This window comes from Anaerobacillus sp. ABA4_114 (assembly GCF_056159065.1).
On sequence record NZ_JBSWUM010000001.1, the window covers coordinates 2,244,265 to 2,474,950 of the forward strand.

241 protein-coding genes, 1 tRNA gene, 1 pseudogene and 1 other annotated feature (2 of these 244 running past the window's edge) are annotated in these 230,686 nt (G+C 41.9%); of the genes and pseudogenes, 41 read left to right on the top strand and 202 right to left on the bottom strand.

What is annotated here, in order from left to right; genetic code table 11:
- The 53 genes from ACXAEY_RS11355 to smc all read right to left on the bottom strand — a co-directional run.
- Window positions 1-623, bottom strand: the 5' portion of a protein-coding gene (locus tag ACXAEY_RS11355; RefSeq protein ID WP_270181887.1) for a ClpP family protease. The gene continues 130 nt to the left of window position 1, outside the view; only the first 623 of its 753 coding nucleotides appear in the window; the start codon lies at window positions 621-623; the stop codon falls past the left edge of the window.
- A gap of 100 nt (window positions 624-723) precedes the next feature.
- A complete protein-coding gene (dapA, locus tag ACXAEY_RS11360; protein WP_270181886.1) occupies window positions 724-1,590 on the bottom strand; it encodes a 4-hydroxy-tetrahydrodipicolinate synthase in 867 nt (288 codons plus the stop codon).
- 25 nt (window positions 1,591-1,615) lie between these two features.
- Window positions 1,616-2,872, bottom strand: a complete 1,257-nt coding sequence (dapG, locus tag ACXAEY_RS11365; RefSeq protein WP_270181885.1) for an aspartate kinase — start codon at window positions 2,870-2,872, stop codon at window positions 1,616-1,618.
- A gap of 19 nt (window positions 2,873-2,891) precedes the next feature.
- Complete coding sequence (gene asd / locus ACXAEY_RS11370; RefSeq protein ID WP_270181884.1) at window positions 2,892-3,938, bottom strand: aspartate-semialdehyde dehydrogenase; 1,047 nt, start codon at window positions 3,936-3,938, stop codon at window positions 2,892-2,894.
- A 138-nt stretch (window positions 3,939-4,076) separates the two neighbouring features.
- Window positions 4,077-4,670, bottom strand: coding sequence for a dipicolinate synthase subunit B (locus tag ACXAEY_RS11375; RefSeq protein WP_270181883.1), 594 nt, complete (start codon window positions 4,668-4,670; stop codon window positions 4,077-4,079).
- Window positions 4,667-5,569: a dipicolinic acid synthetase subunit A gene (dpaA, locus tag ACXAEY_RS11380; RefSeq protein ID WP_270181882.1), complete on the bottom strand. Its 903-nt coding sequence runs from the start codon at window positions 5,567-5,569 to the stop codon at window positions 4,667-4,669. The genes ACXAEY_RS11375 and dpaA overlap by 4 nt, the downstream gene beginning before the upstream one ends.
- 88 nt (window positions 5,570-5,657) lie before the next feature.
- Entirely contained in the window at window positions 5,658-5,918 is a 261-nt protein-coding gene (locus ACXAEY_RS11385) for a YlmC/YmxH family sporulation protein (RefSeq protein WP_270181881.1), read from the bottom strand.
- A 126-nt stretch (window positions 5,919-6,044) separates the two neighbouring features.
- Complete coding sequence (locus ACXAEY_RS11390) at window positions 6,045-7,286, bottom strand: M16 family metallopeptidase (RefSeq protein WP_270181880.1); 1,242 nt, start codon at window positions 7,284-7,286, stop codon at window positions 6,045-6,047.
- Between the two features lie 76 nt (window positions 7,287-7,362).
- Window positions 7,363-8,322 carry a polysaccharide deacetylase family protein gene (locus ACXAEY_RS11395; protein WP_474812077.1) on the bottom strand — a complete coding sequence of 320 codons (960 nt, stop codon included), beginning with the start codon at window positions 8,320-8,322 and terminating at the stop codon, window positions 7,363-7,365.
- Between the two features lie 108 nt (window positions 8,323-8,430).
- Window positions 8,431-10,548 (bottom strand): polyribonucleotide nucleotidyltransferase, encoded by a 2,118-nt coding sequence (locus ACXAEY_RS11400; protein WP_474812079.1) that lies wholly within the window; start codon window positions 10,546-10,548, stop codon window positions 8,431-8,433.
- A 145-nt stretch (window positions 10,549-10,693) separates the two neighbouring features.
- Window positions 10,694-10,963, bottom strand: a complete 270-nt coding sequence (rpsO, locus tag ACXAEY_RS11405) for a 30S ribosomal protein S15 (protein ID WP_270181877.1) — start codon at window positions 10,961-10,963, stop codon at window positions 10,694-10,696.
- Between the two features lie 132 nt (window positions 10,964-11,095).
- Entirely contained in the window at window positions 11,096-12,028 is a 933-nt protein-coding gene (gene ribF / locus ACXAEY_RS11410; RefSeq protein ID WP_474812081.1) for a bifunctional riboflavin kinase/FAD synthetase, read from the bottom strand.
- Between the two features lie 18 nt (window positions 12,029-12,046).
- A complete protein-coding gene (gene truB, locus ACXAEY_RS11415; RefSeq protein ID WP_474812083.1) occupies window positions 12,047-12,946 on the bottom strand; it encodes a tRNA pseudouridine(55) synthase TruB in 900 nt (299 codons plus the stop codon).
- A gap of 58 nt (window positions 12,947-13,004) precedes the next feature.
- Window positions 13,005-13,355 (bottom strand): 30S ribosome-binding factor RbfA, encoded by a 351-nt coding sequence (gene rbfA / locus ACXAEY_RS11420; RefSeq protein WP_270181874.1) that lies wholly within the window; start codon window positions 13,353-13,355, stop codon window positions 13,005-13,007.
- Window positions 13,356-13,374: 19 nt separating this feature from the next.
- Complete coding sequence (locus ACXAEY_RS11425; protein WP_270181873.1) at window positions 13,375-13,650, bottom strand: DUF503 domain-containing protein; 276 nt, start codon at window positions 13,648-13,650, stop codon at window positions 13,375-13,377.
- Window positions 13,647-15,734 carry a translation initiation factor IF-2 gene (gene infB / locus ACXAEY_RS11430; RefSeq protein ID WP_270181872.1) on the bottom strand — a complete coding sequence of 696 codons (2,088 nt, stop codon included), beginning with the start codon at window positions 15,732-15,734 and terminating at the stop codon, window positions 13,647-13,649. Before infB ends, ACXAEY_RS11425 begins: the two co-directional genes overlap by 4 nt.
- A 15-nt stretch (window positions 15,735-15,749) precedes the next feature.
- Entirely contained in the window at window positions 15,750-16,052 is a 303-nt protein-coding gene (locus ACXAEY_RS11435) for a YlxQ family RNA-binding protein (RefSeq protein ID WP_270181871.1), read from the bottom strand.
- A complete protein-coding gene (rnpM, locus tag ACXAEY_RS11440; protein WP_270181870.1) occupies window positions 16,049-16,309 on the bottom strand; it encodes an RNase P modulator RnpM in 261 nt (86 codons plus the stop codon). The genes ACXAEY_RS11435 and rnpM overlap by 4 nt, the downstream gene beginning before the upstream one ends.
- A gap of 23 nt (window positions 16,310-16,332) precedes the next feature.
- Window positions 16,333-17,439 (bottom strand): transcription termination factor NusA, encoded by a 1,107-nt coding sequence (gene nusA, locus ACXAEY_RS11445; RefSeq protein WP_270181869.1) that lies wholly within the window; start codon window positions 17,437-17,439, stop codon window positions 16,333-16,335.
- Window positions 17,440-17,457: 18 nt separating this feature from the next.
- On the bottom strand, window positions 17,458-17,928 hold the full coding sequence (gene rimP, locus ACXAEY_RS11450; RefSeq protein WP_270181868.1) for a ribosome maturation factor RimP: 471 nt from the start codon (window positions 17,926-17,928) through the stop codon (window positions 17,458-17,460).
- Window positions 17,929-18,088: 160 nt separating this feature from the next.
- A complete protein-coding gene (locus ACXAEY_RS11455; RefSeq protein WP_474812086.1) occupies window positions 18,089-22,381 on the bottom strand; it encodes a PolC-type DNA polymerase III in 4,293 nt (1,430 codons plus the stop codon).
- Between the two features lie 81 nt (window positions 22,382-22,462).
- Complete coding sequence (locus ACXAEY_RS11460) at window positions 22,463-24,082, bottom strand: proline--tRNA ligase (protein ID WP_474812088.1); 1,620 nt, start codon at window positions 24,080-24,082, stop codon at window positions 22,463-22,465.
- A gap of 45 nt (window positions 24,083-24,127) precedes the next feature.
- Entirely contained in the window at window positions 24,128-25,381 is a 1,254-nt protein-coding gene (rseP, locus tag ACXAEY_RS11465; protein ID WP_270181865.1) for an RIP metalloprotease RseP, read from the bottom strand.
- 16 nt (window positions 25,382-25,397) lie between these two features.
- Window positions 25,398-26,546: a 1-deoxy-D-xylulose-5-phosphate reductoisomerase gene (locus ACXAEY_RS11470; protein WP_270181864.1), complete on the bottom strand. Its 1,149-nt coding sequence runs from the start codon at window positions 26,544-26,546 to the stop codon at window positions 25,398-25,400.
- Between the two features lie 43 nt (window positions 26,547-26,589).
- Window positions 26,590-27,396 carry a phosphatidate cytidylyltransferase gene (locus tag ACXAEY_RS11475; RefSeq protein ID WP_270181863.1) on the bottom strand — a complete coding sequence of 269 codons (807 nt, stop codon included), beginning with the start codon at window positions 27,394-27,396 and terminating at the stop codon, window positions 26,590-26,592.
- Between the two features lie 21 nt (window positions 27,397-27,417).
- The gene (locus ACXAEY_RS11480) at window positions 27,418-28,185 is read right to left on the bottom strand and encodes an isoprenyl transferase (RefSeq protein ID WP_442865170.1); all 768 of its coding nucleotides are present in this window, start codon (window positions 28,183-28,185) and stop codon (window positions 27,418-27,420) included.
- 91 nt (window positions 28,186-28,276) lie between these two features.
- A complete protein-coding gene (frr, locus tag ACXAEY_RS11485) occupies window positions 28,277-28,798 on the bottom strand; it encodes a ribosome recycling factor (RefSeq protein WP_442865188.1) in 522 nt (173 codons plus the stop codon).
- 37 nt (window positions 28,799-28,835) lie between these two features.
- Window positions 28,836-29,561 (bottom strand): UMP kinase, encoded by a 726-nt coding sequence (gene pyrH, locus ACXAEY_RS11490; protein WP_270181861.1) that lies wholly within the window; start codon window positions 29,559-29,561, stop codon window positions 28,836-28,838.
- A 72-nt stretch (window positions 29,562-29,633) separates the two neighbouring features.
- Window positions 29,634-30,515: a translation elongation factor Ts gene (gene tsf, locus ACXAEY_RS11495; RefSeq protein WP_474812090.1), complete on the bottom strand. Its 882-nt coding sequence runs from the start codon at window positions 30,513-30,515 to the stop codon at window positions 29,634-29,636.
- Between the two features lie 98 nt (window positions 30,516-30,613).
- Window positions 30,614-31,348: a 30S ribosomal protein S2 gene (gene rpsB, locus ACXAEY_RS11500; protein WP_224882129.1), complete on the bottom strand. Its 735-nt coding sequence runs from the start codon at window positions 31,346-31,348 to the stop codon at window positions 30,614-30,616.
- Between the two features lie 271 nt (window positions 31,349-31,619).
- Window positions 31,620-32,396 carry a GTP-sensing pleiotropic transcriptional regulator CodY gene (gene codY, locus ACXAEY_RS11505; RefSeq protein WP_474812092.1) on the bottom strand — a complete coding sequence of 259 codons (777 nt, stop codon included), beginning with the start codon at window positions 32,394-32,396 and terminating at the stop codon, window positions 31,620-31,622.
- 21 nt (window positions 32,397-32,417) lie between these two features.
- Window positions 32,418-33,812: an HslU--HslV peptidase ATPase subunit gene (gene hslU / locus ACXAEY_RS11510; RefSeq protein ID WP_270181859.1), complete on the bottom strand. Its 1,395-nt coding sequence runs from the start codon at window positions 33,810-33,812 to the stop codon at window positions 32,418-32,420.
- 30 nt (window positions 33,813-33,842) lie between these two features.
- Window positions 33,843-34,382: an ATP-dependent protease subunit HslV gene (hslV, locus tag ACXAEY_RS11515; RefSeq protein ID WP_270181858.1), complete on the bottom strand. Its 540-nt coding sequence runs from the start codon at window positions 34,380-34,382 to the stop codon at window positions 33,843-33,845.
- Between the two features lie 20 nt (window positions 34,383-34,402).
- On the bottom strand, window positions 34,403-35,308 hold the full coding sequence (gene xerC, locus ACXAEY_RS11520; RefSeq protein ID WP_474812094.1) for a tyrosine recombinase XerC: 906 nt from the start codon (window positions 35,306-35,308) through the stop codon (window positions 34,403-34,405).
- Between the two features lie 62 nt (window positions 35,309-35,370).
- Window positions 35,371-36,675 carry an FADH(2)-oxidizing methylenetetrahydrofolate--tRNA-(uracil(54)-C(5))-methyltransferase TrmFO gene (gene trmFO, locus ACXAEY_RS11525; RefSeq protein WP_270181856.1) on the bottom strand — a complete coding sequence of 435 codons (1,305 nt, stop codon included), beginning with the start codon at window positions 36,673-36,675 and terminating at the stop codon, window positions 35,371-35,373.
- Between the two features lie 15 nt (window positions 36,676-36,690).
- The gene (gene topA / locus ACXAEY_RS11530; RefSeq protein WP_474812096.1) at window positions 36,691-38,763 is read right to left on the bottom strand and encodes a type I DNA topoisomerase; all 2,073 of its coding nucleotides are present in this window, start codon (window positions 38,761-38,763) and stop codon (window positions 36,691-36,693) included.
- 70 nt (window positions 38,764-38,833) lie between these two features.
- Complete coding sequence (dprA, locus tag ACXAEY_RS11535; protein ID WP_474812098.1) at window positions 38,834-39,715, bottom strand: DNA-processing protein DprA; 882 nt, start codon at window positions 39,713-39,715, stop codon at window positions 38,834-38,836.
- A gap of 77 nt (window positions 39,716-39,792) precedes the next feature.
- A complete protein-coding gene (sucD, locus tag ACXAEY_RS11540; RefSeq protein WP_270181853.1) occupies window positions 39,793-40,701 on the bottom strand; it encodes a succinate--CoA ligase subunit alpha in 909 nt (302 codons plus the stop codon).
- 16 nt (window positions 40,702-40,717) lie between these two features.
- On the bottom strand, window positions 40,718-41,878 hold the full coding sequence (gene sucC, locus ACXAEY_RS11545; RefSeq protein ID WP_270181852.1) for an ADP-forming succinate--CoA ligase subunit beta: 1,161 nt from the start codon (window positions 41,876-41,878) through the stop codon (window positions 40,718-40,720).
- Window positions 41,879-42,268: 390 nt separating this feature from the next.
- Window positions 42,269-42,439 (bottom strand): hypothetical protein, encoded by a 171-nt coding sequence (locus ACXAEY_RS11550; RefSeq protein WP_270181851.1) that lies wholly within the window; start codon window positions 42,437-42,439, stop codon window positions 42,269-42,271.
- Between the two features lie 61 nt (window positions 42,440-42,500).
- Window positions 42,501-43,280 (bottom strand): ribonuclease HII, encoded by a 780-nt coding sequence (locus tag ACXAEY_RS11555; protein ID WP_270181850.1) that lies wholly within the window; start codon window positions 43,278-43,280, stop codon window positions 42,501-42,503.
- 52 nt (window positions 43,281-43,332) lie between these two features.
- Complete coding sequence (gene ylqF, locus ACXAEY_RS11560) at window positions 43,333-44,187, bottom strand: ribosome biogenesis GTPase YlqF (protein ID WP_270181849.1); 855 nt, start codon at window positions 44,185-44,187, stop codon at window positions 43,333-43,335.
- Window positions 44,188-44,198: 11 nt separating this feature from the next.
- Window positions 44,199-44,762 carry a signal peptidase I gene (lepB, locus tag ACXAEY_RS11565; RefSeq protein ID WP_270181848.1) on the bottom strand — a complete coding sequence of 188 codons (564 nt, stop codon included), beginning with the start codon at window positions 44,760-44,762 and terminating at the stop codon, window positions 44,199-44,201.
- Between the two features lie 168 nt (window positions 44,763-44,930).
- Complete coding sequence (rplS, locus tag ACXAEY_RS11570) at window positions 44,931-45,275, bottom strand: 50S ribosomal protein L19 (protein WP_224882090.1); 345 nt, start codon at window positions 45,273-45,275, stop codon at window positions 44,931-44,933.
- Window positions 45,276-45,400: 125 nt separating this feature from the next.
- A complete protein-coding gene (gene trmD / locus ACXAEY_RS11575; protein WP_270182065.1) occupies window positions 45,401-46,135 on the bottom strand; it encodes a tRNA (guanosine(37)-N1)-methyltransferase TrmD in 735 nt (244 codons plus the stop codon).
- A 1-nt stretch (window position 46,136) separates the two neighbouring features.
- Complete coding sequence (gene rimM, locus ACXAEY_RS11580) at window positions 46,137-46,658, bottom strand: ribosome maturation factor RimM (RefSeq protein ID WP_270182064.1); 522 nt, start codon at window positions 46,656-46,658, stop codon at window positions 46,137-46,139.
- A 19-nt stretch (window positions 46,659-46,677) separates the two neighbouring features.
- The gene (locus ACXAEY_RS11585; RefSeq protein ID WP_270181847.1) at window positions 46,678-47,067 is read right to left on the bottom strand and encodes a YlqD family protein; all 390 of its coding nucleotides are present in this window, start codon (window positions 47,065-47,067) and stop codon (window positions 46,678-46,680) included.
- Window positions 47,068-47,175: 108 nt separating this feature from the next.
- Entirely contained in the window at window positions 47,176-47,403 is a 228-nt protein-coding gene (locus ACXAEY_RS11590; protein WP_270181846.1) for a KH domain-containing protein, read from the bottom strand.
- An 80-nt stretch (window positions 47,404-47,483) separates the two neighbouring features.
- Window positions 47,484-47,756: a 30S ribosomal protein S16 gene (rpsP, locus tag ACXAEY_RS11595; RefSeq protein WP_270181845.1), complete on the bottom strand. Its 273-nt coding sequence runs from the start codon at window positions 47,754-47,756 to the stop codon at window positions 47,484-47,486.
- 84 nt (window positions 47,757-47,840) lie between these two features.
- The gene (gene ffh, locus ACXAEY_RS11600; protein ID WP_270181844.1) at window positions 47,841-49,190 is read right to left on the bottom strand and encodes a signal recognition particle protein; all 1,350 of its coding nucleotides are present in this window, start codon (window positions 49,188-49,190) and stop codon (window positions 47,841-47,843) included.
- A 12-nt stretch (window positions 49,191-49,202) separates the two neighbouring features.
- Complete coding sequence (locus ACXAEY_RS11605) at window positions 49,203-49,532, bottom strand: putative DNA-binding protein (protein WP_474812101.1); 330 nt, start codon at window positions 49,530-49,532, stop codon at window positions 49,203-49,205.
- A gap of 103 nt (window positions 49,533-49,635) precedes the next feature.
- Window positions 49,636-50,628, bottom strand: a complete 993-nt coding sequence (gene ftsY / locus ACXAEY_RS11610) for a signal recognition particle-docking protein FtsY (RefSeq protein WP_474812102.1) — start codon at window positions 50,626-50,628, stop codon at window positions 49,636-49,638.
- Between the two features lie 18 nt (window positions 50,629-50,646).
- Window positions 50,647-54,210, bottom strand: coding sequence for a chromosome segregation protein SMC (gene smc / locus ACXAEY_RS11615; protein ID WP_474812104.1), 3,564 nt, complete (start codon window positions 54,208-54,210; stop codon window positions 50,647-50,649).
- 187 nt (window positions 54,211-54,397) lie between these two features.
- Between smc and ACXAEY_RS11620 the strand changes: the two genes are divergently transcribed.
- Entirely contained in the window at window positions 54,398-54,622 is a 225-nt protein-coding gene (locus tag ACXAEY_RS11620) for a DUF1128 domain-containing protein (RefSeq protein ID WP_270181841.1), read from the top strand.
- A gap of 35 nt (window positions 54,623-54,657) precedes the next feature.
- Here the strand turns inward: ACXAEY_RS11620 and rnc are convergent, their stop codons facing one another.
- The 11 genes from rnc to ACXAEY_RS11675 all read right to left on the bottom strand — a co-directional run bounded on the left by rnc (window position 54,658) and on the right by ACXAEY_RS11675 (window position 65,002).
- A complete protein-coding gene (rnc, locus tag ACXAEY_RS11625; protein WP_474812106.1) occupies window positions 54,658-55,449 on the bottom strand; it encodes a ribonuclease III in 792 nt (263 codons plus the stop codon).
- A 97-nt stretch (window positions 55,450-55,546) separates the two neighbouring features.
- Window positions 55,547-55,780, bottom strand: a complete 234-nt coding sequence (gene acpP / locus ACXAEY_RS11630) for an acyl carrier protein (protein WP_270181839.1) — start codon at window positions 55,778-55,780, stop codon at window positions 55,547-55,549.
- A gap of 73 nt (window positions 55,781-55,853) precedes the next feature.
- Entirely contained in the window at window positions 55,854-56,594 is a 741-nt protein-coding gene (fabG, locus tag ACXAEY_RS11635) for a 3-oxoacyl-[acyl-carrier-protein] reductase (RefSeq protein ID WP_270181838.1), read from the bottom strand.
- 2 nt (window positions 56,595-56,596) lie between these two features.
- The gene (gene fabD, locus ACXAEY_RS11640; protein ID WP_270181837.1) at window positions 56,597-57,538 is read right to left on the bottom strand and encodes an ACP S-malonyltransferase; all 942 of its coding nucleotides are present in this window, start codon (window positions 57,536-57,538) and stop codon (window positions 56,597-56,599) included.
- A complete protein-coding gene (gene plsX / locus ACXAEY_RS11645; RefSeq protein WP_270181836.1) occupies window positions 57,538-58,539 on the bottom strand; it encodes a phosphate acyltransferase PlsX in 1,002 nt (333 codons plus the stop codon). The genes fabD and plsX overlap by 1 nt, the downstream gene beginning before the upstream one ends.
- A gap of 17 nt (window positions 58,540-58,556) precedes the next feature.
- Window positions 58,557-59,114, bottom strand: coding sequence for a transcription factor FapR (gene fapR, locus ACXAEY_RS11650; protein WP_270181835.1), 558 nt, complete (start codon window positions 59,112-59,114; stop codon window positions 58,557-58,559).
- 121 nt (window positions 59,115-59,235) lie between these two features.
- Window positions 59,236-61,269, bottom strand: a complete 2,034-nt coding sequence (gene recG / locus ACXAEY_RS11655; protein ID WP_474812109.1) for an ATP-dependent DNA helicase RecG — start codon at window positions 61,267-61,269, stop codon at window positions 59,236-59,238.
- A 4-nt stretch (window positions 61,270-61,273) separates the two neighbouring features.
- Complete coding sequence (sdaAA, locus tag ACXAEY_RS11660; RefSeq protein ID WP_270181833.1) at window positions 61,274-62,161, bottom strand: L-serine ammonia-lyase, iron-sulfur-dependent, subunit alpha; 888 nt, start codon at window positions 62,159-62,161, stop codon at window positions 61,274-61,276.
- Between the two features lie 20 nt (window positions 62,162-62,181).
- A complete protein-coding gene (sdaAB, locus tag ACXAEY_RS11665) occupies window positions 62,182-62,844 on the bottom strand; it encodes an L-serine ammonia-lyase, iron-sulfur-dependent subunit beta (RefSeq protein ID WP_270181832.1) in 663 nt (220 codons plus the stop codon).
- Between the two features lie 105 nt (window positions 62,845-62,949).
- Window positions 62,950-64,617: a DAK2 domain-containing protein gene (locus ACXAEY_RS11670; protein ID WP_474812112.1), complete on the bottom strand. Its 1,668-nt coding sequence runs from the start codon at window positions 64,615-64,617 to the stop codon at window positions 62,950-62,952.
- A 22-nt stretch (window positions 64,618-64,639) separates the two neighbouring features.
- The gene (locus ACXAEY_RS11675; RefSeq protein ID WP_224882043.1) at window positions 64,640-65,002 is read right to left on the bottom strand and encodes an Asp23/Gls24 family envelope stress response protein; all 363 of its coding nucleotides are present in this window, start codon (window positions 65,000-65,002) and stop codon (window positions 64,640-64,642) included.
- A gap of 297 nt (window positions 65,003-65,299) precedes the next feature.
- Between ACXAEY_RS11675 and rpmB the strand changes: the two genes are divergently transcribed.
- Entirely contained in the window at window positions 65,300-65,488 is a 189-nt protein-coding gene (gene rpmB, locus ACXAEY_RS11680; protein ID WP_224883001.1) for a 50S ribosomal protein L28, read from the top strand.
- Between the two features lie 215 nt (window positions 65,489-65,703).
- Here rpmB and spoVM read toward each other — a convergent pair whose 3' ends face one another.
- The 17 genes from spoVM to ACXAEY_RS11765 all read right to left on the bottom strand — a co-directional run bounded on the left by spoVM (window position 65,704) and on the right by ACXAEY_RS11765 (window position 82,845).
- Window positions 65,704-65,787: a stage V sporulation protein SpoVM gene (gene spoVM, locus ACXAEY_RS11685; protein ID WP_224882999.1), complete on the bottom strand. Its 84-nt coding sequence runs from the start codon at window positions 65,785-65,787 to the stop codon at window positions 65,704-65,706.
- Between the two features lie 98 nt (window positions 65,788-65,885).
- Window positions 65,886-66,551 (bottom strand): thiamine diphosphokinase, encoded by a 666-nt coding sequence (locus tag ACXAEY_RS11690; protein ID WP_270181830.1) that lies wholly within the window; start codon window positions 66,549-66,551, stop codon window positions 65,886-65,888.
- Complete coding sequence (gene thiT, locus ACXAEY_RS11695) at window positions 66,548-67,096, bottom strand: energy-coupled thiamine transporter ThiT (RefSeq protein WP_270181829.1); 549 nt, start codon at window positions 67,094-67,096, stop codon at window positions 66,548-66,550. The genes ACXAEY_RS11690 and thiT overlap by 4 nt, the downstream gene beginning before the upstream one ends.
- Window positions 67,097-67,161: 65 nt before the next feature.
- Window positions 67,162-67,809 carry a ribulose-phosphate 3-epimerase gene (gene rpe / locus ACXAEY_RS11700; RefSeq protein ID WP_270181828.1) on the bottom strand — a complete coding sequence of 216 codons (648 nt, stop codon included), beginning with the start codon at window positions 67,807-67,809 and terminating at the stop codon, window positions 67,162-67,164.
- Between the two features lies 1 nt (window position 67,810).
- Window positions 67,811-68,698: a ribosome small subunit-dependent GTPase A gene (gene rsgA / locus ACXAEY_RS11705; RefSeq protein WP_270181827.1), complete on the bottom strand. Its 888-nt coding sequence runs from the start codon at window positions 68,696-68,698 to the stop codon at window positions 67,811-67,813.
- Between the two features lie 10 nt (window positions 68,699-68,708).
- Complete coding sequence (pknB, locus tag ACXAEY_RS11710; RefSeq protein WP_270181826.1) at window positions 68,709-70,691, bottom strand: Stk1 family PASTA domain-containing Ser/Thr kinase; 1,983 nt, start codon at window positions 70,689-70,691, stop codon at window positions 68,709-68,711.
- Window positions 70,691-71,443 carry a Stp1/IreP family PP2C-type Ser/Thr phosphatase gene (locus ACXAEY_RS11715; protein WP_474812117.1) on the bottom strand — a complete coding sequence of 251 codons (753 nt, stop codon included), beginning with the start codon at window positions 71,441-71,443 and terminating at the stop codon, window positions 70,691-70,693. The genes pknB and ACXAEY_RS11715 overlap by 1 nt, the downstream gene beginning before the upstream one ends.
- A 40-nt stretch (window positions 71,444-71,483) precedes the next feature.
- Window positions 71,484-72,821 (bottom strand): 16S rRNA (cytosine(967)-C(5))-methyltransferase RsmB, encoded by a 1,338-nt coding sequence (gene rsmB, locus ACXAEY_RS11720; RefSeq protein ID WP_270181824.1) that lies wholly within the window; start codon window positions 72,819-72,821, stop codon window positions 71,484-71,486.
- Window positions 72,814-73,758: a methionyl-tRNA formyltransferase gene (fmt, locus tag ACXAEY_RS11725; RefSeq protein ID WP_474814803.1), complete on the bottom strand. Its 945-nt coding sequence runs from the start codon at window positions 73,756-73,758 to the stop codon at window positions 72,814-72,816. Before fmt ends, rsmB begins: the two co-directional genes overlap by 8 nt.
- Before the next feature lies 1 nt (window position 73,759).
- Window positions 73,760-74,236: a peptide deformylase gene (gene def / locus ACXAEY_RS11730; protein ID WP_270181823.1), complete on the bottom strand. Its 477-nt coding sequence runs from the start codon at window positions 74,234-74,236 to the stop codon at window positions 73,760-73,762.
- 25 nt (window positions 74,237-74,261) lie between these two features.
- Window positions 74,262-76,664, bottom strand: a complete 2,403-nt coding sequence (priA, locus tag ACXAEY_RS11735; protein ID WP_474812121.1) for a primosomal protein N' — start codon at window positions 76,662-76,664, stop codon at window positions 74,262-74,264.
- Window positions 76,661-77,863: a bifunctional phosphopantothenoylcysteine decarboxylase/phosphopantothenate--cysteine ligase CoaBC gene (gene coaBC / locus ACXAEY_RS11740; protein WP_474812123.1), complete on the bottom strand. Its 1,203-nt coding sequence runs from the start codon at window positions 77,861-77,863 to the stop codon at window positions 76,661-76,663. The genes priA and coaBC overlap by 4 nt, the downstream gene beginning before the upstream one ends.
- A 113-nt stretch (window positions 77,864-77,976) precedes the next feature.
- Entirely contained in the window at window positions 77,977-78,180 is a 204-nt protein-coding gene (rpoZ, locus tag ACXAEY_RS11745) for a DNA-directed RNA polymerase subunit omega (protein ID WP_270182061.1), read from the bottom strand.
- A 5-nt stretch (window positions 78,181-78,185) separates the two neighbouring features.
- Window positions 78,186-78,797 (bottom strand): guanylate kinase, encoded by a 612-nt coding sequence (gene gmk, locus ACXAEY_RS11750; RefSeq protein WP_474812125.1) that lies wholly within the window; start codon window positions 78,795-78,797, stop codon window positions 78,186-78,188.
- Window positions 78,798-78,819: 22 nt separating this feature from the next.
- A complete protein-coding gene (remA, locus tag ACXAEY_RS11755; protein WP_224881992.1) occupies window positions 78,820-79,080 on the bottom strand; it encodes an extracellular matrix/biofilm regulator RemA in 261 nt (86 codons plus the stop codon).
- A 74-nt stretch (window positions 79,081-79,154) separates the two neighbouring features.
- On the bottom strand, window positions 79,155-80,027 hold the full coding sequence (locus tag ACXAEY_RS11760) for a YicC/YloC family endoribonuclease (RefSeq protein WP_474812127.1): 873 nt from the start codon (window positions 80,025-80,027) through the stop codon (window positions 79,155-79,157).
- A gap of 124 nt (window positions 80,028-80,151) precedes the next feature.
- Window positions 80,152-82,845: a calcium-translocating P-type ATPase, SERCA-type gene (locus tag ACXAEY_RS11765; protein ID WP_474812129.1), complete on the bottom strand. Its 2,694-nt coding sequence runs from the start codon at window positions 82,843-82,845 to the stop codon at window positions 80,152-80,154.
- A 115-nt stretch (window positions 82,846-82,960) separates the two neighbouring features.
- On the opposite strand from ACXAEY_RS11765, the gene ACXAEY_RS11770 reads away from it, so the two are divergent.
- A complete protein-coding gene (locus ACXAEY_RS11770) occupies window positions 82,961-84,661 on the top strand; it encodes an Rqc2 family fibronectin-binding protein (protein ID WP_474812131.1) in 1,701 nt (566 codons plus the stop codon).
- Window positions 84,662-84,698: 37 nt separating this feature from the next.
- Here ACXAEY_RS11770 and ACXAEY_RS11775 read toward each other — a convergent pair whose 3' ends face one another.
- The 44 genes from ACXAEY_RS11775 to ACXAEY_RS11990 form a co-directional block, all read right to left on the bottom strand.
- Window positions 84,699-85,199, bottom strand: a complete 501-nt coding sequence (locus ACXAEY_RS11775) for a VOC family protein (RefSeq protein WP_474812132.1) — start codon at window positions 85,197-85,199, stop codon at window positions 84,699-84,701.
- Window positions 85,200-85,344: 145 nt separating this feature from the next.
- A complete protein-coding gene (locus tag ACXAEY_RS11780) occupies window positions 85,345-86,001 on the bottom strand; it encodes a class I SAM-dependent methyltransferase (RefSeq protein WP_474812134.1) in 657 nt (218 codons plus the stop codon).
- A 13-nt stretch (window positions 86,002-86,014) separates the two neighbouring features.
- A complete protein-coding gene (gene pyrE, locus ACXAEY_RS11785) occupies window positions 86,015-86,665 on the bottom strand; it encodes an orotate phosphoribosyltransferase (protein ID WP_474812136.1) in 651 nt (216 codons plus the stop codon).
- On the bottom strand, window positions 86,649-87,374 hold the full coding sequence (gene pyrF / locus ACXAEY_RS11790; RefSeq protein ID WP_474812138.1) for an orotidine-5'-phosphate decarboxylase: 726 nt from the start codon (window positions 87,372-87,374) through the stop codon (window positions 86,649-86,651). The genes pyrE and pyrF overlap by 17 nt, the downstream gene beginning before the upstream one ends.
- On the bottom strand, window positions 87,347-88,288 hold the full coding sequence (locus ACXAEY_RS11795; protein WP_474812140.1) for a dihydroorotate dehydrogenase: 942 nt from the start codon (window positions 88,286-88,288) through the stop codon (window positions 87,347-87,349). The genes pyrF and ACXAEY_RS11795 overlap by 28 nt, the downstream gene beginning before the upstream one ends.
- Window positions 88,285-89,046 carry a dihydroorotate dehydrogenase electron transfer subunit gene (locus ACXAEY_RS11800; RefSeq protein WP_474812141.1) on the bottom strand — a complete coding sequence of 254 codons (762 nt, stop codon included), beginning with the start codon at window positions 89,044-89,046 and terminating at the stop codon, window positions 88,285-88,287. The genes ACXAEY_RS11795 and ACXAEY_RS11800 overlap by 4 nt, the downstream gene beginning before the upstream one ends.
- Window positions 89,043-92,252, bottom strand: coding sequence for a carbamoyl-phosphate synthase large subunit (gene carB / locus ACXAEY_RS11805; protein WP_474812143.1), 3,210 nt, complete (start codon window positions 92,250-92,252; stop codon window positions 89,043-89,045). The genes ACXAEY_RS11800 and carB overlap by 4 nt, the downstream gene beginning before the upstream one ends.
- Window positions 92,245-93,333, bottom strand: a complete 1,089-nt coding sequence (locus tag ACXAEY_RS11810) for a carbamoyl phosphate synthase small subunit (RefSeq protein ID WP_474812145.1) — start codon at window positions 93,331-93,333, stop codon at window positions 92,245-92,247. Before ACXAEY_RS11810 ends, carB begins: the two co-directional genes overlap by 8 nt.
- Window positions 93,330-94,607: a dihydroorotase gene (locus ACXAEY_RS11815; protein ID WP_474812147.1), complete on the bottom strand. Its 1,278-nt coding sequence runs from the start codon at window positions 94,605-94,607 to the stop codon at window positions 93,330-93,332. The genes ACXAEY_RS11810 and ACXAEY_RS11815 overlap by 4 nt, the downstream gene beginning before the upstream one ends.
- Entirely contained in the window at window positions 94,607-95,506 is a 900-nt protein-coding gene (locus tag ACXAEY_RS11820) for an aspartate carbamoyltransferase catalytic subunit (protein WP_474812149.1), read from the bottom strand. The genes ACXAEY_RS11815 and ACXAEY_RS11820 overlap by 1 nt, the downstream gene beginning before the upstream one ends.
- Before the next feature lie 144 nt (window positions 95,507-95,650).
- Window positions 95,651-96,961, bottom strand: a complete 1,311-nt coding sequence (locus ACXAEY_RS11825) for a solute carrier family 23 protein (protein WP_474812151.1) — start codon at window positions 96,959-96,961, stop codon at window positions 95,651-95,653.
- Window positions 96,962-97,116: 155 nt separating this feature from the next.
- Window positions 97,117-97,662: a bifunctional pyr operon transcriptional regulator/uracil phosphoribosyltransferase PyrR gene (gene pyrR / locus ACXAEY_RS11830; protein ID WP_270181805.1), complete on the bottom strand. Its 546-nt coding sequence runs from the start codon at window positions 97,660-97,662 to the stop codon at window positions 97,117-97,119.
- Between the two features lie 205 nt (window positions 97,663-97,867).
- A complete protein-coding gene (locus ACXAEY_RS11835) occupies window positions 97,868-98,779 on the bottom strand; it encodes an RluA family pseudouridine synthase (protein ID WP_474812154.1) in 912 nt (303 codons plus the stop codon).
- The gene (lspA, locus tag ACXAEY_RS11840) at window positions 98,779-99,240 is read right to left on the bottom strand and encodes a signal peptidase II (RefSeq protein WP_270182060.1); all 462 of its coding nucleotides are present in this window, start codon (window positions 99,238-99,240) and stop codon (window positions 98,779-98,781) included. Before lspA ends, ACXAEY_RS11835 begins: the two co-directional genes overlap by 1 nt.
- Window positions 99,241-99,532: 292 nt before the next feature.
- Entirely contained in the window at window positions 99,533-102,289 is a 2,757-nt protein-coding gene (gene ileS / locus ACXAEY_RS11845; protein ID WP_474812155.1) for an isoleucine--tRNA ligase, read from the bottom strand.
- Window positions 102,290-102,353: 64 nt separating this feature from the next.
- Window positions 102,354-102,567: a binding site (T-box leader), on the bottom strand.
- A gap of 169 nt (window positions 102,568-102,736) precedes the next feature.
- Window positions 102,737-103,237, bottom strand: a complete 501-nt coding sequence (locus ACXAEY_RS11850) for a DivIVA domain-containing protein (RefSeq protein WP_270181802.1) — start codon at window positions 103,235-103,237, stop codon at window positions 102,737-102,739.
- An 84-nt stretch (window positions 103,238-103,321) separates the two neighbouring features.
- Window positions 103,322-104,095, bottom strand: a complete 774-nt coding sequence (locus ACXAEY_RS11855) for a YlmH family RNA-binding protein (protein ID WP_474812158.1) — start codon at window positions 104,093-104,095, stop codon at window positions 103,322-103,324.
- Window positions 104,096-104,099: 4 nt separating this feature from the next.
- Entirely contained in the window at window positions 104,100-104,372 is a 273-nt protein-coding gene (locus ACXAEY_RS11860) for a YggT family protein (RefSeq protein ID WP_442865166.1), read from the bottom strand.
- A 12-nt stretch (window positions 104,373-104,384) separates the two neighbouring features.
- Window positions 104,385-104,837, bottom strand: a complete 453-nt coding sequence (locus ACXAEY_RS11865) for a cell division protein SepF (RefSeq protein WP_270181800.1) — start codon at window positions 104,835-104,837, stop codon at window positions 104,385-104,387.
- Window positions 104,838-104,869: 32 nt separating this feature from the next.
- Entirely contained in the window at window positions 104,870-105,538 is a 669-nt protein-coding gene (locus ACXAEY_RS11870; RefSeq protein WP_474812161.1) for a YggS family pyridoxal phosphate-dependent enzyme, read from the bottom strand.
- A 7-nt stretch (window positions 105,539-105,545) separates the two neighbouring features.
- Window positions 105,546-106,361 carry a peptidoglycan editing factor PgeF gene (pgeF, locus tag ACXAEY_RS11875; RefSeq protein WP_474812163.1) on the bottom strand — a complete coding sequence of 272 codons (816 nt, stop codon included), beginning with the start codon at window positions 106,359-106,361 and terminating at the stop codon, window positions 105,546-105,548.
- Window positions 106,362-106,452: 91 nt separating this feature from the next.
- Complete coding sequence (locus ACXAEY_RS11880; protein WP_224881928.1) at window positions 106,453-106,722, bottom strand: YlmC/YmxH family sporulation protein; 270 nt, start codon at window positions 106,720-106,722, stop codon at window positions 106,453-106,455.
- Between the two features lie 71 nt (window positions 106,723-106,793).
- The gene (gene sigG, locus ACXAEY_RS11885; RefSeq protein WP_270181797.1) at window positions 106,794-107,573 is read right to left on the bottom strand and encodes an RNA polymerase sporulation sigma factor SigG; all 780 of its coding nucleotides are present in this window, start codon (window positions 107,571-107,573) and stop codon (window positions 106,794-106,796) included.
- 83 nt (window positions 107,574-107,656) lie between these two features.
- Complete coding sequence (sigE, locus tag ACXAEY_RS11890; protein WP_270181796.1) at window positions 107,657-108,376, bottom strand: RNA polymerase sporulation sigma factor SigE; 720 nt, start codon at window positions 108,374-108,376, stop codon at window positions 107,657-107,659.
- A 35-nt stretch (window positions 108,377-108,411) separates the two neighbouring features.
- Window positions 108,412-109,326 (bottom strand): sigma-E processing peptidase SpoIIGA, encoded by a 915-nt coding sequence (gene spoIIGA / locus ACXAEY_RS11895; RefSeq protein WP_474812165.1) that lies wholly within the window; start codon window positions 109,324-109,326, stop codon window positions 108,412-108,414.
- Between the two features lie 164 nt (window positions 109,327-109,490).
- Window positions 109,491-110,393, bottom strand: coding sequence for a homoserine kinase (gene thrB / locus ACXAEY_RS11900; protein WP_270181794.1), 903 nt, complete (start codon window positions 110,391-110,393; stop codon window positions 109,491-109,493).
- On the bottom strand, window positions 110,390-111,448 hold the full coding sequence (thrC, locus tag ACXAEY_RS11905; protein WP_270181793.1) for a threonine synthase: 1,059 nt from the start codon (window positions 111,446-111,448) through the stop codon (window positions 110,390-110,392). The genes thrB and thrC overlap by 4 nt, the downstream gene beginning before the upstream one ends.
- On the bottom strand, window positions 111,448-112,740 hold the full coding sequence (locus ACXAEY_RS11910; RefSeq protein WP_270182058.1) for a homoserine dehydrogenase: 1,293 nt from the start codon (window positions 112,738-112,740) through the stop codon (window positions 111,448-111,450). Before ACXAEY_RS11910 ends, thrC begins: the two co-directional genes overlap by 1 nt.
- Window positions 112,741-113,433: 693 nt before the next feature.
- Window positions 113,434-114,576 carry a cell division protein FtsZ gene (gene ftsZ / locus ACXAEY_RS11915; RefSeq protein WP_270181792.1) on the bottom strand — a complete coding sequence of 381 codons (1,143 nt, stop codon included), beginning with the start codon at window positions 114,574-114,576 and terminating at the stop codon, window positions 113,434-113,436.
- 29 nt (window positions 114,577-114,605) lie between these two features.
- Entirely contained in the window at window positions 114,606-115,883 is a 1,278-nt protein-coding gene (gene ftsA, locus ACXAEY_RS11920; RefSeq protein WP_270181791.1) for a cell division protein FtsA, read from the bottom strand.
- A gap of 465 nt (window positions 115,884-116,348) precedes the next feature.
- Window positions 116,349-117,122, bottom strand: a complete 774-nt coding sequence (locus ACXAEY_RS11925) for a cell division protein FtsQ/DivIB (protein WP_270181790.1) — start codon at window positions 117,120-117,122, stop codon at window positions 116,349-116,351.
- A 421-nt stretch (window positions 117,123-117,543) separates the two neighbouring features.
- Entirely contained in the window at window positions 117,544-118,644 is a 1,101-nt protein-coding gene (spoVE, locus tag ACXAEY_RS11930) for a stage V sporulation protein E (protein WP_270181789.1), read from the bottom strand.
- 63 nt (window positions 118,645-118,707) lie between these two features.
- Window positions 118,708-120,048 (bottom strand): UDP-N-acetylmuramoyl-L-alanine--D-glutamate ligase, encoded by a 1,341-nt coding sequence (gene murD / locus ACXAEY_RS11935; RefSeq protein ID WP_474812169.1) that lies wholly within the window; start codon window positions 120,046-120,048, stop codon window positions 118,708-118,710.
- Complete coding sequence (mraY, locus tag ACXAEY_RS11940; protein ID WP_270181787.1) at window positions 120,048-121,022, bottom strand: phospho-N-acetylmuramoyl-pentapeptide-transferase; 975 nt, start codon at window positions 121,020-121,022, stop codon at window positions 120,048-120,050. Before mraY ends, murD begins: the two co-directional genes overlap by 1 nt.
- A 20-nt stretch (window positions 121,023-121,042) precedes the next feature.
- Window positions 121,043-122,395, bottom strand: coding sequence for a UDP-N-acetylmuramoyl-tripeptide--D-alanyl-D-alanine ligase (locus ACXAEY_RS11945; protein WP_474812171.1), 1,353 nt, complete (start codon window positions 122,393-122,395; stop codon window positions 121,043-121,045).
- Entirely contained in the window at window positions 122,392-123,855 is a 1,464-nt protein-coding gene (locus ACXAEY_RS11950) for a UDP-N-acetylmuramoyl-L-alanyl-D-glutamate--2,6-diaminopimelate ligase (protein ID WP_474812173.1), read from the bottom strand. The genes ACXAEY_RS11945 and ACXAEY_RS11950 overlap by 4 nt, the downstream gene beginning before the upstream one ends.
- 94 nt (window positions 123,856-123,949) lie before the next feature.
- The gene (locus ACXAEY_RS11955) at window positions 123,950-125,869 is read right to left on the bottom strand and encodes a stage V sporulation protein D (RefSeq protein WP_270181784.1); all 1,920 of its coding nucleotides are present in this window, start codon (window positions 125,867-125,869) and stop codon (window positions 123,950-123,952) included.
- Between the two features lie 62 nt (window positions 125,870-125,931).
- Window positions 125,932-128,133 (bottom strand): penicillin-binding protein, encoded by a 2,202-nt coding sequence (locus tag ACXAEY_RS11960; RefSeq protein ID WP_474812176.1) that lies wholly within the window; start codon window positions 128,131-128,133, stop codon window positions 125,932-125,934.
- Window positions 128,134-128,153: 20 nt separating this feature from the next.
- Window positions 128,154-128,522: a cell division protein FtsL gene (gene ftsL / locus ACXAEY_RS11965; protein ID WP_270181782.1), complete on the bottom strand. Its 369-nt coding sequence runs from the start codon at window positions 128,520-128,522 to the stop codon at window positions 128,154-128,156.
- 80 nt (window positions 128,523-128,602) lie between these two features.
- Window positions 128,603-129,532: a 16S rRNA (cytosine(1402)-N(4))-methyltransferase RsmH gene (rsmH, locus tag ACXAEY_RS11970; protein WP_270181781.1), complete on the bottom strand. Its 930-nt coding sequence runs from the start codon at window positions 129,530-129,532 to the stop codon at window positions 128,603-128,605.
- A 34-nt stretch (window positions 129,533-129,566) separates the two neighbouring features.
- Window positions 129,567-129,998, bottom strand: coding sequence for a division/cell wall cluster transcriptional repressor MraZ (mraZ, locus tag ACXAEY_RS11975; protein ID WP_270181780.1), 432 nt, complete (start codon window positions 129,996-129,998; stop codon window positions 129,567-129,569).
- A 140-nt stretch (window positions 129,999-130,138) separates the two neighbouring features.
- The gene (bshC, locus tag ACXAEY_RS11980) at window positions 130,139-131,758 is read right to left on the bottom strand and encodes a bacillithiol biosynthesis cysteine-adding enzyme BshC (protein WP_474812179.1); all 1,620 of its coding nucleotides are present in this window, start codon (window positions 131,756-131,758) and stop codon (window positions 130,139-130,141) included.
- Between the two features lie 103 nt (window positions 131,759-131,861).
- The gene (locus tag ACXAEY_RS11985) at window positions 131,862-132,245 is read right to left on the bottom strand and encodes a DUF3397 domain-containing protein (RefSeq protein WP_270181778.1); all 384 of its coding nucleotides are present in this window, start codon (window positions 132,243-132,245) and stop codon (window positions 131,862-131,864) included.
- Window positions 132,245-133,135, bottom strand: coding sequence for a 2-dehydropantoate 2-reductase (locus ACXAEY_RS11990; protein WP_474812181.1), 891 nt, complete (start codon window positions 133,133-133,135; stop codon window positions 132,245-132,247). Before ACXAEY_RS11990 ends, ACXAEY_RS11985 begins: the two co-directional genes overlap by 1 nt.
- A 177-nt stretch (window positions 133,136-133,312) precedes the next feature.
- Between ACXAEY_RS11990 and ACXAEY_RS11995 the strand changes: the two genes are divergently transcribed.
- Window positions 133,313-133,819, top strand: a complete 507-nt coding sequence (locus ACXAEY_RS11995; protein ID WP_474812183.1) for a hypothetical protein — start codon at window positions 133,313-133,315, stop codon at window positions 133,817-133,819.
- Window positions 133,820-133,904: 85 nt separating this feature from the next.
- Here the strand turns inward: ACXAEY_RS11995 and ACXAEY_RS12000 are convergent, their stop codons facing one another.
- The 3 genes from ACXAEY_RS12000 to ACXAEY_RS12010 are packed head-to-tail and all read right to left on the bottom strand — an operon-like array spanning window position 133,905 to window position 137,064.
- Window positions 133,905-135,437, bottom strand: a complete 1,533-nt coding sequence (locus tag ACXAEY_RS12000) for an acyl-CoA carboxylase subunit beta (protein WP_270181775.1) — start codon at window positions 135,435-135,437, stop codon at window positions 133,905-133,907.
- A gap of 50 nt (window positions 135,438-135,487) precedes the next feature.
- Window positions 135,488-135,700: a biotin/lipoyl-binding carrier protein gene (locus ACXAEY_RS12005; protein WP_474812186.1), complete on the bottom strand. Its 213-nt coding sequence runs from the start codon at window positions 135,698-135,700 to the stop codon at window positions 135,488-135,490.
- A 23-nt stretch (window positions 135,701-135,723) separates the two neighbouring features.
- Window positions 135,724-137,064: an acetyl-CoA carboxylase biotin carboxylase subunit gene (locus tag ACXAEY_RS12010; RefSeq protein ID WP_474812188.1), complete on the bottom strand. Its 1,341-nt coding sequence runs from the start codon at window positions 137,062-137,064 to the stop codon at window positions 135,724-135,726.
- Window positions 137,065-137,283: 219 nt separating this feature from the next.
- Here ACXAEY_RS12010 and ACXAEY_RS12015 point away from each other — a divergent pair, with 219 nt between their 5' ends.
- A complete protein-coding gene (locus ACXAEY_RS12015) occupies window positions 137,284-137,760 on the top strand; it encodes an N-acetyltransferase (protein ID WP_270182057.1) in 477 nt (158 codons plus the stop codon).
- Between the two features lie 30 nt (window positions 137,761-137,790).
- On the opposite strand, the gene ACXAEY_RS12020 is transcribed toward ACXAEY_RS12015, so the two are convergent.
- The 4 genes from ACXAEY_RS12020 to ACXAEY_RS12035 all read right to left on the bottom strand — a co-directional run bounded on the left by ACXAEY_RS12020 (window position 137,791) and on the right by ACXAEY_RS12035 (window position 140,059).
- Complete coding sequence (locus ACXAEY_RS12020; RefSeq protein ID WP_474812191.1) at window positions 137,791-138,366, bottom strand: RsfA family transcriptional regulator; 576 nt, start codon at window positions 138,364-138,366, stop codon at window positions 137,791-137,793.
- 101 nt (window positions 138,367-138,467) lie between these two features.
- Entirely contained in the window at window positions 138,468-139,226 is a 759-nt protein-coding gene (locus tag ACXAEY_RS12025) for an enoyl-CoA hydratase/isomerase family protein (protein ID WP_474812193.1), read from the bottom strand.
- 76 nt (window positions 139,227-139,302) lie between these two features.
- Window positions 139,303-139,476, bottom strand: a complete 174-nt coding sequence (gene rpmF, locus ACXAEY_RS12030; RefSeq protein WP_048309912.1) for a 50S ribosomal protein L32 — start codon at window positions 139,474-139,476, stop codon at window positions 139,303-139,305.
- A 49-nt stretch (window positions 139,477-139,525) separates the two neighbouring features.
- Window positions 139,526-140,059, bottom strand: coding sequence for a YceD family protein (locus ACXAEY_RS12035; RefSeq protein ID WP_270181770.1), 534 nt, complete (start codon window positions 140,057-140,059; stop codon window positions 139,526-139,528).
- Between the two features lie 186 nt (window positions 140,060-140,245).
- Between ACXAEY_RS12035 and ACXAEY_RS12040 the strand changes: the two genes are divergently transcribed.
- Window positions 140,246-141,460, top strand: a complete 1,215-nt coding sequence (locus ACXAEY_RS12040; RefSeq protein WP_474812196.1) for a nucleotidyltransferase — start codon at window positions 140,246-140,248, stop codon at window positions 141,458-141,460.
- A 75-nt stretch (window positions 141,461-141,535) separates the two neighbouring features.
- Here ACXAEY_RS12040 and ACXAEY_RS12045 read toward each other — a convergent pair whose 3' ends face one another.
- Both ACXAEY_RS12045 and ACXAEY_RS12050 read right to left on the bottom strand, forming a co-directional pair.
- Window positions 141,536-142,564, bottom strand: coding sequence for a SepM family pheromone-processing serine protease (locus tag ACXAEY_RS12045; RefSeq protein WP_474812197.1), 1,029 nt, complete (start codon window positions 142,562-142,564; stop codon window positions 141,536-141,538).
- Window positions 142,561-143,349, bottom strand: coding sequence for a patatin-like phospholipase family protein (locus tag ACXAEY_RS12050; RefSeq protein WP_270182056.1), 789 nt, complete (start codon window positions 143,347-143,349; stop codon window positions 142,561-142,563). Before ACXAEY_RS12050 ends, ACXAEY_RS12045 begins: the two co-directional genes overlap by 4 nt.
- Window positions 143,350-143,491: 142 nt before the next feature.
- Here ACXAEY_RS12050 and ylbJ point away from each other — a divergent pair, with 142 nt between their 5' ends.
- Entirely contained in the window at window positions 143,492-144,709 is a 1,218-nt protein-coding gene (ylbJ, locus tag ACXAEY_RS12055; protein WP_270181767.1) for a sporulation integral membrane protein YlbJ, read from the top strand.
- A 28-nt stretch (window positions 144,710-144,737) separates the two neighbouring features.
- Here ylbJ and coaD read toward each other — a convergent pair whose 3' ends face one another.
- The 3 genes from coaD to ACXAEY_RS12070 form a co-directional block, all read right to left on the bottom strand.
- Entirely contained in the window at window positions 144,738-145,232 is a 495-nt protein-coding gene (gene coaD / locus ACXAEY_RS12060; protein ID WP_270181766.1) for a pantetheine-phosphate adenylyltransferase, read from the bottom strand.
- Between the two features lie 2 nt (window positions 145,233-145,234).
- Window positions 145,235-145,822, bottom strand: a complete 588-nt coding sequence (gene rsmD / locus ACXAEY_RS12065) for a 16S rRNA (guanine(966)-N(2))-methyltransferase RsmD (protein ID WP_474812201.1) — start codon at window positions 145,820-145,822, stop codon at window positions 145,235-145,237.
- Window positions 145,823-146,068: 246 nt separating this feature from the next.
- Window positions 146,069-146,389 carry a hypothetical protein gene (locus ACXAEY_RS12070; RefSeq protein WP_270181764.1) on the bottom strand — a complete coding sequence of 107 codons (321 nt, stop codon included), beginning with the start codon at window positions 146,387-146,389 and terminating at the stop codon, window positions 146,069-146,071.
- Window positions 146,390-146,500: 111 nt separating this feature from the next.
- Here ACXAEY_RS12070 and ACXAEY_RS12075 point away from each other — a divergent pair, with 111 nt between their 5' ends.
- Window positions 146,501-146,887 carry a DUF7147 family protein gene (locus tag ACXAEY_RS12075; RefSeq protein WP_270181763.1) on the top strand — a complete coding sequence of 129 codons (387 nt, stop codon included), beginning with the start codon at window positions 146,501-146,503 and terminating at the stop codon, window positions 146,885-146,887.
- Between the two features lie 480 nt (window positions 146,888-147,367).
- On the opposite strand, the gene ACXAEY_RS12080 is transcribed toward ACXAEY_RS12075, so the two are convergent.
- On the bottom strand, window positions 147,368-148,597 hold the full coding sequence (locus ACXAEY_RS12080) for an MFS transporter (RefSeq protein ID WP_474812203.1): 1,230 nt from the start codon (window positions 148,595-148,597) through the stop codon (window positions 147,368-147,370).
- 102 nt (window positions 148,598-148,699) lie between these two features.
- Window positions 148,700-148,975: a YlbG family protein gene (locus tag ACXAEY_RS12085; RefSeq protein WP_224881816.1), complete on the bottom strand. Its 276-nt coding sequence runs from the start codon at window positions 148,973-148,975 to the stop codon at window positions 148,700-148,702.
- Between the two features lie 123 nt (window positions 148,976-149,098).
- Here ACXAEY_RS12085 and ACXAEY_RS12090 point away from each other — a divergent pair, with 123 nt between their 5' ends.
- Complete coding sequence (locus tag ACXAEY_RS12090; RefSeq protein ID WP_474812204.1) at window positions 149,099-149,419, top strand: hypothetical protein; 321 nt, start codon at window positions 149,099-149,101, stop codon at window positions 149,417-149,419.
- Window positions 149,420-149,441: 22 nt separating this feature from the next.
- On the opposite strand, the gene ACXAEY_RS12095 is transcribed toward ACXAEY_RS12090, so the two are convergent.
- Window positions 149,442-149,885 carry a YlbF/YmcA family competence regulator gene (locus tag ACXAEY_RS12095; RefSeq protein ID WP_474812207.1) on the bottom strand — a complete coding sequence of 148 codons (444 nt, stop codon included), beginning with the start codon at window positions 149,883-149,885 and terminating at the stop codon, window positions 149,442-149,444.
- 164 nt (window positions 149,886-150,049) lie between these two features.
- Here ACXAEY_RS12095 and ACXAEY_RS12100 point away from each other — a divergent pair, with 164 nt between their 5' ends.
- Window positions 150,050-150,853, top strand: coding sequence for an ATP-grasp domain-containing protein (locus ACXAEY_RS12100; protein ID WP_474812209.1), 804 nt, complete (start codon window positions 150,050-150,052; stop codon window positions 150,851-150,853).
- A gap of 24 nt (window positions 150,854-150,877) precedes the next feature.
- Here ACXAEY_RS12100 and ACXAEY_RS12105 read toward each other — a convergent pair whose 3' ends face one another.
- From ACXAEY_RS12105 to ylbD, 3 genes are all read right to left on the bottom strand, one after another.
- Complete coding sequence (locus tag ACXAEY_RS12105) at window positions 150,878-151,273, bottom strand: hypothetical protein (protein ID WP_270181758.1); 396 nt, start codon at window positions 151,271-151,273, stop codon at window positions 150,878-150,880.
- A 68-nt stretch (window positions 151,274-151,341) separates the two neighbouring features.
- Complete coding sequence (locus tag ACXAEY_RS12110; RefSeq protein WP_270181757.1) at window positions 151,342-151,575, bottom strand: YlbE-like family protein; 234 nt, start codon at window positions 151,573-151,575, stop codon at window positions 151,342-151,344.
- 11 nt (window positions 151,576-151,586) lie between these two features.
- Window positions 151,587-151,988: a spore coat protein YlbD gene (gene ylbD, locus ACXAEY_RS12115; protein ID WP_474812211.1), complete on the bottom strand. Its 402-nt coding sequence runs from the start codon at window positions 151,986-151,988 to the stop codon at window positions 151,587-151,589.
- A gap of 140 nt (window positions 151,989-152,128) precedes the next feature.
- On the opposite strand from ylbD, the gene ACXAEY_RS12120 reads away from it, so the two are divergent.
- Window positions 152,129-152,629, top strand: coding sequence for a PaaI family thioesterase (locus tag ACXAEY_RS12120; RefSeq protein WP_474812212.1), 501 nt, complete (start codon window positions 152,129-152,131; stop codon window positions 152,627-152,629).
- Here the strand turns inward: ACXAEY_RS12120 and ACXAEY_RS12125 are convergent.
- The 3 genes and pseudogenes from ACXAEY_RS12125 to ACXAEY_RS12135 all read right to left on the bottom strand — a co-directional run.
- Window positions 152,616-153,680, bottom strand: coding sequence for a CAP domain-containing protein (locus ACXAEY_RS12125; protein ID WP_474812213.1), 1,065 nt, complete (start codon window positions 153,678-153,680; stop codon window positions 152,616-152,618). The two genes, ACXAEY_RS12120 and ACXAEY_RS12125, sit on opposite strands and share 14 nt — an antisense overlap.
- 115 nt (window positions 153,681-153,795) lie before the next feature.
- A complete protein-coding gene (locus tag ACXAEY_RS12130) occupies window positions 153,796-154,191 on the bottom strand; it encodes a CBS domain-containing protein (protein WP_474814805.1) in 396 nt (131 codons plus the stop codon).
- A pseudogene (locus ACXAEY_RS12135) lies at window positions 154,174-154,515 on the bottom strand (YugN family protein); the annotation flags it as partial. The gene ACXAEY_RS12130 and the pseudogene ACXAEY_RS12135, both read right to left, overlap by 18 nt.
- Window positions 154,516-154,736: 221 nt before the next feature.
- Here ACXAEY_RS12135 and safA point away from each other — a divergent pair.
- Entirely contained in the window at window positions 154,737-155,372 is a 636-nt protein-coding gene (gene safA / locus ACXAEY_RS12140; RefSeq protein WP_270181753.1) for a SafA/ExsA family spore coat assembly protein, read from the top strand.
- 61 nt (window positions 155,373-155,433) lie between these two features.
- Here the strand turns inward: safA and ACXAEY_RS12145 are convergent, their stop codons facing one another.
- Window positions 155,434-155,790 carry an Asp23/Gls24 family envelope stress response protein gene (locus tag ACXAEY_RS12145; protein WP_270181752.1) on the bottom strand — a complete coding sequence of 119 codons (357 nt, stop codon included), beginning with the start codon at window positions 155,788-155,790 and terminating at the stop codon, window positions 155,434-155,436.
- Between the two features lie 154 nt (window positions 155,791-155,944).
- On the opposite strand from ACXAEY_RS12145, the gene ytvI reads away from it, so the two are divergent.
- A complete protein-coding gene (gene ytvI, locus ACXAEY_RS12150) occupies window positions 155,945-157,003 on the top strand; it encodes a sporulation integral membrane protein YtvI (protein ID WP_270181751.1) in 1,059 nt (352 codons plus the stop codon).
- Between the two features lie 77 nt (window positions 157,004-157,080).
- On the opposite strand, the gene ACXAEY_RS12155 is transcribed toward ytvI, so the two are convergent.
- The 5 genes from ACXAEY_RS12155 to cyoE all read right to left on the bottom strand — a co-directional run bounded on the left by ACXAEY_RS12155 (window position 157,081) and on the right by cyoE (window position 161,982).
- Window positions 157,081-157,425 (bottom strand): cytochrome C oxidase subunit IV family protein, encoded by a 345-nt coding sequence (locus tag ACXAEY_RS12155; protein WP_270181750.1) that lies wholly within the window; start codon window positions 157,423-157,425, stop codon window positions 157,081-157,083.
- Window positions 157,426-157,429: 4 nt separating this feature from the next.
- Window positions 157,430-158,044, bottom strand: a complete 615-nt coding sequence (locus ACXAEY_RS12160; protein WP_270181749.1) for a cytochrome c oxidase subunit 3 — start codon at window positions 158,042-158,044, stop codon at window positions 157,430-157,432.
- The gene (ctaD, locus tag ACXAEY_RS12165; protein ID WP_270181748.1) at window positions 158,041-159,879 is read right to left on the bottom strand and encodes a cytochrome c oxidase subunit I; all 1,839 of its coding nucleotides are present in this window, start codon (window positions 159,877-159,879) and stop codon (window positions 158,041-158,043) included. Before ctaD ends, ACXAEY_RS12160 begins: the two co-directional genes overlap by 4 nt.
- Window positions 159,880-159,905: 26 nt before the next feature.
- On the bottom strand, window positions 159,906-160,931 hold the full coding sequence (coxB, locus tag ACXAEY_RS12170) for a cytochrome c oxidase subunit II (RefSeq protein WP_270181747.1): 1,026 nt from the start codon (window positions 160,929-160,931) through the stop codon (window positions 159,906-159,908).
- Window positions 160,932-161,040: 109 nt separating this feature from the next.
- The gene (gene cyoE / locus ACXAEY_RS12175; RefSeq protein WP_270181746.1) at window positions 161,041-161,982 is read right to left on the bottom strand and encodes a heme o synthase; all 942 of its coding nucleotides are present in this window, start codon (window positions 161,980-161,982) and stop codon (window positions 161,041-161,043) included.
- Window positions 161,983-162,362: 380 nt separating this feature from the next.
- Here cyoE and ACXAEY_RS12180 point away from each other — a divergent pair, with 380 nt between their 5' ends.
- Window positions 162,363-163,253, top strand: coding sequence for a COX15/CtaA family protein (locus tag ACXAEY_RS12180; RefSeq protein WP_270181745.1), 891 nt, complete (start codon window positions 162,363-162,365; stop codon window positions 163,251-163,253).
- Window positions 163,254-163,284: 31 nt separating this feature from the next.
- On the opposite strand, the gene pyc is transcribed toward ACXAEY_RS12180, so the two are convergent.
- From pyc to glsA, 5 genes are all read right to left on the bottom strand, one after another.
- The gene (gene pyc, locus ACXAEY_RS12185) at window positions 163,285-166,722 is read right to left on the bottom strand and encodes a pyruvate carboxylase (protein ID WP_270181744.1); all 3,438 of its coding nucleotides are present in this window, start codon (window positions 166,720-166,722) and stop codon (window positions 163,285-163,287) included.
- A gap of 22 nt (window positions 166,723-166,744) precedes the next feature.
- A complete protein-coding gene (gene ftsW / locus ACXAEY_RS12190; protein ID WP_270181743.1) occupies window positions 166,745-167,899 on the bottom strand; it encodes a putative lipid II flippase FtsW in 1,155 nt (384 codons plus the stop codon).
- 130 nt (window positions 167,900-168,029) lie between these two features.
- Complete coding sequence (locus tag ACXAEY_RS12195) at window positions 168,030-168,464, bottom strand: site-2 protease family protein (protein ID WP_474812219.1); 435 nt, start codon at window positions 168,462-168,464, stop codon at window positions 168,030-168,032.
- A gap of 122 nt (window positions 168,465-168,586) precedes the next feature.
- Window positions 168,587-168,853, bottom strand: coding sequence for an Fpa/YlaN family protein (locus ACXAEY_RS12200; RefSeq protein ID WP_442865187.1), 267 nt, complete (start codon window positions 168,851-168,853; stop codon window positions 168,587-168,589).
- Between the two features lie 99 nt (window positions 168,854-168,952).
- Entirely contained in the window at window positions 168,953-169,882 is a 930-nt protein-coding gene (gene glsA / locus ACXAEY_RS12205) for a glutaminase A (protein ID WP_270181741.1), read from the bottom strand.
- A gap of 120 nt (window positions 169,883-170,002) precedes the next feature.
- On the opposite strand from glsA, the gene ACXAEY_RS12210 reads away from it, so the two are divergent.
- On the top strand, window positions 170,003-170,497 hold the full coding sequence (locus tag ACXAEY_RS12210; RefSeq protein WP_270181740.1) for a peptidyl-prolyl cis-trans isomerase: 495 nt from the start codon (window positions 170,003-170,005) through the stop codon (window positions 170,495-170,497).
- Here the strand turns inward: ACXAEY_RS12210 and ACXAEY_RS12215 are convergent.
- Complete coding sequence (locus ACXAEY_RS12215) at window positions 170,494-171,822, bottom strand: PhoH family protein (RefSeq protein ID WP_270181739.1); 1,329 nt, start codon at window positions 171,820-171,822, stop codon at window positions 170,494-170,496. The genes ACXAEY_RS12210 and ACXAEY_RS12215 overlap by 4 nt on opposite strands.
- 171 nt (window positions 171,823-171,993) lie before the next feature.
- Between ACXAEY_RS12215 and ACXAEY_RS12220 the strand changes: the two genes are divergently transcribed.
- Window positions 171,994-172,575 (top strand): YhcN/YlaJ family sporulation lipoprotein, encoded by a 582-nt coding sequence (locus tag ACXAEY_RS12220; protein ID WP_474812222.1) that lies wholly within the window; start codon window positions 171,994-171,996, stop codon window positions 172,573-172,575.
- A gap of 22 nt (window positions 172,576-172,597) precedes the next feature.
- On the opposite strand, the gene ACXAEY_RS12225 is transcribed toward ACXAEY_RS12220, so the two are convergent.
- On the bottom strand, window positions 172,598-173,062 hold the full coding sequence (locus ACXAEY_RS12225; RefSeq protein ID WP_474812224.1) for a pyridoxamine 5'-phosphate oxidase family protein: 465 nt from the start codon (window positions 173,060-173,062) through the stop codon (window positions 172,598-172,600).
- Window positions 173,063-173,157: 95 nt separating this feature from the next.
- On the opposite strand from ACXAEY_RS12225, the gene ACXAEY_RS12230 reads away from it, so the two are divergent.
- Both ACXAEY_RS12230 and ACXAEY_RS12235 read left to right on the top strand, forming a co-directional pair.
- A complete protein-coding gene (locus tag ACXAEY_RS12230; protein ID WP_270181736.1) occupies window positions 173,158-173,358 on the top strand; it encodes a YlaI family protein in 201 nt (66 codons plus the stop codon).
- Window positions 173,348-173,785, top strand: coding sequence for a hypothetical protein (locus ACXAEY_RS12235; RefSeq protein WP_474812226.1), 438 nt, complete (start codon window positions 173,348-173,350; stop codon window positions 173,783-173,785). Before ACXAEY_RS12230 ends, ACXAEY_RS12235 begins: the two co-directional genes overlap by 11 nt.
- Before the next feature lie 38 nt (window positions 173,786-173,823).
- Here ACXAEY_RS12235 and ACXAEY_RS12240 read toward each other — a convergent pair whose 3' ends face one another.
- The 3 genes from ACXAEY_RS12240 to typA all read right to left on the bottom strand — a co-directional run bounded on the left by ACXAEY_RS12240 (window position 173,824) and on the right by typA (window position 176,355).
- Entirely contained in the window at window positions 173,824-174,096 is a 273-nt protein-coding gene (locus ACXAEY_RS12240) for a hypothetical protein (RefSeq protein ID WP_474812228.1), read from the bottom strand.
- 23 nt (window positions 174,097-174,119) lie between these two features.
- Complete coding sequence (locus ACXAEY_RS12245) at window positions 174,120-174,377, bottom strand: YlaH-like family protein (protein WP_474814807.1); 258 nt, start codon at window positions 174,375-174,377, stop codon at window positions 174,120-174,122.
- Between the two features lie 142 nt (window positions 174,378-174,519).
- Window positions 174,520-176,355, bottom strand: a complete 1,836-nt coding sequence (gene typA / locus ACXAEY_RS12250) for a translational GTPase TypA (protein WP_270181733.1) — start codon at window positions 176,353-176,355, stop codon at window positions 174,520-174,522.
- Window positions 176,356-176,503: 148 nt separating this feature from the next.
- Here typA and ACXAEY_RS12255 point away from each other — a divergent pair, with 148 nt between their 5' ends.
- Complete coding sequence (locus ACXAEY_RS12255) at window positions 176,504-176,677, top strand: DUF5325 family protein (RefSeq protein ID WP_474812231.1); 174 nt, start codon at window positions 176,504-176,506, stop codon at window positions 176,675-176,677.
- A gap of 145 nt (window positions 176,678-176,822) precedes the next feature.
- Here the strand turns inward: ACXAEY_RS12255 and ACXAEY_RS12260 are convergent, their stop codons facing one another.
- The 3 genes from ACXAEY_RS12260 to ACXAEY_RS12270 form a co-directional block, all read right to left on the bottom strand.
- Window positions 176,823-177,278, bottom strand: a complete 456-nt coding sequence (locus ACXAEY_RS12260) for a GNAT family N-acetyltransferase (protein WP_474812233.1) — start codon at window positions 177,276-177,278, stop codon at window positions 176,823-176,825.
- The gene (locus tag ACXAEY_RS12265) at window positions 177,278-178,117 is read right to left on the bottom strand and encodes an inositol monophosphatase family protein (protein WP_474812235.1); all 840 of its coding nucleotides are present in this window, start codon (window positions 178,115-178,117) and stop codon (window positions 177,278-177,280) included. The genes ACXAEY_RS12260 and ACXAEY_RS12265 overlap by 1 nt, the downstream gene beginning before the upstream one ends.
- 84 nt (window positions 178,118-178,201) lie before the next feature.
- Window positions 178,202-178,390 carry a hypothetical protein gene (locus ACXAEY_RS12270; RefSeq protein WP_270181729.1) on the bottom strand — a complete coding sequence of 63 codons (189 nt, stop codon included), beginning with the start codon at window positions 178,388-178,390 and terminating at the stop codon, window positions 178,202-178,204.
- Window positions 178,391-178,656: 266 nt separating this feature from the next.
- Between ACXAEY_RS12270 and ACXAEY_RS12275 the strand changes: the two genes are divergently transcribed.
- Window positions 178,657-179,298 carry a YktB family protein gene (locus ACXAEY_RS12275; protein ID WP_474812237.1) on the top strand — a complete coding sequence of 214 codons (642 nt, stop codon included), beginning with the start codon at window positions 178,657-178,659 and terminating at the stop codon, window positions 179,296-179,298.
- A gap of 10 nt (window positions 179,299-179,308) precedes the next feature.
- On the opposite strand, the gene ACXAEY_RS12280 is transcribed toward ACXAEY_RS12275, so the two are convergent.
- Window positions 179,309-179,581 (bottom strand): UPF0223 family protein, encoded by a 273-nt coding sequence (locus ACXAEY_RS12280; protein ID WP_270181727.1) that lies wholly within the window; start codon window positions 179,579-179,581, stop codon window positions 179,309-179,311.
- A complete protein-coding gene (locus tag ACXAEY_RS12285; protein WP_474812239.1) occupies window positions 179,578-180,555 on the bottom strand; it encodes an NAD(P)H-dependent flavin oxidoreductase in 978 nt (325 codons plus the stop codon). Before ACXAEY_RS12285 ends, ACXAEY_RS12280 begins: the two co-directional genes overlap by 4 nt.
- 206 nt (window positions 180,556-180,761) lie before the next feature.
- On the opposite strand from ACXAEY_RS12285, the gene ACXAEY_RS12290 reads away from it, so the two are divergent.
- Window positions 180,762-182,237 carry an aminotransferase class I/II-fold pyridoxal phosphate-dependent enzyme gene (locus tag ACXAEY_RS12290; protein WP_474812241.1) on the top strand — a complete coding sequence of 492 codons (1,476 nt, stop codon included), beginning with the start codon at window positions 180,762-180,764 and terminating at the stop codon, window positions 182,235-182,237.
- A 37-nt stretch (window positions 182,238-182,274) separates the two neighbouring features.
- On the opposite strand, the gene ACXAEY_RS12295 is transcribed toward ACXAEY_RS12290, so the two are convergent.
- Window positions 182,275-182,388, bottom strand: a complete 114-nt coding sequence (locus ACXAEY_RS12295; protein ID WP_270181724.1) for a GapA-binding peptide SR1P — start codon at window positions 182,386-182,388, stop codon at window positions 182,275-182,277.
- A 227-nt stretch (window positions 182,389-182,615) separates the two neighbouring features.
- On the opposite strand from ACXAEY_RS12295, the gene ACXAEY_RS12300 reads away from it, so the two are divergent.
- Window positions 182,616-182,990 carry a DUF1885 family protein gene (locus ACXAEY_RS12300; protein ID WP_474812243.1) on the top strand — a complete coding sequence of 125 codons (375 nt, stop codon included), beginning with the start codon at window positions 182,616-182,618 and terminating at the stop codon, window positions 182,988-182,990.
- A gap of 35 nt (window positions 182,991-183,025) precedes the next feature.
- Here the strand turns inward: ACXAEY_RS12300 and ACXAEY_RS12305 are convergent, their stop codons facing one another.
- Window positions 183,026-183,886: a polysaccharide deacetylase family protein gene (locus ACXAEY_RS12305; protein WP_474812245.1), complete on the bottom strand. Its 861-nt coding sequence runs from the start codon at window positions 183,884-183,886 to the stop codon at window positions 183,026-183,028.
- 365 nt (window positions 183,887-184,251) lie between these two features.
- On the opposite strand from ACXAEY_RS12305, the gene ACXAEY_RS12310 reads away from it, so the two are divergent.
- Entirely contained in the window at window positions 184,252-185,757 is a 1,506-nt protein-coding gene (locus ACXAEY_RS12310; protein ID WP_270181721.1) for a glycine betaine uptake BCCT transporter, read from the top strand.
- Between the two features lie 127 nt (window positions 185,758-185,884).
- Here ACXAEY_RS12310 and ACXAEY_RS12315 read toward each other — a convergent pair whose 3' ends face one another.
- The 6 genes from ACXAEY_RS12315 to ACXAEY_RS12340 form a co-directional block, all read right to left on the bottom strand.
- Entirely contained in the window at window positions 185,885-186,124 is a 240-nt protein-coding gene (locus ACXAEY_RS12315) for a hypothetical protein (RefSeq protein ID WP_270181720.1), read from the bottom strand.
- 252 nt (window positions 186,125-186,376) lie between these two features.
- The gene (gene lpdA / locus ACXAEY_RS12320; RefSeq protein WP_270181719.1) at window positions 186,377-187,786 is read right to left on the bottom strand and encodes a dihydrolipoyl dehydrogenase; all 1,410 of its coding nucleotides are present in this window, start codon (window positions 187,784-187,786) and stop codon (window positions 186,377-186,379) included.
- Between the two features lie 4 nt (window positions 187,787-187,790).
- Window positions 187,791-189,110, bottom strand: a complete 1,320-nt coding sequence (locus ACXAEY_RS12325; RefSeq protein WP_474812247.1) for a dihydrolipoamide acetyltransferase family protein — start codon at window positions 189,108-189,110, stop codon at window positions 187,791-187,793.
- A 100-nt stretch (window positions 189,111-189,210) separates the two neighbouring features.
- Entirely contained in the window at window positions 189,211-190,188 is a 978-nt protein-coding gene (locus ACXAEY_RS12330; protein ID WP_270181717.1) for an alpha-ketoacid dehydrogenase subunit beta, read from the bottom strand.
- 3 nt (window positions 190,189-190,191) lie between these two features.
- Window positions 190,192-191,274 (bottom strand): pyruvate dehydrogenase (acetyl-transferring) E1 component subunit alpha, encoded by a 1,083-nt coding sequence (pdhA, locus tag ACXAEY_RS12335; protein WP_270181716.1) that lies wholly within the window; start codon window positions 191,272-191,274, stop codon window positions 190,192-190,194.
- A gap of 448 nt (window positions 191,275-191,722) precedes the next feature.
- Window positions 191,723-192,376, bottom strand: a complete 654-nt coding sequence (locus ACXAEY_RS12340) for a YkyA family protein (protein ID WP_270182053.1) — start codon at window positions 192,374-192,376, stop codon at window positions 191,723-191,725.
- A gap of 271 nt (window positions 192,377-192,647) precedes the next feature.
- On the opposite strand from ACXAEY_RS12340, the gene def (ACXAEY_RS12345) reads away from it, so the two are divergent.
- Window positions 192,648-193,187 carry a peptide deformylase gene (gene def, locus ACXAEY_RS12345; RefSeq protein WP_474812249.1) on the top strand — a complete coding sequence of 180 codons (540 nt, stop codon included), beginning with the start codon at window positions 192,648-192,650 and terminating at the stop codon, window positions 193,185-193,187.
- Window positions 193,188-193,232: 45 nt separating this feature from the next.
- Here def (ACXAEY_RS12345) and ACXAEY_RS12350 read toward each other — a convergent pair whose 3' ends face one another.
- Both ACXAEY_RS12350 and ACXAEY_RS12355 read right to left on the bottom strand, forming a co-directional pair.
- A complete protein-coding gene (locus ACXAEY_RS12350; protein ID WP_270182052.1) occupies window positions 193,233-194,006 on the bottom strand; it encodes a Cof-type HAD-IIB family hydrolase in 774 nt (257 codons plus the stop codon).
- 20 nt (window positions 194,007-194,026) lie between these two features.
- Window positions 194,027-194,929: a DMT family transporter gene (locus ACXAEY_RS12355; protein WP_270181714.1), complete on the bottom strand. Its 903-nt coding sequence runs from the start codon at window positions 194,927-194,929 to the stop codon at window positions 194,027-194,029.
- Between the two features lie 366 nt (window positions 194,930-195,295).
- On the opposite strand from ACXAEY_RS12355, the gene ACXAEY_RS12360 reads away from it, so the two are divergent.
- Entirely contained in the window at window positions 195,296-195,505 is a 210-nt protein-coding gene (locus ACXAEY_RS12360) for a DNA-dependent RNA polymerase subunit epsilon (protein ID WP_270181713.1), read from the top strand.
- Between the two features lie 3 nt (window positions 195,506-195,508).
- Window positions 195,509-197,176: a ribonuclease J1 gene (gene rnjA / locus ACXAEY_RS12365; RefSeq protein ID WP_270181712.1), complete on the top strand. Its 1,668-nt coding sequence runs from the start codon at window positions 195,509-195,511 to the stop codon at window positions 197,174-197,176.
- 452 nt (window positions 197,177-197,628) lie between these two features.
- Here the strand turns inward: rnjA and ACXAEY_RS12370 are convergent, their stop codons facing one another.
- From ACXAEY_RS12370 to ACXAEY_RS12395, 6 genes are all read right to left on the bottom strand, one after another.
- Window positions 197,629-198,294 (bottom strand): potassium channel family protein, encoded by a 666-nt coding sequence (locus tag ACXAEY_RS12370; RefSeq protein ID WP_224881665.1) that lies wholly within the window; start codon window positions 198,292-198,294, stop codon window positions 197,629-197,631.
- Window positions 198,295-198,398: 104 nt separating this feature from the next.
- The gene (locus ACXAEY_RS12375; RefSeq protein ID WP_270181711.1) at window positions 198,399-199,415 is read right to left on the bottom strand and encodes a cytochrome d ubiquinol oxidase subunit II; all 1,017 of its coding nucleotides are present in this window, start codon (window positions 199,413-199,415) and stop codon (window positions 198,399-198,401) included.
- 12 nt (window positions 199,416-199,427) lie between these two features.
- Window positions 199,428-200,756, bottom strand: a complete 1,329-nt coding sequence (locus tag ACXAEY_RS12380; RefSeq protein ID WP_270182051.1) for a cytochrome ubiquinol oxidase subunit I — start codon at window positions 200,754-200,756, stop codon at window positions 199,428-199,430.
- A 182-nt stretch (window positions 200,757-200,938) separates the two neighbouring features.
- A complete protein-coding gene (locus tag ACXAEY_RS12385; protein ID WP_474812253.1) occupies window positions 200,939-202,741 on the bottom strand; it encodes an ABC transporter ATP-binding protein in 1,803 nt (600 codons plus the stop codon).
- 19 nt (window positions 202,742-202,760) lie between these two features.
- The gene (locus ACXAEY_RS12390) at window positions 202,761-204,515 is read right to left on the bottom strand and encodes an ABC transporter ATP-binding protein (protein ID WP_270181709.1); all 1,755 of its coding nucleotides are present in this window, start codon (window positions 204,513-204,515) and stop codon (window positions 202,761-202,763) included.
- Window positions 204,516-204,825: 310 nt separating this feature from the next.
- A complete protein-coding gene (locus ACXAEY_RS12395) occupies window positions 204,826-205,374 on the bottom strand; it encodes a peroxiredoxin (RefSeq protein WP_270181708.1) in 549 nt (182 codons plus the stop codon).
- A 285-nt stretch (window positions 205,375-205,659) separates the two neighbouring features.
- Here ACXAEY_RS12395 and ACXAEY_RS12400 point away from each other — a divergent pair, with 285 nt between their 5' ends.
- Both ACXAEY_RS12400 and ACXAEY_RS12405 read left to right on the top strand, forming a co-directional pair.
- Complete coding sequence (locus ACXAEY_RS12400) at window positions 205,660-206,496, top strand: mechanosensitive ion channel family protein (RefSeq protein ID WP_474812256.1); 837 nt, start codon at window positions 205,660-205,662, stop codon at window positions 206,494-206,496.
- A gap of 62 nt (window positions 206,497-206,558) precedes the next feature.
- On the top strand, window positions 206,559-206,762 hold the full coding sequence (locus tag ACXAEY_RS12405; RefSeq protein WP_474812257.1) for a ChaB family protein: 204 nt from the start codon (window positions 206,559-206,561) through the stop codon (window positions 206,760-206,762).
- A 35-nt stretch (window positions 206,763-206,797) separates the two neighbouring features.
- Here ACXAEY_RS12405 and ACXAEY_RS12410 read toward each other — a convergent pair whose 3' ends face one another.
- The gene (locus ACXAEY_RS12410; protein ID WP_270181705.1) at window positions 206,798-207,043 is read right to left on the bottom strand and encodes a YkuS family protein; all 246 of its coding nucleotides are present in this window, start codon (window positions 207,041-207,043) and stop codon (window positions 206,798-206,800) included.
- Between the two features lie 230 nt (window positions 207,044-207,273).
- Here ACXAEY_RS12410 and ACXAEY_RS12415 point away from each other — a divergent pair, with 230 nt between their 5' ends.
- The gene (locus ACXAEY_RS12415) at window positions 207,274-207,963 is read left to right on the top strand and encodes a sulfotransferase family 2 domain-containing protein (RefSeq protein WP_474812260.1); all 690 of its coding nucleotides are present in this window, start codon (window positions 207,274-207,276) and stop codon (window positions 207,961-207,963) included.
- A 129-nt stretch (window positions 207,964-208,092) separates the two neighbouring features.
- On the opposite strand, the gene ACXAEY_RS12420 is transcribed toward ACXAEY_RS12415, so the two are convergent.
- From ACXAEY_RS12420 to ACXAEY_RS12430, 3 genes are all read right to left on the bottom strand, one after another.
- Complete coding sequence (locus ACXAEY_RS12420; RefSeq protein ID WP_474812262.1) at window positions 208,093-209,208, bottom strand: N-acetyldiaminopimelate deacetylase; 1,116 nt, start codon at window positions 209,206-209,208, stop codon at window positions 208,093-208,095.
- Between the two features lie 6 nt (window positions 209,209-209,214).
- Entirely contained in the window at window positions 209,215-209,934 is a 720-nt protein-coding gene (gene dapD / locus ACXAEY_RS12425; protein ID WP_474812264.1) for a 2,3,4,5-tetrahydropyridine-2,6-dicarboxylate N-acetyltransferase, read from the bottom strand.
- Between the two features lie 97 nt (window positions 209,935-210,031).
- Window positions 210,032-210,889: a LysR family transcriptional regulator gene (locus ACXAEY_RS12430; protein WP_474812266.1), complete on the bottom strand. Its 858-nt coding sequence runs from the start codon at window positions 210,887-210,889 to the stop codon at window positions 210,032-210,034.
- Window positions 210,890-211,046: 157 nt separating this feature from the next.
- Here ACXAEY_RS12430 and ACXAEY_RS12435 point away from each other — a divergent pair, with 157 nt between their 5' ends.
- Complete coding sequence (locus ACXAEY_RS12435; protein ID WP_474812268.1) at window positions 211,047-211,787, top strand: sulfite exporter TauE/SafE family protein; 741 nt, start codon at window positions 211,047-211,049, stop codon at window positions 211,785-211,787.
- Window positions 211,788-211,799: 12 nt separating this feature from the next.
- On the top strand, window positions 211,800-212,174 hold the full coding sequence (locus tag ACXAEY_RS12440; RefSeq protein ID WP_474812270.1) for a VOC family protein: 375 nt from the start codon (window positions 211,800-211,802) through the stop codon (window positions 212,172-212,174).
- Here ACXAEY_RS12440 and ACXAEY_RS12445 read toward each other — a convergent pair.
- From ACXAEY_RS12445 to ACXAEY_RS12465, 5 genes are all read right to left on the bottom strand, one after another.
- A complete protein-coding gene (locus ACXAEY_RS12445; protein ID WP_474812272.1) occupies window positions 212,169-213,689 on the bottom strand; it encodes an MDR family MFS transporter in 1,521 nt (506 codons plus the stop codon). The genes ACXAEY_RS12440 and ACXAEY_RS12445 overlap by 6 nt on opposite strands.
- A 102-nt stretch (window positions 213,690-213,791) precedes the next feature.
- The gene (cbpB, locus tag ACXAEY_RS12450; protein WP_474812274.1) at window positions 213,792-214,253 is read right to left on the bottom strand and encodes a cyclic-di-AMP-binding protein CbpB; all 462 of its coding nucleotides are present in this window, start codon (window positions 214,251-214,253) and stop codon (window positions 213,792-213,794) included.
- Between the two features lie 106 nt (window positions 214,254-214,359).
- Complete coding sequence (locus tag ACXAEY_RS12455) at window positions 214,360-215,091, bottom strand: SDR family NAD(P)-dependent oxidoreductase (RefSeq protein ID WP_474812276.1); 732 nt, start codon at window positions 215,089-215,091, stop codon at window positions 214,360-214,362.
- A gap of 12 nt (window positions 215,092-215,103) precedes the next feature.
- Window positions 215,104-216,183 (bottom strand): magnesium/cobalt transporter CorA, encoded by a 1,080-nt coding sequence (gene corA / locus ACXAEY_RS12460; RefSeq protein ID WP_474812277.1) that lies wholly within the window; start codon window positions 216,181-216,183, stop codon window positions 215,104-215,106.
- A gap of 141 nt (window positions 216,184-216,324) precedes the next feature.
- Complete coding sequence (locus tag ACXAEY_RS12465; RefSeq protein WP_270181694.1) at window positions 216,325-216,483, bottom strand: hypothetical protein; 159 nt, start codon at window positions 216,481-216,483, stop codon at window positions 216,325-216,327.
- 138 nt (window positions 216,484-216,621) lie between these two features.
- Between ACXAEY_RS12465 and ACXAEY_RS12470 the strand changes: the two genes are divergently transcribed.
- Window positions 216,622-216,765 carry a hypothetical protein gene (locus ACXAEY_RS12470; RefSeq protein WP_270181693.1) on the top strand — a complete coding sequence of 48 codons (144 nt, stop codon included), beginning with the start codon at window positions 216,622-216,624 and terminating at the stop codon, window positions 216,763-216,765.
- A gap of 66 nt (window positions 216,766-216,831) precedes the next feature.
- Here ACXAEY_RS12470 and ACXAEY_RS12475 read toward each other — a convergent pair whose 3' ends face one another.
- A complete protein-coding gene (locus ACXAEY_RS12475) occupies window positions 216,832-217,212 on the bottom strand; it encodes a VOC family protein (RefSeq protein ID WP_474812279.1) in 381 nt (126 codons plus the stop codon).
- A complete protein-coding gene (locus ACXAEY_RS12480) occupies window positions 217,205-219,067 on the bottom strand; it encodes a PAS domain S-box protein (RefSeq protein ID WP_474812281.1) in 1,863 nt (620 codons plus the stop codon). The genes ACXAEY_RS12475 and ACXAEY_RS12480 overlap by 8 nt, the downstream gene beginning before the upstream one ends.
- A 123-nt stretch (window positions 219,068-219,190) precedes the next feature.
- On the opposite strand from ACXAEY_RS12480, the gene ACXAEY_RS12485 reads away from it, so the two are divergent.
- Complete coding sequence (locus ACXAEY_RS12485; RefSeq protein ID WP_474812283.1) at window positions 219,191-219,994, top strand: hypothetical protein; 804 nt, start codon at window positions 219,191-219,193, stop codon at window positions 219,992-219,994.
- Window positions 219,995-220,009: 15 nt separating this feature from the next.
- Complete coding sequence (locus ACXAEY_RS12490; RefSeq protein ID WP_270181689.1) at window positions 220,010-220,288, top strand: DUF3892 domain-containing protein; 279 nt, start codon at window positions 220,010-220,012, stop codon at window positions 220,286-220,288.
- Window positions 220,289-220,333: 45 nt separating this feature from the next.
- On the opposite strand, the gene ACXAEY_RS12495 is transcribed toward ACXAEY_RS12490, so the two are convergent.
- Window positions 220,334-220,408: transfer RNA gene (locus tag ACXAEY_RS12495), tRNA-Val, on the bottom strand.
- A 104-nt stretch (window positions 220,409-220,512) separates the two neighbouring features.
- A complete protein-coding gene (locus ACXAEY_RS12500) occupies window positions 220,513-221,067 on the bottom strand; it encodes a phosphatidylglycerophosphatase A family protein (RefSeq protein WP_474812285.1) in 555 nt (184 codons plus the stop codon).
- A gap of 115 nt (window positions 221,068-221,182) precedes the next feature.
- Between ACXAEY_RS12500 and ACXAEY_RS12505 the strand changes: the two genes are divergently transcribed.
- The 4 genes from ACXAEY_RS12505 (at window position 221,183) to ACXAEY_RS12520 (ending at window position 223,742) form a co-directional block, all read left to right on the top strand.
- Complete coding sequence (locus tag ACXAEY_RS12505; RefSeq protein ID WP_474812287.1) at window positions 221,183-221,905, top strand: alpha/beta hydrolase; 723 nt, start codon at window positions 221,183-221,185, stop codon at window positions 221,903-221,905.
- A gap of 97 nt (window positions 221,906-222,002) precedes the next feature.
- Window positions 222,003-222,518 carry a YjcG family protein gene (locus ACXAEY_RS12510; protein WP_270181686.1) on the top strand — a complete coding sequence of 172 codons (516 nt, stop codon included), beginning with the start codon at window positions 222,003-222,005 and terminating at the stop codon, window positions 222,516-222,518.
- On the top strand, window positions 222,518-222,940 hold the full coding sequence (locus ACXAEY_RS12515; RefSeq protein ID WP_474812289.1) for a GNAT family N-acetyltransferase: 423 nt from the start codon (window positions 222,518-222,520) through the stop codon (window positions 222,938-222,940). The genes ACXAEY_RS12510 and ACXAEY_RS12515 overlap by 1 nt, the downstream gene beginning before the upstream one ends.
- Window positions 222,941-223,052: 112 nt before the next feature.
- A complete protein-coding gene (locus ACXAEY_RS12520) occupies window positions 223,053-223,742 on the top strand; it encodes a DUF421 domain-containing protein (RefSeq protein ID WP_270181684.1) in 690 nt (229 codons plus the stop codon).
- A 25-nt stretch (window positions 223,743-223,767) separates the two neighbouring features.
- Here ACXAEY_RS12520 and ACXAEY_RS12525 read toward each other — a convergent pair whose 3' ends face one another.
- The 3 genes from ACXAEY_RS12525 to ACXAEY_RS12535 form a co-directional block, all read right to left on the bottom strand.
- The gene (locus ACXAEY_RS12525) at window positions 223,768-224,043 is read right to left on the bottom strand and encodes a hypothetical protein (protein WP_474812291.1); all 276 of its coding nucleotides are present in this window, start codon (window positions 224,041-224,043) and stop codon (window positions 223,768-223,770) included.
- A 95-nt stretch (window positions 224,044-224,138) separates the two neighbouring features.
- Window positions 224,139-225,137: a hypothetical protein gene (locus tag ACXAEY_RS12530; RefSeq protein ID WP_474812293.1), complete on the bottom strand. Its 999-nt coding sequence runs from the start codon at window positions 225,135-225,137 to the stop codon at window positions 224,139-224,141.
- A 95-nt stretch (window positions 225,138-225,232) separates the two neighbouring features.
- Window positions 225,233-226,411: a BMQ_0737 family morphogenetic spore coat protein gene (locus tag ACXAEY_RS12535; protein ID WP_474812295.1), complete on the bottom strand. Its 1,179-nt coding sequence runs from the start codon at window positions 226,409-226,411 to the stop codon at window positions 225,233-225,235.
- A gap of 146 nt (window positions 226,412-226,557) precedes the next feature.
- Between ACXAEY_RS12535 and ACXAEY_RS12540 the strand changes: the two genes are divergently transcribed.
- Together ACXAEY_RS12540 and ACXAEY_RS12545 are read left to right on the top strand one after the other, a co-directional pair.
- Window positions 226,558-227,376, top strand: a complete 819-nt coding sequence (locus ACXAEY_RS12540; RefSeq protein WP_474812297.1) for a hypothetical protein — start codon at window positions 226,558-226,560, stop codon at window positions 227,374-227,376.
- Window positions 227,377-227,450: 74 nt separating this feature from the next.
- Window positions 227,451-227,582 carry a hypothetical protein gene (locus ACXAEY_RS12545; protein WP_270181679.1) on the top strand — a complete coding sequence of 44 codons (132 nt, stop codon included), beginning with the start codon at window positions 227,451-227,453 and terminating at the stop codon, window positions 227,580-227,582.
- A 35-nt stretch (window positions 227,583-227,617) separates the two neighbouring features.
- On the opposite strand, the gene ACXAEY_RS12550 is transcribed toward ACXAEY_RS12545, so the two are convergent.
- Both ACXAEY_RS12550 and ACXAEY_RS12555 read right to left on the bottom strand, forming a co-directional pair.
- Window positions 227,618-228,871, bottom strand: coding sequence for an SLC13 family permease (locus tag ACXAEY_RS12550; protein WP_474812299.1), 1,254 nt, complete (start codon window positions 228,869-228,871; stop codon window positions 227,618-227,620).
- Between the two features lie 50 nt (window positions 228,872-228,921).
- A complete protein-coding gene (locus ACXAEY_RS12555; RefSeq protein ID WP_270181677.1) occupies window positions 228,922-229,644 on the bottom strand; it encodes a glycosyltransferase in 723 nt (240 codons plus the stop codon).
- Between the two features lie 192 nt (window positions 229,645-229,836).
- Here ACXAEY_RS12555 and ACXAEY_RS12560 point away from each other — a divergent pair, with 192 nt between their 5' ends.
- Window positions 229,837-230,583: a sulfotransferase domain-containing protein gene (locus ACXAEY_RS12560; protein WP_474812301.1), complete on the top strand. Its 747-nt coding sequence runs from the start codon at window positions 229,837-229,839 to the stop codon at window positions 230,581-230,583.
- A 38-nt stretch (window positions 230,584-230,621) separates the two neighbouring features.
- On the opposite strand, the gene ACXAEY_RS12565 is transcribed toward ACXAEY_RS12560, so the two are convergent.
- Window positions 230,622-230,686: the final stretch of a glycosyltransferase gene (locus tag ACXAEY_RS12565; RefSeq protein ID WP_270181675.1), read on the bottom strand. The gene runs 910 nt beyond the window's last position; 65 of the gene's 975 nt are visible here — the last part of the coding sequence; its start codon lies beyond the right edge, outside the window; it ends in the stop codon at window positions 230,622-230,624.

The window sequence follows — 230,686 nt, forward strand, 5'->3', positions numbered from 1 at the left end:
TTTGTGCCAATATCCCTCGTCAGATTACCCCTAGAAAACATAAGCTCTTTGAATTTATCTTCTGAAATGTTGGAGTGTCTTGTGACAAAACTCACGACACGCTCTTGCATTTTATCTAAGTATTCAAACGTTTGAGGTACACCGATCACGAGACCTGTTAATCGGACTGGGTGAATGGTCATCGTTGCCGTTTCAGCAATAAACGAATAGTTTGCAGCGACTGCAATTGGAACGCCGATCGAATGCCCTCCTCCTAAAACGATCGATACACATGGTTTAGATAAAGAAGCGATCATTTCTGATATTGCAAGACCTGCTTCTACATCTCCACCTACCGTATTCAATAAGATTAAGACACCTTCAATTTTAGGATTTTGCTCGATCGCTACGATTTGTGGAATAAGGTGTTCGTATTTCGTTGTTTTGTTTTGGGGTGGGAGCTGAACATGTCCCTCAATCTGGCCCACGATCGTTAAACAATGGATGTTTGAATGTTCCATGCTTGGGACATTCGTTTGTCCTAATTGCTGGATTTTATCGACAAGCGTAGATTTCGACTGATCATCTTTCTTCGGATCAGGCTGAGTTGATGGATTCGGTGTTTCATTCTGTTCGAAGTTCATACTGGGTTCTCCTTCCTCACTCTGGTATTAGTAGTATGAACGTCGACTTGTTTTTCAATTCAAAAAGAAAAGCAGACGCGTGGGCGTCTGCTTTCAAACTTTATTTGTTTAATACTGCTGCTAGTGAAGAACGTTCTTCTGCTGTTAGAGGCAGCATCGGTAGACGAACGCTTCCTACATCTAAACCTTTTAGCTGTAGTGCAGTTTTAACTGGAGAAGGGCTTGGAGCTTTGAACAGTTCATTCATAGTTGGAAGGATCTTTCTATGAATTGCGGCTGCTTCCTTTACTTCTCCTGCATGGTACGCTTTAATCATTTCTTGCATCTCATTACCTAATATGTGGGATGCGACAGAAACAACACCATCACCGCCTACTGATACGATCGGAAGTGTAAGACCGTCGTCACCACTATATACAGAAAATGAATCATCTGTACGGCTAATGATATCTGTGATTTGGTCGAGATCACCGCTAGCCTCTTTCACTGAAACGATGTTCTCAATTTTTGATAGCTCTACAATCGTATCAGCCGTCATGTTGACCACTGATCTTCCTGGGATATTGTAGATCATAACTGGAAGCTTCGTTGACTCTGCTACAGCTTTAAAATGCTCATATAGGCCTCTTTGACCTGGTTTGCTGTAGTAAGGAGAAACGATCATAACAGCATCGACACCCGTATCTTCAGCCTTTTTCGTAAGTTCGATGGTGGCATGTGTATTGTTGCTTCCTGTTCCTGCGATAATTGGAATTCTTCCGTTAGAAGCTTTCACTGAATGCTTGAACAACGCGACCTTTTCTTCTGAAGAAAGCGTTGGTGATTCTCCAGTAGTACCTGCTATCACGAGACCGTCTGAGCCGTTCTTAATCAGGTAATTGATCAACTGCTCTGTTTTGGTGAAATCCACGTATCCTTTACGATCGAATGGCGTCACCATTGCTGTAAGTACTTTTCCAAAATTCATTTTCTACCCACTCCTTGCTTCTGGGTTACCGCTGATCCATCATCTGTTCTACTTCTTCTGTACCTGGCTCTAAGTGTAGATAAAACGTTTCATGCAGTGCGTTCACAGCTGCAGAAAGGTCGTTTTGTTTTACTAGAACCCATATGGTGGTATGTGAATCTGCAGATTGTAGAATGTCGATGTTCTGCCCCGCTAACGCCTCGACGATTTTTGAGGTAACCCCTGGGACTCCGCTCATTCCTGCTCCTACTGCAGATACTTTAGCACAGTTTTCGATGACGACAGGATCGTAACCCATATCGTTTAACGTTTTCACTGCTTTTTCCGTCATTTCTTCCATGACAGTGTAGACGACTCCTGTTGGACTTATGTTGATGAAATCAACACTGATCCCTTCAATCGCCATTGCTTTAAACACTTTCGACTGTAAATCGTATTGCCCTTCTTTGGCAAATACTTTTATTTGTGAAACTCCATTCACATGGGCGATTCCTGTAATGAGCCGATCAACAACTTGTTCTCCTGCAGGATTACCCTTCATAGAAGTTACAAGCGTTCCTGTGGAAGACGAGTAAGTTGAACGAATCCTCATCGGAACCTTGGATTGCATCGCAATTTCAACTGCTCGAGGATGGATGACCTTTGCCCCTTGATATGCCATGTTGCACACTTCGTTGTATGTGACGATCGAAAGAGGACGTGCCTTCTCTACTAGGCGAGGGTCAGCTGTCATGATTCCTTCTACGTCTGTAAAGATATCTACCCATTCAGCTGAAAGAGCCGCTCCTAAAGCTGCAGCTGACGTATCGCTTCCTCCTCTACCAAGGGTCGTCACATCTCCTTTTTCTGTTATTCCTTGGAAGCCTGTAACGACAACAACGTCCATCGTATTTAACTCTTCAGATAAACGCTCTGTTCGCATCTCTAGAATCCGGGCTTTACTATGTTCACCCGTCGTGATGAATCCAGCCTGCCCTCCTGTATAAGCAGTAGCTTTCAGTCCTTCTTCAAGAAGCATGTTAGAGAACACGACAGATGAAATACTTTCACCGCACGATACGAGTAGATCATATTCTCTTGACGTTACTTTTCGATTACGATCACCTATCAGTCCAAGCAGCGTGTCCGTCGCATACGGGTCGCCGAATCGGCCCATAGCTGATACAACGACGACGACTTTGTATCCATCTTTAACTGCATCTTTTATATGATTTACTGCTCGATTTCTTCCGTCTTCACTTTTTAATGAAGTGCCACCAAACTTCTGGACGATGACTTTCATTTCGCACACCTTCTTCAGTCTATTTCAATATATTTAGGGCTGCAAGACTTTCAGCGATTTGCACCGAGTTCCACGCTGCCCCCTTCAGTAGATTATCAGAGACAATCCACATATGAAAGCCATTTTTTCGGTCAAGATCTTGTCTTATGCGTCCAACGAACACATCTGGTTTACCAACCGCATCGACAGGCATCGGATATACTTGATTCGTTGGATCATCTTGAAGCGTAACACCAGGCGCATTGCTCAATAGCTCTCTGATCTGCTCTACTGAAACATCATCGCTCTCAATCTCGACGTATACGGATTCAGCGTGACCTGTTTCAATCGGTAGGCGTACACATGTCGCTGCTACTTCAAGCTCAGCATCATGCATAATCTTCTTCGTCTCGTTTATCATTTTCATTTCTTCGAAAGTAAATCCATTTTCTTCAAACATATCTATTTGAGGAATTGCGTTAAACGCAATTGGATAATGTTTCTTATCACCTTTTACTGGTAGGTACTCAGGAGTATGATCCTGACCTTCTAATACGGCTTTCGACTGTTCTTTCATTTCCGTAACCGCATTCGCTCCTGCACCGCTTACAGCTTGGTATGTGGATACGATAATCTTGTTTAGGCCGTATGCTTGCTTCAAGGGCTCGAGTGCTGCGACCATCTGGATCGTCGAGCAATTAGGGTTGGCAATGATTCCTTTATGATCGTTTAAATCTCTTTCATTAACTTCTGGTACGACGAGAGGTACATCTTCGTTCATTCTGAATGCACTCGTGTTATCAACAACAATCGCACCATGCCTCACTGCAGCAGGTGCTAATTGTTTTGAAATTCCGCCTCCTGCACTAAATAAAGCCAGATCGACGCCAATGAATGATTCAGGTTTTGCTTCTTGAACTGTCACTTCTTGGCCCTTAAATGACACTTTCGTTCCAGCTGAACGTGATGATGAAAGGAGCGTTAAGGTCGAGATCGGAAAATCTCGTTCTTCTAGTGTTTTAATCATTTGTTGTCCGACTGCACCTGTTGCTCCAACTACTGCTACGTGAAATTGTTTAACGCTCATGTTAATAATTCTCCTTCCATATTCCAATCATTCAATACCCAGCACAACAGAAGGAGAAACCTACGTTTCTCCTCAAGATCTGGTGATTTTATTCTCTATTCTATCATAAACCTGTTTTAAAGAAAGAAAAACTGTTCTTTAATCTAAATAACGTTCGACTAAGACAGGCTGATACTGTTTTCCATTCATGGCATTCTCAATCGTCTCAGTCAGTGAGGTCATTCTTGCGACAAGGGAATTTGGTTTCTTAACAGGATCATCTTGACCAAAAGGAATGAAATAAATATTTTTAGTCGACATCAATCTAAGGATGTTTGTTCCATTCAAGCCGAGTCCATCATTGGTTGAAATTCCAAGAACAACTGGCTTCTCATTCCTTAACGTTGCTTTTGCTCCCATCAATACAGGAGAGTCTGTCATAGCATTCGCAAATTTACTGATGGAATTGCCCGTAATCGGAGCAATTACCATACAATCTAACGGAGTCCTAGGACCGAATGGCTCAGCTTTCACAATCGAATCCACCGCTTCATTACCTGTAATTTCTACAATTTTAGAAACCCAGTCTTCTCCATCTCCAAAACGTGTATTTGTCGATGTGACGGTATGAGAAACAAAGGGCGTTACCTTCGCCCCTAACTGCACGAGTTCTTCTATCTGTGGAACAACAGCGTCGTACGTACAATGAGATCCTGTCAAACCAAATCCAATGTGTTTTCCTTTCAAACTCATGGATTCTTTTCCTCCCCTTCTTTAAGCTGTTCAATAAGCAGCTGCGTCAAAACTCCGGCTATGATTTTCCCAGCTGTTTTTGGAGCGACAATTCCCGGTAGTCCTGGAGCTAATAGCGCTTTGATCCCCCGTTTTTCTGCGAATCGAAAGTCTGTTCCGCCTGGTTTGGATGCTAGATCGATAATCAGAGTATGAGACGGCATTTTGGAAATGACCTCTGACGTAACGATTTGAGCTGGAACGGTATTGATGCACACATCGATGTTCGCAACTTCAGTAGCGAGCGATGATAAATGAAACGGTTTTAACCCCATTTCCGTTATTCTCGCAAGGTGTTCGGGTTTTCTTGCTCCAACGCTTACGTTTGCACCGAGAGCATCGAATGATCGCGCTACTGACATCCCGACCCTTCCAAGTCCAAGTACAGCGATGTTCGATTGGTGGATCGTAATATCAGTATGCTGAATGACCATCATGATCGTTCCTTCTACAGTAGGAATCGAATTGTATATTGCAATATCATCTCGTTCGAATAATTTTACGAGTTTTCTTGACGCTTTCATAGCCATCCCCTCGAGGTGGCTATTACTAATACCACTATAAACAACGCAGTGTGAAGGAGTTTTACTGAAGTGCTCTGCAGTCAATACGACTTTTTCATTAGAAAAAATACTATCGACTTCACCTTCCATATTGGTTCCGGCAACTGGAAGGACAATGGCATCGAGCTTCGTAAGGTCTACTTCATCGACCGAGCATTTTGTTGCTCCTGTGAATCCATGATCTAACTGGTCAAAGCCGATCAAAAATAAATCAGCGTTCATCTCTGTTAACTTTCGAATGATTTCAAGCTGGCGGGCATCACCGCCGATTACTGCGATATGTTGATTCGTTAGCATCGTTCCTCCCCTTTCTTTTTCCACGTCTACCTACGGGGATTTATTGTAATTTCTCAACATTCTATGTGGTTGATGCCCGCTTGGTGAATTATCGATCTTGCTCAATTTTACCTTCATTTTTATTTTGAACAATGATCATATCTCGACCGATCGTTTGAATATTTTCCCAAGGTATCGATATCGCGTTTTCCGTCCGTTTTAGTCCTCCCCATGATGTTTTTGGGATGATCAGCGCCTTCAAAGATCCGTTTGTTTCATCGAATAGTAAATCTGTTTGCCCGAGTACGCCAAGCCTTTTCCCCTTTTCAACGTCCACAAGCTCTTTTCCACTCAACTGACTAAGTCTCATTCGAAGCCCTCCCTGAGCGATATCCTTACCATAGTCTATGTTTGAGGCGAATGTAGAAGACGTGATAAACGAGTCGATTTCAGATGACAGAAAAAAAGCTGCCGAGTTAAACTCGACAGCTTCTAATCACTTCTCCATGCCTTTTGGAAACAATCCGTTCGGACTGATTAAAGAAGAAGAGAAATCGTCTGTAAACGTTGCCTGAACCATGTTGTTCACTTTTTCATGGTCAACGTTTTCAATGTTTTTAATGATATCATCAAGCGTGCGATGTTGATTTAGCAGAAGTTCATTCTTACCGTTACGACTCATTCTACTATTTGTACTTTCTAAGCTGAGCATCAAGTTACCTTTTAACTGTTCTTTACAGTTCTGAAGCTCTTTCGTCGTGATGCCTTCTTGTTTGAACTGAGAAAGCGTGTTCTGAATCGTTTCGTAAAGACGATCTAGCTGATTTTGAGCTGTACCTGCATAAATCGTTAGCAACCCGCTATCTTGGTATGCAGAGTGATAGGAGAACACAGAGTAAGCTAGACCCTGTTCTTCACGTACTTCTTGGAAAAGTCGACTACTCATGCTACCGCCTAACACATTGTTCATGACGATCAAGCTATAAATGTCGTCTGTTCCGAACGGAAGCCCTTTATACCCTAGACAAAGATGTGCCTGCTCTGTTTCTTTCTTTCTAGCGATATGACCAGGTTCAAACGTCGGTGCTTGAACTTCTGGTTTTCCTGCAGGTGTCTCCCAGTTCTCGAACGCTCTCTCCACTTTTTCCATGAACGATTTGTCCACATTACCAGCGATCGAGATCACGATGTTGTCAGGTGTGTAATGAGTTTGCATATACTCTCGAAGCGTGTCGCCTGAGAATCCTTTTAACGTTTCTTCTGTTCCTAGAATAGGCATCGCAAGTTCGTGGTCCCCATAACTCGCCTGACTAAGAATATCGTGTACGATGTCATCAGGAGTGTCTTCATACATCTTAATTTCCTCATAAACAACGTTTTTCTCTTTCGCGAGCTCAGATGCTTCAAACTGTGAATTGAAAAACATATCGCTTAGCACATCTAACGCATATTCAGAATGATCATCGAGAACCTTCGCATAATAGCACGTGTATTCTTTTGAAGTGAACGCGTTCACCTGTCCACCGATGCTATCGAATGATTCAGCAATTTCCTTTGCGTTGCGCTTGTCAGTGCCTTTAAAAAACATATGCTCAAGAAAGTGAGAAACTCCATTAAGTTCTTTAGGTTCAAAACGAGATCCAGTACCGATCCAGATTCCTATAGCTACTGATCGAACGGTCGGAATATTTTCTAATACTACTCTTACTCCATTTTTACAAGTTACTTTGTTAATCAAGCTTGTTCCTCCTGTAATGTAACCTAGTCATTCTGTTCCAAAAACACTATATCATTAAAACAGATTGGAAACAATTTTATGGAATCTTCGAAACTCGTTTTGAATCCAAAACTTGAGATACCGTACCTAAGTGATAGCCTCGATCTTTAATTCCCCTAACCATTGCTTCCAAGCTTTTTTCTGTTGGCTCTGTAGGGTGCATTAGAACTAAAGCACCTGCATGAACCTTTTGAAGAACTCTCTGTGTAATCACATGAGGTGATGGTTTTTTCCAGTCTACCGTGTCAACACTCCAGAGTACCGTTTGCATACCGAGCTTATGTGCGATTTCTACGCTATTGTAAGCGTAGCTTCCACTAGGTGGTGCGAACACGACAGGCTTTTGATCGATTGCTGCTTCGATCACTTTATTCGTATCTTCGAGCTCCTTTTGAATAGCAGCATCATTCATTTGCTTCAAATCTGGATGTGAATAAGCGTGATTCCCTATTTCATGCCCTTCTTCATGAATCATTTGAACAAGATCCGAATTTTTCTTAGCCCAGGAACCATCAAGAAAAAATGTAGCATGCACATTATGTTTCTTTAGATGCTTCAACATGTCTGGTAAAAATTCTTCTCCCCATGCGACGTTGATCATCAAGGCCACCATCGGTTTGTTTGGGTTCCCTTTATAGACAGGTGCTGGTTTCAGGTCTTCTAGCTGGATTTCAGGCTCGATTTCTTTTTTAACTAACATCGCTTCGTCAAACTTCTTCCCTTGCATTTTTTCAAGAGATGCTTTTACTTCTACCTCTACTCCATTGTACCCAGGAATGCCTTTCCATACCCGATCGACGACGGCATTTACCGGCTTTATATCGTATTTTTCTTTCGCTTCTAAAATCTCATTATGTAGTGAGTTACTGCCACTCACCATGATTGCTTCCTCTTTTAGAGAAGTTAAGTACATCGTTGTGTAGGGGTTTTGAATGGTTTCTGCTGTCATTGCCAGAATGATCACAAATACAACAATGTGTATCCAGGTTTTCTTCATCAACATGACCCCCTTTTGTACAAAGGTTATGTGAAAAAGGCAAGCCCTAGAACTAGTGTGAAAAGAAACTAAATTGAAATAAAAAAAGAATTCGGCTGAGCCGAATTCTTAGCTTTGTTGACTTTGTTCTTCTCTTTCACGTGCTTCTTTCAATAATGCTTTGCGAGAAAGGTTAACGCGTCCCTGCTTGTCAATCTCTTTTACTTTAACCATTACTTCATCGCCGATCGATACAACGTCTTCAACCTTGTTCGTACGCTCTTCAGCGAGTTCAGAAATATGAACGAGACCTTCTTTTCCTTGGAAGAGTTCAACAAATGCGCCGAACTTCTCAACACGCTTAACTTTACCAAGGTAAGTTGCGCCTACTTCTACTTCTCTTACAAGATCTTCGATGATCTTCTTCGCTTTTGCGTTCATTTCTTGATCAGTTGATGAGATGAAGATCGAACCATCTTGTTCGATATCGATCTTAACGTTAGTCTCTTCGATAATCTTGTTAATGATCTTCCCGCTTGGTCCGATCACGTCACGAATCTTATCTGGTTTGATGGACATCGTTAAGATCTTCGGAGCATATGCAGATAGCTCAGTACGTGGCTCGCTGATCGCACTCATCATGTTCTCAAGGATATCTAAACGCCCTTTTCTAGCTTGTTCAAGTGCTTGACGAAGGATATCTTCGTTGATACCTGAAATCTTAATATCCATTTGAAGTGCCGTTACACCTTGCTTCGTTCCGGCAACTTTAAAGTCCATATCGCCTAGTGCGTCTTCCATGCCTTGAATATCAGTCAGAACGGTTACGTCTTCTCCGTCACTTACTAATCCCATTGCAATTCCAGCGACAGGTGCTTTGATCGGTACACCCGCATCCATCATAGCAAGTGTACTTGCGCAGATACTTGCTTGAGATGTAGATCCGTTTGATTCAAGAACTTCTGAAACAAGACGGATTGTGTATGGGAAGTCTTTTTCAGTTGGGATAGCAGGTTCAAGCGCACGCTCACCTAGCGCACCATGTCCAATTTCACGACGACCAGGTCCTCTCATAGGTCCAGTTTCACCAACACTGAACTTAGGGAAGTTATAATGATGCATGAAACGTTTGGATTCTTCTGTTCCTAGACCATCTAAGATTTGAACATCACCGAGAGCTCCTAGCGTACAAATACTTAGTGCTTGCGTTTGTCCTCTAGTGAACAATCCAGATCCGTGTGTTCTTGGAAGAATGCCAACTTCTGAGTTTAGTGGACGAATTTCATCCACACCACGTCCATCAGGTCTCACTTTATCCTTAAGAATCAAGCGACGAACTTCCTGTTTTACGAAGCTATTCATGATCGAACTTACTTCACCTTCAGGAACTTCTTCATTGTCTTCATAAGCTTCGACAGCACGATTCATTACTTCATCGATCGCTTCTTGACGTGCATGCTTTTCAACTACTTTTACTGCCTCTTTAACGTCAGCTAGAAACTTTTCGCTAAGTTCAGCTTCAAGCGTTTCATCAGCTTTTTTCAGAACGACTTCACGCTTTTCTTTTCCGCAAGCTTCAATGATTTCTTCTTGGAACGTAATCAGGTGTTTGATTTCCTGATGTCCGAATAAGATCGCTTCAAGCATCGTTTCTTCAGGAACTTCATCTGCACCTGCTTCTACCATGTTGATCGCTTCTTTTGTTCCTGCAACCGTTAAGTTGATATCACTTTCTTCAAGCTGCTCAACGCCAGGGTTTACGACAAACTCTCCGTTGATGCGTCCGATTACAACTCCAGCGATTGGTCCATCGAATGGTAGATCACTGATACCTAAAGAAAGAGATGAGCCGAACATCGCTGCCATTTCAGAAGAGCAGTCTTGATCAACGCTCATTACAGTACTTACGACCTGTACCTCATTACGGAAACCATCTGGGAACAATGGACGAATTGGGCGGTCGATCAATCTGCTTGCTAAGATTGCCTTTTCACTAGGACGGCCTTCACGTTTAATGAAACCTCCTGGAATCTTACCGACTGCATATAGTCTTTCTTCATAGTTAACTGTAAGTGGGAAGAATGGAAGGTCCTTTGGTTCCTTCGAACCTGTTACTGTTGATAGTACAGCTGTATCGCCATAACGAATCATGGCTGCACCGCTCGCCTGTTTAGCCAATTGACCGATTTCTACAGTCAGCTGGCGGCCAGCCCACTCGATCGAAAACACTTGCTTATCTTGTGCCATTACTGTGAGAACTCCTCTCATCCTATAAAATCATTTCTTTTAGTATACATTATACCCTAACCTTTTATCTTCTAAAAAGAAAGGACGAAATCTATGTATTTTAAACCTAATAAAAAAGCGGGAAAGAATCCCGCTTTTTAACTCATTATCTACGTAGACCAAGTTCTTTGATTAGTTCACGGTAACGAGTAACGTCCTTGTTACGAAGGTACGTTAGTAGGTTACGACGTTTACCAACCATCTTTAGAAGACCGCGACGAGAGTGGTGGTCTTTCTTGTGGAAACGAAGATGACCGTTCAAATTGTTAATTTCCTCAGTTAGGACAGCGATTTGAACTTCTGGAGAACCAGTATCATTCTCGTGAGTTTTGAACTTAGTGATAAGCTCTTGCTTACGCTCTTGTGTGATTGCCATCCTTTTCACCTCCTTCAATTCTTAATCCCCTGTTACCGCGCAAACGTCGGAGAGTCGATTGCCCAGTAAAGGTTGTGTACATATCGTACAGATATTAGACTACATGTTTTTGTAGTAAAATGCAAGAGGAATCTATTCTAGGATTTTTCTTGCGAGATCTGCATCTTTCCCAATCTGTTCGATCAATGCGTCAACGGATGGAAATTTCACTTCACCACGTATCTTCTTGTAAAACTCGACTGAAACTTCTTTTCCATACAAATCTTCTTCGAAATCAAAAACATGAACTTCTATAGAAGGTTTGTCTGGTGCATCATCATAAAAAGTAGGTTTATAGCCTATGTTGCAAACGCCATTTCTCCACTGGCCATCGTGTTTCAGCCTTACAGCATATACACCAGTTGCAGGAACAAGGTATTCGTTATCAAGCTGAATGTTTGCTGTAGGAAATCCGATCGTCCTGCCTCGCTGATCACCTTTGATTACATTCCCAGAAATCACGTACCTACGACCTAAGACTTCTTCGATGTTTTCTACTGCGCCTTCTCGAATATAAGAGCGGATTAGAGTAGAGCTCACTTTTTCATCATCCTTTGACACTTTTTCAATAACCGTCTGGTCGAATTTATTACGCGCATGGAATGGCATCGACTCCATCGTTCCTCTGCCTTTACTGCCATATGTAAAATCGAATCCAGCTACGACATGAACCACTGATAGATTGATGATATAGTCATCAACGAATTGCTGTGGCGTCAATCCTGCGATGGTTGTATCGAACTTTACAATATATAGTACGTCGATTCCCATCTCGTCGATCAGGTCGATCTTCTCATCAAGCGGCGTGATCGCTTCAACTTGAGGTGATGACTTGCCAAGAACGACTGATGGATGAGGGTAAAACGTCATGACTGAGGAAGCAACGCCTTTTTCCTCTGCGATTTTCTTCGCTGTAGATATCACCTTTTGATGACCTCGGTGAATCCCATCAAAATACCCGAGCGCCATGACAGATGGTTTATTCGATTCAATAAAATGCGGATGAGATAAATAAATTGTTTTCATAGCTTTCACCTTCTAACTTCATCTCGAGAACACTTTTTCAGGTTTCATAAGCCCTGGCTTTTCTGGGTGTTTCTGATAAATGGCGATGGCTTTACCTTCTTCACTATACATAACGAGTCGCTCATCTGTCATCTCTTCAACTTCAGGCAGTACCGAACCATTTTGTAGCTTCGCTTCCATCTCTTTGTCTACCGTAAGAGAAGGCATAGAAGAAAGGGCATATTCCAGGGGAAAAAGTCTTAACGTTTCTTCTTCTATCATCTGTGTAATCTCATCAAATGTCAAACATTCTTCGAGCTTAAATGGGCCAGAAGCAGTCCTGACTAATGATGACATATGAGCCGGATATCCTAAGGAAGCTCCGATATCGACAGCAAGCGTTCTGATATACGTTCCTTTACTACATACGACTCGAACAGGGATATCCACTGTACCGTCCTTATAGACGATTTCTCCGGTTCGTTCGATTTCGTGAATCGTGACATGACGTGAAGGTCGTTCGACTACTTTTCCTTCAAATGCATATTCGTACAGTCGCTTTCCGTTCACTTTAACCGCTGAATACATCGGTGGAACTTGTTCAATTTCTCCTTTGAAGGCTTCTAGAGTAGACGTGATTTCCTTAGGTTCGAAATTCGTCGTTATGCTTTTTTCTTCAATCTTCTCTCCAGTTGCGTCTTCAGTAGAAGTCGAATAGCCAAGAGTAATAACAGCTTCATAAGTTTTAGAGAAATCCGTCATATACTGTGCAACCTTTGTTGCTCTTCCAATACAGAGCGGCAACACTCCCGTAACTGCAGGATCGAGCGTTCCTGTATGCCCTACCTTCTTAGTCATAAGAATTTTGCGTACTTTCGCAACGCAGTCATGTGACGTCATCCCAGCAGGTTTTTTTAATGGTAAGATCCCTTCCATCACTTTTCCTCCTTTCTAAACATAGAGAAAGGATAGACATTCCTGCCTATCCTAACGTTCTCTATTCATCAGATTGATTTAAATCCGCAAGAAGTCTCTCTATTTTATTACCGTAATCGATGGATTCATCGAATTCGAAATAAATTTCAGGTGTTTTGCGAAGACGAATTCTCTTTCCGATTTCTGAGCGAATAAAACCTGTCGCTTTTGCAAGACCGTTAAGAGTAGCATCTTTCTTCTCTTCATCACCTAAAACAGTAATGAATACTGTTGCTTGTTGAAGGTCGTTTGTAACCTCAACAGCTGTTACTGTAACGAAACCTACACGAGGATCTTTTATCTTTCTGCTGATGATATCCCCAAGTTCTTTCTTCATCTGTTCACCTACGCGGTGCGCGCGAACATTGCTCATCGTTACACCTCATTTCTTCCTAAAGCCATTCATAAGTTGTTCGGGTAAGCTCAATGTCAGGATTTGAATCGATCAATGCGATAGCTCTCTGTAATTCCCGCTCACAGGCTGTCTTGCTAGAAGCAGTCGTTACGATTCCTATCACAGTTCGTTGCCACAAATCCTGATTATCAAGCTCAGAAACTGCTAAATTATAGTGCTTCAGCCGGCTTATCACCGACTGTAGCACTGATCTTTTCTGTTTAAGTGACTGCGCATCATAGATTATGCATTCGCACTCAATGTAGCCGATCACTTAGGTTTTACTTCCTCCATTACGAATGCTTCAATGATGTCGCCTTCCTTCACATCGTTGAACTTCGCAAGTGTAATACCACACTCATAGCCTTTCGCAACTTCTTTTGCATCATCTTTGAAACGCTTCAAGGTATCGACTTCACCTTCGAAAACGACGATGCCGTCACGGATTACTCGTACGCCAGAGTTTCTAGTGATCTTACCTTCAATCACGTAAGAACCTGCGATCGTACCAACTTTAGAAACTTTGAACGTTTCACGAACTTCAGCTTGACCGATGACCTTTTCTTCATAGACAGGATCAAGCATCCCTTTCATCGCTGATTCAATTTCTTCGATCGCTGTATAAATTACGCGGTGAAGACGAATATCAACTTGCTCTGCATCTGCAACTTTCTTCGCATTGTTATCAGGACGTACACTGAAGCCGATAATGATCGCATTCGAAGCAGAAGCAAGGATGATGTCAGATTCAGTGATCGCACCTACACCTGTATGAATGATGTTGATCTTAACACCTTCAACTTCGATCTTCTTGAGAGAACCTGCAAGTGCTTCGACGGAACCTTGCACATCTGCTTTAATGATGATGTTGATGTCTTTCACATCACCTTGTTGGATCTTCTCAAATAGATCGTCAAGATTCATCTTAGAAGACTCTTTACGCTGTGCTTCAATTTGTTGCTGTGCACGCGCTTCACCTACTTGGCGAGCCTGCTTTTCATCTTCAAATGCCACGAAGCGGTCTCCAGCTTGAGGAACATCACTAAGTCCAGTTATTTCAACCGGTGTAGATGGTTCAGCTGTTTTCACGCGCTTACCAAGGTCGTTGACCATTGCACGCACACGTCCGAACGTATTACCGACAACGACAGGATCTCCAACTTTTAACGTACCTTCTTGTACGAGAAGTGTTGCAACTGCACCACGACCTTTGTCTAGCTGAGCTTCAATAACAGATCCAGAAGCTAACTTATCAGGGTTCGCTTTGAATTCTTCTACTTCAGAAACTAGAACGATCATTTCAAGGAGCTCATCGATTCCTTCCCCTTTGATCGCAGAAAGATTAACAGTGATCGTGTCTCCACCCCATGCTTCTGGAACTAGCTCATACTCAGTAAGTTCCTGAAGGACACGGTCAGGATTTGCACCTTCTTTATCCATCTTATTAACTGCAACGATAATTGGCACCTCTGCAGCTTTCGCATGGTTAATCGCTTCGACAGTCTGAGGCATAATACCGTCATCTGCCGCTACTACGATGATTGCGATATCTGTAACTTTCGCACCACGTGCACGCATTGTTGTAAATGCTGCGTGACCAGGTGTATCTAAGAAAGTGATCTTTTTGTCTTTGTTATCGATTTGGTAAGCACCGATGTGCTGTGTGATTCCGCCAGCTTCACCTTGCGTTACCTTCGTGTTACGGATGCTATCTAGTAGAGTTGTTTTACCGTGGTCAACGTGACCCATGATTGTTACGACAGCAGGACGCTCCACAAGCTTCTCGCTATCATCTTCTTTTGTATAATTATCAAGGTCTGTAATTTCAAAGATTTCTTCTTCTTCTACTTTTACGCCATAATCGTCACAAATAAGTTCCATTGTATCTTTATCGAGCTCCTGGTTGATCGTTGCCATTACACCAAGACCCATAAGCTTCTTGATGATCTCAGAAGCATCTTTACCAAGCTTCTCTGCAAGCTGTCCAACCGTCAATGAACCGATGAACGTTACCTTTTCAGGCAATCTTCTTGGAGCTGCAGTGTTCTTAGGTGGTTGTCCTTTGCCACGACGATTTGGGCGTCTGCCACCACGACGTGCATTGTTTGGTTTATTTGTGTTGCTCTTTTGGTTTGAGTTTGCTTTTGGGTTATTTCTGTTGTTTTTATTTTCCATACTGTTTTTGTCGCTTCCCTTTTTGGATTGTTTCGAATTGCTATTAAGCTTCTCCACTGTTGAATCGTCGATCACAGACATGTGATTCGTGACTTTTATATTCATGCTTTTTAACTTTTCGATAACATCCTTACTTGTTGTATTGTGTTCCTTTGCATATTCATAAATTCGCATCTTACTCATACGTTCACCCCCGAGTTATTGATCAAGAATAGCAAAAAGTTTCTTTGCAAATCCTTCATCAGTGACGGCTATCGTCACTCGCTGTGCTTTACCGATCGCATGCCCGAGTTCATAGCGTCCTGCTACAATACATACTGGGATTCCATAAGTAGTTGCTTTATCTGTAATTTTCTTCTTTGTATTGTCGGATGCGTCATCCGCTAACAGTACGAGTCTCGCATGTTTTCGTCGGATTTCCTTAACTACTAATTCTTCACCCGATACGAGTTTGCCTGCACGTTGAGCAAGTCCCAGAAGTGATTCCCAATTTCCTCTCATGAACGTAACTCTTCAAGATGGAGATAAACGTCATCTGTAACTTCTGCTTTAAGATGTGCAGAGAGTGCGTTCTTTTTTCTAGCTAGTTTAAAACACTCTTCACTATTGCAGAGGTATGCCCCACGGCCGTTCATCTTTCCAGTCGGGTCAATCGCTATTTCTCCTTCTTTAGACCTGACAACGCGTACTAGTTCTTTCTTTGGCTTCATTTCCTGACAGGCTACACACTTACGCATCGGAATCTTACGGTTTTTCACGATGGACACCTCTCCTGATCCTACTATTCGTTATCGTAGTCAGTTTCTTCCTCTTCGAAGAGCGGAGTGTCATCTTCAGTATAAATGCCTTCTTCTTCCGCTTCTGACTGACTCTTAATATCAATTTTCCAGCCTGTTAGTTTCGCAGCAAGACGTGCATTCTGACCACGTTTTCCAATCGCTAGAGATAGTTGATAATCAGGTACGATCACCTGAGTCATCTTATTCTCTTCATCAACATTCACTTTAAGTACTTTTGAAGGACTTAGAGCGTTTGCTACGTATTCAACGATATCTTCTGACCAGCGGACGATATCGATTTTCTCGCCTTTCAATTCGTTCACGATCGCCTGTACTCGCTGTCCACGCTGGCCTACACAAGAGCCAACCGGATCGATTTCAGGATCTTCTGCATGAACAGAGATCTTTGAACGATCGCCTGCTTCGCGGGAGATCGACTTCACTTCTACAGTACCATCGTAGATTTCTGGTACTTCAAGCTCGAAGAGACGCTTCAAAAGACCAGGGTGTGTACGTGAAACCATCACCTGTGGTCCTTTTGTCGTTTTTTCAACTTTTGTAACATACACTTTTATTCTATCATGCGATTTGTATGTTTCGTTCGGCATCTGTTCGCCAGTTGGAAGAAGGGCTTCGATCCTACCGAGGTCAACATAGATGAAGCGGTGATCTTGACGCTGTACGATACCTGTCATGATATCGTCTTCACGCTCGATAAACTCACTAAAAATAATGCCGCGTTCAGCTTCACGAACTCGCTGAGTGACAACCTGCTTCGCTGTCTGAGCGGCAATTCTACCGAAGTTACGAGGCGTTACTTCAATCTCAACAACATCTTCAACTTCATACTGTGGATCCATATCCTTCGCATCTGCAAGAGAGATCTCTAAGCGGGAGTCTTCAACTTCTTCCACAACATCTTTACGTGCGAATACACGAATCGACCCTGTATCTTGATTGAAGTCTACTCTAACATTTTGCGCCTGGTGGAAATTACGCTTATAAGCGGAGATCAACGCTGCTTCGATTGCCTCCACGATAATATCCTTACTGATGCCCTTCTCCTTTTCAAGAACGGTCAGTGCATCCAATAGATCACTACTATTCATTTTCATTCTCCCCTTTAATTAAAAAACAACTGCAAGCCTAGCGCTTGCCACTTTGTCATAAGGTACTTCTACCGTTATTGTTCTTGTTTTAACCTTCTGCTCGACGACAACCGTCTCACCATCAAAGTTTACAAGCTTACCTTCAAAGCTCTTTTCGCCGTCGATGGGTTCATAGGTTGTAATGTATACTTGCTTACCTACCACTTTCTCGAAATCGGATGGTTTCTTAAGTGGACGCTCGGCACCTGGCGAAGATACTTCTAGGAAGTATGGTTGCTCGATCGGATCTTGCTTATCAAGTTGCTCACTTAATTTCTCGCTCACAACACCGCATTCCTCGATATCAACGCCCCGCGGAGAATCGATATAGACACGGAGAAACCAGTTCTTTCCCTCCTGTGTGAATTCTACATCTACAAGTTCCAGGTTCATTTCATCTGCTATTGGTTTTACTAGTTCTTCTGTAACCGTGATCACATGTTCAGTCATTGGTTGTCCTCCTTTCTGATCCTGTCAAGCAGGGTCCCAATCGAAAACGAAAGAGTGGGTTAGCCCCACTCTTTCGCTGCGTGTGTATTCACTAGTATTTCCACAATTACTATACCATACTCATTTAGCCAATTCAACAAAGAAGAGAACGCGGCTTCCTTTAGAAAAGACTGAGCTGATTAGCATCTGGCAGCCCTTCTAGACAGCCATGGTCATCTAGATACTCAAGGACCGTTTTTGAAATCTTACTTCGCTGTTGAAGATCTTCTTTCGAGAGGAATTCTCCATCCTCTTTTGAAGCTTCGATATTCAGTGCAGCGTTTGTTCCCACTCCAGGCAGTGAGTTGAACGGAGGAATAAGAGAATCGCCATCTACGATAAACTCTGTTGCCTTCGATCTGTAGAGATCAACTTTCTGCATACGAAGACCTCTCTCTGACATTTCAAGCGCGATCTCAAGGACAGTGAGTAGGTTCTTCTCTTTCGGAGAAGCATCGAGACCCTTTTCGTTGATCTCTTCAATTCTCGCTCGGATTGCGTTCGATCCCTTTACCATCGTATCGATATCAAAGTCATCTGCTCTTACTGTGAAGTAAGCAGCATAGAAAAGAATAGGATGATGCACTTTGAAGTAAGCGATCCTCACCGCCATAAGGACATATGCTGCCGCATGGGCTTTCGGGAACATGTATTTGATCTTCAAGCAAGAATCAATATACCAATCCGGCACATCGTGCTTCTTCATTTCGTTGACCCATTCCTCTTGAAGACCTTTCCCTTTACGAACGAACTCCATGATCTTAAATGCAAGGGATGGTTCGAGCCCTTTATAGATCAAGTACACCATGATATCGTCACGACACCCGATCACTTCACTAAGTGAACATGTACCGGCCTGAATGAGCTCCTGTGCATTCCCAAGCCATACATCCGTGCCGTGTGATAGACCAGAGATCTGTACGAGTTCTGAGAACGTACTAGGTTTCGTGTCTTCAAGCATTTGTCGAACGAAGCGCGTACCGAATTCAGGAATGCCGTACGTTCCAGTTTTACACATGATTTGATCTTGCGTAACTCCGAGCGATTCTGTGCCACTGAATAGCTTCATCACTTCTGCGTCATCAGTCGGGATCGTCTTCGGGTCGATTCCACTTAAATCTTGAAGCATTCTGATCACGGTAGGATCATCGTGTCCTAGAATATCGAGCTTCAAGAGATTGTCGTGGATCGAGTGGAAGTCAAAATGAGTTGTTTTCCAAGCGGAAGTTTTATCGTCAGCTGGAAATTGTATCGGTGAAAAGTCGTAGATGTCCATGTAATCTGGTACTACGATGATTCCGCCAGGGTGCTGACCTGATGTACGTTTGACGCCTGTACAGCCTGCTACGAGTCGGTCGATTTCAGCACCTCTGAAATGGAGGTCGTTATCACCCATGTACCCTTTCACATATCCATATGCCGTTTTTTCTGCGACAGTGCCGATGGTTCCCGCTCGATAGACGTTGTCTTCCCCAAAGAGTTCTTTCGTATAATTGTGTGCTCTCGGCTGATATTCACCTGAGAAGTTCAAGTCGATATCGGGTACTTTATCCCCTTTGAATCCTAGGAACGTTTCAAACGGAATATCATGTCCATCCTTAATGAGCGGAACGCCGCACGTATCACACTCTTTATCAGGAAGGTCAAACCCTGAGCCTACGGAACCGTCATCGAAGAATTTGGACTCTTTACACGTCGGACATACGTAATGAGGCGGCAATGGGTTAACTTCTGTAATTTCCGTCATCGTTGCTACGAATGATGACCCGACTGACCCACGTGAGCCTACGAGATATCCGTCATCCAGTGATTTTTTAACTAGCTTTTGAGAGATCAAATAGATTACCGCAAATCCGTGACCTATAATACTTTTCAGCTCTTTTTCTAGTCTTTCCTCAACAATCGTCGGTAGTTCATCACCATAAATACTTCTAGCCCGATCATAGCTCATCTTTCTCATCTCTTCATCTGCACCTTCGATCTTAGGCGTGAAAAGATCATCCTTGATCGGCTTGATGTCATCGATAAGACTCGCGACATGCTGCGGTTTTTCAACCACGATTTCTTTTGCTTTCTCTGAACCAAGGAAATGGAAGCAGTCGAGCATTTCGTTCGTCGTTCTAAAATGAACTTGAGGCAACGTCTGTCTGTTCAATGGATTACCAGCTTGTGCTTTGATCAGAACCTTACGATAGATGTGATCTTGAGGGTCCAAATAATGCACATTCCCTGTCGCAACGACTGGCTTATCTAATTTCTCTCCTAGCTTTACGATATTTCCGATAATGTCTCTTAACGCCATTTCATCTTGTACAAGCTCTTTTTCAATAAGATGCATGTAGTTCTGAGGCGGCTGAACTTCTAGATAGTCGTAAAACTTTGCAATCTCCTCAACCTCTTCAGGAGATTTTTGCATCATGCCTTCAAATACTTCACCTTTATCGCACCCTGATCCGATCAATAGACCTTCTCGATACTTCTCAAGCTTTGACCTTGGAATACGTGCTGTCCGATAAAAGTAGTCGAGATGGGAAAGCGATACAAGTTTGAAAAGATTTTTTAGTCCTACATCGTTTTTAGCTAGAATGATCGTATGAGATGGTCTTGTTCGCTGGAATCCTGTCTGCCCCATATTCTCATTAAGCTGGTTATGGTTTGTAATTTCTCTTTCCAGCGCATCTTTCAAAAGCTTCCACATCAGATAGCCTGTCGCTTCCGCGTCATAGATCGCCCGGTGGTGTTGCGTAAGGTTGATATCAAACTTCTTACAAAGCGTATTGAGTCGGTGGTTTCTCATTTCTGGAAACAAGAATCGCGCAAGCTCTAGCGTATCGATAACTGGATTTTTTGCTTCACCTAAACCAATATTTCGGAACCCAACGTTCAGAAACCCCATATCGAAACTAGCGTTATGAGCAACGAGGATATCGTCGCCGATAAACTCATGAAAATCTTTTAAAACGTCCTCTATTTCAGGTGCATTCTCCACCATGTCATCTGTTATGCCAGTAAGTTCGATCGTAGTCGACGATAGCGGATGATGAGGATTTGCGAATCGCTCAAACTTATCGACGATTTCTCCGTCCTTCACTTTAACGGCTGCAAGCTCGATGATCTTATTATAAACTGCGGATAACCCTGTCGTCTCGACGTCAAATACGATATACGTACTTGATTCAAGATCTCGATCTGCTTCGTTATATGCGATTGGAACACCGTCATCAACAAGATCAGCTTCTAATCCGTAAAGGATTTTGACACCATTTTTCTTCCCCGCTGCGTATGCATCAGGGAACGACTGTACGTTGTTATGGTCCGTAATCGCAATAGCCGGGTGACCCCAGTTAGCAGCCTGACTGATCAGATCACCAACAGAACTCACAGCATCCATTTGACTCATCTGTGTATGTGCATGCAGTTCTACACGCTTCTCATCTTCAGGTGCTTCATCTTTACGAAGCTCCGGCGTTACTTGAGTGAGGTCGTTTCCAATCATGACGAGATCTCGAACGAACGTATCGTTTTGAATACCGCCTCTCACTTTTACCCAAATTCCTTTTCGAACCGCTTCAAGAATCGGCACATCTTCTTTGTCGCGAGAGAACATCTTCACTAAGATCGAATCCGTGTAATCTGTAATTTTGAATGTTAAGAGCGTACGACCACTTCGAAGCTCCTTCGTTTCTGCATCGAACACATAACCTTGAACAGCGATTCTCCGCTCTTCATCTTGAATGGTTTCGATCGGCACAGGATCTTCCTTGATCTTATAGCCGATAACGAGCGTATCAGGCGTCTGACCTTTGCTTTCAGCTGTATCAGCTTTTTGCTTTTCGATCAATGCTTCCATCATCTTGGAGTGGTCTTCTTGCTGCTTCTGCTCCATAAACTTATCGTAATCTTGCTTTGATTCTTTTACTTCGATTTCTAGCATGTATTTAGGAAAGCCAGCTGCTTCATAGCACTCTGCTAATGGGCCTGTTAGCTTCTTCTTTGCGATGGCTGCTTCCGTCTCGTTTCGAACGTGAACGAGCAGCTTGTTTCCATTGATTCTCGGTGTTTGACTCTTCAATAGTGCCGTTAAGGAAGCGGAGTGGTCCTGCATGAGTTCCACTACATTTTCCCAGTAGCTAGAAGCTAGCTCTTCAGTTGCTTCACCATCTGTCGTAATCGAAAAGTCAACTGTAGCGATATGCTTTAACCCATCGACCAATCGACTTCGAAATAGTTCATATATATGAAATGGTAGGATTGTAGGTAAATGAAAGTGGAAATGCCACTTCCTCGTTTCCTTGTATACTGTTAGTTTCGAGATATATCCTTCTTTAAAGAATTCTTCAAACTTATCCGGAAACGATATTTGCTGAAGGAGTAGCTGAAGTCGTTCCTTCCTTACCGTTAACTCCTGATCCATGTCATAACCCCCTTTATTGACATCCTTTGGGTAAACGAAAAAAAAGGTGGCAGGACCCAATAAAGGGCACCTGTCCACTATTTAACCCAATTGTTCAAAGAGCTTTTGTAGTTCTGAATTCAATTCATCTACAGCCACTTCGAATGATTCACCTGTATCTCTGCGTTTTACTTCAACGATGCCGTCTGCTGCCTTTTTACCAACAACAACGCGAAGCGGTACTCCGATTAAATCGGCATCCTTGAACTTCACTCCTGCTCGCTCTTTACGGTCGTCGTAAAGAACATCGTAGCGCTCATTACGCAGCGATTCATAAAGTCTGTCCGACAATTCCTTTTGATCATCATTTTTTACATTGACTGCAATAAGATGAACATGGAACGGAGTGACACCCATCGGCCAGTTGAGTCCGTTTTCGTCTGCATTTTGCTCTGCGATCGCTGCTAACGTACGAGAGATCCCGATTCCATAACAACCCATGATGATCGGCTCAGCTTTTCCGCCCTCGTTAAGATAATTCGCTCCCATCGCTTCGCTATATTTTGTACCTAATTTAAAGACTTGTCCAATTTCGATTCCTTCAGCAAAGACCACTCTGCCTTTTCCGTCTGGAGAAGGGTCGCCTTCTTGGATAAATCTTAAATCTTCATAGCGTTCGATGTTAAGGTCACGTTCAGGGTTCACATTATGATAAGGGTTACTACCATTAACGCTTCCGTTAACGATCGATTTGACCGCATTGTCAGCAATGACCGTGCCTTCGAATTCTCTTACATCGATCTCTTTATTTATTTTTTCTACAAGGTCTGTACCGAATAAGTTCTTCACTTTTATTTCATTGAGGTCATGGTCGCCTCTGACAAGAACGAGTAGCTCTTCATCGTTTACATTCAAAAGTGTTGCTTTCAGTTCACGATCAGGAGATGTTTCTTTTTCACCTTTAGCTAAAGCCTCTTCCGCTTCACTAGGCTTAACGTATTCGACTTTCACTTCTGCCATCTCGATGTTCGCTGCATAATCGGATTCATCGCTATACGCGATCGTGTCTTCTCCAACGCTTGAGAGAGCCATAAATTCTTCTGTATCTTTTCCACCCATTGCGCCTGAATCTGCCACTACAGGACGGAAATTAAGTCCTAGTCTAGTAAAGATTTTGCTATAGGTTTTGTGCATAAGATCATATGCTTCATCTAATTGCTCTTCAGATGAATGGAAAGAATAAGCATCTTTCATGATGAACTCTCTACCTCTTAAAAGTCCAAAGCGAGGACGACGCTCATCTCGGTACTTCGTCTGAACTTGATAAAGAATAACCGGCATTTGCTTATAAGAGCTAAGCTCATCTCTGACAAGGCTCGTAATCAATTCTTCATGCGTTGCACCTAGAGCGAACGGTCTGTCATGACGATCTTTAAGCCTCATAAGCTCTGGTCCATAAACATCCCATCGACCTGTTTCTTGCCATAGTTCAGCTGGTTGAATAGCAGGCATAAGAAGCTCTTGTGCACCAGCCTCGTTCAATTCTTCTCGAACGACTTCTTCAATCTTCATTAATACTTTCTTACCTAAAGGAAGGTAAGAATAAATGCCTGCTGCGTTCTGTCGTATAAAACCCGCTCGGACAAGCAGCTGATGACTTTTTATCTCGGCATCAGCTGGGTTGTCTCTGAGGGTAGGATTAAAATAACTCGATTGTTTCATGACCTGCACCTCATTTCATTTAAAAGGACATCTGCCCCTACTTTCTTACAAAAAGAAACGTTGAATATCATTCCATGTTACAACGAGCATAAGTAACATGAGGAAAGAGAATCCAATAAAGTGTACAAGACTTTCTTTTTGAGGGTCGATCGGCTTGCCTCTTAATGCTTCTACCCCAATAAACAATAATCTTCCTCCATCTAGAGCAGGTAATGGCAGGAGATTAAAGATTCCTAGGTTGATGCTTAGAAAAGCAGCCCATCTCATCAATACGTACACACCTTTTGATGCCGCTTCTTCTGTATAGCTATAGATCCCTACTGGTCCAGAAAAAGCATCGATCGAAAGCTGGCCTGTTACGAGCTGACCTAGACCTACAAAGATTGCTTTAGAGAATTCATACGTAGATGTAAAACCAAAAGCAACTGAATCGAGGAAGTTCACCTGATATGCCGGTGCAACTCCGATTCGACCAACCGACTGATTCTCAGTCAACTCTTGTTTTTCTGGAGTTATCGAGAGTGATACTGCTTCTCCTTCACGATCCACGGTGAAACTTAGCTGGTTTTCTGCATTATCTTGAATGATCGAAGTCATTTTGTCCCAGCTCGTTATTTCAGTTCCATTAATCTCAGTGATCACATCTCCATTCATCATACCTGCTTGCTCAGCGGGGCTTCCTTCAACAACTTCATTGACTTGATTTGTAGGTGTTCCTTGGAGTAAACCAAGTAGGAAGAAAATCACGATAGCAAGCAAAAAGTTCATGACGGGACCTGCGAAAATGGCTAGGAAGCGATCCCAGAGAGACTTTGATCCGAATTGACGGTCATAAGGAGCAATCTGAAATTCAGATCCGTCCATCACATAGTGTGACTGCTCATCAAGCGGATAAACGACCGCTGGTTCATCTTCACCTTCGTACCCTTTTATAAAAAGTTTGTGTTCTAAATCGGCTTCTTCAACCGTGATTTCTTTTAAGTTTGTGTAAGCAGATTTCTGATTAATAACGATTTTTTCTATCTTGTTTTTGTTATTGAATAGCAAGCCTACGCGTTGACCGGGTTTTAATTCGATCATTTCCGGATCTTCTCCGGCCATTCGAACAAACCCACCAAGTGGCAATAGTCTTATCGTATATACCGTTTCACCTTTTTTAATCGTGAAAAGCTTCGGCCCAAATCCGATCGCGAATTCACGGCATAGGATTCCTGCACGTTTTGCAAGGAGCAAGTGACCCAGTTCATGGAAAAAGACCAGTGCTCCGAATATGATAATGATCGAAATCACAGTATTCATATCCACTTAACCACCTTTATTTAATTAATGACTGAACTCTCGATCGCGTTTCAGAATCGATCTCAAGAATTTCTTCTAGCGATGCGTTCTGAATCGAATCGTGTTGTTCTAGCGCTTTTTCAACGAGCTCTTCAATCGTCAAGAAATCGATCTTGCTCTGTAGAAATGCAGCAACTGCCGTTTCGTTCGCAGCATTCAACACCGCTGTCATTGAGCCGCCAATTCGACCAGCATCATAAGCGAGTTTCAAACTACGGAAACGCTCGAAATCTACCTTTTCAAAGTGAAGCTTACCAACTTCCCATAAGTTTAACTTTTTTGCATTTCTCATTTCAAGCCGATCAGGATAGCTAAGTGCATATTGAATCGGAATTCTCATATCCGGAGTACCTAGATGAGCCATTACGCTTCCGTCTATGTACTCGACCATCGAGTGGATGATACTCTCTTTATGAAGCAGAACGTCGATCTGATCATAAGGAGTTCCAAATAACCAATGAGCTTCGATGACTTCTAGACCTTTGTTCATCATAGTCGCAGAATCGATCGTAATTTTTGCTCCCATTGACCAGTTTGGATGATTTAGCGCATCTTCTACGCTGACACCTTGTAACTCTTTTCTTGTTTTATCTCGAAAACTTCCTCCTGAAGCAGTAAGGATCAATCGGTCCATCTGATCGATCTTCTCTCCATTCAAACACTGAAATAGCGCAGAATGTTCGCTGTCTACAGGCAACAGAGCTGATCCGTACTTTTTGGCTGCTTCCGTCACGAGATGTCCTGCAGTGACGAGTGTTTCTTTGTTTGCAATCGCAATCGTCTTACCCTGTTCGATTGCAGACAACGTTGGAGTAAGACCAATGCTTCCAAGAACCGCATTTACGAGGACGGTTGATTCCGGATGACACGCTACTTCAAGCAATCCTTCTTCCCCATAAACGATCTTCGTTTGTCTCGAAATACTTCTTCTCAAGCTTTCTGCGTCTTCCCTTAATTGAACCGATAGCAACTTAGGTTGGAATTCATCTACGATCTCAGCAGCTTTTTCGATGTTTCTACCTACTGAAACCGCAACGAGGGAAAACAACTCAGGGTGCATTCTTATGATATCAAGAGTCTGGGTACCAATGGACCCAGAAGCTCCCAGTAAGCTGATTTTTTTCAAACGATCTGTTCCTCCAATCCATTCTGTTGATCCAGTTGCACATTTATACCAGGTGTAGCAAATGTAGAATTGGGAGTACAAAGATCAGGCTATCAAACCGGTCTAATATCCCTCCGTGTCCTGGTAAAATGCTTCCAGAGTCTTTTACGCCATAATGACGTTTAAACGCTGACTCTACCAGATCACCAATCTGTCCAAAAACTGAGGTTAATACTGAGACGATAATCACGATAGAAATTGATTCATAGACCGGATAGATCATTTGAAAAACAATTCCTACAATCAGAGCCATCCCTACTCCTCCGAGCGCACCTTCTACCGTTTTATTAGGAGATATATGCGGCCATAGCTTTTTCTTTCCTATTGCTCGACCAACAAAGTACGCACCAGAGTCCGAAGCCCATATCAAAAAGATGATAAAGAAGAGCTGGATCATGCCTTCTAAGCTTGTGTCTCCTAAATAACGCGTTGCTGTAAAATAATAAAAGCCTAATCCGACATACAGTGATGCCATCAAAATAAAAGAACTTTCATCAAAACTATATTTATTCTTTGTAAGGACCGTCATTGCTAAAAGAATGAGCAAGCCAAAAAATAATAAATCTATCTTTGTAAAAACAGAGGATGTGAGCGCAGCGATCCAATCTTCAGGCATGACTAGAATCCAGGTCCCAATAAGAGCCAGCAAACCAGGTAATGAAACGAGCGAGATCTTTTTCATCAACAATAGCTCGACCATTCCAACAGTAGCTACCAGCGTCATTAAAATAATAAAAGGCCAGTCTCCTACAATGATCATACCTAATAGTAATACGCCAAAAATCACACCAGTAATAATACGTTGTTTCATAACGCTAATGTCCTCCTACAATTAAACCCCGCCATAGCGGCGACCACGTCGCTGATACTCTTGTACAGCCTCAACAAAATGATGCTCTGTAAAGTCGGGCCATAGCACCTCTGTAAACCAGAGTTCAGTATAAGCCAGTTGCCATAGCATAAAATTGCTGAGACGAATTTCCCCGCTTGTCCGAATCAACAGGTCAGGATCTGGGTATTGGCTACTTAGAAGATAGGAGGAAATCTTTTCCTCGGATATCTCATCTTCAGACAGTATCCCCTTTTGTACGTCGCTTAATAACCGTTGCATCGCAGTCTTCATTTCATGACGACTTCCATAGTTCAATGCGAAATTCAAAATAAGTCCGGTATTGTCTTTCGTATCTTCGACTGCCTTCGAAATTGCTTTAAATGTATGAGAAGGCAGTTGTTCACGATCCCCCATTATTCGAACTTGTACATTCTGCTCGATTAATTCTGGCAGATGACTTAGTAAAAACTGTTCAGGGAGCTTCATCAAGAAGTCTACTTCTTCTTTTGGCCGCTTCCAATTCTCGGTTGAGAAGGCGTATAGCGTTAAATAGTTAACACCGATGTCATTTGCTTTCCTGACGATTTTCTTAACTACTTTAACTCCTTCACGATGCCCAGCCACTCGTGGCAGGCCACGCTTCTTCGCCCAGCGTCCATTGCCATCCATTATGATCGCAATATGCCTTGGAATATTAGCAGATGTGTTAATGTCTAAATGTTCTTCATCTTCATTCTTTCTCATCCAGTTTGAGAACTTCCCAAGCATTGCAAATCCTCCATTGTGTCACTTACTTAACAAAAAAACCCCCTGTGGGAAAAGAGGGTCCTTTTATTATCTTATTTTACCTGTTATTGAATTAGACTTCCATGATTTCTTTTTCTTTGTCTGATGCAATGCTATCTGCTTCAGCAACGAACTTATCAGTAAGCTTTTGTACTTCGTCGGTTTTACGGCGAAGCTCATCTTCTGTGATGTCGCCATCTTTTTCCTTCTTCTTTAACTCATCGTTCGCATCACGACGGATGTTTCGGATAACGACCTTACCATCTTCAGCATACTTCTTAACGAATTTTACTAGCTCTTTACGACGCTCTTCAGTAAGAGCTGGGATCGTAATACGAATGACGTTTCCATCGTTAGAAGGAGTAAGACCAAGATCGGATTTCAAGATCGCTTTCTCGATATCACCGATCGCTGACTTATCATAAGGCTGGATAAGAAGCATACGAGCTTCAGGAACAGAGATCCCTGCAAGTTGGTTTACTGGAGTCGGAGCGCCATAGTAGTCAACTTGGATCTTGTCGAGTAAAGAAGCGTTAGCTCTTCCTGCTCTTAGAGTAGCTAGCTCTTTTCTTAAGCTAGAAATTCCGTTCTTCATACGTTCTTCAGCGTTTTTCAAGATTTCTTCTGGCATCTTAATTTCTCCCCTTTACGACTGTTCCGATTTCTTCGCCACAAACGGCGCGCTTGATGTTACCTTCTTCCATAATGGAGAAGACGACAAGTGGAATATCATTATCCATACAAAGTGAAGAAGCAGTAGAATCCATTACTGCAAGACCTTCTTTAAGTACATCGAGATATGATAGAGTTTCATACTTTTTCGCTGTTGCGTCAACAGTTGGATCTGCTGAGTACACACCATCTACATTGTTTTTCGCCATTAAAATCACGTCAGCCTCAATTTCAGCTGCTCGTAGTGCCGCAGTTGTATCTGTAGAGAAGTAAGGGTTCCCTGTACCTGCTGCAAAGATCACAACGCGTTTTTTCTCAAGATGGCGAATTGCTTTACGACGAATATAAGGTTCTGCTACCTCTTTCATCTCGATCGACGTTTGGACTCTCGTTTCAACGCCCAACGTCTCAAGGCTATCTTGCATCGCTAGAGAATTCATCACTGTTGCAAGCATTCCCATATAATCTGCAGTAGCGCGGTCCATGCCCATCTCGCTACCAACTTTACCACGCCAGATATTGCCACCGCCAACGACGACTGCAACTTCTACACCCATCTCATGGATCTCTTTGATTTGGGATGCAATCGACTGAACGATGGAAGGTGATATACCAAGTCCTTCTCCACCTGATAATGCTTCACCGCTTAATTTTAACACAACGCGTTCATACTTGGCTCCGCTCATATTAACCCTCCAGCATGTTTATTCTATCCTTTTTCTTGAAAAATAGGGAACACATCGTGTTCCCTACCTGTATTACTTCTTCACTTGAGACATAACTTCTTCAGCGAAGTTATCTTCGCGTTTTTCCATGCCTTCTCCAACTTCATAGCGGATGAATCCTTTTACAGAACCACCTTTAGATTCAACATACTTGCCAACCTTTTGGTCAGTATCTTTAACGAATGCTTGGTCAACTAGAGAAATTTCTTCGAAGAACTTGCCAAGACGGCCTTCTACCATCTTCTCAACGATCTTTTCAGGCTTTCCTTCGTTAAGAGCTTGTTGTTTTAGTACTTCACGCTCACGCTCAACTTCTTCAGCTGGGATCTCATCACGAGAAACGAAACGAGGGTTAACAGCTGCAGCGTGCATAGCAACGTCTTTTGCAACTTCTTCGTCAGTTGTTCCTTCTAGAAGAGTCAATACGCCGATGCGTCCACCCATGTGTAGGTAAGAACCGAATGCGTCAGCATCTGTTTTCTCAACGATTTGGAAGCGACGTAGAGAAATCTTTTCACCAATCTTAGCGATTGCATTGTTCAAGAATTCTGTAACAGTTTGTCCGTTTTCCATCTTGCTTTCAAGAGCTGCTTCTACAGACTCAGGGTTCGTCTTAAGAAGGTGAGTAGCGATGTCGTTGATCAACACTTTGAAGTTATCGTTCTTCGCAACGAAGTCAGTTTCAGAGTTGATTTCAGCGATTACTGCTTTGTTACCTTCAACTGCGATAGCTGCAAGACCTTCTGCTGCCACGCGATCAGCTTTCTTAGCTGCTTTAGAGATACCTTTCTCACGTAGCCAGTCGATTGCCTTGTCCATGTCACCGTCGTTTTCAGTTAGTGCCTTTTTGCAATCCATCATACCTGCGCCAGTTTGGTCGCGCAATTCTTTTACCATTTTAGCTGTTACTGCCATTAGAAATTCCTCCTTGGATTATGATATGTAAACATACTCTGTTGGTTAAAAAAAGGTGATAAAGGGGTAGAGTTCCCCTTTATCACCCCTTTGTGTTCTTATACAGATGTTTCTTCAGTTTCAACTGCTTCAGCTTCTGCCTCTTCTTCTTCTACTTTGCTAACTTCGATAACAGCGTCAGCCATTTTAGCAGTAAGAAGTTTAACAGCGCGGATCGCGTCGTCGTTACCAGGGATCACATAATCTACTTCATCAGGATCACAGTTAGTATCAACGATTGCAACGATCGGAATGTTAAGCTTACGCGCTTCCGCAATTGCAATACGCTCTTTACGAGGGTCGATAACAAACAATGCGTCCGGAATACCGTTCATATCCTTGATACCACCAAGGAATCTTTCTAGACGGTCCATTTCCTTCTTAAGAAGAATAACTTCTTTCTTAGGAAGTACATCGAACGTGCCATCTTCTTGCATCTTTTCAAGACTCTTAAGACGGTTGATACGCTTTTGAATTGTTTCAAAGTTCGTAAGCGTTCCACCCAACCAACGTTGGTTGATGTAGTATTGACCAGCACGGATCGCTTCATCTTTAACAGATTCTTGCGCCTGCTTTTTCGTTCCTACAAAAAGAACTTTACCGCCATCTTGTGCGATTTCACGTACAAAGTTGAATGCTTCTTCAACTTTCTTCACTGTTTTTTGAAGGTCGATAATGTAGATACCGTTTCTTTCAGTGAAGATGTAAGGTTTCATTTTTGGGTTCCAACGACGAGTTTGGTGTCCGAAGTGTACCCCAGCTTCTAGAAGCTGTTTCATAGAGATAACTGCCATGATAAATCCTCCTAATGGTTTTTTAGCCTCCGCTTGCATCGCTTTCGGGAAAAACTGCGAACGCAGCACCATTTCCCAAATCAACAAGCGTGTGTGTTTAACACCGTTGATTAATATACCATATTGTTTTCTCTGCCGCAAGTTAGAAATCTAAAATTCCGCTTATGAACTAGTAAGTTCTTACTAATAAGCTCTAAAAATACGAATGGTGAGGTTTTCACAAAGAAAAAAACTGCCGAGAAATCTCGGCAGTCGGTACATTCACGTAATACTATCGCGTCTTAAGTTTTGATAACTCAACGAGGAATTTATCATTAAGAACTTTAATATACGTTCCTTTCATACCTAGAGAACGAGATTCAATTACACCAGCACTTTCAAGCTTTCTAAGTGCGTTAACGATAACAGAACGCGTGATGCCTACTCTATCAGCAATTTTACTAGCAACTAGCAAACCTTCGTTACCTTCTAGTTCTTCGAAGATATGCTCGATCGCTTCGAGTTCACTATAAGATAGCGACGAAATCGCCATTTGAACGACCGCTTTGTTTCTAGCTTCTTCTTCAATCTCTTCTGCTTTCTCATGCAGAATCTCCATACCTACAACTGTAGCACCATATTCTGCAAGTAGAAGGTCGTCGTTAGAGAACGAATCGCTTAGACGAGAAAGAATCAGTGTTCCAAGACGCTCTCCTCCACCAACGATCGGTACGATCGTAGTCAAGCCTTTTTCAAATAGGTCGCGGTTTTCAACCGGGAATGCAGTGTATTCACTTGTAATATCCAGGTTAGAAGACGTCTCATTAATATTAAATAGATTCTGAGTGTACTCCTCTGGGAATTGTCTTTCAGAGAACATTTTCTTCATACGCTCATTTTCGATCTCCTGGTTAATCGCGATTCCTAACAGCTTTCCTCTACGGCTAACCACATATACGTTAGCAAGAATCACGTCACGAAGCGTTTCTGCCATGTCTGTGAAATTTACCGGTCCTTCTGATTTCTGTAGCATTCCATTAATCTTTCTTGTTTTCTCAAGTAAGTTCATCTTTTTGTCCTCCTGCATGTGTTATAAGATATATTGACTTAAGTCACGATTCTTAGCTATAGTCGCTAATTTTTCATCAACGTATTCTGGTGTGATCGTAATACTTTCCAAATTGATATCGGGCGCTTCGAAAGATAGATCTTCTAATAGTTTCTCGAGAATCGTGTGAAGTCTTCTAGCTCCGATATTATCTGTGTCCTGATTTACGTCTGCTGCAATTGTTGCAATTTTATAAATAGCATCGTCAGAAAATTCAACTTTAATACCTTCAGTTTCCAATAATGCTGTGTATTGCTTCACAAGTGCATTATCAGGTTCTGTTAAAATTCGTTTAAAGTCATCGACTGTCAAGCTCGATAACTCAACACGAATTGGGAACCTTCCCTGCAATTCTGGTATAAGGTCTGATGGTTTAGCCATATGGAAAGCACCAGCCGCAACGAATAAGATATGATCGGTTTTTACTGGACCATATTTCGTTGTTACCGTTGAACCCTCAACGATCGGTAAGATGTCACGCTGGACCCCTTCGCGTGAAACATCGGCGGATTGTTGACTCTTACCAGCTACCTTATCAATTTCATCAATAAAAATGATACCCGTTTGTTCTGTCTTCGAAACAGCATCCTGGGATACTTCATCCATATCGATTAACTTAGCAGCTTCATCCTGAGTCAAGACCTTCCTTGCTTCAGCTACGGAAAGCTTTCGCTTCTTTTTCTTCTTTGGCATGATGTTTCCTAGCATATCTTGCATGTTCATTCCCATTTGCTCCATGCCGGAACCTTGGAACATATCCATCATCGATTGATTCTGCTCTTCTACTTCAACCGTAATCATTCTGTCTTCTAATTCACCAAGCGCTAGCTGATGCGCGATCTGTCTTCTCTTCGTAGCAATTGTTTGGTCTTCAGAAGTCTGTTGATCACTCGTGTCATCTTGCCCTTGATTACCAAAGAACATTTCGAGTGGGTTTTTGTACTGAGATTGTTTTTTTGCAGAAGGTACGAGCAGCTCAACGATTCGTTTGTTTGCATTTTCCTCTGCTTTATCTTTTACCTGATCCATCCGCTCTTCCTTCACGATACGTATCGAGGTTTCAACGAGATCTCTTACCATCGATTCTACATCTCTACCTACATACCCTACTTCAGTGAACTTCGTTGCTTCAACTTTAATAAATGGCGCATTAACAAGCTTCGCAAGGCGTCTAGCTATCTCGGTCTTACCAACACCAGTAGGTCCGATCATCAAGATGTTTTTCGGATTCACTTCATCTCTTAACTTATCGCTCAAAAGGCCTCTGCGGTATCGATTTCTTAGCGCTACAGCTACGGCTTTCTTAGCATCGTTTTGACCTACAATATATTGGTCGAGTTTTTCTACGATTTGGCGAGGTGTTAACGGATTAGACATATGATCGCCTCCAAGGTTACAAAATTTATCTTATAAGGATTCTACGATTATCTGGTCATTTGTATAAACACAAATTTCTGCAGCAATCTGCATCGAAGCTTTTGCAATTTCTTCAGCGCTTTTCCCTTCACTATATCGCTTCAGCGCCCTTCCTGCTGAGAGAGCATAATTGGACCCAGAACCGATTGAGAGAATGCCATCGTCAGGCTCGATCACTTCACCCGTTCCTGAGATGAGCAGCAACTGTTCCTTGTTCATTACGATTAGCATTGCTTCAAGTTTTCGTAACACACGGTCGCTTCTCCATTCTTTCGCAAGTTCGACCGCTGCTCTCTGGAGGTTACCTCCAAATTCTTCGAGCTTTCCTTCAAACTTTTCAAAAAGAGTAAACGCATCGGCCACAGAACCAGCAAAGCCTGCCACGACTTTCCCATGGAAAAGTCTTCTTACTTTTTTTGCAGTATGCTTCATAACAACTGCATTTCCGAACGTTACTTGGCCGTCGCCAGCCATTGCACATCCTCCATTATGTTGAATTGCAAATATAGTGGTTGCGTGAAAGTCTCCCATAAGTTCCTCCTCCCGAGCATTCAAGCTCTTGGATGATGGTTCATATATATATTTCGCAATCGATCGCCTGTCACATGGGTGTAGATTTGCGTCGTTGAAAGGTTCGCATGGCCTAACAGCTCTTGAACAGACCGAAGATCAGCCCCTTCATTCAACAGGTGAGTTGCAAAGGTATGCCTCATGACATGTGGACTGATATGTACATGCATCGAAGCTTCTTCAACAATACGATTTAAAATCGTTCTGACGCCACGAGCCGTTAACCTTGCACCTCGAAAGTTTAAGAAAAGAGCTCTCGTAGAGTCTTTGTCTTTCGGAATAAGCTGCCTTCTTCCATCGTCCATGTAATTTTTAATTGCATCGATTGCAAAACTCCCGATCGGGACATACCGCTCTTTACGACCTTTTCCAATTACAAAGATCGTTCCGATAGAAAAATCGATATCTTCTATATCAAGTGCTACACATTCACTCACACGAATGCCACAGCCATAAAGAACTTCGAGTAACGCTTTATCTCGCTGACCAAGTGCAGTCGTTACATCCGGAGCATCGAAGAGCTTATCTAACTCCTGTGTGTACAAAAACTGCGGAAGTCGCTTCTCTTGTTTAGGAAGTGAACTCATCGTAAACGGATTAACCTCTAAAACTTCCTCTCTTAAAAGAAAACGATAAAGGCTACGTAACGTTGATATTTTCCTAGCAGCCGTTTTTCTTGCAAATCCTTGCTCATGCAATTGAGTTAGGTAAATCCTAACATCTGCATAAGAAACAGCAGCAAAGACATCGAGAGTCTGCTGCTTCATGAAGTTCTGAAAATGTTCGATATCCTGCAAATAACTAGAGATCGTATGAGGTGAACAGTTCTTTTCAATCTGCAAATACTCTGAGAAAGACTGAACAAGCCTCTTTTGATTATTATCCATCCTTTATCACCTCAAAAGGCTTCTAAATCGTATCACAATTTAGAAGCCTAAGCAATAGAAATTTACAATATTTTTTTAAAATTCTGAATTGTTTCCAATGCGCGATTAGCGATCGCTTCATTGCGTTCTTTTTTGTTCTTAATCCTGTTCTCTAACGGTGGAAAAAGACCAAAGTTAGCGTTCATCGGTTGGAAATTGTCCGGGTTTGCAGTAGTGATATAGTTAGCTAAGCTTCCTAGAGCCGTTTGCTCAGGGAACACCACTGTTTCTTCTCCGTCCATCAATCTCGCAGCGTTAAACCCTGCAATGAGTCCTGCAGCTGCAGATTCTACATAACCTTCTACTCCAGTCATCTGACCAGCGAAGAATAAATCATCTCGATCTCTATACTGATAAGTTGGCTTCAGTAGATTCGGTGAGTTGATAAACGTGTTTCGGTGCATAACACCATAGCGTACGATATCAGCATTTTCTAGACCAGGAATCATTCGGATCACTTCTTTTTGAGGTCCCCACTTCAGATGAGTTTGAAAACCAACGATGTTATAAAGTGTCCCTGAGGAATTATCCTGTCGCAGCTGCACTACCGCGTAAGGACGCTTTCCTGTTTTAGGATCTTCAAGTCCAACTGGCTTGAGTGGACCGAACGTCATCGTTTTCTTCCCTCTTTGTGCCATGACTTCGATCGGCATACACCCTTCGAAAAAGATTTCTTTTTCAAATTCTTTCAAAGGTACCGTTTCTGCTGAAATGAGAGCTTCATAGAAACGGTTGAACTCTTCTTCAGTCATCGGACAGTTTAAATAAGCAGCCTCACCTTTATCATAACGAGACTTCTTGTACACTTTATCCATGTCGATGCTCTCCGTTTCGATTATCGGAGCTGCTGCATCATAGAAATACAAGTACTCTTCACCCGTTAGTGCTTTAAGCTGATCTGATAGATCTTTTGAAGTGAGTGGTCCAGTTGCAATAATTGCAGGACCTTCTGGAATCGTTGTGAATTCATCAGAAAAAACCGTTACGTTTGGATGTCCTTTCACATATTCCGTTACTTTCGCTGCAAATTCATGTCGGTCGACAGCTAATGCACCACCAGCAGGTACTGCACACTCATCCGCTGCTTTGATGATGACAGAATCCATCTCACGCATTTCTTCTTTCAAGACACCAACGGCATTCGTTAATGTATTTGCACGAAGTGAGTTACTGCAGACGAGCTCAGCGAACTTATCCGTATGGTGAGCAGGCGTTTGCTTCTTTGGTCTCATCTCATAAAGATGTACGTTGATTCCTCGCTTGGCTAGCTGCCAGGCCGCTTCACTTCCAGCGAGCCCAGCACCAATCACCGTAACGTGATTACTCATTTCAAAAACCCCTTACTAGTTTTCTTCTTCAACGAAATCACAGTTCACACACTTGATTTCTTTTTTCTTCTTCGTTTTCTTTTCGACAAGCATGTCTCCACATTTCGGGCATGGACGCTTGATCGGCTTATCCCAAGAAAGGAAGTCGCATTCAGGAAAACGGTCGCACCCATAGAATAGACGATTCTTTTTGCTTTTTCGTTCTACGATGTTTCCTTCCTTACATTTCGGACAGTCGACACCGATCTCTTTCAAGATTGGTTTCGTGTTTCGGCAATCTGGGAAATTAGAGCACGCCATGAATTTTCCGTAGCGCCCCATTTTGATAACCATCGGCGATCCGCATTTTTCGCAGTCCTCACCGGCTGGCTCATCTTTTATCTCAACTTCCTTCATTTCCTCTTCTGCGACTTTCAATCGCTTATCGAAGTTCTGATAAAATTCATCGATTACAGAAATCCATTCTGCCCCTCCATCCTCAACTTTGTCAAGGTCATTTTCAAGAGCAGCTGTAAATTCGATGTTAATAATGTCTTCGAAGAACTCCAGAATGAGCTCTAGCACAATTTCACCTAGCTCAGTTGGAACGAATTTACGATCCTCTAACGCAACGTAGCCTCTTCGTTGAATCGTATCAAGAGTTGGTGCGTACGTTGAAGGTCTTCCTATACCTAGCTCTTCCATCGTTTTTACGAGTCGTGCCTCGGAATAACGTGGAGGAGGTTGAGTGAAGTGCTGAGTAGGATCGATTTCCGTCGAAGCTACATCCATCCCCTCTTCTAAATCAGGAAGCATCTTATCTTCTTCTTTTTTGTTATCGTCGTTCCCTTCTACATACACCTTCATAAAGCCTTTGAACTTTACTTTCGATCCTGTAGCTCGGAACGTAGCGCCATTATTATCGAGATCGACGCTCATCGTGTCCATGATCGCAGGAGCCATTTGGCTCGCGACGAAACGCTCCCAAATCAATCGGTATAAACGAAGTTGGTCGCGCTTTAAATAGGCTTTCATTTCAGTTGGATTTCTCATCACAGAAGTAGGTCTTACAGCTTCGTGTGCATCTTGAGATTTACCAGATTGTTTCTTGGAAGGTTTTTTAGTCGATAAGTACTCTTGACCATACTTACCTTCGATGTATTCACTCGCTTCTGCTTTAGCAGTTTCAGAAATTCTCGTAGAATCCGTTCTCATATACGTGATTAAACCAACGGTACCCTGTTTCCCTAACTCGATTCCTTCGTATAACTGCTGAGCGAGCATCATCGTCTTCTTTGCTCTAAAGTTAAGCTTTCTCGCAGCTTCCTGTTGAAGGGATGACGTCGTGAACGGTTGTGCAGGGTTTCGCTTCCGTTCCTTCTTTTGAACGGACTGTATACGGAACTGATCCCCTTCGATTCGATTCAATATGTTATCAACATCTTTACGGGATGAAAGGTCTGTTTTCTTTCCTTCTATACCGTAGAATCCAGCTTCAAACTGTTCGCCGTCTTTCTCAAAAGCAGCTTTAATCTTCCAATATTCTTCAGCCTGGAAGTTTTGTATTTCCTTTTCTCTTTCCACGATCAACCGAACCGCTACCGTTTGAACTCTTCCTGCGCTCAATCCTTTTTTCACTTTCTTCCAAAGTAAAGGACTGATATTGTAACCAACGAGTCGGTCCAATACTCTTCGTGCTTGTTGAGCATCTACTAAGTCCATGTTGATTGCTCGAGGTCGTTTAAACGCATCTTTTACTGCATCTTTCGTAATTTCATTAAATACTACTCTGCATTCTTTGTCTTCATGAATTTTCAAGCTATGTGCTAAATGCCATGCAATCGCTTCCCCTTCGCGATCGGGGTCGGCCGCTAGATAAACTTTCTTCGCCTTCTTCGCAGCATCTTTAATTTCTTTAAGCACAGGCCCTTTCCCGCGTATTGTTATATATTTAGGAGCATAGTTGTTTTCTACATCAACGCCCATCTGACTTCTGGGTAAGTCGATCACGTGACCCATCGATGCTTTCACCTTATACTTCTTTCCTAAATATTTTTCAATTGTTTTTGCTTTAGCGGGAGATTCAACAATAACTAGATAATCTGCCACAGTAAGTTTCCTCCCCCCATTGAGGTAATTTTAAAATCTTCACCATTATTAAATATTCAAAACTCTTTTGTCAAATAGTGCTAGCTACTTTTTCTTGAAATTCACTGTATTCAGCCAGTATATCTTCACCTTTTAATATAAGTTTTGCTCCCTGCTGAATCAATCGATTCGTACCTTCAGAATGCACGTCTGTCAATCTTCCAGGCAAACAGAAGACGTCGCGTCCCTGGTCGATGGCCTGGTCTGCTGTTATAAGAGAGCCACTTTTCTTTTTCGCTTCGACAACGAGAGTACCTTTTGATAAGCCGCTGATGATGCGGTTTCTCTCCGGGAACTGTTTTCGTTCTGGAAAACGGTGAGGAGGATACTCGGATAAAAGCAATCCTTCCTTAGCAATCGTTGCAGCAAGCTCTATGTTTTCTTTAGGATAAATATGTTTGAAACCAGAACCTAGTACTGCTATCGTTCCTGACTGGAGTGCAAGACGATGGGCGAGTGTATCGATCCCCCGTGCTAGTCCACTCACCACTGTCACATTATATTGAATGATCGGTTTTAAGACGATCTTCATCGTATCTTTAGCATGTGGTGAAGGGTGTCTCGTCCCCACTACACTTAAGCTAGGAGTATTCAAAAGTTGAACCTTCCCCATACAGTAAACAACCCATGGTGCATCATAAATATGCTTTAGACTTTCTGGGTATGCTTCATCGAACCGTGTGATCACTTTCATTTCTCTAATCCCATTCGTTTTCCAGGGTTTCGTTACATGCAGGTCCTGGTGAAACCGTGATGCGGACTGAAAATCAAGGTTAAAGTTCATTAAGTCAACAGCAGACATATCATATATGCTTTGAAGCGTGGGGTCAAATGTTAACAGTGATCGAATAACGTTCCAATTTGCGCCTTCACAGTGATGTAGTTGGATCAATCGGCTTCTCAATGTCCTCACTACAATTCTCTCCAATCAAGGAATCTTTCATTTTTTTATGTATAAGAGAAATAGCTCCCGACCGGGAGCTATTGCCTTTACGCTTTATGTGTTGTGCATTTCTCTAGTAAGTCTTTTTCCTTCAAAACGGAAATCAGTGTATCACCCATTACGGCAGGGGTAGGAGCAACTTTAATGCCCGCTGATTCCATCGTTTTGATCTTCTCTTCAGCAGTACCCTTACCGCCAGAAATGATCGCACCAGCATGGCCCATGCGCTTCCCTGGAGGTGCCGTTTGACCACCGATAAAGCCAACAACAGGCTTCGTCATGTTTGCTTTGACCCACTCTGCTGCTTCTTCTTCAGCTGTACCACCGATTTCACCGATCATGATAACTGCATACGTATCTTCATCTTCATTGAATGCTTTCAATACATCGATAAAGTTCGTACCGTTAACCGGGTCACCACCGATACCTACTGCAGTAGATTGTCCGATACCTTGTTCAGATAGTTGATGTACAGCTTCATACGTCAACGTACCAGAGCGGGAGACAACACCGACGTGACCTTTTTTGTGGATGTATCCAGGCATGATACCGATCTTGCACTCGTCAGGAGTGATGACCCCTGGACAGTTTGGTCCTACAAGACGGGTTTTCTTCCCTTCCATATAACGACTAACTTTTACCATATCGATTACAGGAATACCTTCAGTAATACAGATCGCAATATCGAGTTCAGCGTCGACAGCTTCCATGATCGCATCAGCTGCAAATGCAGGTGGAACATAGATTACTGACGCTGTAGCACCTGTTGATTTAACAGCTTGCTCAACCGTGTTGAAAACCGGAACGCCTTCGATTTCTGTTCCGCCTTTTCCAGGTGTCACTCCGCCGACAATCTTAGTACCATACTCTAGCATTTGCTGTGTATGAAATAATCCAACTGAACCGGTGATACCTTGAACGATAACTTTTGTATCTTTATTAATGTAAACGCTCATTCCTAGTCCCGCCTTTCTACTTAACTAATGAAACAATTTTTTCTGCGCCGTCAGCCATTGATTCTGCAGCTGTAATATTTAATCCTGAGTCTTTAAGGATTTGCTTTCCTAGATCTACGTTTGTACCTTCAAGTCGAACCACAAGTGGAATTTCAAGACCTACTTGTTTTGTTGCTTCGACTACACCTTCAGCGATTACGTCACACTTCATGATTCCACCAAAGATGTTTACATAGATACCTTTAACATTTTGATCTGAAAGGATGATCTTGAACGCCTCAGTAACTTTCTCAGCTGTAGCACCGCCCCCAACGTCAAGGAAGTTAGCAGGGTCGCCGCCATAGTGCTTGATAATATCCATCGTAGACATAGCAAGACCTGCGCCATTGACCATACAACCGATATTTCCTTCTAATGCAATATAGCTGAGCTCGTATTTTGAAGCCTCAATTTCCTTCGTATCTTCTTCATCAAGATCACGTAGCTCAAGGATATCCTTATGACGATAAAGCGCATTTGGATCAAAGTTAAGCTTCGCATCTAGCGCCATCACGTTACCATCACCAGTAGTTACTAGTGGATTGATCTCAGCGATGGAAGCATCTTTTTCAATAAAGGCTTTGTAAAGACCAAGCATAAACTTCACTGTCTTATTTACCATTTCTTTAGGGATATTAATGTTAAACGCTAGTCTTCTAGCTTGATAGCCTTGAAGACCAACTGCAGGATCGATTACTTCTTTGAAGATTTTCTCTGGCGTTTTTTCAGCCACTTCTTCAATTTCAGTACCGCCTTCTTCAGAAGCCATCATTACGACGCGAGATGTCGCACGATCGACTACTAGACCTACATAGTATTCGTTTTTAATGTCGCAACCTTCTTCGATAAGTAAGCGCTTTACTTCCTTACCTTCAGGACCCGTTTGATGAGTAACGAGTGTTTTACCGAGGATCTCCTCAGCATATGTACGTACTTCGTCGAGGTTCTTTGCAATCTTAACCCCACCGGCTTTGCCTCGACCACCAGCATGGATTTGAGCTTTCACTACATAAACGTCGCTCTCTAGTTGTTTAGCAACGTCCACCGCTTCTTTTGCGGAGTAAGCAACTTGTCCATTTGGGACTGAGACCCCATAACTTCTTAGGACTTCTTTTCCCTGATACTCATGGATATTCATTCTCTTGTCCTCCTATCCTACTCAATCAAGTCATTGACGACGTTTTCATTGTATAGAAAATTCCCACCGCTTGTCTACCCTTTTACTAAAAGTACCTTTTCTTTACATTACTTAAGTTGGATGGGTGGTCTTCCTTAAGCCTTTCTCATTGCCTTTCTTTAGCAGTTTAGTGCGTTCAAAACAAAAGGCTCCTTTCTTAAACTTTGTTACTATAAGAGGAGTGGTTAACTTGTGCTCTAGCGGGGTCTCACCTGTTCCGCAAGTCCTGTAGGAGTCGAGCACCCCTCCAATCAACTAAGTGTGGGTCTCTATTGCAAAATCTTCAAAAGCAACCGTCTTTTAGAAAAAACCAAACAAAAACTGCCGAGGCGTCCTCAGCAGTAACTTTTTTTATCTTCGATCTTCTTGTTCTTTTTCACCTGGAGATTTTTTCTCCTGCTCCCGCTTTTGATGATCCGTTACAGATAGATCCCTTGCTGCAGCAGGAGTATAGACACCAAACTCCTCACCAGCTTCTTCATAATAAGGGTCATTTTTTTCTGGATGCAATCGATCGTTCACTTGGCTCTTCTCCTTCTAAGTAGAATAACCATAGTATCATCAATTTACAGTGATTCATGCATCAAAGCATACCTAAACGTTCTCTCACAGGAGCAAACGTCTTACGATGTTCATTTGTGACGCCATAACGGTCTAATGCAGTCAGATGCTCTTTCGTTCCATAACCAACGTGTCTTTCGAAGCCATACTGAGGATACCGTACCGCCAGCTTCTCCATCATGCGGTCTCGCGTAACTTTTGCAACGATGGAAGCAGCAGCGATGCTTATACTTCTAGCATCTCCTTTGATTAACGATTCTTGTTGGATTGATAGCGGAAGCTCCATCGCGTCCACTAGTAAGAAGTCAGGGGAAACCGATAGCGCATGAACTGCTTTCTGCATTGCTTTTTTTGTTGCGTGGTAGATGTTGAGTTCGTCTATTTCCTCAGGGGTCATGACTCCTATCCCAACAGAGACAGAGTTTTCAAGTATCGCTTCGTATAGTTCTTCAAGCTTTGCTGTAGAAAGCTTCTTCGAGTCCTGAAGGCCATAGATTGGCTTCTCACCATCTAATATGACCGCAGAAGCCACTACAGGCCCCGCTAATGGCCCTCTTCCTACTTCATCGACTCCTGCTATGGTCGTAAACCCAGATGCGCTGTATCGCTCTTCAAACACGCTCATCTCTTTATGTAATTCTTTAACTTTTTCGATTTGCTCCTTTTTTCTCTGTTCTTTCGCTAAAAGTTCTTTCACACCTTTTCTGTCATCAGATTGAAATTCAGCCCAGTCTTCCTCTGAGTACTTCTTTTCTAAAATCATCTTTTTGATTTCGCTGATTGTTTTTTTGGAATTGCCCACACATTTCCCTCTTTCTTTATTTGAAAAATAATAAAAAAGGCAAGGCAATGCCTTACCTTTCCTCCTCTGGCGTCTCAAGAGTCAGATCGCCAAGCTTACCACTTCTAAGTTCTCTAAGTACTGTTTCAGCAGTTTTGTCGTAATCGATCCAACCACCGCCTAATAAGAACCCACGTTTTTTACCGATTTCATCAAATAATTCAACGATATCTTCTGGAATATCATCTAACTTATAACGATCCATCAGTCTGTTGGGATAATGTTCGCCTAGAAATTTCAGAGTGAAGACTGCGACATCTTGAAAATCCAAAATTTCGTCTTTGATCGCACCGGTTGCAGCAAGCTTATAACCGGTTTTTTGATCTTCAAACTTCGGCCATAGAATTCCTGGCGTATCGAGTAGATCCATTTCTTTGCCTACTTTGATCCATTGCTGTTTCTTAGTGATGCCTGGACGATCGCCCGTTTTCGCAATCTTCTTTCCCGCGAGCTTATTGATCAGAGTAGATTTCCCTACGTTAGGAATACCAAGAATGAGCGCCCGAACAGCACGCGGCTTCATCCCCTTCTCTACCATACGATCGAGCTTTTCGCTAACAAGCTCTCTCGCTGCAGCAGGAATCGATTTCACGCCCTTACCCGTGTGAGAGTCGATCGGCAGAGCTTTGTGCCCCTGACGCTGGAAATACTCCTTCCATTCTGCTGTTTTCTGATCGTCAGCCATATCAGATTTATTTAACAGGATTAGCCTCGGTTTAGAAGAAACGATCTCGTCGATCATTGGATTTCGAGAAGAAAGTGGAATTCTAGCATCCACAAGTTCAATTACAACATCGATCATTTTTAGTTTTTCAGTTATCTCCCGACGGGCTTTGGCCATGTGACCAGGGAACCATTGAATCGTCATGCAATCTCCACCTATTCCATTACTTGAATATCTGTTAGAGGCCAAAACACGATGTTCGCCTCTCCAATCACTTTATCTTTAGAAACAAAGCCGATCGAACGGCTATCTTTACTATGTTGTCGATTATCCCCCATAACGAACAGGTGCCCCTCTGGTACAGTCGTTTCACCTGTTAAACCGATGAGGTCAAAATCATACGTCAAATTACCCGAGAGTAAATCGTTCTTTGCTGTATCTAGATACGGTTCCTCCACAAGTTGACCGTTCACATACAGGTTATCATCTTTATATTCGATTTTATCACCTGGTAATCCGATGATGCGCTTAATGTAATCTCTTCCTTCTACAGCCTCGAAAACAACGATATCGAAGCGCTCTGGCTCACCAATATTATAACTTATCTTATTTACAATCATTCGATCACGATCATGAAGTGTCGGCATCATGCTTTCACCATCTACGACGATAGGTGCAAATATGAAATAACGAACAGCTCCAGCAAGTATAAAAGCGATCACTAATGCTTTTATCCAATCCCAAGAATCTTTTTTCTCTCCTGTTTTTTCACTGCTCATGTTCGTTCTCCTCCTATGATGGATAGTTCCGGAATCATTAATTCCCTTTAATACCCTCTCACAAACCTATGCACAGTTCATTTTACCATAGCAAATAGGACACCGATATCCTATAGAATAGAAAAAAGGAGCCTGACAGCGCAAGCTCCTTTTTCATAGATACCATTATTATCGAATTTCTTTAATACGAGCGGCTTTACCACGAAGTGCACGCAAGTAGTATAGCTTAGCACGGCGAACTTTACCGCGACGAACTACCTCAAGCTTAGCAACTTTTGGTGAATGTACAGGGAATGTACGCTCAACTCCAGTTCCGTAAGAAATCTTACGTACTGTGAACGTTTCGCTAATTCCGCCACCACGTCGTTTAATCACAACACCTTCGAATACCTGAATACGCTCACGAGTGCCTTCGACAACTTTAACGTGAACTTTCACAGTATCCCCTGGTCGGAAATTCGGAAGATCCGACTTAAGCTGTTCTTTTGTGATTTCCTGGATTAACTTGTGCATCAAGTAACCCTCCTTCCACACAGATGCTCTTATAAATAATGGTGCATTACAGCGGAACATCGTAATTCATGACTAATGCCACAAAAAACATCATAGCATAGCAGGTATTAGATTACAAGGGAGAATCAATCAGATTCTTCTTTTATTTCGTTAAGGATTTTCTGCTCTTCTTTCGAAAGCTCCTTAGACTCTAATAAGTCTGGTCTTCTTGTCCAGGTTCGTCTGAGTGATTCCTTTAAACGCCACTTTTCAATCGCAGCGTGGTTTCCCGACAGAAGCACGTCAGGCACAGCATGCCCTTCGTACGATGATGGTCGTGTATAATGAGGATGCTCAAGAAGCCCGCTACTGAATGAGTCCATTGGTGCTGAGCTCTTATTACCTAACACCCCAGGCAGCAACCTCGTCACACTGTCAATGACGACCATGCTCGCAAGTTCTCCGCCGGTCAAAACAAAATCTCCGATCGAGATTTCATCTGTAATGAGGTGCTCTCGAATCCTTTCATCATAACCCTCATAATGACCACACACGAAGATAAGGTGGTCTTCAGCTGCCAATTCTTCAGCTTTTGACTGTGTAAACCTTTCTCCCTGTGGACACATCAATATAACGCGAGGTTTTTTTGAAGGATCCGCGAGTGATGAGACAGCATCGAACACGGGCTGTGGCGTTAAGACCATACCAGCACCACCACCATAAGGGTAATCGTCTACATTCTTATGCTTATTGGTACTGTACTCTCTGAAATTCGTCACTTGATAAGAAACCGCACCACTTTCCTGCGCACGCTTTAAGATCGAGTGATTAAACACACCTGTAAACATCTCAGGGAACAACGATAGTACATCGATCTTCATGCTAATCACGAAGTCCTTCCATTAAATGAACGATCACTTCACCCTTCGATAAGTCTACGCTTTTGACTACCTGACTGATGTAAGGAAGCAGCAAATCCTTTCCTCCGCTAGCTTGTTGTACAACCCAGACATCGTTCGCACCTGGAGAAAGAATCTCTTTCACCTTACCAAGGTATTCTCCTTCGTCTGAGTGAACTTCAAGACCAATGATGTCACGATAATAAAATTCGTCTGCTTCTAACGTACCAAGCTGTTCCTCTTTAATTTTAAGAATTCCCTCTTTCATATGCTCGACCTCATTTAAGGAATGTAACCCTTCAAACGTAAGCAGATCGAACTGCTTATGTTTTCGATGAGAACGAACAACCAACTGAATCGGCTCTTTGTTTTCTTTAAACAAAAAGAGTTTATTCCCTTCAGCGTAGCGTTCTTCAGGGAAGTCAGTCCTAGAAATGACTCTTACCTCACCTCTAACACCATGTGTATTCACTATTTTCCCAACGTTTAACCATTGTGTCATGATGTAATTCCTTTCGTTTGAACTATGGGGTTATGCTTTGCACAATCCCATCTTTAATAATGATTTTACCTTTTTGTTCAGCAGCTTTCCACTCATCCCCCACTTCAATACTTTGGATGGCATCCACTTCCCCTTCATGAAGTTCGCTTTCTGGTGGAAGCTGCTCGATTTGTTCAATCTTATATTCAAGAATCGATATTTGCTCATTTCGAGAATGCAATTCCTTCTCGAATTGCTCACTGATCCACTCTTTATCAGAGGGCCGTTTCTTCTGCAACCGTTTCTTTTCAAATTGAAGTTGTTCTCGTTCTTGATCGAGGATCGCAATCTCTTGATCCCACTTATCTATATAAAAAGCTCGACTAGATTCTGTCAACAGCTGCTTCACTTCATACTTCTTTATGATATTCATTTTGGATTGCCTCCATGGTATAGAGGGATTTGGTAGCAACTCAATATAAGTTAACTATGTAAACATTGACGTCCCTTAAAACAACAAAAAAGAGGAGTACGACTCCCCTTATACGATTTCTAACTGTACACGCGTGCCTGATTGCACTGCTGCTGCATTCATTACTGTTCGGATGGATTTAGCTACCTTACCATTCTTTCCAATCACTTTGCCAGTATCGTTCGTATGAACATGGAGTTTATAAGTGACTTCCTTGCTTCCAGGTAGTTCTTCAACCATTACCTCATCAGGATAATCGACAAGGGCTTTTACGATCGTTTCAACAAGTTCCTTCATTTATTACCCCACCTTTTTAGATGATGGAAAAAAATACACCAAAGGAGGCTTTACGATAAAGCCTCCCCCACGGTGTCATGTTACTTTTGGTTTTTTGCGTTGTGTAGCTTTTCCATAAGACCTTCTTTAGAGAAAAGGTTACGGACTGTATCGGAAGGCTTAGCGCCTTTTAGCATCCAATCAAGAGCTTTTTCCTCGTTAATTTTAACGTCAACAGGATTAGCAACCGGATTATAAGTTCCGATTTCCTCGATGAAACGTCCGTCACGAGGAGCACGAGAATCTGCAACAACTACGCGGTAATAAGGGTTTCTTTTAGCACCCATACGTTTTAGACGAATTTTAACTGCCATGTGTTTCACCTCCAAAAAATACTCACATAAATAAATATAATATCATAAATTGTCACTCTTGTAAAGAGGAAATTTATTTCGTTTTTATTGCATGAATGGGAAGTTCATGCCCTTGCCTTTTTTCTTGCCACCTTTAGACATGTTGGTCATCTGTTTCATCATTTTCTTCATCTCATCAAATTGTTTTAAGAGACGATTGACGTCTTGTACAGATGTTCCACTGCCTGTAGCAATCCTTTTCTTGCGGCTCGCATTGATCACATCAGGCTGCTCTTTTTCAAGAGTGGTCATCGATTGAATGATCGCTTCAACTCGACCGATTTGTTTTTCATCAACGCTGACGTTTTTCATCGCCTTCTTGTTCATCCCAGGAATCATATCCATCAATTCATCAAGAGGGCCCATGCTGCGAACCTGTCCAAGTTGATCAAGAAAATCATCGAACGTAAAGCTCATCGTTCTCATTTTCTTCTCGAGCTCTTTTGCTTTGTCTTCATCCACTGAAGTTTGTGCTTTTTCAATTAGAGAGAGCACATCTCCCATCCCTAATATACGGGACGCCATCCTTTCTGGATGAAATGGTTCGAGCGCATCAAGCTTTTCACCCATACCAGCAAACTTGATCGGTTTGTCAGTGACTGACTTGATCGAAAGTGCAGCCCCTCCGCGAGTATCACCATCAAGCTTTGTTAGAACAACACCAGTAATATCTAGTGCATCGTTAAAGTTTTCGGCTACGTTCACAGCGTCTTGTCCAGTCATTGCGTCTACTACTAAGAAGATTTCATCAGGTGTTACTGCTTCTTTTACGTCCTTCAGTTCTTGCATAAGGTCTTCATCGATATGAAGACGACCGGCCGTATCGATCAGTACGTAATCTAAATGTTCTTCTTTAGCTTTTTCGATCGCTTTCGTGGCGATTTCGACAGGGCTTACCTGATCTCCCATCGAGAATACAGGCATGCTGAGCTGTTTACCTAGGGTTTCTAGCTGATTGATCGCTGCTGGACGATAGATATCTGCCGCAACGAGTAAAGGTTTTCGATTGTGCTTCTTTCGTAAATGGTTCGCAAGCTTCCCGACAGTTGTCGTTTTACCCGCACCCTGTAGACCAGCCATCATAATAACAGTTGGCGGACGGTTTGATACTGCGATCTTGCTTTGCTCTCCGCCCATAAGTGCAGTCAGCTCTTCATTAACTACTTTAATGACTTGCTGACCCGGCGTCAGGCTCTTCATTACTTCCTGCCCTACAGCCCGCTCCTTAACTTTATTAATGAACTGCTTCACGACTTTAAAGTTAACATCCGCTTCAAGTAGAGCTAACCTTACTTCACGCATCATCTCTTTGACGTCTGCTTCAGTAACTTTCCCTTTGCCGCGAATTTTCTGCAGGGTACCTTGCAGTCGGTCGGCTAAACCTTCAAATGCCATGTTTGCCGCCTCCTAATCGAGTTTTTCGAGAGATTTAATCAATGTTAGAGCTTTCGAGTTTGGATCCTCTTGCTTGAGCACTTCAGTAAGCTCTTCAAACAACTCTTGACGCTTGTTGTATCTCTCGAATAGCAATAGTTTTGCTTCGTATTCTTCTATCATTTGTTCCGTTCGCTTAATGTTATCATAGACAGCCTGACGGCTAACTTGAAATTCTTCTGCGATCTCACCAAGGGAGTAGTCATCCAAATAATACAATGCCATGTAATTCCTTTGTTTCGGAGTTAAGAGCGACTGGTAAAAGTCGAATAACGCATTCATACGCATTGTTTTTTCGAGCAATGGTAGCACCCCCTCGTGTTAAGGCAATCACCTTTACGTTAAATATACTACTATGCGTAAAATCATTTGTCAAGATTTTTTCTTAACACAATCTTTTCGTGTTTTACTCTTCTTTTTCAACGTCTTCTTCGATGATCGATGAGAAGAGTCCATAAACGAACGTATCAGCGTCAAACTCCTGTAAATCATCCATTTGCTCACCGAGTCCAACTAGCTTAACAGGGATGTCTAGCTCATGTCGAATGGCTAAAACGATACCGCCTTTTGCAGTTCCATCGAGTTTCGTCAGAGCGATTCCTGAAACATCAGTCGATTGACTAAACTGCTTCGCCTGGCTCATCGCATTCTGACCAGTCGTCGCATCGAGAACGAGAATGACTTCATGTGGCGCATTCGGGATTTCCCTTTGAATCACGCGCTTCACTTTTTCAAGTTCGTTCATCAAGTTCACTTTGTTCTGAAGACGTCCAGCCGTATCACAAAGCAGGATGTCTGCTTTCCTGGACTTAGCTGATTGTACCGCATCGAACACGACTGCTGCAGGATCAGAACCTGCCTGATGCTTCACGACATCGACTCCTACCCGCTCGCCCCACACATCTAACTGTTCGATGGCTCCAGCTCTAAACGTGTCACCAGCCGCTAGGAGAACCTTCTTGTTCTCTTGCTTAAACTTGTGAGCAAGTTTCCCGATCGTAGTGGTTTTACCTACACCGTTAACGCCAACGAACAAGAAGACCGTTAATTCGTCTTCTTGAATGTTCAACGAATTATCTTCTTCTTTATGAAGCAATTCAGCAAGCTTCTCAGAAATGACGCTTTGAAGTGCTTCTGTGTCCTTAATGTTTCTCGTTCTCGCTTCATCTTTCAATACATCGATAAGGTCCATTACTGTCGCAACACCCACGTCAGCGCTGATCAATAATTCTTCTAGCTCTTCGAAAAACTCCTCATCAACTTTACGATAGTTCTTTACAAGATCGTTCATTTTTGTAGAAAACGATGTTCGTGTTTTCTCGAGTCCATCTCTAAATTTCTCAGTCACATTATCCGATTGCGTTGTAAACTTGTCTTTTAGCTTTTTGAAAAAGCTCATTGAAATCCCCCCAAAGTCTTATTGCGATATTAATTGTTTCGATTCTTCAAGTCTAACTGATACAAGCCTTGAAACGCCTGATTCCTGCATGGTCACACCATAGAGAACATCTGACTCCTCCATCGTACCCTTACGGTGCGTAATAACGATGAACTGTGTCTTCTCACTGAATTGTTTCAAATATCTCGCAAACCTATTCACATTTGCATCATCGAGTGCGGCTTCAACTTCATCTAGGACACAGAAAGGAACCGGGCGCACTTTCAGGATGGCAAACAGTAGTGCAATCGCTGTAAATGCTCGTTCCCCGCCCGAAAGGAGAGCAAGGTGCTGAAGCTTTTTACCCGGAGGTTGTGCAAGAATATCGACCCCGGTGGATAAGAGATTCTCAGGATCCGTGAGAACGAGATCCGCCTTTCCTCCCCCAAATAATTCTTCAAACACTTGTTGGAACTGAGTTCGAATCTTCGTAAACGTATCTTGAAAACGCTTCTTCATTTCTTGGTCCATCTCATCGATTACCGTATAAAGCGTATCTTTTGCCTGTAACAAATCTTTTTGCTGCTCTGTTAAGAACGTATAGCGCTCATTCACACGCTCAAACTCATCGATAGCACCAATGTTAACCGTCCCTAGTTCATCGATTTCAAGCTTGATCAGCTTTAACTTCTTCTTTGCTTCACTAGCATCGATCGTAAGCACATGCTTCTCTTTCGCTGCTTCATACGTTAATCCATACTCTTCACTTAGCATCGTGAGACGGTTTTCAAGTTCTACGTCTAAACGGTTCACTTGTACTTCAGCAGCTTGCAGTAACCCTGCTATCTGCTTTTCCTCATTCGATACTGCTTCATGTTCACTACCTATCACATCGATCGTTCGCTGATGATTTGTTTTCACTTCTCTTTCTTCTTGTAGTGAAGCTAACAAACCGTCTTTTTCTTCTCTTAATTTCTTGATATTTTCATCAAGCTTCTCTTCACCAGTTGAATTAGATGTCATCGCTTCATTTAGTAAGGAATGCTCTTCCATCGTTTCATTCAACTGATTCGTCGTTTCCTTTTGTTCTGAAGAAAGGCGATCGAGCGTTTCTTTTTGGTTCTGAAAGGACTGCTGATGTTCAGCTACCTTCACTTTTAACTCAGTGATTTCTGTTTGGATGGTTTCCTTCGACGTCTGCTGAGATTGCTTTTTCAGCGTTAGTGCTTCGATCTTCTCTTCTAGTTCCTCGGCTTGCTTTGAGATCGTTTCTAAACGGTTCGATAAGTAGTCGCTCCTGCTTTCATGCGTTTCTATTTCTTCTTCGATCGCGTTCTTCTCACGATCATATAGCTGAAGTCGTTCGTTCGTATTTCGCTCTTCACCTTCGATTCCTCTTAAGTCTCCTAGAAGTGACTGCTCTTCTAGTCGGAGATTTTCACCGTGCTCCCTCATCGTTTCAAGCTCTGATTCGAGTCTCTCAAGCTCTGCTTTCTCACGCTGAATTTCGTTTTCTACACCTAACGTCTTCTTTTCCATCTCTGCAAGCTTTGTTTCTAGAACTTCCAGTTCACGCTGTCTACTAAGTAGAGAAGTAGACTTTTGCTTCACACTTCCTCCACTCATCGAACCACCCGGGTTTACAACGTCACCTTCGAGCGTCACGATACGGTTCTTGTACTGAACGATTTTAGCTAGTTCGTTCGCACCTTTTAAGTCATTTGCTACAAGGACCGAACCTAATAAGTTTTCTAGGACGTTGCGATACTTCTCATCAAACTCGATTAAGTCTGATGCGACGCCAACAAACGCCTCGTGATTCTTCACGCGTTCATAATCATATCCTGAAACCTTCCTCGACCGAATGACGGTTAGCGGAAGAAACGTTGCCCGTCCTGAACGATTTTTCTTTAAAAATGATATCGCTCCGCGCCCTGCTCGTTCATCACTTACGACAACGCTTTGCATCGCACCACCTAAAGCTGTTTCCAGTGCTGTCTCCACTTGTTTTGGTACCGTCACAAGCTCCGCGATCGCACCCTCTATTCCTTCAAGGTCATTCCTAGCCTTCAGCACTTCTTTAACACCTTGATAGAAACCAGCGTAATCTTCCTGCATTTCCTCAAGCATTTGTTTCTTAGAACGATATTGCTGAATATATTGATAAGCTTGATAGAGTTTTGATTCTTTTTCTCCGAGAGCTTTTTTCTTTTCTTCTACGTCGTGCTTTCTTTTATAAAACGATGAAACATGAGTTTCGAGGTTCTTTTTTGAGCCTTTTAGAGATTTAGTGAGCTCTTTCTTTTTATCTTCTACATCCGTCCGCTGTTTGATGAATTTATGATTGTCATCATCCAATCGCTTTTTGCGCTGTGAAAGAACAGTGAGCTGATCTTGAATGTAGCGATTTTCATTACGAATCGATGCTTGTTCATTCAACAGCTCAAAGTAATCAGACTTCATTCGGTCTAATTCTTGTTCGATATCTTGCTCGACATCAGCAAGTAACTCAGTTTCTTTCTTCAGCTGATCTTTCAATTGAGCTAATTCTTTTTTCTGGCGCTCAAACCTGCTTCGATGCTGAGTGATTTCATTTTCATAGTAGCTTTTCTTTTCGTTTAAAAAGTTGATTCGTTCTTTGAGATTCTCTTTATTCTGATGAGCGTTCTTTTTTCGTTCTTTAAGGACTTCTCTTTTCCCTTCGAGCTTTTCAAGTTCTTCACTTGTCTCGAGTAGGGTTTGCTGGAAACGCTCAATATTGTTTTCAGCTATGAGCAATTCTTGCTTTGCGTTTTCGAGTTCTTCCTTCTTAACTCGAACCGACTCTGAGATCTCCAATTCTTTCTGTTTCAACTCATCGAACTCAGCAGATTTCTTTTTCCAAGCAGCGTGAAACTCTTCGATCTCATGAACGGTTAGAGCTGCTTCGATCTTTTCTAACTCTTCCCTTTTCTCAAGGTAGTCTTTCGCTATCGAAGCTTGGATACGTAATGGCTCTACTTGATCTTCGAGTTCATACAGAATATCTTCCACGCGGTGTAGGTTGTCCGCTGTTTCTTTTAACCTTGCTTCTGCTTTATGTTTACGCGTTTTATATTTAAGAACGCCTGCCGCTTCTTCAAAAATCTTTCTTCTTTCTTCAGACTTGCTGCTTAATATCTCCTCAATACGTCCTTGTCCGATGATTGAGAACGATTCCTTACCAAGACCTGAATCCATAAAAAGTTCGATGATATCTTTAAGGCGACAAGTTTGATTGTTTAATAAGTACTCGCTATCACCTGAGCGATAGACTCTTCTCGTTACGCTAACTTCGTTGTATTCGATCGGAAGGTATTGGTCATGATTATCAAGAGTCAATGTTACTTCTGCAAGATTGACAGCCTTTCGTGACTCACTACCTGAGAAGATGATATCTTCCATCTTTGATCCTCTGAGTGACCTTGCAGACTGCTCGCCTAGCACCCATCGTATTGCGTCATTTATATTACTCTTGCCGCTTCCGTTTGGACCGACAACTGATGTAACTCCTGGAACAAACTCTACTGAAATTCGATCGGCGAATGATTTAAAGCCGACTACATCTAATCGTTTGAGGAACATCAATTTTTCCCCCTCATCTGTTTCATATCTATGTATGCTATCTCTTGAACTAACTGTCTTATTTTATCATAAATTCCTATAGCCTACGATACAATGCGTGATCCATGTTACAATAGGAAAAGCTCCTTAATCCTTCAACTGACGAAGGGCTTAGAGCCAGATTGTGTAAAAAGGCAGGTGGTACATAATGGATCTATCTAACAAGACAGAAGAAAACCTTGCATTTATGGTTGAAGGCATTAAAGAAAAACTTCAAGTAATTAACGCCGCCATGATCAAACCAGAATCTTTCGACCTATCTCGTTACGAAGATATTCATGAAATCTATACGATGGTCAATAAGAAAGATTCGCTTACACCGGGTGAAATGCAGGCGTTGCTTGCAGAACTTGGTAAGCTACGCACAACATAATCTGATGACCACATACGTAAAAAGAATCCTGTTGATCAGGATTCTTTTTGATTACTTTCTTTTAAATTGAGAAGCGCCTGTTGTGCAGCCTTTTGTTCAGCTTCTTTCTTCGAACGACCTACCCCGATCCCGAGGTCAGCTCCGTTAAGCGTTACTTTGGACGCAAACTCTCGGTTGTGCGCTGGCCCTTTTTCATCCGTGATGACATAGTCTATGACCCCAAGGCTTTCACGCTGAATCACTTCTTGAAGCTGGCTTTTATAATCCATCACATGCGAAAAAGCACCGGCGTTAATCTTCGGATAGACAAACTTCTCTAGAAACTCAAAGACCACTTCTATGCCTTGATCAAGATACAGTGCACATATAAATGATTCGAACACATCGGCAAGAAGTGCTGGTCTTGCTCTTCCACCCGTCATTTCCTCACCCTTACCAAGAAGGACAAGGTGCCCAAAATTGAGATCGTTAGCAAACTGCACGAGCGATGGCTCACATACGATGGCCGCTCTTAGCTTCGTTAGCTCTCCTTCACTCATATTCGGGTATTTTTCAAACAGGTACCGTGATATTGTAAGTTCAAGTACAGCATCACCAAGAAATTCTAGACGTTCATTATCCATCTGCGGATGCAGTCGATGCTCATTCACATACGATGAATGAGTAAATGCCTGGTAAAGAAGTTGCTCATTATTAAAAGAAACATCAATTTCTTTTAGAAACTGAGCGAACTTTTCTTTCGCAGTGTCCCCAACCACGAGTTGTCGTGAATGCTTAGGTTTAAAACGTCTTTTTGTTTTATGTGTGTGTTTGTGTGATTTGGACATAAATACCTCCACGACTAATCAAAATCTTCTACATAGAAAGGGAATAAAGCCCCGCATATACGGGGCTTAATCCACCAATTCAGGAAATTCCCGAATATTAATTTTGGCTATTTATGTAATCAATTACATCGCCAACTGTTACGATCTTCTCAGCGTCCTCGTCTGAGATTTCCATGTCAAACTCATCTTCAAGCTCCATAACTAATTCCACAACATCCAGGGAATCGGCACCAAGGTCATCTTTAAAAGAAGCTTCAGGTTTAACTTCAGACGCTTCAACTCCAAGACGATCAACGATGATTTTTGTTACACGCTCTAGTGTATCTGCCATTATACTCACCTCCCCTCAAGCTATTATAGGATATCTAAAAGAAAAAAACTAGATGTACAATTTTTCTCTTCTGTTACATCACCATTCCGCCATCGATGTGGAGGGTTTGACCGGTGATATAGTTTGCGTCATCAGAAGCAAGAAACTTTACTGCTTTTGCAATATCTTCTGCAGCCCCAAGTCTCCCAAGAGGAATTTGACCTTTCATTCCGCTCTTCACTTCTTCAGATAGTTCATCTGTCATATCGGTTTCGATGAACCCAGGAGCAAGAGCATTGACCGTAATATTACGGCTAGCAAGTTCTTTTGCGGTCGTTTTAGTTAAGCCGATCACGCCTGCTTTGGCAGCTACATAGTTAGCTTGCCCTGCATTTCCTGCAACACCAACGACAGACGCTACATTGATGATACGGCCGTAGCGCTGTTTCATCATTTGGCGAGTCACCGATTTCGTACAGTTAAATACACCTTTGAGGTTCGTATTGATCACATCGTCCCACTCTTGCTCTTTCATACGCATCAATAGGTTATCTCTCGTTATCCCAGCGTTGTTAACCAAAACATCGAGACTACCGAACTCCGAGATAACTTCCTTAACCATTCCTTGTACTTCTTCCATATTACCAACGTTAGCCTGGATCGCAATGGCTTGTCCGCCAGCAGCTTTGATTTCTTCAACAACCTCGTTCGCTTTCGCTTCACTACCGGCATAGTTAACAGCTACGTTCATTCCCTCTGAAGCAAGTTCAAGTGCGATAGCTCGTCCGATCCCGCGAGATCCGCCAGTAACGAGTGCCGATTTTTTCTCTGCCATGATTATTCCTCCCCTAGCTTTTCCATTAGTTGATCAAGTTGTTCAGGTGTACTCACCGCATGAACAAATGCACGTCGGTTTACTTTCTTAACTAATCCTGAAAGAACATTTCCTGGTCCTACTTCGATAAATCGATCAACACCGAGATCCATCAGTTTACGAATCGTATCTTCAAATAGAACAGGTGAATAAATCTGTTGAAGCAAGTTGCTCTTGATCTCTTCAGCTGATGTAGAAGGTTCTGCTGATACGTTTGCGATCACTGGCACTGTAGCATCAGAAATCGTGATGGAATCTAAGATTGCAGACATCTTTTCAGCTGCCGGCTTCATTAAGCTTGAATGAAATGGTCCACTGACTTGTAGAGGGATGACCCTTCTCGCGCCATTTTCCTTCGCGACTTCAGAAGCTTTTTCAACTCCGGCTTTTGCACCTGAAATAACGATTTGACCAGGGCTATTCAAGTTGGCTAGCTGAACAGTGTCAGTGGATTCAGACACATCATCTACGATCTTTTGAAGTTCGTCACGGTCCATGCCCATGATCGCTGCCATCGCTCCTTCACCTGCAGGAACAGCTTCCTCCATGTAAAGACCTCGATTTCTAACAGCATAGACAGCATCAGAAAACGACATAGAACCAGAAGCAACTAGTGCAGAGTATTCACCGAGACTATGTCCAGCGGTGTAATCTGGCGTAATCCCTTTTTCTCTAAGCGCTTCTAAAACTGCTACACTCGTTGTTACGAGAGCTGGCTGTGTGTTCTCTGTTTTTGTAAGGGTTTCGATCGGTCCGTTCATGATTAGTTTCGTAAGGTCGTAGTCGAGACGGTTATCCGCTTCGCTGAAAATCTTTTCTGAAGCAGAATAAACTTCGATAAAATCTTTCCCCATTCCTACCGCTTGTGATCCTTGACCCGGAAATAAAAACGCTGTTTTTCCCATTACTGATCTCCTTCCTGCTTCTCTTCAAGAGAAGTTTTGATTTCAGTTACGACATTTCCTGTTACCATCATTCTAGCTTGTCTTATTGCACTGAAAACAGCACGCCCGTTTGAGGAGCCATGAGCTTTAATAACTGGAGCTCGTAAGCCAAACAATCCAGCTCCACCGTACTCAGAGTAGTCAAGCTTGTTTTTTAAATTCTTCAACTTAGGCTTTAGCACTCCAGCAGCTACCTTACTTGTGAAAGAACTTGTGAGCTCTTCTTTAAGCATTGTAAACATCGTAAGTGCGGTTCCTTCGATCGTTTTAAGTACTAAATTTCCGGAAAACCCATCGCATACGACGACATCAGCTGCATTGCTCAATATATCTCGTGATTCAACGTTACCAACAAAATTCAAACCACTTTCTTGTAACAATGTGAATGCTTGTTTACTAAGTTCGTTCCCTTTGCCTTCTTCTGTACCGATGTTTAATAAGCCGATGCGAGGAGAGTCGATTCCTCGAACTTTTTCAGCATAAACAGCACCCATCTGTGCATACTGAAGCAAGTGTTCAGGCTTTGCGTCCATATTCGCACCAACATCAAGTAAAAGAAAACCTTTTTCATCGATCGTCGGAAGGGTTGGAGCAAGGCCTGGCCTTTCGATCCCCTCGATCCGTCCTACATAGAGCAAACCGGCTGCCATGAGTGCTCCTGTATTTCCTGCAGAAATACAAGCATCCGCTCGACCTTCTTTAACTTCGTTAACAGCGAGTACCATCGACGCTTTCTTCTTTCTTCTTGCTGCACGTACTGGCTGATCTTCTGACGATATGTATTCATCCGTATGTAATACTGTTATTCGCTCTTTACTCCCAGATAGTAAGGGGTTGATTTGATTTTCGTCTCCTACGATGGTTACTGAAAGATCTTTATACGTTTCTAAGGCTTCATAAACCCCATCGATGATCGCTTTAGGAGCATTGTCCCCACCCATCGCATCTATTGCAAGTCTCATGTTAGTTCAGCTTCCTTTCAAGGTTTAGTAGAGCGATACATCACAAACTCACCCGAAAATACGTTTTCATTCTGAACAAAGCTATTGACCTCGACCGTTGTTCTTCCTTTACTATTGTCGGTAACATTTGCTTTAGCTATCACTCGTTCGCCTTCCTTAACCTGTCTTGAAAAACGAATATTCGCTTTTGCAGTTAAGGCAAGCTCATCATTGATAATCGCAACTGCTAAAGAATTCGCTTGTGCGAAAAGATGATGGCCTCGAGCGATATTATTTCTAGAAAAAACATGTTCTGGTCGGATATCTAGAATTGAAATCGCATTTTCATCTAGCTGTAGGTCGATGACTTGACCGATCACTTCCTCCATCGGGAGAGCTTTCACCTCATCAAACTGCTGCTGGGCAACATATTTGATCCGCTCCCGTAATTCTGGAATAGATAGTTCAAGGCGATCTAATCTGATTGTTTGAATGCTCACGTTAAATTTATCTGCAAGTTCCTCATCGGTTATAAAAGGTGTTTTTTCGATTGTCTCTTTTAATAACGTTTGACGTTCTCTCTTACTCCTCTTCACTCTCTACCGCCGCCTATCTAGCATTAATAAACGGATAAAGAGGATCCTATGATCCTCTTTATCTCAGTCTTATGACTAGGTCCTAAAACGTAGTATATAATGTAAGGCGCAATTTTGCAAGCTAATCAAGCTTTTCGCCACTTAAAACCCCTTCGTTTGATAAATAGGTTCTAAGGCGAGAATAAGCGTCATCTTCCCAAAACGCCGTAGATTCAACGAGTGCTGAAGCGTCTTGACGTGCAACTTCAAGGACGCGATAGTCGTGGACAAGATCGGCAACTTTGAACTCCGGCAAACCACTTTGTTTTCTTCCAAAGAAATCTCCTGGGCCACGAAGCTCGAGGTCCCGCTGTGATAGCACAAAGCCATCGTTCGATTCTGTCATGATCTGCATGCGTTCCTTCCCGACTTCGGATTTAGGATCAGCAAGTAAAATACAGTAGGACTGATTGCTTCCTCGTCCTACTCGACCTCGTAGCTGATGAAGCTGCGCTAACCCAAAACGTTCGGCATCATAAATGACCATGATCGTCGCGTTCGGTACGTTTACGCCGACTTCGACAACCGTTGTCGATACCAATAGCTGAACGTCATTTCGGCTGTAGGCTTCCATTACGGCTTCCTTTTCATCAGAACTTAGTCTTCCATGCATCAAACCAACTTGATAGTTAGGCAGTGCTGTTTGCATTTGAGCATGAACATCGATTGCATTTTGGACATCCAGTTTCTCTGACTCTTCAATAAGAGGACAAATGACGTACCCTTGACGGCCTTGATCAAGCTCTTTCGTTACAAAGTCAAGCACTCTTGAGAGCATATCTGGCTTAGCCCAATACGTTTCGATCGGCTTTCTGCCAGCAGGCATCTCATCGATCGTCGACACATCCATATCACCAAATACAGAGATGGCGAGCGTTCGAGGGATCGGTGTCGCTGTCATGTAAAGGACATCCGGAGTCAAACCTTTTTCTTTTAGCACCCTCCTCTGCATAACACCAAAGCGGTGCTGCTCATCGGTAATGACTAAACCAAGATGCTTAAAAACAACTTCATCCTGAATGAGCGCATGAGTACCGATCAACAAATCGATTTCTCCACTTGCCAACCGTTCAAGAAGCTCTCTCCGTTTCTTGCCTTTTATCGAACCAGTTAACAGTTCTACGTTCAGCCTGTCTCCTAAAAGGTCTTCAAATGATTCAAAATGCTGCTCAGCAAGAATTTCTGTTGGTACCATCAAAGCACCTTGATTCCCTGAGAGGTACGTAGCAAAAAGTCCGATCGCTGCTACGACCGTTTTACCTGAACCTACGTCCCCTTGAAGCAACCGATTCATGCGATACGGGCTTTCCATGTCGTTCAAGATTTCTTCTACCACTCTATCTTGTGCTCCTGTTAGAGGAAACGGAAGACTCTTAATAAATCCCTCCAGATCCTTTCTACTATAATGGTGAGAAGAGCCCTTCGTGTTTTCTCTCTCCCTCTTTCGAAACAGCTGCATCTTCAGTTGAAATTGCAGCAGCTCCTCGTAGACGAACCTTCTTCTCGCCTGCTTTAAATGATCGTGCGATTGTGGTGCATGCATCGTCTCGATCGCTTCTCTTCTATTCATCAGCTTGTACCGCTCTAGCATTTGAGGGGGAAGCGTCTCTTCGATTTCACCTGCAAATTGTTTTAAAGCGAGCTGAATGTAGCGCTTGATCGCTTTCACTGTTATGTCTCCACCTACCGGATACACAGGCTCGATCGTACCATCTGGGTCGTGAGTCGAGAAAGTAATCTCAGAAGCGGATAAGGTCATCTTATGTTGGTCCCACTTCCCAGTTACGGTGACCGTCTGCCCAAGTGAGAACTGCTTTTTAAGAAAAGCACGATTAAAAAAAACGGCTGTAATGAGGAATCTTCCCACTAACAGCCTTACAGACAGTCTAGACTTTTTCTTTCCATAGTAGCGAACGACAGGCTCACTGTGAACCTTTCCTTCGAGTGTAGCTCGCTCCTCATGCTTAACATCTGCTAAATCTTTCAGTTCATAGTCTTCATATCGAAAAGGAAAATATTCTATTAAATCCGATATGTTATTGATTCCGATCGATGATAGAGAAGCAGCTTTCTCATCACCTATTCCTTTGATTTTCGTGAGTTCAGTCACCTTCATTCACTCATTTCTTATCCAGGGATACTCCAAAGATCCTGGCTTCTAATTCTCGTCCAGTCGGTGTTGCTGCAAGACCTCCTTGCGCTGTTTCACGTAAAGCAGATGGCATCGTTTGACCAATCTTATACATTGCATCGATCACTTCATCACAAGGAATCCGGCTTGTTATTCCTGCTAGTGACATATCTGCTGCTACGAGAGCATTCGATGCACCCATTGCATTTCTCTTTACACAAGGAACTTCTACAAGACCAGCAACTGGGTCGCATACTAACCCAAGCATATTTTTAAGCGCGATTGCAAAAGCGTGTGAAGACTGTTCAGGTGTTCCACCCATAAGTTCAACGATTGCAGCTGCAGCCATACCTGTAGCTGAACCAACCTCCGCTTGACATCCACCTGCAGCCCCTGAAATGGAAGCATTGTTCGCAACAACGAATCCGAAAGCTCCTGATGTGAAGAGGTAGTTCACCATTTGCTCTCTTGTTGGATTCACCTTTTCTCTGATCGCAAACAATGTTCCAGGAACAACCCCTGCTGAACCAGCCGTTGGCGTTGCGCAAATCGTACCCATCGCTGCATTTACTTCGTTTGTTGCCATCGCTTTACTAACTGCATCGAGCATCGTTTCACCAGAAAGGGATTTTCCGGATTTTAAGTAAGTTTGAAGCAGGACAGCATCTCCACCCGTTAAACCAGAGTGAGACCGAACGTCTTCTGTAATACCACGCTCTACAGCTTGCTCCATCACCTCAAGGTTCCTTTCCATTTGACCTACGACTTGTTCACGAGTCGAACCCCTAACTTCCATTTCTTGTTCGATCATAATTTCTGAGATCGGCACATTTCTTGATTGTGCTAGCTCAACTAGTTCTGCTACATTACGAAACATAGCGATTCCTCCTCTATTCGTTATTCACTGATTTTTGCAACTTGAAGAATGTTTGGAAGTGATTCGACTTCATCGAGCACTACCTGAGGAATGTTTTGATCAACCTCTATCGTCATGAGGGCTTCTTTCCCTTTTTCTTTCCTCGAAACGTTCATGTGTCCAATATTGATTTCATGCTTCGCTAGTAAGTTCGATACTCCTGCGATCGCACCGAACCGATCATTATGAACAACAAGTATTGCGGGACTGTTTCCAGACAAGCCAAGTGCAAAGCCATTTAATTCGATCACTTCCATCTTACCGCCACCGATTGAGATCCCTACTAGTTCCAGCTCACCTTTATCGTCTTTCAAGTGCACCCTAGCTGTGTTCGGATGATCAGTAACAGCATCTTCCTCAATGAACCTTACCTTTATCTTTTTCTCTTTCGCCAATGTAAGCGCATTCACAATTCGTTCATCGAACGTGTCAAAATCTAGGACACCACCCACTAGCGCCACATCAGTTCCATGTCCTTTGTATGTTTTTGCAAATGAACCATACAAAGAAATCGTGATGCTTTGTGGCTCCCGACCAAATAGATGTCTAGCTACTCGTCCGATTCTTGCTGCACCTGCTGTATGTGAACTTGAAGGGCCGATCATTACTGGACCGATAATATCAAAGACACTGCGAAACTTCACATCGACTCCACCTTTCGTTATGTACACCTAATGAACACTATTTGTTAATGGCAGAAAAAGAAAACCTGGCATGTGCCACGTTTCTTTTTCTGCTTTATTTAAATGCTACTCGACCGAAACAATATACGGATAGATCGGTTGCTTTCCTTCATGGAGTTCAACTTCAACTTCTTCGAACTGCTCTTCTATAAAGGAAACGAGCTTTTCTGCTTCTTCTTTGTCTGCATCTTCACCATAGATGATCGTGATGATCTCATCATCTTCGCCGATCATGGATTCTAATAGAGCTTTCGCTACATCGAATCGAGATGATTCAGAGACTACGATTTTCCCATCAGAAATCCCCATGAAATCGTCTTTTGCGATTGAAACGCCATCGATTTGAGTGTCACGAACAGCGAACGTAACTTGACCTGATTTCACTTCAGACATGCTTGCTTTCATCGCCGTACCATTTTCCTCGATTTCTACCGAAGGATTAAATCCGAGTAAGCTAGCGATCCCTTGTGGAACAGTTTTAGAAGGAATGACAACAACATTTTCTTCAACTACGGATGCTGCTTGCTCTGCTGTCATGACGATGTTGCTGTTATTCGGAAGGATGATGATATTCTCGGCATTCACTTCCTCGATCGCTTTCACGATGTCCTCTGTGCTCGGGTTCATCGTTTGACCACCAGAGATCACGTAGCTCGCGCCCAAACTCTTGAATAGTTCAGCGATCCCATCACCCATCGAAACGGTGATGATCCCATACTTCTTCTTTTCAGCAGCAGCTGGCTTAGAAGCTTTTTCTTCGTTAAGGATCGTCGAATGCTGCTCACGCATATTCTCAATCTTAATTTTGATCAAACTTCCGAAATTCTGTGCATATGTCATGATATTACCAGGGTATTCAGTATGCATATGTACTTTGACAAGGTCGTCATCAGATATCACGAGAAGTGAGTCCCCGTGCTTGTCTAGTTCATTTCGAAACGATTCTTCATCATACGGAGATTGTTTAAGCTTCGCATCCTCAAGTTGAACCATGAATTCAGTACAATATCCAAATTCGATATCTTCTGTCTTCATATGTCCTTGTGCACCTTTATGATGCTCAGCGCGAACCAATTCATCCATCTTTTCTTCTTCGAGTGACACATCAGGTGCTTCTTTGCCTTCAAGCACGGCAAGAAACCCTTCATAGATCACGAGTAAACCTTGTCCACCGGAGTCTACAACCCCAACTTCTTTTAGAACTGGAAGTAAATCAGGCGTACGTTGAAGGGAGGCTTTCGCTTCCTTTACAACGATTTGCATAAGCTCGATCATATCTTCCGTTTGCTTTGCTGACTTTACAGCTTTCTTCGCAGCGTCTTTTGCTACAGTTAGAATCGTACCTTCAACAGGCTTCATAACCGCTTTATAAGCTGACTCAACGCCGTTGTCTAAAGCAGCAGCAAAGTCTACTGTTCCAATTTCACTCTTTGTATCGATCGCTTTAGAAAACCCTCTGAATAACTGTGAAAGAATTACTCCAGAGTTTCCTCGCGCACCCATTAATAGTCCTCGTGCAAATAGAGATGCTACATCTCCTACTTTCTCTGAGCTGCTTTTCTTAACCTCGTTTGCACCTGAAGTAATGGTTAGGTTCATATTGGTTCCTGTATCTCCGTCTGGTACAGGGAATACGTTTAATGCATCAACCATTTTTGCATTTTTAGATAGGTTGTTTGCACCTTCAATAACCATATGCGCAAACCGCTTACCGTCAATCCTCTTAATTGTCACAGACTGTTCCTCCTAACTCCACTTAAGGGTTCGTTACTCTGACCCCTTGTACGTAGATGTTTACAGAATCTACAGATAGTCCGAGCATTTGGTCAAGCTGGTACTTTACTTTTGTTTGAACGTTATGAGCAACTTCCGAAATTTTTGTACCATAGCTCACAATAATATACATATCGATATTGAGTTCTTCTTCTTCTCTGCGAACTACTATCCCTCTGCTAAAGTTATCTTTTCCCAACAATTCTGTAATACCGTCTTTAAGTTGCTTCTGAGAAGCCATACCTACGATACCATAACAATCTATCGCTGCGCCACCTGCAATTGCAGCTACTACCTCAGTAGAAATATCGATTTGTCCGTATTGGGTTTTCATTTCAATTGACATATTTGTTCCTCCCTTAGCGATTTGGGTGCTGACCAATGTTCCATTCTATCTTCATTACTAACTCTTGATGCTAAAATAAATTAAATACATCTCATTTAGAGCTAATAGTTATTTTACTACAATATTAGTGAATTTAAAAGTTCATCCTTGTAAAACACTCGTATCATCACTTTTAGCTGTTAAGTTTTTTTCTTGATAACCCTGTTGTTTGTCTTGCATTCACTATACCTACGTGATACTATAGTGGAGGATTTATCCTGCACTTCTTGTGCAATGTAGGACAGTAAGGAGGTTGAAATAATGGCTAAATGTGCAATCACTGGCAAAAAGACTGCGTTTGGTAACAAGCGTTCTCACGCGTTGAATACAACAAAACGTAAATTTGGTGCAAACCTTCAAAAGGTACGTATCATGGTTGATGGTAAACCGAAAAAAGTATATGTTTCTGCTCGTGCCCTTAAATCTGGGAAAGTAGAACGCGTATAATTGACACACGAAAAAGCACCCGCTAGCGGGTGCTTTTTTATGTTAAAAGGCTACTGAATGATCATCCAACAAAATAGTGATCATTTACGCTCCAATCTGCGCTAATATGAAGGATTAAACCGGTATTTAAACTCCTACGGCATAGGGACCACATCAACTAGATCCTTAACATGCTTACACAAAAAAGCACCCGGGATCAGGTGCTTTTTTTCGTGCTATTCATTTTTACGAAGAGATCCAAGAATCGCCCTTACAAACCCACCGAGAAACTTAGGTAGTTTAATCGTATAGAACTTCATACTTCCCCCTCCTCAAAAGTCAAAAATGGAGACCAGGATAAAACAATATGAGATCATAATATTCTTTACTATTATATTCGCCGAAAATAAAATATACCCTAATCCTGATGTTCGGCGTCCGAACTTCTTACCACCATAAGTATGCCTTCAGTAAATGAATAAGACCCATTTTCCTCGACCAATTCATTACTTATGCATAAACTGGATCCCCATTCCAACTTTTTATCCGTAAGAGGGAATTTAAAGCCTTCTAACGTTAATCCCTTTACTTCGGGTGTATACGATAAGAATGAAGCATATGGATATCGCGCATCATTCTCTATAGAATAATGGCCTGGTCCTTTTAACTGAAGCCGATTCTGTCGATCTTCAAGTTTTACACTTACGCCACTCTTCAACCCTTTTATCAACATCTGCACGTTCATCCAGCTATGATCAAGTCTTCCCCCTGTGACCCCATACATGATGATTTCACTCGGTCGTTGGTCGATCGCCCAGTCAAGTGCTAACTCAAGATCGGTATGATCTTTTTCTGATGGATACACATGAAATGACAGATTATGCGTTTCGATCCACTCTCTTTCTTCAGGCGTGACAGAGTCAAAATCCCCAAACCCCTGAGAAGGAGTGATGCCATGCTTCAATAGCGTATACACTCCCCGGTCAACACCTACCCATTGCACACCCCGCTTATCTTTTAGTAGATTTTGAGGCAAATCAGAAACTGGTCCACTTGCTACAAGATAGATAGCTTCATTCGTCATGGGCGATGAACCATCTTCGGAGAAGTTGATGATAGTAAAGCTAACACAATAATCGAAACGGCTGCTGCAGGGAAAAGATAAGAAGCATTATATAAAAATGAGTACAGCGCGACAGGCGTACCTTCTGGCGCCATATCACCGAACCAGATAACACCCGAAGTAAAATGAGAAACTAATCGGAACAATGCTCCGAGAAAGCAGCCGATCGCAATCATCGTGATCCGTTTCTTTTTTGAAGCATCTTGTGAAACACTAAACAGTCCCGCTAGACCTACTACCATGAATCCAACCGGATAATCTAGTAAAAATTGTACCGGATGAACATAAAACGGTGCGACAAGAAGCGGCTGTAGGATGCCCACTAACAAACCAGTGACAATTCCAGGGCCGATCCCTCTCCGAAAGGCAATTAAGAAGATCGGTACCATCGCTAGAGAAACCGAACCACCATTGGGCCATAATCGGATAGAGAATAAATCCAATATCACCCCAATACCTGCCATGAGGGCGATTTCAAGAAGTAAAACAAGGCGATTGTTATTCATAATCATCTACTCCTAAACAATAATTTCACTTTACAAAAAAACAGCGGGCGTGTCGCCCGGCTGTTTTAAGATTGACGAAGGCTTTCGATTGCTGATTTACGATCTTCCATATTGTAAACCGCTGATCCTGCCACAAGTACCGTAGCACCTGCTTCGATACATTTTCTAGCTGTCTCTTTGTTGACTCCGCCGTCCACTTCAATTTCAGGCGATACACCCAAATCATCCGCTAGTTTTTTTACTTCTGCAATTTTTGGAACCACTCTTTCGATGAAAGCCTGTCCACCAAACCCTGGATTCACGGTCATGAGAAGAACAAGGTCAACATCTTCGATCACATGTTTGATCGCATCGACTGGTGTTGCAGGATTGATGACGACGCCTGCTTTAACACCTTTGCTCTTGATCAACTGAATCGTGCGATGTAAATGAGGACATGCCTCTGCGTGAACAGTCAGGATATCTGCCCCTGCATCTGCGAAATCTTCGATGTAGTGATCTGGGTTTTCAATCATTAGGTGCACGTCGAGCGGTAAGTTCGTAACAGGACGAAGAGCTCGAACGATAGGTGCTCCAATCGTAATGTTTGGTACGAAATGTCCATCCATCACGTCTACGTGAATATAATCAGCTCCACACGCTTCAACATCCTTCACTTCTTCTCCAAGTCTTGCGAAGTCGCTTGAGAGGATTGATGGTGCGATCTTTATCATATTAATACCTCCGTTTTTGGTCCTTAATCTCTGTGAAGAACGATGAATAATGGTCGTATCTGTACGCCTTTATCTCACCTTCATCTACAGCTGCTTTAACCGCACATCCAGGTTCTTTCATATGAGTGCAGCCTCTAAATTTACATTCGTTCGTTTTTTCTCTAATTTCAGGAAAGTAAAGCCATAAATCATCTGCCTCTATGCCCCTGAAATCAAGAGAACTAAAGCCGGGTGTGTCAGCGACTAATCCAGATCCAAACGGAATTAATTCAACATGACGTGTCGTATGTTTTCCTCGTCCCAAATGTGTTGAAATATCGCTAGTATCTAAGTCTAAATCTGGATTGATCGCATTGAGTAGTGAGGACTTCCCTACTCCTGATTGTCCTGCGAATACAGTGACATTATCATAAAAATGCTCCTCGATCTCAGATATTCCAGACAAACTCTGTGCAGAATTCATCAGTACTTCATACCCCACCTCACTATAGTCCTTGCTATAATTGTGTATGATTTCTTCTTCTGATTCTGAAACAAGATCCATTTTTGTGATGCAGATGACTGGCTTTATATCACTCGCTTCGATATGAACAAGAAACTTATCAAGCAGCTGCGTATTGAACGTAGGTTGAGTAGCTGAAAAAACGAGAAAAGCCTGATCGATATTAGCAATCGGTGGACGAACTAATTCATTTTCTCTTTTCTTTACTTCTAGAATATAACCATCTGTTTTATTCTCCGCTTCATAGACAACGTTATCTCCAACTAAAGGGGTGATCTTTCGCTTTCTAAAATTCCCTCTGCCTCTGCATTGATAGATTTCTTTATTCACTTCATCCTGCACGTAATAAAAGCCACTTAAAGCTTTAATAATTCTTCCATCTGCCATGTAGGACTCCTTACTCGTTTTTTCCGTATTTTTGTTTTGCTTGATCATAGGTAATCGTCTTCGACTCAATTTCTTCACCATTATCAAAGACTTTATACGACGCATAGTCTCCTGGATCGATCGTCAGTTCAAACTCAAATTTGCTCGATTTGTCAACTTCTTCAACGATTTCACCGTTCTCTGTCTTAGAGTCACGATAGATGATTTCAATTGTATGCTTTTCCTTATCCTTAACATCTACTTTTACTTCTTCAGTAAAAACAATTCGTTCTTCTTCTGGCTCCGGTTCAGGTTCTGGTTCTGGACCTTTAGAAAGCGTTACAGTAACCGTTTGTCCCTTATCGATTCTCGTTGCCGTATTAGGCGACTGATCCATCACGAGACCTTCCTTGACTGAATCGCTGAAAGCTGCTTCATTATAAGCAACCTTTAGGCCTTCATCGTTTGCGAACGCTTCTACTTCTTCTTTCGTTTTGTTCGTTAAGTCTGGTAATAAAACAGGCTCTGGTCCTTGACTGTACCAGATAACGATTCGATCTTCTGTCGGGAGAACCATCTTACCAGCTTCTGGACTCTGGTCATAGATTTCCCCCTTAGGTTCGTCACGATACTCTCCTTCGAACTTCACGTTTTCGAATCCTTTAGAATCAAGATCTGCTTCCACTTCACTCTGCGTCTTACCTATGAAATTCGGAAGCTCCGTCTTCTCTGCACCTTTGCTTACATATAGGGTCACCTTACTATTCTCTTTAACCATCGAGCCAGAACTTGGGTCTTGACTGATGACGTCATCTTCCTCAATAGACTCGTTAAACTGTTCTTCCTTCACAACAGCAAGGTTGCTTTCGATCAAAGCGGTTCGAGCATCTTCATACGTCATTCCAGACACATCAGGTACTTCGACGTCAGGTACGTAAAATAGATCCGGCATAAAAATGAATGCAAGTGCACCAGCACCACCTAACAAGAGTAGAATCAGGAAAACAATCGTTACGATTTTACCTGCTTTCTTCTTCTTTTTGTTTTTAGGAGGTTTATCCTGTTTCTCTTTGTCAGATTCTGTTTCAACTTCTGCTTTCTCAGGTTTACTCTCGGAAGCATCAGTTGGAACAACAGGACTAAGCACCTTTGTAGCCTCATCATCGTCTGAAACTACAGGTGCATCATACACCTTAGTAGGATCCAGTGCGTTATCTAACGCATCGTATAGTTCCTGAGCATTCTCATAACGCTGGTGAGGTTCTTTCGCCATCGCTTTCAGAATGATTTGCTCAACATTTTTCGGTAAAGAGGTGTTGATCAAACTTGGTTTAGGAAAGCGATCCTGCAGATGCTTCAACGCAACCGAAACAGGAGAGTCACCTGAAAACGGTAGAACTCCAGTCACAACTTCATAAAGGACAACGCCGAGAGAATAGATGTCTGAACGTTCTGTCGCCGCTCCTCCACGCGCCTGTTCTGGTGAAAAATAATGAACGGATCCGAGAACAGAGTTTGTATGAGTAATCGTTGCGGATGTCATGGCCATCGCGATTCCAAAGTCTGTGACTTTTGCTTCGCCATATTCATTGATCAGAATATTATGAGGCTTGATGTCACGATGGATGATTTGATTTTCATGAGCGTGTTCGATCGCCGAAGCAATTTGCTTGATGATATCGATGGCTTCTACAATCGGAAGGGCTCCACGATCTCGAATACTTTGCTTTAACGTTTTCCCTTCAACGTACTCCATTACGATGTAATGGTAATCTTCATCTTCACCAACATCAAAGATCGAGACGATATTAGGATGATCAAGACTCGTTGCGGATTCTGCTTCTCTTCTAAATCGCTTGATGAACTCATCATCCTTAGAGAATTCAGGTCTCAGTAACTTAACTGCTACGATTCGATCTAGAATTAAATCCGTAGCCTTATACACGATTGCCATACCACCATCACCGATGACCTCAAGCAATTTGTACCGGCCGTTAATATGCTTTCCTATCATTAGCTTTCACTTCCTGAAGACATAGAGTGCTCTATGACTGCAACGGTGATGTTATCTTCCCCACCAGCTTCATTTGCGAGCAAAACTAATTTTGTCGCTTTCTCTTGAAGTGAAATACCTGATGACAAGATCTCCTTCAGCGTTTCATCTGTCAGCTTGTTTGTTAAGCCATCCGTACAAAACAATGCAACTTCACCCTCAGTCCATTCGAATGTATGGATATCGACTTTAACCTTTTCTTCTGTACCTAAAGCACGCAGAAGTACGTGCTTTCTTGGATGATCCTCCGCTTCTTCTTCAGATAATTGGCCGCTCTTCACAAGCTCGTTAACTAGAGAATGATCGCTCGTTTTCTGATTGAATTCACCGTCTTGAATCAGATATGCTCGGCTATCACCAACGTGTGCGATCGTAATAAATTCTTCTGTACAAATTGCCGCAACTAACGTTGTTCCCATTCCAGCGTACTCTGTGTTGTCGTTTGAATAAGACAGTATCGTTGCGTTCGCTTCTTTAATCGTATGTAATAGCCAGGCTTCCGCTCTTCCCGGACGAAAGCCAGCCTTCTCTTTTTTCCAGTTTGTTTGCAGGCATTCGACTGCCATGGAACTAGCAATATCTCCTGCTTTATGGCCTCCCATGCCATCTGCCACGATTACAAGGTACTCACCAAGATTATTTTGAATAGCACTGGTACTGTCTTCATTGTATGCTCTGACCTGTCCGCGGTCTGTCAATGTTACAGCTTGCATGTGGTCACCCCGTCTCTATAATCCACTTTATCGCATCTAACTACTTCTCTTTAACCAACGTAGCGATATAAAAGCCATCCGTGCCAAAGTAGTGCGGTAATAATTGAAGCTCTCCACCATCAATATAAGGTGAAACTACTTGAGGAAGGCGTTCACTCATAGTGGTATCCATCGAAAATTCAGGATGGTCTTTTAAGAATGCTCTGACGACATCCTGATTTTCCGCTTCTTCTATTGTACACGTACTATAAACCAATTTTCCACCAGGTTTTACAAGAGAAGCCTGTGAATCCAAAATTCCCCTTTGAACTGATGTGATCCTCTCGACATCTTCAGGCTTTTTTGCCCACTTGATATCTGGCTTTCTTCGGAGAACCCCAAAACCTGTACAAGGAGCGTCAACTAGAATTCGATCAAACGTGTTTTCTTCGAACTCGTCGGCAACTAGTCGACTGTCGAGCGCTTTTGCTTCCACGTTTGAAAGGCCTAAACGTTCTGCTTGTTTCTTAATCAACTTGATTTTATGGTCATGAAGATCAAGAGATTGAATGTATCCTTCACCTTGTAAGCGTTCAGCAATGTGAGTCGTCTTTCCACCAGGAGCCGCACAGGCATCAAGAACAGCATGACCAGGGTCGATGTCGAGTGCTCTTGCTACGAGCATCGAGCTTTCATCTTGGATCGTTACTTCGCCTCTTTTATAGACATCGGTTTCGATCAATTGACCTTTCACTACTTTGATAGCGTCTAGTGAAAGCTCCCCTCCCATCACCTCTAAGCCCGCTTCAGCTAGATCTGATAGCACCTGGTCTACAGTGGTTTTCATCGTGTTGACCCTTGCAGTCACGTATGGTGCTTGAAGGTTTTCTTCACACATCGCTTCAGTTTCATCAAGTCCAAATTGCTCAACCCAACGTTTTACCAGCCAATATGGATGGCTTTTTTCGATCGAAATCCTTTCAACATCATCCGTTATCGAACTGAAATCTTTGAGGCCTTTTCTCTGCACGTTCCTTAAGACGCCGTTAACCATTCCACTGATGCCTTTATGACCTCGTTTCTTTGCTATCTCAACCGCTTCATGGATGACAGCTCGATCCGGTACTCGATCGAGATACACCATTTGATAAAGCGATAGATGTAAAAGTGAGATCACCCAGGATTGAACCTTTTTCCGATTCGTTAAAAAGTCATCAAGATAGAAATCGAGCGTCTTTTGGCGCTGAATCGTTCCATAGACGATCTCGGTTAGAAGACCGATGTCTTTTCTTGATAACTTATGCTTATTAATCGTCTCGTTTAAAAGGAGATTGCTGTATGCTTGATTTTTATTGATTTTTTCAAGTACATCTAGTGCCGCTGCCCTCACATTAGTCATGTTGCTCACCGAATAAGGAACCTTTTTCGAATGTACGTCCCTGTAAATATTGAGCAGCACTCATCCGTTTCTTACCAGCAGGTTGAATCTCAGTAAGCTTGATTGCAGTTGAATTGCCAGTCGCAACGACCGGACCGTCCTGATCTGTATATAAAACGGTTCCAGGGGCAGTTTGTCCATTCGCTTCAACTTTCTCACCCCACCAAACTTTCATAACGTTGCCCTCATATTCTGTAAAGGCTACTGGCCATGGATGAAGCCCTCGAATCTGGTTGTAAATCTCTTCCCCTGGTTTTGTCCAATCGATTTTTTCTAAGTTGCGTTTAATATTCGGGGCAAAAGTTGCTTCATCATCGTTTTGTTTCTCTGGAGTTATGTTGCCTTTTATTAACTCAGGAATCGTTTCTTTTAAAAGCTTTGCACCGGACACACTAAGTTTGTCATGAAGAATACCAGTATGGTCGCGTTCTTCAATCGGTACGACCGATTGTGTAAGAATATCACCAGCATCTAATTTCTCAACCATATACATGATTGTGATGCCCGTTTCTTTATGTCCTTGTAGAATGGAGTAATGAATCGGCGCACCACCTCGAAGTTTTGGAAGTAAAGAGGCATGCACGTTGATACACCCGTGTTTAGGCGCATCAAGAAGCTCCTTTGGAAGGATCTGACCGAAAGCTGCCGTGACGATGAGATCTGGGTTAAGAGCTAAAATCTCTTTCAGCTGTTCAGGTTCTCTAACTTTTTCAGGCTGCAATACAGGCAAGCCGTGTTTTTCTGCTGCGACTTTAACGGGTGGCGGTGTCATGACACGTTTTCTCCCTTTAGGGCGATCAGGTTGTGTGACAACGCCAGAAATGGTGTATCCTTCTTCAACCAACATATCTAATACAGGTACTGAAAAATCAGGTGTTCCCATAAATACGATGTTCATCTTATTCGTCACTTCCTTCCTCTTCTAAATCAACGTATCGAATCACTTTTTCAGTGAACAGAACGCCATGAAGGTGGTCGACCTCATGCTGGATGACCCTTGCAAAGAAGTCCTCTGCTTTTAACGTGAATTCCTTTCCATGGCGATCTTGCGCCTTAAGGACGATTCGAGTAGGTCGTTCTACCTCACCGAATAAACCTGGGAAGCTTAAGCACCCCTCTAGATCCACTTCAGCTCCTGTAGCTTTTTTTATAACAGGGTTAATGATTTCAAGTGGCTCTTCTTCACGTGTATCGATCACTGCAATTTGCTTTTCGATTCCGATTTGTGGCGCAGCTAGTCCAACACCTTCCGCATCATACATCGTGTCGAACATATCATCTAATAGTCGATGAAGATCGTCATCGAACGTTTTTACCGTTTCACATTCTTTTTCTAGTACCTCATCAGGGTGTATTACAATTTTTCTTATAGACAAATTCATTCTTCCTTTCAAACGACATCTACATCATCATATAGGGCTGTGTGTCTATCGTGATCTGAAGCTTGCCGCGTGTCATTTCCTTCGCATAGTGCTTTTGTATTTCTTTTAAGCAGTGATGCAGTTTTGGTTCAGTTTTGTATTTTATCATGCATTGATAGCGATATCTATCTTTGATCCTTGGTATAGCTGATGCCACAGGTCCTAGCACAACACTTTCTTCTGAAAGGCTCGATTTCAGAAATTCCGAAATCTTTTCCGTTACATCGACCGTTTTTGTTAACTCCTCATGAGAGACGTTCACCATCGCAAGAAAATAAAATGGTGGATATCCGTACTGTTTTCTCATGATCATTTCGCGCTTGTAAAAAGCAAGATAGTCATGTTGTGAAGCAAGCTCAATACTATAGTGTTCTGGGGTATATGATTGGACAACAACTTCTCCTGGTAAAACGTGACGTCCCGCTCGACCGCTTACTTGCGTAAGAAGTTGGAACGTCTTCTCTGATGCGCGAAAATCAGGGATATGAAGCATCGCATCTCCCGCTAAAACGCCAACGAGCGTGACATTCGGAAAGTCGAGTCCTTTTGCGATCATTTGCGTTCCTAACAAAATATCTGCTTTCCCTTCCCCAAAATGCGTGAGGAGTTTTTCATGGGAACCTTTTCGACGTGTCGTATCGACATCCATCCTTACCACACGAGCTTCAGGTAAGATTTTCGTAAGTTCCTCTTCAACACGCTGTGTCCCTGTTCCAAAAAAGCGAATATGCTCACTTTCACATTCAGGACAAGAAGACGGCAGCGGTTCTTCAAACCCACAATAATGACATCGCATCGTCCCATTGATCTTATGGTAAGTGAGACTGATATCACAATGCGGGCATTCCACTACAAAACCACAATCCCTACACATTACAAAAGTCGAATACCCTCTTCTATTTAAAAACAGAACGCTTTGCTCTTTTTTCATCAGGCGATCTTGCAGTTTATCATAGAGCTCATTAGAAAACATCGAGCGATTTCCGGATCTTAGCTCTTCCCTCATATCGACGATCGACACCTCGGGCATCTGCTGATTGTTGACGCGATGAAGAAGCTCGAGTAGTGTATAGACTCCTTTTGTAGCTCTTGCATAGGATTCTAAAGAAGGAGTAGCACTCCCTAACACGATCGGACAGTTGTGATTTTCACCACGCTTAATCGCCACATCCCTGGCATGGTAGCGTGGATTTTCTTCTTGTTTGTAGCTTCCTTCGTGTTCCTCATCAATAATGATGATCCCAAGGTTTTTAAATGGAGCAAAAACAGCAGATCGAGCTCCGACCACCACTTTTACTTCACCACGATGGATCTTTCTCCACTCATCATACTTTTCGCCTCTTGATAGTCCACTGTGCAACACTGCAACGTTCGACCCAAACCTACTCTTAAATCGATTTACCATCTGTGGCGTAAGTGAGATCTCAGGGACTAACACGATTGCTTCTTTACCATCGTTCAATACCCTGTGGATGGATTGAAGGTAGATTTCAGTTTTACCGCTACCCGTAACACCGTGGATTAAAAAGGTACGATGCTGGTTGTTTTCGATGCTATCTAAGATCGGGGTGATCGCTTGCTGCTGAAGATCTGTTAAATCTAAAGGCGTGGAAGGAGCGAAACTTCTCCCTTCATACGGATCTCGATACAATTCCATCTCTTCTTCTTTTAGTATTGACTTTGAAACGAGTGCCTTAATGGTAGATCGTGTCGTGTCGAGCGTGCCCATCAACTCTTTGTACGAAACAGCACCTTGATGATCGATAAAATATTGAATGATTTCCTGTTGTTTTAAGGCTCGATTACCCATTTTTTCTTTCTCGACCGATAGCTCTTGACCACTTAGCTGAGCCGAAACGGCCAACTGTGTTTTAGGAGCAGTTTTTTCCTTAACGTCGTACCTTACTTCTAACTCATCATGTTTGATCGCTCGGTTTAAATCTTTGTGAGTAAAATGAGACAAAAAATCTTCCCATCTCAATCCGTTCGTCTCGCCGATCATCTTTCCCCATGGTGCTGTTTCATCAAACTGATTTCCCCTTACGACCGTCTTCGTCACATTTGCCTTCATCGCTGCTGGGAGCATCGCTTGAAAAGCAGAAACAGCATAGCATAGCGTTTTTTCTGTTAACCAAAATCCTAAATCAAGAAGCTCGGGTGTAAGTACAGGGGTTACATCTTTTATTTCGTCTAGTTCTTTTAGTTTATCAAGTTCTGAATCTTTCTCGATGCTGATCACAAACCCCTGTATCTTTCGAGGTCCAAATGGCACAACAATTCTCATGCCAGGCTCTAATACGTCTTGAAACGATTCTGGAATCGCATAATCAAACAGTCGATCCGTTTGATTAGCGGGTACATCGACAATTACCTTTGCAATCATCGAAGATCCAGCCGTTTCGCTTCGTCAAGAATTTTATTTGCAACATCATGCTTCGATTGCAATGGGAGGTGAATGTGCTCTCCGTCTTTTCGAATCAACGTCATAATGTTCGTATCTTTATCGAATCCTGCTCCTTCACTCGTAATGTTGTTTGCACAGACGAGGTCAAGGTTTTTCTTCTCAAGTTTCTTCATGGCATATTCTTCAACTTTTTCTGACTCAGCCGCAAAACCAATCAGGATTTGATGCTCTTTCTTTTTTCCAATCGAGGCTAAAATATCTTTTGTCCGCTCCATTTCAATTACGATGGAGTCATTTGATTTTTTGACTTTTTCTTTCGATACAACGACCGGTCGATAATCTGCAACCGCTGCAGCTTTAATGATGATATCCGCTCGATCCGCTTCACTCATCGCGACTTCATACATCTCTTCAGCCGTCAACACATCGATTCGGTTTACACGAGGAGGCGTATCTAAGTGCACCGGCCCAGCGATCAATGTCACCTCTGCCCCTCTCATTGCAGCCTGTTCAGCAAGCGCAAAGCCCATCTTTCCAGAAGAATAATTTGTGAAATACCTTACTGGATCCACGGGTTCTCGAGTTGGACCGGCTGTAACCAATACTTTTTTACCAATCAAATCACGGGTATCTTCATTAAAATAGGTTTGTAATGTTGATAAAATATCTTCTGGTTCGGCCATACGCCCTTTCCCTACATACCCGCATGCTAATAACCCTTCACCAGGTTCGAGGAAGTGACATCCGAATTCTTTTAATATGCTCATGTTTCGAAGAACAGCAGGATGCTCATACATATGTACGTTCATAGCTGGTGCAACGAAGATCGGTGCCTGTGTTGCTAAGAGTGTTGTAGACATCATATCGTCTGCTATTCCATTTGCTAATTTTCCAATCATATTTGCCGTTGCAGGCGCAATCAGCACGATGTCCGCCCAGTCGGCAAGATCGATGTGAGCGACTGACGCTGGGTCTTTTTCTTCGAATGTATCTTGATAAACATCATTTCTTGACAACGTTTGAAAGGTGAGAGGTGTAACGAATTGAGATGCTGAATGCGTCATCAACACCTTTACCTCTGCACCTTCTTGAAATAATTTGCTAGTAAGCGCTGCGGCTTTAAAAACGGCAATGCCGCCACTTACGCAAAGCATGATCTTCTTCCCTTTCAAACTCATTACGCTTCACCTTCCACCATTCTAGTTAACATAATAATGTTACGGTATATTAAAAAGGGCTGCCATCTTTTATGAAAAAAATAACAACCTATTCTCATAGGTTGTTACTTCTACTAGTCGTGTATCATTCCATCAGCTAGCAATTTTCCGTCCATTACTTCTTCTAGCGCTTTTCCTACAGGCTTTTCGGACTTTGGATGGTCTACATATACATTCTCTGTTTGTTGAATAACACGCGCTCTTTTCGCTGAAAGTGTTACGAGCGTGTATTTGGAGTCAATTCTCTCCATTAATGAGTCGATTGATGGATATAGGATCATAGTTATACCTCCGATACGTTTTTATAATTATGTGCGATTCGATCACGTCTTAAATGCTCTGCAGTAATGATTGCTCTCATTCTTTCACATGCAAGCTCGACCTGATCATTTTCAACGATGTAATCGTACTGGTCAATCAATTCGATTTCTTCTTTTGCAACGCCCATACGATTATCAATCACGTCGTCCGTTTCAGTCCCACGGTTGACGATTCGATTTCTGAGTTCTGTTAGACTCGGTGGCATTAAAAAGATGTAGGCACCTTCTGGGAAATGGTTTCTTACCTGCTTAGCACCTTGTACTTCGATTTCTAGTAAAACATCTCTACCTGAATCAAGCGTCTCTTCTACATAATCGACGGGTGTTCCATAGTAATTGTCTACGAACTGTGCGTATTCAAGTAGTTTATTATTTTCAATCATCTCTTCAAATTCTGAATGAGATTTAAAGAAATAGTCTACTCCGTCAACTTCCCCTTCACGCGGTTTACGAGTTGTTACAGAGATCGAATATTGCACTTCCTCCGCATCCTGCATGAATGCTTTTCTTACTGTTCCTTTTCCAACACCTGAAGGGCCAGAAAGAACAATTAGTAATCCACGATCTTTATTCATACTAACCTCCACTTTCTAAATCCTACTCATCTGATAGTTCGTCTTTGTTGATCAGTCTTTGCGCTACAGTCTCTGGTTGTACCGCAGATAGAATAACATGGTCACTATCAGAAATGATCACTGCACGGGTTCTCCGTCCATATGTTGCATCTACTAACATATTGCGATCTCTAGCCACCGTAATAATTCGCTTAATCGGTGCAGATTCTGGACTTACGATCGATACAATTCGGTTAGCGTTGACGATATTGCCAAAGCCAATGTTAATCAATTTAATACTCATTGTCTTTCCTCCCAGGAATCACGATTCTATTTTTACACAGTTTTTGTGAATTTAAACGATGAATACCGTGCAGGTTACTCGATATTCTGAACTTGTTCTCGAATCTTTTCCACTTCACTCTTTAGCTCGACAACATGATGACTAATCGTTTGATGAGTGGATTTAGAGCCGATCGTATTGAGTTCTCGGTTAATTTCCTGCACTAAAAAATCTAGCTTTCGTCCGATTGCACCTTCTGTAGTAAGAATATCATGGAACTGAGTGAGATGACTACGAAGTCTTGTAATTTCTTCATCGACACTTGCCTTGTCAGCAAGAAGTGCCACTTCTGTTAAGACTCGTCCTTCATCAACATCCTCTAGTTCTTTCAATTCAGCTAGTTTGTGCCGAATCCTTGTTTCATACGTGGTGGTGACGTCGCTACTCATCGAAGAGATCAGCTCTACTTTCTTCTCCATCTCATTTAGCTTCAAACGAATGTCTCGGTATAGTGCGTCGCCTTCTGATTCTCTCATGGTAACCAATGACTTCACGGCTTCCTCAAGAGAATGTGCGATCCCTACACTATCCAGTTCAGTTTCCTGTTGTTGAACATGAAAAACATCCTCTAAGTGAAGCAACTGAGAAATAGAAAGGTTGTCTTTCAACTCGTATCGTTCACCGGCTTGCTTTAGCAATGTTATGTATTGGTCGAGCAACTCCCAATCTGCCTGCAGTTTATTCGAAGTCATATCAGCACCTTCTAATTGAATAAACACATCAACTTTTCCGCGATGTACGTTTTGCTGCACGATCTTTTTAAACGTTGATTCGAATTGCAGGAGATTTTTAGGCATACGAAAGGACACATCGAAGTATCGATGATTTACAGATTTTATTTCGACAGTGATTTGAACACCGTTCCATTCGTTCGATGCTCTTCCATACCCTGTCATACTCTTAATCATTATATCACTTCCAATAGCTATTCTATCCAATTGTACCACTTCATAATGCTGAAACAAAGTCATAACTTCGTCTCAAAGCTTTTTTAAATAGACAGTAAATTCAATCAAAAAACAGAGGATGTGATCACCCTCTGTTCAAACGGATATTTCTTTTGAAAAAGACTGAGCCCGCGAGGAGAAACGTAGGGATGCATGAGAATACAAGAATCAACATCCACTCCCTCACCGACAAGTACGTTGTATGGAAGATCGGTTGTAGCGGCTCATAATAAATCACAGCGAGTAAAAGTCCAACAGAAGAAAGAACTGCGAGAACGAGTGCTTTGTTTTCAAATGGATTTCGATGGAATACCGAACGTTCGCTTCTACAGTCGAATACGTGAATTAACTGTGCGAGAACAAGGGTAGAAAAGGCAACTGTTTGAGCTTTTACTAAATCATCAGGGTTTTCACCAAAACAAATCATAAACGCTGCAAGGGTACACACCCCGATCATGATTCCCCTTGAAATGATCTTCCATCCTAAACCTCTTGCAAATACACCTTCCTTCGGGTGGCGCGGGTTTCTCTTCATCACGTTTCCTTCAGCAGGGTCGAGTCCAAGTGCCATCGCTGGTAAACCATCCGTAACGAGGTTCACCCAGAGGATTTGGATAGGTACCAGTGGTAAAGGCAGGGCTAAAAGAATCGCAAATAACATCACGAGGATTTCTCCAACGTTAGAAGCCAGAAGGTATCGGATAAATTTACGAATGTTTTCGTAAATGTTTCTACCTTCTTCGACAGCTGCTCGAATGGTTGCAAAGTTATCGTCACTTAAAATAAGAGAAGACGCTTCTTTCGAGACATCTGTTCCGGTTATACCCATTGAAATCCCGATATTGGATGCTTTGATCGCTGGTGCATCGTTCACACCATCCCCTGTCATCGCGACGATATGACCTTTCCTCTGGAGGGCTTGCACGATCTTCAACTTATGTTCTGGCGAAACGCGTGCAAACACATAAATATCTTCTACAATACTTTCTAACTCCTCAACAGAATAAGTCGAAAGCTTACTACCTTCCATTACCTTACCGACATCGGGTAAAATCCCAAGATTTCGCGCAATGGCCGTTGCCGTCGTTACGTGATCCCCTGTAATCATCACGGTTTTGATCCCTGCTGTTTTACAGTCTTCAACTGCTTGCTTCACTTCTTCTCTAGGTGGATCGATCATGCCTTGTAACCCAACAAACGTGAGTCTGGACTCAGCCTGCACGCTATGTAGAAGCCGTTCTTCATTTTGGATCGGCTTATAAGCGACGGCAATTGTTCTGAGCGCATTGTTTCCAAATGAAGCAAGTTCTTCGTTGATCTGCTTTTCATAACTCTTTCTTAACGGCGCTTGACGTTCGTTCCATAGTACTGATCCGCATTGTTTTAATACGATATCAGGAGCACCTTTTGCAATGACGTACCGCTTCCCAGCTTGATCTTCTACGATCACACTCATCATTTTTCGGTTCGAATCAAACGGGAATTCCTGAATGATCGTGAATTCTTCTTCGCGTATTTCTTCCGTTAAACCTGCTTTCATTGCAGCCGCGACAAGCGCTCCTTCAGTTGGATCTCCATCAAGGTAATAGTCTCCGTCTTGTTCGAGCACCCTCGCATTGCTACAAATAAGACCAAACGTCAGAAGCTGCTTTAATGATTTTTCGTCATCAGAATAAACTCTTGTGTCCCCTTTGAAGAAGTCTCCGTACGGGGAATAGCCTGAGCCCGTTACGTTCCATGTTTGTCCACCAGCCCATAGCTTCGTTACCATCATTTTGTTTTGAGTCAACGTGCCTGTCTTATCCGAACAGATAACTGTTGCGCATCCAAGCGTTTCAACCGATGGGAGTTTTCGAACGATCGCTCTCCGTTTAATCATCTTCTGCATGCCGATCGCTAATGCGATCGTAACAATTGCCGGAAGACCTTCTGGGATTGCTGCGACGGCTAACGATACTCCTGCAAGGAACATGTCATAAACGTCTCGTCCTTGAAAAATACCTAGTAATACAACGAGCGCGGTTAAAAATAGTGCTGCGGCAATTAATATTTTCCCAAGTTGCTCCAAACGGTGCTGTAACGGAGTTTCAAGCGTATCTGCCGTTTGAATTAAGTGAGCGATCTTGCCCATCTCCGTATTCATACCTGTAGCAGTAACAATTCCGATGCCTTTTCCCTTTGTTACTAGCGTTCCCATGAACCCCATATTCAGTTGATCACCAGGGCCGGCCCCTTCCTCACGAATTGGCTCAGGGTGTTTATTAGAAGGAACCGATTCACCCGTTAATGCTGACTCTTCGATCTGAAGCTCTTGGCATTGAATGATGCGAAGATCTGCTCCAATTCGGTCACCGCTCTCAATTCGTACGATATCACCTACTACGGCATCCCGTGCTGGTATCGACACCCACGAAGAATCACGCAGCACTTTCATGTGTGGAGATGATAACTGTTTTAATGCCTGTAACGATTTTTCAGCTTTTCTTTCCTGCACAAAACCGAGTATCCCATTGACCAAGATAATGAGGATAATCGCAATGGCATCGAGGTATTCACCGAGAAGTCCTGAAATTAATGTTGCTGCAAGCAAGACGACGACCATGAAGTCTTTGAACTGCGATAGAAACATTAATACGACCGATGGCCGCTCTGCTTCTTCTAGCTCATTAAGACCGAACACCTTTTGCCGTTCAGCCGCATCCTCGGTGGTGATACCCGTTTCAACATTCGTTTCTAGTTCTTCAGCCACCTCTGGTTCTGTCATGTTATACCAGCTCATGTTCAACACTCCGATCCTGCACAATGTCACTCTAATAGTCCATCTATATTCAGACAAGCTACAAAAAATGCTATACTATACAAGATGTCTATCGATAGAAATGTAGGTGAACAGTATGTCTTTTGACGGTATGGTTACAAGAGCCGTAGCGCATGAAACAAATGAAGTATTAAAAGGTGGTAGAGTAACAAAAATCTATCAGCCCTATTCGACCGATCTCATCCTCGTCGTGCGTTCAGGAGGGAAGAATCATCAGCTGTTATTATCAGCTAACCCATCTTATTCACGGGTTCATATTACAGAAGAATCTTATGCGAACCCAAAAGAACCTCCGATGTTCTGCATGCTTTTAAGAAAACATCTAGAGGGAAGTATTATTGAGCGGATCAACCAGGTCGATAACGAAAGGATCCTTCATATTACCTTTAGGGCAAGAAATGATCTTGGGGATATGACCACCAGAACGATCGTTGCTGAAATTATGGGACGACATAGTAATGTGATGCTACTAAATGAAGATGGAATGATTTTGGATAGTATCAAACATCTGTCTCCTTCGGTTAACAGACATAGAACGGTAATGCCTGGGCAGGATTATGTAGCTCCACCAGAACAACACAAAGCCTCGCCGTTTAACTTAACTGAAGACGATTTTCTAAAAAGAATCGACTTTAACGCTGGAAAGTTAGGAAACCAGCTTGTTCAATCATTTTCAGGAATCTCCCCTCTTATCGCGAACGAAGTGATTCATAGAGCAGGATTAGCAACAAGATCTACTCTGCCAAAGGCATTTTGTTCTTTAATTGAAGAACTAAAGGATCACAAGTACACGCCGCAGATGGTACTTTCTTCTAAAGAGCATTTTTCAGTCGTCTCTTTGACACACCTTAATGGTGAAAGCAAATCGTTCCACTCAGTAAGCGAACTGCTCGATCGCTTTTATTATGGGAAGGCAGACCGCGATCGCGTAAAGCAACAAACGAATGATCTTGAGCGTTTGCTTACGAATGAACGGAAAAAGAACGAAAAGAAAGTAAAGAAATTATCAAAGACGATTCAAGAAGCAAAATCAGCAGATAAATACCAGCTGCTTGGAGAGCTTTTGACCGCAAACATGCATATGGTGAAGCGTGGAGATGCTGAAGTCGAAGTTCAAAATTATTACGATGAAGAAGGCGGCACGGTGACGATTGAATTAAATCCTCAGAAATCACCTTCTGAAAATGCCCAGCAGTACTTTAAAAAGTACAATAAAGCAAAAAACTCTATCGAAGTACTTGAGGATCAAATCGTGAAGGCTCATGAGGAAATCGCATATCTTGAGCAACTTCTTCAGCAGCTTTCTTCAGCCTCTCCGAGAGATATTGAAGAAATTCGTGAAGAGCTTGAAGAAGAAGGCTATATAAAGAAGCGTTCTAGGAAACAAAAAAAGAAAAAGAGTTCCAAGCCTGAGTTAGATACCTATGAATCAACGGATGGCACCGAAATACTCGTAGGAAAAAACAATAAACAAAATGAGTATTTAACGAACAAACTTGCAGCACGGAGTGAAACGTGGCTTCATACGAAAGACATCCCAGGATCTCACGTTGTGATTCGAAGTCGCGACTATTCTGAACAAACGCTGTTAGAAGCAGCGAACCTTGCAGCTTATTTTAGTAAAGCGCGCGAGTCGGGTTCTGTTCCTGTCGACTATACGGAAGTCCGACATGTAAAGAAACCAAATGGAGCGAAACCTGGCTTCGTCACATACGATCAACAAAACACACTCTATGTGACACCTGACGAAGATCTCGTATACAAAATGAAAAAATAGAAGCGTCACGCCGTTTGGCGTGACGCTTTTCTATACATTACAGACTTTGTTCTTTAACCGCTTCTAATGCGTTCAAATCGATCTTCTTCATTTTCAGCATTTCCTTCATCACTTTCTCGGCAATTGGAGGACCTGCATGTAATAGGTGCGTTAAACGCTCAGGTACGACCTGCCACGAAACCCCAAATTTGTCCTTCAACCAGCCGCATTGCTGTGCGGATTCATCCCCACCTTGAGACAGCTTATCCCAGTAATAGTCCACTTCTTCTTGGGTAGCACATGTGACGATGAATGAAATTGCCTCGTTAAATGTAAAGTGCGGACCCCCATTAAGAGCAACAAACGTTTGTCCATCTAACGCAAATTCGATCGTCATCACACTTCCTTCTTCTTTCCTATGAATCTCCTCGCCTGCTTTCATAAAGCGAGTAATCTTATGGACTTCTGACCGTTCGAATATACTCGTATAAAAGTTCACTGCTTCCTCTGCTTCGCAATCGAACCACAAGTTAGGAATGATCTTTTGAATAGTCGCCATACTACAATCCCCCTTAAGAATATGGATAAGTTCGCTACAACACGTCAAGAGACCCTTCTCTGTAAATTCCCTAAGACCTGGTATTGATTCATATTAAAAGCCCAGAAAGAATACTGTGCTGTACTCTTTCTGAGCTGCTCGACTTTTATAACTGTGCAACCGTAATAATCGCTAATCCATCCAATACCTCAATATGATCCACTTTCTTTGCCCCGAGGGTCTGTAACTTTTCGCTCAATTGCTCTGATGTATAACGATGCCTTTTTGTAGAAACATTCGACCATTTAAGAAGAGACGTTTGTTCGAATCCACTCATTCCATGCTTTTTTGCATATGAAAAAGCAGAAGCCTGGTCCATACGAAGGGAAGGATTCAGCATTACGACTTTTCCTCCGGGTTTTGTAACCCGAATCATTTCTTTCATTCCTTCTTCAGGCTCTGGTAACAGAAACATCACACACGTCGATAACGAGATGTCGAACAGATCATTTTCGAATGAAAGATCACAAGCATCTTCAACTGAAAAGTGTGTTTTGTCCAACCGATTTAAGAAGAAAAAGTTTTGTTTACTTGCTTTCAGCATCTCTGAAGATAGATCCACTCCAGTTAGTAACGATGCTTCTTCGACACCGCGTAACAGCAGTCTTCCTGTACCGCACCCTACATCTAATACCGATTTATCATTCCATGTACCTGATGCAGCTTTCAACTCGTCATGGACTTCACCAAGCCACTTTGTTCGTGCCATATCATCGAAGAATGAAACGAGTGAATCGAATTCTTCTCCTTGCATTTTTCTCATAAGGACCCTCCAACTAATTAACGGAGAGATTTTTCAACTGCTCCATCCACTCTTCTGAAGAAGGATCGTCGCGCCAGTTCAGCAGTGATTGAACCTCTCTTTCCTTAATCATACCTGTTTCTGTTGCACATGTTAATAACTCATCGAAATTCGTTAACGTGTGCCATTCGATTTGGTGTTGAGAGAAATGTTCTTCACCTTTTTTCATCCCATATGTGAAAATTGCAGCAACACCTAGCACCTCAGCTCCCGCATTCTTCAATTGTGATGCCGCATCGATCGCACTTCCTCCTGTTGAAATGAGGTCTTCGATGACAACTACTTTTTCACCTTTTGTTATTTTTCCTTCGATCACATTTCCTTTTCCATGCCCCTTCGCACTGCTTCTCACATAGACCATAGGAAGATTTAACTTCTCGCTCACCCATGCAGCATGAGGAATTCCTGCAGTGGCCGTTCCTGCGATCACGTCCACATCTCTAAAGCGTTCTTTAATCAAGTTTACAAGACCTTCAGCTATCTCCTTTCTAACAGATGGAAAGGATAATGTAAGCCTGTTATCACAATAGATCGGGGATCTCATTCCAGAAGACCATGTAAACGGATCATTTGGCTTTAAGGTTACAGCTTCAATATCGAGTAGTGCTTTAGCGATTGACTTCATGAAGACTCCCCCATTCTTTTTTTAGACGCTCATACGTTGTTAAAGGCCGTTTCGAACCGGTGATACTCCGACCCACAACAATATAATCACTTCCTAGCATCTTAGCTTTCGAAGGCGTGCACACACGATTCTGGTCGCCTGCGAGGTCACCTTCTAATCGGATGCCTGGCGTAACGGTCAAAAATCTCTTACCGCAAGCTTCCTTGATGACAGGTACTTCCATTGCTGAACTAACTACCCCATCGAGTCCGCTTTCTTTCGATAGCTTTGCAAGTGAAACGACACTATCTTTCATATTCATAGAGATGTTTAGCTGTTTTTTGATCATCTCTTCAGATGAACTCGTTAACTGCGTAACACCGATACATAACGGGCGTTTTTTCCCAGAAGGGGTACCCATTTCCAACCCTTCAATAGCGGCTTGCATCATCTTTCTACCACCGCTTGCATGCACGTTGATCAAATCCACGTCGAGCGAAGCTAGTACCTTCATCGACTTACAAACTGTATTTGGAATATCATGTAATTTTAAGTCTAGGAAAATTTTGTGACCCTGACTTTTCAAACGCTCGATCAATCTCGGTCCATAGTTGAAATAGGCTTCCATCCCAACCTTTACGAACAATTGCTCTTGCTTGAATTCTTCTAAAAACGTATCTAGCTCTTCTTTATTCGAGTAGTCTAGCGCGAGGATGATTGAAGTGTCCATTCGGTTTTCCAGCTCCTTCCGATTAATTCATTGATGTGATTTACGCCAAGTTTATCTAATAAAGGAGGGAGATCTTCAATGATTGTAGGGCAACAGAAAGGATCAACGAAATTTGCTGTCCCGACTGCTACTGCGCTTGCGCCAGCTAAGAAGTACTCGACAACGTCTTCAGCCGACTCGATACCTCCCATTCCAATTATCGGAATCGACACTTCTTGACTGACCTGATGAATCATACGAATGGCCACGGGCTTGATTGCAGGTCCTGATAGTCCACCAGCTCCATTCGCAAGAATCGGCTTACCCGTTTTTAAATCGATTCTCATTCCGAGCAGCGTATTGATCATCGTAAGTCCGTCAGCACCTGCTTTTTCAACTGCTTTTGCGATCGATACAATGTCCGTAACATTAGGAGAAAGCTTGACATACACGGGAACACGAGACACTTTTTTAACCTCTTTCGTCACCTCATATGCTGTCTCAGCGACTGTCCCGAATGCTAATCCTCCTTCTTTCACATTCGGACACGAAATATTGAGTTCGAGTGCGTGGACGTTCTCTGCTTTAGAAATCTTTTCTGATACGGCGATATAGTCTTCGATCGTTGACCCTGCAACGTTCGCGATCACGGGAACATCGTATTGGGAAAGCCATGGAAGTTCAGATTGTAAGACATTATCTAAACCTGGGTTTTGAAGCCCGATCGCATTCAGCATCCCAGAAGATGTCTCAGCGACTCGTGGGGTTGGGTTACCGAATCTGGGTTCTTGTGTCGTTGCCTTCACCATGATGGCGCCGAGTTTCTCAAGATTATAAAACTTACTGTATTCACGGCCAAATCCAAAGCATCCTGAAGCTGGCATCACGGGGTTCTTCAACGAAAGCCCCGGTAACTCCATCGTCAATCGACTCATAAGACTACCTCCCCTGCTTCAAACACAGGTCCATCACTGCAAACCTTTCGATAAGCTAGATCTGATCCATGAACATGACACACGCATGCTAAACAAGCACCAATTCCACAGCCCATCCTTTGTTCGAGGGATAAATACACCTTGCCTTTAGATCGATACGCTTCAAGAGCTTGAAGCATCGGTGATGGTCCACATGCAAAAAGATAATCGAATGAAAGGTCAAGCTGACTTGTAACAAACCCACTTTCTCCGTAGCTCCCATCTGCAGTCGTAATCGTGAGAGGCCCTAGTTCCTTAAATTCTTTCTCATAAAAAACACTTTCTTTGGATTGAAACCCATTTACATGATGAACTGCCACGCCTCTTTCTCTTAATTTTTCTGAGAGGTAGTAAAGTGGCGGAACCCCTATACCACCACCTACAAGTACCGCTTTTTGACCACTTTTAACTTCGTCCACTGGAAATCCATTTCCGAGTGGCCCCAGAATATCGATGACCGCTCCTGGCACCTCGTTCTTTAATAAGTTGGTTCCCTTTCCTTCAGCACGGTAGATCATCGTAAGAAGATGCTCCTCTGGATCAACGTGACAGATGCTGATCGGTCGTCTCAATAGCGGATCTGAACCAGCTCCAGCTTTCACATGAACGAATTGACCTGGTTTGAACTGATCATCGATGCTTTCATGATAGAGGACTGCTTCATAGATGGACGCAGCAATCTTCCGCTGGTTCACAAGCTCCGTTTTCAACTGTTTCATGAATGAATCACTTCTTTTTGATGAAATTTAGGCATGCTGATGCTAGAGAACGTCATCGTTTCAAGGACACGAAGGAGCGCTCTTGCAGTGTCTAACGATGTGAAGCATACTACTCCGTTTTCAACAGATTCACGACGAATCCGGAAGCCGTCTCGTGCAGGTTGCTTCCCGCGCGTTAATGTATTGATGACGAACTGCGCTTGCCCTTCACGGATCACGTGTAACAAGTTTGGTTTTTCTGCTCCGATCTTATTGACTGTCGTAACAGGAATTCCGAGCTCACGAATAACATCTGCTGTACCTTCAGTTGCGAGAATATGGTAGCCGATCGCATGGAATCGTTTAACAAGATCTACTCCCTCTTCTTTGTCTTTATCAGCGATCGTGAACAGGACGGATCCATGCGTCGGTATGTTCATCCCTGATGCAACAAGTCCTTTATACAAGGCTTTCTCAAGGGTCGCGTCTCTCCCCATTACTTCTCCGGTCGATTTCATCTCTGGACCTAGTGTGATATCGACACGTCGAAGTTTCGCGAACGAGAATACAGGCACTTTTACAAACACTTCGTCTCGTTCCTCTCCGTAGCCAGTTTCATACCCTAACTGTGCTAGCGTTTGACCGAGGATCACCTTTGTTGCTAAGTTCGCCATCGGTACACCTGTAATCTTACTTAAAAATGGCACCGTACGACTCGATCTTGGATTCACTTCGAGAACATACACGTTGTTTTGTTGGATCACGAACTGGATATTAAGCAAACCTACGATGTTTAATCCTCTCGCCAATTTGATCGTCTGATCGATGAGTGTCTGTTTGATTTCTTCTGATAGACTTTGCGGTGGATATACCGCGATGGAATCACCAGAATGGATGCCAGCTCGTTCAATGTGTTCCATAATTCCAGGGATATAAACGGTGTCGCCATCAGAGATCGCGTCAACTTCAATTTCTTTCCCCATCAAGTAGCGATCGATCAGCACGGGATGCTGGGGATTCACTTTTACCGCGTTCTCCATATAGTGCAGAAGTTCGCTTTCTTTATAGACGATCTCCATTGCTCTTCCACCGAGTACGTAGGATGGACGAACCAGCACTGGATATCCAATAGTAGAAGCGACGGCCACTGCTTCATCGACTGAAGTGGCTGTTTTCCCTTCAGGTTGAGGGATGTCAAGCGTCTTCATGGTGACTTCGAACTTATCTCTGTCCTCTGCTTTATCCATATCTTCTAATCTTGTTCCTAAGATCTTAACGCCCCTCGCAGAAAGCTCATCTGCAAGGTTTATCGCTGTTTGACCTCCAAACTGAACGATAACTCCCGTTGGTTTTTCAAGCTCAATCACATGCATCACGTCTTCGACAGTTAATGGCTCGAAGTACAGTTTGTCTGAGATACTGAAGTCAGTCGATACGGTTTCAGGGTTGTTGTTGATGATAATCGCTTCGTATCCCGCTTCACGGATCGCCCATACGCTGTGAACGGTCGCGTAATCAAATTCGATCCCTTGACCGATTCGGATTGGACCAGACCCTAGTACGAGTACGCTTTCTTTTGATGTTTTAGCAGATTCATTTTCATCTTCGTAAGTAGAATAGTAGTATGGCGTTTCAGATTCAAATTCACCTGCGCACGTATCGACCATCTTATATACTGGTACGATCCCTTCTCTCATACGTAGCGTATAGATCGCTCTTTCTTCTTCATTCCATAATTGTGCGATGAAACTATCTGTAAATCCTTTTTCCTTTGCTTCTCGTAACAGCTCAATGCTCCCTTTATTTTCTGTAAGTGTTTGTTCGAGCGTAATCATCCCTTCTAACTTCGTGAGGAAATAGTAGTCGATCGCACTCCATTCGTGAATTTCTTGTATCGTTTTCCCTCTTCTTAGGGCTTCAGCTATTACAAAGATTCTTTCATCATCAGCATGTCTGATTCGTTCTTCCATTTCTTCGTCACTGATATCACTCATCGAAGGTATCAAAAGATGATCGACGTTCGATTCAAGTGATCGCACGGCTTTCAACAGCGATTCTTCGATCGTTCTTCCAATCGCCATCACTTCGCCTGTTGCTTTCATCTGTGTTCCAAGCCGGCGATTTGCACTTTCAAACTTATCGAATGGCCACCTTGGAATTTTTGTTACGACATAATCGAGCGCTGGTTCGAAGCTTGAATACGTTTTTCCTGTTACAGGATTCTTCATCTCTGAAAGAGACAAGCCGACAGCGATTTTTGCAGCGAGCTTTGCGATTGGATAACCTGTCGCTTTTGAAGCTAATGCGGATGATCTACTAACCCGAGGGTTTACTTCGATGATGTAATATTGAAAGCTATATGGATCAAGAGCTAGTTGGATATTACATCCTCCTTCAATCTGAAGCGCACGAATCACTTTTAAGGCTACGTTTCTAAGCATCTGATAGTCGCGATCAGAAAGCGTTTGACTCGGAGCGACAACGATTGAATCTCCCGTATGAATGCCTACCGGATCGATGTTTTCCATATTACAAACGACGATCGCTTGATCCTGACCATCTCTCATCACTTCATACTCAACTTCTTTAAAGCCAGCGATGCTTTTTTCAACTAAACACTGCGTTACAGGACTATACTTCAGTCCGCTTGATACGATTTCTTCGAGTTCTTCATCGTTATGAACGATTCCTCCTCCAGTGCCTCCAAGCGTATACGCCGGTCGAACGATGACAGGATACCCGATTCGTTTCACAAATGTATAGGCTTCATCAAGGTTATGAACGATGTCACTTTCAGGAACAGGCTCATTTAACTTCCTCATCAACTCCCTAAAGAGATCACGATCTTCAGCCTGTTGGATCGCATTCAGGCTAGTTCCTAAAAGTTCTACATTATATTCGGATAAGACGCCTGCTTCTGATAACTCCATTGCTAGGTTTAACCCCGTTTGTCCCCCAAGCGTTGCAAGAAGCGCGTCAGGACGCTCTTTTCTAATAATTTTACTAACGAATTCTAATGTGAGTGGCTCGATGTACACTTCATCTGCTATCGTCGCATCTGTCATGATCGTAGCTGGATTTGAATTTACTAGTATCACTTCGTAACCTTCTTCTTTCAATGCCTGACAAGCTTGTGTACCAGCATAATCAAACTCTGCTGCCTGACCGATGACGATCGGTCCAGAACCGATCACTAGAATCTTTTGAATATCCGTACGTTTAGGCATATGTTTTTTCCCCCTTATTTGCTGTGATCATCGAAATGAAGTCATCGAACAATTCGTTTGAATCTTCAGGTCCAGGTGATGCTTCTGGATGATACTGCACACTAAAAGCAGAATGCTGTTTATGCTTCACGCCTTCGATCGTGTCGTCATTGATGGCTTTATGAGTAACGACGAGTTCTGTATGAGCAAGCGTAGCAGCGGAAACCGTGTAGCCGTGATTTTGAGACGTGATCGCCACTTTTCCTGTGTTGATCTCCATAACAGGGTGGTTTGAACCTCTATGGCCGAATTTCATTTTTTCAGTATCTGCTCCACAAGCTAGCGCAAATAACTGGTGACCAAGACATATTCCGAACAGTGGAATTTTACCAAGCACACCGTTGATCATCTCGATCGCTTCAGGCACATCCTTTGGATCTCCAGGTCCGTTACTGAGCATGATTCCATCTGGGTTCAACCTTAGGATTTCTTCTGCTGACGTATGGTAAGGAACTACGACAACATCACATTTTCTCTTCGTTAGTTCACGAAGGATGCCATGCTTCATTCCGAAATCAACTAGAACGATTCGGTACCCTCGCCCAGGACTAGCATATGGTGCTTTGATGGAAACTTGTTCAACCTGATTCCGCTTAAGTGGTGTGTTTCTTAAATCTTCAATAATTTTATTCGTATCCACGTCCATCGAACAAAGCTTTCCTTTCATCGTTCCGTTCGCACGAATTAGCTTTGTTAACTTCCTTGTGTCGATGCCTTCGAGGCCAGGGATGCCTTTGATCCTTAAAAGCTCATCGATCGTCATCTCATTTCGCCAATAGTTTGGCGCTTTCGTTGCTTCTTTTACGATCAAGCCGTGTACGGATGGATTGATCGATTCAAAATCATCTCGGTTAATCCCATAGTTTCCAATTAGCGGGTACGTAAGGGTAACGATTTGCGCACAGTAGGATGGGTCAGATAATATTTCCTGATAACCAGTCATGCCAGTGTTAAAAACAACTTCTCCACTTTTTTCGATTTCACTTCCAAACGCTTTGCCAACAAAGATCGAACCATCTTCAAGAATCAACTGTCTTTTCATTCGTGATCGCTCCCTTTCTCAAAAACCTTTTTTCCATTTACAAGTGTCATCGCTGGCCATCCTTTGCATTTCAAGCCTTTGAACGGCGTATTTCTTCCTTTCGAAACAAACGTATCAGGGTCGATCTGCTCTTCTTTATTCAGATCGATCAGCGTAATATCTGCAGCCACCCCTTCTTTAAGAGTGCCATGCGGCAGACCAAAAGCTTCAGCAGGCTTAACGGTTAACCAATCAACAAGCTGTTTTAACGTAAACGTTCCTTTTTCAACAAAGTTCGAGTATAAAAGCGGAAATGCTGTTTCGAGTCCTACGATCCCAAAAGGCGCCTTTTCCATCGATGTTGCTTTTTCATCTTCAGCATGAGGCGCATGGTCCGTTGCAATGAAATCGATCGTGCCATCTAAAAGTCCTTCGATCAGGGCTTTCTGATCTTCCTTGGAACGAAGGGGCGGATTCATTTTGTAATTCGTATCGAGACCAGGAATATCATCTTCACAAAGTAGTAGGTGATGTGGTGTTACTTCTGCAGTAACATGGATGCCTGCTCGCTTCGCGTCACGTACTGTGCGGACAGACTCTTTCGTACTGATATGACACACGTGATAGTGCGCTCCTGCTGCTTCTGCGAGGAGCACATCTCTAGCAATATGTACTGATTCACAAACAGAAGGGATGCCATTCAGGTCATATTGCTCTGAAAACTTGCCTTCATGAACGCTACCTTTGTTTATTAACGTGTTTTCTTCACAGTGTGCTACGATCGATAGGCCAGCTGATGCAGCGCGCTTCATTGCATCTAACATCACGTTTGCGTTTTGTACGCCTACACCATCGTCAGTTAGAGCGAAAGCCCCTGATGCTCGTAAGCCTTCAAAGTTTGTTAACTCCTCCCCAAGCTGCCTCACTGTGATTGAACCATACGGCAGAACACGGACGCTTCCCTTCTCGATTCGCTTCATCAGGTCGGTCATCGTTGATGCTTGGTCAGGCACAGGCCTTGTGTTCGGCATCGCAGCAATCGTTGTGAATCCGCCTTTCGCGGCTGCTTTCGTTCCAGTTTCGATCGTCTCTTTATGCTCACCACCAGGTTCTCTTAGATGAACGTGCAGATCCACAAGCCCAGGAACAAGCAGCATTTCTTTTGCATCGAACTCATTGTGGTCAGTTTCGATCGACTCTGATATCCTCTCAATCTTTCCTTCTTCTGAAATAAGAACGTCACGTTTTTCAAGATTACCAGTTTCATTTACTAGCAAGGCATTTTTTATGATCATTACACATACATTCCTTTCTTATTGGAGTGAAGGACTCGGTTAAGGACAGCCATACGGACATAAACGCCGTTCTCCATTTGCTTAAAGATACGTGAGCGGTCACATTCTACTAATGATGTATCGATTTCAACCCCTCGATTTACAGGAGCAGGATGCATGATAATGCTGTTTCGCTTCATGTTCTTTTCACGCTCTACTGTAAGACCATGATCAGCGAGATAAGAGGCGTTTTCGTTCGTCTGTTGATGATGGCGCTCATTTTGGATTCGAAGGAGCATCACAACGTCAGCTTCTCTTACTGCTTCATCCATCGTGATGTATGGATATGCTCCGATCGAATCATCGCGCCAAGCCTCTGGTCCTGAGAATGAGACGAGGGCACCAAGTCTCGTCAGGACATATGCATTGGACCTTGCCACACGACTATGCTTGATATCACCAGCGATAACAACTCGCAATCCCCTGAACGAACCGAACTCTTGCTTGATCGTCAATAGATCTAGTAGTGATTGTGTAGGATGATGTCCACATCCATCTCCAGCATTAATGATCGATAGTGATGTTCTTTCTAATAAAGACTCGAAATATCTTTCTTTTGGGTGACGGATTACAGCTGCTTTTGCGCCTATTGCTTCTAACGTTTTAATCGTGTCATACAGGCTCTCACCTTTTTGCACGCTCGAGCCCGCAGCTTCAAAGTTTAATGTGTGGCATCCTAGTCGCTTCTGTGCGACTTCAAAACTAAAACGTGTTCTCGTCGATGGTTCAAAGAACAAATTCGCAATAAAAACAGTAGGGTACTCTATGGTTTCTTTACCTAACCGGAAGCGTTCTGCCATATGAAGAAGGTCTTCGATGTCACCCGGTTCGATCGATTGCATATCGAGTAAATGCTTCATCCTATCACTCCTCTATTTTTCTACATAAGTAACTTCACAAAAAAACACCCTGAACAGATTCAGGGTGTAGGAAAGTTGACGCGATAGATCTCGCGCCTTTTTCTCACCCTTTTAGGTCTCTCTGTACCTTTTTAAAGGATGTAACTATGCAGCTGTATGATCATTTTGCTCTTCAAACATATTCTCAATCGATTCCTGCGTAGTACCACCAGGGAGAATAAGGTTTAAAACGATACCGATGATCGTCGCGAGCGCCATTCCTGCGATTTGTAAGTCTTCAGTTACCTGGATAAACGCTCCTCCAACCCCAATGACCAAGATGACGGATGAGATGATCAAGTTTCGTTTTTCACCTAGATCGATGTTGTTATCGATCAGCATTCTGAGACCAGATGAAGCGATGATCCCGAAGAGTAAGATCGAAACGCCACCCATTACCGCCGTCGGAATGGTAGAGATAAGAGCTGAGACCTTGCCGATAAAGCCGAAGATTAGTGCTAGAACTGCAGCTCCTCCGATAACAAACACGCTGAATACTCGAGTGATCGCAAGAACGCCTATATTTTCACCATATGTTGTATTTGGTGGCCCGCCTAGCAATGAAGCGATGATTGTCGCAACACCATCACCAAGAATCGATCGATGGAGACCTGGTGTTTTCAAGAAATTACGCCCCGCTACTTTACTTAATACCATCTGGTCACCGATGTGCTCAGCGATCGTTACCGTTGCGATCGGAACCATGACGAAGAGAATTTCCCAAGAAAAGACTTGTGCTGGGTTATAATCTGCGAAAGGAATAATGAAGTCTGGCACCTCGAAAAACGATGCTTCTCTTACTGGACTGAAATCAACGAGACCTACAAAATAAGCGAACGTATATCCTGAAACGATACCGATCAAGATTGGAATAAGGCTTAAAAATCCTCTTAGGAAGATCGATGCTAAAATCGTAACACCAAGCGTGACAAGAGCCACTGTGAAGTTAATGCCGCTATAAGCTTCCGTTTCAGGATTGTTCATCGCCATGCTGATGGCAGTACCTGCAAGGCCAAGACCAATCACCATGATGACAGGACCAACGACGATCGGAGGTAGCAGTCTCAAAAGCCAGTTTAAACCTGCTGCTCGAATCGCAATGGCTACGATTCCGTAAACAATACCAGCGAAAAACGTCCCAATCATCGCCCCTTCAGGTCCCCCTAGTGATACGGCTGAAATGATAGGCGCGATGAATGCGAACGATGATCCTAGATATGCTGGGATCTTCCCCCTCGTAATCAGTAGATAAGAGAGGGTTCCAAGACCACTAGATGCGAGTGCTACTGCTGGATCAAGTCCTACTAAGAACGGGACGAGTATCGTAGCACCGAACATTGCGAATAAATGCTGAAGACTTAATGTTACCCACGTTGTTGTTTTTGGTACTTCTCTGATTCCTAATTCATGTTTCATCGTTATTTCCTCCTCGGATGTGCGTCCCGGCTAGAAGGAGGTATAAAAAACCTCCTTGCTTAGCCGCAAGGAGGTACACGCGTGTCCTGATCGAACAGCGTCTCCTCCCTTGGCTGTCTCTCTGGACTACCTTAAAGGGAGCACGTTATTGGTTTTTACTTAGCGTGTTTAATGCTTACTCTATCGAAATCATCTACTTCTGTTAGTGCAACCTCAATAATTTCTTCCTTCGAAGTTGGAACATTCTTTCCCACATAATCCGGTCGGATCGGAAGCTCTCTATGACCACGATCGACTAGAACAGCTAGCTGAATCTGAGAAGGTCTGCCTAGATCCATCAAGGCGTCCATCGCTGCTCGAACAGTTCGCCCTGTGAAAAGAACATCATCGACTAGGATGACTTTTTGATCAGTAACAGCACTCTCAATACTTGTGCCTTTAATCTTCGGATCTTGATTTTCATGTTTTAATGAAAGGTCGTCACGGTACATCGTAATATCGATTTCTCCTACCGGTATGCTCGAGCCTTCGATTTGTTCGATGCGCTCAGCTAAACGCTCCGCTAAATAGATTCCTCTTGTTTTGATCCCAACGAGCATCGCATGTTGGATCCCTTTATTTCGTTCAATGATTTCATGAGCAATTCTTGTTAACGCTCTTCGAATCGCTTGATCATCGAGTAAAACCCTCTTATCTTCCATTCGTCTCTTCCTTTCAGCTTAACTGCTTTAGTCCAACGTCACTAAAAAACCCTTTTGCCATGGAGGCAAAAGGGTTTTGGGCATACGAAACACACGTTACGTACATAGCCGTTTTTCCTTTGTAGCCTCACGGGACCATCGTTAAAGGATTGCTATATTGTCTACATGTAGTATGGCAGAGCCGTGAAAACCTGTCAACCGCTTTTTATCTTCTTAAACGCATTAACAGCTTTTCCATATCTTCAGGAACTTCCCGAGAAAACTCGAGCCACTCTTCAGTCACAGGGTGCTTGAAACCTAATACACCAGCATGTAACGCTTGTCCATCGATCGGCAACGTTTTTTTTCTTGGTCCATATTTAGGATCCCCTGCAACAGGATGATCGATGTATTTCATATGAACACGGATTTGATGAGTACGGCCTGTTTCAAGCTGGCACTCTACGTAAGTATAGTGATCATAACGCTCTAACACTTTAAAATGCGTAACTGCATCTCGGCTATGCTCATCTGTAACGGTCATCTTCTGGCGATCCTGCTTGTCTCGACCGATCGGTGCATCGATGGTACCGACATCGTGCTGAATGTTCCCGTGTACAATGGCTTTATAACGACGATTCACCGTTTTCGCTTGAAGCTGCTTAACGAGTGATTCATGTGCATGATCATTCTTAGCGACCATGAGCAACCCAGAAGTGTCCTTATCGATTCGATGAACGATCCCTGGTCTAATCACGCCGTTGATTCCACTTAAATCACGAACTTGGTGCATCAATCCGTTTACAAGCGTTCCGCTTGGATGTCCTGGTGCAGGATGTACGACCATTCCTCTAGGTTTGTAGACGACTAAAACATCTTGATCTTCATATACGATATCTAAGTCAAGATCTTCAGGTACAACTTCGAGCGTTTCTGGTTCAGGGACGCTCACAACGATTTCATCGTTCTCCGAAACTTTGTAGTTTCCTTTCACAACTTCACCGTTCACCTGAACTTGTTCTTCTTTGATCCAGGTTTGAACCTGGCTACGAGACCAGTCTTGATCGAATGTCGGTATCACTTTATCGATCCTCTGGCCTTTATTTTCAGTACTTACTGTAAAAACGAACTTTTCCATTACTTATCTCCTTCAGCTTGCTTACTTTCAAATATCGTCCCGATAAAGATGAGAATGACCCCTACAACGAGTGAAGCATCCGCAACATTGAAAATCGGAAAGTCATACGAGAAGATATACGTGTTAACAAAATCTACGACTTCTCCTCTAAAGACACGATCGATAAAGTTCCCCACTGCACCGCCTAATATTAAAGCAAGGGTAACACTGACGAACTTGCTGTGTTTATATTGATTCATATAGTATAAAACAGCGACAATCACAATAACCGTAATAATGTAAAAGAAAATCATCTGACCTTGAAGGATGCCAAACGCAGCTCCTCTATTTCGATGTGAAGTCAGATAGAGAAAGTCGTTGATGAGTTTGATCGACTCTCCATATTCCATATTTTTAACAACAAGCCATTTGGTCCATTGATCTAGTATAACTATGCCAATGGCTATTAAATATTTCCACACGTGCGCTCCCCCGATCGAATGATACTTCCTATGAAAGTTTAGCACAGGATTCATTCCTGTACAATGTGAACGTTAACCGTAAACGCTTTGCATGGTGCAAAGTGCTCAGGGTATCGGGAACGCAATAACAGTAGCTGGAGTATAATTTGAGCTGACCGCCATTTCTGTGAATCTGAGCAGGAACCATAAGCCCTTTGCTCATGAATGAATTCAATTAAAAGTAACGTGGTAGCTCAAATAACTGTTCATAAATAAATCAAGCGCTTTGCATTCAGCAAAGCGCTTTTTACTATTAATAATGATTTTTTACAGTTTCAGCACAATCTACGCAAAGAGTAGGATACGTTTCATCTTGTCCTACAGTCTCTGTTACTCTCCAGCAACGTTCACACGTTTCGCCTTCTGCAGGGGAAACCATGATCGCTAGCTCTTCGTAATTCTTTGCTTCCGATGGAGCTTCAGATTTACTTCCTGCAACGGATGCTGCAGAAACGATCAAGAGCTTATCGAGGTTATCGATGCCATCAAGAAGTTCTTTCGCTTCACCATCCGCATAGATATGAAGCTGAGCTGTTAAGGACTTCCCGATTTTCTTTTCGTTACGTGCTTCTTCTAGTGCCTTTAGAACTTCATCACGTAGGTCCATCACGTAATCCCACTTGCTTTCAAGTTCAGAAGTTCCTTCGAAGTTCTTCACTTCAGGCATGTCAGAAAGCTGAACGTACTCTTCTTTTTCACCCGGTACAAACTGCCATACTTCTTCAGCAGTATGTGGGATGATCGGTGATAGTAGCTTCGTCAATGCAACAGCCGTTTGATAAAGGACCGTTTGAATCGCTCGGCGCTTCGGATGGTCTTCGTGCTCGATATATAGCGTATCTTTCGCGATATCAAGATAGAATGAGCTCATCTCTGTAGTAAAGAAGTTATGAATGGTATTGTAAACTGTTAAGAACTGATACTCATCATATGCTTTCTTTACTTTCGTCACAACGTTATTCAACTTCACGAGCATGTATTGATCGAGCTCACTAAGGTTTTCATAGGAAACACTGTTAAGAGCTGGATCAAAGCCTTCTAGGTTTCCGAGCATGAACCTAAACGTGTTACGGATCTTTCTATACACTTCTGCTACTTGCTTGAGAATCTCATTTGAGACACGAACATCAGCCTGATAGTCAGCAGAAGATACCCATAAACGTAAGATGTCTGCACCGAGCTGCTTCATCACGTCGTTTGGAACCATTACGTTTCCAAGTGATTTACTCATCTTTTTACCTTCTCCGTCAAGAACAAACCCGTGACTCAGCACTGCTTTGTAAGGTGCTTTACCCGTTACTGCGACAGAAGTAGAAAGAGAAGAGTTGAACCAGCCTCTGTACTGGTCAGATCCTTCTAGATATAAATCTGCAGGTCGCGCAAGGTCGCTGCGCTCTTCAAGCACTGCTTGATGGGAAGAACCAGAATCAAACCAAACGTCCATAATGTCCATTTCTTTACGGAACGTACCATTCGGGCTGTGTTCAGACGTAAACCCTTCTGGTAATAGCTCTTTCGCATCCCATTCAAACCAGATGTTTGAACCGTGCTGACGGAATAGCTCTGAGACATGCTCGATTGTTTCGTCTGTTAAGATCGGCTCATCGTTCTCACCGTAAAAGACTGGGATCGGAACACCCCATGCGCGCTGGCGAGAAATACACCAATCTTCACGGTCTTTCACCATGTTGTGAAGACGAAGCTCTCCCCAAGTCGGGAACCATTCTACATCCGCAACAGCTTGCAGAAGTTCAGGTCGGAACTGCTTGATTGAAGCAAACCACTGCTCAGTTGCACGGAAGATGATCGGCTTCTTCGTACGCCAGTCGTGTGGATAGGAGTGTGTGAAGAATGAAAGCTTTACTAGAGCTCCAGCTTCTTCAAGCTTTTCAGTGATCGGCTTGTTTGCTTTATCATAGAACAAGCCTTCAAAACCTGGCGCTTCATTCGTGAAAACACCCTTCTCATCTACTGGGCACAAGATATCGAGCTTGTATTTTCTTCCGATTGCATAATCATCTTCACCGTGTCCAGGTGCTGTATGAACGCAACCAGTACCAGCATCAAGCGTGACATGATCACCAATAATGACAAGGGACTCACGATCATATAGAGGATGCTGTGCTGTAACGTATTCAAGCTCGCTTCCTTTTACGCGATTTAGTTCATTCACTGTATTCCATTCAAACTCTTCTTTAAGTTGGTCAACTAATTCTGTAGCGACGATGTACTTGCTTCCATCAGCTTCAACAACACTATACTCAAATGAAGCATTGAGTGCGATCCCAAGGTTTGAAGGAATTGTCCAAGGGGTCGTTGTCCAGATGATGAACTTCTCATCTCCGTTTAGTACGCCTTTTCCATCCTTAACTTGGAAAGCAACATAGATGGATGGAGAGCGTTTGTCCTGGTATTCGATTTCAGCTTCAGCTAGCGCTGATTCTGAAGTAGGAGACCAGTAAACAGTTTTCTTATCTTTGTAGATATATCCACGCTTCGCCATTTCGCCAAACACTTTGATCTGCTGCGCTTCGTACCCTTTGTTCAGTGTGATATAAGGGTTATCCCAGTCTCCGCGAACACCAAGGCGTTTGAACTGCTCACGCTGACGATCAACTTGCTTTAGCGCATATTCTTCACACTTCTTACGGAATTCAGCTACTGTTAACTTCTTTCGATCCACACCTTTTTTCGTAAGTGCTTGCTCGATCGGAAGACCGTGAGTATCCCAACCTGGAACATACGGTGCATGAAATCCGTTCATGGATTTGTAACGAACAATCATGTCTTTCAATACTTTGTTTTCTGCGTGACCGATATGGATGTCTCCATTTGCGTATGGAGGGCCATCATGCAATACAAAAAGAGGACGATCCTTCGTTCTTTCCTGTACTTTCTCATAAAGGTTGTTTTCTTCCCATTCTTTTTGCATATCAGGTTCTTTGTTTGGCAGATTACCGCGCATTGGGAACTTCGTTTTTGGCATCAATAGTGTTTCTTTAAAGCTCATGTCCTTCCTCCTTCAATATCGTACGCTGCATTTCCTTAATAACATAAAAAAACCTTCTCATCCCTATAGGGACGAGAAGGTTTTCCCGTGGTACCACCCAACTTAAGCACACAATGTGCTCACTTTGCATTCGTAACGTGAATGATACGCCGGGGCTTACTTTATGTTCAGCTCGGGACTCAGGGGTGATCTTCACCGGTTGCTTAACGCTAGGCTCACACCACCCCCAGCTCGCTTTGTTAAGTGTAACCAGTTACTCTTCCCATCGCAGTCGTTCTTAATCATTATTTTGTAAGAAACAGCTTAGACCATTTCTTATGTCTATGTGCTTTTGATTGAAGATGTTAATCCAGTTGTAGGACCAACTTCCATTAAAGTATATCAAAAGTATAGTGTATTCAATTTTAATAAGTCAAGAAAATGCGAAATAAATGTTAAAAGTTTACCTTATGCGTTTTCTTGAATATGCTCTTCTTCTTCATCAAAACGAGCAGCCAGCCCGTCCCAGTCTTCATTCGTCAGCATCTCGAGCTGCGCTTCGACAAGCATACGGAAACGTGTGCGGTAAACGGAAGCTTGCTTTTTCAATTCTTCATTTTCGAGTGAGATCTTTCTCGCTTTAGCTAACGAATCATTGATGATGCGGTCAGCGTTCTTTTCCGCTTCTTTTAGGATCAAACGGGATTCTTTCGTTGCACTCTGCTTTACTTCTTCAGCCGTTTCTTGAGCGACAAGAATCGATTTGTTCAATGTTTCCTCAAGGTTTGAGAAGTGTCCTAGTCTTTCTTCTAGGATCTTTACTCTCTCATTTAGCTCTTTCTTTTCTCTGATAACAGTTTCGTAATCTTTAATGACTTGATCTAAAAACTCATTTACCTCATCTTCATCATAACCGCGGAATCCGCGAGTAAATTCTTTGTTATGAATATCTAATGGTGTTAAAGGCAATTCAGCCACCTCCGGTTTGCTCTCTTTTATGTCCCAACTCGTAATTCGACAATCTCTACGGGCAATCCTTCTAAATTTGTCAAATTATTTTCTTTTACTATACGTGATTCGCCATTTTTCTTTCTTTGTTTTACCGTCGATCGAATTCACCTTACTTCTCCCCGAACCCCTTAGGGATAAATAATCTCCCGCTTTTACTTCGGTTGCGGGTTGATCGACGACTTTCCAATTAAGTTTAGCACGCTCATGTTCGATCATAGGAGATACCTTTGACCTAGATAGATTGTATATCTCTGCTAATACAGCATCGAGGCGAAGGCTACTAACGGTACCCGATTGTTCCTCCCACCTTATAGGAGGAACGTCGATCTGTGATGGTGAAATCACCTCTGGCGTGATCGAAGCTTTACCAGCTTGAGTTAGATTCATCTTAATATAATCCGCTACTTCTTTAGCTACGATAAGCTGTGCAAGTCCATCCTGCACAAAAATATCACCAAACTTTTCCCGCTTTAATCCAAGTCCCATCAGCGCACCGAGAAGATCTGGGTGCGATAATGTAACGAATTTTGAGGGATATGTAATGTTTAATGCAGCTATGTCATAATCTTCAGCTGTTGCTGTTATATAAGGTGGAAGAAGCAGTGCACGCTGCCGTTCTGCTCCGTCCACGCCTCCTGAAAAAGATACGCTCACATCGGGATGATTTCCAATTACTTGTGTAACGATATCCTGCTCTCGTGGATCTAGGAAATCAGTGAGTTTCGGAGAGTATCTGTCTTCAACTTCCCCTTGCCACTCTAACACACGATCAACAAACGTTCTTTCTTCAGGACGATAGTGTTCGTATATCGACATGGAATTATAGGATCATTCCAAAGAGAGCAACGATTCCATACTGCGCAAACTGTAGTGCAAAAATAGCTACGATAGGAGAAATATCTAACATTCCACCGATAGGCGGGATGATTTTGCGAAACGGCGCAAGATAAGGTTCTGCAATTCTTGCAATCATTTGTCCAATAGAGGATTCTCTAGCATTTGGAATCCAAGACATGAAGATATAAATGATTAATATCCATGAGTAAATCCGTAAAGCTTGTGCTAATAAATAAGCAATTTCCAAATTCTTCACCTTCCTTAGAAGCTAGTCTTCAAATATTTCATCGGTAATATTGCCGGAGATTTCAACATTATCCGGAGTACACATGAACGTGTCGGGACCGAGTTTCTGAATATCACCGCCAAGAGCATAAACCGTACCACTCAAGAAATCAACGATTCTCTTCGCTTGGTCATGTGGAATCTGTTGCAGATTCATTACGACAGATTTTCGGTTTTTTATATGATCAGCAATATCCTGAGCTTCAGCATACACTCTAGGTTCAACAAGTACAACTCTAGAGTTCTTGTGGATACTTTGAAGACTCACAACATTTTGATTGGATTGATTCGTCTGTTTCTGTTTATTATGGTTCCGACTCACCCTAGAATTCTCCATCTCATCATCCTCAGCATACGTCGTATGAACATCATCCTCGAACTCGATTTGTTCATCATCGAGTTCAAAGAACTGCTTAAACTTTGTTTTAATTCCCATTCCCTGCACCTCCGGGAGAGTTAGTTTTGATATTAACCAACAAGTGACGATCCGATACGAACAAACGTTGCACCTTCTTCAACAGCAATCTCATAATCATTTGACATCCCCATCGAAAGCTCTTTACATGGCGCGTAATCAAACGAACGCTCCTGGATGCTCGTTCTAAGTTCTCTAAGCTTTTCAAAGACAGATCTGATTTCGTCAGGATCCTTAATATGAGGTGCCATCGTCATCAAACCTACTACTTCAATATTTGGATAGTTTTCTAGAGACTCTACGAACGGCATGACTTGTTCAACCGCTAAACCGTGTTTCGATTCTTCTCCAGAAACATTGACTTGTACAAAGCATTTCACTTTCTTTGTTGCTCTCTTATTGATCTCTTTTGCAAGAGAGCGTCGATCGAGGGAATGAATGTAATCTACGTGATCGATGACATCCTTGACTTTACGTGATTGCAACGTCCCGATGAAATGCCATATTGGCTGGTGTTCGAATGCTGCGACTTTTTCCACCAAGCCTTCTTGACGATTTTCCCCAAGATGAGTGATACCAGCTTCGACTGCTTCTTTCGCACGCTCTACACTAACGTATTTCGTAACTGCGATCACGTTCACATCTTCTGAATTTCGATTCGATCGATGTGAAGCGGCTTCGATGTTAGAAATGATTTCTTCTAATTTCGTCTTTACTTCCACTTTCCTGTTAAACCTCCTCAAGACCAATGTAACCCATCATTCTTCCAGTTTTGCCATGTTCGCTTCGATGAGAGAAAAACAGGTCACTGCAGCTTGTACAATAGTCACTCACAAGAATGTTGTCTTCTAATACGCCTGCTTTTAACAATAAGTGTTTATTCACAGCTTTTAAATCCAGCTGATACGTACCTTCGTTATGTGTGAAGAATTGTTCAGAATAGGATGCCACCTCGATTACGTTTTCGATCACCCTGTCATCAACTTCATAACAGCATTTTCCGATCGATGGCCCTATTGCAGTTACGATATCTTTAGGGTCGATACCATCATCTTGCCACCTTTGAATCATCTCTCCAGCAATATCTTTCGTTGTTCCTTTCCAGCCTGCGTGGGCTATTCCAACCCTTTTCGCGGAAGGGGAGTAAAAATATACGGGTACACAATCAGCATACATTGCTGCCAACATCAAACCTTTTTCATCCGTATACATACCGTCCATACCACGTATTGCGGTTTCATGATCAAACGTCCCGCGCCCTAAATCATTCACAGTTATGTGAGCAATATCATTTCCATGAATTTGCTCTGCAACTACCCAATTCTCGAGCGGTGTGCCTATCGCCTTACTAAATATTTTTCTATTGGTCAACACGTCTACTGGATGGTCAGGCACATGATAACCGAGGTTTAGACTAGCGAACGGATCTTTACTTACACCGTTCAACCGAGTCGAAAACCCAGCTTTGACAAGACCTGCATCTCTTCCGAAATGAAGTGCCAAAGTAGTCATGTCAGAAGTATCTAAAAACAGTTCGTTTCCCACAGCTATATCCCTTCATTTCTATACAAGTTTACACTCTATTTTATCATAATATGTTGAGAAGAAGGGATATAGATTGTGAGATATTGGCTACTCATGACTCTTTTTGGAAAGATTCTGAATCTGATGAATCGTAATATTTAACTAATATAACATCGGAACCTATTTTTACGATGTTGCGCCAAGGAATCACGAGATCACTCTCACGCGCAAAAAAACCCATCATTTTTCCTTGACCCGGGATAACGATCGCTTCGATTTTACCTGTCGTCAAGTTTATTTCTAGATCGGCTATATGTCCAAGTTTTTTTCCGTTCGATACATTTACAACATCCTTAACTTGAAATTCAGAGATTTTTATCATCACACCTCCACCTTTCCATTTTATTATATGAAAAGTGGGCAATAGAAAAGACCTGTTTAACAGGTCTCGTTCTAACTTTGTATATTTTTATTCATTTGCTGGATTGCTGCCTTTTCAAGCCGTGATACTTGAGCTTGAGAAATTCCGATCTCATCTGCTACTTCCATCTGCGTCTTCCCTTGAAAGAAACGCATTTGAAGAATCATGTTCTCCCGTTGATTCAGTCTCATCATTGCTTCTTTTAATGCGATGTCTTCTAGCCAATGAAAGTCCTTCTGCTTATCATCGCTAATTTGATCCATTACGAAAATCGGATCTCCACCATCATTGTAAATCGGCTCAAATAACGAGACAGGGTCTTGAATGGCATCAAGAGCGAAGACAACCTCTTCCTTCGTTACACCGAGTTCCTTTGCAATCTCAGTTGGATTCGGCTCTTTGGAGTTTTTCGTCATCAATTTGTCCCTGATCTGGAGGGATTTATAGGCAATATCTCGAAGCGATCTTGAAACCCTGATCGGGTTGTTGTCCCTGAGATATCGTCGTATTTCACCGATAATCATCGGCACTGCGTAAGTTGAGAATTTCACGTTTTGCGATAAATCGAAGTTATCAATGGATTTCATAAGACCAATACATCCGACCTGAAAGAGATCATCAACGTATTCACCACGATTGTTAAACCGTTGAATGACGCTCAAAACGAGACGTAAATTTCCATTTACTAGCTCTTCTCTTGCAGAAATATCACCTTCCTGCATCTGTTTGAAAAGAACTCTCATCTTTTCATTTTTCAGAACCGGAAGTTTGGATGTATCTACTCCACAAATCTCGACTTTGTTTCGTGTCAACTCTTTCCCTCCTCATCGGAGATGCTGTCAAAGTAAAGTATCTCCGAGAGTGGGAAAATTATGCATTTATCATTTTAAGAATGTTAGACCATCTTGTTGAATTCTTTTCGAAGCCTTTTGATGATACGCTTTTCTAGCCTGGAGATGTAAGATTGAGAAATACCGAGAAGATCAGCAACATCTTTCTGTGTTTTCTCTTCATCGCCTGCAAGACCGAACCTTAGTTCCATGATCTGCTTTTCTCGAGGGTTCAATGTTTCAAGAGCTTTCACAAGCAATTTCCGGTCTACTCGTGCGTCGATTCCTTTTGTGATGATATCTTCATCAGTTCCCAATACATCAGATAAGAGCAGTTCGTTTCCATCCCAATCGACATTAAGAGGTTCATCGAATGAAACCTCCGAACGAATTTTATTATTACGACGCAGAAACATCAAGATCTCATTTTCAATACACCTAGAAGCATATGTTGCTAGCTTGATTTTCTTTTCAGGATTGAATGTGTTGACAGCTTTGATCAGCCCGATCGTTCCGATACTGATCAAGTCTTCAATATTAATCCCTGTGTTTTCAAACTTACGTGCGATATAAACAACGAGGCGCAAGTTTCTTTCGATTAAAATCGATCGTGCAGCCTTATCACCACCAGGCAATTTAATCAAAAGATGGGCTTCTTCTTCTTTCGTCAAAGGAGGCGGAAGTGCTTCACTTCCTCCTATGTAATAGATTTCGTCAGGTTTAATTCCGAGTTTGATTAAGATTCTCTGCCACCAGAGTACAACTTTTATCTTTAATTTGCCCATGCAGTAAACCTCCTCAATCTGTTTGTTTCTTATCTTTAAGAAGCATTTGCCTTTTCAGCTAGCATTTTGGGATGAAGGATGCAACTGTACTCTTTCTCCCCTGATAATGACTGGAAACTGAGCCCTACTAGTACTTTTTTGACAACGATCGTTTCTTCATTCGTTGAAATTTCCACTGCGTCAGGCTTTATCGCACATAAAAATTGATGATCTTGTCCGACGGCTCGAAATGGAACGATTCTAAGCCGATGCTCCCACCTGTCCACCTCTCCCTCACTTTGAAAGTCAGTTACATTTTTTGCTTTTTTAAGAAAGTTCTCTGAAAAATGGTTTGCATGGATGGTCATATCGAGAATCATGACGGGGGCTCCTGATAATGGATCCTTTAGTTGATTCCCACTGTCGATAAGTGCTGGTGCAGTCACGATCACATCATCGATCATGATTTTAACGCTGGCTATTTGGTCATAGTGAATTTTTTTCGTCTCGATATCACCTAACCTTTTCTTAGAAAAAAACCATACGGATGGAAAACCAACTAGCACAAACACCCAGCTGACAGGATCTCCAAATCCACTCCCCTGTGTAGCGATCGCTCCGTTATAAACACCTACTTCCTGTTTTAAAAAATAGTGCGCACCAAGCATGCCTCCACCGATAATAAACGTGACAAAATAGAACAGCAGCCAACTTTGAATGAAGCTTCGAAACCTTGTAAACCCAAACGTTATGCTTACGATGATAAACGAATAAAATAATTTCACAATCGGATGGACCATAAACTCCAACCCAGGAATAAAAAGAAAAATGACATATAACGAAGCGAATAGAGCGCCAGCAGCAAGTCGTCTTTTACGAACATGACGCTTAAGCAACAAACTGGTAAGCATCAATAGCATGTAATCAAAGCAAACGTTCAACAGCCATATTACGTCCAGATATACAGCCACCTGCTGGCTCCTCCCTATCGAATTTGAATTCTAGTATAGACTAGTTTGGATTGAAAGACTGTCAAATCGTGCCGCGAATACCGAGGTTATTTTGCATAATTGTCACTATTTTTGTCACCCTTAGCGCAAAAAAAGCCGTCCATCACTGGACGACTAAAGTACGATCACCGTTGCAAAACATCATTCATTCGCTGTACTCCTGTGTTCGTAGGGAAAAGCTCTACGCAATCATATCCCGTTAAATTCGCTTCCATTACTGCTTTTAGTTTCTTAGCTGTCCCTATTGGTGTAAAGATTAACAAAGTTGGACCCGCGCCACTCAAGGCTGCACCATAAGCTCCCCAATCGACAGCTAAACGCTGAACACGTTCAAGATCTGGGACAAAATGTTTTCTGTATGGTTGATGAAATAAATCTTCATTCATCAAAGCTCCTGCTTGTTGCCAATTATTGCTCACTGCAGCTGCTGTAAAGACATTTGCAACACTACTTGCTTTGACTGCTTCTTCAAAGGTCAGACTCTTTGGAAGAACAGAGCGTGAGTCAGTTGTTTTTAATTTTCGTTCTGGTATTAAGGCAACGAATTCAACATTTTCAACGTTTTGAACGACAGAATCAAGGTCACCAAGTCCTGATGCGATGACAAGCCCTCCATATATGGAAGCAGCGACATTATCCGCATGCCCTTCAAACTCAGCAGCATACCTTACTTTTTCCTTAGAAGTAAGCGCAAGCCCCATCGTGATGTCTGCAATTTCCACGCCAGCTACGATTGCTGCCGCGCTACTTCCAAGTCCTCGTTCAAGAGGTAATTCACTCGTCATCGTTACGCGTTGCGGTTCAGGGGTTTTCTGTACCGACACTGCGATCGATTCGATCACTTTGTAAACCAAGTTTTCCTTACCTTGAGGAAACGTTTCTTGAAAACCAATGTAGTAAAAAGCCCACTCAGACGAAGGTTCGAACTTTACATGAAGATAACGATTTATCGCAAGACCGATCGAATCAAACCCCGGGCCAAGATTTGAAGTACTTCCTGGAATTTTTAATGAGACAGGTTGTTTCAATGACTAACACATCCCTTTAACTCCTCGAGAAAACTTCCTTTATCAGCAGCAACCACCCGCGGCTTGACGAGAACAGTATCCATAGCTGTTGACGGATCTTTTAGTCCGTTTCCTGTTAAAACAGCAACGACTGTGCTTCCTTCTTGTATTTCATTTGAAGCCACTTGTTTCAAAACTCCGGCGATTGAAGCACATGATGCTGGTTCTGCAAACACTCCTTCTTTTTTTGCAAGAAGCTGATAAGCATTTAAGATCTCTTCATCTGTAACGCTGTCGATTTTACCACCGGATTCTACGACAGCGTCTTCCGCTAACTGCCAGCTGGCTGGGTTTCCAATCCTGATCGCAGTAGCGATTGTTTCTGGGTTTTGTATGATTTTCTTTTTGACGATGGCTGCAGAACCCTCTGCTTCAAATCCTCTCATCTGAGGCTTTTTCTCATCTGAAAGATATTCTTTAAATCCTTTCCAGTAAGCTGAGATGTTTCCAGCGTTTCCTACTGGAATCGCTAGCACATCAGGGGATTTTCCAAGTTGATCACATACTTCAAAAGCGGCTGTCTTTTGTCCTTCCAAGCGATATGGATTCACTGAATTAACGAGAGTGATCGGTTCAGTCTCTGCAATCGAACGAACCATACGAAGCGCTTCATCAAAATTCCCATCGATTTCAAAGATTTCTGCACCGTAAATCATAGCCTGCGCTAATTTTCCTAATGCGACCTTTCCTTTTGGAATAACGATGATGCAACGTAAGCCAGCTCTTGCTCCGTACGCAGCAGCTGCTGCTGCAGTATTCCCCGTCGAAGCACAAATGATTGCATCGCTACCTTCTTCCTTCGCTTTTGCTACTGCCATTACCATACCTCTATCTTTAAACGATCCTGTTGGGTTCGCTCCTTCAATCTTTACGTGTAGAGAAATTCCAAGCTCTTCTGACAGCGTATTTAATTTAAGTAGAGGGGTATTCCCCTCATTTAAACTTAGTGCAGGAGTATCTTCAGTAATCGGTAAAAAATTCTCATAGTGTTTTAACAACCCGTTCCAGACTGACATCACATTCCCTCCACTCGATACCTGCTTTTCACCTCGACCACCACATCTAAATCATTGAGTTGACTATGAACGTCTTCGAATGCTTGATGATTCGTTTCATGAGTGATGATGACGAGCTCTGCAGTTCCATTATTAATCACTGGTTCTTGGATTAACTTTTCAAGACTGATTCCATGATCCTTAAATAAGTGTGAAATCTTTGAAAATGCTCCAGCTTCATCTTTTACAAACAATCTGATGAAGTATTTGCTCTTAATTTCATCATCTTTCTTCAGCTTACGTTCATGTTGAGGAAGAATGACACTCTTACCATTTACTCCAAGACGCATGTTTTTGATAACGGCGACTAGGTCAGATACAACCGCTGTAGCTGTTGGTAGTTGACCTGCACCAGGACCATAGAACATCGTTTCTCCGACTGCCTCTCCATACACATAAACAGCATTGTACTCATCATTTACAGAAGCAAGCGGATGGCGTGATGGCAATAGAGTTGGCTGAACAGAAAGTTCGATCGATCCGTTTTCTGAACTTGCAATCGATAGTAGTTTGATAGTATACCCTAGTTTTTTACTATAAGAAATATCTTCAGCATCAACTTCAGTGATCCCTTTAATCTTGACGTCATCTAATCCTACTTTCATCGAAAACCCGAGTGTTCCGAGGATGACGACTTTCCGAGCTGCATCTAGCCCTTCCACGTCAGCAGTTGGGTCAGCCTCAGCAAAGCCTAGATCCTGTGCTTCTTTTAATACACTTTCATACGGCACATTGTTTTTAGTCATTTTTGTGAGGATATAGTTTGTCGTGCCGTTCACAATCCCCATCAGCTTTGTGATTCGATCAGAGGATAGACCTTCTACTAAACTTCTAAGAATTGGAATACCACCCGCAACACTAGCTTCATAGAAGAGGTCACTTTCATTTTCAACCGCAGCCGTTAATAACTCTCTTCCATGTAAAGCCATTAAATCCTTGTTGGCTGTTACAACATGTTTTTTATTTTTTAACGAAGCAAGGATATACTCTTTCGCTTGGTCGATACCACCCATTACTTCGATCACTACATCTACTTCAGGATTATTGATCACTTCATCTGGATCCTGTGTTAACAACTCCTCGTTAACATCGACCCCTCTGTTTTTCTCAATATCTCGAACGAGAACCTTTCCTACCTTCACCACACAACCAACGCGCTGTTGAAGCTCCTCCTGATGGGACTCAATCATATGTACCACTCCACTACCAACAGTCCCAAGTCCTAACAGTCCTACAGATACGCTCTCCTTCATATTCTCCACTCCCTTATGTCCTCCTGAAAAGGACGTTTGTTTTTATATAAGGGACATTATACGTGTCATCCTTCACAAACACAACCACCTTTACAGAAAAATTTGAAAAATATAAAGAAAAGCGAAGACGAGCGTTTAGAAACGGAGAAATTGGAGCGCTTTCATGTGAACACGCTTTTTGTGTTCATTTGAAAGAGCGAAATTTCATAGTTTCTGCAAGTCGCAGCTGGACATCTCGAAAAGCGAAGTTTCGCGTTTAGAAACGGAAAGATTGGAGCGCTTTCAATAGACCACGTTCTTTGTGTTCAATTGAAAGAGCGAAATCTTGTAGTTTCTGCGAAACGCAGCTGGACATCAAGAAAAGCGAAGTTTCGCGTTTAGACACGGAGTCATTGGAGCGCTTACAAAAGAACACGGTCTTTGTGTTCATTTGTAAGAGCGAAATGACGCAGTGTCTGCGAAACGCAGCTGGACATCACGAAAAGCGGAAAAAGCCGATTAGGCTCGACAAGCGCTGGAAGCTTTTCGAAGGAACACGCTTTTTGTGTTCATTCGAAAAGGTGAAGCGATCGAGAGCCTGGCTTTTGGAGCTGGACATCCGAAAAGCGAAGTTTCGCGTTTAGAAACGGAATATTAAACCCCTTTCAAAACCAATAAAAAAACCAGCTCAAGTATGAGCTGGTTTTAAAACAATTATCTTCTGCGCTTACGGTTACGCAAGAAAGTAGGAATATCTAGTGTATCGTTAGATTCCTCTACGCGAGAACCAAACTTTGAAGGTTCTGGTTGCTGTACTTCTTCCTCTTCTTGTTTCGGCTGCTGAATTGGTGCACCCTGTTTAGACTGAGTAGAAGGGCGAGGAACAGATTTTTTCTTGTTTTCGTTCTCGTCGAATCCAGTCGCGATCACTGTTACAAGGATTTCGTCTTTAAGTTCTTCGTTAATTACTGAACCGAAAATCATGTTCACATTTTCATCTGAAGCTGAAGAAACGATATCAGCTGCTTCGTTTACTTCATAAAGACTCAGGTTAGATCCACCTGTAATGTTCATAAGAACACCTTTAGCGCCATCTATTGACGTTTCAAGCAACGGACTAGAAATCGCTTTTTTCGCAGCTTCAGAAGCACGGTTCTCACCTGTTGCGATTCCGATTCCCATCAATGCAGATCCTCTTTCAGTCATGATCGTTTTCACGTCTGCAAAGTCAAGGTTAATAAGACCTGGTACAGCGATTAAGTCTGAAATACCTTGTACACCTTGGCGAAGTACGTTATCCGCTTCACGGAACGCTTCTAGCATCGGTGTGTTTTTGTCAACGATTTCAAGTAGGCGGTCGTTAGGAATAACGATCAACGTATCGACCTTTTCTTTTAGCATCGCAATTCCAGATACCGCTTGAGTTGAACGCTTTCGGCCTTCAAATGTAAACGGACGCGTAACGACCCCAACAGTTAGAGCGCCGAGTTCTTTAGCGATCTCAGCAATGACCGGAGCTGCTCCAGTTCCAGTTCCGCCTCCCATACCAGCTGTTACGAAGACCATATCTGCTCCACGAAGTGCTTCTTCGATCTGCTCTTTGCTTTCTTCAGCTGCTTTTTTACCGATCTCAGGATTGGCACCTGCACCAAGACCTCTAGTCAATTTGCCACCAATCTGCATTTTCACTTCTGCTTTCGCAAGGTTCAATGCCTGTGCATCCGTATTGACAGCAATGAATTCTACACCTTGAACTCCATTTTCAATCATTCGGTTAACAGCATTGCTTCCGCCACCGCCGACACCGATTACTTTTATTTGTGCTAATTGTTCCATATTCATATCAAACTCTAACATCTCAGGTCCTCCTAATCTTGTAATGCCCTTTATTCAACAAATAAATTAAAGAAGTTCTTAACTTTTTCTTTCATTCCTGGAGAAGACTTTTCCCCCGACTGAGGTTCAGGTTTGCTTTTACGCTTGGGCTTCACTTCATCCTCAGGGTTTAACGAAGCTGCAACTTCTTTGCCCTGAATCTTTACGTTTTTGTACGTAAATTGGATTAGACCAATGCCAGTTGTATATTGAGGTTCACGAACTCCAATATAGTCAGGAACTGCAACGCGTACATTATGTTGAAGTACGTCTCTTGCAAGCTCGAGTATACCATCCATTCCTACCATTCCTCCGGTAAGAACAAATCCACCAGGCAATTCGCGTATTCCCAAACGCCTAATCTCGTCTTCTATCAATTCTAACATCTCTTCAATACGAGGTTCTATAATATGTGCCAATTCGAACTGATTAAATTCTTGTTCTGCTGAACTTCCAATCGTAGACACTGTGAATGCCTCTTCTTCAGAAGCAAGATCAACAAAGGCATTACCATGCTTGATCTTGATCCGTTCAGCTTCTTCAGTCGTTGTTCTTAAACCAATCGAAATGTCTTTCGTTACGTTATCTCCACCGATAGGAAGAACGGAAGTCGCTTTGAGAGAACCCTCTTCAAATATAGAAATTGTCGTCGAACCTGCTCCCATGTTCACAAGTGCCACCCCTAGGTTTTTTTCGTCCTTAGAGAGAGCCATCGCACCACATGCTAGCGGCTGAAGACAAATATCAGCAATTTCAAGGCCTGCTTTCTCAACACATCTCAATAAATTATGTAATACGGTTTTAGAACCTGTAATAATCGTGCCTTCCATTTCAAGACGAACACCGATCATCCCTCTAGGGTCTGTGATGCCATCTAACCCATCCACCACAAATTGACCTGGGATCACATCGATGATCTCACGCTCAGGAGGTATAGAGACTACCTGTGCTGCATCAATTACTCTCGCGACGTCTTCGTCATGAATCTCACGGTCCTCACTTGAAACAGCCACTACTCCATGACATGGCTGAAGCTGAACATGATTTCCATTAATTCCAACGATAACGGAGCGAATCGATAAACCTACCATTCTTTCTGCATTTTCTACTGCCTGTTTAATTGAACGAACAGTTTCATCTATATCCACAATCGATCCTTTACGAATTCCATCGGATGGTGCACTACCTACTCCAAGGATATTCAATGAATCGTTTGTCATCTGGCCAATGATCACTTTCACATTGGATGTACCGATGTCTAGACTCACATATACTTCGTTGCTGTTCATTCTCCTGGCACCTCCTTCGAATTGCTACCTATTTCAGGTATTTGTAAATTCTCTATAATAGGGTCGAATAAACCTCCAACACCTTTATATTCACATTTTTTTCTGTTAGTAAACCTCTTTTTAACAGAAAGGTACTGATCGCCATAAGAATGCGATATAAGGACACTATTCCACAAAACCGTTAATTTCCCTTCTTTTGACCAATATTTTATAAGTTTTTTTAGTCGTTTTACTCAAAAAATAAATTTGGTAGTTTCTAAGTCTTTTGTTACTTTACAGAAAGAACATACGTATAAGTCTACACCAAGTAGAACATGTAGAAAAGACAAGGATTGAGCTCCATACAAAAAGGTTCAATTCGCCTTTTCTAGGATACTAGAGAAGTAAAATTCTCTGAATCATAAAGGTTCGTACAAAAAAGCTCATCCTTGTCCATTAGGAAGATACTCATAGGTAATTTCTCGCTTATGATTCGGATTTTTCTTCAACGACTGTTTCATAAGGTTCAAGCCAGCTTCCTTCATTTAAAAATAGAACGCCTTTTGGTTTGTCCTTAAGTTCCTTAACGATCAATGGGTAATTGTTGATTCGTTCTGCAAAACTTCTGATGCTCGTCCGAACTTCATACCCATCACTCATAAATAACGTGAGGTTGAATGCATTATTTTCTTTTGGTTCGTAGTGAATCTCTGAAATTCGGTTGATCACACTCATTTTTACTTTTGTTAACTCTCCTGCCATCTCTGACAGCTCTGTACTTTCATCCCATTGAAGTAGAATCGGTGCATTGACAGGGGTATCTCCCTTTCCTAAAGCATCGAGGATCGTTCCGGTCTGAAGTATCGGAAAATAGTTAGTGCCTTTTTTCAGATAGGCTACTCGTTCATTCTCAGTTACTTCAATGTTAACCGTAGCAGGAAATTGTCTTGTAACGTCTGCATTTGCTATTTCTTTTGAACTTTCGATTTGGGATGCTACTTCTTTTTTGTTGATGTTCCAAAAGCTAACACTTTGATCAAGACCACTCAACTTCTCAATCTCTTTCGTAGCGATAAAATGATTACCTGAAACTTGTATCGTACGAATATGGCTCAGAGAAGATTGGAAGTAAATAATCAACAAAATTAAAAAGAAGAAGATTGATAAATAGACGATCAGTCTTCTGTTTGCACGCTGTTTACGCTGCGCTTTTAATGTCGGAATCCGATCTTCTATCGTTACTACTTTACGATCTTCCATCCTTTTGCCCCCGTCTTGAAATGTAATTCTTCAAAGTGCTCAATTTCATATCATGGCAACCGCACGGCATGATAAAGAAATACTGCTTATTTTCACCATTATAGCATATTTTTAGGGCTTTTTATTCAGTCATGAAAAATGTTTTCTAAGTCAAATATCGACTAAATTAGCCTTTTGTTAAGTAAAAAAAGAATTTCAATATAAAAACGCTCCATCAATTGGAGCGTCTTAGCTAATTGAAAAACATAAACTTTTGCAATACCTACGCCGAAGAAGTTTGAATCCCTCTTGCTCCTGTCGGCGAACGCCCTTTGAACCACTGGAGTCAAGCAGGGATTCACTCCTACTAGTATATATGAAGTAAAACTTTCCGAACGATTAAGGAAAACCTTCTATGCGTCATTTCAACTTGTTTTAACATCTAAAACTTTGCATACCGGCTGATATTCAACAAGACTCCCATCGCTACTAACATAAGCGTCAATGAGGATCCACCATAGCTTAGAAAAGGAAGCGTGATTCCCGTAACAGGCATTAAGCCAGTTACTACTCCGATGTTGATCATCACTTGAATTGCCACCATCCCGATAATCCCAACAGCGAGTAGGCTACCAAACAAGTCAGGTGCTCTAAGTGCAATTCGGATCCCTCTCCAAAGGAGAAGCGCAAACAATAAGATCACGAAGCTTCCACCAATAAAACCAAGCTCCTCTGACAGAATAGCAAATATGAAATCTGTTTGAGGTTCCGGTAAATAATAAAACTTTTGTCTACTTTGCCCTAGACCAAGACCCATCAATCCTCCTGGTCCGATCGCATAGAGGGATTGAATAATTTGAAATCCGCTACCGAGCGGATCACTCCACGGGTCGAGGTAAGAGGTGATACGAGCGATTCGATAAGGTGCTGAGAGAATCAACCCTATGAAGCCGGCTATCCCGAGTACCCCTAACCATGCAAAATGTGAAATCTTCGCACCTGAAATGAAGATCATGACGACACAGGTACCGACCATAACGGCACCTGTACCGAGATCAGGCTGAAGCATGATCATCGCAAATGCTACTAGTACAAGACCTAGTGATGGCACGAGTCCTTTTTTAAATGATGTGATGCGTTTCTGATTTTCTGAAAGGTATTTCGCTAGAAACGCAATCATCGCTAACTTTGTAAACTCTGAGGGTTGGATCGAAAACGCACCAACACCCAACCAGCTTCTCGCTCCACCTCTTACTAATCCCACCCCTGGGATCAGGACAAGTATTAAAAGAAAGAAGCAGATGATAATTCCTAACTTCGACCACGTTCTCCACGTCCAATATTCCACATTCATTACGAAGAACATTGCAATGACTCCAACCCCTGCAAAAAGAAGCTGTCTTTTTGCGAAGAAGAAGGCGTCATCGAATTTATAAGAAGCCCATACTGCACTCGCACTATAGACCATTACCAATCCGATTGCTAACAGAGCAAGTGTCACAGTTAAAAAGATCAGGTCTGGCGTTGATTTTGTTTTCGGCAATGAGTCCACACCCCGTTATCGTCGATTTACCCACCCTTCTCGGATAAGCATGACAACCTTTCATTAGAGTTTATGCATTGCGTCAATAAAAATGTCTCCACGCTCTTCAAACGTTTTATATTGATCCCAACTTGCACATGCAGGTGACAATAAAATCACTTCACCATCTGTTGAAAGATTGAAAGCTGTAGGAACAGCTTTTTCTACATTATCGACAACTGTTACGTTCTTCAATCCTGCTTTGTTTGCAGTATCTTGAAGTTTTGGTGCTGTTTCGCCAAAAGTTATGAGATGTTTCACTTTTTCTTGAAAATATGGAATAAGATCATCGAAATCATTTCCTCTATCGAGTCCCCCCGCTAACAAGACTACCGGTTGTTGGAACGAATCCAGTGCTTTTTTTGTTGCGATGGAGTTCGTTGCTTTAGAATCGTTGAAGAACTTTCGACCTTTTACTTCTCCAACGAACTGTAAACGGTGTTTAACGCCATGAAAATTCGTAAGTTCTTCATAAATCTTTTCATTCGAAACCCCAGATAGTTTTGCAACTGCAATCGCAGCTAGCGTATTTTCTATATTTTGTTTCATTGAAAGATCAGCGATCTCGATTACTTTCTCACCTTTAAACATGATAAAACCATCGACGATCGTAACACCGTCGACCTGCTTAGTTGCAGAAAACGGAATTAACGTAGCATTTGAAGCGCGAGCAAATTCTGTTACGAGAGGATCGTCAGCATTGTATACGGCGTAATCTTCTTCTTTCTGATTAGCAAATATACGAGCTTTTGCATTTGCATAGGCTTCTTTAGAACCATGGTAATCAAGATGAGCTTCATAAATATTCAGGAGAACTGAGATGTGTGGATGAAATTCCTCCGTACCTTGAAGCTGGAAACTAGAAAGCTCTGTTACGAGCGTTTGATCTGGCGTTGCTTTCGCTGCAACTTCGCAGACAACTGTCCCAATATTACCAGCAACGATTGGATTTGAGCTCGTCCCACTGAGCAACTCACCGATCAACGTCGTCGTCGTCGTTTTCCCGTTCGAACCCGTTATTGCGATGAAAGGTGCTTCAGAGATCTTTCCAGCCACCTCTACCTCAGTAATGATTGGAATGCCTTGTTTTTCAGCTTCCTGCAAAAGTGGGTTATGATATGGAATCCCAGGGTTTTTTACGATTAATTCAGTGCCATCAAGCAATGAAAGCGGATGTCCTCCTCCAACTACGTTAAACCCATCCTCACTAAGTTCCAGTGCTTGTGGGTTTTTTGATACTTCTTCTCGATCATTTACCACTACATTAGCGCCAAGGGAGCGAAGTAGTTTTGCTGCAGCAAACCCACTTTTCGCAATCCCCATCACTAATACTGAACGACCATTGTAAAAATCTTTGTTCTTCATTACAACCACACCTCTAGATAAATGCCTAACGCTGCACAAATTAATCCAACAGTCCAGAATGTTGCAACTACGCGCCATTCTGTCCAACCAGAAAGTTCGTAGTGATGATGAAGAGGACTCATCTTAAACACACGGTTACCGGTCGTTTTAAATGAAGCTACCTGAATGATGACCGATAAGGTCTCGATTACGAATACCCCACCGATTACAACTAAAAGTAACTCGAGCTTCGTCATAATCGCAACAGCTGCTAGCGCACCACCTAATGCTAGAGACCCAGTATCACCCATGAACACTTTTGCCGGATGTGCATTGAAGACTAGAAATCCAAGTACCGCACCGACAACACTTACAGAGAAGATCGCTACATCGTACATATATGTAGCTGCCGCTAGAATCGCGAATGCTCCAAACGCAATGGCTGATGTTCCTGCAACGAGTCCATCTAGACCGTCTGTTAAGTTTACGGCATTCGAAGCACCGACTAGCATAACGAAAAGAAGTACAACATAACCGATGCCAAGGTCAAAGCTCAACTCTGTTCCTGGAACGTGGATAGCTGTGTCAAATCCAATCGTACGTAATCCAAAATAAACAAGAATCGCGATGAAAACTTGACCAAGCAGCTTTTGTTTTGAAGTTAAACCAAGGTTTCGTTTCTTAACAACCTTGATAAAGTCATCTAAGAATCCAATCAAAGCATATCCGACGGTCACGAAGAGCAACAGCCAGATCTCCATAGAGATCTCATCGTACTTCAACGCGATCGCTACTGTACCAATAATGATTGCAAGAATGATAATAAGTCCGCCCATCGTTGGGGTACCTGACTTTTTCTGGTGAGACTTCGGCCCTTCGTCTCGTATACTCTGACCGAATTTCAGTCTCCTTAAGAATGGAATGAATACTGGAGAGACCAGTACTGCAATGATAAATGATGTTAATAAACTAAAAATTAATAAACGTTCAATCAATGTCCTGCCTCCTTAAAAAATTACTTCCCTTTTGCCTTTATAATCGTTTCAAGCCCGAGGCCTCTCGAAGCTTTTAATAGAACTGCTGTCTCTTTATCAAGGCGGTCCTTTAAATATGATGAAGCCTCTTCTTTCGTGGCAAAGGAAACAGCAGGAACACTTACTGCTTCATTCGTTTTCATCTCTTCATAGATCCATTTACCTTTTTCACCAACAGTAACGACTTCTGTTATCGGATTTTTTATCGCAGTTGCGATGTCTCGATGGAGCTGTTCTTCTTGATTACCTAGCTCATACATGTCTCCTAATACCGCAATCTTCTTTTTATAGCCTTCTAACTCGATTAGTGTATTGACCGCAGCTTTCATAGACGTTGGACTTGCGTTATAAGCATCATTAATAACCAATGCTCCGTTGCTAGTTTCATACGTCTCGAGCCTCATGCCTGTTAGTTTCAAGTTGGAAAGCGATGACCTGATCGCGTCGTCCTCTACACCTAGCTTTCTTGCAGCAGCAATACTAAAGAGCGCATTCTTTATATTATGCTTCCCTAACAAACGTATTTCGAACGGTTTATCTTCTTCCAAAAGGCAAAACGCAAAGCCTTTATCAAGTTGAGAGACTTCACTTATCTGAAAATCGTTACCGTCTTCATACCCACAAGAAATTGCACGGCTTTTAACAGGAGCTAATAATGGTTCATCTCCATCGATGATAAGAGAGCCGTTTTCTTTTAATCCATCGACGATTTCCATCTTAGCTTTCGCGATGTTTTCTCGACTTCCAAGTTGAAGAAGATGTGACTCACCAATGTTGGTGATAACGGCCACATCAGGGCGTGCGATTGAAGATAAAAGTGAGATTTCCCCTCTTGAACTCATACCCATTTCTAAAATAAGTACATCAGTATCTTCAGGCATCGAAAGGATCGTCATAGGAAGTCCCCAGTGGTTATTTAAATTCCCCTGCGTTTTATATGTTTTATAGTTTGGGCTAAGAACCGCTTCTAACATATCCTTAACAGTTGTTTTACCATTGCTGCCGGTTACTCCTACCACATAGGGTTTGTGAGCATTCAATACAGCTTTTGCTAAGTTTTGTAACCCTTCAGTGGTGTCGCTCACATAGTAGACAACGATCTGATTCTCTAAATCTTTTGGAAATGGCTTAGAGTCATCCCATAGCGTCCCTGTAGCACCGCTCTCGATTGCTTTATCGATGAAGCGATGTCCATCGTATACTTCTCCTACAATCGGGACAAACAGTTTGTTCGTGCAATCCTTTCGAGTATCTGTTGCAATACCGTCAAACTGTAGCTCTTTATCGAGCGATGCTCTTGCAAAATCGCTTAATAACGTTGAACGAAATTTCATGCTTTCTTCCCCTTTATTGCCTGACGTGCTACTTCACGATCATCAAAATCATAAACATGCTCTCCAATAATTTGATACGTTTCATGACCTTTTCCAGCGATCAATACAACGTCTCCTTCGGTTGCATGATTGATTGCATAAGCGATCGCTTCTGCCCTGTCAGTTATTCTTACGTAGTGTCCATCTACACCGTCGACCATATCGTCTAATATTCGTTCTGGATCTTCACTTCTTGGGTTATCAGAAGTCAGAACGGTTGTGTCAGCAACCTTTGTCGCAATCTTAGCCATGAGAGGGCGTTTTGTTCGATCTCTATCCCCTCCACACCCAACAACAGCATAGACGTTTCCTTTCGCCATTTCCTTAACTGTCGTTAGTACATTTTCTAGACTATCAGGTGTGTGAGCATAATCTACGATCACTGGGAAGTTCTGACCTTCATCTACCAACTCGAAGCGACCTGGAACTCCTTGAATTTCACCTAGACTCTTCAAGGTATCATCTAACGAAATACCAGCAGCATGACAAGCAGCAATCGCAGCTAGCGCATTATACACACTAAACTTGCCTGTAAGTTTTATATTAACTTCTTTAACTCCTTCATGCGTGATGAGTTGAAATTCAGTCCCTGTTGCTGAGAATGAAATATCCACCGCTTTAACATCTGCTTCTTGATCGATACCGTAAGTAAAGATATGAGCAGACGTCATTTTTTCATATTCTAGGCTAGCAGGATCATCGGCATTCAATATGGCTACTTTCTTTTTACCCGTATCATATGTATTGCCTAATTGAGAGAATAAAAGACCCTTCGCCTGGCGATATTCCTCCATCGTCCCATGATAATCTAAGTGATCTTGCGTTAAGTTTGTGAACACAGCAATATCATAGTCGCAGCCACGAACTCTTCCAAGCGTCAACGCATGAGAGGATACCTCCATCACAGCTGTCTTGACTCCATGATCTCTCATGTTAGCAAATTGCTTTTGCAAAAGAAGGGGTTCTGGAGTCGTGTTTTTTGTTTCAAACTCTTCATCACCAATTTTAATATTAATCGTACCGATCAATCCTGTTTTTTGATTCTGATCACGATGAACCTTCTCGATTAAATGTGAAACGGTCGTTTTTCCATTCGTTCCTGTTACTCCGATCAAGTTAAATGCTTGAGTAGGATTTTGATAGTAATGATTAGCTAGTTCTGCTAATGCGCGATGTGTGTCCTTTACTACGATTACAGGGACAGAAAGCTTCATTTCTTTTTGCGCGACAATGGCAGCTGCCCCCTTCTTTACAGCATCTTCTGCAAAATCATGACCATCTACCGTATATCCAGGAATACATACGAAGAGACTTCCTTCAGTCACCGTACGATTGTCGCTTTCTACAGACGTAATTTCAGGATTTTCACTTCCGAGCTTTTTATATGTAAATAGTGCATGAAGTAGATCATCTAATCTCATCTTTGATCACCTTTCTAGTTTGCTGACTTTTTCAGAAAACAAGCCAAGAGCATATGCCTTGGCTTGTTTCATACTTATTGTACTCACAGAGTGGCTATTTGTCACCCATATAAAGTCTGATTTCAGAGCCTGCAGGTAATTTTACACCTGGATCAGGTGCTTGTGCAATAACCGTGTCTCCCTCACCACTCGCTTCAATCTTCAAATTGTACATTGCTTCCCTGATTTCTTCAGAAGTCATCCCTACAAGATTTGGCATCTCGATCGTCTCTTCGTCTAACCACGTTTTCTCTTTCTCAATTTGATCTTCCCTTTTCGGAACATCCATAACCGTCAAACTATCATTTATGATATTTCCAACAATTGGTGCGGCTACTACCCCACCGAATTGAAGTGTATCTTTTGGATTATCGATCGCTGTATAGACGACGATTTGTGGATCATCAGCTGGGGCAATTCCGATAAACGATACGATGTGGTTGTTTTTTAAATATGCACCATTTTTAGCCTTCTGAGCCGTACCGGTTTTTCCACCCACCCTATATCCTTCCACAAATGCGTTCTTACCTGTTCCAAGAGCTACTACGGTTTCAAGAGCGTGCCTTACTTCTTTAGATGTTTCTTCTGAGATTACCTGACGCTTGACCTGTGGCGTATTCTTACTGATTACAGCACCAGTATCAGGATCGATCCATTCTTTTGCGATATAGGGTTCGTATAATGTTCCCCCATTAACTGCTGCTGACACTGCTGTTACCTGTTGAATAGGTGTAACCGAAACTCCTTGACCAAAAGCAGTCGTCGCAAGTTCTAATGGGCCTACATTTTCTACGTCAAAAAGGATTCCACTTGCTTCACCTTGTAAATCGATCCCTGTTTTCTCACCGAATCCAAACTTGTGAATATATGAAAATAGTTTTTCTTTACCAAGTCGTTCTCCAAGCATCACGAAACCTGGGTTACAAGAGTTCTGCACACCTTCTAAAAACGTTTGACTTCCGTGTCCCCCACTTTTCCAGCACTTTAGCTTTCGACCCGCTACTTCAATACTGCCTGGATCATGAAAATGATCCTTCTCTAGATCGACCTTGCCCTCTTCTAACGCGGCTGCAAGTGTGATGATCTTAAACGTTGATCCGGGTTCATATGTGCTCCAAACAGGTTTGTTCTGGTTCCATATGTCTGGTGAGAAATCTTGAAAATTTTCCGGGTCGAAGTCCGGCCTTGAGGACATCCCAAGAATTTCACCTGTGTTCGGATTCATCGCGATTGCAACAGCACCATCAGGATTATAGGTTGCCTCGGCGATATCTAGTTCTCGTTCAATGATTGTTTGCACTTTAGAATCGATCGTCAAACGCAAATCCAATCCATCGATCGGCTTTGTGTAGTCATCAGCAAGCGAAGGCATTCTCTTACCTTTGGCATCCGCATAGTATTCGACCTGCCCCTGCTGACCACTCAATTCTTCATCATAGTAGAGTTCAATTCCTGTAAGTCCCTGATTATCAATACCACTAAACCCAAGTACGTGTGATAAAAAAGCACCGTTGGGATAATGTCTCTTATTGTCTTCAGCAATATAAACACCAGGTAAGTTCATCTTACGAATCTCATTCGCCTTTTCATTCGTCATCTTCTTGCCTTCTGGTCGAATCCATACCATCGATTGTTTTTGAGTAATCGTTTCGTACACTTTCTCTTTACTCGTATTCAATGATGCTGCGATTGCTTCCGCAGTGGAAGCCGGATTTTGCACCTGCCTCGGCACGATCAGCACGGACGGCGCACTTATATTCGTAGCTAATGGAACACCGTTTCGGTCGAGTATTTCTCCTCTATTCGGCTCGAACGGGATGTTTCTGCTCCAAGAGTCTTTCGCTTTTTCACTGAGCCAGCTGCCCATGACCAGTTGAACGTAGCCGAGTCTTGTTACGATCACAGCAAATATAAACAAACCTACGAGTAGTGCGACTACTAACCTTCTACGTACAGTGACATTGGAAACGCGCATAAGCTCATCCTCCCTGATTATGCTCGTTTCACTATATGTCATTGATTAGTCTAATAGACCTGCTAGTCCGTTATCTCTTCCTCTGGCTCTTCCTCTTCTTCACCTTCAGGAGGAGGTGATGGTTTCTTAAGCTCAGCAACGAGATAATCACCTTCTTTAACCGCAGCTCCTTTCGCTATTCCTTGCTTTGCTACGTAGCCAGCACCCATAATGTTCGGTTTAAGTTCCATAAGCTCAACAAGTTTCATCACATCTGTTAGTGACCACCCGGTTATTTCTGGCATCGTTACTTTTCCATCCGTACGTAACAGGATTCGCTCACCTTCAAGAACTTCTGATTCAGGATGAGGAGATTGTTTTACGACCTTCCCTGAACCTCCGAGTACGGTAACGTTGAAGCCTTGCGCTTTAAGGTCTTTTTCAACTTTCTCACTATCTTCTCCAGTGAAGTCTTCGATTTTCCTAACATCATCCGATTCTTCAGACCCTTGTCCTTCAGCTTCTTCTTCTAACGGATCGATGTTTAAATACTGAAGACTATTCTTCATCACTGTATTAAACACTGTCGCAACTGGGTCGCTCCCTAATTCAGGATATTCAAGATCTGGTCGATCGACTGCTACGTACACGAGAAGTTCAGGATCTTCAGCAGGAGCCATTCCTAGAAATGAGAAGATGTTGTTTCCATATCCACTCATATACCCTTTTGCACCCTGCGAGATTTGAGCAGTACCTGTTTTACCAGCGATCGAATACCCTTCGATGTCATAAGGAGTACCTGTACCCTCCGTTACGACCGTGCGAAGGATGTCTCTTGTTTTCTTTGCTGTTTCACTAGAAATCGGCTCACCCGCTACTTCTGGTTCGTGATTAAGTTTAACGTCCTTCGAGTCAGGATCTACGATTTTTTCGATTACATATGGCTTCATCATCTTCCCACCGTTAGCAACTGCAGTGGCAGCTTGAATCTGTTGGATCGGTGTTATCGTTGAACCCTGACCAAAGCCTGTCGAAATTCTTTCTAAGTCCCCACCATAGATGATTCTTGAAGACCCTTCTCCAGGTAGATCTACTCCCGTTTTCTTATCAAAAGCAAATTTTGAAAGGTAGTCTCTGTACGTATCATATCCAAGTTTCTCCTTTACGAGAATGGACATGGCAACGTTTGATGATTTCTGAACACCTTCATCAAAACTAATCTTACCCCAACCTTTTCCATAGTTGTGGTCGGGAACCGTACCTCCAGGAACTGCGTATCTACCAGATTGATAGAGTTCATCTCCATTGTAGACGCCTTCCTCAATCGCTGCTGCAAGAGTGAATACTTTCATCGTAGACCCAGGTTCGAATGGCGAAATAGCCATATTCGTATAATCTTTTATATTCTTTAGGTTAGGATCAAACGTAGGTCTCGTCCCTAAGGCAAGTATCTTACCAGTGTCTGGATCTGCTACAATCGCGGTCATACGTTCGGGATTATAGTTTTCTTGCACATCATCCATCGCTCTTTCAACAAATAATTGGATTTTTTCGTCGATCGTTAAATAAACATCGTTGCCTCTTTTTGAAGGAGAAATGTGGTCGTTCCCATACGGAAGCTTGTACCCTTTTCGATCCGTTTGATACGTCTCTTTTCCTTCTTGAGGTAGAAGATACTTGTTTAATTGTTTCTCAAGACCGAGCAGACCCTCTTGAGTGCCATCATCATTTTCATTCGTGAACCCTAATACATGAGATGCGAACTCATCATTTGGATATAACCTTGTTTTTGATGGGATAAACCCGATGCCTGGAAGATCAAGCTCTTCGATTTGTTCTTTCTCGGACAAACTAAGGTCTTTTCCCTCTGATCCGAACTCGACTTGAAAGAGCCCTTCTTTCGATAGTCTCTCTTTAATCTCACTTTCACTCATATCGAGGACCCCAGCAAGTTCTTTCGCTGTTTTATCAACATCTTCCACGTGTTCTTCATAGCCTTCACTCAAGATTGCTCGAAGTGTGAATGAGGGAATATCCATCGCGAGTGCTTTCTCACCAGTCCGATCATAGATCGTTCCGCGATCAGCGTGAAGAATTTTACTTTTTGTCCATTTTTCTTTCCCGAGTTCAGTTAAGTCGACCTTTTCACCATTTTCTCCAGATACCGCTTGAGTCCATTCAATATAGAAAAATCGTCCAATAAAAGCAAAAAAGAGCAGGACGAAAAGTGCCATCAGTATCCCTGCTCCTCGATTAATATGTGGGTTCTTATTTGTTTCCTTCATTTCAGTGCAAACCTCCGAATTTATGATCCTCTGTTGATCACTTCTACGTTTTGATCATTCAGTTGCATGCCGAGTTTTTCTTCAGCAATATCAATAATTCGATCTGGTGCACTTAATTCTGTCACTTTCACCTGAAGCTCTTCATTTTGTTTCATTTGAGCCTGCTGCTTCGCTTCAATCTGTTGAATACTCGTATTGATATTATAGATAGAAGCATAATTGGAAATCATGATGATCGAAGCTGCTACAACTGCAATACTAAGCATCATCCAGAGCAGCTTTTCTCCTTTCGTGATTCTACCACGTTGAATATAAACTGCTTTCTTTTGTACTTCAACTTGTTCTTTTTGTGAATGCTGCTGTTGATACTTATACGCCAGGTTACTCATTCTTTTCCCCCTAACACTTTCTGTAAGTTTTATTTATCTTTTATTTATCTTTTATTTATCTTTTATTTATCTTTTTTAATCTATATTTTCTCTGCAATTCTAAGCTTTGCTGAGCGTGCACGTCGATTCCCTTCCTGCTCTTCTTCAGAAGGAATGATCGGCTTTCTTGTAATCAGCTTCATTTCAGGTTGGTACTCATCCGGAATGATCGGCATGCCTGGAGGTAACTCTGGCCCTGAAGCCGCTTCTTTCATCGTGGTCTTGCATATCCTGTCTTCGAGTGAATGGAAGGTGATCACACTGATCCGTCCACCTGGGTTTAAGATCGACATCCCATCGATCAAAGCTTTCTCAAACACCTTAAGCTCATCGTTCACAGCGATTCTGATCGCTTGAAATATTCGCTTAGCAGGGTGTCCCCCTTTCCTTCTCGCAGGAGCAGGAATTGCATCCTTAATGATTTCCACGAGTTCGAACGTCGTCTCGATTGGCTTTTGCTCTCTGGCTTTTTCAATCTTTCGAGCGATTTGTTTCGAGAATTTTTCTTCTCCAAATTTAAAAAATATGGATACGAGACGTTCATATTCCCACTCATTCACCACTTCGTACGCCGTTAGATCAGAAGATTGATCCATCCTCATATCGAGCTTTGCATCGAACTGATAGCTGAACCCCCGTTCTCCTTTATCAAGCTGTGGAGATGAAACACCAAGATCAAAAAGAATGCCGTCTACTTTTTCTACTCCAAGATCTAAAAGGGCTTCTTTTATATAACTGAAATTACGTTCTACAACCGTGAGCTTATCTTCATAGCCAGCCAACACCGTTTTCGCATTATCGATCGCCCATTGATCCTGGTCAAATGCATAAAGATGCCCTGTACTCAACTGGTCGAGTATCGCTTTAGAGTGACCTCCGCCACCGAGTGTACAGTCTACGTAAATGCCATCTTCTTTAATGTTTAGTGCATCGACTGCTTCTTCTTTTAATACTGTAATATGTTCAAACATGTTTACACCTTAACCTTCACTGCATATTAACCTTTTACATGTCAAAATCCATCATGCTTTCTGCAATCTCAGAAAAAGATTCTTCTGAGGCATTGAAGTAGTCTTCCCAAACCGGTTTACTCCAAATCTCTAACCTGTTTGAAACTCCAATCACAACGCATTCCTTCTCTAGTTCAGCATATTGTCTAAGCGTCCCAGCAATGTTTACTCTGCCTTGCTTGTCCAATTGACATTCCGTCGCACCTGAGAAAAAGAATCTGGTGAAAGCACGAGCATCTTTCTTTGTAAAAGGGAGTGTTTTCATTTTTTCTTCAAGGGCTTCCCATTCTTTCATAGGATAACCAAAAATACATTTATCAAGCCCACGAGTGAGGACAAATGTGTCACCAAGTTCATCACGGAACTTTGCGGGAATGATCATTCTGCCTTTTTCATCAACAGTGTGCTGATATTCCCCCATGAACATTGGCTTTCCCCACCTTCCCCACTTTCTACCTTTAAGTTACCACAACTCCCCACTTTTCACCACTAGAAAATGTATTCGTGCACCAAAATAAAAATCCTGCTGTGATCAGCAGGATTTTTTAAGAAAACTTCATTGTTTTTTTACAAATACACAACTTTGTGTTTTTCGTTTAGTGACAGCTCTAAGTTCATGAGACGTTCGATAAAATCAGGACCATGCCAGTTCAAGTAATATACAATGTTCCATTTTCTTTCCTGTGGAGCACCATTCGGTTTTAATGCAAGTCCGATCTCATCATATTTTATAAGCGTATGTTCGTGTCGCTCTAAAATCGTTGCCTGCAGTTTTTCTTTAAGAAGATCTAGCTGCCTTTGAATAAATTCCCCATTTTTGTTGGAATATCGCTCTAAACCTTTATCGACATTAGTCGTTAACTGCCTCAGATCGTCATGGATAGCTTCTATCTTCTCCCCGGCACTCGAGAACGTTTCTTCTAATCCATAGTGATCGAGGTTTTCAATATAGCGATTTCGGTAAGACATGACACCCTCTTTTACGATGTCATCTATTGATAGTGAGAGCTCTGATGCATATTTTTGAATATGTCGTTCTACAAACGTAAACGTCATTCTCGGAACAATAACCGGCATTTTATAATCAAACACCCGAAATGCCGACTTCAATAATGCCCAATATGCAAGTTCCCCAGGTCCACCAACGAAGGCGAGAACAGGAAACATCGCATCTTGCATAATCGGCCTCGTCACGACATTATTACTCAGCTTATCCGGCTTTTCCTCTGCTAGCTGAAGTAATTCTTCTTCTGTGTATTCTACTTCTCCAGCTTTCCCTCTGAACAGCGACCCTTCTCGTTCGAGTAAAACACGTTCACCTTTCACTTTCACAAATAAGTTCGCCTGATTTTCATCAAGATCAACTTCTACCGGGTAGTTACACTCATGTAGTGAGGCAGCTTGGTCAAGGACGCTCTTATTAATGCGTTCATTGTCTTTAATTATGGTTTTAAACACACTTGATTGAAGACTCCGAAATGCCTCATTCCCTGAGTCGACCAAGACAAGACCGTACTTCGAGAAAAGGGCTGTGATCATATGACAAAAGTGATCGACGAACGTAGCAGAACGATCTGTGATGTTTTCTAACCAGTTTAGAATGTCGTTCGTGTAATCCGTTTCACCAAACTCATGGAGAACGTGGTCCGTCCATTCTTTGATCGCTGCTTGATCGAGCTCAATATCTGAAAGCGCCTGTTTTCGATATTGCTTTTGAGGGACCGCTACTTTCGTTTCTTTCTCACTGAACGTATACACGTGGTTTACTTCATGAAAATCATGATCCTCACCTGCTATCCAAAATACCGGGATAACCGGAACGCCAAGTTGTTTTTCTTTTTCTTCAGCAAGTTTTATTACGGATATTGCCTTGTTTATCGTATAAAGCGGACCGGTCAGTACACCAGCCTGTTGACCGCCAACTACGGTCACAGCATCTTTTCTTTTCAGTCTCTCGATGTTTTTCAATGCCTTCTCATCTGGATGATAAACTCGATTAAACGCCTCGAGGTGGTCTGCTAAAGCTGCACGTTCAAAATCACGCTCCATCAGTTCCTGGTAGCGCTCTTCATAAGACTCATTCGTTTGATATGTATAGTCAAAAAAAGCTGAGATGCTTTTGTTCCTCGCGATGTAATCGGTAGCAATTACATTTGTTCCCGGAAGGAAATTTTCGGTGAGTTTCATTGCTATTTCTTCCTTTCTCGACACAAATACGGTATTCCGCCTGCATAATCCTTAGTTAGTATATCAAACTGACCCCACTGCTACCAAAAAAAAAGCTTATGAGTTACACCGTAGCAATACGGTGCGCTAACCCAATAAGCAATAGTAGAACATATCCAGTTGAAAATACGAGAAAATTGAAGCGCCATGCTCCTTTCATCACTCTTTTAATACTGATATCTTCCTTTGTTTTCCAATGAAGAACAGTGAAACCAACCGCAATCATAATCATAAGAATAAAGATTACCCATAAAAAAGAGCGTTGAAAGAGCTCTACGCATATGAAATGGACGCTTAGAATAAAAAACAACGTGGATAGATCTGTTGCGAGCCGGATTGAATGTTTCTTCTTCTTCGTTACTTTTACAGTAAAAATATAGACGATGTACCAGGCTAGAAGCGGTACCGTCACAGCAGTTGCAACGATGCCAATCAGAACATCTCCCATTACAACCTCTCCCCCAATTTCAATTCCATCCCTTTAACTGCATCAAACACAAACCTTGTGTACGGAACATCGATCCCTTTTAATGAAGCTTCTCTTAACACAAACCCTGAAATTGCATCGATCTCTGTTCTTCGTCCAGCTTTAAGATCTGCCAGCATCGAGGAAGTATTGGCTGCTGTAAGTTGACACACACCTTGCACTCTGTTCAAAGATTCTTCAAATTCAAGATTCAAAGCGGTACTGGACTCTTTTATTAATTCTCTCAAGATCGCAAAATACCTAGGGTTTGTCATCAATTCACCGTTTAAAATTTTGAAGATGGCTGTCAGCGGATTAATTCCACAGTTTATGACAAGCTTCTCAGATAATAACTTGTACCAGTTCTCTACATGCTGAATCGATAGCGTTTCATCGCACAACGTGCTTAAAAGTGACCATTCTCCAGAATAGCTGCAGATTTTCAAACTGCCTTTACCTGTATGGATAACTGAAATATCATCAATTTTTTTCGCTCCATGGTCAAGCGTACCTACAGCAACGTTCTTGTGTAGGGTCTCAAGAAAGCGAACGTGCCCCATTCCATTTTGAATGAATAAGAGTTCAGGCTTTGAACCTTTTTGATATGTATGATTGATCATGTTGATCACTTCTTCAACTTGATAAGACTTTACAGCAACGACGACAATATCTGGATTATCAGGTAAAGAAGTTGAAGCTCGCACCTGATAAACTGCTTCTACACCTTCACTTCTATAACAAATCCCTTTTTCACGGAGCAGATCAGCTTGCTCTTCTCGTCGTGTGACCATCGTTACCATATGCCCAGATAAGGAAAATGAAGCACCAACAAGAAGACCAACTGCCCCAGCTCCGATAATCGTGATGTTCAATTGGATACACCTCTCCATTCTAATAGGCCGAATGCACTACGGCTAGTTTAGCATAGTTTTCCATCCTTTTTAATCAAAAAAACGATGTGCTGTTCAGCCAAGTGGGGCATTTCGTATGTATTGGTAAGAAACTGTTGAAGGGGTGGAAAATGATTGCGATCCATTAGGAAGTGTTTTGTGTTTTTCTTGTTAGCAGTCTTAGTGTTCACTATAGGGTGCTCCACTATTGGAGGAGACAACTTAAAAGAAAACGCTAGTGAGCAAAACGTTCAAACCGTGTTACTAAAGCAGTTTAATGGACCTGATGAAGAACAGGAAGAGCTTATAACCTCCTACGATGGAGATTTAGAAACGTACGCCACTATACTGTCCGAATACAATAAAGAACATTTCAAGCCCTATATGAGTGAACGATATTATGAAAATTATATAGTGAAAAACAACGGCTCATTGATGTTCTTACGCATGGCGCATCCTAATCATGTACTGAAAGTTAGAGAATTAACGATTAAAGAAAATGAAGATAAAGACGCTTTTGATTTTACAGTAAACGTAACTACGGCTACTAATTCCGAAAGTAAACCATTAAGTGTTGAAGGTACAGCTCATACAAATGAAGACGGTAAGATCACGAGTATCCACTACCTCAATATAGAAGATATCCGGACAATTTTAGATGAATAAGTGTACCGCTTACTGCTCTAAATACCGAGAGCGTTCTACATCTGAAAATCCCTTAACGGAAACGTTAAGGGATCTTTTTCTTCTATTACACTGGATAAACAGGGTGTTTCTTATCAGGCGCACTCATCTCTTTTGACTCGTAGTAAGATAATCGATCGACGAGCACTTCTCTTAGTTCATTACCAGGAACGATATCGTCAACGATCAATTCAGACGCAAGTCGGTAAATATCAATGTGTTCCTTATATTCCTGATGCTTTTCTTTCACATATTCAATACGTTCTTTTGGATCTTCAATCGCATTTATTTTATTAGCATAAACCGCGTTCACAGCTGCTTCAGGTCCCATCACTGCAATTTGAGCAGTCGGCAATGCGATACAGCAGTCCGGCTCGAAAGCAGGTCCTGCCATCGCATAAAGTCCTGCTCCGTATGCTTTTCGAACCACAACAGAAATTTTCGGTACCGTTGCAGAACTCATTGCGGCGATTAGTTTTGCACCATGCCTTATGATACCAGCACTCTCTACTTTTGTACCGATCATAAATCCTGGTACATCTGCAAGGAAAACGAGCGGAATGTGGTACGCATCGCAGAGCTGAATAAACTTAGCGCCTTTATCAGCTGAATCTACGAATAAAACCCCACCCTTTACTTTTGGCTGATTCGCGATGAGACCAACAACTTTTCCATCGATTCGAGCGAAACCAGTGATCAACTCAGGAGCGAACAATTTCTTCATTTCGAAAAAACTATCTCCATCTACTAGTGCATCGATTAAATCATACATATTAAAAGGTGCATTTTGGTTTTCTGGAACAATATCTGTAATCGATTTTTCTAATGAAGGCAGCTTCCCTTCTAGTTCAGGCGTTCTTTTATGAAAGTTGCCCGGAAAGTAGCTTAAGTACTGACGACCAAGTTGGATCGCATGCTCTTCATTATCTGCGAGAACATCTCCACATCCGCTCTTGCTGCAGTGCATTTTCGCACCACCCATTTCTTCGAGCGATACTTTTTCACCGATTACCTTTTCAGCCATACGTGGTGAGCCAAGGTACATAGACGCATTTTTATCTACCATCACCACGATGTCACAAAAAGCAGGTATGTAAGCCCCACCAGCAGCTGACGGTCCAAACAACAAGCAGATTTGCGGAACCATGCCAGACATCTTCACTTGATTGTGAAAAATTCTGCCTGCTCCTCTTCGGTTAGGAAACATTTCTAGCTGATCAGTAATTCTTGCACCGGCTGAATCAACAAGATACAAGATCGGCACTTTGAGATTCATCGCTGTTTCTTGAATGCGAATGATCTTTTCTACTGTTCTCGCTCCCCAGGACCCTGCTTTAACGGTAGAGTCGTTCGCCATCACACATACTTTTTCACCGTTTACTTTCCCAATCGCGGTAACGACGCCGTCTGCAGGAAGGTCGCTCGCAAGATTGTTTGCAAATTTACCGTCTTCCGTGTACTGACCATTATCGAACAGTAAATTCAACCTGTCACGTACGAACATTTTGTTCGTTTCTTTCAGTTTTTGGTGGTACTTCTCTGCACCACCAGATTCTATTTCTTTCGATTTATTTTCTAGAAACTCTTCAAGATGATTCATGATGAACCTCCTTCATTTCATTAGATTGAGCGCTCGTTCAGCAATTTGACCTACTTAATTGTAACGAGTACATCGCCTTCGTTTACAAAATCACCGATCGTTACTTTTACTTCTGCCACAGTTCCATCTTCAGAACCTTCAACAGGAATCTCCATCTTCATGGACTCCAACATTACAAGTTCTTGTCCAGACGTAACAGAGTCTCCCTCAGATACCATTACGTTTAAAACTGTACCTGCCATTGATGATTTAATTTCGTTCATAGTTGTCATACCCCTTTTGTTAGTTATTTTTTGTGAGCTAGTTTTTTAGATAAGTATGCTGTTGTGTAGTGACCATTCTGAAAATCAGATTCTTGCAGTAGATTCTCAAACAAAGGTCCATTATGCTTAATCCCTTTAAGTTGGAATTTGCTAAAAAATGTTCTAGCAATCTCCAAAGCTTCCTTACGATTCTCGCCGCTCGCAATGATCTTTGCGATCATCGGATCATAAAAAGGTGATACCGTCGATCCACTTTCGTAGCCACCGTCAATTCTGATTCCATCTACTTCCGGAAATTCGAGCGACTCGATCTTACCTGGTGAAGGCATGAACGTGTTCGGATCTTCAGCATATAAACGGAACTCGATACTATGACCGCTTGGAGAAATCTCTTCTTGTGCTAGAGGTAAAGCTCTACCTTCAGCGATCAATAGCTGCCATTCAACAAGATCGACGCCGTTTGTTTCTTCCGTTATCGGATGTTCAACTTGTAATCTCGTATTCATCTCAAGGAAATAGAAGTTCTCTTCTCCGTCCATGACAAACTCGACTGTACCCGCATTCGTATAGTTAACTTGTTTAGCCGCATTGACCGCCGCTTCTCCGATCTTATTACGCGTTTCAGGTGATATAAATGGAGAAGGCGTTTCCTCAACAACTTTTTGGTTCCTTCTTTGAATCGAGCAATCTCTTTCATAAAGATGTACGATGTTTCCGTGGTGATCACCAACGATTTGGACTTCGATGTGACGTGCTTCATCGATAAACTTCTCTACAAACATCGCACCGTTGCCGAAATAAGCCTTGGCACGATTCTGACTCGAGGAGAATGCTTTTTCTAAGTCACCGTCATTCTCACACCGCTGCATCCCGATTCCACCGCCGCCAGCGGCAGCCTTAAGCATGACGGGATAGCCTACTTCATTCGCATAAGCGATTGCCTTTTCTGCGTCTTCGATTTCCGTGCTCCCAGGTACAACTGGTACACCTGCATCGATCATCGTTTTCCTTGCCGTGATCTTGTCACCCATCGCTTCCACAACGTCAGCTGATGGTCCAATGAACGTGATTCCTTTTTCCTCTATTCTTCTTGCGAATGAGGCATTTTCGGATAAAAATCCATACCCTGGGTGAATGGCATCTACTTTCTCTTCTTCAGCAACTCGAATAATTTCATCTTGATTTAAATATGACTTTGCAGCTGGAGGATCTCCTATTTCATGCGCATGTGTCGCATTTCTTACATATGGCATATCCTTATCAGCACTAGAGTACACAGCGACCGTTTCGATTCCTAGCCTGCTGCATGTTCGAATAATGCGATCTGCAATTTCACCGCGATTTGCTATTAATATCTTTTTCACAATACCTCTCCCTTCCCAGCACAATATACAGGTTGAAAACCCTTACATTAATCATATCATTAATTCACCGTCACGTTTCAACAAATATTCAAATAATTCCTTTTATATTTTGTTTTTCGAAATGAAGAAAAGTTTCGTGTTTTCGGTTATAATTGAGGAAAGAACCTTTTCTTTTAGAAAAAGAGAGGAATTTGTAACTACGACGGAGGGGGCACCATGATGGTAGATTTAACAGTAAGACCACTTGTGATCAATTACAAAACTCTAGAAGAGTTCAAGAAATTTAAAGAGTATGGAATCCAAGAACTATCGATGATGGAAGACTTACAAGACAACATCATCGAAAATGATAGTGAATCACCGTTCTACGGCATCTATTTTGGCGACAAGCTAGTTGCTAGAATGAGCTTATATCGAATCGATGCGAAGTATGACAGATACTTCGATCCACCACAAGATTACTTGGAGCTCTGGAAGCTAGAGGTACTCCCTCAATACCATGATCGGGATTATGGATCAACACTCGTAAATTTCGCAAAAACATTTAACCTACCAGTAAAAACAAACGCAAGACAAGGTTCTAGTCAGTTTTGGGAGAAGATGGGGTTTGAAGCCGTTACGTACAATCCAGAACGTGACCGCGGAGAGAACCCGTATGTTTGGTATCCTGAAGGTGTTACAGAGCAGGATGTATAAAAAATAGGAACAGCCCATCGTGGGCTGTTCCTATTTCTTTACTTTCTCTAGATTGCCATTAGAATCCATTTGAAACCGTATGTTCCCCTGATCCTCATCTTTAAAAACAACCATTTTCCTTGCTCGCTCCATAATCTCCAATAAAGATTGATAGTCCTCTTGAACCATGACATATTCCTTTTCGATTTGTAAGAGCTGTTGTTTTAGCTGTTCATTTTCCATTAATATCTCTTTATAAGATTCTTCTAACCCGCTCACACTAGTAATGCAAGACTTTGTTTGGACAAGGATTCTAATCGCTTCATCAATCATAGCAATGCTATCTTGATCATGATTCCCTTCTGATTCTTTTTTTGGCTCGTTGTAAAGACCACTTCTTTTCTGTTCCTTACGGTGCTTTTTGGCAAGAACGATAGCAGATTCATATTGTTTCCGAATAAGCGAATTCCACCTGAAACCACAAGCTGCAGGCGTCCTTGATAGTTTCTTCCCTACTTCCTCAAACGCAGCAAGCTGTGTACTCGCTTCTCGGATATGCCTTAAGACGACTTCAGCTAGTAATACATCTTCATCCTTTGACCAAGCATCCTGACGAATGGGTACCAAACGCAATCCCCCCTAAAATAAACTTTTTACAGTCATCTTATGCGTCTGATAGAAGTAGTAGAATTTTAGAAGCTATAATTTTTCAGATTTCTTAGAAAGCGCTATCTTTTATTTAGAAATTTTTCTACTGCGAGGTGATGTTCTTCAGACTCCCATAGAGTGGCGCATGCAAGAATTTCCTTTTCGATCCGGCTTGTGATAGAGTTTCGATCCAATGAGTTTAACCAATGCTGTTTATACGTTTCCAATATTTGCGAGGAATGAGGTAAGAGATTTTCAATCACTCCTTGAGCTTCCACTTTCCAATTCTCTTCTTTCATTATGTAAGTTAGAAAACCTAGCTCCTTGGCTTCTTCAGGTGAGTAACGTTTTCCACTCATCAACATTTCCATAGCGACAGTTGAATTCAATCTTTCCATCGCATATACGGATCCACCCCAGCCAGTCGTTATTCCGATTGATCCTTGTATAAACCCAATCGTGACACCGCTACGAGCAATGCGATAATCACACGCAACCGCTAGTTCACACCCTCCACCTACTGCATGACCATTCAATAGTGCAACAGTTGGCTTCTTACAGAAAAACAACTCTTCAAGAACGTCCCCCATCTTTCGCAGCATTGGGTACGCATCATCTTTGGTACGAAGGGAGACAAATGAAGCGACATCTCCTCCACCACAAAATGCTCGATCTCCTGTGCCTGTAATGACAATATATGAAACCGATTGGTCCGATTCAGCATCACGAATCGCATCTCTTAACTCGTCCATGACTTGATGATTGATCGCATTTCGTTGATTCGGTCGATTGATCGTTAGAACGGCTGCACGGTTAACTTTTTCAACTAATAGACTCACAGTGTCACCCCTACTTCTAAAATAAGGTATAAAAAAACAGAGAGATTTCTCTCTCTGTTTCAAACGTGTTGTATGCTTACTTGCTCACAACGTTTTCACCTTTGTAATTTCCACACTCTTTACATACACGGTGAGAAAGTTTGAATTCGCCACAGTTAGGGCATTTCACCATTCCTGGTACTTCAAGTTTATAATGAGTACGACGCTTGTTTTTACGTGTTTTAGAAGTTCTTCTAGCTGGTACTGCCATCGTTTCCACCTCCTTAAAAAGTTAAATAATCTCTTGAAAGTTGTCCGGTCTATTTATCGTTCTTTTCATTAAAGAGATCAGCTAAACCGGCCAAACGAGGATCGATCTTCTCTTCCGTTTCCTCGTGTGTTACAACTTCCCATCCTTTGCCGGATTTGTTTTGCATTTCATCGGATTCCGAACTATGTTTTACAACACGAATAGGAATCTCCAAAAGTATATTTTCCTTAATATACGGAACTAAGTCAACCGTATTTCCCGAAACTTGATGAATTTCTTCATCATCTTCTTCGTAATCCATCCCAGATGTGTTCGGTTCGAGCACGAACGTTTCTAATGGATGAAGTACGAAAGGGAAATCAACATCTTCGAGCGTATTCGCACATGGTAGTACCATCTTGCCTTTTAGGGTAAGATGAAAGGTAACTTTATTACCGTGAAACGAAGTCTCGCCGGTAACGTGCACGGGTGTAATTTCTCGAATCTGTGTTTCTTCATTCTTAAGTTCCTCTACATTAACTAACTCGTCAATTGTAAGTCCTTTCTGTTTGAAGGACTTCAACTGATCTACTGACCATTTCATCTGTCTATCACCTCAAGGCAACAAAAGTATTATAGCTACAAAATAAGCAAATGTCAATATTTTTTCTTTACACCACTTTGTGAGAATCCAAATCTGGTATAATGTTTATCATACCAGAGAAAAAACCTTGAGTTCAACTCTTACATATGGACCGCCTTTCCACTAATAGATGAAAGGAGCTTTATGATGAAAACAGCTGGCGTTATTGTTGAGTACAATCCCTTCCATAATGGCCACCTCTACCATTTGGAAGAAACGAAGAAAACAACGGGTGCCGACATCGTCATTGCAGTGATGAGTGGGTCGTTTCTTCAAAGAGGTGAACCTGCACTAGTTGATAAATGGAGTAGAACGAAGATGGCACTAGAGAACGGAATCGATCTTGTGATCGAACTTCCCTATGTATACTCTACCCAAAAAGCGGAAGTTTTCGCAAAAGGTGCCGTTTCTCTGTTAACCGCAATCGGAGTAGATGAACTATGCTTTGGAAGCGAAGCTGGGCTTATTCAAGACTTTGAGAAAACGATGTCCTTCATAAAAGAAAACGACAAAGACTACAATGAAAAAATACAGCTGTTCATGAGCGAAGGAAATAGCTACCCAAAAGCAGCTTCTCTTGCCTTTCAATCATTAAAAGACCATGAGACAGTTCTAGACTTATCATTACCAAATAATATCCTTGGCTATCAATACGTGAAAGCGATTGACGAGCAAAAGTCGCATATTCAAGCTCAGACCATCTTACGAACAAAAGCAGGTTACCATGAAGAGTCGTTTACAGATAAAAAGATCGCGAGTGCTACTGCTATACGAAAAGAGCTACTATCTGAAGATCTCGGACCCCAAAATGTTAAAGCTTTTGTCCCTGAACCTACATATCATGAACTGGATCGGTTCTATCGATCGCATAACAAGTATCATGGCTGGCATCGACTTTATCCATTTCTTCGATACAAACTCTTAACGAGCTCACAGAAAGAACTTAAGATGATTTACGAAGCTGAGGAAGGCCTTGAGAACCGCCTTGTTTCTGCAGCGAAGGCATCTGCAGATTTTATGTCGTTCATGGAAGCCGTTAAAACAAAACGCTACACGTGGACTCGACTACAGCGATTTGCACTACATATTTTAACGAATACCGTTAAGGACGACATGAAGCCTGCTCTGCACACAGATGCACCCTACCTTAGGTTGCTCGGGATGTCTAGCGCTGGTCGCATGTATTTAAATAAAGTGAAGTCATCACTAACGATTCCGTTAGTTGCAAACATCAACCAATTCAATCATTCTTTTTTAGATATTGAAAAAAAGGTGAGCGAAGTGTACGCGCTAGGTTTCGATAGAAGTGATCAAGAAGCGTTCCTAAAAAAAGAATTTACCTCATCACCTATAATGATCTAGATCACGCTCACATAAGAAGCAAAAAAACCTGTCGAGAATTTCCTTTTCTCGACAGGTTTTTATACAATTTAAAAATCATTTCTTTTCTAGTTGTTTTAAATAATCAGAAGCATCCTTAAATGTTTCAATAGGTACGATTTTCATCTTTGTTTTAATATCCTCTGCTGCCTCTAACGCATCTTCATAATTTGAATGTGCCACAGGCGCGAAGAATATATCGGCTCCTGAACCATCAGCCGCAACCACCTTTTGCTTTATGCCCCCGATCGGGCCTACTTCTCCATCTTCTGTGATCGTCCCTGTTCCAGCGATTTTATGTCCTTTTGTCCAATCTGTTTCTGTAAGTTGGTTATAGATTTCAAGCGAGAACATTAGTCCAGCAGATGGACCTCCGATTTGATCTGTGTTAATGTCGATCGTTGGGTCCGTTTTAATCGTTTTCGCTGTGACGGGGCCTGTGATTCCTATCCCCACTTTTCCATCCTCTGTATTAAATCGTTCAGGAAATGTATCAAACCCTACTTCGACATCACGCTCTTCTTCATCACGTTTGAATGTGATGACGACGGTATCAGATTCGCTGTATTCCGAAAGCATATCTAAAAGTTGTTTCGTCTTTTCTATCTTCTCACCATCTACACCTGTAATGAGGTCTCCAGGCTCTAGCTTTCCATCAGCCGGCATCCCTTCAACGACACCTGTTACGAGAACACCTTGATTGTTGATCGTGATTGAACGATCCGCTGCTAGATACGCTACGATCGTTGCGTTCGTTTGAGAACCAGCCATCACTTCAAGCTGACGTTCATGATATTCCTCATCTGACTCGCCTTCACGCTTGATCATATCTTCAGAGATCAATTCATGATACTGGTTGAACTGTGCCCAGATGTACTGAATGATATTGGCTTCTCCAACCCGTACAGTCGTGAGCATAAACTCCCCTTCATCAGCAGAGCCTCCGTCCACTTTGATCACATCATCGAGCTCTCTTGCTTCCCCAGGTGTAGTGACATAGTACGGCAAATCAATAAACGTAAACGCTGCGACCAAAATGATGATCACAGCCCATACGATGCTAAATCTCTTGGTAGTCCGGTTCATTTATTTTTCTCCTTCCACTCTTCCACCGCGGCATGATAAGCATCGAGGTGGCGAAAAGCTTCTTCCTCTCCAATTTTTATGATGTCCTGTAAATTCGTGAACGACCGTGAATGAAACGATTCAAGTCGTGGTTTAATCATCACATCCGCGTTGATCTCGTGAAGTCGTACCATTTCGTTTTGCATGATGTCGATGCTCTGCATGATCACATCAAAGATCGAGGTGACGTCCGATTCCTTTTTCACATCGGAAACGTCTACTGCAATAACGAGATCTGCTCCCATCTCTCTTGCCACTGAAACAGGAACACGGTCAATGACACCACCATCAACAAGCAATCGATCTCCAATTTTTTCAGGTGTGAAAATTCCTGGGATCGCGATACTTGCACGAACGGCATCAGCAATTGATCCAGTCCGATAGACAACCTTCTCCCCTTTAATTAAGTCCGTTGTTACGACAGCGAGAGGAGGATCTAGATCTTCAAGCTGTTTACCATGCGTAAGTGTTCGAATTAAATTCTTCACTTTGTTCCCAGTAATAAATCCCATTTTTGGCACGGTAAAATCGAGATAGTATTTGCGTTTGAAAAGGGATGCCATCTTCACCATCGTCTCTACCTTATGGCCAGATCCATAGATAGCCCCAACGAGTGATCCCATACTGCTTCCTGCGATATAGTCAATTGGAACACCTTGTTCAACAAGTACTTTTATAACACCTAAATGTGCAAAGCCTCTTGCTCCTCCTGAGCCTAGAGCTAACCCAACCTTAGGACGGTCCATCATGAGATCCTCCCGTCTATACCTGCTTAATCATATGGTCTAATTGTTCCACAAATACGTATATTTTAACTAGCGGACATGTTTTCTTACACATTCATACATACAATACTGTCTCGATGGCCAGTACTGGGGGGATGCTTTAGTGAACACACAAGTGCTTAAAACAATAGTTCTCGCTTCTTCGATGACCATCATTGCACTTTCGATCATCCTCCTGCCGGAACATACGCTCAACGCTTCGAAAAGCGGTCTTTCCATGTGGTGGAACATTGTCTTTCCTTCATTATTACCCTTTTTCATCATATCTGAACTACTGATAGGGATCGGAGTCGTACGGTTTATCGGCGTATTATTAGAGCCATTGATGCGTCCTCTCTTTCGCGTCCCAGGTTCAGGTGCTTTTGTGTGGGCAATGGGGATTGCTTCAGGATTTCCGGCCGGAGCGAAATATACAGCCCACCTTAGACACAATAATGACATTACAGCGATCGAAGGAGAAAGACTCGTTTCGTTTACGAATTGTTCGAACCCATTGTTTATCTTTGCAGCTGTAGCTGTTGGTTTCTTCCATAATCCATCGCTCGGAATTCTACTAGCAGCTGCACATTACATCGGAAATATCCTTGTCGGACTCGTCATGCGTTTCCATAGATCAGAGGATCGATTCACGAAAAGCTATGAACGTTCCCCTTTAGGAAGGCTCCCGAGAGCATTTAAAGCGTTACATGAAACTCGCTTATACGACGACAGACCATTTGGAAAAATGATGGGAGACGCCGTTCATTCATCGATCAAAACATTATTGATGGTAGGTGGGTTCATCATATTATTTTCTGTGATCAATGAACTGCTAAGCGTCATCGGATTTACTTCATTGGTTGCAAGCATTGTGAACGTTATTCTGATAACCCTACACATATCTCCAACCCTTGCTACTCCGCTTTTATCAGGTTTATTTGAGATAACGCTTGGCAGTAGGTTGATTAGCGAAAGTAATGCTCACTTAATGCAGCAAACGATGGTCGCGAGTTTTGTTCTTGCCTTCAATGGCTTCTCTGTTCAAGCCCAGGTCGCTAGTATTCTTGCAGATACTGACATTCGCTTCAAACCGTTTTTCTTTGCTAGGTTACTGCACGGCGTATTTGCGATGGGGCTGACCCTTTTACTCTGGAAGCCAATCTACATAGACTGGTTATCAGAAGGCACTAAAACATTGCCGGTTTTTCACACAGAAAACTCAAGCTCAATCATCGATATACTATACGTTTTTTTCGAACGAACGGGTTCATGGCTCACATTGTTTGCTCTCATTACATTTGTCATCTTATCCATTCGCCGTATGAGAATTCAAATACAGTAATATACTCCTTCAGTAGAAAAAAGCCCCGTTATTCTAACGGGGATCCTGCATATTTTTCTCTTAACGCATCCTGAACAATCTCAGGTACAAGATCGGATACAGGTGCATGGTATTTTGCTATCTCTTTTACAATGCTCGAACTCAAGAAGGAATATTGATTGTTCGTCATCATAAAGAATGTTTCGATCTCGTCTTCTAGCTTTCGATTGATTGAAGCGATCTTCATTTCATATTCAAAATCAGATACGGCACGCAGACCACGAAGGATTGTAGAAGCACCAACTTGTTTTGCATAATCGATCAATAAGCCTTGATACGAATCAACTGTTACATTCTCGATATCTTTTGTTACTTCCTTAATCAATTCTACCCGCTCTTCTACAGAAAACAAAGTTGATTTACTTTGATTGTTAAGAACGACGACTTTGATATTGTCAAAAACTCTTGCACCTCTCTTGATGATATCAAGGTGTCCAAACGTAACGGGGTCAAAACTACCTGGACATACTGCAATCTTACCCATGACTATTCCTCCCTCTCAACATCCGACTGGTTATATGTATAGATTGAAATGGTTGTTTTTCCACTGTATGTTTCTTTTCTAGTAAGCGTTAAATCTGCAAGTTCTTCAGGAAGATCTACTTCTTTAAGATGCTCAACAACAATCGTCGCATTCTCTTCAAGTAGCCCATAAGACGATAACTTATCAAGGTCTTCCACGATCTTCTCCTTATGATATGGAGGATCTAGCAATACGAGGGAGAACGTTACTTCTCTCTTCAAGAGTGCTTTCAAAGCTCTTTTTGAATCGTTACGAAACACTTCAGCTGATTCTGTAAATCCTGTTTGATCAAGGTTCCACTTGATCGTTTCGATCGCTTTACTGTCACGATCAACGAAGATGCATTTTTCTACTCCTCGGCTCAAGGCTTCAATTCCTAAAGCCCCACTTCCACCATATAGATCGAGCGCAAGTCCACCTTCAAAAAAAGGACCCACCATATTGTAGATGGCTTCTCTTACTTTATCAGTTGTAGGTCTAGTATTCATGCCTGGAACGGGCTTTATGTGCCTACCTTTACATGTTCCTGCTATAATTCTCATCTCGTTCACAACCTTATCGTTTCCATATTCCTACCTATCCTACCATAAAAAAAGTGAAAGCTAAAATTAATGTATAAACGCATAGTGGATGGCGATACTAACTATAGCAGCATCTTACCAGGTTAATGATGCTGTCAACCGCGGAGAAGACTTACGTTTCCCCATAAGTTCTTCCTCCGGTTTCTCCTCTCCCATTTGCCTTAACCATTAGGTTTAAGGCACCCGCAGGAATGATTTCCTGCGGGTATTTTTGTGTCACCCCGGATCTAAATCTAGCGGTAAATCGATCGCTTGGATCCCATCCCAATCGTGATGAATCCATTCACCAAACTCATCTTTTGTTAAATTCGTATTTTGAATCACATACTCTTCTACTTCTGATAACGACGAGTTAGATAAAAAGTCAGCTTCTGCACTCGTTATCACACCATGAATGACCAGAGCTGCTAAAATATCAGCAATGATGATTCCTTGGATGAGGTTTTTATCGATGGTTTCTTCTTTAGCGTTTCTACCTTTCCAGTACAAATAGAGCAGTATCCCTATTACAGTCGCAAAGAGCAGAATCGATCCCATGGAAAAACCTCCTTTCTTCTCATTTTAATGGAAACGCTTCATCCTTTCCATCATTTAAATTTCATGCTACATTATGAGAGGATTTCTAAGACAAGGAAAGGAGCAACAAACATGATACAACGTTTCATAGAACTTGGAGAAGGTTATTCTGATATTTATGAGTTAGTTGAACTTGCAAGAACAAATTCCCACAGAGTTCACCGTCTTTTGTTACTACATACAACGAAACATGAGCGAAAGGTCGTCTCTCCCGTCGTCGTATTAAAGTCTGCAGGAGAAGGAAATCTACAGCCTCTTTATATATGTCGTGAAGGCATACCTGCCAAAGAGCCCTCTGTTCAACGCCTTAAGATGTTTGAAGAACTTAGCGAAGAACTCTCACTCCCGATCGTCCCTCTTGAGGTCAAGCCATCGGATGAGTTTAACGAAGTGGAGATCTACTATAATCACATTATCGGAATTCTTCGCATGAACAATCTGATTCCACCTATGCAGTAAAAAGCAGAAACCTGAAAAGATTTCTGCTCTAGGTGTTGATGTTGTCTTAGGAGCTATCTGTGACGGAATAGTAGTGATTTCCGCTCCAGGATGCTCGCTTTCCGCGGGGCGGGCGGTGAGCTTCCTCGTCGCTTACGCTCCTGTGGGATCTCACCTGTCCCGCTGATCCCGCAGGAGTCGAGCATCCTTCCGCTCCAATCCGCGTTATCTTGAGAATTTTCAATTAAAACAAATGACGACAATAAAGATTTGTTAGGATAATAGGTCGGAAAGTTTCACTTGGTTTCTATGTACTCTAGTAGGAGTGAATACCACTTGCCTCCCGTCGTCAAACGGTCGATCGAGGCTCCGAGGGTTTTTGTCCTAACCCAGGCGTTCGTCCACAGGAAAGCAAGAGGTATTCAAACTCCTACGTTATAGGGAGCTAAATTTTATAGTTTTTCAACAAATTTAGCAGAAACCATAAAAGGTTTCTGCTTTTTATGAAGGAACTTCATTCGTTTGATAGACGGTTTGCTTTCGGTTTAAGATCGGTAGTACTCTACGCTTCACATAGACCACGCTTATTAATAATATGATCCCAGCAAATATAAAGAGTCCTCTCGTACCAAAACCAGCAACAATCCACCCACCTGTAATCGGACCAAGAAGGTTACCAAGATAAATGGCACTATTTGAAAAGCTGTACGTTCGGCTCTCCATCCCAGCAGGTGATAACCGTTTTACAAGAGAGTTGACCGATGGCAATAGCCCTCCAATGCAAAGACCTAAAAGGAATCTCAACGCGATCAATTGCCATAGTTCTTGCACGAATGCCTGTGGAATCGAGAAGATCGCTGCTCCGATGAGCGAATAATAAAGTACATATTGCGATCCTTTCTTATCTCCCATCTTTCCAAGCTTTGGAGAAGCTACCATGTTTGCGATACCCATGACAGATGTTGCGATTCCAGCAAACAAAGCAACGTTCTCACCTGAAGCGAGCTTTTGAACAAACAATGGAATCAACGGATTCATGCCGAGTAGAGCAAATTGCACGAGAAACCCTACGATGAATAATGAGAGCATCGGAGAGTGAATCGTAACTCTCTTAAAATCTTTTATCGCATTACTTCTTTCAACTTTCGCTTCAGGATCTGGTTTGGTCTCTTCCTTAACAAGGAACAATACAACTACAGCGGCAAATAAGATACATATTCCTGTTAAGTTAAAGATCATTCTGAACCCAAACGCTTCTGCCATAAGTCCACCAAAAAGCGGGCCGCATATTGCACCTGCAACTGCACCTGAATTAAGTGTACCAAGAGCATAACCAACGTGTTGTTTTGGTGTGTTCGTAGCGACTAACGCGATCGATGCAGGAATAAATCCTGAAACAACTCCATTTAGTAATCGTAATCCAAGCAATTCAAAGGGACCTGTGGCAAACCCGGTCAATATAATGACGACAGCCATACCGAATCCTGAACGAAGCACCATAAGCTTTCGTCCGTGTCGATCTGCCACACGTCCCCAGAATGGGGAAAATAAAAAAGCAGTTAAAAAGTTAGCACCGAAGATGACACCTGACCATATGCTAATTTGCTTCTCACCTTCAACTCCAAGTTCTTGGAGATAAAGAGGAAGAAAAGGCATAATCATCGTCATAGCGCCAAGGACTAGGAATTGACAAATGAACAATATCCAAACGTTTCGTTTCCAGTTATTCATGGTTACACATCCTTTGACTTGACCATTATAAACTTCGACACCCGAAACAATCAATACATCTGCATTTTGTCAAAATAAAAAAGTCACCCATAGGATGACTTTCTACAGACCCATTTTATAATCGTATTGTTTTGCCTTATCAGGCTTTGCATTTTGATATTCGGTGCGTACTTCAGGTCGTTTAGAAGGTTCAACACGCTTGACGAAGTGAAGAGATTGCAACCGCTCCTTCGTGCTTTCGAGCTGATCGTAGTTTATGTATAGCACGACATACTTCTGTTTTGAAGAAACGTAGTGAACATTTCCAAACCTTCTTAACTGCTTCGCGTGCTTTAGCGATTGAATATACACTGCTAAGCCAACTCGTTCTACAAACATAACGTGCTTCCCCTTTGCTTATAAATTCTTGTTATAAATCTAGCATGGATGAGTTCCATCCGCAAGATTGGACATTTTGATGCTAGGTTGGATACTCTATCACTATAGAAAGGATGCGATCATGTGAACCTTAATGAAACATGGAATTCATTTTTAGATCTCTTATCGAATGAAGAAAGTATCACGTACGTTTATAAAGCAACCATCACAGGCATACCTTTCCTTTATATTACAACAAACCATTCTGTGATCAAAGGTACGATTGAAGAATCGATCAAACTATTAGCTGCAAAGGTTATGCGTGGTAAACGACTTCAGATGGAATATTCGTTCGTACGTAGTGATGACACCTTACTCGTCTATCGGGTTCGCTTTCTCGTTCCTCAAGAAAAGATGTTTTGCTGTGGGAACTTGTGCCCTGACTGTATTCGATTTAGAAATTGAAAAACCAGAGCAAATGCTCTGGTCAGCCGCAACCGCAGCTACCGCCTGAACCGCAGCCGCCGCCACATGATTGATTATCGAAGAAAGGATTCCCTGATGGTACTTTAATGGAAGGAGACACCTCACCAGCTAGTAGCGTACACACTTCGACGAGTAAGTTCTCAAGGTTTGTTTCTGCTTTCTTAAACTCAGCAACCGTATCATGAAGATCCATGTCCCGCTTTGCTTCCCTAACCTTCACAGTAATCGTCATATAATCTGGATGATATCTACCGAAACGCTGAACTTCGTCGTAAAGATCCTTCATCTCAGAAAAATGCTTGATCAAGCGCTGTGCCTCTCTATCTTTTTGAAGTGCTCTACGAGCTTCATTATACTCATGAGCAACTTCTGAATCTTTTATCGATAAACCAAGGTCTTCTGCCTTGTCTAAAATCATTACACTATCGAGAGTAGCAATCATCATTACACCTCCGCTTTCATTCTACCACCTATGTGAAGCACATGACCAGTGTTGTCATACAAATCCCTTCAAAGTTTCCTAAAATTAGGTATTGACTTAACCTGTATTAAAATCTATAATTTTCTAGATTTATGTTTTTTCATCTTAGAAAGGAAGATAAAGAACAAGTGAACCTTCTTACATTTAACCCTTTCCGCACGTTAGGGATCCCAGGAGTTTCTTATATTAAACCAGATCATATGTTTAAAAGAATTCAAGACATCAGGGCTTCAGATGTTTTGCTTTTTCCTGAAAACTGGCAAGTCAACTCTCTCGTCTATGGATTACAAAAGAACATTTTCCCTTCCATTCAATCCATCCAACTAGGCTTTGATAAAATAGAAATGACTAGAGCTTTTTGGTCACTCTCACAAGACCTTACACCATATACAGAAATCAGAGGTCGTTCTAAGGAATCGATACAACTCATATTAGATACGTTTCCTTTTCCATTCGTTGCGAAAGAAGCTCGTAGCTCGATGGGGAAAGGTGTATTTTTAATACAAAATGAAAAAGACTTTCTCACTTACTGTGAAAAAAATGAAGTATTATATGTTCAGGAATATTTACCGATCGAAAAAGACTTAAGAGTGGTTTATGTAGGAGATTCAGTCATATCCGCTTATTGGCGGATAGGGGATAATTCATTTCATAATAATGTTGCTCAAGGAGGAAAACTTTCTTTCCATAGCATCCCATCTGAAGCGATTGAACTTGTAGAGAAAACAGCTAAAGCGCTAGGAATCAATCATGCTGGATTCGACTTAGTTCAGGCGAATGGTAAGTTTTATTTCTTAGAATTCAACTGTTTATTTGGAAACCATGCACTCAACCAGCAGGGGATTCGAGTAGAGAACATTATTTATGATTATGTGAAGAGTCAATTCAATCCGGTTGTCCCACCAACAAACCCGTTCAAACAAATATCTTAACAATCATAAGCCTCTTTACGAGGCTTATTTTATTGTTACTTTCAGTTCTTTCAAAGACAAGTAACGCCCTCCATCAGGTCTCATGATGTCTAATCTCAGCATGTGTTTCCCTTCTGGTAAGCCCTGTACGATAAATGCTGCTTTATGTTCCGTTTGATATTTCTTTCCGTTCAAATACACGTCAATATAACCTTTATGCTCACTAGTCTCTTTCCGATCATCAAACGTAAAATTAGGGATCAAGCATTCTACAAATACATTTGAACCTTTCACTTTATGATGCACCACAACCGTTTCCGACTCTTGGTGGTTTTGAGAAGGTTGTTGATACGACTGACCGAAACCAACGACTGGTATACAGCAAAGTACCATTAGTACTATAAAAAGTCCATGTTTCCCATAGTGCACAACAAAATTCAATCGAAACACACTCCTTTGTTTAGAGTGTGCCCAAGTTTAGGCTTTTCATGATAATAAAAAAAACGACCCTACTGATTTTGCTGGGTCATTAAGGCTAACATCGTGTTAACCATATTTAATTGGTTTTGAAACCGATCTACTTTTTGTGGAAACGTTTGACCAAAAAATTGTTTTGAAGCAACCTCACATTCTTTTAACGCATACGGTTCTCTACTAAGTCTGCGATACCAAACTGGCTGATTGCGGATGAAAAAAAGCAGATCGGGTCTTGTCGACAGATATGCTTGCACTTCTTCACGCATGTACGCTCCTCCTAATCATGGCGGAATGGAAACGGAGATTGGTGATGAATGTACGGCGGCGGCTTAGGCTTTGATTGAAATTGAGAAAGGACTTCCTGTATCGAATAGACAGCACCGCTAAATTGCTCGATATTCCTCTGTACCTCATCAAATTTCAGCCCTTTGATCATATTGAGAACATTTCCAATCGTACCTTCAGTTTTTGATGTAGCCTTTTCTTCTGACTCGTTTTTTTCATCGCTTTCTGTATCTAGCCACATCTCGTCGTCTTCACCGAACAATGCCCATTCCTCAAAAAGATCCTGTAACGTTTTCTCACCACTTTTAACCTTTTTAATGACGTGAGGATGCGCTTTGACGAACGATTTAAATTCCTGAACTTTTGGGTTTGGCAGCTTTTTTGCTTCAGGCATATTCGTCCCCTCCCTTTCTTACACGACCTTACTACATCATAATTAGACTTTTCATAAATGTGCGCCTATTTTATTGGTCAGTTGCTCTATTATTGATAAGATAAATAAGTACTTCATATCAAAATAGGAAGGGATGCCGAATGGACAAATTAGATCAACAACTTCAATCACAAATAAATGCGATGATTCAGCATTCTGATAAAGAATCAAAAGAAGCTTTGCTCTCTTTATTAGAAGATGTTCAACGAAAACATGAAGGTCGATACAAAACATATTTGGCTGCTTTTATGGGAATCAGCAGTCGATTGATCGATGAGGATACATATGAAAGCATCATTCCTAACCGAAAACTCGTTCATAATCCGCTCAACATTACACATGGAGGAATAACGGCTTCTCTTATGGATATTGCTATGGGGTCTTTAGTGCATCAATCTCTGCCAGCAGAACAAGCAGCAGTTACATCAGAGATGAAAATTCATTTCCTGTCTAGTGGAACAGGAAATGAACTCAGATGCCAAGCACATGCTATTTTCAAAAGTGATACGAGGTGGGTAGTGAAGGCGAATGTTTATAAAGGCGACCAAAAGATCGTTGCGATGGCCACCGGTACTTTCATCATCGTCTTTAAAAAGGCTTGATGAAGTTTTGGGTATAGTACTCCCTGAATACGCCGACACCTATTTCTGTGAACTCTTTATTTAACAGGGCTTCTCGGTGCCCCTTACTATTTAACCATCCGATCATCGCTGCACCTGCGTCAGGATAGCGAGCAGCGATATTTTCTCCTGCATAGCTATAGAGAACGTCTCCTTTTTTGAGTCGATCTGATAATTCACCTTTCGAAGGTGATGTGTGAGAAAAATAACCGTTGTCATGCATGTCCTTACTATGACCTAATGCGACTGTCGAAACATCATCATTGTATGCGAGTGATGCTACCTCGAACTGATGACGAATGACGTTGGTCATGGCATACACTTGCTTTTCTCTCGCATCCTGTACTTGTACCCACTGTTCTTCTGATAGATCAGCAGCTTCTAACAGCTGCCCTCTATAAGATACAGCGTACGGCCTATGAACAGCTAACACTTGTGGGTTCGCGAGTCTTACAGCTACAAGTTTTCCATTAAACTTATCAAAATAATATTGAGCGTACAGCTCATCGTTGATTTTTATTAGGGGTTTTAATGATTGTTCTTCACTCGTTAATTGAAAGCGATAGACGCTTCCCTTTACGTTCATTGAAACTTCCTCTGTTGGAGAACGGTCTGTAAATACCGTCTCTTTTTGCTCACCGATTGGATAATGTTCTCCTGCTTGAATATCTCCCATAAAAAAGACCGTTACGACCTTCTCTTCTTGTATACCTACTTGAAGGTAAGCTGCATTCGATTGTTCATAAATCCACCAATCATATCCATAAGAGCTAGGGTCGATTCGATCCGGCTCTCCAAGCTCTTGTTTAAGGGAGGACACACCTTCACCCATCCACGTTTCGACCCCTTTAAGCTCGATTGGCTCTTCGTTTACAGGTTTATCAGGCACTGTTTCTTCTAAAACAAATTTTTCTTCGGTAATAAATTGATCAACTTTTGGAAGAACACGATCCCATTCAATCTTATTGTAAGCATCAATCGTGACCACAACTAAAACGATCAATAATACGATGCGAACACCATTTTTTATCATCGTACCGCCTCCAATTTATTGTAATCATTATGCCTCAAACGGTACCTCTTCCGCAATCTTATTGATTTGTGGTCGTCTGAAATAGAAAAGAAGAGCCATATAGGCTCTTCTAATGTTATGCGTTTATATGTTCTTTCAGATTAAAGTATGATACTAGTCCGACAAACTTTTCTTCTTCTACGATTGGAAGTTCAGTTAGACGATGTTCGTTCATAATTCTAGCTGCTTCTTCCGGCTTCATATTAGGAGATAGTGTCATCGGAGGATTCTCCATCACATCTTCAACCTTAGATCCAGGCTCTCCACTCACTGCGATCGCACGATCAGTCACGATTCCAACTAAACGACTGCTCTCATCGACGACAGGTACCATCGTAACGTGCTCGTCTTTCATAATTTTAGCTGCGTTACTCGTGCTATCTTCTTTCTTACAAGGTGTAACGTTTTTTGCAACCTCTGCAACTGAGACCATGCTTTTCTGTAAAGCAGCTCCAAGCTCATCTCGAAGCATATCAAGCTTCTTATAGCACGTGTTCAAAATGTTTTTAGGGAACTCTTCGTCGTACTCAACACCATGTGGATAGTAATGCTTTCCAAGATAAGGCTTACCAAGCTTAATGACAGCATGTGCAGACTCTACTTCGCCCTCGATCGCAACGCCAGGTACTCTTAGATAGTAAACATCACCATTTGTCATATCTTCAAATTTATAATCATATGTAACTCGCTCATAATCCCACTGTCCTGCTAGTACTAAATCGTTTTCATGCATGATGTGGTCCAATATAGAAAATTGAACAATTGTGGACTCAAGTCCTGTCTTATCGAATTTCATTAATGTTTGCCTCCTTTAATAGTTCGCAACCCTTCCACACTTAATAATAGTATAACGGACTGCGTGGTTGCAACGTTTACTTAGCTCTAAGCATTATACCAGATTCTTTATTAGTCTCTCCACACTATTTAAACATTTAATACTTTTTTCAAAAATTTGATAGAAAATCGTGGTATTTTTCACCTTTCTGGTCACACTACCTATTGAAAGGAGATGAAACGATGAAGAGATATTTATCAGTTGCGATGTTCCTCGCACTCTTCTTAACTGCTGGAATCTTCACCCCGGATACAGCCTTTGGTCAAACTACATACACCGTAAAATCCGGAGATACGCTTTGGAAGATTTCTGTACGTTATCGAATCGGACTAAGTGAAATCATCAGCGCGAATCCTCAATTTGAAAACCCGGATTTGATTTACCCTGGAGACAGAGTAAACATCCCTACAGGTAACCCTTCGATCAATGAATCAAAGGACGTAGGACAACAGGTCATGGATTTAACGAACCAGGAGCGCTCCAAATACGGATTAGCTCCACTTAAGTGGGACTGGGAAGTTGCACGTGTAGCGAGGTATAAGTCTGCGGATATGAGAGACAAGAATTATTTTTCTCATACATCTCCGACTTATGGATCACCTTTTCAAATGTTGAAAAATTTCGGTGTTTCTTATCGTAGTGCCGGTGAAAATATCGCCGCTGGTCAATCCACACCACAAGAAGTTGTAACAGCCTGGATGAATAGTGAAGGGCACCGTAAAAACATTTTGAACAAGGGTTATACTCACATCGGAGTAGGTTATGTGTCCGGCGGATCTTACGGTCACTATTGGACACAAATGTTTATCTCGAAATAAATAAAACAAAACCCCCTCATCAGATACTAGCATCAATGCTCAGTATTTGTGAGGGGCTTTTTTATATTTCTTTATCATCTTCCATAATCAATGATGACACGACGATGTTGATGTCATTGACTTGAAAACCTGTCATCTGTTCTACTTCTTGTTTAATCCTTTCTTGAAGCGAAAAACAAACTAGAGGTATGCACTCACCAAACTTTATCCCTATTTCAACACTTAGCGAAAGTCCCTCATTTTCATCCGTCGTCTCGTCTGAATACGACTTACGCTTTCCTACGATTCGCCTCAAGGTTCGCTTTACATTAGACTGAATTTGCTCAACACCATCTGTCTCAGCTACAACTACACCGATGATAACATCGATAACCGTTTCAGAAATAGACAGGGTTCCGTATACTCCAGGTTTCTTCATGATGAAAACTTCCCCCTTTTCGTAAGTCTCTTCTTAATTATATGTGGGTGATAAAACAAATTATGCTCTATGAAAATTCATCTCTCTTACTGGTAAACGATCCCCTTCCGTACTATAATAAAAGAAGATGGTAGGTCTAGAAAGGAGAACAAGATTGCCAAAGTTCCTCTCAAAACGCTTCTTATTAATCGTATTATTTATCGTAATCCTTGCATTGATTACATTCTGGATCTTGCCAGTATCGATTCCCTTAATACTAGCATTCATTACAGCACTTGCTTTAGATCCAGCCGTTCGTTTACTTAAGAAACGAACCAAATTAAAAAGGGCCCTCCCTGTTACGATCGTATTTACTCTCTTCGTAATAATGATTTCACTAATCAGTTACTTTTTAGTGACCAAAGTCGTTACTGAAGGCATTGATATTGTTGAAAATTCTCCCATGTACATACAAAACATTACTCAAATGTGGGAGAGCGTAGAAGCAAATATGTATAGCGTATCTAAGAATTTTCCGCCTGAATTTGTTCAGGAATTCACTTTTCAAATCGAACAATTTCTTGAAAATTTAAAAGTGAAAATTAGTAGTATCGATTACCTTAAAATCATTACAGTGTTTGTAACTGGCATCCCTAATTACCTAGTCAGTATTCTTGTTTATCTTATCGCGCTATTTTTATTCTTAATGGAACTACCTAAATTAAAAAAACAAGCTTATTCATACCTTTCCGAGCAGACAGCTGAAAAGGTTCAATTTATGACGGGTCGTTTGTCATATGTCATCTTTGGCTTTTTCAAAGCTCAATTTTTAGTAAGTATAATCATTTTTGTCGTCAGTTTAATCGGTCTATTGATGATCGCGCCAAAGGTAGCTCTGTTGATGGCATTCATCATTTGGGTGATCGATTTCATTCCAATAATCGGATCGATCGTTATTCTTGGTCCTTGGGCACTGTACTACTTTATATCAGGCGATATTACGATGGGTAGTCAATTAGCTATTCTCGCCATCGTTCTCCTCGTAATAAGACGTACAGTGGAACCTAAAGTAATGGGACAACACATCGGCTTGTCTCCATTATCCACTTTAATTTCGATGTATATCGGGCTTAAACTTTTAGGAATCATGGGCTTTATAATCGGGCCGATCATTCTCATCGCATTTAATTCAGCAAGAGAAGCTGGCTTGATAAAAATCAATTTTAAATTATAGAAACGCGCTTCGTTCGCGTTTCTTTTTTTGTATAAAAAGAAGCTGCTCATTAAATGAGCAGCTTCTTAGTATTACATTTACCAGATCATTCCCATAAGCGCTACAACACACGTACCTGCAACGAATACTCCAAAGAATATTCCCCATGCTGGGTATTGGTGCCCTTTGTGGCTTAAGTGCATGAACATATACAGCTGGAATACCAATTGGATTCCTGCAAGGATCATGATAAAGATAACCGTAAATGAATCTGAAATCGCATCACTTGCAACTGCAACAAATGCAAGCATCGTGATGAAAATCATCATGATGAAAGAGACGATTTGCTGTTTAAATTCCTTTTCATGTGCAATCTTATGGTGAATATCAAGGTGACTCTGATCGTGTTCTGAAACGTGTTCAGTGCTCTCATGAGTACTCATTGAGTTAACCCACCTTTCCCATTAAGTAAACGACTGTAAAGATAAAGATCCACACAACGTCGATAAAGTGCCAATACAATGCGAATAGATAAAACTTAGGTGCAGTGTATAGGTCCATTCCACGACGCATATTACGGAAGATCAAAAGAGCAATCCATATGATACCAGCAGTAACGTGGGCTCCGTGAGTTCCTACTAATGTATAGAACGCAGATCCCCAAGCACTACTTTGCATAGTGTGCCCATATTCGTGTACATAGTGGTTAAATTCATAAATTTCAAGACCTAGGAACGCTAAGCCAAGTAAAGCAGTTACGACAAACCAACCAATCATACGCTTAAAATGATTTGTTTTCAATGCCATCGTTGCAAATACGGACGTTAAACTACTCGTTAGAAGTAGCATTGTGGCAATAAAAACGAGCGGAAGTTCAAATAGTTCATTTGATGTTACTCCACCGTTTGTTGCATTCCTTAGTCCTAAGTATACCCCAAAAAGCGAGGCGAAAAGCACAGTTTCGCCTCCAAGGAAAAACCAGAAGCCAAGAAATTTGTTTTTACCATCAAGTGTCGCCCGTTCTGGATTGGCAGGCAATTTGCTCATTTCTTCAGCTCTCATTTGCCTTTCCCCCCTTCAGCAGGCAGATCTTCTTTGTGAATATGATATCCATGGTAATCAATGACGGAACGTATAACCATACCAACAACCGTAAGTACAAGTCCACCGATCGCAATTACCCACATGGAATAGATTGCAGCTAAACCTGCGATGAACAATCCAAGTGACATGATGAATGGAAGTATCGATGCATCAGGCATATGAATATCATCTAGTGGTTCTGCAGGAACCATTCCTTTATTTCCAGCACGCTTTTCAAGCCACCAAGCGTCAAGACCGCGAATCAATGGTGTTTGAGCAAAGTTGTATTCAGGAGCTGGAGAAGAAATAGCCCACTCTAGCGTTCTTCCATCCCATGGATCGTTTCCTGCTTTTTTACCTTTAATAGCAGTTTGGATGATATTCCAAACCATTATAATCGTTGCAATACCCATCAAAAATGCTCCGATGGACGCCGCGAAGTTTGCTTCATCAAGACTTTGTCCTGATAAGTATGTGTAAACTCGACGTGGCATACCCATTAGACCTAAGAAGTGCATTGGGAAGAATGTTAAATGGAATCCGATAAAGAATAACCAGAAATGAAGCTTTCCTAGGAATTCATTCAACATTGTTCCGAAAATCTTCGGCCACCAGTAGTAGAATCCAGCAAATAGACCAAAGACTACGCCCCCTACGATTACGTAGTGGAAGTGAGCAACTACAAAGTAGCTATCATGATACTGGTAGTCAGCAGGTGGAACACTCAACATTACCCCTGTCATACCACCGAGTACGAATGAAGGAATAAATCCAACTGCGAATAGGTTTGCTGTTGGGAAGCTTACTTTTCCTCCCCACATCGTGAACAACCAGTTAAAGATCTTAACACCGGTTGGAACTGCGATTAACATCGTAGCAACCGCAAAGATTGAGTTAGCGATCGGCCCAAGTCCTACCGTGAACATGTGGTGAACCCAAACCATGAATCCTAAGAAACCGATCAATGCTGTCGCAAATACCATCGCGGAATAACCGAAAAGACGTTTACGAGCAAAAGTAGCAATAATTTCAGAGAACATACCGAATACCGGTAGTACTAGAATATAAACTTCTGGGTGTCCGAAGATCCAGAAAAGATGTTCATAAATAATCGGGTTACCGCCTGCTTCAGCCGCGAAGAACTGAGTACCAAACAAACGATCGAACATAAGAAGAGCAAGACCGATTGTAAGTGCAGGGAAAGCAAATAGAATAAGACCAGAAGTAATAAAGCTTGACCATGTAAATAGCGGCATACGCATAAATGTCATTCCTGGCGCACGCATGTTGATGATGGTTACAAGGAAGTTGATACCACCGATCAATGTACCGATACCAGAAATCTGTAGTCCTAATACATAGAAGTCTACTCCATTACCAGGACTCGTTGTTGACAATGGGGCATATCCTGTCCAACCCGCGTCAGGAGCGCCACCCATAAACCAACCAAGGTTAAGTAGAATTCCTCCGGCAGAAAACAGCCAAAAACCAAGTGAGTTTACGAATGGAAACGCAACATCCCTCGCCCCGATTTGGAGTGGAATGATCGCATTCATAAACCCGAAGATCAGCGGCATGGCCGCCAAGAAAATCATTGTTGTACCGTGCATCGTAAGAAGCTGATTAAATGTTGCAGCGCCTACGAAGTCAAATTCAGGATAAAGCAACTGCACCCTTAATAGGATTGCTTCTAGACCACCGAGGAGAAAGAAGAATGCCCCGGAAACGAGATAGAGAATCCCGATTTTTTTGTGGTCAACGGTAGTAAGCCAATCCCAAATAGGATTTTTCTTTTTATAAGCATGTGCTGACACGAATTAAACCTCCTTATTTCCGTTGACTATTCTTCAACCTTTAAACCATTGAGATATGCAACAAGTGCGTCGAGTTCTTCATCATTCAGCTGATCGCCAAATGCTGGCATATTGTTACCTGGCTTGTACTCGCCAGGTTCAGCAATCCACGCCTTGATGTTCTCGTCTGTATGTTCAAGAATACCCGCGACCATTTCGCGATCGCCAAAGTTTGTTAAGCTTGGTCCAGTGTTACCACCTTCACCACCGACTGCGTGACAGCCGATACAGCTATTTGCAAAAAGTTCTTCACCTTGTTGAGCTTGATCAGTAGCAGCTTGAGATGAAGCGTTCTGCATTTTCTCTGCCCAAGCATCAAAGTCTTCTCTTTCTTGAGCGATAACTTTAAAGTCCATCAACGCATGTGATGGTCCACATAGCTCAGCACACTTTCCATAATATGTACCTGGTTCGTTAGCATTGAGCCACATTTTGTTCACAGTAGCTGTGTTCGTATCCATTTTACCTCCGAGTGTCGGTACCCAGAACGAATGGAGAACGTCTTTGGAAGCGAGTTCAAAATAGACTCTTTCACCAGTAGGCATGTATAGATCTTGTGATGTTTTGATTTCAAGATCAGGATACTCGAATTCCCACCAGTATTGGTGTGCTGTAACTTTGATGACAAGTGCATCTTCAGGAGGGTTATCCGTTCCTTCATCTAATGCAAACGTAGCCATAACTGTTGGAACAGCAAGGATTAAAAGTAAAATAATTGGGACAGTTGTCCATAAAATTTCAAGAACTACATTACCTTCTGTTTGCTCTGGAATCTCATTGTCATCTTCACCACGTCTTCTGAAGCGTAAAAGCACAATCGTATAAATAAGTGCTACTACAACGAAAACCCCAATCATGATGTAAAGACTCAACATCATGAGATTAAATTGCATTTCCGCCCCTTCCCCTTTAGGAAGCAAAGCAGTTAGTTGCTCATTACCGCAACCAGTAAGCGTTAACGCAATTACCGATAAGAGTGGTAAAAAACGCCAAACATTTTTCCAACGTTTCATTTGCACCTTAAACCTCACTTTCTTAATAGCTTTTACTCAAATTGAATTATAGGAAGGCGAGGCGAGAAACTACTTTCTCGCTTCGCCTGACCATACTTAAATCAGTACCTTATTTGTTAATATTCACTGCAATCATTACGATAAACAGAATCGTAATATAATTTAGTGAGTATACAAACATGATTCGTGCCCATTTGATATCATCTTTCATGAAAAAGCCTGCTACTCCAATAGCGAACCATCCAAATCCAAGGATCGATGCTACTGTGATGTAAACCGGACCGAAGCTATATAGTAATAGCGATACCGGTACAAGTGCAGCAGTGTACAGGACGATTTGACGCTTTGTCATTTTGAATCCTGCAACAACAGGAAGCATTGGAATTCCAGCATCACGATAATCGTCAACACGTTTCATAGCTAGTGCTAAGAAGTGCGGTGGCTGCCAAATAAACATGATTAGGAACATTCCCCATGCTATAGGGCTTAAGTTAGGATCGACTGCTGCCCAACCGATAAGAGGTGGTAAAGCACCTGAGAACGATCCTACAACCGTATTTAGAGAAGTTGTTCTCTTTGTCCACATTGTATAAAGGACAACATAGATAACGAGTCCGAGAAGCCCTAGTAGAGCCGCCATCGGTTCTATGATGAGAAGCATGATCGAACCTACGATCGATAGTCCAAGTCCTACAAATAGAACCTGATTCGCAGGAATCTTCCCTGTTACGGATGGACGCGTATTCGTTCTTGCCATTACTTGGTCGATATCACGGTCAATATAGTTATTTAAAGATGTTCCCCCGGCTACAACAAACGCTGTACCTAACATCGTTAAAATCAATACCATTGGGTTTGCGAACAGGTCAAAACCTGTAGCCACAGAAGCAACCCACAACCCTGTAAATGCTGTAATTAAATTATCAAAAACAATTCCAAGCTTTGTAAGTGTTAAGAAGTCTTTCCATGTTCCAGAAGGATTAGCCTCAGAAAGAGGACCTGGCTCCATCACTCGGCTTGATGCCTCGTAAGCAGTTCTAGTCTTACTCATACGATACACCTCCTTTACGTTCGGCCATAACAGCCTGTGCATCATTAATGTTAAACAATCCCAAATTGAGATCGTATAATCTCATTGTGTTGTTAGTCATCACGTCTACTCCCCCAGAATTACCTGCTGTTCAAAAAGTGTTAAGCAATTTTCACAAGTTATTATGATAACACTTCAACAGCTATGGTAAGATAATGTTGGTTTTGTGAGAGGAAGCAGTACCCGCAATCCTTATCCATTATAAACGAATCTACTAGTTTTGTATACGTTGTTTAAAATTAGTTAAAAATGCTTTATTTTGTAGGTAGATAAGTGCCCGCTGCTCTTCTCACATTCATTGTACTATGTTTTAGAGCCAATTTGATAAGAAGGTGGTATTTGTGAATAAATTGTTGAAATTGTTCGGGATCATCACGTCACTTGGTATGCTGCTCGTCCTTTTGATGGGGGCTGTCGTTACCAAAACAGGTTCTGGGGATGGTTGCGGAAATTCATGGCCACTGTGCTATGGAAAAGTATTACCTGAAGCACCAGAACTCGAAACGATCATAGAATTAAGCCATCGATTTGTTTCAGCTATTTTAGGACTACTCGTTATCATACTTGCTGTATGGTGCTGGCGAAAGATCGGCTATATGAAAGAAACAAAGGTTCTTGCGATCGCTTCCGTGTTCCTCATTGTTTTTCAAGGTCTACTAGGAGCTGCTGCAGTTGTGTGGGGACAATCTGATATCGTCCTTGCTTCTCACTTCGGTTTTTCACTTGCAAGCTTTGCGAGTGTCGTCCTTCTCACTCTGCTCGTTTTCGAAGCAGGTTCAACAAAAGTTCCTGTTGTTCCAAAGAAGATCCGAATTCATCTCTATGCAGTTACGATCTATTCTTACATCGTGGTGTATACGGGTGCACTAGTACGCCACACGGGATCGAGTATGGCATGCGCGAACGTACCTTTCTGTAATGACGGTCAACTCCTTGCTTTTTCAGGACAACCTGGCATTCAGATGTTACACCGTACTGCTGCGATGTTGATCTTTGTTTGGATTCTTTACATCATGATCATCGGTTTAAAAGAAATGAAGAATGAAAAAACGATGAGGAGAGGCCTTATCCTCTCATTCGTCTTTGTTTGCTTACAGGCACTAAGTGGTATCCTTGTGGTTGTCACAAAGCTTAATCTTTTCCTCGCTTTGTTCCACGGGTTATTCATATCAGGATTGTTTACGGTTCTCCTCTATCTCGTTATGCTCTCGCTCAGAGGGGCTAGAAATTAAAAAAGCTGCGCATATCGCGCAGCTTTTTAGTTTATTGTAATTCGATCAACAGATCCCCTGATTCGATTCCTTCACCGTTTGAAACGTGAATGTGTTTAACTACACCACTTCTTGGAGCTTGTACAGTAGTCTCCATTTTCATCGCTTCAGTAATCATGAGGTGGTCCCCTTTGTTGACCTTTTCCCCATTTTCTACAAGGACCTTTATTACTGTCCCTGGCATCGTTGCACCGATATGTTCAGGGTTGTCCTTATCTACTTTCGGTTTTGCGGCAATCGAAGTTTTGATGTTTTCATCTTTAATTACCACTTCACGAGGTTGACCGTTCAGTTCGAAATAAATCGTTCGCTTCCCTTCGAGGTTTGCCTCGCCAATCGACACGAGTTTAACGATGAGTGTTTTCCCTTGTTCGATCTCAACTTCGATGGACTCTCCTAATCTCATGCCATAAAGGAATGTCGGTGTATCCAAAACTGATACATCCCCGAACATGTCCTTCACATCCTCATATTCAAGAAATACTTTAGGATAAAGGGCATACGAAATTAAATCATGACTAGTGACTTGTCTATTTAATTTGTGATAGAGCGTTTCTTTGAGATCTGTAAAGTTTACTGGTTCTAATAGCCCACCTGGTCGTGCCGTAACTGGTTCTCTTCCCTTCAGGATGATTTGCTGAAGTTCTTTCGGGAAGCCTTGATACGGTTGGCCGAGATAGCCTTGGAACAATTCGACTACTGAATCTGGAAAATCAAGGGACTCTCCTTTTTCATATATATCATCTTCATTCAAATCGTTCTGGACCATATAAAGAGCCATATCGCCTACAACTTTTGATGATGGGGTTACTTTTACTATGTCACCAAACAGTTTGTTAACTCTACTATACATTTCCTTAACTTCGTCCCAGCGTTCTCCAAGACCTACTCCTTTAGCCTGTTGCTGAAGATTACTATACTGACCGCCTGGCATTTCATGCTGATAGACCTCAGTATGCGGAGCAGACATCCCACTTTCAAATCCGCTGTAGTACTTTCTTGTATCTTCCCAATAGTGTGATAGCTCTTCTAACGCGTTGATATTGATGTCAGGCTGACGATCTGACCCTTCCATCGCGTAGTAGAGAGAGTTCGCACTAGGCTGTGAAGTCAGACCTGCCATTGAGCTGACCGCAACGTCTACAATATCTACGCCGGCTTCAATTGCCTTGGCATACGTATAGACGCCGTTCCCACTCGTATCGTGCGTATGAAGGTGGATGGGAATGGATACTGTTTCTTTCAAGCTCGTAATTAGCTCATAAGCCGCTTGAGGTTTTAATAGACCTGCCATGTCTTTGATACCTAGAATATGGGCACCAGCATCTTCAAGCTCTTTCGCTAATTGCTTGTAATAGGCTAAGTCGTATTTGGTTTTCGTTGGATCAAGAATGTCTCCTGTATAGCAGATCGCAGCTTCAGCGATTTTGTTTGTTTTTCGAACGGCTTCGATTGCTTTTGTCATACCTTCGACCCAGTTCAAGCTATCAAAGATTCGAAACACATCGATTCCTGCGTCTGCAGACTTCTCTACAAACTCATTGATCAAGTTATCTGGGTAGTTCTTATATCCAACGGCATTAGACGCTCTAAGCAACATCTGAAACATGACGTTTGGAACTTTTTCTCTAAGTTTGATCAATCGATCCCATGGATCTTCTTTTAAGAATCGTAGAGATACGTCAAACGTAGCTCCGCCCCACATCTCCATCGAAAAAAGTTCTGGTAGCATTCTTGAAGTCGGTTCAGCAATATGTAATAGGTCAGAAGTACGCACTCGAGTTGCAAGCAGCGATTGATGACCGTCCCTGAACGTCGTATCTGTAAGTAATGGTTTTTTCTGATCCTTCACCCAGTTTACAACGCCTTCTGGTCCATGTTCATCCAGAATTTGTTTCGTCCCTTTCAACGTCTCTTCACTATAGGTTAAGTGAGGAACTCTACGTTTGGGATAAGCTGGCTTCTTCTTTTTATCAAGACCAGGAAAGCCGTTAACCGTGATCGTACCGATATACGAAAGCATTTTTGTTCCTCTGTCTTTACGCTTAGGAAAAACAAAAAGTTCAGGAGTCGTATCGATAAATGACGTATCATAAACCCCAGACTTGAAATTCTCGTGCTTGATCACATTTTCAAGAAATGCGATGTTTGTTTTTATTCCTCTTATACGGAACTCTTTTAAATTCCTAACCATCTTGGCGGATGCATGTTCGAAGCTTAATGCCCACGTAGAAAGCTTTACGAGTAAAGAGTCGTAGTAAGGTGTTATGACTGCTCCCTGATATGCGTTTCCTGCATCGAGTCGAACTCCAAAGCCACCACCTGAGCGATAAGCCATCAGCTTCCCTGTATCAGGCATGAAGTTATTCTCAGGATCTTCAGTCGTTACGCGGCATTGAATCGCCACACCGTGACAGTCGATTTCGTTTTGAAGTGGAATACCGAGACGGCTTCCGTGAAGCTCTTCCCCTTGAGCAATCATGATTTGGGATTGAACGATATCGATGCCTGTGATCATCTCAGTAATCGTATGTTCAACCTGTACTCTAGGGTTTACCTCGATAAAGTAAAAGTTACCCTGTTGATCGACTAGAAACTCTACAGTTCCTGCATTCACATACTTGACGTTTTCCATCAATCGAACAGCTGCTTCACAAATGTCAGTACGGGTTTTCTCATCGAGTGAAACACTTGGTGCTACTTCGACGACTTTCTGATGACGCCTTTGCACAGAGCAATCTCGTTCATAGAGATGAACCGTGTTCCCATGTTTGTCACTCAATATTTGAACTTCGATATGTTTCGGATTCTCAACAAACTTTTCTACGTATATTTCATCACGTCCAAAAGCAGCTTTAGCTTCTGATTTGGCTCTTTCGTAAGAATCAGCAAGAGCTTGTTCAGTGCGGACGATCCTCATTCCTCGTCCACCACCGCCAAGAGCAGCTTTGATCATCAATGGATACCCGTGTTCTTCTGCAAATTGCCTCACTTCATCCAAGCCTTCAACAGGACCATCAGACCCAGGGATAACTGGAAGATCGGCTAACACAGCTTGCTTCCTAGCTTCTACTTTGTCTCCAAACATTCCAAGATGCTCAAGTTCAGGCCCGATAAAGATGATGCCTTCTTCCTGACAACGTTCTGCGAAATGAGTGTTCTCAGATAAAAAGCCATACCCTGGGTGTATTGCATCGATGTGATTTGTTTTCGCAATTTCGATAATGCCTTCAATATCGAGGTACGCATCGATCGGCTTCTTATCCTCGCCTACAAGGTACGCTTCATCAGCTTTGTATCGATGATACGCACCACTATCTTCTTTGGAATAAATCGCGACAGTACGAATATCTAGTTCTGTACATGCACGAAAAATACGAATTGCAATTTCGCCTCTGTTTGCGACGAGTATTTTATTGATTGCTTTCAAGTTCGTTCCTCCTCCGGCTTAATTACATTGAAACGGATTTATCATTTCGATAAAAGTCTGTTTTCTTTGATTTACGGATATTAACGAAGGCTGATACATTGATCAAGATACCAACTGACATCATTAATAAAATCAATGATGAGCCTCCATAACTAATAAATGGTAGAGGGACACCTGTTACTGGGAGCCAACCTGTAATGGCTCCAAGGTTCACCGCGGTTTGTACACCGATCATACCTGCTATACCTATCGCTAATAAGCTTCCGAACGTATCCTTGCATCGTATGCCTATGACGAACCCTTTAAATACGATATACCCAAGGAGTCCGATGACGAATACAACGCCAAAGAGACCTAATTCTTCTGCAACGATCGCCATAATGAAGTCTGTATGAGGTTCTGGCAAGAATCCATATTTCTGGATACTTTGTCCAAAGCCTTGACCAGTGATTCCACCAGAAGCAATCGCGATATAAGAGTTGATCAAATGAAATCCACTATCGGTTGGATCCGAAAATGGGTTATATGCTCCTGTGAATCTGGATAACTGCTCTTCTGATAGAGTCAGCCAAGCTCCTGCAAAAAGGACTACGCCTACTGCTATTAAACTAAATAAATGTTGCCACTTCATTCCAGAACATACGATTACGATTCCTGAAGTTAACGCGATGATCATCGCAGTACCGAGATCTGGCTGCGAAGCTACTAGCGCGAAGATCACGCCGATAACCATGATGGGAGGTAAAGCTCCACGTAAGAAGTTTGAAATATAGGCTTGTTTTTTCGAGTAAATAGCAGCTAGATAAATAATCAATCCCAACTTAACAAATTCAGAAGGTTGGAATCCGATTGGACCTATATAGATCCAACTCTGCGCATTGTTGGTCGTCGAGCCTATTATTTTAACAAGCAGTAACCCGAGTACAGATCCTCCCAATATTGGAATAATGAACTTTCGATAAGCTTTGTAAGGGAACAGCATCGTTCCTAATAACACAAAAAATGACACTGCTAACCAGATGATTTGTCTGTTAAAGAAATAAGCGCTGTTGGTTTCATGTCTCATCACAGCCCAGACCATGCTTGCGCTGTACACCATTACAAGGCCGAAGCCACATAATAGAAGCACACTGATGATGAGAGAATAATCGTAATGCTTAAATAGTTTTTTAATCATAGACGTCATCCTACCTATTTATTTACTCTGGATTGAAGAACCGCACGAATTGAAACAGCTGACTGCAATGCGATTGAAGTATGTATAGCATTCGATGAGTTTTCAGCGAAACCTGCCTGTCCGAAAGAAATTAAGGCTTTTCTCGAAGTACTTTTAAGATCGTCCATCCATCCGACTCTTTTCCAAACAACTTAAAAGGAATCAAGTTAGTAAAACAGAGCCAAAGATTGAAAAATAGTGTCCAGGCTAGGATGTGAAGGGGCAATGGAAGAGCCAGTGTGAGGAGCGCCGCACACAAATTGAATAGCGGCCCACTTAGAGCGATGATGACTTTTCCGCGCGCATGGTCAGGCTGACTACTAATCGTCATACCTCCAGCAAAATAGAAGGCGTTAACAGCTAATTCTCCTCTTGCATGTTTCCAGGTAAATAATCTTGGTCCAACGCCAAGGTGAAGCTTTACACTCGAAGACGTTAATACGTTTGCTGCAAGGGTATGACCTGCCTCATGAACGAGTAAACTAAGAGGGGAAATAACTAGAATCACCATGAGCAAATCATACATTCTTATCTACTCCTATTGTCTAATCTAGCCTTACACTCGTATTCTATCATATTTTTATCTTACGTTCTTAAAGCAAAAGAAAAAGCTCAAACTATAAGAAGTATAGTTTGAGCTTTTGGCTATTACTTAATGCTAGCTTCGTGAAGAGCTGAGAGCTGACGTTCGAGAGACTCAAGCAATTCTTTGCCATCGTCTTCGTTCACTAGCCCTAGTCGAACAGCGAAGTCTATTTCACGTGATAAACCAAACATTTGAGTATCAAGAACCTCTTCATAAAGAGGACATTGAGGCATTGTTAAATTTTCCATCTGAACTTCAATGAGTTTTAGGATCTTGTGCGCATCGGCCTTCAACAGCTCGTATGCTTTTTCACGATGTCCTGTTGCCATCCCAGTTGACAAAACTGATCCCTCCGTTCCCTTTCCCATTCCTCTTATAATCATAAAAGCTTACACGGTAAATTGCAAGAAAAACCAGTATATTGTGTCCTAGAAAATGCTCAATTCATATTGAGATGAAAAGTTTTCAAGCAGCTTTATTCCAGCGATACTATTTCCTTTCGCGTCTAACGGAGGGCTATACACGCCGATTCCCATCTGATTAGGTACTAGACTTAGAATCCCACCCGACACGCCACTCTTTGCAGGTATAGCAACGTTAATCGCAAATTCACCAGAAGCATTATACATCCCGCATGTGACCATAAACGTTTTTACGATACGTGCGATATACTTCGGGATGATCTTACGTTCTGTTTCCGGATCGCGCCCTTCATTTGCAAGGACCATTCCGATTCTTGCGAGGTCTTTACAATTTACTTCGATGGCACATTGCTTTGTATATGCTTCGAGAAGCATTTCCACATCATTATCGATCAAGCCATGCTGCTTCATAAAGTAACATAGAGCTCTGTTAAGGTGGGCCGATTCAAACTCTGAATCGGCCACTTCATAGTTGATACCGATACTAGAATTGTTTGTCATGTCATGTATGAGTTGCAGGATGCGCCCTACCTTCTCATGCGAAGTCTCACCGTGGATTAAATCTGTTACTACGAGGGCACCCGCATTGATCATTGGGTTTAAAGGCTTTGAAGGAACCTGTGACTCAAGCTTTGCAATCGAATTGAAAGGGTCTCCAGTCGGTTCTTTACCGACACGTGAGAAAACGTTATGTTCTCCAGCATCCATGATTGCAAGAGCTAACGTAAGAATTTTCGAGATACTCTGGAGGGTGAACGCTTCGCCAACGTCTCCAGCTGATAAACAACCATCTTCTTTGGAGAAGACAGCGATCGACAGTTTATCGGGATCTGCTTTTTCAAGGGCAGGTATATAATCAGCTACCTTCCCATCTTTAGTAAAAGGCTTACTGCGCCTGACGAGTTCGACTAGTTCTTGTTCTGTAGTACATTTCATTTTTCCGCCACCCCGCTTTGAAGAATAAATTATGTCACCATACTATTCCCCAAATGTGACAAAAGCAAGCATAACCGGTATACTTGTTTTGCAAAAGATATAGATTGCGGGGTGCAGGATATGGAAACGATTATTCCAATCAAAGGGAAGGTCACTTATCCGATCACGCTTGATGCAAGCGTGTGGATTTTTGATGACAGAAAGATCGAACTCGAAGAATTTTTGAAATTCAACAGCAGTTCTGATGAAAATGAGAACGATTACATCAAAGCTCAATCTGAGCGATGGGAACAAGAACGCACAGGTATTAAACCACCTATCAATCAAAGCATTAAACGCTTTGAGAAGGAAAAAATATTGAATGGTAGCTATGTGATTCCCCTCGAGCCGTTTCTTTCTAACGCTGAGCCATTAACGGAAGGAAATCACGTTCAGCTAGAAACGACTGATGACGAACACATCGTCCTATCTATAGATGAAGCATTGAACGGCTTTCTTGGATTTGCAATAAACGGAAAGCCGCTCAAGGACGATGGTCCGGTTCACTTTTATCATGGTGACGGCGCAAACGCCGCAGAACCATTCAAAAACATTTGTGCCATTACAATTATTTAAAGAAGATCGGCCGCAAGCTGGGCTAACTGAGAACGTTCACCTTTCTCAAGCTTTACGTGTCCACTTAGCGGCTGGTCTTTAAATTTCTCTACAACGTAAGTCAGCCCGTTCGTATACTCATCTAAATACGGATGATCAATTTGCTGAGGATCTCCAAGGAGTACAATCTTACTCCCTTCCCCTACCCTTGTTAAGATCGTTTTCACTTCATGCTTCGTAAGATTTTGCGCTTCATCGATAATAATGTATTGATCTGGTAAACTCCTACCACGTATATACGTGAGCGCCTCTACTTGTATAGATCCGATACCTGCCAGGATCTTCTCCAATTCACCGGTTTTCTTAACATTAAATAAATACTCTAGATTATCATAGATCGGTTGCATCCATGGCTTCAGTTTTTCATCTTTTTCACCAGGGAGAAACCCGATATCTTTGCCGACTGGAACGATCGGTCTCGCGATAAACAGCTTTTTGTATTGATTCAAATCCTCTGTCTGCATTAACCCAGCTGCAATCGTAAGGAGGGTTTTACCAGTACCCGCCTTTCCAACTAGCGTCACAAGAGGGATGTCCTTTCTAACAAGTAAGTCAAGTGCCATCCTTTGCTGAACATTCCTTGGTCCAATTCCCCACATATACTCTGTTTCCATAGCTGTTTTCTCAATCCGCTTCCCTTTCTTATCGACTTTACCAATTCCAGAAGATGAGGGGTTAGCAGGATCTTTCAGAATGACATATTGATTTGGATACAGGTGTCTTCCTTTTAAAGATTTCATATCGATATAGTGTCTCTCAAAGAAACTGTTCAAGAGTTCACTCTCTATATATCGTTCTTCATAGCCTGTGTAGATTTGGTTAAATTCGACTACGCGATCACTCAAAAAATCTTCTGCTTGAATGCCTAGCGCATCTGCCTTCACCCTGACCAGTGCATCTTTACTTACAAGTATGACGGATCGGCCAGATTTCTGTTTGCCTTCTTCCAAAAACAGGTTGAGTGCCACCGCCAAAATTCGGTTATCATTCGTTTTTTCAACAAATTTATCTTGAAAATATTGAAACGACCGATGATTGAGTTCAATTCTGAGAGTCCCTCCATTTTCTAAAGGAATAGATGAGTGGAGCTTCCCTCTCTCTCTGAATCCATCGATCATGCGTGAGATGTGTCTTGCATTCCTTCCTATTTCATCCATATACCGTTTTTTTGAATCGACTTCCTCCAAAACAACCGCTGGAATTACAATTTCATTCGTTTCAAATGAATAGATGGCATTTGGATCCTGTAATAAGACATTGGTATCCAGGACGTAAACCTTATCCAACGTTTCGCCTCCCGAGTGATTATAGTTGGTGTGACTGGTAGCAAATGACAGTTTGGACTATCTACGTTTTGTATAATCTATGACCCGGTGAATAAAGTTAGACGGTTATTCAGAAAATAATTAGCAAAAGAAGTGAATGAAAGAATCGATCACATACTCGGAGGAATTATTATGAGAAGTAGCAAATGGTTAATGGTAGGGTTCATCCTTCTTGCAGCATGTCAGTCAAATGATGAACCAGTCGCTGAAAAGCAAGAAAAAGTTGAATATGTGAAGCAGTCTGTCCGGACGCCTGAGAACGAAGAGCGATCTGCAACGGAAATTGCAAAACACCTTGTGACGATTGCAAAACAAGTTCCGGATGTTGAGGATGCTACTGCAGTTGTAACTGGAAAATACGCGGTCGTTGGAATCGATGTGAATGAAAAGCTTGACAGATCTCGCGTAAGCTCGATCAAATATACGGTGGCTGAAGCTCTACAAAAAGATCCTTTTGGTGCAAATGCCATCGTCACCGCCGATGCCGATACGACCTATCGTTTAAGGAGAATGGCATCCGAAATTAGAAGAGGACACCCGGTAGGTGGAATCATGGAAGAGCTAGCTGATATCGTCGGTCGACTTGTCCCTGAAGTTCCAGGTGACATTAATAAATCTGAACGTGAACCAACTAGAGCGAACGATAAACAGCTTCCTGCTAATGAGAAGCAGCAGCTGAAAGAACAGCAAGAAAAACAAGATTTAGACAAGTAAAACCGGCTTTCAGCCGGTTTTATCACGTTACACCTGTTTTCTTCAATTCAGCCATAACAGAACGGTCTAGTTTTGCAGCGGCTTCAGGATCGTATGTTTTCTCATAAGCAGGTTCAACAGACATTTTCGCACCATAAAACATGACATCCCGCACTTCTTTGATCGATAGCGTTACCTTTGCAAGCTTCAGTGGTACTGAATTCATCGGTTCTTCATCAATGGTAGCAGTCCCTGAAATGGAATAAGTACTTTCATTTCCAATCAACGTGATGGAAACTTGGTTATTCTCCCTAAGATTCTTAACGATTCTCGATTTTAAATCCACCGCAAAGACAACAGTGCTATTGTCTACAGCGTAAAGCCACGAAATCGCGCTCACATTCGGACCTTTCGTCTCATGATCGATGGTCGATAGGAGAACGTATTGTTCCTTCTTGAGTAATGTGAGTAGTTCACCTGAAAGGGTATTCTCTACCTTATTTGGCATTCTCATCCCTCCATAAATAAAGTTCTAACTGCATTGTACTGCAAAACCTCTCCTCTTTCATGCTATACTAACTACATGAATGAGAGGTGTTAAACGTGCGTGTAAAATGTGTTCTATGTGATAAGATCGAATCTATTGATAGCGGCAGTCCACTCGCCAAAAAACTTCGCAACAGACCTATTCACACTTATATGTGCGACCCGTGTTATGATCGGATCGAAAGCCGCACAAAAGAGAGGAAAGAAAGCGGCGATTTTAAACTTTACCACAAAGAAGAAACTGATGATGAGTGGTAAAGTAAAAGAAGGACTGATCGCAGGTACACTATCTGGCATCATACTAGGATTATTACTGAAAGCAATTCAGTACAAAACGGGTGTCCTTGTGTATACCCTACTACTAAATATCGACTTCATACCGGTAATAGGAGATATTCAGTGGCCTGAAATGATTGAATTTATTTTCCACCTGATCATCTCACTAATCATCGGTATCGTATACACAATCGGAAGCTATCGATACTTCTATAAACGTAAGGTAGCGCAATTACTCTTTTCCTACCTTCTTACGCTTCCAACTGTATTCCTATACTTTCCTTTGACCTATTTAGCTGAGAAGCCAACTCCTCCTTTGAATGATATCGAAGCGATATCGTATTGGACTTTGGGACATGCTGTGTATGCGGCTGCGCTTTTCGCTGTTTATCGGTTTAACGAAAAATGATCGTTGTAAGAAAGACGTGCTCTGAGCACGTCTTTTGTTTATTGGTTATATTTAGGTTCATTTTGAATCGAACGTAACAACGCATCGATCAATTCAATTGGAAATTTCATATTCCTATTGTCATTTTCTTTTACAAAATGAACGATATAATAGGGTTCTTCAATTTCAATATCCAATTCCGATACACCGTGATCCTCTATCAATATTTCCTCAAAAAAAGCTCTTGTATCCTGGGCAGCATGATCGCTTTCTCTCTCATCGGCTACTTTTTTTATGCTTAGCCAATTATACATTGCATCCTGAAGGTTCACTGCTTCCCCCGCTTGTTCTGACGTTAGCCCGCCTCGTTTTCGTTTTTCTTTGATTGATTGAGACGAACCTTATATATGATTAATACGACAGCAGCAGCTACTAATCCTTCCGCTACAGGAAGCCCAATTCCAAAAAAGGTAAGAGGGAAACAACCGACAATTAGCAGAATGTAAATAACAGCATTCTTAAGTACGGGTAATTTCTTCGCGAATCCTAGTCGATATACAACGATCGAAAGAATAACAATGATCGCATACAGCAAATAAAAACCTAATGTCATGTTCTCTTCTATTCCAACTAACTTTGCGAAGAATGATAAATCACCTGATGGAACCACTTCATTGTTCACATTTTACACCTCCAACATCTCCATAAAAAAACGATTCAAAAGGGATGCCCCTTTTGAATCGCACTAGACACCCTTATTGTTGGGCTAATTTTTTCTTTTTAGCTACTCTTTCGCGTTCATTCTTATCAAGGATCTTTTTACGAAGACGGATAGAATCTGGTGTGATCTCGCAATACTCATCCTCATTTAGATACTCAAGAGCTTCTTCAAGAGTCAATACACGAGGCTTCTTCATTGATACCGTTTGGTCTTTGTTTGCTGAACGCATGTTTGTCATCTGTTTTACCTTTACGATGTTTACAGTGATGTCGTTCTCACGAGTGTGCTCACCAACAATCATACCTTCATAAACTTCAGTACCAGGTTCAACGAAAATCGTACCACGATCTTCTACACCCATAATTCCGTATTCAGAAGCTTTTCCTTTTTCCATCGATACGAGAACACCCTGACGGCGTCCACCAACACGGCCGCTAATAAGAGGCATATAAGATTCAAACGTGTGGTTCAAAATCCCATAACCGCGAGTTTGCGTAAGGAATTCAGTTGTATAACCGATCAGTCCACGAGCAGGTACCATGAATTCTAGACGGACTTGGCCTGCTCCGTTGTTCACCATGTTAACCATTTCACCTTTACGCTCACCAAGAGACTCCATGACAGCTCCAGTGTAGTCCTCAGGAACGTCGATTTGAACGCGTTCAACTGGCTCACTTGGAACACCATCGACTTCACGAACAATTACTTCTGGCTTAGAAACCTGTAGCTCGTACCCTTCACGACGCATGTTTTCAATCAAAATCGAAAGGTGAAGCTCACCGCGCCCTGACACGATCCACTCATCTGGAGAATCTGTATTTTCAACACGAAGACTTACGTCTGTTTCTAGCTGTGCTCTCAGACGCTCTTCGATTTTACGACTTGTAATATACTTACCTTCTTTACCAGCGAAAGGACTGTTGTTTACAAGGAACGTCATTTGAAGAGTAGGCTCGTCAATACGAAGAATAGGAAGTTGATCTTGGTGGTCATATGGACAAACCGTTTCACCTACGTTGATCTCTTCCATTCCTGAAACCGCCACAAGGTCTCCAGCTTTTGCTTCTTCAATTTCTACTCGCTTCAGTCCAATGAAACCAAATAGCTTGGTTACACGGAATTGTTTCACAGTTCCATCGATCTTCATCAATGCGACCTGCTGTCCAACTTTCATCGTTCCTCTGAAGATACGACCGATACCAATACGACCAAGGTAGTCGTTGTAATCAAGCAAAGTGATTTGGAACTGAAGAGGTTCGTCACTATTGTCGACAGGTCCTGGGATGTTATCAATGATTGTATCCATTAGAACTTTCATGTTGTCATCTTGCTTATCAGCATCTAAACTTGCTGTTCCGTTGATTGCAGAAGCGTATACAACAGGGAAATCAAGCTGATCTTCATCTGCGCCAAGATCGATAAATAGGTCGATCACTTCATCAACAACCTCTTCTGGTCTAGCAGCTGGGCGGTCGATCTTGTTCAACACAACGATTGGCGTAAGTTTTTGCTCAAGTGCTTTCTTAAGCACGAAACGTGTTTGAGGCATACAGCCTTCATAAGCATCAACAACGAGTAGAACACCATCTACCATCTTCATGATACGCTCTACTTCACCACCGAAGTCTGCGTGTCCAGGAGTATCCATGATGTTGATTCGCTTATCTTCATAATTGATTGCAGTATTTTTAGCTAGGATTGTAATCCCGCGTTCTCTTTCAAGGTCATTCGAGTCCATCGCACGCTCATTTACTTGCTCATTGTCACGAAATGTACCAGATTGATGTAACATTTGATCAACTAGTGTCGTTTTACCGTGGTCAACGTGAGCGATAATCGCGATGTTACGAATATCTTCTCTAATTTGCATTAAACTCTCTCCTCGTATTCTCGTCCTATCCATGACGATAATCTCAATAACTAGTCCATTATAACACAGTAATGGCGTTAGGAGAAATTTATGTCCTTTCAGGAATCTACTCTTTATTGTACACTATAAGTATTAAGGAGGCGTCCGAATGAATAAGCATAACTTTCTATTACTATTAATGGCCATTTTAGCCGTGATTAGCATGTGCGCAATTGGCGTTTCAATAGCAGAACAAAGCGTGATCGGTATATTCCTTTCTTTAGTAGGTGTAGGATTTTTTATGGGAATGGGCTTCCGTATCAAACGAAAAGCGGAGCAATAGAAAAAAGAGTTGTCACTTCGACAACTCTTTTAGTTTGTTGAAAAACCAAACCCATCGTGATCCCTATGCCTCAGAAGTTTGAATCCCTCTAGCTTTCCTGCGGACGAATGCCTGAGCCTCGAACGCCCAGTTACATTTCTTTTTCCTATGAATCAGGAAGAACCATAATCAAGTACTTCTTTCCGTCCTCTTCTTCTATCCCATATTGTTCAAATCCGCATTTTGAAAGAAAGAGACTCCATTCGATGTGCTCATATGGAAGACCAGCAAAGATTACGTTTTGCATCGTTTTCCTATGGGCTTCGATTACCGCTCTTCCAAACCCTTGTTTTCTGCAGCCTGGCTTAACCACAATCGTTCCAATCCAAGGTTTCATGTTTGAACTAGCACTCGGGTGTACACAGCTTATCGCTACAGGCTCATCGTTGTGCATCCATTTCGTCCATTCACAGCCGATACCTACATATGTTTGAATGTAAGAAACTAACTCTTCCTTTGTAGGTTGCCTCCCTATTTCAGTTACCAACCATGACGTATCATCCTTTGTCCAATGATGAAGCAGCGCTGCCTGTCCATCATCAAATGCTTGCTTCTTCAACATTATGTTGAAGGTTTCTTTAAATAATAGTTTTGATCGATCGCAGGCTGAATATAGTGTTCTTGAACCTGTCGATGAAATGATTCGTTCCCGACGAAAAGCGTGGTCTTCTTAAGGATATCGATCGGTTGGTTATCGACTGTCGTGCAGATGCCACCAACTTCTTCAATAAGGATTTTTCCTGCAGCAAAATCCCAAGGAGCCAGCCTTAATGAAACATACCCATCCAATCTGCCTGCCGCTACATAAGCCATTTCGATCGCTGCGCTTCCATACGATCTCGTTCCTCTGATCTTCTTTAAGAGAGGTGAGAACGTTCTCGGATCGATTCGATGGTTCTCAGTCACCCATGTTGCATTAATTGCGAGAAGAGACTCAGATAAGTTCACTGGCTTAAGGGGACTTTGCTTCTGGTCATTAATAAACAACCCTTCTCCTTTTTTACAATGATAGAGCTCGTCCTTCGTCACATCGTATATTAATGCTACCTTTCCTATTCCGTCCTCATAAATTCCAATCGATATTGCAAAGTTGGTTTGTTGGTGAACGAAATTCATCGTACCGTCGATGGGATCAAGGAACCATATCACTCCTTTTACATCTTCAATCTCATCCCCAAAGCCTTCTTCTCCCATAATGCGATGATCAGGATAGTGGTTGTTGATTTTTTCTATAAAAAATTTTTCTGTTTGTTTATCGATATCCGTAACCAGGTCGTTCGGGTTGCTTTTTGTATGAATGTTGAAGGAAGTCTTAAAAGAAGCAACAATTTCTCGACCAGCTTCACGAATCCATTTCTTTGCATCTTGATAAATGTTCTCCATGTTAGTCTGCTTTGTCATGACTCGAACTCCTTTTAGCTTTGTCTACTTCTTATTATGACAGGAAAAAAAGAAAAAACGAACCTTTTTGCAAGGTTCGCCTCCTTATGCTTCGAGTCGAATCATTTCTTTCCTCAATTCTTCTAGCTTTACTTTGCACTTGAGAATTCCGTCCTTGTCACTTGCAATCATCGCATCGTGTAGTGTTGCCAACTCATAATCAATTTCCATTTTCAAAACCGGAATGCGCTTCTCTGCCTCGTTTCTCTGCAAAGACTGAATCACTTGTTTCATGGTAACCTACACCCCTCTCATAGTTTTCATCAAAGCAGTAGTCTGTGGCTCTCAAGGGTACAAGACTGAATATTCTGACTTTTCTGCTTTCAGCTTACTTTATCTTATGCCTCGAAGGCTAAGTATGCAACCTCTTTATTTACTAGTATTTTTCCTCTTTCACCTATCTTTCAAACCTTTAAGTGCGCATCGTTCGTCAAACTTCATACACTTTGTCGTTTTATGGTACACTATTTTCATAAAAAATTGACTTATTGGAGGAAATTATGTCATTTAACGGTTTTACATCAACTGATTTTAAAACGTTTGATATCGAAGGTCTCGAACCGCGGATGGAAGCGATCCAACAACGCATTCAGCCTAAATTCGAGGAAATTAGTAAAGAAGTGAAACGTGACCTTGAAGCACTTGTAGGAAATGAAATGTATCTGCATATTGCCAGACACTTAAGAAGAACAAAAAATCCACCGTCTGACACTTGGATGGCTTTCGCTCATAACAACCGTGGCTATAAGAAACACCCACACTTTCAAATCGGCCTTTTCGACGACCATGTATTTGTGTGGTTAGCTTATATTTATGAGCTTCCTGGCAAAAAAGACATGGCATCTATGATGCTTTCGAACATTGACCGATTGAAAGAGACGATTCCATCTTCTTATATGGTATCGACGGATCATACGAAGAAATCCGCTAGCAAGTCTATTCAAGAAGTAGACCTTGAAGAGGTGCTAACTCGATTTAGAGACGTGAAGAAAGGTGAATTCTTAGTAGGAAGACACTTTAAGAGTGATGATCCCCTTCTACAAGATGGTGAAACGTTCATTGAGACCGTTAAAAACACGTTCGAGACACTCGTGCCGATCTACCACCTTTCGATGAAAGAAGAAATAACAAAGGAGGGGTGATCCCCCTCCTTTACTTATTCATCATGACCTTCTCCCGCTCAGTTTCTCTTGCTTCCTTAACGGTATGGTATGTTGAATAACCTGTATCCTTATCAAACTGCTTAAACATCTGCTTCTCTTCAGATTTAGAAGGTACAACTTCCTTGAAATCTGAATAGGTACTGAGTACCTCTCCTTTACTAACTCCCCTCTCGTATGCTTTCTCAATGGTTTGAAAAAATTGTACGACCTTGATGACTTCCTCTTTACTCCAATCGATTGAAATCGGATATTCTACGTTCATGTGATGACCCCTTTCTGTTCACTCCATTTTTCAACCACTTTACTCGCCTCTTCGTCAAATCGATCAAATAGCTCAGCAACTGTCGGCACATCGTGAATCGATCCGATTACTTGCCCTGCCCAGGCAAATCCATCTTCGTCTTTACCTTCATAAATAAAACGCTTATTCGCTTCACCGCTTATGTAATCTTTCAAACTTTCATAGCCTTCTTGCCTTGTCTCGATTTCTTGGATTCGATCTGCAAATTGATTCCTAATCACTCTTGCAGGCGCACCGAGGCTTCTCTTAATAATAACAGTATCTGTTTCTTTACTCGATATGATTCTATCCTTATATGTTTTATGCGCATGTGTACATTCTTTTGTTGCAATAAATCTCGTTCCCATCTCGATGCCTTCTGCACCTAAAGACAGCGCGGCCATCAGTCCCCTTCCATCTCCAATTCCTCCTGAAGCAATCACGGGAATCGTTAAAGCCTCTACAACCTGAGGAACAAGAACCATCGTGCTGGTATCGTCTTTTCCTAGATGACCTCCACCTTCTTGTCCAACTACCATAACAGCATCTGCACCCAATTCTTCAGCTTTTACAGCTTGCCTTTTACCAGCTGTCAATACGAGGACCTTCGTATTCGTTCCTCTGACCATATCGAACACTGGTTTAGGATTCCCTCCCGTAACCGAAATGATATCGACACCTTCATCAAGTGCAGCCTCAACCATATGTTCAAACGGTCTACCATGCTGTCCGATCGCAAAATTAACGCCGAATGGCTTTGAGGTTTTTCGTTTCGTGAGGTTGATTTCCTTCCTTAATAGTTCCGGAGTATCCATGGACATCGCGGTAAGCTGTCCAAGACCACCCGCATTACTTACTGCTGAAGCAAGTTCATGATACGCTAAATACGCAAGACCTCCCTGAACGATCGGTCTTTCGATTCCTAGTAAATTCGTTATACGAGTATTCCACTTCATGATGATCTCCTCCTTTTCTACATTGTTCTAGAATGTAGCTTAAAACCCTTTAAATACTAGAGGGGGGAGGATACCTATTTAAAATAAAACTTGCAAATATCGAGTGATGTGATTATACTCAGTTTGTTTATGGCATTATTAGTTAGAAATCCTTGTCTGTTTTTCTCAAGGATTCCTTATAGAGTATAGATAAAGAGGTGCTTGCTTTGCAACAAAACGAAACACCATTATTTACTGGTTTATTAAAACACGCCCAAAAAAACCCGATTCAATTTCACATACCCGGCCATAAAAAAGGAACCGGAATGGATCCTGAATTCAGATCGTTTATTGGAGATAACGCGCTTTCGATCGATTTGATCAACATCGGTCCTTTAGATGACCTCCATCACCCGCACGGCATGATTAAAGATGCTCAAGAGCTTGCTGCTGAAGCATTCGGTGCGGACGCTACATTCTTTTCTGTTCAAGGAACGAGCGGCGCGATCATGACGATGGTCATGTCTGTTTGTTCACCAGGTGAGAAAATTATCGTCCCAAGAAACGTGCATAAATCTGTTATGTCAGCAATTATTTTTTCTGGAGCTACACCAGTGTTTATCCATCCGGAAATCGATCCTAAGTTAGGGATCTCCCATGGCATTACTCCTGACGCTGTAAAGAAAGCATTGGCTCAGCATCCGGATGCAAAAGGTGTGCTGGTTATAAATCCTACCTACTTTGGTATTTCTGCGAACCTTGAGGAGATCGTTTCGATCGCACACAGCTATGACGTACCTGTCCTTGTGGATGAAGCGCACGGGGTACACATTCACTTCCATGATCGCCTGCCGTTATCTGCAATGCAAGCTGGTGCAGACATGGCAGCCACTAGTGTCCATAAGTTAGGCGGATCTATGACGCAAAGCTCTGTGTTAAACGTAAAAGAGGGATTAGTATCAGCTAAGCGTGTGCAGACGATCATCAGCATGCTTACGACTACTTCAACATCTTACCTCTTACTCGCATCACTCGACGTTGCACGTAAGCGATTAGTTACTGATGGGTATGAGCTCATCGATCAAGCAATTGAACTGGCTGAAAAAACGCGTAAGCAGATCAATGAAATCACACCGCTTTACTGTGTTGGAAAAGAGATTATCGGGACGAATGCAACGTATGATTACGACCCGACTAAGCTGATCATCTCTGTCCATGACCTTGGAATCACTGGGTACGAAGCTGAAATCTGGTTACGAAAAGAAGCGAACCTTGAAGTAGAACTCTCTGATCTATACAACATACTGTGTATCGTTACCCCAGGAGACAACGAAGAAACAACTTCTGCACTTGTTTATGCTTTAAAAGATATGGTGGAAGCATTTCAAGAAGCAATAGGCTCTAATCCTGAGGTAGTTGCCGTTCATGTTCCTGATATACCAGTATTAGCCGTATCCCCTCGTGATGCGTTCTACGCTGACACAGAGGTTGTCCCGATCAAAGAATCAGCAGGCAGGGTCATCGCTGAATTTATTATGGTGTATCCCCCTGGCATTCCAATCTACATTCCGGGAGAAATTATTACTGAAGAAAACCTAACGTATATAGAAGAAAATATTGAAGCTGGCTTACCAGTTCAAGGCCCTGAAGATGATGAATTAAAAACATTACGAGTGATAAAAGAATACAAAGCAATCAAATAAAAGAAGAGGTGGCGAATGCCACCTCTTCTTTTATTTCTTATTTGCGGTCTTTCTTATTGCATTCTGGACATCTGCTATACAAAGTACTCACTTTATCTTCAATTACATGATCGATTGTTTTTTCACACGTTTGGCATATGATAATTCCCATATCTAACACCCCTCAAAGTAAGTTTTGAAAACGCTTCCGTTTTGCTTATCTCCATAATAGTGTGTCACAATTGTTTTGTCAATACTATATTGTATATCACATTAAGAAAGTTTGTTCCAATTTTTAGTGATATTAGGCGCATACAATTTACACATGTTAGCTATGTAATAATTGTCAGAAAACGATTTGGCAGGTACACTATATTTATATGAGAGGGGGAATTACGTTTGCCGCAAAGTGCCTATGTTGCTCCTAAATCTAAGGAGGATCTTGACTTAAATGTAGTGAAATCGTTTCTAATCTATTATAAGGAGATCACCGAAAAAACAGGGAAACAGCTTTCTTGGGATTATGGAACTTCCGCATTTCCGTATAACATAATGGGTCATGATGAGAATTGGTTTTATTTAAAAGGTACATCGGAAGAATACCGTGGAATCGTTATCGGTATAACAGAAGACGCCCTTCAGATCGTTCTACCAGACTATGCGACACATGGAGATAAAGCTAAAGCAAACGAACTATGTAAATTCCTCGCAAAAAAAATGAACGGTGACCTGACGTTATTTAATGGCAGGACGATGTATACCACAAAAAAATAACCAGCCGGAGTGGCTGGTTATTTTTTATGCTCTATTTAGTTTAGTTCAATTTCGATGGTTTCTGGATCGATCATGCTATACCCTTTGCCTCTTAATCCTTTTACGATATCAGCGAGACCTGCAGCAGTCCACTCACGATCGTGCATCAACAGGTTAGCGCCGTCTTGAAGAAGAGGCGTATTTACCATGATATCTGTAATACCTTCTTTATTTTGATATTCTTTATTCCAATCATATCCATATGTCCAGTTCATCAAGAGCATTCCCTCTTCCTTCACTAATGCTTTTGAAAAGTCCGTGTTGGAACCGAATGGTGCTCTGAAAAACGTTGGACGCTCTCCGATTACTTCTTCGATCATATCACTAAGTTTCACAATTTCCTCACGCTGTTTTTCTTCTGATAATGACTTTAAATCTGCATGACTCATCGTGTGATTTCCAATTTCAAATCCCATTTCATGAATTTCTTTTACAATCGCCTTTTCTTCTTCAGTATCCATAAAATGACCATTCACAAAAAAGATAGCAGGTGCCTCGAGTTCCTTCAACGTCTTTGCCATATCTAGCGCATGCTTGTCAGGTGCATCGTCGATCGTTAGAAGAACAGCTTCTGATGGCGCATCATTAATTGGTTCAAAGCCCCAGAAAGCTGTGTTTAATTTATACTTCTTTACAACTTCCTCCTCTACAACGGGCTCATCTTCTTTTGCTTCTTCATTTTTTTCGTCTTTATCTTCTTCTACTTCATTTCCTTCTGTTTGTTTTGCATCTTCCTCGGTTGCAACTTCTTTGTCTTTATTTTCTGCAGTCTCCTCAGCATTAGAATTTGCATCGGTGGAACATGCAGCAAGAAGAACCAACACAAGAACCGATAAGATTTGAATAGCTTTCCTCATTCTCTCCCTCTCCCCTTCACCTAGTCTTTATCTATCATAAACGAATGTAAAGGAAGTAGAAAGAGAAGAATGTCACATTTAACCAATCGTTCCTTTTTGCTAATTCAATCATTATTCTGACTAATTTTCTGCCATGCCAAAATACTTTACAAGCAAAAAATCAACCCATATACTAGAGAACGTGCCTTTTTTCTGTACGGTAAATTGGCGAGGCAAAATCAGGTGTCGTGGCTAACGTTCGAATATTTTTTTCATCCCGGGGGCAACATTTAGTACACATAGTTTTTATTTTCTTTTACATTACCCGGTAGATTTCCATGTTTGAATAACAATTTAAAAGTGTTGATTGAAAGGTGTGATTTACAATGAGTAAGCTTACGAGAGTATTTATGATCTCTGCAGCTTTGACCCTTATCTTCATTATATGGGGTACGTTCGCTCCAGAGTCTCTCGATTCTTCTACATCCTCACTTCAAACCTTTCTACAGGTGAAGTTTGGATGGTTCTATCTACTAGCAGCTTCTGCATTTCTTATCTTTGCGATCTATCTTATCTTTTCTAAATTCGGTAGAATTCGTCTAGGTAAAGATACTGACCGACCAGAGTACAGTACGATTACATGGTTCGCCATGTTGTTCTCTGCAGGAATGGGTATCGGTCTCGTATTCTGGGGTGTAGCTGAACCTATGTTTCACTACTATACACCGCCAGCTGGCGCTTCACCTGAGTCTGATGAAGCAGCAAGACTTGCATTCCAGTATAGCTTCTTCCACTGGGGCTTACACCCATGGGGGATTTACACAGTAGTTGCTCTTGCTCTTGCCTACTTTAAGTTCAGAAGAGGAGCACCAGGGGTTGTAAGTGCTGTATTCCATCCATTACTCGGTGACCGTGTTTACGGTCCGCTTGGAAAGCTAATCGATGTAATCGCAGTTTTCGCTACAGTATTTGGTGTAGCGACGTCATTAGGTTTTGGGGCATCTCAAATTGGCGGAGGAATTTCGTATTTAACCGACATTGAGAACTCATTTATGACGCAATTGATGATTATTCTAATCGTCACAGTGCTTTATATGATTTCGGCAACAACTGGTATATCTCGAGGCATTAAATATTTGAGTAATACGAACATTGTCCTTGCCATACTGCTAATGTTCTTTTTGCTATTTGCAGGACCAACAAACTTTATTATGGACTTGTTCACTTCAACGTTAGGTTCCTATATTCAAAACCTACCAAGTATGAGCTTGCGCATGCGTCCATTTGAAGGATCTTCTTGGATTCAAAGCTGGACGATCTTCTATTGGGCATGGTGGATTGCATGGGCACCATTTGTTGGTACGTTTATTGCACGTGTTTCCAAAGGTAGAACCATTCGTGAATTTGTATTAGGTGTACTTCTTGTACCGACAATTTTCGGTGGCCTTTGGTTCTCAGTATTCGGCGGTTCTGCCATCTCACTGGATATGGCAGGAACAGGCGTTTACGACATTATTAGTGATCAGGGTATGGAAGTTGCATTATTCGCTGTCCTTGAGCAGTTCCCACTCGGTACATTTATGTCGATCATCGCTATTTTGCTTATCAGTACGTTCTTCATTACATCTGCAGACTCTGCTACGTTCGTTCTTGGTATGCAAACAACAAACGGCAGCTTAAACCCTTCAACTGGTGTTAAGCTTACATGGGGTGTCATCCAGTCGTCCGCTGCGGCAGTATTGCTGTGGTCAGGTGGACTAGGTGCTCTTCAAACAGCATCCATCATTGCTGCATTCCCATTTGCTATCATCATTATCGGGATGATCATATCGCTATTGAAAGCATTTAAGGAAGAAAAACTTCCAGCTCGCGCACCAAAAAAAGATGAATAACATCATCTAAAAAAGTAAAAGAGTACGGATCCTAGAAGGGTCCGTACTCTTTTTTATACTAAAAACGATGTTTAGAGATAGTATGATTTAGAGATTCTCCAATCATTAGCATGCTAGGATTGAAAAACTAGACGGTGTGATAAACCATTTCCATAATTGCAAACAACAATGTTGATGCGAGCGTAATGAGAGCTACCGTTTTCACTTCGGGAATCATTCTAACTGTATATGTAATGATAAAATATAAAAACATGAGGACCATGATCCCTTTAAAGAAAAGTCGATCTTGGGATGATAGGTGCAGAATGACGACTAAAGCACTCCAAGAAGCTACGTGAAATAATAGAACAAACAACATTCTTCCCAAGTCCACTCACCTCCACTTTAGCTATATGCCCTTCGTACAAGCGGTATTCTTATAGTACACGCAGTACTCTTATATTTACTACAAAAAAGCCCTGGGAATTCACTAGGGCTTTTGAAATAATCAAGAAAGCTTTTATAGCTATCTACTAATGGAACAGTGAGATTTCCGTTCCAGGATGCTTATTTTAAGGATAAATCAATTTGAAACGAATTAAAAACCCTGGTGAACTCACCAGGGTTTATGTTCTATCTATTATGCGATGTGAATTGGTGTACCAATCGCTACCTCAGCAGCTTCCATCGTAATCTCACCAAGAGTTGGGTGAGCATGGATTGTAAGAGCGATATCTTCAGCTGTCATTCCAGCTTCGATTGCAAGGCCAAGCTCTGCGATCATGTCAGAAGCATTAGGACCAGCAATTTGTGCACCGATTACAAGACCATCTTCTTTACGAGTGATAAGCTTCATGAAGCCTTCACTATCGTTTAGAGATAGTGCACGGCCGTTAGCGCCGAATGGGAACTTAGATGCTTTCACATCGAAGCCTTCATCTTTTGCTTCTTGCTCTTTGTAACCAACTGAAGCTAGTTCTGGTTCACAGAATACAACTTCAGGAATTGCAAGGTAGTCGATTTCAGCAGCTTCGCCACTGATTGCTTCAGCAGCAACTTTACCTTCGTAAGAAGCTTTGTGTGCAAGTGCTGGACCTTCAACAATATCACCGATTGCGTAGATATTATCGAAGTTTGTACGGCACTGCTTGTCGATCTTAACAAGACCTTTTTCAGTCATTTCGATTCCGAGCTCTTCAAGACCAATTTCTTCAGTGTTCGGCTTACGCCCAACAGTTACAAGAACGTAGTCAGCATCGAATGTCTTCGTTTCGCCTTTGATTTCTGCTGTAACTGTAACACCTTCATCCGTTTCTTCAACGCCTTGAGCCATTGCTTCAGTAATGATGTCTACATTACCTTTCTTCTTAAGGCGACGAGAAACAAGTGTGCTCATCTGCTTTTCGAATGTAGGAAGGATTTGCTTAGAACCTTCAAGGATCGTTACTTCTGTACCGAAGTTCGCATACACAGAACCAAGTTCGATTCCGATATAACCTCCACCGATCACTACCATCTTCTTAGGTACTTCATCAAGTGCTAGAGCACCAGTTGATGAAATGACGCGTTTGCTCCATTTGAAGCTTGGAAGTTCGATCGGACGAGAACCTGTAGCAATAATACAGTTGTTGAACGTGTATGTTTGAGAGTTCTTATCATCCATAATACGAACAGTGTTCTTATCTACGAAGTAAACTTCTCCACTGATTACGTCTACTTTGTTCGCTTTCATCAAGCCTTCAACGCCACCAGTAAGCTTGTTAACAACTGAAGTTTTCCACTCTTGTACTTTCTTCATGTCTACTTTTACGTTTTCAGAAGTGATTCCGATATCTTCGGAATGCTTAGCATCTTCGTATTTGTGTGAAGCATTGATTAGCGCTTTTGAAGGAATACATCCAACGTTTAGGCAAACGCCACCAAGAGTACCCTTGTCTGCGATTGCAACTTTTTGACCAAGCTGTGCAGCACGAATTGCTGCAACATAGCCTCCAGGTCCGGCTCCTACTACAAGTGTGTCTAGTTCGATTGGAAAATCTCCTACTACCATAATTTTACGCCTCCATCATTAAGAGTTGTGGATCGTTCAACAGACGTTTGATGTGGTTAAGTGCCAATTGAGCAGTAACACCATCGATCAATCTGTGGTCGTAACTGATTGATAGAGCAAGTACTGGAGCTGCAACGATTTCACCATCGATAACAACTGGCTTCTCTTCAATACGACCGATTCCAAGAATAGCAGCGTCAGGGTTGTTGATAATTGGCGTGAACCATTGTCCACCAGCAGAACCCAAGTTAGAAATTGTGCACGTGCTACCTTTCATATCGTCCCCTGATAGTTTACCATCACGAGCTTTTTTAGCCAACTCATTAATTTCCGCAGAAACATTAAGGAGTGGTTTACGATCTGCATCTTTCACGACAGGAACAACGAGTCCAGCGTCTGTGTTTGCAGCGATTCCGATGTTGTAGTAATGCTTGTGTACGATTTCATCAGTGGAATCATCAATTGAAGCATTTAGCATTGGGAACTCACGAAGAGCTGAAACAAGTGCTTTTACAACGTATGGAAGATACGTCAACTTAACATCTTTGTCTGCAGCGTACTGCTTAAACTTCTTACGGTGAGCTACAAGATCGCTAACAACGACTTCGTCCATATGCGTTACGTGAGGAGCAGTGTGCTTAGAGTTAACCATCGCTTTAGCGATCGCTTTACGCATACCTTTCATCTTCTCACGAGTTTCAGGCTGAGCTGATGCTGCAGGTGCAGAAGTTGTTGCTGCTGCCTCTTGCTCTTGACCCTTCGCTTCTGTTGTTTCTTCTTTCGCTTCTGGAGCTGCAGCTTCTTGACCGCCGCCACTTAGGTGGTTATCGATATCTTCTTTAAGAACTCGGCCGTTCTTACCAGAACCAGATACTTTAGAAATCTTCACACCGTTTTCGCGAGCATACTTACGTACAGCTGGCATTGCGATCACACGCTTAGTAGGGTCAGCGTCTTCTTCTGTATCTTCAGAAGGTGTTGATTTCGCTTCAGAACTTTCATTTTTCGGAGCTTCTTCTTTAGGCTCTTCTTTTTCTTCAGCTTTAGGCTCTTCTGCAGCTTCTTCTTCGGAACCATCATCATAGCCCTCTGCATCGAACGTGATGACTACATCTCCAACGATTACTGTTGCTCCTTCTTCAGCGTGAACGTCTTTAACTGTTCCGTCTACAGGAGAAGGAATTTCAACAACAGCCTTGTCATTTTGTACTTCTGCAAGGATATCGTCTTCTTTTACTTCGTCACCTTTTTTAACGAACCACTTTACGATCTCACCTTCATGGATACCTTCACCGATATCCGGCATTTTGAATTCATATGCCACAGGACTTCGCCTCCTATTTGTAAAAAATTTGCTTATATAAGGTGTGAAGCGAAGTGCGGATGCACTTCACTTCATTATTTTCTATCAGAGTTAACTTAAATTAGAAGTTAACGACTTGTTTTGCTTTTTCAATGATATCTGAATGATCTGGAAGCCATACATCCTCTGCAGCAGAGAACGCAAACACTGTATCAGGTGCTGCAACACGAAGTACAGGAGCCTCTAAGCTAAGGATCGCGCGGTCGTTAATTTCTGCCACGACATTTGCAGCGATACCAGCTTGTTTTTGTGCTTCTTGTACGACGATCGCACGGTTTGTTTTCTCTACAGATGCGATAATCGTGTCGATGTCTAGCGGGCTAACTGTACGAAGGTCGATTACTTCAGCGTTGATGCCTTCTTTTTCAAGCTCTTCTGCAGCTTTAAGAGAAGCCTGTACCATCGCACCGTACGTTACGATCGTGATATCAGAACCTTCACGTTTCACATCAGCCTTACCAATTTCAATTGTATATTCTTCCTCAGGTACTTCTTGACGGAAAGAACGATACAATTTCATATGCTCAAGGAAAATAACCGGATCGTTATCACGGATCGCAGAAATTAGAAGTCCTTTTGCATCGTAAGGGTTTGAAGGGATAACAACTTTAAGACCAGGCTGTTGAGCCATTAGTCCCTCAAGGCTATCTGCGTGAAGTTCAGGTGTTTTAACTCCGCCACCAAATGGAGAACGAACAGTGATTGGAGCATGGAATGAACCTCCAGAACGGTAACGTAGACGAGCCATTTGTCCAGAAATTGCATCCATCACTTCGTAAACGAAACCGAAGAATTGAATTTCTGGTACAGGTCTGAAGCCAGTAAGTGCAAGTCCGATCGACATACCGCCAATTCCTGATTCTGCTAGTGGAGTATCGAATACACGATCCTCACCAAATTCTTTTTGAAGTCCTTCTGTCGCACGGAATACGCCGCCGTTTTGACCTACGTCTTCACCAAATACGAGTACGTTCTCGTCATTCTTTAATTCGATACGCATCGCATCAGTGATTGCTTGAATCATTGTCATTTGCGCCATAGCTTACTTCGACTCCTTTGCACTATATTCTTCATATTGCTCGCGAAGGTTATGAGGAAGCTCTTCGTACATGATTTCGATAAGATCTGTTACTTTTTGCTTCGGAGTTTTGTCTGCTTGCTTGATGGCAGCTTTGATTTCTTCCTTCGCTTTCTCAACAACTTCATTTTCTTTCTCTTCGTTCCATAGATCTTTGCTTTCTAGATACTTACGGAAACGCACGATTGGATCTTTCTTTTCCCACTCGCTATCAAGATCTTCTGAACGGTAACGAGTTGGATCATCACCAGCCATTGTATGTGGACCATAACGGTACGTCATTGTCTCGATAAGAGTTGGACCTTCACCGTTGATCGCACGCTCACGAGCGTCAGTCACTGCTTTGTAAACAGCTAGAACGTCCATTCCATCTACCTGTACGCCATGAATTCCAACACCGACAGCTTTCTGAGCAATCGTCTTTGCAGCTGATTGCTTTTCAACTGGTACTGAAATTGCGAAGCGGTTGTTTTGAACAACAAAGATAGCAGGAGCGCCATAAGCACCAGCAAAGTTCATTCCTTCATAGAAGTCACCTTGAGACGCACCGCCGTCACCTGTGTAAGTGATCGCTACGTTTTTCTTACCTTTTTTCTTAAGTCCAAGTGCAACACCAGCAGTCTGAGTGATTTGAGCTCCGATAATAATTTGCGGGCTCAGCATGTTCAGGCCATCAGCCTGGTTTCCTACAAAGTGTCCACGAGAGAATAAGAATGCTTTATATAGAGGAAGTCCGTGCCAAATTAACTGTGGAACATCACGGTATCCTGGAAGAATCCAGTCCTCTTTATCAAGTGCAAATTGGCTTCCAAGCTGAGAAGCTTCTTGTCCTGCTGTTGGAGCGTAGAATCCTAGACGTCCTTGACGGTTCAAAGAAATTGAACGCTGATCAAGAATACGTGTATAAACCATGCGGCGCATAAGTTCTTGAAGCTGCTCATCAGTTAGTTCTGGCATAGCCTCTTCATTAATGATCTCGCCGTTTTCATTTAAGATCTGGAACATTTCGAATTGGCCTTCAATGTTTTCGAGGGTTTTTGTCCCCATACCTTTCACCTCATCCTTTCATTCATAAAGAGATAAATTATTTAATTGCAAATGCAATTGTGAGTGGGTCGTTCAGTTTTCAGACATATCTAGCATGTCCATTTAGCCTTTATTAAATGACAGTTTATCTCGATAAAATTTGTGCCACTAAAGACAACACTCAATTTCATACCCTTATTTCTGGAGAAATAATCCCTAGTACTATGTACTACTGCGTTTTGTGAACTGTATCAGTAAAAATAAGGGAGTGTTTCTCTTCATGAGTAAGTTCGTTTTTCAGTTTACAATACAGTGTCTATATAGTCAATTATTAGGTTTCAAAAATAAGCTTTCTCTCCTATATGAAAACCTGTTATAACTATGAATATGAAACTGTATCAATACAAAGGGATTTTGTTTACTAATACAATCAAATAAAAAACCGCTCAATTATTTGAGCGGTTTAGTATTATTCTCCATAGTTAACATTTAATTCTGCAGCTTTATAGAAAGCTTTTTTTGCTTCATTAAACTCTGTTGTGTAAGTATTAAACTTTTCTTTCTGTTCAGAGACTTTCGTATATTGGTCGTTCACGCTTTTGATTTGCTCTTGAAGTTGCTCTAGCGTAAGTTCTTTATCTTGCAGCATACTATAAAGCTTTTTGTCTAATTCGATCGCTGCTTTGTATTCTTTATAAAGCGTTTGGTACGCTTCGTAGCGCTTATCCATCTTTTCGATGAGCGTGTTTGCGCTTTTTTGAACTTCACCTTCTAAGTCTTCACTTAATTCTTTCGTATTCTCGAATTCTTCATAAGCCTTATCGATACTTTCTTTCTCGTTGTTTAAGTATTCTAGTCTCTTTTCCGTTAGCGCTTCCGCTTCTTCTGAAAGAGATTTGATCTTATCGAACTCATCCATGCTAAGTGCAACGATCTCATCATAAAGCCCTTGCTCTTTCTTCTCGGCCTTAGCTAATGGTTCTTGCTGTTCTCTAAATTGATCTTCTAACGCTACTGCTTCTTCTAAATGGTTATACATCTTTTCCTCTGTACTCTCACCGAACTGACATCCAACAAGGATGAGAAAACAGAAAAAAAGAGAAATGATTCCTACTCGGTTCACTCTTGACAACAATAGTCCCCCCACATCTCCAATTAATACCAATGATTTCATATCTTTGATTACTATACCATATTCTATCAGGCAATAGAACAGTCGTTTTATCACAAATTTAAGCTGAAGAGATTATTGGTCATTCCGTAAACGTTACGATTTATTTTATCGCGTTGAGTGGTGTGCTAAACTGATAGTTAGATGATCTAGGTACCCATAAGTAAGTGTCTTCAATATACTTATAACGTGAGAGTCCGTGAAGATAGGAGTGAAAATGTATATGTTAACAATGAAAGACGTACGTAGAGAGGGAGATCCGATCCTTACACAAGTAGCAGAAGAAATCGAACTCCCCGCCACTGAAGCAGAAAAACAAACGCTTCAAGATATGCATCAATTTTTAATCAATAGCCAGGATCCAGAAACAGCTTTAGAATATGAGCTTCGATCAGGTATCGGGATTGCCGCCCCTCAAATCGGCATTAGCAAAAGGATGTTCGCCATCCATGTTACAGATCATAGAGGAACGTTATTCAGCTATGGAATTATGAATCCTAAGATCATCAGTCATTCTGTAGAGAAAACTTATTTAGAAGGCGGTGAAGGATGCCTTTCTGTTGATCGAGATATTCCGGGAGCTGTACCTCGGTATGCGAGAATAACCCTAAAAGGAATTGATACAGATGGCAACCCACTTAAATTAAGACTTAAGGGGCTCCCAGCGATTGTCGCGCAACACGAAATCGATCACCTGGATGGTATCATGTTTTACGATCGAATAAATGAAGAAGAAGCACAGGAGCTGTCACCTCTTCGGTAATAAAAAAGGAATCGCGCAAGTGCGCGATTCCTTTTTATTTCATCGTTACAACAGTCCTGCTTTTATCAATCCATTTCGGATTCCATCTTCATCGACTGGATCCGTCACGAAGTCAGCAGCTTCTTTCGCTTCTTGATAACCATTACCCATCGCAATACCAGTTCCTGCGTATTTGAGCATTTCGATATCATTCAAAGCATCACCGAAGGCAAATGTGTTTTCACGCTTAAACCCTAAGTGTGAAATCATCGCTTCAATTCCTCTTGCTTTTGAACCTCCTGGAGGAATAACGTCCATCGAAAAGTCGTGCCAACGAATAAAATCAAAGTTACCGTATGTTTCGCGGTAGTTCGCTTCTTCTTCACTTTGACAGAAAAGGAGAGCTTGATAGATATCACGATCGTGGTAATACGTAGGATTAAAGCCCGGGTAGTGCATTTTCAGATCATCCATACTCTTCATAATATGAGGATGCTTGTCGTGATTACTCATCATGGCTTCATGGTCTAGAAACACCATAGGATGACCGTTTTCTTTCGCTACTTTCTCAAGCGAAACGATTTCTTCCCTACTTAAAGGATTTGTTTGAACGATATCTTCTTTGTGTTTTACATACTGTCCATTAAAGCTGATAAACGAATCGACAGCTAACTCTTCTCTAAGATCTGCAAACATGAACGGTGCTCTTCCTGTCGCAATCGCAACCGTTACACCTTTCTCTGTCAATTCTTTTAGAGCCTCTCTCGTCGAAGCTGGAACTTTTTTATCATGATCTAACAATGTACCATCTATATCGAAGAAAACAATCTTATCATTCATCATTTCTCTCACCTATCCTTCTATGCAGACTTTTGTAAAAGTCTTTTCTCTGCTTTTGTTGTACGTCCTGATAAATATACGCCTGTAAAGATAAACAATAGTCCAACGACCATTGTAACTGTAACCGCCTCATCAAGGTATGCACTACCCCAGAACAACGCCGTGACTGGAACCAAGTATGTCACTAGCGTCGCATACTCTGCACTCCCCTTTTGAATCATATAAAAGAAGAGAAGATAGGCGATGCCTGATCCAAACACCCCAAGTCCTATTAGCGATATAAGGATATCACGTTCGATGATCGGCGTAAATAATTGTACATCTCCTGAAACAAACATCATGATGAATCCACCTAGTGTTCCAACTGCTAGCGTCATGATCGCCAAGATATCGACAGGAACATCTGAAAGGTTTTTCTTAGTGAATTGTGATGCAAAGCCATAGCAAGCTGTTGCAATGAGCATCGGTACGACCCCAATCCAATCTTCTTTAAAAAATGAACCGAGATTGAATTCGATAAGAAATAATATACCGATAAATCCGATAATAACCCCTGACCACTGTCTCAGCTTGAGAACTCTCGAAAAGAACAATGCTCCTAGAATCCCGGTGAATAAAGGAGTCGTAGCATTTAAGGCAGCTGCTAAACTGCTAGAGATACGCTCTTCACTGAATGCGATCAACCCCCAAGGTATAAGTGCGTTCAACAAACCCACTAAAATCAAGCTTCCCCACGGGAGCCTTTTAAATAGGTAGCTAACTCGCCCTTTTACAATGAGATATATAAAAATCGCCAATGCACCGAACAAACATCTGTAAAATACGACGCCCATCGGTCCAACCACTGGAACGAGTATTTTGATAAACATAAATGACATCCCCCAGATTAAGCTAAGTGATAACAGGGCGAGTAACAGTCTCATGGATTCCCCTCCTCATGCATTTCGTATCATTCTATCTTACATGAACAGGGTCTTCTTGTCTCTTGATTCATTTCCATCTGTTTCCTAACTATTTTTTTGACTATTAACGAATAATAACAACACTAAAACAATAGGAAAGGAATGGATCAAATGTATACGAAAATGAAACGAAAAATCAAAAAATCATTAAAAACCTTCTTTTTCCCTCACTCTCCAACAGTACAAGAATAAGAATTTTTCCTTTCATGGCGCGGTAAATCTCTATTTTTATAATGGAAAATCTATTTGAAACATGAAAAAGAAACCAATTTCCTATATAATAAACGGAGATGCACACAAATTGTCTTGGTTAAGGAGAGATTTAGAATGATTTATAAGGTTTACTATCAAGAAACAAAAAAGGAGGTTCCTGTAAGAGAGCGAACAAACAGCCTGTACGTTGAGGCTAATTCTGAACGGGAAGTTCGCTATAAATTAAAGGAACGCAACTACAATATCGAATTCATTCAAACAGTAGAAGATGAATTTCTAGAATTCGAGCAAAAATCAGAGCACTTTGAATTGGAGAATGTATAAACTATGAAATTTGTTAAAAATCATCAAACAGCCGTTTTTGCACTCGGTGGACTAGGAGAAATCGGCAAAAACATGTACGGTATTCAGTTCCAGGATGAAATTATCCTGGTCGATGCAGGGGTTAAGTTCCCTGAAGAAGAGTTACTAGGAATCGATTATGTAATTCCTGATTATTCTTACCTTGTGAAAAACCAAGATAAGATTAAAGGACTTTTCATCACACATGGTCACGAAGACCATATCGGTGGTATCCCATACTTACTGCGTGAGATTAACGTCCCGATCTTTGGAGGTAAGCTTGCGCTAGGATTCATCCGAAACAAACTTGAAGAACACGGCCTTCTAAGAGGAGCGTCTCTTAACGAAATTACAGAAGATGACATCATCAAGTTTAGAAAAACATCTGTTGCGTTCTTCAGAACAACGCATAGTATTCCAGATTCCTTTGGAGTAGTCGTTAAGACACCACCTGGAAACATCGTTCATACAGGTGACTTCAAGTTTGACTTCACTCCAGTAGGTGAGCCAGCTAACCTTACTAAGATGGCCGAGATCGGGAAAGAAGGCGTATTAGCACTTCTATCTGACTCAACAAACAGTGAAGTTCCTGGCTTTACGATGTCTGAGAGTCGCGTCGGTGAGACGATTCAGGACATTTTTAGAAAAGTAGATGGCCGCGTTATTTTCGCAACGTTCGCATCAAACATCCACCGTCTTCAGCAAGTTGTTGAAGCTGCGGTTGAAAACGGACGTAAGGTCGCGGTATTTGGACGTAGTATGGAAGCGAACATTACGATTGGACAAGAACTCGGATACATTCGTGCGCCGAAAGATACGTTCATCGATGCGCATCAAATCAACAGACTTCCAGAAAATCAAGTAACGATCCTTTGTACAGGAAGTCAAGGAGAGCCGATGGCTGCGCTATCTCGTATCGCTAACGGTACGCACCGTCAAATTCAAATCATCCCTGGTGATACAGTTGTATTCTCCTCTTCGCCGATCCCTGGTAACCAGGTAAGCGTTTCGAGAATTATTAACCAGCTGTCTCGTGCTGGAGCTGAAGTTATCCATCACAAACTAAGTGATATCCATACTTCCGGACACGGTGGGCAAGATGAACAGAAATTGATGCTTCGCCTGATCAAGCCAAAATTCTTCATGCCGATCCACGGTGAATACAGAATGCTTAAGATGCATACGAAGCTCGCTCAGGACTGTGGCATTCCACAAGATCACTCTTTCATCATGGACAATGGTGAAGTGCTAGCTCTAAGCGAAAACGAAGCATCGATCAGCGGTAAAATCCCATCCGGTTCTGTTTACGTTGATGGAAAAGGAATCGGAGACATTGGTAACATCGTTCTTCGTGACCGTAAGATTCTTTCTGAAGAAGGTCTCGTAATCGTTGTTGTCAGCATCAACATGAAAGAATTCAAGATCCTTTCTGGCCCAGATATCATCTCTCGCGGCTTTGTATACATGAGAGAATCTGGAGATCTTATCAACGATGCACAAGATCTTCTATCGAAGCATCTTAATGGTGTCATGGAGAAACGTACGAGTCAGTGGTCTGAGATCAAGAACGAAATCACTGATACGCTTGCACCATTCCTTTACGAGAAAACAAAGCGTCGTCCAATGATCCTACCGATCATCATGGAGATCTAAAAATATCATTAAAGACCGCCTATCACTTCGATAGGCGGTCTTTTTTAGATTGTCGAGTAACGTTAATAGGTAACGATCCATTATGGCTGGGTGGGGTTTCCGCTCCAGGATACTTGCTTTCCGCGGGGCGGGCGGTAAGCCTCCTCGTTCCTGCGGGGTCTTACCTGTCCCGCATATCCCGCAGGAGTCAAGTATCCTTCCACTCCAATCTGCGTTAAATGTATTCTAAAACCTAAAAGAATTGATTTAAAAACAGTAGAACGCTTCTTCATTAGAGCTCAGGATATGAAATATTTCCTTTCCTAAATCTAATTAGAATGTACACGCCTTGCATCAAGAAAAAAAACTTGATTCTCTTTAAACAATCCGTTTTTCTGCGGTATAGACACTACTAGAACGAAGTCATCATTTAAACTGAAAAAACCGCCTGTCACGATGACAGGCGGTCTTTATTAATCTCTATTAAGCAGCTGGCGCTCTAAACGGTTGATGTCTTGATCTGAGCCGATCACGATCAGAATATCTCCCTTGTAGATCTTCTGGTCCGCTTGAGGAGAAACGATGATGTCATCACCATTCTTGATCGCAACGATGTTGGCACCGTACTTTGCTCGGATATCGAGCTCGATAATCGTTTTATTATCCATTCTTGAGTTTGCGATAAGTTCGACGATACTATGTTCATCTGAAAGCTCTAAATAGTCGAGTACACTATTCGATATGATATTATGAGCAATTCTCATCCCCATATCTCTCTCTGGGTGAACGATCTTATCAGCACCGATCTTGTTCAGAACTTTTTCATGATAATCATTTTGAGCTTTTACCGTAATGTTACTTACACCTAGCTCTTTCAAGATCAACGTGGTAAGGATGCTCGACTGGATATTATCTCCGATCGCGACAATCACGTGATCAAAATTTCGTATACCTAGATTTTTTAATACGCTCTCATCCGTTGAATCTGCGATAACAGCGTGCGTTGCTACGGAGGAAAATTCGTTAACTTTGTCTTCATCCATATCGATTGCGAGAACTTCCATTCCCTGTTGACTCAATGATTTGCATATACTACCGCCAAAACGGCCTAGTCCAATAACCGCAAATTGTTTTTTCAACGTACACTCCTCCTACTTATCTCGGAAAGAAACGTGACAGCGATCCGCTGCCACGTTGTTAACTCTATCCTATCACGTTGTACCACCGTGTCAATATGATCTCTTTACGACTTGTTCCCTTTTACATACTCAGCATCAAAGAGGAATAGTCGCATCAATAAGATTAGAGAAGGTACGAGTAAGCATAGTCCAGCTACGAACGCAATTACTAGGTAAACCCCCATCGTTTCATTCGTGTAGCCAGAGTAAATCGTAACGTAGTCGTATAAAATCCACGGGAGGTGTGACACCCCGTAGCCAAAGAACGCAAAAAAGAATTGCAGCATAACAAAGATAAAGGCTGTTCCATAGCGTTTCTTATGAAAGATTAAGTATGTTGCAACTAAGAAACAAAACAGTGATGCAATAAACAGCCACGCATAGTCGAGCGTGCTCGCAAAATGTTCAGGGTTGTGTTGCTGCAGCGCTACGAAGACGAGTATACTAGCTAAAATGGTTGGTGCGCTCCAAAAGAGAGCGTATTTCCTTAGAAGTTCTAGCGCAGGCGTATCATTCGCTCTGCTTGCATAAAACGTAAGAAATGCTGCACTGATGAACAATACAGAAACGATCGCAAGTAACACGACTGACCAAGAATAAAAACTTGTGAAAAGTTCACCTGCGAGAAACGTGACGTTGCCATCCACTTCTTCTATGAAACCACCTTCAGATAAAGTGAGTGCCGTTGAGAGCGAAGCAGGGATCAATAACCCTGTCACTCCATACAAGAAGGTATACACTTTACTCTTTTTTGCACCGTAGTTCCCGAACGCATAAAACGAGCCTCTGATGGCTATGAGAATGATCGCAATGCTTCCAGGCACAAGCAATGCTGTTCCGAAATAATAAGCTGTGTCTGGAAAGAAACCGATCAGACCTACGAAAAAGAATACGAAGAACACATTCGTGACTTCCCAAACCGGAGATAAGTACCGACTGATAATACGGTTGATGATATGATCTCGGCCTGTTAATTCACCATAGTATGCAAAGAAGCCGGCTCCGAAATCGATTGAAGCAGTGATTAGATAGCCATATAGAAATACCCATAACACCGTGATCCCTATAACCTGAATATCCAATTTGACACCCCCCTATCTAGATTTTGCGATTTCCTCTAACTCATTTTCTGCTGGATTCGAGTGGAACATCTTTCTAAGAACGATGACACAAAGCGTCCCGAGGACGATGTATAACAATAAGAACAAGATCAGCATCAAGCCTACGTGATCAGACGTTGTTGCAGCGTGACCTGTTCGGAGAATGTCCCAAAGGATCCAAGGCTGACGCCCCACTTCTGAGAAAATCCATCCAAATTCAATTGCAAGCATCGAAAGCGGTCCTGCAATGACGATAAGCCTTAGTAACCATCTGTTACCCGGGTTGAATCGTTTAACCCTTAAAGCGAGCATATAGAAGAACGTCAGAGCTGCTAAATACATTCCGATTCCTACCATGCCATCAAAAAGGTAATGGATAAAGAGTGGCGGTGTTTCATCTTCTGGTACTTGATCTAAGCCCATCACTTCCGCACTCGGGTTACCGTGAGCAAGGATACTTAAGAAGTTAGGTAACACGAGACCGTATTTAACTTCTTCATTCTCTTCATCTAGAATACCTCCAACAATTAACCCTGCATTCCCAGTTGTTTCAAAATGCCATTCTGCAGCAGCTAGTTTTTCAGGTTGGTATTCCGCAAGAAACTTCCCTGCGAAATCCCCTACCATCGCGGTCCCAATCGCAAAAATAAAACCTGCTGTCATCGTCAGTTTCAACGCTTTTTTGTAATACGTACCAGTCTTGCCCCTGAGCATCATAAATGCTGTGATCGCGGCTAGTACGATTGCCGATGTAAGGTATGCGGACATCACAACATGACCTACTTTAGTTGGCGTCGCGGGATTAAACATCGCAGCAAGCGGTTCTATATCAGTCAATACACCATCGACCATCGTAAAACCTTGTGGAGCATTCATGAACGCATTGACTGTAGAGATAAAGACTGCCGACATGGTTGAACCGATTACGACTGGTATTGAAATCAACCAGTGGTAGATTGGCTTTTTAAATCGATCCCATGTATATAAATAGATTCCTAGAAAGATTGCTTCAAAGAAAAACGCAAACGTTTCTAAGAATAAAGGCAAACTGATTACCTGACCGGCAAGCTGCATAAAGTTTGGCCAGAGTAAAGAAAGCTGTAAGCCAATAGCCGTTCCTGTCACAACCCCTACTGCAACCGTTACAACAAACCCTCTTGACCAGCGCCTTGCTAATAACGTGTAGTAAGGGTCATTGCGCTTGATCCCGATCCATTCTGCTAAACTAATAAGCAAAGGCACACCAACACCGAGAGTTGCAAAGATTATATGAAACCCTAGTGTAAGGCTTGTTAAAAGCCTGCTGAGCATCGCTGAATCCATTTCCACCTACTTCATCCCCTTTTAAATCAACTCAATGTCTTGTAAACAATCTTCCCTTATCAACTTGAACAAAAACTAACAAACATGTGAAGCTTTCTACAAATCTATTATGACTGAACGAGGACTTTGTGACAAGTATCACAATCTAAAATAAAAAAAGAAGTCCGAAAAGGACTTCTTTATTAACCTGCATCCATCATATTAAACTGTGAACGGACTAATTCGTAGTAGGTTCCACCTTTACGCATCAATTCGTTATGATCTCCCTGCTCTAATATACGACCATGATCTAACACGATAATATTGTCTGCTCCACGGATTGTTGACAGCCTATGGGCGATCATAATCGCTGTTCTACCTTCGAGTACGACGTTTAGTGCGTTCTGAATCTTGAGCTCAGTTTCTGTGTCGATACTAGCGGTTGCTTCATCGAGTATCAAAATTCTCGGATCGGCTAATAACGCCCGGGCGAAAGATAACAACTGACGTTCACCCACTGAAAGTACGTTACCCCTCTCTTCAACTTCCGTTTCATACCCATTGCTTAGCCTCTTGATAAACTGATCCGCTCCGACTGCTTCTGCTGCTTCGAGCACTTCTTCATCTGTTGCATCAGGTCGACCGAAACGAATGTTTTCCATAATCGTACCAGAAAAGATAAACGTATCTTGAAGCACGACACTCACTTTTTGGCGCAAACTATCCAATTTAACATCTCGTAAATCGACGCCATCGATTTTTACTGACCCTTTTGTAGGATCATAAAACCTACTGATCAGATTGGCGATCGTTGATTTACCAGAACCAGTGTGCCCAACAAGTGCAACTGTTTCGCCCGCTTTCATTCGTAAACTCATCTGATGAAGTGCTTTTCTTTTCTCATCATAGGAGAATTCAACGTCTTCGAACGTGATTTCACCTTTCATTTCTTTAAATTCTCTTGCGTCCTTTTTCTCAGGAACATTTGGCTTTTCATCTAAAAATTCAAAAATTCGCTCTGATGAAGCCATCGCTACGAGTAGCTGGTTATATACTTGACCTAATCTTGAGATCGGTTCCCAGAACATTCCTAAGTAAAAAGCAAACGTTACGAAGACACCATAATCAAGACCGTTCTGGATTAAATAGACACCAAACCAAATCAGAATCGCTGTTCCAATTGCATTCGACATCTCTACGAAAGGTCGGAACATCGCACTCTTCTTCGTCGCATCCTTCCAACTTGAGTACGTTTCATGGTTTACGCCTTCAAAGAAGTCCATGTTCTCTGTTTCCTGTGTATAAGACTGTGTCACGCGAATACCTTGAATGCTTTCGTTCAAGTGAGAGTTTAGCTTCGCTTGCTTCACCCTAACCTGCTGCCATGATCTCCTGATCCTTCTTCGTAGCCTAGTCGAGATCAAGAACATGAGCGGCAGGATAATCATGATCGCTAGCGTCAACTCTGGACTTAGAATAAACATGACCACGAGGATACCAAGTAACAGAACGATATCCATCAACAAGTTGATAACACCATTTGTAAAAAGTTCTTGCATCGAATTTACATCGTTTATGATTCTTACTAAGATTGAACCTGCTGATCGTTTGTCAAAGAATCCATGCGATAGCTTTTGTATGTGCTTAAATAACCCTTGCCTAATATCATAGATGATGTATTGACCCAGCTGATTCGTCCATTTGATACGGTATGTGTTCGAAATCCATGAAATGACATACAGCACGGCTATACCAATAATGAGCTGAATCAATAGTGTTTCATCTTTATTTTTTATCGCATGATCGAAAAGCAATACCCCGATAAAGATCGGTACGATCAACCTTACAGCTGTTGAAATAAGCATCGTAATGATTGCTTTTGGGAGAAGGGTTTTCTTATATGGTTCCATGTATCCTAGGAGCCTCGTCATCTGCTTCCAGTTAAACTGTTTTTCAATAGCTGAATCCTGAGAATAGTGAAATCGTTGTCTACGATTCTGTTTCATTTCGCTTTTTCACCCCTTTTCAAACCGTCTGTCTACTCATAATCTCTTTTTGGTCTTGATACTGAATATCGTAGATACCTCGGTAGTATCCTTCGTTCTCGATCAGTTCATCATGCTTTCCGCGCTCAACGATTTCTCCTTTATTCAGTACAAGGATTTCATCGGCATGCTTCAATGAAGAAATTCTATGCGCGATGATAAAAGTCGTTCTTCCCTTCATCACTTCTTCGAAAGCTTTTTGAATCTTAAATTCCGTTTGCATATCGACTGCACTCGTAGCATCATCGAGAATCAAAATACTTGGATCTGTCAATATAGCTCGAGCGATTGCAATTCGTTGTTTTTGTCCTCCTGAGAGCCCCATTCCACGCTCTCCAAGAACCGTGTCATACCCTTCAGGCAATTCCATAATGAACTCATGCGCCTGTGCACGTTTCGCTGCATCTTGAATTTTCTCGAACGAAACATCAGGATCGCCATAGGCAATATTATCGCGAATTGTTGATGAAAATAAGAACGTCTCTTGAAGCACTACGCCAATATTTCTCCTAAGAGACTTGAATGTATAGTCATCGATCTTTTTACCATCGATCAAGATCTCTCCACTATCTGGTTCATAAAAACGAGCGATCAACTGCGTAACCGTTGTCTTTCCTGACCCCGTTGCACCTAATAAACCAATTGTTGTACCTTTTGGTGCATCAAAAGAAATATCCTTCAACGCCTCGTCATCTTCAGAAGCATACTTGTGCGTCACATGTTTAAACTCAACATGACCTTCTAAACGGTTCACCTCGATGGCACCTTCTTTATCAGAAATATCTTCAGGTTCATCTAAAATTTCAAGTAGTCGTTCACCTGAAGCTTTTGATTGAGAGAAAGTGTTGATGACGAATCCTAAGTTCATGATCGGCCAGATGATGTACCAAACAAGACTAAAGAAAGCAACGAGTTCTCCAGGTCGAAGCTGGTTTTGGAACACGAGATACCCACCATATGATAGTAGGAACACCACACAGAGATTTCCGATAAACTCCATCATCGGGAAGAACTTCGCCCATATATTCGACGTCGTCAAGTAGTTGTCGCGATAGTCCGTATTGCTGTTTACGAACTTACCGATCTCGAAGTCTTCTCTCGATAGCGATTTGACCGTATTGATCCCGCTAATGTTTTCTTGTACCTTCGTATTTAACCTCGCCATCGATTTCCGGATTCCTCTAAATGCTGGGTGAACGTTTTTATCGAAGCGATAAACTGCGATACTGAGGAAAGGGAGCATTCCTAGCGTTACGAGCGCTAACGGAACAGAATAATTGAACATGACGATCAAACTGAATGTGATCAGTAGTAAAAAGTTGATCACTTGTGCGAATCCAAAAGAAAGGAAAAAGCGAAAACCTTCAACATCAGCAGTTAAGCGTGACATTAAATCTCCGGTCTTCGCATTATCATAGTATCGAAAAGGTAAGTACTGAAGCTTTTTGTAAAGCTCTTCTCTTAGTCGATAGACAGCTGTTACCCCAAAGAGATCCCCTAAGTACTGATGAAAGAATGTAGCGATACCCTTAAACAACATAATGCCTATAAATCCAAATGCGAGATAAGGAACCCATTGATACTCCTGACTCAGAATGACGTCATCGATCGTAAATTGCAGGACCATCGGGTATACCACCGTGATTCCGGTTACAAAAAACAATGAGAACACAGACCATAAGAACAACTTCTTATACGGCCAATAAAAATCTTTTAATCTCTTAAACGTATCCAACGCGACACCACCTTTGACTATAAATGAATTGTAAAATTAGTGACAATATACATAATATATCGGATTTCGAAATAAATAACCACCAATTGAGACTATTAAATAAAAAAAACTCCAAGATTTTCTTCTTGAAGATTTTTTACCACTACTAGCATACAAATTGTTCTTTCTATGAAAACAGAGTGAGCACGACACTTAGGCCATTGCACATGTTACATTACGTATAAACTCTTCTTTTTATGACCGATTTTAGTATGATAGTTTAAATAAAAAAACCTCCAGGATCACCTGGAGGTTTTAGGTTTAATCTATATTATACGTTTAGCGTTTCTTGACCTGGTTTCCAGTTTGCTGGGCAAAGTCCACCAGTTTGAAGTGCTTGAAGCACACGAAGTGTTTCATCAACGTCACGGCCAATGTTGTTATGGTTAACAACTGCGTACTGAAGTTCACCTTCAGGGCTGATGATGAATAGTCCGCGAAGTGCTACACCTTCATCTTCAATAAATACGCCGTATTCTTTAGATACTTTATGGTTTGTATCTGCAGCTAGTGGATAGTTTAAATCACCAAGACCATTTTCGTTACGGTCAGTGTTGATCCAAGCTAAGTGTGTATGAATTGTATCAGTAGATACTCCGATTACTTCTGCATCTAGATCGTCGAACTCATCGTAACGGTCACTTAGTGCAGTGATTTCAGTCGGGCACACGAATGTGAAGTCCATTGGATAGAAGAAAAGAACTGTCCATTTGTCGTTCTTCATGTTCTCTTCAAGACTTACTTTACCGAATTCTTTGTTGTTCATAACTGCTTCCATTTCGAAGCGAGGTGCTTGTTTACCTACCATGCGTTCTGCCATGTGTAAATCCCTCCTAGAAAATATCCTGCGGCTTTCGCCCACGTTTGTCATTATAGTACAACCATTTTTTATAGTCAATATTAAGTAATAATTAATTTAATATAATGAATAGGCAACGTACTTCCCTATATTGCCCGTGTATTCTATTTCATAAACATGACATGATAAGTATAACGAAATATTTTTCTTACGTCTTCTATAACACTTCACTTGAACCTTAACGACATTTTTCGCTATACTTTGTCAGTAAGGTATATACCCGTATTTGGTTAAAGGAGGAGAAACATGGATTTTATTGAAAATATCAGCTGGGCAGAATTGCTCGTTGATACTGGACTACTCATTCTACAACTTATCGCAATCTTTATCGTTTATGCGATCGTGAAATCATTAGGAACTCGTTTTATTGAAAAGTCCTTCACTGAAGTAACCACGAAAAAAAATATGAGTCAAAGCAGAGCAGACACATTAAAGAATTTAACGATGAGCATTTTCGCTTATGTATTGATTTTCATCGTTGTGGCGGTCGTGTTCGATACGTTTGGATTCGATATTAAAGCATTGATCGCTGGTGCTGGTATCATCGGTCTAGCAGTTGGATTTGGTGCTCAAGGACTGGTTAGTGATGTCGTGACAGGATTCTTCATCTTACTTGAAAAGCAGATGGATGTTGGCGACTATGTAACAGCAGCTGGATTCGGTGGAATCGTTGAAGAAGTTGGTCTTCGCACAACTCATATCCGTTCTTTTGACGGAACACTTAACTATGTTCCGAACCGTGAGATCAGCTCACTGAGCAACCATTCTAGAGGAAACATGCGCGCCCTTGTCGATATTGGCATTTCATATGATGACAATATTGACGAAGCGATTCGCGTTCTTCAAGATGTGTGTGAAAAGGTTGCCGAGACGAACGATTCAATCGTTGAAGGTCCTAACGTTCTAGGTGTTCAAAACCTTGGTGATTCTGATGTTGTCATCCGCGTTCTCTGTCAAACAAGGAATATGGAACAGTGGGGCGTTGAGCGTCAACTTCGTAAAGAGATTAAAGAAGCATTCGATGCGAACGGAATCGAAATCCCTTTCCCACATCAAGTTTACCTTGAGAAGAAAGAGCAGTAATCGTTTAAGGGTCACTAGCGCTGGGTAAAGTAATGACAAATCGTTTAAGGAGCGTGACGTCATTGCCTTATGATTCGAGAAGTGACCTGCCAGATAAGGTAAAAGATAATCTTCCATCACATGCACAAGATATCTTTAAGGAAGCCTTTAATTCTGCTTCAGAGCAATACGATAACGAGAAGACAGCTTTTAAAGTAGCTTGGAGTGCAGTGGAAGAAAAATACGAAAAAAACGATAATGGCAATTGGGTAAAAAAAGATGATTAACGAGAACCGCCCCCTTCTAGAAGGGGGCGGTTTCTTTATTGCTGATATCTGCTGTCGACTTGCTGACAAACTTGATCAGCTGTCATGCCATCAGCGTTGATGACACTTCCTTGTGTAGTAGCGTCCTGCATTCCCATAACGTTCTGATCCTGACCTGAGATCACACAGCAATCACAGCCGTTTGCATCAGCTTCCTGCTTAAGGGAAACCACTTCATACCCTTTTGCTTGAAGCGCTTGTGCTACGTCAGAAAGCGTATCTTCTACAGCGATTCTTTTCATGCTTTTCACTCCTTCCCCTCTAATGCATTGCGAGTACTAGCATTAGGATGAACTATTTTCGCTAAACTATTCATTGTTTGAACATAAATCATTAGTTTCCGAAAAGAAATATTCGTACCCATAAAATCATAATGCGACCAGAACTGACATTGACCTCACTTTTCCAATTACCTTTGCATACTATAGTTAATAGTCAATAATAGGACTAGCCTTAAAGGAGTTGAGCACTATTGGGCAATCTAAAAAAAGAAGTGGTAATCAACAAGTTAGTCTCACCTCCACTTCCTTTATACGATTCTAATTTCCCAATCCTATTCTTTTGGAGCCCAAAAGGAGGATGTACTTCACTTGCTAAATGGTATTTTTATCACATAGGACTACTTGAAGCGGCCTCGCAATACGAGTCCATTCACTCATATAGAATGAACGAATTTCAAAATCAACCACATTATGAGAAGAATATACTGAAAGCACTAGCTAACGATGAAAAAGATGTCTACAAGCTTGTTCGAGACCCGTTCACGCGTGCAGTGAGCTCATATTTTGCAACGATAACGAATGAAAGCATTATGAGAGTCATCGCACCACACCTTAAAGATGGTATGTCTTTCAAACAATTTCTGTATATTATAAGAAACATCGGTGTTACAAAAGGCGCGATCAACCTCCATATTGCACAACAATACACTGATGGAGAAGAGTTGCTAATAAAAAACTATATACGACTTGAAAACTTCATGAATGAGTTAAAAACGATAGAAAAACAATATAACCTGCCACACTCTCCCATAGAAACGATCGTAAAGTCTCCTCATCACATAACGGATAAGATGAAGAAATATGATGAGAGGTGCTTTGCTGAAGTGAAGATGTCACAATCCTCCTTAAATAAGCCGGTTCCTGACTATCAAAACTTTTAAAATGAAGAAACTATGCAATTAGTTAAAGAAATTTATAAACATGATTTTGTAACATATCAATACAGTCAAACGCTAAAAACGGTTTAAGGCACAAAAAAAACGCCTCGAGGTGATCCTCGAGGCGTCTTATTATCCAAACGTGCTGTCGATATAGTTTGTAAGAACATCGAACGCGACGTCAATCGCATCTTCATCTGGCTTCAAAGTAGAGGAATGCAGTCCTGATTCTGAATCTACTCCAAGCCAAAACATGAACCCTGGTATATCTCGTAAGAAATACCCAAAGTCTTCGCCCGTCATCGCTTCACGACACTCAATCATAGTTATATCGCTTAACTCTCTAGTAACATTCATAAACCTTTCGACTAGCTGCGCATCATTGAACACCTGATAGTAGTTCGAGCCATAATCGATTTTCGCTTCACATTCAAATGAAGCTTCAATCCCTTTGACGATCGATTCAATACGCCTTTTCACAAGCGTCATAGAATCTGCCGAAAGCGATCTGATCGTCCCTTCAAGACGGGAGGTTTCAGCAATAATGTTTTGCTTCGTCCCCCCTTCAATCTTCCCGATCGTAACGACTGCCGAATCGAGGGGATCGATATTCCTTGCAACGATCGATTGAAGCTGTGTAACAAGATGACTGCCTGCAACGACCATATCGCGTGATTGGTGAGGATAAGCAGCGTGCCCGCCCTTGCCGATCAAGTCGATAAATAGCTCTGAAGTGTTTGCGAAGAGCAAACCTGGCTTCGTTGCGACCGTGCCGACTGGATATTCTGGTGCAATATGAAGAGCAACCATTTCATCAGGCTTCCAAGCGTTAAATTCTTCTGAAGCTAACATTGGAAGAGCTCCACCTGGTCCCTCTTCTGCTGGTTGGAAAATAAACAGCAGGTTATCCTTCACACGTTTTACAGCGTAGTGTTCAAGAAGGGTTAACGCGATCGTCATATGAAAGTCATGACCACAGGCATGCATGTATCCTTCATGCTCTGATTGAAACAGGTACCCAGTTTGCTCTTGTATCGGAAGGCCGTCTATGTCAGTACGGTAACCGACCGTTTTAGTCGGGTTACTTCCTTTTACGAGTACTAAGATTCCTGTTTTCCAAGTTTTCACTTCAAGATGCTCTTCGGGCAGCTGTTCGATGAACTGAAGCAGATACTGCTGTGTCTTATATTCCTGAAATCCTATTTCAGGGATACGATGCAGATCTCGTCTTACTGCTCTTCTATTCATATAAAATCAGTCTGCTTTAAGCTGACGAAGCTCTTTTTTGATCTCAGTTTTAGAACGAGTTTGATCATCGATTTCTTTAAGTACTCGTGCTGGAGTACCACCGACGAGCGTGTATTCAGGAACGTCTTCTGTAACGATCGATCCAGCTGCAATCACTGCGCCTTTTCCAACTTTTACGCCTTCAAGGACAACAGCGTTCGCTCCAACGACAACATCATCTTCAATGATAACTGGTGTTGCAGAAGGTGGCTCAATGACACCAGCAAGAACAGCGCCTGCACCGATGTGACAATTCTTACCAACTGTTGCGCGTCCTCCTAGAACAACGTTCATATCGATCATTGTGCCCTCGCCAACAACAGAACCGATGTTGATCATAGCACCCATCATGATAACTGCGTTGTTTCCGATTTCAACTTGGTCACGAATGATCGCGCCAGGCTCGATTCGTGCTTGAATGCCTTTAAGGTCAAGCATTGGAATTGCAGAGTTTCTGCGATCGTTTTCTACAACGTAATCTTCGATGTTAGAAGCTTCGTTTTCAAGAACATGTTTGATTTCTTTCCATTCACCGAAAAGAACGCCAGTATCACCAGTAATAAACGTCTTCGTGTTACTACCGAAGTCGATACCTTCTAGCTTTCCTTTAATATGTACTTTTACAGGAGTTGATTTCTCACTGTTTTGAATAAAGCTAATAATTTCGTTTGCATCCATCATTTTCATGGTTATTCTTCCTCCTTGATTCCAAATAGCTACACGGCTTTGCCGCATGCTTTTCATTTTATCGTACATGATTGTTTTCGTGAAGTCTAATGATTTCCTATCCGTTGAGGAGTTCGAGGAACTTTTCCACCTGTTTTAATTGAAGTGCGGTATCATTCGTTAATAACCACGTATCTCGTTTCAACGCGTTTCCTTCTTTATCTAAAAGAGGGATGCGATGATATTCACTCACATCTTCTGTAATCGAGATCGATGGGAGGATCGCATAGCCGATGCCGTTCAGCGCCATCTGTTTGCACGTTTCGATTTGGTCCACAACGATCGTTTTCTTTGGTGGAGCAAACGATTGCGTTTGCCACCATTCCTGAATCTCTTGATAGTAAGTCGAATCACTCTTGAACTGTATGAACGGTTTCTCAGTTTGCTGAAGCTCTTCTATCGAACGGATCGCAGTGTCGACTAAATATAGTTCATCAGACAAGAGATAATGACTTCTCCCTCTCCAGTCTGGCTTGCCACGAATGATACCGACATGAATATCATCTTCATATAAATATTTTAAAATCTCACTGCTCCACCCTGTTACGAGCGAAATCTTCACACTCGGATAATTCTCAACGAACCTCTTCAATACAGAAGGGAGCCAGTACTGTCCTATAATCGATGCGACTGCTAGTTTTAACGTTCCGTGAACTTCAGAACTCAGCGACGTTAATGCTTCATACACTTTTTCTTCTCTTCTGAGCGTATCGTTTGCAAAATCGATGATTCGCTCTCCTGCAGGTGTTACCGTCAAGCCTTTTTGAGATCTTAGGAAGATCGGTACACCCCAGGCTTTTTCGATGGATTGGAGCCGCTGACTTAGTGCTGGTTGTGAAACGTATAGCCGCTCTGCGGCTCTCCGCATGTTCTTCTCTTCAGCAAGAATCGAAAGAACCTTGTATTCTGTACTCATCTCATCACTCTCCGACGTTTTGTCTACATATTTCTGATATTCGTAATCATAAGTTTTTCTTATGTATTATCATCATTATTATCTATTTTCATTATCACTCTAACAATAATATACTATGGAAGGAGATTCCAATATGAACGAAAAAGGGTGATTCATTATGGAATGGCTATGGTTATTTGGAATCGGACTCATCGCAACATTTATTGGAACATTATCTGGTAGCGGCGGCTTGATCAACTTGCCTGCTATGATCTTACTAGGGCTACCGATTCATTCGATTATTTCTGCTAACAAATTTTCTAACATGTTAAGTTCATTTTCAAGCTTTTTTGTTTTATTAAGAAGAAAAGAGCTAGCGATGAAAGAGGCATTAAAAACAGGTCCTATTGCTTTAGTTGGAGGAATACTTGGTGGCTTGTTTGCTTCTTCCCTCTCCGACGAGGCTCTCCAGCTATTCGCAGGTTCTCTTCTCGTAGCTGCACTCGGGCTATCATTTTTGAAGAAAAAGCAGTCTAGTACAACGTTAAAACAAGTCCCGAAAAGAGCGCTTCCCTTTGTCGGAGTGATCGGGTGGTACGATGGATCATTTGGTCCTGGACAAGCGACGCTTCAAATGCATTTATTTAGACAGAGCGGGCTTTCGTATCTATTTTCAATCGGATTAACGCGTTTTAATACCTTTTTAAGCTGTACAGGCGCTGTTATCGTTTATTCCTTGAGTGGTCATCTAGATATGACGATCGCCATACCGTTAGCCGTCGGTTCCATTACTGGGGCTCAAATTTCAGTAAGAATAGCCGATAAGCTGTCGCTTTCACAGATCGACTGGCTTCTAAGAACGATGACGATCCTATTAATCTTCCAAGTATGCTACAGCATATTCACAAGTCAATTTTAAGGAGTGTTTTATATGAATATCGACTATCGAAGAGTTCATCACATACAAATCTGTATACCTGTAGGCATGGAGAATGAAGCAAGAATGTTTTATAAAGACGTTCTTGGATTTGTGGAGATCGAAAAACCTGAGGCATTGAAGAAAAACGGTGGGTTTTGGCTCAAAGGTGCAGGCATCGAAATTCATATTGGTGTCGAAAAAGATGTTCATCCAAGTAAACGACACCCTGCTTTTGAAGTAGGAAACATTGATGAAGCTCGTGCTAGATTACAACACTTCAATGTTCAGATAAAGGAAGAAACGCAAATCGCTGGTTTCGATAGGTTTACTTTCTACGATCCTTTTAAGAATAGAATCGAGTTCATTCAACCGAAATCCGTCTCATGATCGAGACGGATTTCTTTTGTTCGAGTGCTTTGGCATAAAGATCACAACTGCAAAACTAACAAGAGCTAGTATGCCGATACCGAAATAAACCCATTTTAGAGAAACGGTCAATCCGTTTTGCAAGATTGCTAGCGTAGCAGCCTCAAGATTATTCCTTTTTTCTTCATCAAGAAGCATATTAGCTGAATTGATATCAAGGTCAACATCACGACTTTCAAGATAGTGCTTCAGGCGGCTATTCAAGATTCCTCCTAGTAGTGCTGCACCTACTGCGCTTCCAAGTGTTCGCATAAATACGTTAGAAGCTGTTGCGATTCCACGCTGCTTCCAGGCAACTGAGCTTTGAATCGCAACGATGAAGGTTGTCGATGTTAACCCCATTCCGACCCCAATAAAAAAGGAACCAGTTCCGGCGAAAAATGGTCCAAGCTCTGGCGTCATCATCATGTAGATCGTGGCGCCAATGAGAAGAGAAATGCCTCCTAGGACTGATGTAATACGAAATCCGATTTTGATCACGAGCTTACCTGCTATCGTAGATGCGATCGGCCATCCGATCGACATCGTCGTGAGTGTGAAGCCCGCAACAATAGGCGATCGCTCCATAACCCCCTGCACAAATGTTGGCAAGAAGCTCGAGACACCGATCAAGATGATACCCGTTGTGAATGTTACTGAGTTTGCGAGGGTAATTAAGGGGTCTCTCCAAATTCCAAGTGGCATGATTGGTTCTTTTGCACGCGTTTCAATAAAAAAGAACAACCCTATTCCAAACATTGTCAAAACGATCAGCCCGAGTATCGGCAAAGAAGTCCATTCCCAGTACGTACCACCTTGAATGAGCACGACCATAAGAGCACTAACTGAAACTAGTAGTACGAGCGCTCCTGGATAATCCACTGGTTTCTTCTCTTTACTGATATTTTCATGTAGAAGCATTAGCACCCCAATAAGAGACAATATCCCAAGTGGGATGTTCATCCAAAAAACCCATGACCAATCGATATATGTAACGAAGAGCCCACCGAGAGCAGGTCCCGCAATGGCTGAAATTCCCCATACACTAGCTAAATACCCTTGTATCTTTGCTCTTTCTTCCATTGAGTACATGTCACCTACGATTGTAAGTGCGATAGGCTGAACAGCCCCAGCACCGATTCCCTGAATCAACCGAAAGAGAATGAGTGCTTCCATCGTCTCTGCAAAACCACAAAGTATCGAACCGATTAAAAACACGATGACTCCGAAAGCGTAGATTGGCTTTCGCCCGAAAAGATCTGATAACTTTCCAAATAATAATACCGTAATGGCGGACATAAGTAAGTATGATGAAAATACCCAGCTAAACTTAGAAAAGCCACCAAGATCAGAAACGATTCCTGGCATCGCTGTTGAAACGATCGTTCCTTCTATTGCAGCCATGAACATTCCGATCACAATAGCTGAAAGTACGAGAGGACGATTTGTTTCTTTCTTTTTCACACTGGTTAGAACTTTCTCCGTTAAACTCTTCATAAAGACATCCCCACTAGTTACATCATTTACTAACATTTTACAAGTTATCTCTCGAGCTGAAAATAGAAAAGCCCGGTATATTCATACCGGGTTTTACGTTTATTATGATTCAGATCGCTTAAATGAAGATTCATGAAGATACCTGTTAACAAACTTTAGAAGTGCTCTACGCGTTAAGATGCCTTTAAAGATGTCCTCATCATCCACGACACATAAAAAGGGATGATCGATCGAAAGCTTTAAGCCTTTGAAAAAACCTTCGTTTTCATTGATACATGGAATGTCAGTATTCATAACATCTTCTACAACATAGTCGCTTAACTTCTCAAACTCAATTCTTTCAATTCCAAGAATTGAATCCAAAATAAGCGGTTGACTGATTAAACCTTTCAGTCTGAACTGAGTATCGAGTACAGGAATGGAAGAATAACCAGACTTAATCAAGATGAGCATGGCGTGTTCCAATGGATTTGTTAATTGAACATGAGCCACTTTCTCAGCCGAGATAATCAAATCTTGTATTCCTGTTTCGTACAAATTTGGCAATTCCATATGCTTAGCCATATATAACTTCCCCTCAAGCATGATTCACCCTGTTAATCTTCTTCTATAATGAAGGGTCTTTGTTTATAGTAACATGAATCGTGATTGTCCGTTAACTGCAAACGCTTTAATGTTCATAGATCATTTTTCTAGTCATCCCACCATCGATCACCAAGTTTTCTCCTGTTATAAAGTCATTATCTGGATGCGATAAATAGAGGCACGCTCTCGCAACATCTGATGGTTTTCCAACCCTTCCAGATGGATGCTGATCATGATCGATATCTCTGAGCCCTTCATAATTTGAAACTTCAATCCAGCCCGGACTAATACTATTTACTGTGATGTGATGCTTCGCAAGAGAAATCGCCAGGGCATGCGTCAGAGCAACGATTCCTCCTTTACTAGCAGCATATGCTTCACTGCCAGGTTCAGACATAGACGCTCTGGTTGATGCGATGTTGATAATCGTTGCTTTTTCGTTTCTTTTCATGATTCGTGAAGCAGCTTGAGAACAGAGGAATACACTCCTAAGGTTTGTATCCAAAATCATATCCCATTCCCTCACATCAAGTTCCTCTAACGGTTTAAAAACAGAGACACCTGCATTATTGACCAACACATCGAGCCTGTCATAAACGTGATCGACGTGATTCATCAAAGCTTCGATGGAAGCAGGGTCACTTACATCTGTACGAATAATTTCCCCTTCATTGCCCTCCATCATTCTTAACGTCTCTTCACACCCTGCAACATCTTTATCAGCTAAAATGACGATGCTTCCCTTTTTAGCATACTGAAGGGCAACGCCACGTCCTATTCCATGCCCTGCTCCTGTTACAATGACGACTTCTTTCATTTATAACGCTCCTTAAAACCAATTTTTCTTTTTGAAATACATCACCATAATTCCCGTAATGATGATCATGATGATCCAAACTGCAGGATAACCCCAAGAAAGACTTAGTTCAGGCATATGCGCAAAGTTCATTCCATATATTCCAGCTATGAATGTTAATGGAATGAAGATGGTCGACACGATCGTGAGCACTTTCATGATCTCATTCATCTTCATGCTTAACGTGGAATAATACACATCTAACAATCCATATAGCTGTCCACGGGATGTTTCGACCATATCATTTGCTTGAACGATGTGATCATGAATATCCTGTAAATAAAAAGAAATCGAATCACTGATGTAAGGAACTTTTCTGTTTATCAGTTTGTTAACAACTTCTCTTACAGGCCACACTGTTTTCTTCAATTGTAGAATTGTATTTTTATATTCATTGATGTCCTGTAACGAATGGTTATCAGGGTCCTCCATAATATTTCCTTCTAAATGTGCGATTCGATCATCCATGTCGTCCATAATGATTAAATACTGATCGAAAATCACGTCCATCAAAGAATAAAATAAGAAGTCAGCACCCGATTTCCTTATTTTCCCTTTGTTTTCTTTTAACATTAGTCTTACGGGATCGAACAGATCTCCCTTTTTTTCTTGAAATGTGATCACAGTATTCTTCAATAGTATAAAGCTAACTTGCTCGATATCTAGTTGATCTTGTTCAAGATTTAGCATCTTTACGATTGCAAGGAGGTGGTTTTCAAAGAAATCGATTTTTGGCCTGTGTTCCGTGTTGAGAATATCTTCTGTTGTTAACGGATGGAGTCCGACCATCTTGCTGATTTTATCAATGATTTCTACATTATGTACCCCATTTACATTGACCCACGTAATCTTTTCAGAATCAATTTTTGGTTTAAGATCATCTAACGAAACGTTATGCTGCTCATTTATTTCATGTTCATCAAATTCGATCGCCGAAACAGTAACTTCTTCCTGATGCTCCTCTCCTACATACACAAGTGAGCCTGGTGGCATCCCTTTTTTTTGTGTTCTGTTCCTCATACGCGGTCGTTTGATTCTTCTCCTTAGTCCCACTGTCTTCACCTCACTTCTTTACTAAAGTACCCAAAACAAGAATAACAGAAACCAACTAGCCTTTTGCCCAAAAATAAAAACCCGCATTTGCGAGTTTGTAGTTCTCAATCTTCACTTTACGTTTTTACATAATCTATGTCACTACAGTGCCTTTTCTTTTTTTATGATTTCTCTATAATCCTCCCATAAAAACTCCATGTCATGTTTTGCAGAATCGACCTTAATTCCTCTCCAAATAATCACCATAAATAACCCCAGACCTAAAAACATCGCAACTAGTCCAAGAATCGTTTCAAACACGTTATCTTCCTCCTCTCCTATAACACAATGTATTCTTGTCCATCATGTGAAATGTCAGAAAAGGCTGTAAATTACTTGATTCTTTTTGGAATCTAAGGTATGGTACGAGAAAGGTATTTTTAGAGGAGGAGTTCCATTTTGGATCGTTCAAATGAACAAATTAAACAGATCGAAGAAAAAGCTAAAGAAGAACAACGACGAGCAGAAGAGGCGAAAAAAGTAGTAAAAGAAGCCCAAAAAGCAGCTAATCCTCAGCGAGAGCATAGCGAATTTAAAAAATAGTTTATCAATAAAAATAAGCCCTAGGTTTGGTAGCTTCTTATCGCTCCCAAACCTAGGGCTCTTTTTCTATTGCTCTGTATTTAGTTCGATTAAATTTCCATCAGGGTCTGCAACAAAAATCTGCGCGAATCCGCTTCTGCTCGTAGGATTTTCATGAAAAGGTACGCTTTTCTTCTTCAACCATTCTACGCAAGCACTATAGTCTTTAACCCGTAGAGCAAAGTGACCTACTTTTGAATCGAGTTCACTCGAATGTCTGAGAGAACTCGAAGATGGATACTCAATTAAGTGAAGCTGTTGATCTCCTATCGCATACCATGCTCCTTTAAAACCAAAATCAGGACGATCAATCTCCTCTAGGCATAATATATCTTTATAAAACTCGTTAGCTTTCTCGAGGTTCGTAACAGAAATGCTTACATGATGAATCGTTACCGCTTCAATCATAGTTTCTCTCCTTTTTCTGACGTCGTTCTTCTATTTCTTGTCGAGCTTGTTTGCTGTCTAAGGGCAAACCGATAACAAATCGAGTTCCGATATTATCTTTACTTGTAACCGTGATCGATCCACCGTGCTCTTCTATTACTTTGTAACTCACCATCAAACCTAGCCCCGTGCCTTTTTCGGCAGTGTTATAGTATGGTTCACCTAACTTATGAATGATTTGATGTGGAATTCCGGTTCCTTCATCAGCAACTTCAATCATGATGTCTTTATCCATAGAGAGCGTCACTAATAATGTTCCTCCATTCACCATGGATTCGATTCCATTTTCAATAATATTGTATAGGGCTTGTCTTATATGTGATTTGATACAAACACAATATATACTGGTATTTGTTCTCGTGATGATTTCAACATGATGTTCCATTGCCTTATTTGAAAGGCTGGAGATGATGCTATCTAGCAGATCGACCATATTTACTTCTTCGTATGAAACCAATTCACGTTTAGATAATAGAAGGAACTCATTGACGAACTCTTCTACTTCTTTCATCTCAGTTCCTACTACGTTTAGAAGATCTTGATTTACTGAATCGTTCCCTTTAAGTAGCTGTAAAAATGCTTTGATCGACGAAAGGGGATTACGTATTTCATGTGCGACTCCTGCTGCAAGTTCTGACAAGACATTGCTTGTTTCTGTCCTTTTAGCAATTTCTTCTGATCGTTTAATCTTTGTTACATCGCGCACGATAACGAGGTGGTGGTTCGGATAGATATTGTAACTCACCGTGAAGCTATAAGTATGGACGCTTTCTGTTACGGGGTTCCATCGCTTGCCTTCGCCATTCCGCCCATTAGCAGCATGATAGTCCCACGTAATATCACAGTCACCCCTTATATCGTCATAGTGAGAACCAACCACATCATCTTTTTCAAAGTTGACCATTTCTACAAAAGCACGATTCACATCTTTAATCAATCCATCATGATGGATGATCGCCATGCCGTCCATCGCCCCTTCAAACAGCCTGCGGAACCGTTCTTCACTTTCCTTAATCTCAGCAATCATTGCTTTCGTTTCAGTAATATCTCTATAGATGGTCATGTAAAGGTCACCGTGAATACTTTTCTTTGAGGTGAACTCCAAAAACTTTTTTTCTCCACCAGCTATCGTAAACTCTAACTCCGCACGAATTTCTCCCTTTTCTTCAAGCTCCTGTTGAAACAATTTTCCTGTAGATACGCTTTTACCTTCTAGGAAATCGAAAATATTGTACTTCCTGATCGTTTCAGACGTTAAGTTAAACATCTTGCATGCAGCAGAGTTCGCATCAACGATCATGCGATCTTTATTCCAAATCAAGATGCCATCGAGGGCATGATCAAAAATACTATTGAACTTTTCTTTGTTTTCCATTAATTCTTCGTATAATGCACGTTCTGAAGATATGTCTCGAATGATCGATAAATTTAAATCCTTGTACGCGCTAGACGTTATCGAAAGTTCGATAAACTTCTCCTTGCCATTTCCCAAAACGATCGGGAACTGGCTTCTAACATATCCAAACCTTTTAAGGTCCGTCATCATCTTCTCAAAGTCATCTTTACATTCAGATCGAATATGATGACCGATCTTCATGTTTAAGATGTCTTCTCTCTCTAGTTCGAAAATGTCACAGCAAGCCTGATTAATTTCGACCAACCCATTATTCTGGTCAAATAACGTGATCCCATCTTTCGAAGAACTAAAAATATGAGATAGTTTTTTGCTCTTTTCAACTAACTCACTTCGAAGATCGCTTTCATTTTGAATCGAGTTTTCACTTGTACTTAGAAAAAACAAATCGTTTCGTCTCATAAGCGTTCCCCTTTTAGTATCTTTGCAACGATTATATCATGCTCCTCTAAAGAGTCGTATAAATAAAAGAATACTCTCCCACGTATTGTGCAAAATAATGGGGATTCGACAAGGGGGATGATTATGAAATTGCTTGTTTCGATGTTAATTTTATTAAGCTTCATTTTACACCCAATCGATCGAACATACGCTATCCCTCCGTTCGACAATAAAGTACAGCTCATCCCTTGGAAAGAAGTAGAGAAAATCATTCCTAGAAAGGCAGTATTTTCGATTACGGATGTAGAAACGGGTAAGTCTTTTGACGTTCAGCGCAGAGCTGGAAGTGATCACGCGGATGTACAACCGTTAACACATAAAGATACAAAGATCATGAAGGCGATTTATCGAAAATGGAGCTGGAAACGGAGAGCTGTCATCGTTACGATCGATGGGAAACAGATCGCTGGCTCAATGAACGGCATGCCTCATGGAGCTGGAGCATTGCAAAATGGATTCAACGGCCACTTCTGTTTACATTTCTTGAACAGTTCCACACACAGATCTTCAGAACCTGATCCAGCTCACCATCTTATGGTCTTAAAAGCAGCAGGTAAGATCGATGACTACCTCGGTAAAAAAAGTCCAGAAGAAATTGTTGATGTCGCGATGATCGCGATTAACAATACGGATAAAACGTTGTTAGAAAAGGTTGTTGTGAATGAGGACAGTAAGAAACTATTTAAGCTGTACGTTACGAATTGGAACATTGAATCGATACAAAAGAATAAGGGTAATCCATTCGTTCGTGAGATAAAAACAAAAGTTGAAGTATACATTTCGGATGCAGGTACAATCACAACAGTAATTAGTCTCAATGCTAAACGAGATCCGCTCACTAGCAAATGGAAGATCGATACGGAGCCTTTACTCAACATGATCGATTAGAAAGGAGAATGTCACATGGATCGTTACGAGAAAGCGTTTGAAACCTACAGGCAGCAAAATGCTGTAGAACAAACCGGAACATACATCTCAGCAGTAAGAAAGAATGAAGATGGTGATCTTATTGCTTTTAAAACAAATACTGGTGAGGAGTTAGATTATATACAAGCACTTGAGGCTGCGAAGAGCGGTAAGTTAAGCGGGGTTGATGTTTTTCATAAATACGGTCGTGATATTATACGTAGTGAGCCAGACGGAATTAAAGAAAACAATTTCGATAATCTACCAGAGTTTTAAGAAAAAAGCGCGACCTCTATGAGGTCGCGCTGGTTAGGTTATGTATGGTGATCCGTACTGGATTTGAACCAGTGACCCCTTGCCTGTCAAGCAAGTGCTCTCCCGCTGAGCTAACGGATCAGTTCTTTAAGGACATTTATAAATATACATGACTGAATAAAGAACTGTCAATACTTTCCGTGAATAAAAGTTGGAGAAGTCCCACATTTGGGACTCCTCTAAAATCAACCGATCCGCTCTTCTTGATCTCTCTTCTCACGCTCTTCTTCGTCCAATGCTTCCTCTCGGTCACGAAGTCTGTGAGCGAGACGACTAGAAGCGTTTGAAGCGATGCTAGCCACTAGGTCATCCAAAAATGTATGAACTCCGTTTCCAGACTTTGTATCGAGCTTCTCAATAATTCCAATCTTTTGTTTATCTAAATGACCATAGGTCGTAACAGCGATACTTCCATATCCGAACACCGCACCTAGCGCAATTGTTTCATCGACTCCGAACAACCCTTCGTCCATTTCGACGATGGACTGCAAAGGCTCTGAAAGTTTCCCCTGTTCAGCAAGCTTATCGAGTTCGATGCCAACGAGTACAGCATGCTGAATTTCACGTTTCATTAGAACCGCTTCTACGCTCTCTATACAGTCTTCCATCGATAGATCATCTACATAAGGAGATTGCATTTTAAACACAATATCAGCAATATCCTGAATCGATACGCCACGCTCTTTTAATAATGCTCTTGTTGCAGCTTCTACTTCACGACTATGTATCCTTTTCTTCATGTTAGTTCTCCTCTCTATGTCCCCCAAAAGCAAGTATGTTAGAATCATTATATCACTACGAAAAATTAGAATGTCAAATAAAACTAACTTTCACTACTGCACAGGAGGCTTTGAAATGAACAGAGGAACATACCAGGACACTTCACTATATAGCGAACATTTACAAGAAGAAATCCCACTCCAAATTTATTTGCCATATAACTATTCTCCACTCTATAAATATTCGTTTTTGATCGCGAATGATGGTAGCGATTACTTTAAGCTAGGCCGCCTTGGTCGAACGGCAGATGAGCTGATCGAAAATGACGAAATCGAAGAACTGATCATTGTAGGAATTCCATACAAAAGCGTTGAAGATCGCAGAAGAAAATATCACCCAGATGGCGAACAAAGTGAAGCCTACCTACGCTTCTTAGTCAATGAATTAGTACCGTTTCTCGATGAAGAATACGCGACCTTCCACTTAGGTTATGGGCGTGCTCTAATAGGAGACTCGCTTGCTGCAACGGTTGCATTACGTGCCGGACTCGAATATCCGAGAACGTTTGGTAAAGCGATTCTTCACTCGCCATACGTTGATGACGAATTGAAAGAGAAAGTCGCAACCTTCAAAGACCCTGAACTTCTTTCGATCTATCATGTGATTGGTACTGAAGAAACAGAAGTACCTACGACTGATGGACAGAAGAAAAATTTCATCGACCCAAACAGAGAATTGAGTAAGATCATTAAAGAAAAAGACTTTGACTATTTCTATGATGAATTCGAAGGTGGCCATCTATGGAAACACTGGCAGCCAGATATGAAACGCGCGCTTCTTCATATGTTCAAGCTGTAAACGACATTACCATTTCTTATTTTTGAATTTTTGGTATAATTAACAGTGGAAATGAATAAGTCACGTCCATAGCAAATTTAATGGGAGGGATTATACTATGAAATACGGCATTGCAATATTCCCGTCAAAGAAACTACAAGACATCGCAAACTCATACAGAAAACGTTACGATCCACATTATGCACTTATCCCGCCACACCTAACGATAAGAGAAGCATTCGAAGCGACAGAGGAAGAAATTAAGGAGATTACACCAGAGCTCCACAGAATTTCTGACGAATCAAAACCTTTTACGATGAACGTTTATAAAATTGGATCGTTTCATCCAGTTAACAATGTGATCTATATGAAGGTAAAAGAAAATGACGTGTTAAATGACCTCTATCGTCAGCTTAACCCAGAGGAAGTCAGGACAGATCGTGAATACAACTTCGTTCCTCACATTACGATCGCTCAAAAGCTTTCTGATGATGAACATTCAGATGTGTACGGCAGCCTACGTATGATGGATGTTGATGAAGAGGAAACCATCGACCGTTTTCAACTTCTTTATCAACTTGAGAATGGGTCTTGGACTGTTTATGAAACATTCCACCTCGGTAAAGTTCGCTAATGCTAATTAAAGCAGCGGAAACAAAGAAAGAGATGGATGATGCTTTCAGCGTAAGACATCGCGTCTTCGTTCAGGAACAGAACGTTCCTGAAGATCTTGAGATCGACCAGCACGAAGACGAAGCTACACATCTTGTAGCTTATGATGAGGACACACCTGTTGCGGCAGGGCGCTACCGTATGGTCGGTGACTTTGTAAAAGTCGAGCGAATTTGTGTTCTAAAGGAAGCAAGAGGAACTGGAATTGGCAGGCTCTTGATGAACGAGCTTGAAAATCAGGTTCGTAAAATTGAAACAGCCGGATTGAAGCTCAATTCACAAGTATCAGCGATCGAATTTTATAAATCATTAGGTTATGAAGTGACGTCTGATGAATTTATGGATGCTGGCATCCCTCATGTAACGATGATCAAAGCACTATGACACCGGTTTAAGTCCGGTGTCTTTTTTTATTCTAAGCAGCCTTGACGAAGGGTATTTTCTGAATGATTCGCACATGCTAAGTACGATGGCGTATTAGGAGGGAATGGTAGAGATGGAATATGGGTCAATCTTTATAGAACTCATCGTAGGCTTTCTCGCACTACTCGTGTTAACCAAAATGCTCGGTAAGACACAGATTACTCAGATCACACCGTTTGATTTCATCTCCTCCCTCGTCCTCGGTGAATTGGTCGGTAATGCGATTTATGACAAAGATATCACATACGTAACGATCATTTACACAGTCACACTATGGGGATTGCTTATCTACGTTATCGAATGGATTACTCAAAAGTTTAGAGGAACGAGGAAGCTATTGGAAGGAAGTCCTTCGATCGTAATTCACCATGGTAGAATCAACCGAAAAAACCTTAAGAAGAATAAATTAGATTTGAACCAACTTCAGAACTTACTTAGACAAAAAGGCATTTTTTCCTTAAGAGAAGTTGAATTTGCCATTCTTGAAACGAATGGAAGTATAAGCGTCTTACAGAAATCAGAGTACTCACAGCCTACGAGAGGCGACTTTGACCTTCGTCCAGTGAAAGAACACCTTTCAACGACCTTCATTTCAGATGGTAAGGTCGATTGGGGCAACTTAAAAGAAGCTGGATTTAATGAAGAATGGCTTAATAAAGTACTAAAGAAGCATCATATCGATCACCCTGAAGAAGTTCTCATTCTCGAATGGAAGCAAGATGAAGGTGTATTCCTGCATCCTGTTAGACATGATGATACATAAAAAAAGAGCAGATGATCATCTGCTCTTAAAACCATGAAAAGCCGCCTTGAGGTTGATCGTCATCTTCAGAATCTTCGTCTTTCCTCTCTTCATCATCACTTTCTACTTCTTCGGCAATTTCTTCAGTAGGTCCAGGACCAAAGAATCCCCATGGATCCCTTCTGTCGTCATCATGACGGTCTTCGTGATCATCGTGGTCGTGATGACGTTTCTTACCGTGGTCTTCGATGATCACTTCATCAGCTTTTATGATCACCTTTTCAACACGTATCACTTTTGGCTTTCGTTTTTTCTTAGACATTTCTTGCCCCCTCTTCATCTAGATGTGGTTTCACATTCTTATCGTATGCAACTGGAAGATCGTGAGAGTGGGCGAAAACTCATTTATTCCAATTCTTAATAGCTGATCGCGATTTGATTCGACGTTTTGATCTTATAATCTTGTTCATAAAAGTATACGAATCCCTCTACAATAAAAGGTTCATGAATCTCCGTTCTTAATGGAATTTGAAAATTCTCGATCCCTATTTTGTTGCCAGGAGAAATGGAAACATCACCAAGAGGTGATACCCAGATCTCGCCTCGCTCTCTTGCTTTCGACATCCAGTCGCTATCCATGAACGTCCACTGTGTACCGTTTGTAGCCCCTCTTGTCTCTGCCTGTTCAACCGTTAGAATCTGACCTTTAATTATGGCTGTTTCTGCTGGACGGAATCGAAAACATACAACTGGGTTCTTCAGCGACGACATCCCTTTGTTCGTAATCTGCAAGTCCCCTCTTATGATGAATGACTTTTTATCATTCACAATGATCGAGTAATTTAAGTACGCTAACGCGTTTAGTTTATCTGTACTTTCAGATGTTTCTGTATCCTTTACATCACTTGGCGTTCGATATTTCATACGTCTTTCATAATCTTTTATTTTTGTTTTGAATTGTTGTATTTGTACTTCTTTCTCATTGATATCATTTTGCATCGATGTAAGAAGCTTTTCGTAATTCTTGATCCTACCTTCTGAAACTGCTCCTTGGTATTTCTTTTCTACAGCTTCAAGCTTCATCTTCAGGTCTGTTGTACTCTTTTGTTCTTTGTCGATTTTAGCCTTTGTTCTCTCAAGCTCACCGATTAACTTACGCCGCTCTTCTTCCAATGCTTCAATCTTTAGGTGAGCTTTGTTTACTTCCTTCTCAAATTCTTTTATTTTCCCTTCTTTGGTTTCGAGTGACGCTCTTTTAGCATCGTTTTCGTATTGTAACTCTTCCATTTTAGTTTCGACCAAATGAAGATGATCTTTTACAAATATCAGTTCTTTTTCAAGTTCTAATGATTTTTCTTGAAAGTATTTTGTTCTTGTAATCAACCTGGAATAGCTTAACGTTTCATCCTGTTTCACTTGGCTCACTCCTCTCCCTATTATATGTATGAACCTCGGTCCCCTCTTCATAACAAAAAGGGAGAGATCTCTCTCCCCCTTCACATCCTTCGATCTTAGTGATGTTTCTTGTACTTTATGTCGTCGAAATTAATGCAGTTGTCGATCGTTAAACCGCCTGTTTCAGCTTCGACTACACCAGAGTTGAATACAGTTTCCCCTCTACGGTCGTACAAATGCACTTCGAATTCATTGCCTTCATCAGTATCTACAACAGCTAGCTTGAATTCACATCTAATTCCGTTTTTCATTCTTCCGGATCCATTGATCATGAATTTAACACCTTCGTCTCCACACGGAACGCAAACGAGTGAATCTTGATCGAATGACTCTGCTGTGAATGAAAAGTCCATTGTGCCATCTTCCATGTTTGAATCATTGAATGTAAATGACATATTGCTTCCAGTCAAGCTGCAATCAGGACAAATATTGAGCTTCATCGAAATATTTCCTTCGTAGTCTCCATTACCAGTAGAACCGCTGGCTTCACCCGCTACAGTACAATCGCAGCTTGGTCTTGGGAAGATATCAGGGCATTGTTCAGGGAACGATACCGGAGGGCACCACTCATCAACATCTTCTGGAGCGATCAGGTCATTATCACGAGGTGAACAGAACTTAGCAAGAACTTCTAGCTTCACCTCTGCTTCAACTTGAATATCTACACAGAAAATAACTTCTAGATCGAATGATTGAGGAACAGGACAGTTTAAGAGAATCGTGCCAGATGGGATGCGTGCGATGATCTTCGTAATGCGGCAATAAAGATCAGTTCCGTCCGGATAGCATAGAACGAAAGATTCTAATACAGATGCATTGCAGCTAACCTCTGTAACTGTCTGACCGTTACGGTCGACTACTCTTACTTTCACATCTGTGGTGAAGAGTAAATCGACGAGTTGTGCGTCCGCATAGCCTCCCCCTGGAAGTACGACGTTCACATCTCGTTTCTCTCCAACCTGTTCGCAAAGAAACTCCTCACAGTGATCGCTATCTGCTAGCGGAAATAATGGTGGCGCTTCAGGCGTTTGTGCAACGATCCTTAGCGGACGGCGACTAGGATCTTCCATTGCAGACTCTATCTGTTCTAACTGATCTTCAGAGAATTGGATGTTCTTTGAAACCATCAGTTGGTCCGTTACCCAGTCGTAAACTTTTTGAACGCGAATACATTCATCTTGCAAACTGTTCGTTGCAGTAGGAATCGTTCGGTTCGGTTTAGGCTTGTGACCCATATAGTTCATTCCTTTCTTCACATTATAGGTTGATTCACTACATATTATGGAATTAGGAGAGAAATGCAACAGTAAAGGCTGCCCAAATTTCTTTTATTGGAAATCTGCTTCTTATTCATTTTAATCCGTCGAAGGAGTGTTTTTATATGGAACAATTCTATTGGAAAGAGAGAGCGATCGCATCCTTAACAAAGAAAGAACGAGAGCACCTTAACCTTCTCTTGCCATACTTTGGTCTATCCATCGATACCGGCTCAAGTAAAGCGTCTAGCGCGTTCACCGGTAAAGTTGTGTGTATCGAGGGGTTACCTGTTGAGTTGATTGATTCACTAAAAAAAAGTTTATCGCATACGGGAGTTCGGCTAACCACGAATCGACATGAAGCTCAGGACCTACGAATCTTCGTTGAGGTACGTAGTAACGGCTCTCATCCAATTGCACTCAGAATAAATAATATGAACTACTATTTAAAGCCGCTACAGCTCTCAACGAAAAACGTTCAAGAGCACCTTCACAAACACTTATGGCTTCCAACGTTAAGTGCTACATTACGATTTCGATTTCAACCTTACGTTTCACAACAAATTCCTGAATGGCTTAGCTATGCGATCATCCAGTCGTTTTATAGAGAAGAACTTTATCCAATCTCAGCGATCACGTTTCATGAATACCAAACGATCATTAAGAAAGTCCTTCGCCCGATCAATCCTCATTTTGCAAACTACCAATTGCACGAAACTGAAACAGACTGGCCAGACTTACCACCTGAACTTGCTTCTCCCCCTACAAAGAAGCCTATAGAAGCAAAGAAAGGTTTGCTCGAAGAAAAACCGAAATTAAGCCATCAGATCGAACCATTTAAAAACGTAAATGCTAATCAAGACGTCCAAACGTTTAATCCGTTTAAATTCCAAAATAGAGAAAACCGACGATCCATTATAAATCCATTTCAAAAAAAGCGTTAAATGCCTATACTCCGTCCTCCTCTAATGAATAAACTAGATCAAACCATCGATCGTATTTTAATAGGAGGATGACAATGTTAAAGAAAGATATACAGGAATTATTTAATCAAGCGAAACGCCGTCCTCGCGGTAAATCGCAACCGCCAGCACCAAAGAAATCAGGCTGTAAATCATGTGGGAAAGTGACATGGAAACCAAATAGATAAGTAAAGCCACCTACCATGGTTATGGAAGGTGGCTTTTATATGAGCGGCCAAAAAAGAGGGATCAAATAAAGCGTCGTGCACATGACGATGATTTTCACTGGCAAACCAGCTTTCATAAAATCGACGAATCGATACTTTCCTGCTTCATAAACTATTAGGTTCGTTTGATAGCCGAAAGGAGTTAAAAAGCTAGCTGAGGCAGCAATCGCGATCGCAATTGCATATGGATCAACATTGAATCCTAGTTGTTCCGTCATATAGAGTGCGATTGGAAAAACGAGAGCAGCTGCAGCGTTATTCGTAATCATCTCTGTAACGACTGAGGCTAAGATATAGATTGCAACGAGTAAAGGGAAGGGGCCATACTCACTCAATGGTAAGATAAATGTTTCTGTCATCATGAGAGCAGCACCAGACTTTTCAAGTGCCACCGCAATCCCTAGAGCAGATCCAATGATGCTTAACAGCGACCAGGGGATCGATCGGAACGCTTCTTTGATTGTGATCACTCTGAGAATGAGGAAAAGGATACAGGTGATCATTGCCCCGTGAGCCATCGAAATCCACTGCAAACTTACACTAAGAAGCATGGAGAAAAACAAAACATAAATGAGGATTTCTTTTCCCGACATTGTCAGTTTCTTCACCTGAGTTGGAAGTTCTTTTTCTTCATGGTGTATTTCCGGCAGTCGTCGATAGCCGTAAATACTCATGTAGAGAATGACTGCTATCGCGCTTGGTACACCTACTAGGGCTAATTCGAACATTGAAAACCCTTCATACCCATTTTGTACGAGCATGGAATGAATTAAAAGGTTCGTCGAAGTTCCAATCAATGTACACATTCCACCTAGAATAGCTGCATAAGACACTGAGATGAGAAATTTTGATGGATAAGAGTTTTTCGCGATCGACCACTTTTTAACGATTGGGGTGATCAGAAGAACGAGCGGTATATTGTTAAGGAAGCTAGACATTGCGGAAACGATCGCCATAATCTTCATCGTGCTTTTTGATTCATTATCAGCTGACCTCGAAATCATACTTGTTAAGGTTTCCACAACGCTGGTCCTCTGAATGGCAGTGATGATTACGAATAATGCTCCAACTGTGATGACACTCTGGTTAATAAATCCTGATATGGCTTCCATTGGAGAGAGCACTCCGATTAGAAGTAGAATGATGACAACTGAAACAAACGCAATATGAGCCCTTACCCACTCGAACATCAAAATGATAAACATGATGAAAATGATGCTGATCGTGATAAATCCATAGATGCTCATCATTTCAACTAACACACTCTCCTATTAAAAAAAATTCTTGTATGTTCAGCCATCTACAGTCTTCTTCCTTTGATTTCGTCTACAATTTTCCGATTCATGTTTCGAAGATGTCTTTTCCGAACGGTTTGAATTTCTTTTCGAATGGCTGCAGCATGTTTCTTCGTTCCCATTTCATCATGGACTCTATAGCGTACGAGAGGCTGATCTAAATACTTGAAGTCGTATTTTTGCACGATTCTTAACCACAAATCATAATCATGCGTGAAGGGAAGACTTTCATCAAACACTCCGAGTTCTTCGAATAGTGACATCTTAAGCATCACCGTACATCCATTGATCGGGCAGTTCACCTTGATCTTTCTGTAAAAGAGTAGATTAGTTGGAAAGTAAACACCGATTGGGCCAGTGACGACAGCACTCGATTGATTCATCAGGACGTAAGATGAGTAGCTGACTGAGGCATTCGTTCTTTTCATAAACTCAACTTGCTTTCGTACTTTATCGGCTTCATAACAATCATCTGAACTTAACCAGCAAAAATAAGCCCCCGTTGCTGCTTTGATTCCAGCGTTCAGCGCACTTGCAGTTCCACCGTTTTCTTTCTTTATATACGTGATCGAACGCAGATATTTCTTAACTTTTTCTTCATGTTTCGTAGAACCATCGTTCACAACGATGATTTCAATATTTTCATAGGTTTGGTTCAGCGCACTCTGTATCGCCTGATCTACGTATGCGCAGTTATAGAATGGAATGATGATCGAAACCTTTTCCAACGGTCTCCCCCCTGGATTTTCATAGTCATATTAAATTATGCAATTGCTTCCAATTTGTATTGGACATTCCTCTATTTTATGGAGTATGTATGCGATGAACCAAACCTCTTCTTATTCAAAGAGACCAACTTGTAGGTACTGCATAAGATGAAGGTGTGAAAGTATTAGAAAAAAGCAGAGAGGATTTTTGCTTTGACGAATAGAAACCCATTTTTTGCGAACTCCATTGCTAAGAGCGGAACACACTTAATGAAACAACTCCTAGAGGGGCACCCAGAGCTTACGCACAAAGCATTCATCTATCCTGGTCATCTTCAACAACTCGAGGAGCATCGAAAAACGCTTTCCTCACTTCCAATAAACGCATTTGCAAACGGACACCTTTTTCATTCCGATGAGTATGCAGCCCTTTTTAAGGAACTGGAACTAAAACAGCTCTTTTTGTACCGAGACCCTCGAGATATCGTCGTGTCTTACGGTTATTTCTTCATGCAATTTCCCGACCACCCCTATCGAAAATACTTCCAAGATCATAAGTTGTCGATCAAAGAGAGATTTCTAATTTTCATAAACGGAGCAACTAATGATTTGATCAAGAGGCCTAATATTAGAGATTGGTACCAGAAGTTCGTAGGGTGGTTGAATGAACCGAATGTTCTTCCAATCTCTTACGAATCACTTGTAGAATCAAAAGAATCTCAGTTACAGCAATTAGAAAGAATAGTACGCTTCTTTCAGTTAGAACTTCACCAGGACGTAATAAAAACGCGAGTCAATCAGATGCAATCGAATGTAGATCCTAAAAAATCGGTCACATTTCGGAAAGGGCAATCAGGAAATTGGAGGCAAGAGTTTGATAAAGAGGTGAAGGACGCCTTTAAAGCGGTAGCAGGAGATCTTCTCATTCAATTAGGTTACGAGAAAGATAAGAGCTGGTAATGAAAAAAAGGGGGACCTCTCCCCCAATTAGCAAGCGATTATTTCTTAAAAGCGATCAACGCCTGTTCGAACAGATTCACACTTCGCTGCCATGTCCATTTCG

What these genes read in the sequence shown, in the direction of transcription:
- ACXAEY_RS12145 (WP_270181752.1), bottom strand. Translation starts at nt 155,790, where the DNA reads ATGAAGAAACCTGGAGTATACGGAACCCTGTCTATTTCTGAAACGGTT.
- trmFO (WP_270181856.1), bottom strand. Translation starts at nt 36,675, where the DNA reads ATGAGTAATCACGTTACGGTGATTGGTGCTGGGCTCGCTGGAAGTGAA.
- ylbD (WP_474812211.1), bottom strand. Translation starts at nt 151,988, where the DNA reads ATGCCTGAAGCAAAAAAGCTGCCAAACCCAAAAGTTCAGGAATTTAAA.
- ftsA (WP_270181791.1), bottom strand. Translation starts at nt 115,883, where the DNA reads ATGAACAGCAACGAAGTATATGTGAGTCTAGACATCGGTACATCCAAT.
- ACXAEY_RS11400 (WP_474812079.1), bottom strand. Translation starts at nt 10,548, where the DNA reads ATGGCACAAGATAAGCAAGTGTTTTCGATCGAGTGGGCTGGCCGCCAG.
- ACXAEY_RS12435 (WP_474812268.1), top strand. Translation starts at nt 211,047, where the DNA reads ATGGAATGGCTATGGTTATTTGGAATCGGACTCATCGCAACATTTATT.
- ACXAEY_RS12040 (WP_474812196.1), top strand. Translation starts at nt 140,246, where the DNA reads ATGAAAACAGCTGGCGTTATTGTTGAGTACAATCCCTTCCATAATGGC.
- ACXAEY_RS12305 (WP_474812245.1), bottom strand. Translation starts at nt 183,886, where the DNA reads ATGAGGAAAGCTATTCAAATCTTATCGGTTCTTGTGTTGGTTCTTCTT.
- plsX (WP_270181836.1), bottom strand. Translation starts at nt 58,539, where the DNA reads ATGAGACTTGCAATAGATGCGATGGGTGGGGACAATGCTCCTAAAGCG.
- ACXAEY_RS12225 (WP_474812224.1), bottom strand. Translation starts at nt 173,062, where the DNA reads ATGCCAAATAAGGTAGAGAATACCCTTTCAGGTGAACTACTCACATTA.
- ACXAEY_RS11715 (WP_474812117.1), bottom strand. Translation starts at nt 71,443, where the DNA reads ATGCAAGCTGTAACATTGACAGACCGCGGACAGGTCAGAGCATACAAT.
- ACXAEY_RS12310 (WP_270181721.1), top strand. Translation starts at nt 184,252, where the DNA reads ATGAGTAAGCTTACGAGAGTATTTATGATCTCTGCAGCTTTGACCCTT.
- ACXAEY_RS12120 (WP_474812212.1), top strand. Translation starts at nt 152,129, where the DNA reads ATGGACAAATTAGATCAACAACTTCAATCACAAATAAATGCGATGATT.
- ribF (WP_474812081.1), bottom strand. Translation starts at nt 12,028, where the DNA reads ATGAAAACAATTTATTTATCTCATCCGCATTTTATTGAATCGAATAAA.
- ACXAEY_RS11835 (WP_474812154.1), bottom strand. Translation starts at nt 98,779, where the DNA reads ATGGAAAAGTTCGTTTTTACAGTAAGTACTGAAAATAAAGGCCAGAGG.
- ACXAEY_RS12045 (WP_474812197.1), bottom strand. Translation starts at nt 142,564, where the DNA reads ATGAACCGGACTACCAAGAGATTTAGCATCGTATGGGCTGTGATCATC.
- ylqF (WP_270181849.1), bottom strand. Translation starts at nt 44,187, where the DNA reads ATGACGATTCAATGGTTCCCTGGTCACATGGCCAAAGCCCGTCGGGAG.
- recG (WP_474812109.1), bottom strand. Translation starts at nt 61,269, where the DNA reads ATGAAGGTGACTGAACTCACGAAAATCAAAGGAATAGGTGATGAGAAA.
- tsf (WP_474812090.1), bottom strand. Translation starts at nt 30,515, where the DNA reads ATGGCAGTAACAGCTAAAATGGTAAAAGAATTGCGCGACCAAACTGGC.
- remA (WP_224881992.1), bottom strand. Translation starts at nt 79,080, where the DNA reads ATGAGTATTAAATTGATTAACATTGGCTTTGGCAATATCGTCAACGCT.
- ACXAEY_RS12400 (WP_474812256.1), top strand. Translation starts at nt 205,660, where the DNA reads ATGGATTTTATTGAAAATATCAGCTGGGCAGAATTGCTCGTTGATACT.
- rnc (WP_474812106.1), bottom strand. Translation starts at nt 55,449, where the DNA reads ATGTCCAAATCACACAAACACACACATAAAACAAAAAGACGTTTTAAA.
- ACXAEY_RS12485 (WP_474812283.1), top strand. Translation starts at nt 219,191, where the DNA reads ATGAAATTGCTTGTTTCGATGTTAATTTTATTAAGCTTCATTTTACAC.
- ACXAEY_RS12440 (WP_474812270.1), top strand. Translation starts at nt 211,800, where the DNA reads ATGAATATCGACTATCGAAGAGTTCATCACATACAAATCTGTATACCT.
- ACXAEY_RS12330 (WP_270181717.1), bottom strand. Translation starts at nt 190,188, where the DNA reads ATGGCGCAAATGACAATGATTCAAGCAATCACTGATGCGATGCGTATC.
- ACXAEY_RS12270 (WP_270181729.1), bottom strand. Translation starts at nt 178,390, where the DNA reads ATGAAACAAGTGATTCAGTCTTTGCAGAGAAACGAGGCAGAGAAGCGC.
- ACXAEY_RS11800 (WP_474812141.1), bottom strand. Translation starts at nt 89,046, where the DNA reads ATGAAACAGTTGAAAACGGAGCTTGTGAACCAGCGGAAGATTGCTGCG.
- ACXAEY_RS12155 (WP_270181750.1), bottom strand. Translation starts at nt 157,425, where the DNA reads ATGAGTACTCATGAGAGCACTGAACACGTTTCAGAACACGATCAGAGT.
- dapD (WP_474812264.1), bottom strand. Translation starts at nt 209,934, where the DNA reads ATGAAAATGATGGATGCAAACGAAATTATTAGCTTTATTCAAAACAGT.
- ACXAEY_RS11950 (WP_474812173.1), bottom strand. Translation starts at nt 123,855, where the DNA reads ATGAGATTAGATGATCTACTTCATGCACTATTTACATATAAAAAGCTC.
- ACXAEY_RS11455 (WP_474812086.1), bottom strand. Translation starts at nt 22,381, where the DNA reads ATGGATCAGGAGTTAACGGTAAGGAAGGAACGACTTCAGCTACTCCTT.
- nusA (WP_270181869.1), bottom strand. Translation starts at nt 17,439, where the DNA reads ATGAATAGTAGTGATCTATTGGATGCACTGACCGTTCTTGAAAAGGAG.
- ACXAEY_RS12420 (WP_474812262.1), bottom strand. Translation starts at nt 209,208, where the DNA reads ATGAATAGAAGAGCAGTAAGACGAGATCTGCATCGTATCCCTGAAATA.
- dpaA (WP_270181882.1), bottom strand. Translation starts at nt 5,569, where the DNA reads ATGCTAACGAATCAACATATCGCAGTAATCGGCGGTGATGCCCGCCAG.
- ACXAEY_RS12540 (WP_474812297.1), top strand. Translation starts at nt 226,558, where the DNA reads ATGGAACAATTCTATTGGAAAGAGAGAGCGATCGCATCCTTAACAAAG.
- cbpB (WP_474812274.1), bottom strand. Translation starts at nt 214,253, where the DNA reads ATGGCTAAGCATATGGAATTGCCAAATTTGTACGAAACAGGAATACAA.
- xerC (WP_474812094.1), bottom strand. Translation starts at nt 35,308, where the DNA reads ATGGATAATAATCAAAAGAGGCTTGTTCAGTCTTTCTCAGAGTATTTG.
- fabD (WP_270181837.1), bottom strand. Translation starts at nt 57,538, where the DNA reads ATGGGAAAAACAGCGTTTTTATTTCCGGGTCAAGGATCACAAGCGGTA.
- ACXAEY_RS12195 (WP_474812219.1), bottom strand. Translation starts at nt 168,464, where the DNA reads ATGTATGATTTGCTCATGGTGATTCTAGTTATTTCCCCTCTTAGTTTA.
- ACXAEY_RS11375 (WP_270181883.1), bottom strand. Translation starts at nt 4,670, where the DNA reads ATGAGTTTGAAAGGAAAACACATTGGATTTGGTTTGACAGGATCTCAT.
- rseP (WP_270181865.1), bottom strand. Translation starts at nt 25,381, where the DNA reads ATGAATACTGTGATTTCGATCATTATCATATTCGGAGCACTGGTCTTT.
- ACXAEY_RS12255 (WP_474812231.1), top strand. Translation starts at nt 176,504, where the DNA reads ATGAATAAGCATAACTTTCTATTACTATTAATGGCCATTTTAGCCGTG.
- rsmB (WP_270181824.1), bottom strand. Translation starts at nt 72,821, where the DNA reads ATGACTAATGTGAGGGCAGCGGCACTAGATGTACTTGAAAAAATCAAT.
- ACXAEY_RS12285 (WP_474812239.1), bottom strand. Translation starts at nt 180,555, where the DNA reads ATGAAGTGGAATACTCGTATAACGAATTTACTAGGAATCGAAAGACCG.
- ACXAEY_RS11825 (WP_474812151.1), bottom strand. Translation starts at nt 96,961, where the DNA reads ATGAAACATGAATTAGGAATCAGAGAAGTACCAAAAACAACAACGTGG.
- ACXAEY_RS12430 (WP_474812266.1), bottom strand. Translation starts at nt 210,889, where the DNA reads ATGAGTACAGAATACAAGGTTCTTTCGATTCTTGCTGAAGAGAAGAAC.
- ACXAEY_RS12260 (WP_474812233.1), bottom strand. Translation starts at nt 177,278, where the DNA reads ATGTTGAAGAAGCAAGCATTTGATGATGGACAGGCAGCGCTGCTTCAT.
- ACXAEY_RS12245 (WP_474814807.1), bottom strand. Translation starts at nt 174,377, where the DNA reads ATGACATTAGGTTTTTATTTGCTGTATGCGATCATTGTTATTCTTTCG.
- ACXAEY_RS12070 (WP_270181764.1), bottom strand. Translation starts at nt 146,389, where the DNA reads ATGGGATCGATTCTGCTCTTTGCGACTGTAATAGGGATACTGCTCTAT.
- murD (WP_474812169.1), bottom strand. Translation starts at nt 120,048, where the DNA reads ATGAAGAACAAAGATTTTTACAATGGTCGTTCAGTATTAGTGATGGGG.
- ACXAEY_RS11590 (WP_270181846.1), bottom strand. Translation starts at nt 47,403, where the DNA reads ATGAAGGAACTTGTTGAAACGATCGTAAAAGCCCTTGTCGATTATCCT.
- pdhA (WP_270181716.1), bottom strand. Translation starts at nt 191,274, where the DNA reads ATGGGGACAAAAACCCTCGAAAACATTGAAGGCCAATTCGAAATGTTC.
- rimP (WP_270181868.1), bottom strand. Translation starts at nt 17,928, where the DNA reads ATGACTGAACATGTGATCACGGTTACAGAAGAACTAGTAAAACCAATA.
- ACXAEY_RS12125 (WP_474812213.1), bottom strand. Translation starts at nt 153,680, where the DNA reads ATGATAAAAAATGGTGTTCGCATCGTATTATTGATCGTTTTAGTTGTG.
- acpP (WP_270181839.1), bottom strand. Translation starts at nt 55,780, where the DNA reads ATGGCAGATACACTAGAGCGTGTAACAAAAATCATCGTTGATCGTCTT.
- ACXAEY_RS11775 (WP_474812132.1), bottom strand. Translation starts at nt 85,199, where the DNA reads ATGGCGACTATTCAAAAGATCATTCCTAACTTGTGGTTCGATTGCGAA.
- ACXAEY_RS11925 (WP_270181790.1), bottom strand. Translation starts at nt 117,122, where the DNA reads ATGGAAGATCGTAAAGTAGTAACGATAGAAGATCGGATTCCGACATTA.
- ACXAEY_RS12075 (WP_270181763.1), top strand. Translation starts at nt 146,501, where the DNA reads ATGATACAACGTTTCATAGAACTTGGAGAAGGTTATTCTGATATTTAT.
- safA (WP_270181753.1), top strand. Translation starts at nt 154,737, where the DNA reads ATGAAGAGATATTTATCAGTTGCGATGTTCCTCGCACTCTTCTTAACT.
- glsA (WP_270181741.1), bottom strand. Translation starts at nt 169,882, where the DNA reads ATGAAATGTACTACAGAACAAGAACTAGTCGAACTCGTCAGGCGCAGT.
- ACXAEY_RS12095 (WP_474812207.1), bottom strand. Translation starts at nt 149,885, where the DNA reads ATGATGATTGCTACTCTCGATAGTGTAATGATTTTAGACAAGGCAGAA.
- ACXAEY_RS12535 (WP_474812295.1), bottom strand. Translation starts at nt 226,411, where the DNA reads ATGGGTCACAAGCCTAAACCGAACCGAACGATTCCTACTGCAACGAAC.
- ACXAEY_RS12500 (WP_474812285.1), bottom strand. Translation starts at nt 221,067, where the DNA reads ATGAAGAAAAGGATACATAGTCGTGAAGTAGAAGCTGCAACAAGAGCA.
- ACXAEY_RS12265 (WP_474812235.1), bottom strand. Translation starts at nt 178,117, where the DNA reads ATGACAAAGCAGACTAACATGGAGAACATTTATCAAGATGCAAAGAAA.
- ACXAEY_RS12505 (WP_474812287.1), top strand. Translation starts at nt 221,183, where the DNA reads ATGAACAGAGGAACATACCAGGACACTTCACTATATAGCGAACATTTA.
- dapG (WP_270181885.1), bottom strand. Translation starts at nt 2,872, where the DNA reads ATGAAAGTCATCGTCCAGAAGTTTGGTGGCACTTCATTAAAAAGTGAA.
- ACXAEY_RS11760 (WP_474812127.1), bottom strand. Translation starts at nt 80,027, where the DNA reads ATGATTAAGAGTATGACAGGGTATGGAAGAGCATCGAACGAATGGAAC.
- ACXAEY_RS12525 (WP_474812291.1), bottom strand. Translation starts at nt 224,043, where the DNA reads ATGTCTAAGAAAAAACGAAAGCCAAAAGTGATACGTGTTGAAAAGGTG.
- ACXAEY_RS12395 (WP_270181708.1), bottom strand. Translation starts at nt 205,374, where the DNA reads ATGGCAGAACGCATGGTAGGTAAACAAGCACCTCGCTTCGAAATGGAA.
- ACXAEY_RS11460 (WP_474812088.1), bottom strand. Translation starts at nt 24,082, where the DNA reads ATGAAACAATCGAGTTATTTTAATCCTACCCTCAGAGACAACCCAGCT.
- ACXAEY_RS11475 (WP_270181863.1), bottom strand. Translation starts at nt 27,396, where the DNA reads ATGAAACAACGTATTATTACTGGTGTGATTTTTGGCGTATTACTATTA.
- ACXAEY_RS11395 (WP_474812077.1), bottom strand. Translation starts at nt 8,322, where the DNA reads ATGAAGAAAACCTGGATACACATTGTTGTATTTGTGATCATTCTGGCA.
- ACXAEY_RS12455 (WP_474812276.1), bottom strand. Translation starts at nt 215,091, where the DNA reads ATGAAAGAAGTCGTCATTGTAACAGGAGCAGGGCATGGAATAGGACGT.
- ACXAEY_RS12550 (WP_474812299.1), bottom strand. Translation starts at nt 228,871, where the DNA reads ATGATGAGCATCTATGGATTTATCACGATCAGCATCATTTTCATCATG.
- ACXAEY_RS12080 (WP_474812203.1), bottom strand. Translation starts at nt 148,597, where the DNA reads ATGAATAACTGGAAACGAAACGTTTGGATATTGTTCATTTGTCAATTC.
- pyrE (WP_474812136.1), bottom strand. Translation starts at nt 86,665, where the DNA reads ATGAAGTCAATCGCTAAAGCACTACTCGATATTGAAGCTGTAACCTTA.
- ACXAEY_RS12355 (WP_270181714.1), bottom strand. Translation starts at nt 194,929, where the DNA reads ATGAGACTGTTACTCGCCCTGTTATCACTTAGCTTAATCTGGGGGATG.
- rpsB (WP_224882129.1), bottom strand. Translation starts at nt 31,348, where the DNA reads ATGGCAGTTATCTCTATGAAACAGCTTCTAGAAGCTGGGGTACACTTC.
- ACXAEY_RS12130 (WP_474814805.1), bottom strand. Translation starts at nt 154,191, where the DNA reads ATGCTTCGAGATGAGCTTGGAGCTGCTTTACAGAAAAGCATGGTCTCA.
- ACXAEY_RS12160 (WP_270181749.1), bottom strand. Translation starts at nt 158,044, where the DNA reads ATGAGAGCTGAAGAAATGAGCAAATTGCCTGCCAATCCAGAACGGGCG.
- ACXAEY_RS11820 (WP_474812149.1), bottom strand. Translation starts at nt 95,506, where the DNA reads ATGAAGCATTTACTCGATATGCAATCGATCGAACCGGGTGACATCGAA.
- ACXAEY_RS12520 (WP_270181684.1), top strand. Translation starts at nt 223,053, where the DNA reads ATGGAATATGGGTCAATCTTTATAGAACTCATCGTAGGCTTTCTCGCA.
- typA (WP_270181733.1), bottom strand. Translation starts at nt 176,355, where the DNA reads ATGCAAATTAGAGAAGATATTCGTAACATCGCGATTATCGCTCACGTT.
- hslV (WP_270181858.1), bottom strand. Translation starts at nt 34,382, where the DNA reads ATGGGAGACTTTCACGCAACCACTATATTTGCAATTCAACATAATGGA.
- ACXAEY_RS11770 (WP_474812131.1), top strand. Translation starts at nt 82,961, where the DNA reads ATGTCTTTTGACGGTATGGTTACAAGAGCCGTAGCGCATGAAACAAAT.
- asd (WP_270181884.1), bottom strand. Translation starts at nt 3,938, where the DNA reads ATGAGCGTTAAACAATTTCACGTAGCAGTAGTTGGAGCAACAGGTGCA.
- mraZ (WP_270181780.1), bottom strand. Translation starts at nt 129,998, where the DNA reads ATGTTCATGGGGGAATATCAGCACACTGTTGATGAAAAAGGCAGAATG.
- ACXAEY_RS12515 (WP_474812289.1), top strand. Translation starts at nt 222,518, where the DNA reads ATGCTAATTAAAGCAGCGGAAACAAAGAAAGAGATGGATGATGCTTTC.
- gmk (WP_474812125.1), bottom strand. Translation starts at nt 78,797, where the DNA reads ATGAATAAAGATCGTGGATTACTAATTGTTCTTTCTGGCCCTTCAGGT.
- hslU (WP_270181859.1), bottom strand. Translation starts at nt 33,812, where the DNA reads ATGTCTAATCCGTTAACACCTCGCCAAATCGTAGAAAAACTCGACCAA.
- rbfA (WP_270181874.1), bottom strand. Translation starts at nt 13,355, where the DNA reads ATGAGCAATGTTCGCGCGCACCGCGTAGGTGAACAGATGAAGAAAGAA.
- ACXAEY_RS12510 (WP_270181686.1), top strand. Translation starts at nt 222,003, where the DNA reads ATGAAATACGGCATTGCAATATTCCCGTCAAAGAAACTACAAGACATC.
- ACXAEY_RS11675 (WP_224882043.1), bottom strand. Translation starts at nt 65,002, where the DNA reads ATGTCAATTGAAATGAAAACCCAATACGGACAAATCGATATTTCTACT.
- ACXAEY_RS11480 (WP_442865170.1), bottom strand. Translation starts at nt 28,185, where the DNA reads ATGCTTGGGAAGTTCTCAAACTGGATGAGAAAGAATGAAGATGAAGAA.
- ACXAEY_RS12295 (WP_270181724.1), bottom strand. Translation starts at nt 182,388, where the DNA reads ATGGGAATTATCATATGCCAAACGTGTGAAAAAACAATCGATCATGTA.
- ACXAEY_RS11620 (WP_270181841.1), top strand. Translation starts at nt 54,398, where the DNA reads ATGGATCTATCTAACAAGACAGAAGAAAACCTTGCATTTATGGTTGAA.
- ACXAEY_RS11435 (WP_270181871.1), bottom strand. Translation starts at nt 16,052, where the DNA reads ATGAGAGGAAATTGGGAATCACTTCTGGGACTTGCTCAACGTGCAGGC.
- ACXAEY_RS12490 (WP_270181689.1), top strand. Translation starts at nt 220,010, where the DNA reads ATGGATCGTTACGAGAAAGCGTTTGAAACCTACAGGCAGCAAAATGCT.
- ACXAEY_RS12085 (WP_224881816.1), bottom strand. Translation starts at nt 148,975, where the DNA reads ATGTTTGTAGAACGAGTTGGCTTAGCAGTGTATATTCAATCGCTAAAG.
- rsmH (WP_270181781.1), bottom strand. Translation starts at nt 129,532, where the DNA reads ATGTTTGAACATATTACAGTATTAAAAGAAGAAGCAGTCGATGCACTA.
- smc (WP_474812104.1), bottom strand. Translation starts at nt 54,210, where the DNA reads ATGTTCCTCAAACGATTAGATGTAGTCGGCTTTAAATCATTCGCCGAT.
- ACXAEY_RS11910 (WP_270182058.1), bottom strand. Translation starts at nt 112,740, where the DNA reads ATGAAGGAGAGCGTATCTGTAGGACTGTTAGGACTTGGGACTGTTGGT.
- priA (WP_474812121.1), bottom strand. Translation starts at nt 76,664, where the DNA reads ATGATTGCAAAGGTAATTGTCGATGTACCCGCTAATCAAACGGATCGA.
- ACXAEY_RS12545 (WP_270181679.1), top strand. Translation starts at nt 227,451, where the DNA reads ATGTTAAAGAAAGATATACAGGAATTATTTAATCAAGCGAAACGCCGT.
- rpe (WP_270181828.1), bottom strand. Translation starts at nt 67,809, where the DNA reads ATGATAAAGATCGCACCATCAATCCTCTCAAGCGACTTCGCAAGACTT.
- ACXAEY_RS12480 (WP_474812281.1), bottom strand. Translation starts at nt 219,067, where the DNA reads ATGAGACGAAACGATTTGTTTTTTCTAAGTACAAGTGAAAACTCGATT.
- pyrR (WP_270181805.1), bottom strand. Translation starts at nt 97,662, where the DNA reads ATGGAAGATAAGAGGGTTTTACTCGATGATCAAGCGATTCGAAGAGCG.
- ACXAEY_RS12050 (WP_270182056.1), bottom strand. Translation starts at nt 143,349, where the DNA reads ATGGACCGTCCTAAGGTTGGGTTAGCTCTAGGCTCAGGAGGAGCAAGA.
- infB (WP_270181872.1), bottom strand. Translation starts at nt 15,734, where the DNA reads ATGAGTAAGATGCGAATTTATGAATATGCAAAGGAACACAATACAACA.
- rpmF (WP_048309912.1), bottom strand. Translation starts at nt 139,476, where the DNA reads ATGGCAGTACCAGCTAGAAGAACTTCTAAAACACGTAAAAACAAGCGT.
- pknB (WP_270181826.1), bottom strand. Translation starts at nt 70,691, where the DNA reads ATGATAGGAAAGCATATTAACGGCCGGTACAAATTGCTTGAGGTCATC.
- ACXAEY_RS12015 (WP_270182057.1), top strand. Translation starts at nt 137,284, where the DNA reads ATGGTAGATTTAACAGTAAGACCACTTGTGATCAATTACAAAACTCTA.
- ACXAEY_RS12035 (WP_270181770.1), bottom strand. Translation starts at nt 140,059, where the DNA reads ATGAAATGGTCAGTAGATCAGTTGAAGTCCTTCAAACAGAAAGGACTT.
- coaBC (WP_474812123.1), bottom strand. Translation starts at nt 77,863, where the DNA reads ATGAGTTTGAAAGGGAAGAAGATCATGCTTTGCGTAAGTGGCGGCATT.
- ftsY (WP_474812102.1), bottom strand. Translation starts at nt 50,628, where the DNA reads ATGAGCTTTTTCAAAAAGCTAAAAGACAAGTTTACAACGCAATCGGAT.
- ACXAEY_RS11985 (WP_270181778.1), bottom strand. Translation starts at nt 132,245, where the DNA reads ATGGGAGATGTTCTGATTGGCATCGTTGCAACTGCTGTGACGGTACCG.
- ACXAEY_RS11690 (WP_270181830.1), bottom strand. Translation starts at nt 66,551, where the DNA reads ATGACGAATGAAGCTATCTATCTTGTAGCAAGTGGACCAGTTTCTGAT.
- dapA (WP_270181886.1), bottom strand. Translation starts at nt 1,590, where the DNA reads ATGAATTTTGGAAAAGTACTTACAGCAATGGTGACGCCATTCGATCGT.
- ileS (WP_474812155.1), bottom strand. Translation starts at nt 102,289, where the DNA reads ATGAGCTTTAAAGAAACACTATTGATGCCAAAAACGAAGTTCCCAATG.
- ACXAEY_RS12380 (WP_270182051.1), bottom strand. Translation starts at nt 200,756, where the DNA reads ATGGATTCAGCGATGCTCAGCAGGCTTTTAACAAGCCTTACACTAGGG.
- frr (WP_442865188.1), bottom strand. Translation starts at nt 28,798, where the DNA reads ATGAAGAACGGAATTTCTAGCTTAAGAAAAGAGCTAGCTACTCTAAGA.
- ACXAEY_RS12385 (WP_474812253.1), bottom strand. Translation starts at nt 202,741, where the DNA reads ATGAAACAGAATCGTAGACAACGATTTCACTATTCTCAGGATTCAGCT.
- pyrH (WP_270181861.1), bottom strand. Translation starts at nt 29,561, where the DNA reads ATGAGCGGAGCCAAGTATGAACGCGTTGTGTTAAAATTAAGCGGTGAA.
- lepB (WP_270181848.1), bottom strand. Translation starts at nt 44,762, where the DNA reads ATGAGCAGTGAAAAAACAGGAGAGAAAAAAGATTCTTGGGATTGGATA.
- ACXAEY_RS12005 (WP_474812186.1), bottom strand. Translation starts at nt 135,700, where the DNA reads ATGAACGAAATTAAATCATCAATGGCAGGTACAGTTTTAAACGTAATG.
- ACXAEY_RS11855 (WP_474812158.1), bottom strand. Translation starts at nt 104,095, where the DNA reads ATGTCGATATACGAACACTATCGTCCTGAAGAAAGAACGTTTGTTGAT.
- ACXAEY_RS12110 (WP_270181757.1), bottom strand. Translation starts at nt 151,575, where the DNA reads ATGCGTGAAGAAGTGCAAGCATATCTGTCGACAAGACCCGATCTGCTT.
- sigE (WP_270181796.1), bottom strand. Translation starts at nt 108,376, where the DNA reads ATGGGCAAATTAAAGATAAAAGTTGTACTCTGGTGGCAGAGAATCTTA.
- coaD (WP_270181766.1), bottom strand. Translation starts at nt 145,232, where the DNA reads ATGGGTAAGATTGCAGTATGTCCAGGTAGTTTTGACCCCGTTACGTTT.
- sdaAA (WP_270181833.1), bottom strand. Translation starts at nt 62,161, where the DNA reads ATGTTTCGTAATGTAGCAGAACTAGTTGAGCTAGCACAATCAAGAAAT.
- sucC (WP_270181852.1), bottom strand. Translation starts at nt 41,878, where the DNA reads ATGAATATCCATGAGTATCAGGGAAAAGAAGTCCTAAGAAGTTATGGG.
- ACXAEY_RS12000 (WP_270181775.1), bottom strand. Translation starts at nt 135,437, where the DNA reads ATGAATCATCTTGAAGAGTTTCTAGAAAATAAATCGAAAGAAATAGAA.
- ACXAEY_RS11585 (WP_270181847.1), bottom strand. Translation starts at nt 47,067, where the DNA reads ATGAATATCATAAAGAAGTATGAAGTGAAGCAGCTGTTGACAGAATCT.
- ACXAEY_RS11765 (WP_474812129.1), bottom strand. Translation starts at nt 82,845, where the DNA reads ATGAGCTGGTATAACATGACAGAACCAGAGGTGGCTGAAGAACTAGAA.
- ACXAEY_RS12275 (WP_474812237.1), top strand. Translation starts at nt 178,657, where the DNA reads ATGTCATTTAACGGTTTTACATCAACTGATTTTAAAACGTTTGATATC.
- bshC (WP_474812179.1), bottom strand. Translation starts at nt 131,758, where the DNA reads ATGAAACTCACCGAAAATTTCCTTCCGGGAACAAATGTAATTGCTACC.
- cyoE (WP_270181746.1), bottom strand. Translation starts at nt 161,982, where the DNA reads ATGAGTAAGACTAGAACTGCTTACGAGGCATCAAGCCGAGTGATGGAG.
- def (WP_474812249.1), top strand. Translation starts at nt 192,648, where the DNA reads ATGTTAACAATGAAAGACGTACGTAGAGAGGGAGATCCGATCCTTACA.
- rpsP (WP_270181845.1), bottom strand. Translation starts at nt 47,756, where the DNA reads ATGGCAGTTAAAATTCGTCTAAAACGTATGGGTGCTAAAAGAAACCCT.
- ACXAEY_RS11960 (WP_474812176.1), bottom strand. Translation starts at nt 128,133, where the DNA reads ATGAAGGAAACAAATAAGAACCCACATATTAATCGAGGAGCAGGGATA.
- ACXAEY_RS12200 (WP_442865187.1), bottom strand. Translation starts at nt 168,853, where the DNA reads ATGGCAACAGGACATCGTGAAAAAGCATACGAGCTGTTGAAGGCCGAT.
- rpsO (WP_270181877.1), bottom strand. Translation starts at nt 10,963, where the DNA reads ATGGCAATCACACAAGAGCGTAAGCAAGAGCTTATCACTAAGTTCAAA.
- ACXAEY_RS11880 (WP_224881928.1), bottom strand. Translation starts at nt 106,722, where the DNA reads ATGATAAAAATCTCTGAATTTCAAGTTAAGGATGTTGTAAATGTATCG.
- ftsL (WP_270181782.1), bottom strand. Translation starts at nt 128,522, where the DNA reads ATGAGTAACCTGGCGTATAAGTATCAACAGCAGCATTCACAAAAAGAA.
- ACXAEY_RS11810 (WP_474812145.1), bottom strand. Translation starts at nt 93,333, where the DNA reads ATGAAAAGACAGTTGATTCTTGAAGATGGTTCGATCTTTGTTGGCAAA.
- ffh (WP_270181844.1), bottom strand. Translation starts at nt 49,190, where the DNA reads ATGGCATTTGAAGGTTTAGCCGACCGACTGCAAGGTACCCTGCAGAAA.
- rsgA (WP_270181827.1), bottom strand. Translation starts at nt 68,698, where the DNA reads ATGGCAGATGGAAGAATTATTAAAGCTTTAAGTGGCTTTTATTACGTG.
- sucD (WP_270181853.1), bottom strand. Translation starts at nt 40,701, where the DNA reads ATGAGCGTTTACATTAATAAAGATACAAAAGTTATCGTTCAAGGTATC.
- rplS (WP_224882090.1), bottom strand. Translation starts at nt 45,275, where the DNA reads ATGCACAAGTTAATCCAGGAAATCACAAAAGAACAGCTTAAGTCGGAT.
- ACXAEY_RS12235 (WP_474812226.1), top strand. Translation starts at nt 173,348, where the DNA reads ATGAGTGGTAAAGTAAAAGAAGGACTGATCGCAGGTACACTATCTGGC.
- coxB (WP_270181747.1), bottom strand. Translation starts at nt 160,931, where the DNA reads ATGAAACGTTGGAAAAATGTTTGGCGTTTTTTACCACTCTTATCGGTA.
- ACXAEY_RS12220 (WP_474812222.1), top strand. Translation starts at nt 171,994, where the DNA reads ATGAGAAGTAGCAAATGGTTAATGGTAGGGTTCATCCTTCTTGCAGCA.
- ACXAEY_RS11955 (WP_270181784.1), bottom strand. Translation starts at nt 125,869, where the DNA reads ATGCGCGTTTCCAATGTCACTGTACGTAGAAGGTTAGTAGTCGCACTA.
- ACXAEY_RS12475 (WP_474812279.1), bottom strand. Translation starts at nt 217,212, where the DNA reads ATGATTGAAGCGGTAACGATTCATCATGTAAGCATTTCTGTTACGAAC.
- rnjA (WP_270181712.1), top strand. Translation starts at nt 195,509, where the DNA reads ATGAAATTTGTTAAAAATCATCAAACAGCCGTTTTTGCACTCGGTGGA.
- ACXAEY_RS11815 (WP_474812147.1), bottom strand. Translation starts at nt 94,607, where the DNA reads ATGATCATAAAAAATGCCTTGCTAGTAAATGAAACTGGTAATCTTGAA.
- ftsW (WP_270181743.1), bottom strand. Translation starts at nt 167,899, where the DNA reads ATGATTAAAAAACTATTTAAGCATTACGATTATTCTCTCATCATCAGT.
- ACXAEY_RS12280 (WP_270181727.1), bottom strand. Translation starts at nt 179,581, where the DNA reads ATGAACGTAGAATATCCGATTTCAATCGATTGGAGTAAAGAGGAAGTC.
- spoVM (WP_224882999.1), bottom strand. Translation starts at nt 65,787, where the DNA reads ATGAAGTTCTATACGATTAAACTACCTAAGTTTCTCGGTGGGTTTGTA.
- ACXAEY_RS12410 (WP_270181705.1), bottom strand. Translation starts at nt 207,043, where the DNA reads ATGAAAAGAATCGCTGTAGAAGATACGCTTTCTGACGTAGCACAAGCG.
- ACXAEY_RS11945 (WP_474812171.1), bottom strand. Translation starts at nt 122,395, where the DNA reads ATGAAATTTCGTTCAACGTTATTAAGCGATTTTGCAAGAGCATCGCTC.
- codY (WP_474812092.1), bottom strand. Translation starts at nt 32,396, where the DNA reads ATGAACTTACTTGAGAAAACAAGAAAGATTAATGGAATGCTACAGAAA.
- ftsZ (WP_270181792.1), bottom strand. Translation starts at nt 114,576, where the DNA reads ATGTTAGAGTTTGATATGAATATGGAACAATTAGCACAAATAAAAGTA.
- pyrF (WP_474812138.1), bottom strand. Translation starts at nt 87,374, where the DNA reads ATGGACACTTCAATCATCCTCGCGCTAGACTACTCGAATAAAGAAGAG.
- trmD (WP_270182065.1), bottom strand. Translation starts at nt 46,135, where the DNA reads ATGAAGATCGATGTACTATCGTTGTTCCCTGAGATGTTTACAGGTGTG.
- thiT (WP_270181829.1), bottom strand. Translation starts at nt 67,096, where the DNA reads ATGAATAACAATCGCCTTGTTTTACTTCTTGAAATCGCCCTCATGGCA.
- lpdA (WP_270181719.1), bottom strand. Translation starts at nt 187,786, where the DNA reads ATGGTAGTAGGAGATTTTCCAATCGAACTAGACACACTTGTAGTAGGA.
- ACXAEY_RS11780 (WP_474812134.1), bottom strand. Translation starts at nt 86,001, where the DNA reads ATGAGAAAAATGCAAGGAGAAGAATTCGATTCACTCGTTTCATTCTTC.
- thrC (WP_270181793.1), bottom strand. Translation starts at nt 111,448, where the DNA reads ATGTCAGTCTGGAACGGGTTGTTAAAACACTATGAGAATTTTTTACCG.
- ACXAEY_RS12360 (WP_270181713.1), top strand. Translation starts at nt 195,296, where the DNA reads ATGATTTATAAGGTTTACTATCAAGAAACAAAAAAGGAGGTTCCTGTA.
- ACXAEY_RS12350 (WP_270182052.1), bottom strand. Translation starts at nt 194,006, where the DNA reads ATGAATGATAAGATTGTTTTCTTCGATATAGATGGTACATTGTTAGAT.
- ACXAEY_RS11865 (WP_270181800.1), bottom strand. Translation starts at nt 104,837, where the DNA reads ATGGGAATTAAAACAAAGTTTAAGCAGTTCTTTGAACTCGATGATGAA.
- ACXAEY_RS11795 (WP_474812140.1), bottom strand. Translation starts at nt 88,288, where the DNA reads ATGAGTCGATTGACGATGGAGTTACCGGGGCTTTCGTTGAAGAACCCC.
- ACXAEY_RS12445 (WP_474812272.1), bottom strand. Translation starts at nt 213,689, where the DNA reads ATGAAGAGTTTAACGGAGAAAGTTCTAACCAGTGTGAAAAAGAAAGAA.
- ACXAEY_RS11385 (WP_270181881.1), bottom strand. Translation starts at nt 5,918, where the DNA reads ATGAGACTTAGTCAGTTGAGTGGAAAAGAGCTTGTGGACGTTGAAAAG.
- fmt (WP_474814803.1), bottom strand. Translation starts at nt 73,758, where the DNA reads ATGAACATCGTATTTATGGGAACACCTGATTTTTCAGTACCTGTATTA.
- carB (WP_474812143.1), bottom strand. Translation starts at nt 92,252, where the DNA reads ATGCCTAAACGTACGGATATTCAAAAGATTCTAGTGATCGGTTCTGGA.
- fabG (WP_270181838.1), bottom strand. Translation starts at nt 56,594, where the DNA reads ATGGCAGAGAAAAAATCGGCACTCGTTACTGGCGGATCTCGCGGGATC.
- ACXAEY_RS12210 (WP_270181740.1), top strand. Translation starts at nt 170,003, where the DNA reads ATGGAAACGATTATTCCAATCAAAGGGAAGGTCACTTATCCGATCACG.